This window comes from Bacillota bacterium LX-D (genome assembly GCA_031628995.1).
Taxonomy (GTDB): Bacteria; Bacillota; DUOV01; order DUOV01; family Zhaonellaceae; genus JAVLUO01.
Genome location: JAVLUO010000001.1, coordinates 57,672 through 288,357 on the forward strand (window position 1 = coordinate 57,672; position 230,686 = coordinate 288,357).

A 230,686-nucleotide genomic window follows, 5' to 3' on the forward strand; every position below is an offset into this window, starting at 1 on the left:
TCTTGAAGCGCAGTAAAAAAGGGCAAGACAAAACAGACCGTCTACAAGGCGGTCAAAAAGGAGAAACAGCGAATTAAGAAGAAACTGGAATAAGAATAGATTCGGTGAGAATATAACCCATACGAGTTAACAAAGAGACGGCTTGCTCTTGTGAGATTTGTCGAGAAATCGGCAGGTGGTCAGCAACAGAATACAGAGATGGATTGTAAGCCTCGCCTTTTTTCAGTATCTGGTAGATTGCCGTTAACAATCTGCGAGCGATGGCGATTGTTGCTTTCTTTCCGCCGCGACGCTTTTTCAAAGCCTGATGTTTTCCGCGCACTTCGGGATATTTTTCGCTGCGGCTTGACGCAAGAGCAATCTGTACCAAGAGCGGCTTGATATAAGCGCCGGATTTTCCAATTCGTGTTGTTTTCTTCTTACCTGCACTCTCGTTGTTTTGAGGCGTAAGGCCCGCCCAAGAACAGAGGTGTTTGGATGTTTCGAAGACAGACATGTCGGCACCTATTTCTGCAAGAATACGGATAGCGGTAAAAGCATCGTTTATGCCAGGAACGGTCAAGAGAAGCTCAATTTGCGGAATGTACTTTTCCGCAATACTTAGAATCAAAGATTCCAAATCTGCCTTGTGTCTTTCAAGAGAATCCATATGGTTACGGATAATTTTGAGTTTCTCGGCTTGTTCCGGTTCAAATCTACCGTCCACAGCTTCTTGAATCTGAGCGATGGGTGTCTTGCAACGACCGTCAACGAAGGGTGTAACATCAAAGCTTTCTCCTGGATGCTCCAACAATTGAGTGGTGATGGCGGATGCGCTCTTCCCGAACACATTACTAAACACGTCATCGAGTTTGAAGTTGGAGACGGTAAGGCAATTTTGCGCTCTGTTCTTTTCTCCCGTCATATAGGCGGTGAGTTTACACCAGTAGCGGCAAAGGTCTCTGAGTTGACGGATATCTTTCGGAGGGATAAAGCTCCCGCGAACAAGATCATGCTTGAAAAGGTCTGCAATCCATTGAGCATCCTTTTTGTCTGTTTTCTTGCCCTTTATGGCTTTGACAAACTTGGGATGGCTGACTACGAGATTGCATGAGACCTCCAAGATATTGTGAACTGGGAACCAATACTTTCCCGTGGATTCCATACAGACGTCCCGGCAATCATTGAATGAGAGCCAATCACGAAGCAAACGCAGACCTCCCGAGTAAGTGGAGAAACGGCGTGATTGGTATTGCGTTACTCCCTGAATATTAGTAGATGCAATACAGGCGATTACAAAATCCCTGTGAACGTCCATTCCGCAGCAGATTGGATATACAATTTTGAGTTTTCCCATAGCAACACCTCACAAGGTAATTTTAAGGGCAGTCAGGGACTGGACATTCTGCTAAAAACGAGTTGCGTTTTTACAAAGATAAGTTTACAGGCTTAAAGTCCTACTCATTGGTGCTTGAAAGAATGTCCGACAACCTATAATGAAGCGCAGTTACAGCAAGCTGCACCGCACCTACCTCCTCGTGTTCTGTAGTTTAACTGCACTCATAGCGATTTTAACACAAATATTCTAAATTGTTGTGAATGGCACCTTCGTTTCATTCCTCGTTGGTGCCTTTCGCAGAAAGGCATGGTTATAATGAAAGAAGTATGGAACTGGATTCAAGTATTAGTGGCAGCGATAGGCGGCTTTTTCGGCTGGTTTTTCGGTGGCTTTGACGGCTTCCTCTACGCGCTGTTCGTGTTCGTAGTCGTGGACTACATTACCGGCGTCATGTGTGCCATCGCAGACAAAAAGCTGTCCAGCGAGGTCGGCTTTAAGGGCATCTGCAAGAAGGTGCTGATTTTCGCAATGGTGGGCGTCGGGCATATCATGGACATCTATCTCATCGGAAACGGCGAGGTTCTTCGTACCGCCGTTATCTTTTTCTACTGCTCCAATGAGGGCGTGTCCATGCTGGAGAACGCGGCGCACCTGGGATTACCTATCCCCGACAAGCTCAAGGCAGCTTTGGAACAGCTTCACGGGCGGAGCGACGATTCAACAAAGCCGGGTGATGGTGCATGATTGATCTTAAAAAGTCCGCGACGGTGTTCATCGGTCGGCGTGGCGAGAACCATTTCCGCAAGCTGGAGTTTGATGTCTCCAGTCTGCTCGGCGACGAATATCCCGGCAAGACGTTGACCGCAATATACAAACGGCCGGACGGCGTCGCTTATCCCGTAGTTACAAGCTACTCAGACGGCGTGCTGACCTGGTCACCCGGTTCAACAGAAACCGAAATTGTCGGCGTGGGGCAACTGGAAATCAGGGTTACCCATGAAGATGTAGTCGGGAAAAGCGTGCGAGTGCTCACCATCGTGGAGGAGGCTCTTTCGGACGGTATTGCCGAACCGCCGGAGCCTCCCGCACAGGAATGGTTGAATCAGGTGCTTTCTGCCCTTGCGGCAATCGATGTGAACGACGCTTACGCGCTGCTCAATCTCACCTACAACCTGTTAAATGATAACTACACCTTGCTTGGCACTATGCACGGACTGCTAAGCGACAATTACACGTTGCTCAATACCACACACGAGCTACTAAATGACAGCCATTCACTTCTCGATACTACGCACAGCGAAATGTTGAGCATGCGCGACAAGCTGTACACCCGAACGGGGATTATCCTCAACCATCTGCACCCGGTCGAAACAGCCTCGGCACCGGACATGGCGAGCCGAAGAGCGTCCATCACCTTTAACGGGATCTCGGCGGGCAGCAACATGGTATTGGACAGCGTAACTTATACGTTTGTTACCTCTTTGGGCAGTCCTGCGGCAAATACCGTTCAGGTGCTGATTCAGAGCAATCTCAGCAGTACCGTGAAAAAGCTGGCCGAAGCCATACGGGGTGTCCAGGAAGCGGCGAACATTGCCTACGGCAGCGGAACAAATCCGCATCCTACCTGTACGGGATACTGGACTAAACAGCGGTTTTCTGTGGGGGACATATCCATTGCCCCCGGAGAAAGTCTGTTCTTGTTGGAAAAGTCCGAGGATACCAACACTGTCCTGACGCTGACCTCCACCGCCGCATCAACCATCAATGCTTTCACCCGTATGCCGCACCTGCGGTATGTCTTGTCGGGGAATACCACCGGATCGGGTGGCACAAACAGCGTCAGAGGTCCTCTACACACGATCCTGCCCATCGGGAGCGTTGTAATCGGCGGTCAAGGTGACCCTCTTATCCCGGTGCCATATGACTGCCACCTAGTCACTATCTGCCGCCAATCAGATACCACCGAAAAGGAACTGGACATTTATATTTCAAACGACGAGCAGACATTTACTCGTATCTCAAGGAGCACGCCTATTGGTTCGGACAGCTCCGCAGAGGCCCAGCACGTTCAGATCGCCATGCGGCAAAGCCGTGTGCCTGCCGGTTACGGACTGTATATCCGCATCGGGAGCAATGGCACATCAGCATCTGCTTACTGCGACTTGAAGTTTACCTATCATCTATACCCAGCCGCACTTGCGGTTGATAATTAATTTGAACTGTGAGGTGCTTTTTATGAACCTGCATAAACTTATTCTGACTAACAATGCCTGCTACAAGGCAGGCCGGACCATTATCCCCAAAGGAATCATGGTTCACTCAACCGGAGCCAATAACCCGAATCTGAAACGTTACGTCGGACCAGATGACGGACTGCTGGGTAAAAACCAGTACGGCAACCATTGGAACCAGAACACACCGGACGGTCGGCAGGTCTGTGTCCATGCCTTTATCGGCAAGCTGGCGGATGGTTCCATTGCCACATATCAGACCCTGTCGTGGAATATGCGCGGCTGGCACTGTGGCAGCGGTTTTAAGGGTTCCGGCAACGACACGCATATATCATTTGAGATCTGTGAGGATAGCTTAACTGATGCGGCTTATTTTAATAAAGTATACACAGAGGCAGTCGAACTTTGCGTATATCTCTGCAAGCAGTATGGACTGACAGAAAAGGACATCATTTGCCATAGTGAGGGTTATAAGCTGGGGATTGCCAGCAACCACGGCGATGTAATGCACTGGTTTCCCAAGCACGGTAAATCGATGGATACTTTTCGTGCTGATGTAAAGGCTGGGCTGATGGCGACGGAAGCACCCGCTCCCGTAACATCGACTGCGCCGAAAAAATACTACCGTGTGCAGGTCGGTGCATATTCCGTCAAGGCAAACGCAGACGCTATGCTTGCAAAGCTTAAGGCGGCTGGCTTCACCGATGCCTTCATCAAATATAGCGAATAACACACATGATGATGCCGATTGAGGATTCTGTCCTTTAATCGGCATTATTTTTTTACTTATTTTTCGTCAAAACGGCTCTCTCACCTCCAGTGGGTAGTGAGAACAGAGATTCTCAGACTGGAGGAGAAATACATGGCTAATGTTACAGGTGCAATACCAGAAATCAATTATGAAAAGAAACCTGTTCCACAGGAACAATTGCAGCGTGAGGTTGATTATGTAAGAGCACAGCGGATACTCAATTCCATGCTTCAAAATGGACTTATATCCTTGTCGGAATTCAACAAGATAACCGAATTGAACCGCAAAACTTTCTCACCATTTTGGGCTGAGATTATGCCTTGAAATCGTTGATAATACCTGGTTTCAGAGGTAATATGACACACTGACCAAGGAGGTGATAATTTGAAAAAGGTAACGAAAATAGCTCAAAACACAACTGATTTAACTGAGCAGGCCAAGCTGCGTGTTGCGGCCTACTGCCGTGTTTCTACAGACAGCGATGAGCAGCTCGAAAGTCTGGACACTCAAATAAAGCACTACGAATCCTACATCAATGCAAATCCTGAATGGGAGTTCGCCGGAATTTATTATGACGAAGGTATCACCGGTACAAAAAAGGAAAAGCGGCCTGAGCTGCTCCGAATGATTGCTGACTGTGAAAACAGAAAAATCGACCTCATCGTAACGAAGTCTATCAGCAGGTTTGCCCGAAACACAACAGACTGCCTGGAACTGGTGAGGAAGCTGCTTGACCTTGGTGTTTTCATTTACTTCGAGAAAGAAAATATCAACACGGGGTCAATGGAAAGCGAACTCATGCTGTCAATCCTGTCTGGACTGGCCGAAAATGAGTCGTTCTCCATTGCTGAAAATAACAAATGGGCGATAAAGCGCAGATTTCAGAATGGCACCTATAAAATTTCCTATCCACCTTACGGCTACGACAATGTGGACGGAGAAATGGTTGTTAACAAGTCTCAGGCAAAAATTGTCCGTCTTATCTTTTCTGAGATTTTGGCCGGTAAAGGTACAAACAAAATTGCTGACGACCTAAACAGACGAAAGATACCGACTAAAAAAGGCGGTCGCTGGACTTCTACAACGATACTCGGGATGGTCGGTAACGAAAAATATACTGGCGATGTCATTTTTCAAAAGACTTATACTGACGAGCACTTCAACCGCCATAACAACCATGGTGAAAAAGATCAATATCTGATTCAGAATCATCACGAGGCGATTATCAGCCATGAGGAGTTTGAAGCCGCTCAGGATATTATCGAGCAGCGCGGCAAAGAAAAACGGCTGGAGAAGCAAAGTAAGAAATATCAAAACCGTTATCCCTTTTCAGGCAAAATAATCTGCGGTCAGTGCGGCGGAACCTTTAAAAGAAGGACTCATACGAGTGGCAAGCATCCATACGCATGGTGCTGCTTCACTCATATAACAGACATCAGGAAATGCTCAATGAAATACATTCCGGAGTGCGACTTTGAATATGCGTTTGTCACCATGATGAACAAGCTCATATTCGGGCATGAGATTGTCCTGAAGCCTTTACTCATCAGCCTGCGCGGAATGGATTCCGATGAAACCATGGAAAACATTCGCACGATTGACAAGAAGCTTGAAGAAAACGAAAAACAGCGGAATGTGCTTGTGGGTCTGATGACCAAAGGTTATCTTGAGCCTGCTGTTTACAATAAGAGCAACAATGAGCTGCTACAGGAGGCAGAACGGCTACGCCGTCAAAAGGAATCCATAACGCGATTCCTGAATAATGACTTTCAGAACCTAAGCGAGGTCAGCGCTCTGCTGCAGTATGCTTCCAAGGCATCGATGCTGACAAGCTTTGACGGTGAACTGTTTAACCGCTTTGTAGATCGGATTCATGTATATTCTCGGACTGAACTTGGCTTCGAGTTAAAATGCGGAATTACACTAAAAGAAAGGCTGGTGAGGTAAATGAGTCACACACCATTCGGCTACCAGATTGAGAATGGAAAAGCCGTAATTGATGAAAAAGAGGCAGAACAGATAAAAGTATTATTTCAATCTTATCTGAGCGGCGATTCATTGTCAACAGCCGCCAAGGAAGCTGGTATTAACGGCTTCCATTCTGGCATCGGCAGGATTCTCCGCAACAAACGATATCTCGGTGATGAGTTTTATCCGTCTATTATTGACAAAGATACTTTTAACACTGCCGAAGCAGAGCGAATTATACGGTCGGAAAGGCTCGGCCGTAATCGAAAGCCAAAGCAAAAAAAAGAGGCCGTCTATCCTATCACCTTCCGTATGAAGGAAGGTAAAGAGGAATTCGACGACCCATTCGCGCAGGCGGAATACGCATACAGTTTAATTGAAACGGAGGTGAACAAGAATGGCAGCAAGTAAAAGCGTCACTGTGATTCCGGCAAGGAAGCACGCGCTCAAAAGCCAAGACGAAGAAAAGCCAAAGCTCCGCGTTGCCGCATACTGCCGTGTATCCACGGATAGCGACGAGCAGGCCACCAGTTATGAAACACAGATTGAACATTACACCGCCTACATACAAGGGCACCCAGACTGGGTTCTGGCAGGTATTTTCGCGGATGACGGCATCTCGGGTACCAACACCAAGAAGCGTGAAGAGTTCAACCGTATGATAGACGAGTGCATGGCCGGCAACATCGAAATGATTATCACAAAGTCCATCAGCCGATTTGCCAGAAACACGCTGGACTGCCTGAAATATATCCGCCAGCTGAAGGACAAAAACATTCCGGTCTATTTTGAAAAAGAAAATATCAACACCATGGATTCCAAGGGCGAGGTTATGCTCACGATTATGGCGTCCCTCGCTCAGCAGGAAAGCCAGTCCTTAAGTCAGAACGTGAAGCTGGGCCTGCAATATCGCTACCAGCAGGGCGAAATCCAAGTCAACTGCGCACGATTCCTCGGATATACCAAGGATGAGAATAAGCGGCTGGTGGTTGTGCCGGAAGAGGCTGAAATCGTAAAACGCATCTACCGGGAATACCTTGAAGGTGCCAGTATGCTAAAGATTGTCCGTGGGTTAGAAGCCGACGGTATTTTGAACGGAGCAGGCAATGAACGCTGGCATACCAGCAACATTAACAACATTCTGCGGAATGAAAAGTACACCGGTGATGCTCTTCTGCAGAAAACCTACACAGTCGATTTTCTTACAAAAAAGCGGGTCAAGAACAACGGCATCGTTCCGCAGTACTATGTAGAAAACAGCCATGAAGCCATCATCCCGCGTGAAGTTTTCATGCAGGTGCAGGAGGAGCTTATCCGCCGCCGGATTGTCCACACCAGCCCGAGCGGAAAGAAAAGGACCTTCAGCAGCAATCACGCTTTTTCTCAGATAGTTATCTGCGGCAAATGTGGCGAGGTTTTTCGCAGGGTGCATTGGAACAACCGAGGCAAAAAATCTATCGTCTGGCGCTGTGCCAGCAGACTTGAGAACACCGGTCTTTTCTGCGATGCACGCACGGCATCGGAAAGCCAAATCGAGCAGGTTATAGTCAAAGCCATAAACCAGACTCTTTGCGACAAGGACAGTTTTCTCACTACTCTGCGGGACAACATTGCTGCTGTGATAAGCCGTGAAAGCGACAAGGCTATGGCGGATATCGATAAGCGGCTGGAAGAACTGCAAACGGAGCTTCTGAAGCTGGCCACCTCCAATGCGGATTATGAGAAAGTCGGTGACGAAATACACCGTTTGCGCGACCAGAAGCAGAAGCTGCTCCTTGAAAACGCCAACCGTGATGAACTTAAAAAGCGTATGGCTGATATGAGCACTTTCCTCAAGAAGCAATCTACCGCTCTTGCCGAATATGATGAGCAGCTTGTCCGGCGGCTGATTGAAAAAATCACCGTCTACGAGGACAAATTCACTGTGGGGTTCAAGTCAGGCGTGACGGTGGATGTGGAAGAATAATCGCACCAAAGTAAAGACTCCTCAGAACTGGAACAAACCCGGTGATGGGGAGTCTTGTTTGATTTTCAACTATTTCTTCGGTTTGAACATGGCACTATAGGCTTTAACCGCCTCATCCTTCATAAGCCATCCAAACTTTCTTAGAAACTCCAACTTCTGTTCATCTGTGGCCCATTCCTGTAATGTGTGTAGTACTCCTTCAAAGCGCTCATTCTCTTTACCGTTAAAAAACTTACCTCCGGGGCCTTGCTTAAACATTGCTGGTACACCATTTTTAATAGCCTTCCAGACTGTTGATCCTCCTGTAGTAGTCAGGTCATCACCAACAAATCCGTCTAACGCTCCTGATGCTAATTTTTTTAATAAGTTCTTTTCTTCACTTGTAAATGCCATATTTAGTCCTCCCACTCGTCAACGCTAATATCCTCTGAATCGTAAGCGCCCATTGGATATTCTCGAATCCAGCCTTCGATTTGAATCACCGTACCGCAATCTGGACACTCATAGCTATCTTCAGAATTGAAGCTATACACTGTATCTGGCCCCATACCATTTTCCTTTTCATCGCTACTCTGGTCATACATGTAGTCTTCCAAATCAACTTCATATTCTGCACCACAGTGAGGGCAACATATACTACGAATAAGCGACACAGGTCGGTAACCATACATATCTTCGATATCGATAAATTCTTCTCCTGCAGCCTCTTTCTTAGTAATCACATTCCAGTAACGTTCGGTTTCGAATGTCTCGAATTCTGCTTTATCATCAAGCAGTTCTGAAAGCAATTCTAACGAATTACGCTTTCTTGCAATTTCTGCCTCAATATTATTCTTGCGAGAAAGAATCGCTTCCTCCAAAGTACACTCACCGTCCTGCATTTTTCTTATGTCACTGCAGGTAAGTCCTGATTTGGTCAGTACAACGATAAGTCTTAGATTTTCAAAATCTGTTTCTGTGTAGTCTGTACTTCTGTTTCCAGATGGCGGATTTTCCGGAAAGAAGATGCCCTCTCTCTTAAATAGCTTGATTCTGTCGGCATCGATACCAAGTTTTTCTTGAATTTCTTTTGGTCTCATTGAACTTCGACCTCCTTTCAGGACTCATTCTAACAAGTGGGGACTTTATCCCCGTCAAGCATTTTTTTAAAAAAATAATAAAAAATTTCTTTATTTCTTTACTCAAAAACATCCCCAATTCTTTACTATTTTTCGTTCCATTTTATCCATAATAATATTCTACATCATAAATTAACAGATACTTACGCGCTTTTAATGATTTATACCAACATCCAACCTGACCATACAACCTCAAAAAAATCCGAAAAAACATCTAAATCGTCCACTCGCGAGGGCTGACATCTAACCTGTACACTCACCGAGCACTGACATCTAACCTGACCACTTAACTATTAAATACGGCCATTATGGACTTGTTTCCGTAAAGCGAAAAAATCACGTTTTTATAAAATGGGTTTCATACCCATATGTGCGGAAAGCCTTGATAAAAAAGGGTTTTCTCATATTTACTTTTCACTTCTTGACATTAATACTACGCACTCAACATGCCCCGTTTGCGGGAACATGTCCACAGGCTGGACTTCTTTCGTACTGTAGCCTAGCTTGTCTAATAGGCCTAGGTCTCGGGCCAGGGTACCTGGGTCGCAGGAGACGTAAATTATCTGTTCTGGTTTAAGAACTGCTGCTGTTTCTAAAACTGTTTTGTCGCAGCCTTGGCGAGGGGGGTCTAGCACTATGACATTTGGGTTTATGCCTTTGTCTTTTAGCATAGGCAACACCTCTTCTACTTTCCCTGCTAAAAACTCAACATTTGCAATGCCGTTTAACAGAGCATTTTCTTTGGCATCCTCAATTGCCTCTTCAATTTCTTCGATGGCATAAACACCTTTACCCTGTTGGGCTAAAAGTAGAGACAGCACTCCTACGCCGCAGTATAAATCAAATACTGCCTCCTTACCTTTTAGAGCAGCATAATCCAGGACTTTCCTGTATAAAACCTCCGTCTGCCTTGGGTTAACCTGTAAAAAAGCAGCTGGTGAAAGCTTTATTTTTAGTCCACATAAATTTTCTTCTAACTGTTCTTCACCGCCTAAAAGGATAAACTTATCTCCTAAAATCCTTTTGTCGTTTTTATTAATGTTATGTACAACTGTTACAACATTTTTCATATCCATAAGAAGCTGCTCAGCTAATTTTTTCCCTAGTGGAAAAGCTTCATTTGAAGTTACTAAGATAATCATCATCTTCCCAGTAGCAAAACTTCTTTTGATAATCACATGTTTTAGATTATTTTTATCATCTATACCATAAGTGACTTTAAGGCCCGCTTTTACAAATAAATCCTCCAAATATTTAATAACTTCCATAAATTCTTCCGGCAATAGCTTGCACTGCTCAATTGGAATCAGATCATGGCTGCCTGGCCTGAAGTAGCCTAAACGGATTCTTCCGTCCACCAGCCCAACATGAAGCTGCGCTTTATTCCGATAATACCAGGGTTCTTCCATACCAAGAGTTGGTTTAAGTATAAAACTATCTAATTTTCCTATCCTTTGCAAAGCATCTCTAACCCTCTTGGCCTTTTCTATCAACTGCTGTTCATATATTAGGTGCTGAAGTTGGCAGCCTCCGCAGGCATCGTAGCTAGAACAGTTTGGCTGACTGCGTAGCGGTGATGTTTGTATAATTTGGACAATTTCTCCTTGCCCAAATTTACTTTTAACTTTAGTCAGCTTAATTCTTACCGTTTCACCTGGTAAAGCGCCAGGAATAAATACTGCCAAACCTTCTATTCTCCCTACACCAGCTCCTTCGTGAGAAAGGCCGGTAATTTCCAAAGTATGTATCTCTCCAACCTGTGGCCTCATTGTTTCAGCTCCTTGTAAGTAGTACAAACTCTCTATTATAAGTATTCTGCAATGCAGAAGCACCATATTATCATGTAACGCTAAATGTGTAACTCATATGTGGAAATTCTATAATGTATAAACCATCAAGCTACTGACAAAATAAAAATAAGCAGGCTTAAAATTAAAGGAGGTATTTAATGGATAAAATCCAATTAAGAACCCAGTTTTATGATGAATTTGTTGCCAACCTACAACAAATTCTAGCAACTCCTACTGATCAAGTCCAGAATAATTACCTTGACTTAGGTCAAGTCAAACAAATAAAAAGGGAAGAGTTAGCTCAAGTACCTGACTTACCAAGAAATGACCCATTGGAAATAGTATTTGAACTATTGTCAGCTGAAATTCAAAAAGAACATTTGCAGAAAGTCTCTTTAGGCTTTAACGAGTATTTTAAATCTTATCTTCGCAAGATCAACGAGGAAAATGCAGAAACTCTTACACATCAGTATTTCCAAAAAACAGTCTGTTTGTTTCGTAAAATTTTAGCTATTAACTTCTGTTTTATTCAAGAAATATGGCTTTATTTATGCAGTTGCTTTAAAACTATTGGCTTATTTCTTTTAGAACAAAATTTGATTCAAGGATCTTTACTTTATTGGGACTATATAGCCAAAATTGGTAACATAGCAGCACGCCATAGTTTACACACACAACAATTACAGCGCTCAATGCGCATTTTGGAAGTTCAAGCCAAGGAAGATGGTTATGAGGAATTGGCTGCTACGCTTAATAGTCTACGAATTCATTTGGAAAATTAGGTGAGATGGTGTTTAACTACGAAGAATACAATTTAATCATTCTTTCCTTAGTCGGCGGTTTAATTAGTTTGCTAGGGTCAGTTGGTATTTTTGTCTCTCTAACAGTTCAGCGCAGAGTTGAAAGACTGCAGGAGCTCTTAGAAGAGCTGATTGATTTATCTTATGATAAAGAACACAATATCACTCGTAAAATTTTTCAACTGATTCAAAAGTATCAGATGTATTACATACTCCCTCATGGGCCTAGTAAAACTATTATGCAATACTTGGATTTCACCATGACTTTAGTCACTGTTACCTGGTTAGCATTACTTTTTTTAAGTTTTACCCCTCCCTTTCGAATTATTTCTTTTATTTATTTAATTCCAGTTTTGGGAGGGCTGATTCTAATGGTTTTTTACCGCAAACTCTTGCAAAATGCCATTAATCCTTTAGACAATCAGCTTTTCAACGCAATCATTCCACCACCAGTTAACTTACGCAGCGTGTCATTTTTATCAAGCTATGTAAACGTATCAGTCCATTCTATACTGCAGCAGGCTAGATTAAGTATGGTTCTCCGGCGGATTAAAAGAGAAGATTGTGTGGGTCAAACTTGCTATGATGCAGAAATTGTATTAAAAGAAGAGCTTTCTTTTGATGATTTTTTCTATCTTGTGTCTTTTCCTTTAAATGGATCTAAAGATTCCTGTTTTGTCGCTTATGGTCATTTACAAATTAGTTTTCCTCCAGATCCAGTAACTAGAAAACCTATTCCCATTAATCGCAATGTAAATATTACACTTGGCTGGTGTAACTGGTCCGCATTGCCGAAAGACAAAATCGAAGCAAAACTTTATATTTTTCCCCTTGGTGAAAAACATCCTATTTTGTATCAATTTATATTTTTACCAGAAATGCAATATTATACAGTTGAAACTGACCCATTACCTGTCATTGATCGCAAAATTACTTTTACAGTAACAAAGGACAATGCTCTTAAAATTATTGATGGCGAAAAGGAATTGCCCTGTTTTGATTTAATTGCAGCGGAATTACGACTTGATTCGGGAAGAAAATATTTAGATTATGAAAGCTCAGATATTAGATCTATTGATTGTATAGCCGAAGTTTATATTAAATAATGACACTATTTCTGGACATAATACTAGAGAAAGGAGGAGGTTAAAACAATGACAGTCCCATTCATAGTTCTCACTACAATTATTGTTTTAGCAGCGGCTATCTATCTACTAATTGTTCATAAACCATCTCCCACTTTTCAAAAAAAGCCTTACAAAAGGCCAAAAGGGTATGGTAATGGAGATTTTGAATTTGCCGAAGAGTTAGCGTCTATTTTAATGGATAAAAAGCGAAAATCCTCTACATATTTAAAAAGCAATATTGTTCTCCTAATCAAAGATCCTTACTGGTTATATACTTTTTGGGAAATTAGCCCTAGCGATCAAGAAAGTTTTGACAAGATTAAAAAAGAACATCTGGACTTCTCGATTTCAGACCTTATACTGCGAATCTATAATATCTCTCAAGGCTCAATAAATGCCCCCTATTTCGATTTATTAGTAGAAAATAATCTTTCCGACTATTATATCCGGGTTAATCCTGGGAATAAATACTTTGTGGAAATAGGTTACCAGGTTGAAGGAATTTTCTTTGCCTTAGCTCGCTCTAACCAAGTAACAACACCCGCTTGCAGTATTTCAGCTAATATTGATCCAAACTGGGTTCCCGACAAAGCAGTTTGGCAATCTATACAGGAAACGATAAACCTGCAAGTACCTGGTTCAGAGTACATGCAGACTATTTCCTCAGCAAAACTTACCCCCTAGATTGAAAGGATTGATATTTTTGTCTAAAGGTTACCTGGCTTTCGTTTTGCACGCCCACTTACCTTATGTCAGACATAAAGCAGAAGAATTCTACATCGAGGAAAGATGGTTGTTTGAAGCATTAAATGAAACATATATCCCATTGCTGCAAATCTTAGAAAAATTAAGAGATGAAGAAGTTCCCTATCGTTTAACTATGTCCTTCAGCCCTACCCTAATTTCCATGTTAAACGATCAGTTGCTGCGCACTAAATTTCAGCAGTATTTAGAAACATCTCTTAAATTGGCTCAGAAAGAAATTATTAGAACTAAAGATGCGCCGGATTTTCAACCTTTAGCAAAAATGTATTATGAAAGACTGCAAACCAATTATGCTACTTACGTTGATAAATATAGCCAAGATATATTAAAAGGATTTAAGCTTTTGCAGGAATTGGGTAACTTAGAGATTATAACCAGCTCAGCAACCCATAGTTATTTGCCCCTTTTTAGTTTAAAACCGGAAATTGTTCAAGCACAGCTTGCTGCTGGCATAAGGACTTATGAAAATGTCTTTAACCAGAAGCCTCCAGGGATTTGGCTGCCAGAGTGCGGATTTTTTCCTGAGCTAGATGTTTTTTTGGCTAAAGAGGATCTAGGCTATTTTTTTGTTGAGACCCATGGCCTCTTATTTGCAAATCCCCGGCCCCGTTATGGTACTTATGTGCCCATTCGTTGTCCAGGGGGCGCTGCTGCTTTTGCTCGGGATCATGAATCTTCAGTACAAGTATGGAGTTCAACAGAAGGCTACCCTGGAGACCCTTGGTATCGGGAATTCTACCGTGATATTGGATACGATTTAGATTTAGAATATATTAAAGATTTTATCCATCCAGATGGAATTCGCCTGGATACAGGCTTCAAGTACTACAGAATAACAGGAGAAGGAAATGATAAAAAACTGTACTTAAGAGAACGGGCCCTAGAAAAAGCGCATTATCATGCTAAAGATTTTTTGTATAAAAAAAGACAACAGTTGACGTATCTAACAAATCAAATGGAAGAGGATCCAATTATTGTAGCACCTTACGACGCAGAATTATTTGGCCATTGGTGGTTTGAAGGACCAGAATGGTTAGAACATGTTATAAGACAAGCAGCAGCTCAGGGAATTACTTTAATCACTCCCTCTGAATATTTAGCTGAACATGAAAATTTACAGCCTTCAACTCCTTGCGCTTCTAGTTGGGGCAATGGTGGTTATAATTCCGTTTGGTTAGACAAAACAAATAATTGGATTTATAAAGATTTGTACCAAACAGGAGAAAAAATGATCAACTTAGCAAATATTTTTACCAACCCAACTTCAGTAGAAAAACGTGCTTTAAACCAGGCGGCCAGGGAAATATTACTTAGCCAAAGCAGTGATTGGGCATTTATTATGAAGACAGGTACTATGGTCGATTATGCTAAAAGAAGGACCTTGGAACATTTAGAACGGTTTAGAAAAATATATGATAGCGTTCTTCAGCATCAGATTGATGAAATTTGGCTTAAAAGAATGGAAAAAACGGATAATATTTTTCCGGATATAGACTACCGCATCTTTGCCAGCAATAGCAAGTAAAAAGCAGCCTTCCAGGCTGCTTTAGTTGTTTTCTTAGATTGTTTCATCAATGTTTGCTTTTAATTGGTCTTTAGGCATATAGCCTACCAAACGATTAGCTATTTCACCATCTTTAAATATATAAAGAGTTGGAATACTCATTATACCAAAGCGACTAGCAGTTGAAGGGTTTTCATCCACATTTAATTTGACTACTTTAAGTTTTTGTCCATATTCTTCTGCTACCTGTTCCACAACAGGAGCAATCATTCTGCAGGGTCCGCACCATTCAGCCCAAAAATCAACTAGGACAGGTACCCTGGATGATAATACCTCTTCCTGAAAGTTACTATCAGTGACTTTCGTAATTCCCATTTAAATCCCCACTTTCTTAATAAAATCTGCCTATTTTTGCTTTTATTATACTTATGTTACTATACGCTTGCAATGATTTAGCAAAATATTAGCCTATAACAAAACTTTGTGCATTATCTCATCTAACTGAGATAAGGTACTGCATTCTACCATCCGACAGTATTTCCCTAACAAATAAATAGCACTATACTGATTCCATAAATTCTTCGCAATTGGGTTTAGCCAAAAAACCCCTTTTGTTTTGCGCGCAATTTTTCTTAGCTCCTCTACTGATTCTTCACCAGCCACTGTTTTGGCATCGCTCACAATAATTATTATCTTATTTTTAGTCAGCATTCGATCAAAGTTAACTTGCATTCCGTGTAAGCTTTGGGCTATATTGGTACCCCGTCCACATTCCTCCTTGGCTAATTCAAATAATTCTTCTAAACTTTGCTGGGAAAGTTTTCCTTCCAATTGGGGGCTAACCCACATAATTCTTTCGGCAAACAAGAAAGTTTCTAGTCGGAGAAAAGATTTAATTAAGCCATAACAAAATTGCAATACAAAGGAGCTATATCTCTCCATAGAGCCGGAAATATCACAAAGTAGTATATTAAATCGGGCTTTCGTCTTCTGCGCTGGCGGTACTTAACCTTGAAAATAGTGCCACCATGCTGAATGCTTTGGCGGATACTGTTTCGCACATCCAGCAAACCATGTTTATTAGTTTTCTTTTTACGCCTGGTTAAACGACTAGCTAACCTTCTAGTCAACTTATAGATAGTTCTTTTAACCTTAGCCATATCTTCCGGCGATAACTTGCCCATATCCTTATGAATTAGAGCTTCTTCTTCCTGCATAAGTTTTTGGCTCACATCGATTAACATATTATCTATTTCTGCGTCGCCAGTTAATTCTATCGGCCAAAATCTAGGCATTTGTCGTTTGTAAAAATCCATTTGCCCTTTTACTAGCTCCATAACTACAGGTAAAAATCTAGAAGTAACTTTTTTTCCTTCAGAAGTTTTATCTAGAAAATCCTGCATACTTTCCCGTTGGGCAGGATCCAGTTGACGAAATAAAACTTGCTCCTCTTGAGTTAGCTCCAAGGGTTTATCCTGAAAAGTTAAATCCTTAACTTCCTCAGTTTCTGTACCTGCCGTTATATTGCCTCGGCCAAAAAAATCTACAAATGCTTGGTTAAAGATATTTTCACTATGTAAATCTTTCACCAGTGTTAATTTTAAAGCCTGATAAACTTGCTGCCCATCAACCAAATCAACTAAGAGCAGTGCCTGGAAGACGTCATTTAGCTCCCGGGCACTTACCTTTAAACCCAAACCTCGTAGAAGCCGAATAAACTTAACTAGGTTTAAGCTGGCACTTTCTTTACTCATTGCACTCTCGTCCTTGTACTTTACTACACAAGCAGCGGGAACCCATATCCCGATTAAAATTATCTACGTCATGTTTGTCTTTTAAGAGTAAATTAGTGGTTTTTTCCACTAAATTTGGCGTTAGATTCTCTGCACCCAAAAGTACTAGTGCCTTCGCCCAGTCAATTGTTTCAGCAATAGATGGTTTCTTTTGAATCTCTAAACTGCGGACTAGCTGTACTGCCTTAGCCACTTCTTGAGCCAAACGCCGATCAATGCCGGGAACTTTAGCGTTCAGAATGGCCAATTCTTTATCTATCCTAGGATAGTCGATATTAAGATAAATACAGCGTCTTTTTAACCCATCAGAAAGTTCCCGCTCAGCGTTACTAGTTAAGACCACAATAGGAATTTGATTAGCCCGAACTGTTCCTAACTCTGGAATGGATACCTGAAAATCAGAAAGAATTTCAAGTAGAAAGGCCTCAAACTCTTCATCTGTTTTGTCAATTTCATCAATTAATAATACTGGTTTTTGCTCCGCACGCAGTGCTTTAAGTAATGGACGAGGTAACAGATAATTCTCTGAAAATAAATCTTGCTCTATCTTATTAGCCCCCTGCTCTTTACCTAGCTGAATACTTAGGAGCTGCTTTTGGTAGTTCCATTCATATAAAGCCTTACTTTCATCTAAGCCTTCATAGCACTGGAGACGAATAAGCTCTGTTTGAAAAATTTTGCTTAAGACCTTGGCCAATTCCGTTTTTCCTACCCCAGGAGCCCCCGTAATTAATAATGGCTTTTCCAAATTTAAGGCCAAAAAAACAGCCATATTAATTTCGTCTTCACTAATATATCCAGTTTCTGCCATTGCATTCTTCAACCAATCTAAAGTAATCTCCATCATAATCCCCCCTCTAAAGAATACAGATAGCTTTTAGCTTATGCTTGTGCATAAACTAAAAGCTTATGACCTGCTATAAAATATATTCGACATCTTTTTAGTTCTTCTTGCTTATTTTTCGAGAAAAAATAATTTTTTATTATCTTATGCCCTTACGCAATCCATCTAAGAAATGGACCTGAGGTTCCTTGCTCCAAGAACTTTTCCGATACTCTGCATAAACCTCACTATAGACCTTTCGAGTCTGAAATGCAATTTTATCCCAATTATATACTTTATCAATTAAGAGGAGTCCATTTTTCTTTAATTCTTGCTGCAAGACATGATTTTTTAAAGCCTGAATAACATTAATAGCTAAAGATTGGCTATTTCCCGGGTAGGCTTTTAAGCCATTAACTCCATGGGTAACTATTTGACCCATTCCTCCAGTGTCTGAAACCACAACAGGCACTCCCGCTGCCATAGCTTCTAAAGTTACAATACCAAAGGGCTCGTACAAACTGGGAAAAACAGCTAAGCTTACTCTGCGAAAAATTCTATCTCGCATTTCAGCATTAATATAGCCTAAAAAATTTACTCGGTGTTCTATCCCTAAAGCTCTAGCTTGCTGTTTTAGCTCTTGTTCCATGGGACCGTTGCCAGCAATCCAAAACTGGGCCGAAGGTTCATTCGCTAAAATTGCCGGAGCAGCTTCTAATAGTATTTGAACTCCCTTTTCCCGAACTAAACGTCCCACAAAAAAAATAATTTTTTCCTTAGGGTGATTATCTGTATTGCGAGTAAACTTTCTTTGATCAACCCCATTAGGAATAACTTTTATCTTATCCGCAGGAAGTTGGAATAGACTTTGGACTTCGTTTCTCATATATGAACTGCACACAATAACCTTCCAAGCTTCATAAGTCAACCACCATTCAATACTATTAATATAGCGCTGATCATCAGTGTGTAATCCCTGGTTTCGACCAGCTTCAGTGGCATGGATTGTGGCAATTAATGGAAGTGTGTAAGCATGTTTTAATACTCTTCCCGCATAAGCGGACAACCAATCATGGGCGTGGATAATATGAAATGACTTATACTGTTTAAAAAGCTTAATAGCTTCTTCAATAAAACAAAAATTCAACTGATGGACCCAGGAAAAAAAGTTTGGTACCATATGGTCATATGCTTCTACCCGGTGCACAATTACTCCATTTCTATTTTCCTTTTTTGCATCAGTGTTAGAACCAAAAGTTAAAACATGGACATCAACCCCCTGTTTAACAAGGGCTTCTGAAATTTCTTCCACATGTTTGGCTAATCCTCCCACGCTGTGGGGAGGGTATTCCCAGGTTAACATCAAAACTCTCATCTTTAAATTTGCTCTCCGTCATGAACTTCAAAACTCCAGTTGACGCCATTGTTGTTATCCCAGTTGTTGGCACTATCTTTAAAACAGAAGTTTAGACGACTGCTATCATTAACCTTAATCTTTTTAGCAAAACCACGTTGGGTTTTCTCCATCCGAATATCATTAATATTATACCAACTTCTAGCATCTCCATAACCGCAGTGCATCCAAACCTGATCTGCACCACTTTCTTTGAGCAGTCCATAATAAAGAACTGTAACTTCTTCACCCAATGTAATAGGTGTAGGGTCTACTACAACGCCGCCTGGAAAATCTGCCTCCCTCATTTCTAAAAGCCTCATATCGGTATCGTCAAAATTACTGCGTCTATGGTCAGTCATAAAAAAATACCTCCTGTTTTTTGCAGATATTTTACTCTTACTTAGTATTGCAAAAAACAGAAGGTACTATGATTTTTTATTAAAAAGTTTTTATGCTATTTTTTCAAAAATTAAGAAGCTTTTACGCGAACTTCCTGAGTTCGTGGGGTCTTTACCCAAACTTGAGGCTGACGGTTCATAGCCCTTAGCACCAAAGCAGTTGTGAAAGGCAAGGCAATAAAAAAACCAGCAATAGGCAAAACAATCAATTGCAAAACTGCAAAGACCTTTCCGGCAATGCTTTTCGGCGCCACTGTAAAATTAATATAATTACAATACCGATAAAACAAATAAAAAGTAAATCCATAATAAATAGGGGTCAAAAACTGCAGCATTGCTTTAATATCTGTCGGTACAGCACTTTTATCAAGTATACCGCCTTGCCATGCCCAAAGAAGCAAGAACACAGGTGCTAAAACCATAAATTGATAAAAATACCACTGGGCATGACCTTTCCAAAGCAAAGTTCTTAAAATAGGTATTCTTTTTTCCTCTGGATAATGCGTAGCATTTTGCAGCTTATCATAAACCTGCAAGTGGCCACTGCCCCAGCGCAAACGCTGGCGAAAATACGCTTTGTATTTAGCAGGTGTCTGTTCTGTACTAACAATAGGTATGTACTCCGGCCATTCCCCTGTTTCCATATAAGCCCTAACCCCTAGTTCTAAATCCTCAGACAAAACTTTAGGGTCGTAACCGCCAATTCTAAGTAGCAAAGTTTTTTCCACATATAGGTTAGTGCCACCTAAAAATGGCAACTGTCTCATTAATAAGGGGTAGTACCATTCATGAGCTAAGGCCTGATATAGTGCGATCAGCTTGTTTAAAGGCCCAAGTTGGAAAAAATTTCGTACTTGGAAGACTGGTCCTTGCCACAGCTTTTGCTTTCCATCAGTAGCCAGCCAGCGAGCAGCCACATGAAGTAAACAATCTGCTTCCGGACGGCTTTCAGCATCATAAAAGGCGCATATTGTCGTGGATTTACTAATTGAACTTATGGCATAGTTTAAAGCTCTGGCTTTCGTCGAAGGCACTTCTCTACCTGTACATCTTCCGCCTACACGACCATCAAAATCAAAAGGCACAATAGAATGTTTTAAGAAAGGCATATCAGGCAGCTGGCTAAACTCCCGAATTTTTCTCTCTACTACATCTTGGGTAGTTATTTTCGCAGGTTCCTTTTCCTTACTTCTCAATTCTTTACCGTCAGTCACAACCATAATCTCGTACCTATCTTTAGGATAGTTAAGGCCTGCTAAGTGATCGATAGTGCAAGCAATAACATCCGCTTCATCCCTAGCTGGCACAAGTATCGAGAAAAATGGCAGCTCCAAGGATTTTTTTTTCGCTTCCTCATGCAGCATATCTATTGATAATCCATCAATTTTCTTCCAATATGTAAGACGTGCTTTCAATCCCCAATACAGATAACGGAAAAATAAATACGCAATAACTAAACTAAGAAAGACACTAGATATATATATAATCTCTGCATTATTCAATATATTTCATCTCCTACAGTCGCATAAAAATCCTCCCCAAGCTGCCGGAGGAGGTAACAAGACACTATCTTAAATTTATATGCCATAATAATATTCTTTATTCGCCGTTTATAAACTTTTTCCTGCCTAATATTAAATTTTGTTCAAAACAACATCGTAAAATACTCTTTACTAATATACTTATTCAAGCTAGTACGTAAATATAATACTTTTTTATTTTAATTTTGTAAACATTTTTTAACAATAAAAGGCCAACTAAATTAGTTCAACTTGCACATTAATGTTAAGCTTCGTAATAAGACAAAACTCCTGAATATAACCCTTAAAAGATCATATTCAGGAGTTGCTCTATTTTGTCTTAAAGCCTAACTTTTCCTTTTATTGAAGTTTACTAATAATCGCATCTGCCAGCTGATCGGTTGTAGCGTTTCCTCCTAAGTCACCAGTTAAGGAAATTTTTTCAGTTAGCACTGCTTTAATGGCTTCCATAATATTTCTAGCTGCAGCTTGTTCTCCTAAGTGTTCCAGCATTAAGATACCAGACATTAAAATTGCTAAGGGGTTAGATTTATTTTGCCCGGCAATGTCTGGAGCAGAGCCATGGACCGGTTCAAAGACTGCATATTCTTCTCCGATGTTTGCTCCTGGCGCTAAACCTAAACCACCCACTAAACCAGCACAAAGGTCGGAAACAATGTCACCGTAAAGGTTAGGTAAAACTAATACGTCAAATGCTTCAGGTCTTTGTACTAATTGCATACACATATTATCGACTATTTTATCTTCAAATTGGATTTGGGGATATTTTTGGGCAACTTCACGGGCTATAGCCAGAAATAGCCCGTCGGTGCATTTCATAATATTTGCTTTATGTACTGCAGTTACTTTTTTTCTGCCTTCTCTTACGGCATATTCAAAGGCGTATTTCACAATTCTTTCCGAAGCTTTACGGGTAATAATTTTAATGCTTTCAGCAGCGTCTTCCCCTACCATATGCTCAATGCCTGCATAAAGGTCTTCTGTGTTCTCCCGGACAATAACTAAATCAATATCTGTGTAGCGGCTGAGCACATTAGGCAGTGATTTTGCAGGACGAAGATTAGCATATAAGTTTAGTTCTTTTCTTAAAGCAACATTTACGCTTCTAAAGCCAGTTCCAATGGGAGTTGTTAAAGGTCCTTTCAGGGCTACCTTGTTCTTTTTAATTGAATCTAAGACATATTGGGGGAGGGGTGTGCCTTCTTTAGCAATTACTTTTTCACCAGCTTCTACGATTTCCCAATTAATTTCTACTCCTGTAGCATCAATAACTTTTTTAGCCGCAGCAGATATTTCTGGTCCAATCCCGTCACCGGGAATTAAGGTTACATTGTGTGCCACAATCATTCACTCCATTTCTTAGTTCGTTATTTATCTAAATTAGTTATTAGCCTGCTTTGTATATTCTTCATAAATATACATTACTTCTTTATCGAACAAACATCTTTTCAGTTCCACAGCATGAGCTCTGACTAAAGCGAGGATATCAGTTGCTGCTTTTTCTTCCAGCACGATACCGTATTCCTTAAATTTAGCTTTAATGGCTGCCGTTCCAGAGTGCTTACCAATGACGATCTGCCTTTCTAAACCAACTTCTTCCGGTTTAAATACTTCGTAAGTCAATGGATTTTTTAAAGCACCATCGGCATGAATGCCGGATTCATGGGCAAACATATTGGAGCCAACAATGGATTTCCAAGCCGGCAGCTGACGTCCGGAAGCACGAGATACATATTCGGCAATTTCTCGAAACATTTCTGTTTTAAAGTTTAAATCATTTTTATCTAAATATTTCAAAGCCATAACTACTTCTTCCAAGGCAGCATTTCCAGCCCTCTCCCCTAAGCCATTGACGGTAACGCCGGCATGAGTAGCTCCTGCCCTAATTCCTGCAAATGTATTGGCTGCAGCCATGCCAAAATCATCGTGCATATGCATTTCCACATCAATACCTACCTCATCGATAATTGTTTTAATTTTTTCATAAGTGGAAAATGGCTCCAAAATACCTACTGTATCGCAAAAGCGAAGGCGATTTGCTCCAGCCTCTTTAGCTTCTTTGGCAAAACGAATTAAAAAATCCATGTCAGAACGCGATGCATCTTCGGCATTAACGGAAACGTAGAGATTATGTTTCTTAGCAAATTCACAAGCCTCAACCATGCTGGCTAAAACTTTTTCTCGTGTGCTATGTAACTTATACTCTATATGAATATCTGAGGTAGAGATGGAAATGGCAACTGCATCTACACCACAATCCAGGGAGTGCTTTAGATCGGCAACAACCGCCCTATTCCAGCCCATAATGCTAGCCTTCAATCCACAGTTGACAATTTCCTTAATAACAGTTTTTTCATCTCCTCCCATAACCGGGATTCCCGCCTCAATCTGATGAACTCCTATTTTGTCCAACATTTTAGCGATCCGCAGTTTTTCTGGGTTAGCAAAAACCACGCCTGCAGTTTGTTCACCGTCACGTAAGGTTGTATCAACTATAGTTATATGTTTAGTCATCTCCACACACTCCTTAAAAAACATACCATCCATCTAATCAAATAAATTAATCTAATTCATTCTTTTTATTATACCAACTAGCTTTTTTACCGTCTAGAGTTTATTTCTTGGTACTCTGTATACATTAACTAAAAAGGCAATCAGTTTGCTTTTTGATAAGCAGAACCAATTGCCTTTCCATATTTTATTAAATCAAATCCGTATATAAAGGCGCTTTGGCACAAAGTCCTTCCACCATTAGTTTCAAACTTTCTTTGTTTTGTCCAAAGTCAGCAGATAGGGTCTGGTCAATAATTTTGGCCACAGCCACCATATCGTCTTCTTTAAAACCTCTTGTTGTTGCAGCCGGAGTACCAATTCGAAGCCCACTGGTAACTTCCTTACTTTGGGGGTCATATGGAATGGCATTTTTGTTAGCCGTAATTCCTATTTCATCTAAACGCTCCTCTGCTTCTTTACCTGTTAAATTACGGCTGCGTACATCAATTAAAATTAAATGATTATCTGTCCCTCCGGAAACCAGGTCTAAACCTTTAGCCGAAAGAGTTTCCGCCAGGGCAGCAGCATTTTTAATAATTTGCTCCTGGTATGCTTTAAATTCAGGTTCTAAAGCTTCTTTAAAAGCCACTGCTTTTGCAGCAATAACATGCATTAAAGGTCCCCCTTGCAAGCCAGGGAAAAGAGCTTTATCAATTGCTTTAGCATATTTTTCTTTACAGAGAATTAAGCCTCCTCTGGGCCCACGCAAGGTTTTATGGGTGGTGGAGGTGACAAAATCAGCATAAGGAACTGGGCTTGGATGAAGTTCTGCAGCAACTAAACCAGCAATATGGGCCATATCTACCATTAATAAAGCTCCTACTTCATCAGCAATTTCCTTTAGCTTGGAAAAGTCGATAATTCTCGGATAAGAGCTAGCTCCGGCTACAATCAGTTTAGGCCTATGTTCCTTAGCCAGCTCAGCCACCTGGTCGTAATCAATGCGCTGAGTTTTTCGATCTACACCATAGGGTATAAAGTTGTAAATTGAGCCAGAAAGGTTAGCCGGGCTGCCGTGAGTTAAATGGCCGCCATGAGCTAAATTCATGCCTAAAACAGTATCTCCTGGCTGTAAACATGCCAGATAAACGACAGTATTAGCACTGGCACCAGAATGGGGCTGAACGTTGGCATGCTCTGCTCCAAATAATTTTTTGACCCTCTCTCTAGCCAAGTTTTCTACAATATCTACATATTCGCAACCTCCGTAATAGCGATGGCCAGGATATCCTTCCGCATATTTATTCGTTAGCACAGAGCCTTGGGCTTCCATGACAGCTCTACTGACAAAATTTTCTGAAGCAATTAATTCAATCTTATTTTTTTGCCGATTTAATTCCAATTTTATTGCCTCGGCAACCTCCTGGTCCATTTCAGCCAGTAAGTTCATACCTATCCCCACCTTTTTATAACCTTGTTCTCTTCTGTACAGGTTAAAAACATGAACATTATATTAATATTAAATAATATCATTCGTAAAATTACAAACTTTTTTTTACCTTTTGACAATTAATCTTCTATATTCAATGCAAAATTACAAATACGATAAATAAAGCACTAGCTAATATTCGTGCTAGTGCTTATGTCTTAGATGTTTTGTAGTTTTTCATTCAGTAGTTTATTAACTAAAGCAGGGTTGGCTTTTCCTTTTGTTTCTTTCATTACTTGCCCTACCAGAAAACCTATAGCCTGCTTTTTGCCATTTTTAAAATCTTCAACGGATTGGGGATTGTTAGCTATAACTTTTTCAACTATCGCCCCAATGGCACCCTCATCGCTAATCTGCACTAAGCCTTTTTCCTTAACTATATTTTCTGCAGATTGTCCTGTATTAAACATTTCTTCGAAAACTTGTTTAGCAATTTTCCCGCTGATGGTTCCTTTATCTTGCAAAATTAAGAGTTCCGCTAAAGCTTGAGGAGTAATGGGAGATTCTTTTATGGTTTGCCCTTTGGCGTTAAGAAGCCTTAATAATTCACCCATTAGCCAATTAGCAACTATTTTAGCATCTTGATAATGTTCCATGGTTCGGTCAAAGAATTCAGCTAAGTCTTTAGAACTTGTTATAACAGAAGCATCATAAGAGGATAAGCCTATTTCTTCTACTAGGCGTTTTTTTCGAGCATCCGGCAGTTCCGGCATCGTTTCTTTGATGCTGTCAACCCATTCCTTGTCTATTACTAAAGGTACCAGGTCCGGTTCTGGGAAGTAACGATAATCGTTTGCTTCTTCTTTACTACGCATGGAAACCGTAACTCCCTTGGTATCATCCCACGAACGGGTTTCTTGAATAACTTTACCCCCATCTTCATTTAGGTCAATTTGCCGCTCAATTTCGTACTCTACAGCTCTTTGTAAAGCTCTAAAGGAATTCATATTTTTGATTTCTACTTTGGTGCCAAATTTTTCAGTGCCTTTGGGGCGAACGGAAATATTGGCATCGCACCTTAAAGAACCTTCTTCCATTTTACAATCGGATACTTCTGTGTATTCAATAATTGCTTTTAGTTTTTCTAAATAAGCTCTAGCTTCTTCTGCTGAGCGCATATCGGGTTCGGAGACAATTTCGATTAAAGGAACACCAGTCCTATTGTAGTCTACTAAGGAACTAGTGGAAGAAACAATTGTTTCTCCTGAATGCATTAGTTTTCCTGCATCTTCTTCCATGTGGATTCTAGTAATGCCGATTCTTTTCTCTACTCCATCTACTTCAATATCTAAAAAACCATGTTCTGCAATTGGTAAATCATATTGGGATGTTTGAAAGTTTTTCGGTAAATCTGGATAATAGTAATTTTTGCGATCAAATTTACTAAAAGAAGCAATCTGACAATTTAAGGCTAGTCCCGCTTTAATAGCATAGTCTACAACTTTCTTATTTAAAACAGGTAAAACTCCCGGTAATCCTAAGCAGACAGGACAAACATGAGTATTGGGTTCTCCTCCGAATTCTGTAGTACAGCCGCAAAAGATTTTAGATTTTGTTTTTAATTCGACGTGAACTTCCAAACCAATAACTGCTTCATATTCTGCTGCCATTTATTTCACCCCCAACTGTGGCCTTTGTTCATGATAATTTGTTGCTTTTTCAAAAGCATAAGCTGCTCTAAACAATGTACTCTCACCAAAAGGTTTGGCAATAATTTGCAGTCCCACAGGTAGTCCATTACTAAAACCGCAAGGAATGGATATGGCTGGTACACCTGCTAGATTAATGGTTACAGTACAAATATCCGAAAGATACATAGATACAGGATCCGCCGATTTTTCACCAAATTTAAAAGCAGGTGAAGTAGTTGTAGGTGTAAGTAAAATATCATATTTGGCAAATGCCTGATCAAAATCTTGTTTGATTAAAGTCCTAACTTTTAAAGCTTTTAAGTAGTAAGCATCATAGTAGCCAGAACTTAAAGCATAGGTTCCGATCATAATTCTTCTTTTAACTTCTTGTCCAAATCCTTCGTCCCTAGTTTTCATAAACATGCTAACAATATCCTGGGCATCTGTATCCCGGTAGCCGTAACGAACTCCGTCATAGCGGGCCAGATTGGAACTACATTCTGCCGGAGCAATAACGTAGTAAGCTGGCAGTGCGTATTCTGTATGGGGTAAGGACGTTTCTTCAATTATGGCACCTAGGTCCTCAAACTGGCGAATGGATTGCTGCACTATTTTTTCCACTTCCGGGTCTAGTCCTGCCGCAAAATATTCTTTAGGCACTCCTACTTTTAGGCCTTTTACGTCGGGCACTAAAGCTTCCTGATAATTAGGTACAGGTAAATTGGCTGAAGTTGAATCTAAGGGGTCGTGGCCAGCAATCTGCTGCAGAACTAGTGCACAATCTGTTACGTCTTTCGTTAAAGGGCCGATTTGGTCTAAAGAAGAAGCAAATGCTAATAGTCCAAAGCGGGAAACTAAACCATAGGTTGGTTTTAAGCCTACAACACCGCAATATGCTGCAGGCTGACGAATGGAGCCTCCTGTATCAGAACCTAATGTATAGGCCGCTTCGCTTGCTGCCACAGCTGCTGCCGCTCCACCACTGGAACCGCCAGGAACCCTTTCCAAATCCCAGGGATTCTTAGTTTGGAAGAAACGGGAATTTTCTGTAGAAGACCCCATGGCAAATTCGTCCATGTTGAGTTTGCCCAGCATAACCATTCCCGTAGCTTGTAGTTTCTTGACAACTGTAGCATCATAAGGAGGTATGTAATTTTCCAGTATTTTTGAAGAACAAGTTGTGCGAATATCCTTGGTGCTCATATTATCTTTTAAAGCCATTGGAATACCTGCTAAGGGAGCTGTTTCTTCACCTTTAGCCAATTTTTGGTCAAAATCTTGGGCTGCTTTCAAAGCCTGTTCTCTTGTTGTAGTTACATAGGCTTGTACATATCCTTCAACTTGTGCAATATGTTCACAGAATGCCTCTGTTAATTCTTGAGAACTAATTTCTTTTTTAATTAGCAGATCTCTTAATTCATGAGCTGTCTGTTCATAAAGCTCCACAATTTTCCCCTCCCTCTTTATACAATCCGTGGAACACGGAACTGTCCTTCTTTTTTAGCAGGTGCATTTTGTAAAACCAGTTCCCGATCCAAACCAGGTCTAACTTCATCTTCACGTAAAACGTTAGTTATATTCAATACATGAGCTGTAGGCGTAACATTAGACGTATCCAACTCATTTAGCTTATCCATAAAACCAAGGATGGCATTTAGTTCTTTGGTATAGCTTTCTTTTTCTTGTTCTGTCAGTTCCAAACGAGCCAACATAGCTACATGCTCTACTTCTTGTTTACTAATACTCACTCTATCACCTTCCTAACAAAACTATGGCTAAAATGCAATTTTTTGACAAACCCTTATCCTTTAATTATAGCAAATGTGCTAATCCCTTGCAACTTAACGCTTCAGTACAGTTTTCCAATTCCAAATCACTTAGAATTATATATTTGTTAATAATTATTCACACCTTATTCCTAATTCCCATATGCTATATCAGAAAGTAACAATTCCACCAAAATCCTAAAAGGAGGTTTCCCCTTAATGAGTAACATGTTTGGCAATGGCAATGAATGGTTAGTATTTATTATTTTGTTACTCTTGGTTTGCTGCAACGATTAATTACGCACATCCCTACTTTTTGTTAAGAAAGGAGGTTTGAGCTATGGGCTGCATAGGCAAAGGAAATAATGAATGGTTAGTATTTATTATTCTACTGCTCTTAATATGCTGCAACGATTAATGAAGGAGGTTTTAGGTAATGGGCAATGGCTTTAATGGTTTTGGCTGTAATGGCAACAATGAATGGTTAGTATTTATTATTCTACTGCTCTTAATATGCTGCAACGATTAATAATACTATACACTGCCAAAATCGAGTAAGGTAAAGCCGAAGTAATTTGCTTCGGCTTTATCCTTCTTGCATAAATCTTCATGTCTGCAGTCAGATTCTTTGATTTATCTTCGCCCCTTCGCATTATTTTTATTTATTTATGAGGCTAAGAAACTCATCTTCATTTAAGATTGCTACTCCCAGCTGCAGCGCCTTAGTATATTTGGAACCAGGATCTTCCCCCACAACCACATAATCTGTTTTTTTACTGACGCTGGATGCTACTTGGCCACCTTGTTCTTCAATTAAAGCTTCAGCCTCCTTGCGGTTCATTTTGGCTAAAGTACCTGTTATGACAAATTTTTTATCTTGCAGCCTGCCTGGTACAACAGCTTTCTGACTGCTGGTCATGTTTACGCCAGCTTGCCGCAGCTTAGCAATGACCTTTTGGTTAATTGGTTCTGCGAAAAAATTTAGCATACTTTCAGCAGCCTTCAGACCGATATCAGGTATTTTTTGCAATTCATCTATACTAGCTTGGGCTAACTCATCTAAAGATTGAAAATGTTTAGCCAAAAGTTTCCCTGCTTTGGAACCTACATGGCGAATACCTAAAGCAAAGATAAGCTGTCCTAAATCCCTTTCTTTACTTTCCCTAATAGCAGTTAGTAAATTATTAACGGACTGCTGGCCCATTCTTTCTAGCTTTATCAGCTGTTCTGCTTGCAAATAATATAAGTCGGCGGCATCTTTAATTAGACCGGTATTTAATAGCTGCTCAATTACTTTTGGGCCCAAGCCTTCGATATTCATAGCATCCCGAGAAACAAAATGGATAATACCTTCCCGTACTTGGGCAGGACAAGCCAGTCCACCTGTGCAGCGCGCAGCTACTTCGTTTTCCGGTCGAACTACTTTGGCTCCACATTCAGGGCATCTTTGAGGTAATGTAAAATCCTTTTCTGCTCCTGATCTTTGCTCCTTTAAAACCTCTACAACCTCGGGGATTACATCTCCTGCTTTTTGGATTAAGACTTTATCCCCTATTTTAATATCCTTTTCTCGGATAATATCTTCGTTATGCAATGTCGCTCTACTGACTGTTGACCCAGCTACCCGAACAGGCTTTAGACAAGCTGTTGGGGTCAATACTCCTGTCCTTCCAACTCTTACAATAATATCTTCTACAACGGTTTCAACCTGCTCAGCTGGAAACTTATAAGCAATAGCCCAGCGGGGGCTTTTAGCTGTAGTACCTAATTCGTTTTGTTGTCTTAAATCATTGACCTTAATGACCATTCCATCGATTTCATAGGGCAGTTCAGATCTTTTAGATGTCCATTCTTGGCAGTAGTTAATGGCTTCTTCGATACTTTTGCAAATTTTATAATGCTGATTGATAGGAAAGTTTAATTTTTGGAGAAATTCTAAAACTTCATCTTGAAAAGTTAGCTTTTGTCCTTCAATATGTGTTACTTCATAAATAAAAGCACTTAGGTTTCGATTGGCTGTAACTTTTGGATCCAGTTGGCGCACAGAACCTGCAGCTGCGTTCCGTGGATTGGCAAAAGTCAGTTCCCCATTTTCTTCTCTTTCCTGATTAATCCGGGCAAAGGCTTTTTTACCCATATATACTTCCCCCCGGACTTCCAGACGAGGTAAATCAGTACCAATCCTTAATGGTATGGCAGGTATAGTCTTAATATTTGTAGTTACATCCTCACCTGTTGTTCCATCTCCCCTAGTAGCTCCCGTAGCAAGGATTCCATTTTCGTAAATTAAACCAATAGATAACCCATCAATTTTATGCTCTACTACATATTCAACTTCTCCCCCCACCTGACTTGTTACTCGGCGGTGAAACTCTCGTAGATCTTCAGCATTAAAAGCATTCCCCAAGCTTAATAAAGGCTTACGGTGGTCATAGCTTTGAAAAACCTTTAGAGCTAAACCTCCAACCCGGTGGCTGGGGGAATCAGGAGTAACTAGCTGGGGGAATTGCTGTTCCAGGCTGATTAATTCTTTCATTAAAACATCGTATTGAGCATCTGTAATTAAAGGTGCATCTAAAACATAATATTGGTAATTATGCTTTTCTATTTCCTTACGTAAATAAGCGAGACGTTTCTCGGCTTCCTGCAAATCCATAAATAACCTCCAAGGATTAATATCAATCTATAATTTTGTAATTGGGGCATATTTGGCCATAACTGTTTTAATACCTAAATCTGGAAAAGCTATATTTAATTGAATGTTTTCACCTTTCCCTTCAACTTTAACTACGACTCCCTCTCCCCATTTCTGATGAGCAACATGATCTCCTAAATTAAAACTTTCCATGGATTTGGAGGCAGCTCCTGTGCCCACGTTTTTTGAAATAGAAGCAGTTTTGCTGCTAGTTCCTGCAAAATGGCTAGAGTTGCTTTTATTGGCCTGATAATCCTCTTTCAAATGTTCAGGTATTTCATCTAAAAACCTAGAAGGAGCATTATAAACCGTATTGCCGTATAAGGTTCTCTGCCAAGCTCTAGTTAAATAGAGATTTTGCTGCGCTCTGGTCATTCCTACATAACAGAGGCGCCTTTCCTCTTCTAATTCCCCTTCATCAAGAAGAGCTCTGGTATGGGGGAATACTCCTTCTTCCATCCCCGCTAAAAAAACTACCGGGTATTCCAGGCCTTTAGCTGTATGCAAGGTCATTAATACAACCTTTTCCTCGTTTTCCGTATATGCGTCTAGATCTGTAACTAAAGCAGTTTGGGCTAAAAAGGTCACTAAGGTTTTATCTTCCGACTGCCGATCAAATTCAGCTGTTACAGATAAAAATTCCTGTAAGTTTTCAATTCTAGTCTGAGCCTCAACGGTTTTTTCCACTTCTAGTTCCGCTAAATATCCTGTATCGTTCAAGACAATTTGGACTAATTCTGTTAATGGTATTCTATCCATTTTAGCCCGAAATTTTTCCAATAAATCGCTAAATTGCTTTAAGCTATTTATAAACCTAGAGCTTAAGCCAGGTATCTCCTGCACAATTTTGAGTGCGTTATAAATGCTTAGCCCTTGACCTGCAGCAAATTCCTGTACTTTATTTAAGGTTGCATCTCCAATTCCCCTTTTGGGAACATTAATTATTCTTTCTAAACTAATGTCATCAGCAGGGTTAGCAAGGACCCTTAAATATGCCAATATATCCTTAATTTCTTTACGCTCGTAGAATTTTAAGCCCCCAAAAATTTCGTAAGGTATGGCATTCCGCACCAAAACTTCTTCAATAATACGAGATTGAGCATTAGTCCGATACAAAATAGCAAAATCAGAATAAGGTATACCGTCTACCTGATGTTGCTTACATATTTCATCGACAATAAACTGAGCCTCATAGCGTTCATTTTGACCCATAAAACAAGTAATAGGACGACCTTTTTCGTTATCGGTCCATAATTCTTTTTGCTTTCTGCCAGTGTTATTAAGGATAACATTATTAGCTGCTTGAAGAATTGTTTTTGTAGACCGATAATTTTGCTCAAGTTTAATAATCTTAGCTTCAGGATAGTCTTCTTCAAAATCCAGAATATTTTGAATGTCAGCACCTCTCCAACCGTAAATAGACTGATCAGGATCCCCTACGGCACAAAGGTTTCGGTATCCTTTAGCTAGCATTTTCACAATTAAGTATTGGGCATGGTTAGTATCTTGATATTCGTCGATTAAAATATATTTAAATTTCTCTTGGTAATAGTGTAAAACAGGCGTATTTTCTTTAAATAACTTAACTGTAAGCATTAAGAGGTCATCAAAGTCCAGTGCATTGTTGGCTTTTAGTTTCTCTTGGTAAAGTCGGTAAACTTCGCTTACTTTGTTTGCAAAGAAGTTTGCAGACAAGCGGTCATACTGTTCTGGGCTTAATAATTGATTTTTCCCATTGCTGATGGCAGCTGCCACAGCACGAGGAGTAAACTTTTTTTCATCTAAATTTAGTTCTCGCAGACAATTTTTAATTAAAGTCTGCTGATCACCTGTGTCGTAAATTACAAAGTTACTTTGGTAGCCTAAATTTCCAATTTCCTTCCGTAAAATCCGGACACAACAAGCATGGAAAGTGCTAACCCATAAACGATCCACCGCCCTTGAACCCACTAAAGAAGTTAATCTTTCTTTCATCTCTTTAGCAGCTTTATTAGTAAAAGTAATAGCTAAAATTTGGCTCGGATCTACCCCTTGGTCAATTAAATAGGCAACACGATGAGTTAAAACTCGGGTTTTGCCACTTCCGGCTCCAGCTAAAATTAATAAAGGGCCTTCCCGATGCAAAACAGCCTCTTTTTGCGCCGGATTTAATTTATCTAATAAATCTTGCATTATTTCCTCCTTAAGTGTAAAACATAATGCTTTCTTATCTAATAAAAGTAAAAATGCTAAAACGTTATTATAAAAGTAATAATAACATTTTAGCATTGCTTTTGCCATAAGAAGTAATAACCCTAGGGTTGTGCTCCTAGCATATTCTCGGTAATCCCTCTCCATAAAGAATATCCACTAAACGCTGGCCCCCTAGTTTAGTAGTCAAAACAACTTTTTTACCGTCATGATCAGCCACGTGGCCGATTAAAGCTGCCTTTTCCCCATACTTACTTTGGTGCATAATCTCTAATGTTTTTTGCACATCCTCCTTAGGAACAATACAGATCATTTTACCTTCATTGGCCATATACAAAGGATCTAACCCTAAAATACCGCAAAAACTTTGTACTTCCTGATCCACAGGGATTTTTTCTTCACCAATATTAATTGTTACTCCCGCGCTCTCGGCTATTTCATTAAGGACTGTTGCCAGCCCGCCTCGGGTGACATCCCGCATAGACTTGACTTTAACTCCACCCTTTAGTAAATTAGCAACTATTTGGTTTAATGGGGCACAGTCACTGGCAATGCTATTTTCTATCTTCATTCTCCGCGCTAAAATACAGGCATGATGGTTACCTAGAGTTCCGCTTAAGATTACAGCATCTCCTGGGGCTGCGTTTTGGGCACTAATGCTGTTTTCCAGGGTCAAAAAGCCTACACCAGCTGTATTTATATAGACCCCGCCTTTTCCTTCAACCACCTTAGTGTCCCCTGCAACAATGTCAACTCCCGCCTCTGCTGCTGCCTTTTTCATCGATTCAACGATTTTTTCCAGGTCTGCAAAATCTAAGCCTTCTTCCATGATAAAGGATGATGTTAAATAGCGAGGTGTTGCCCCCACCATAGCTAAATCGTTGACAGTACCACAAACAGCTAACTTACCAATATCCCCACCTGGGAAAAAAAGAGGTGTAATTACAAAGGAATCTGTCGTCAAAGCAAATTTAGGAGCCCCAGGCAAAACTGCAGCATCTTCCATTTGATTTAAAATTTGATTGCTAAAATTTTTCTGAAATAATTCTGTAATTAGTTCTTTTGTTGCATTTCCACCGCTGCCATGAGCCATTGTAATTTTCATTGCTTCACCTTCCGTGTCTAAACCAAATTCCGCAAGTTCCCTCGGAAGAAACCATACATGGGCCTTGGGGCTTCATTGGCGTACACCCTTTCCCAAACATTGGGCATTCATTAGGTGCTATTCTTCCGGTAATGACACTGCCACATTTACAATGAACAGGTGTTTTATCCTGCAGAGCATTATCTCTAGAACCTGCATCAAAGGAGTTGTATTCTTCCTTTAAATATAACCCAGATTGAGGAATTTTGCCAATTCCCCTCCAATAAGCTACATCAGCCGTAAAATATTTTTCCAGCTGCTGAACAGCAATTTTATTTCCTTCTTCAGCTACAACAGCAGGATAGAGATTATGAACTTCATGCTTACCATTTTGAGACTGCTTCATCAAATCGTAAATCGAAGCTAAAATATGCTCCGTTGTAAAACCTGTTGTGACAAAAGGACGTTTGTATTTTAAAGCTAAAGGCTTATAAACTTCTTGCCCAATAATTGCGCTTACATGGCCCGGAGCAATAAAGCCATCAATATCCGGCTCAGACAAACACAAGCTGTCTAAAGCAGGAATAATTGTCCTTAAAGCTGTTAGCAGTTTAATGTTCGGTAATTTTTGCTCAATGGCTTTTTCTAACAAAAGAGTATAGGTAGGAGCAGTAGTTTCAAAACCAACTGCAGCAATAATAAATGTCTGCCTAAGGTTTTCCAAAGCCCTAGGCAATACCTCTAAGGGTGAGTAGATCATTTCCACTCTGGCTCCCCTGGCTTTAGCTTCACTTAAAGACATCTCCTGACCCGGCACTTTAAGCATGTCACCAAAGGAAAGGAGTACGTGGTCCTTTTGTTGGGCTAATTCTATTGCTCGGTCTATATATCCCGTTGGTATTACACAAACAGGGCATCCTGGCCCAGAAATAAGCTTAATTTTATCTGATAAAAAACTTCTAATTCCATTTTTAAAAATACTGGCCGTGTGTGTGCCGCATACTTCCATTAATTTTAATTGACGCCCATTATACGCCCGAAGTTCCTCAATTATCTGCTGAACGCTAAGCACGGGTTACCTCCTCAAGCTCCTTAAAAATACTTAGAATTTCTTTTGCCTGCTCTTCTTTCATAACTTCTATGGCACACCCGGCATGAACTAAAACATAATCTCCAACTTGAGCTTTAACTAAACTAACATCTACATTAATAATGTTCCCGTTGAAATCAACTTTGCCAACTTTTCCACTTAGCTCTAAAACTTTTCCTGGAATTGCTACGCACATATTTTCACCATTTCTAATTAGTATTTTTATATCTTAAAAAAGACCTTGATTATACTTGTTCAGTGTCACGTAAGCTTGTCCTAAAGATATCCCTCCGTCGTTAGGAGGTACCTTTGTGTTATATAAAACTTCAAAACCTTGCCTTTCTAAATCATGAACTGTTTGGGTAAACAAAATACTATTTTGAAAAACACCACCGCTAATAGCTACCTTATTAATTTTATATTTTTCTCGTAGTTTTGTACACATTTCTACAGTAAAACAAGCAACAGTTCTATGAAAACGGTAGGCAATGCTTGTTATTTCCTTACCTTGCTTTTGCTCAGCAACCATTTGTCTGATACAAGGAAAAACATCAATGACTAATTCATGGTCATTTTCGAGAATCGTATAATCATAGGAGCCTAATTCACGACCGCCCAACAGATACTGAGCAGCAGCATTTTCCAACAAAATTGCCAGCTGCCCTTCATAACTAGCCTGTTGCCGAATACCTAGGATAACGGCCACAGCATCGAAAAGGCGGCCCATGCTTGATGACTCATGCATATTAATATTATTTAACAAAGCGGCTTTTAAAATCGGCCACCGCCCATCATTAATAGTATCTTCTAAACCAGCTTGATATAAATACATATAAGCTGTCTTCCAACCCTCTTTAACCGAAAGGTCTCCTCCTGGTAAAGGAATATACTGTAAATGACCAACTCTGCTAAAATCTAGTGGACTGCAAAGTAGAAATTCTCCACCCCATATTTTACCATCAGTACCATAGCCTGTACCATCAAAAGCTACTCCGATGACTTCCTCATCTAACTGCTTTTCAGCCATAACTGCTGCAATATGGGCATAGTGATGCTGTACTTGCACTAGTTCCAAACCAAATTTTTTCGCAAACCTAGTTGTATAATAATTGGGATGCAAGTCGCAACTAACAATGCTGGGACTGATTTCTAAGAGTTCCTCCATTCGCAGCATAGTTTTTTCAAAGGCTTGGAAGTTTTCCTCCCTTTCCAAATCACCAATATGTTGACTAAGATAAGCAAAATTTCTTTTCACTAGACAAAAGGTATTTTTTAGTTCTCCTCCGCAAGCTAAAAGATCAATTTGCGTTGATTTCCCTAATGCTATAGGCAAGGGAACGTACCCTCTGGCTCTGCGTAAGAACTGAGTATTATTTTTAAAACATTTAACAACAGAATCATCGATAGAAATAATTATTCTGCGTTTGTTATAAAGTACTCCAGATAGAAAAGGATGCTGTAAGTTAAAAATTTCAGCATCATCTTTAATAATAGGCTCGTCAGAAAGATTAGCACTAGTCATAATCAATGGCCCAGTTTTTTCTAAGAGCAAATAGTGCAATGGAGTATATGGCAAAAAAGCTCCTACAAACCTGCTGTCCATCAAAACAGCAGGTGCAAGAGGCTTTGTTTGATTAGAAATTTGTTCTAATAAGACAATGGGTCTTTCCCGCCCACTTAAAACATGTGCTTCAAATTCTGAAACATGACAGTAATCCTTAATCTCAGCTATATCGCTAAACATTACTGCAAAGGGCTTCTCTTCCCGTACTTTTAGCTCACGTAATTTGAGTACTGCTGTTTCATCAAATGGAATGCAAGCTAAATGATACCCTCCTATGCCTTTAATGGCAATAATTTCTCCTTTTTTTAGGGATATAGCAGCATGTTCCAATGCTTCCTGTTCTTTAATTTCCTCCCCACTTGGCAGAGGACGATAAATTAACTGAGGTCCGCAGTTATGGCAAGAAATTGTTTGAGCATGAAATCTCCTGTTGGAAGAATCACTATATTGTGAGTAACAAAAGTCACACATAGGAAAATCAACCATTGAAGTTGTATCACGATCATAAGGCACATGATCCATAATTGTATATCTAGGCCCGCATAACATACAGCTAATGAAAGGATGCCGGTATCTTTGATCATCAGGTCGGAAAAGTTCCTGCCGGCATTCCTCGCAAATAGCCAAATCAGGCGGTATAAAGATTAAATCCTTATCTCTAGTACTGCTAGTAACAATTTTAAATGTATCTTCCTGGACTTCCTTTTCCTGATACCTAGTTTCTAAATGGATAATTTCCGCAGGCAAAGGTTTTTTCCGGTGGATATCCTGCAGAAAGTTTTCTAGAGACTCTTTGCTACCCGTTGCCAGAATATGCACACTGCCACCTTCGTTAGCAACTGAGCCTTTTAGCCCATGCTCAGTTGCTAACCTAGCTATAAATGGGCGAAAGCCTACACCTTGGACTATACCCCAAATTCTAATATCAGCAGTTAGCATTTTGCACAACCTGTTTCAGCCAAAGAGCCGCATTAGCAAACCCTTCCCCTGTTTTACAGGAGACTTCAAAAAGTGGCGCTTCTTTATTTAAAGCTTTAACTCCATTGGTAAAAAAAGCATCCTCAAAATCAACGTATTTTTTCAAATCACTCTTATTCAAAAGGATTACATTTGCTTTTTCAAAAACTACTGGATATTTATAAGGCTTATCGCTGCCCTCGGCAGCGGAACAAATAAGCATTTTAATATGCTCACCTATCTCAAATTCTGCCGGGCAAACTAAATTCCCAATGTTTTCGATAAACAAAATACCCTTTTCTTGGAACTGTAAACTATCTAAAACAGAGGCAATCATGGGTGCATCCAAATGGCATGCACCCTTTGTGTTAATTTGTACTGTTTCTATTCCCAGTTCCAATAGTTTTTTCGTATCAATATCCGATTCAATATCCCCTTCAATAACATAAACCTTAGTTTCCCCAGCTAAGTGTTTCGCCAATTCTATAATGGTTGAAGTTTTTCCAGCTCCTGGAGAACCTAAAACATTAACAACGAAGATACCTTGTTTTACTAAATTGTCATTAATTTTATGAGCTAGTTTTCTATTTTCTTCATGAATATCTTTAATTACCTCAACTTTTTTGGTATCCATATCAGCCGCGACTCCTTGTATAGTTTGTACTTTCGAAGTTTTATGTTGAGGGCAACGCAATTTCAATATCTTCTACAAAAAATTCCTTGCCTATCTCTGTAGGAACACCGTTGGCACCGCACTGAGGGCAAGCAAAAGAGAATTTCGGCCTAGTAAAGTAAATATCACATTTTTCACACTTTAACTTAGGCTTAATGTAGCGAATATTTAACTGAGCTCCCTCAACTATTGTTCCTTTAGATATTATATCAAAATACATTTGAATTGAATCACCTATAAAACCTGAAAGTTCACCAACAACTAAATTTATTGCAACAACTTTTTCAGCATTATTATTCCTAGCAGATTCCTCGGCAATTCTGACAATTTGTTCTGTTATCGGATATTCATGCACTAATTGTTTTTCCCTTTTCAGCTGCTGGCTTCTTGCTTGGAGGAACATACGGGCTGGTAAATGTTTCTACACTATCTGGTGCAATTCTTGGTGTCACATATTTGTTAACCATTTCTAAACATTTTTTGGGGCACACTTCGCTGCAGTAGTTACAGGCAATGCATCTAAAGCGATTAATTTCCCATTTTTGCTCGTCTCTACTAACCTTAATTGCACCTGCAGGGCATTTTTTCTGACACAGGCCGCAAAGAATACAATCATCTCCATTAAAATGAATTTGGCCTCTAGTATTATCTGAGTATTCCCTAACTTGCACAGGATACATCAAAGTTGCAGGCTTACCAAACAAACTTTTCAGCACTGTTTTCGAAAAATGTAACACTGACACTTAAATCACCTCTCTGTACAACTTATACATGGGTCAATCGTTAACAGTAAAACTGGTACATCCGCCAGATCGCATCCCTGTAATGTTTTAACCATAGCAGGAATGTTCGCAAAGGTTGGTGTTCTCACTCTTACACGATCTAAATATTTGCTGTTACTACCTTTAATATAGTAGATAGCTTCACCCCTCGGCTGCTCAATCCTCGTAAAGAATTCTCCTTCAGGGTTTCCTTTAACTTTTACATCAATGGGGCCATCAGGTATTTTAGCTGCAGCCTGTTTAATTAAATCTATAGATTGAAATATTTCCCGAATTCTTACTACACATCTAGCATAGCTATCCCCGTCTTTTTCCACAATTGGTTCAAAGTCTAAATCTTTAAAAGCCGCGTAACCCAGAGTTCGAGCATCCTGCGCAACCCCGCTGCCTCTTAGGGTTGGCCCAACGGTTCCTAAAGTATAAGCTTCTTCTTTTGTCAGGACTCCAGCTCCAACCAACCTTTTTTGAACAGTAAAGTCTTTAATGAAAATCTCTGTTATTTCCCGAATCTCTTTTTCAAGTTCAAGAGTTTTCCGCACCATGCCTTGCAAAGTGTCATTGCTAATATCCTTGCGGACACCTCCTACTTTGCAAGTGCCAAATATAACTCTTCCACCAGTAGTTTCTTCAATCATATCAAGTATGGTTTCCCGGATCCTCCAGCTGTGCATAAATAAACTTTCAAACCCAAAGGCATCTGCCATTAAGCCCAGCCAAAGTAAATGACTGTGAATTCTGGAATATTCACCCCAAATTGTGCGTAAATATGATGCTCTTTCTGGAATTTCAATATTCATAATTTCTTCCACAGTTTGGCTGTAAGCCATGCCGTGTATAAAGCTGCAAATACCACAGATTCTTTCAGCTACGAAAACATACTCTAAGAAATCTCTTTTTTCCACTAATTTTTCCAATCCGCGATGCACAAATCCAATGGAGGGTAGTGCTTCTACAACCTTCTCATCTTCTAAAACCAAGTCCAAATGAATAGGTTCAGGAAGTACTGGATGTTGTGGTCCAAAGGGGATAATTGTACGATTAGGCATTTCCCTACTCCTCCTTTTTACAATCTGTTACATTAAATGGTGTTTTAATAGCTGTCTTATATAATTCGCCCTTAAAATCTAAGCTAATATCTTTAACTTTTACTCCAAACAAATCATGCATTTCATTTTCGTATAAGAAAGCTGCCCAAAAGATATCGCTAATGCTAGGTATTTCTACATCTTGACTAATGTTTAATCTTAAATTGATGAAATTTAATTGCTCATCTTCGAAGGAATAATTAATCTCAAATTCATCATTAAATAGAGAACAATTCATTTGCACAAATTTATATCCTTCTTTAGATAAAGCTTGCACCCGTTCTTTTATTTCATCTACTTTTATTTTAACTATTTTTTGTTCTTGGGTCATGCCGTTTCCCCGCCTTTTGTTAAACGTTTCTTTTTAGCCAAAGCTGCATTTTTCTCTTCTAAAACTCCTAAGCCTTGGACAATACCATCAATAATTGCTTCCGGTCTAGCAGCGCAGCCTGGTACATAAACATCTACTGGTATTACCTTATCAACGCCTCCCATGACATTGTAGCACTCGTGAAAAATACCACCGGATGTTGCACAAGCCCCAATAGCAATAACAACTTTTGGCTCGGGCATTTGATTATATATGTTCTCAACAACTGTTTTATTTTGTTCGTTAACTGATCCTGTCACTACAAATATATCAGCATGTTTTGGATTACCCGTGTTGATAATTCCAAACCTCTCTGCATCGTAAATAGGAGTAAGGCAAGCCAATACTTCAATATCACATCCGTTACAACTAGATGCATCGTAATGGATTAACCATGGAGATTTTTTTAGATAAGCCATATGCACACCTCACTTAATATAATCAATTCATTGCAAAATCTATCATAATAATTTTTAAACTATTTCCATAATGTAAAGGACTGCCAAATTAATCATCCCCAAGGTTACGGCAACAATCCAAGAGTAGTTTAACATTTGCTGCCATTTGAGTCTGGCACAAGTGTTGTCAATAAGAATTTCTAAGAAATAAGTTGCTAAAGCTAAAACTACAGCAAGGATCGGGTTAAATGCGAAGAAGAGATAGACAAAACCCAGCAGGAAAATATTTTCATACCAGTGAGCGACTTCAATCATCGCTAACTCCCTGCCTGATAGTTCAGTACTAATTCCCCTAACTAACTCCTGGTGAGCATGGTGAGAGCTAGATAAATCAAAAGGTGATTTCCTAAATTTAATTGTTAAGATATATAAGAAACCAATAAAGATTCCCGGAATATAGTAGGCTAAAGGCTGACTATATGCAGCCATATCAGCTACATTAAAACTCTTCGTAACCATATACATACCTATTGCCGTAATAATAACCATAGGCTCATAGGACATCATTTGTAAAAGCTCTCTATCAGCACCTAAGTGGCTGTACGGAGAATTTGCCGAATAGGCAGCAAGTATAAAGAATGTTCCTGCCAGAGTTAAAGCAAAGATAACTAGCAAAATATCAAAACCTGCAAAAAACAAAGCCCCAGTTACAATAGCAAAGATCAAAAAACAAAAGATATAGAAATTTTGAAATCTATTAACTGCAATGCTCTCTTTTTCTAATAATTTAAAAACATCGTAAAAAGGTTGCATAATAGGAGGCCCAAATCTGCCCTGCATTCTGGCAGAGATTTTACGGTCAATACCCGCTAAGATACCACCTAGAATAGGTGCTAGTACAACATACAGCGCAACAATAACTAATGTTTTCATAGAACCTCCACCCCAAACATTACGATAATTAATAGCGAAGAGATAATAACTCCAAATTTATAAAGCTTACCTTCTCCAAAATACTGTTCTAAATAGTAGTTTCTAATTTCATAAGTCTTAGTTCCCATGACACCGTTAAACTGAGTCTTATCGGGTACATTGGCACCGCCAAGATAAGTATCTACCTTGCGGAAGCTTTTGCCATATGAAAGCATTTTTAATGGCAATAAAACGACCAAACCCATCATAACGCTGATAATGGCAACAGTAGTTTTTGTTAGTGTTATGCTGCTTCCATAAACCAGAGCTACGTATGGTTCAACCATGGAGCTGGACATTACTGGAAACAAGAAACAAATTGCAATTGTCATTAAACCTAATACAAGCAGCGGCATCCATTGGGCACCTTCTATATGATTTACGACCTTCTTCGGTGCTTCCGTTACTGCAATAAGTTTTCCCATCCATTTAATCCAGAAGAACAAAGTTGTTGCGCTACCAAATGCTAAGAAAAGGGCGAAAATTGGTTGAATCTTGACTAAAGCTTCCATAGCGGCCCATTTACTAACCAGCATTCCAAAGGGGGCCAGGAACATACCGGCAATACCAATCATCATTAATACTGCTATCTTTGGCATGCTAACAATTAAACCATCCATACCCTCAATATCCCTGCTGTCAATTTTTTGGTCAACAGTTCCGCAGCAGAGGAACAGTAATGCTTTAGCAATAGCATGGAAAACAACTAAGAAGACAGCTGCCCAAACTGTTTCGTTTGTTCCAATAGCAGCGCAAGTTACAATTAAGCCTAAATTGGAGATAGTAGAATAAGCTAAAACTCTTTTTGCAGTGCTTTGAGAAATTGCGATACAAGAAGTTAGCAAGAAAGTTACTGCTCCAACCAAAGCTACGATTAGTCCAACAACTGTTCCCTGTAAAATAGGAGCTAATTTAATAATTATATATACGCCTGCTTTTACCATAGTGCTGGAGTGTAGTAAAGCTGATACCGGTGTTGGTGCCACCATAGCTCCCAGCAGCCATGAGGAAAATGGCAATTGGGCCGATTTAGTTAAGCCCGCAAAACTTATGAGTACTGCAGGAATTAAAGCATATTCTGGGCTGAGAGAAATTAATTTATCTAGTTCAATGATTCCTGAATTCAAATACAGGTAAACGATAGCTGAGGCAAAAGCTAGTCCACCAAGTAAATTCATTATTAAAGCTCGGAAAGAATTGTTAATTGCCTCTTCAGTTTGGGAATAGCCAATTAAAACGAAGGAACAAATGGTTGTAATTTCCCAGAAGAAATATAACCAAAGTAAGTTGTTAGATAATACGATGCCGAACATAGCTGAAAGAAAGGCAAAAAGTATAAAGAAAAACAATTTTTTTCTGTCCTTAACTTCCGGATGTTCGTGATGGTACTCATCCATATAGCCTGCAGCATAATAACAAATCAAGCTGCCTACTACACCGATAATTGCTATCATGATTGTTGTTAATTGGTCAAAGAATAAAGCATTTTCTACTTCCAAGTGATGTCCGTAAGTTAGGTCAAAGTAAACCATCAATCCTGCCTGCAAAACCATCAACAAAGAAGCTAAATATTTTTTGTGTTTGATGCCTGCAATGAAAACATACAAAGCTAAAGCTACTTCAATTAAAAGCATTCCATAATTAATAAGTTCTGAAGAAAAATTAAAATAAACAGGTGGGCTACTAAAATATAGCGCCAAAAAATAAATTGAGACAGCAACCAGAGCAAGTGATGCCACTTTCGTTAAAAAGTTCCGTAAGTTGTTGGGCAAAATGCAAAGGATAAATGCTGTCGCCAGTGGAAATAAAACTAAAAACAAAATCATGTTCACTGCCTTCACTTTCCTTTCTTTGGGTACCCATTATGTTATATGTCTGCTTTTACATTAACATTATTAGTAAACTAGGAAAATGTAATTTCCTGTCGTTTATTGTTTTATATTATTCTGAAAAATTGAAATTTATTTAATTTTGCACAACAATTGAATAATTAAATTATTTCTAGGACTATCTTGCTCTTTCTGTTTAGACTATTTTCATCAAAATATATTAAAAATTTAAAATTGTCACTAATCCTATTATCTTTATTATATTTTGATTCAATACTTAATTCAATACTTGATTCAATACTTGATGCAACGGATGTCAAAAACAAATGCAGTAATATTATCTTATAACTAAACAATAATTGAAACAAATTTTAAAATGTAAGCATAAAAAAATCGTAAATAATCTAGCTAAAATAGCATAGAAAATTTACGATTTTACTTTATCTCCTGCCCTGCAATTCCTCTGCAATTTTTTCTAAACTTACGCATTGTTGTACTAATAAAACCAATAAGTGATATAACAAGTCCGAAACTTCGTATGCAACTTCGCTTTCACTATTATTTTTAGCAGCTATAATTACTTCAGCCGTTTCTTCCCCGACTTTTTTTAGTATTTTGTCTATCCCTTTTTCAAATAAATATGTTGTATAGGATTTTTCTGGCCGTTTTTCCTGCCGGTCTAGAATTACTTCGTGAATTTCTTGTAAAACGCCCCCGAGTTTTAAGCCTCCAGATTGCTGGACTTCCTGAACTTTACTCTTGCCGTCTAGTTCCAATTTATTGTGGAAACAGGAATGATACCCTTCATGACAGGAGGCCCCAGTCTGTTCGACTTTAATTAGTAAAGTGTCAGCATCGCAATCAAAATACATTTCTTTTATTTTTTGCACATGGCCAGAAGTCGCCCCTTTATGCCACAGTTCTTGCCTGCTGCGGCTATAGAACCAGGTTTCACCTGCAGCTAGAGACTTTTGCAGAGACTCTTCGTTCATATAGGCTAGCATCAATACTTTGCCGCTTTTTGCTTCTTGGATTATTGCCGGTATTAAGCCCTCCGAATTATATTTAATCTGTTTTAAATTAATTGTCCCTTCACTCATTTTCTAACTGTCACTCCGTTCTCCGCTAAATACTCCTTAGCTTCGGCAATTGTATACTCTCCATAGTGGAAAATGGACGCAGCCAAAACTGCGTCAGCTTGACCTGTAGTTAAACCGTCCAACAAATGTTCCAAGCGTCCAACCCCGCCGGAAGCAATCACAGGAATATTGACGGTCTCACTTACGGCTTTAGTTAATTCCAGATCGTAACCGTCTTTAGTGCCGTCTCGGTCCATACTAGTTAAGAGAATTTCTCCTGCTCCCCTGTTCTCTACTTCCTTTGCCCAAGCTAGGACATCCAATCCCGTATGGGTTCTCCCTCCATGAACGAATGCTTCCCATGAGCCCTTATCTTTCCGTCTAGCATCAATGGCCACAACGATACACTGGGTACCAAATTTTTTAGCTGCCTCTTCTACTAGCTGAGGGCGTTCTACTGCAGGAGTACAAAAAGATACTTTATCAGCCCCGGCCGCTAGCATTGTCCGAATATCCTCAAGAGTTCTTAAGCCACCGCCTACGGTAAAAGGAATAAATACCTGTTCCGCCGTACGGCGCACTACATCTAGCATAATGTCTCTTGCTTCTACAGAAGCAGTTATATCGAGAAAGACTAGTTCATCAGCTCCTGCCCGATCATAGGCAGCAGCTAAAGCTACAGGGTCTCCTGCATCTTTAATGTCTACAAAGTTAACACCCTTCACAACTCTGCCTCGATGCACATCTAAACAGGGAATAATTCTTTTGGCTAGCACTTATGCTCACCTTCCTCAAATATAGCCAAAGCCTCCGGCAATGTAATACTACCTGCGTAAAGTGCCTTGCCAAGAATAGCTCCTTCAATACCGAAACCCTCTATTTTTTTCAGGGCTTCTAAATCGGCCAGAGAAGAAAAACCCCCGGAAGCAATTACACGCAACCCTGTTTTTGCTGCTAATTCTTGGGTGCTAGCTAAATTTGGTCCCTGTAAGGTTCCATCTAAAAGGGTGTCCGTAAAAATAACTCTTTTTATCCCCAATTTCTTCATATCAGCAGCAAGTTCAAGATAAGTTTTAGTACTTTCCTTTTCCCAACCGTTAGTAGATACTAGGCCATTTTTGGCATCAAGCCCTAAAACAATTCTTTCATCATATAAAGCACAGGCTTCCTCTACCAGCTGAGGATTTGTTACAGCAGAGGTGCCTAAAATAACTCTATTCACACCTTCCTCAAGTAAACTTTTAATGGTATTTAAATCCCGAATACCACCGCCTAGCTCCACAGGAATGTTAATAGTACGAATTATTTCTTTTACAACAGCTAAATTCTGGGGTTTACCGGCGAAAGCACCATCTAGGTCCACTAAATGAAGAAATTTTGCCCCCATACTTTCCCATTTCTGAGCAACTGCAGCTGGCTTCTCGGAAAAAACAGTGGCTTGATTCATTTGTCCTTGATATAGGCGGACACATTTCCCATCTTTTAAATCTATGGCCGGTAAGATTAACATTGCTGCACCAACTCTCCATAATTTTTCAAAATTTTCAAGCCATTAGTACTACTTTTTTCAGGATGAAACTGAATGCCAAAAACATTTTCTCTGCCTACTATAGCTACAACGTCCTGTCCATAGTCCGTAGTTGCTAAAATTACATCGGGCTCGGCAGGTATTACATGATAAGAATGTACAAAGTAGTAGGAGGATCCGGATTTGATTCCCTCTAAAATGGGGGTTTCTTGTTCAATTGCAAGTTGATTCCAGCCCATATGAGGCACTTTTAAACCGGCAGGTAGTTTTTTAACTCCTCCTTTAAAAATTCCCAAACCCTTATAGCATCCATTTTCTTCACTATATTCGAACAAAAGCTGCATTCCTAAACAAATCCCCAACAATGGCTTTTTAGACTCAACAACTTCCGTAATTACCTCTAGCAGATTATGTCCTTTGAGGCTTTTCATGGCATCAGCGAAGGCACCAACCCCCGGCAGCACAACTCCTTTGGCCTGTAAAATTTCAGCTGGATTATTGGTAATATAAGCTTCACACCCTACGCTTTCCAGGCCTTTTTGTACACTTCTCAGATTACCCATACCATAGTCAATTATTGCAATCATTCTAACCATCCTTTATGATACGAATTTCTATAAAAGCCCCTTGGTAGAGGGAATACCTTTCCCCTTTGGGTCTACACCGACTGCTTGCCGTAAAGCCCTTGCTAAAGCTTTAAAAATAGCTTCAATCAGATGGTGAGTATTTTGACCGTAGAATTTTTTTAGATGCAATGTTAAACCACTATTTAGGCAAAAAGCCCTCATAAATTCCTCCACTAATTCCGTATCAAATTGACCTAACTTAAAAAGAGGAATATCTATATCAAAATTTAGGTATGGACGGCCGCTAATATCTACAGCTGCCAGAATTAAAGTTTCATCCATCGGCAAAATCATTTGCCCATAACGATAAATATTTTCTTTTGTACCTAGAGCTTGTTGGAAAGCTTGCCCTAGGACAATGCCAATATCCTCAACAGTGTGATGTCCATCCACATCTAAATCCCCTTGGGCTTGTAACTCCACATCAAAAGAACCATGTTTTGCCCATAACTTAAGCATATGGTCAAAAAACGGGATACCTGAAGTGCCTAAAAATTCTCCACTGCCATCTAAGTTAATTTTAATCTGTATTTCCGTCTCTCCAGTTTTTCTGGCTATTTGCCCAATTCTAGCCATTAATACACCTACCCTTGTACTCTAACTCTAATGGCATTTGCGTGAGCATCTAGTCCCTCAACTGTAGCCAATTTAATCACATCTTTAGCAGCGGCATTTAAGCCAGATTGGCTGTAGGAAAGAACACTAGATTTTTTAAGATACATGTCTACATTTAATAAGGAATAAAATTTACCTGTACCTCCCGTAGGTAAAACGTGGTTAGGGCCGGCATAGTAATCACCTAATGGTTCTGGAGTAAAGTGGCCTAGGAAGATTGCTCCTGCGTTTTTAATTTTTCCAAGGAGCTCCATTGGATTATCAACAGCCAGTTCCAAGTGTTCAGGAGCAAAATCATTAGCTAAATCTATAGCCTCTTCAATATCACGAGTAATTACAATACCGCTGCCGTTATCTATAGACTGGCGGGCAATTGCTACTCTGCTCAACTTACCTAACCAATTTTCGACTTCTTGCTGTACTTCTTCAGCTAACTTTTTGCTAGGAGTAATTAAAACTGCCTTAGCTAAAGTATCGTGCTCAGCTTGGGAAAGAAGATCAATAGCCACAAAGCGCGGATTAGCAGTTTCATCGGCCACAATTAAAATTTCACTTGGCCCGGCTAACATATCGATATCTACCTGACCATAGACTAGTTTTTTAGCTACAGTAACATAAATATTTCCAGGCCCAACAATTTTGCGGACTGGTGCAAGACTTTCTGTTCCATAGGCTAAGGCTGCAACGGCTTGGGCACCACCCATTTTATAAATAGCTGTAACGCCGCATTCTTGGGCTGCTACTAAAGTATATGGATTCATTTTACCATCTTTTCCAGGAGGTGATACCATAATAATTTCTTCCACACCTGCAACAATTGCCGGTAGAGCAGTCATTAACACGGAAGAAGGATAAGCTGCTGTCCCTCCCGGAACGTAAAGACCTACTCTGTCTAAAGGACGATAAATTAATCCTGTTATATTTCCTTGTTCGTCAACATTCCACCAGGAATTCTGCAGCTGTTTCCTGTGGTAACCCATAATATTTTCTTTAGCTTGGCTTAAGGCATCTAAAAATTCCTGATCGACACTATTATAGGCTTCTTCAATCTCTGCTTTAGATACTTGCCAAGTAGCCTTGGTTAATTCAGCTTGATCAAAACGTTTTGTATAAGCAAATACTGCTTCTTCTCCATTAACACGTATATCTTCTACAATCTTTTGCACATTGTTTACTATTTCTTGATTTAAACTGTGGCCTTCTCTTAAAAATACGGAAGCTCCCTCTTCTGTGCTTTGGTATATTTTAATCATCACTTTTATCTCCTTTACTATTGTTTTTGGCTGCAGGCTTCACGGAATTTAGCTGCTATTTCCATTAAACGCTGATTTTTAATGCGATAGCTTACCCGATTAGCTATTAGTCTTGAAGTAGCTTCAAAAATTTCAGCAACGCTTTTCAAGCCATTTTCCCGTAAAGTTGTCCCTGTGGAAACAATATCCACAATCATTTCCGCCAAGCCAACCCGAGGAGCTAATTCAATATTGCCGTGGAGCTTAATAATTTCCATCTGCATTCCTTGTTTAGCAAAAAAACTAGCTGCCACGTTGGGAAATTTAGTAGCTACCCTGCTATGATTTAATTTATTTATTTGAAATTTGCCGTTTTCCTGATAGGAGGCTATAATTTTCTCCGGCATAGCTACAACAAATTTGCATTTACCAAATTTTAAATCTACTAATTCAAAGATATCGACTTTAGCTTCCACAATGGTATCTTTGCCTACTATGCCTAGGTCTGCAGCTCCATACTCAACGTAAGTAGGGATGTCTGTAGGTCGGCAAATAATATACCTTACCCGGGCTGCTGGATAATCGAAAAGTAAGCAACGGGAATCTGTCTCCAAACCCTCAGTAGGAAGCCCAATTTTAGCCAACAATTCAATGCTGGTTACTCCTAGTTTGCCTTTTGGCAAAGCAATTGTTATATAATCCATTATTATTCTTCTCCGTTCAACTCTAAGATTTGCTTAATTTCCTTCTCTCTCGCATATTTTTCTAATTGGACTTGATCTAGCTGCTGTAAATCTACTTCTACACTATAGCCCTGAGAGCGTAATTCTTTAGCTTTATGCAGCAAAGTACCATAATCACTACCCGTAAGCAGAAAATCAATTTGAGGTGAATCAATTCCGCTGCTTTGAGTCAACATGACCCTTTCTAAACCTAAGGCAAAACCTGTTGCTGGATAATTTAAACCAAATTTACTAAGTAAACCATCATACCGTCCCCCGCCGCAAACGGGGTAGCCTAAGCCGGAGGCATAACCTTCAAAAACAATACCCGTATAATATTCAAAATCCCGTAAAATGCTAAAATCAAAAAATACATAGGAAGCCAACCCGATTTTTTCTAAAATCTGATATACTTCTTCTAAAGATTTTAAAGCTCCAATTACATCAAGATCTTCACTTAAGGTCAGTGCCTTGGTCAAAACTTCCTTCCCTCCATGTAAAGAGGCTAATTCCAAAAGCTTAAAACTTTCTTCCCTAGAACAGCCATGTTGATCTAAAATATTCTCTAATTCAACAAAATCCTTAGCTATAATAGCCTGTTTAACTTGATTAAAAATACTAGGATCTTGGACTACTTGAGCAATTAGGCCCTTTGTAACCAGCACTTGCCCTATGCCAATTTTAAATTGTAATTTACAAGCCAGCAAAGCTTCAATGGCTAAAGCAATTACTTCTGCGTCAGCACCTACTCCCTGACTTCCGATTAACTCCACTCCAGCCTGACTAAATTCCCTTAAGCGGCCAGTTTGAATGCTTTCGTAGCGATAAGTGCTGCCGGTGTAAAAAAGGCGCAAAGGCAACAAAGAATTGCGTAGATAAGTTGCAACTAACCTGGCTATTGGAGTAGTCAGATCAGGACGCAGGGCTAAAATATGACCCTCTCGATCAATAAAATTAAACAATTGTTCCACAGGATTACCTGCTTCTTTTAATAATTCATAAAACTCAAAGGTAGGCGTAGCTACTTCCTGGTAACCCCATTGGTGAAACAAATCAGCTAAATTATTTTCTAGTAACCTTTTCTGCCAAGCTTCCTTCGGAAGAGTATCTTTGACACCTGTCGGTATTTTCAAAAAAGGCTTAAAATTATCCATTTTGGCACCTCTAACGCTTTAGTATGTTAAAGTGGTAATGTATTAAAGTGATATTACCATCATCTATTACTTCTGTCAATAACTAAACTTAAAATTTTTCAATTAAAAAGCAACTTGCTAAATATACGAGCAAATTGCTTAAGACAATAGTTGCGCACCTAACTTCGCTTCAATCTTTCCAGTACCAGCTTATAGCCATCGGCACCATAATTTAATTCTCTCTTTACTCTGCTGATAGTTGCAGTGCTGGCTCCCGTTTTTTCTCCAATGGTTGTATAGGTACAATCTTCCTGCAGCATCTTTGCTACCTCCAACCGTTGAGCTATTGCCTTAATTTCAGCTACAGTACATATATCTGAAAAAAAGCGATAGCATTCTTCTCTATTCTGAAGGCACAAAATAGCATCAAATAAGCTATCGACAGTTTCATCTTGCACTTTGTGATTAAAAGCCATTTCAGTTCCCCCTACCCTGCTCCTAACTTTCTAATAGAAAGTATTTTCTACAATACTATTTTAATTCCTTTTTGTTTAAAATTCTTTGAACTAAACATAGGTAATAATTGACTGCTTTTTTTCCATATGATATGATTAATTGCAGTTAAATATTATTTACTCTTATCAAGAGTAGGTTAAGGGACTGGCCCGATGCAACTCGGCAACCAGTTAGATTTGCATTTCAATCCTAACCCGGTGCCAAATCCTGCAGACTTGCTTCTGGCAGATGAGAGTTACAGCAATGTAAGCCTTTCTGCTTGTGTAGGAAAGGTTTATTTTAGTTTAGGAAGAGGAAATCAAAATGATAAAAATTTCTGGTTTGCAAAAGGTCTATGGTTCAGGAAAAAATCAGGTTATTGCCTTAGATGGCATCGATTTGCAGATTAAGCCTGGCGAAATATATGGCATAATCGGCTTAAGCGGTGCTGGAAAAAGTACTTTAATTAGGTGTATTAATATGTTAGAGAAACCTACCAAAGGCCAGGTCATAGTTAATGGACAAGACTTAACTAAATTATCAGCCCATAAACTACGTTTAGCCCGGCGCAATATTGGAATGATTTTTCAACATTTTAACCTCCTTTGGTCTCGCACTGTATCCGGCAATATAGCTTTCCCCTTGGAAATTGCCGGAGAAAAAGATAAAGCTAAAATAAGGGTTAGAGTAACAGAATTACTGGATTTAGTTGGCCTTGCAGATAAAGCTGATTTTTATCCTGCACAATTAAGCGGAGGCCAAAAACAACGGGTAGGAATCGCCAGAGCTTTAGCCAATAACCCTAAAGTTTTACTTTGCGATGAGGCAACTTCTGCCCTTGATCCCCAAACAACACAATCTATCCTGGAACTTTTACGGGATATTAACCGCCAGTTTAATTTGACAATTGTAATCATTACCCACGAAATGTCTGTCATTAAATCAGTTTGCGATTCAGTGGCTGTAATCGAACAGAGTAAAATAGTAGAATCGGGCCCTGTCTTAGATATTTTTACTAACCCTCAAACAGATACAGCCCGAAAATTTATGAAAAGCGTTATTAACACTGATTTGCCTGAAATTTTATGTAAGCAGCAAAATGGCAATAAACTTGTGAGAGTTTCTTTTATTGGCGAATCAGCAGCCCAGCCCATGATTTCTCACTTAGTACAGCATTATAATGTACAAGCTAATATATTGTACGGCAATATAGATCATGTTAAAGACACCATTTTCGGTACATTAATTTTTGAACTGATTGGAAAAAGCAGCGATGTCAGTGAGTCTATCTCCTATTTACAAAAAAACAATTTGAAAGTTGAGGTGCTGCAAAATGTATGAGGCAACCCTGCAGACCTTGCAAATGGTCATTTTGTCCGTTTTTTTTGCCTACATTTTTGGGATTCCTCTGGGAATAACTTTAGTTGTAACCTCTCCCGGTCATATCCTACAAAATAAGCTGATTAACCAGGTACTAGGCACTATTACCAATATTGGGCGTTCCTTTCCTTTTATTATTTTGCTGGTAGCAATTATACCTTTTACTCGCATGATCGTAGGTACATCTATCGGAACTAATGCTGCCATTGTCCCACTGGTGGTAGCCGCTATCCCTTTCGTAGGGAGAATGGTAGAAACATCTTTAAAAGAAATCGAATGGGGAATCATTGAAGCAGCTTTAGCAATGGGCGCAACTCCCTGGCAAATTATCTACAAGGTCTTAATTCCTGAATCCCTCTCATCCTTAATTTTAGGTGCAACAATTACTGCCGTTACTTTAGTTGGTTATTCCGCTATGGCAGGAGTTGTAGGTGCTGAAGGTTTGGGAGATTTGGCTATGCGCTATGGTTACTACCGATACGAAACAGGTATAATGATTATCACTATTATCCTGCTCATAATTATCGTTCAAGCTATGCAAATGCTGGGCGAGTATATAGCCAAAAAATTAAATAAAAAAACAATACATTAAAGGAGGAATTTTTATGAAAAAAGCTTTAGCAATTGTACTTGTTTTAGGCCTCACCATCGGTTTACTAGCCGGCTGTGGCGCTCAAAAGGAAAATGCCGGTGAAGGGCAAACCAAAAGCACTGGCAAATTAGTAATTGGAGCAACGCCCGTACCTCACGCAGAAATATTGGAAAAAGCGAAAGAAATGCTAGCTAAGAAAAATATTGAACTAGACATTAAAGTATTTACTGATTACGTTACTCCTAATACTGCTTTGGCTGAAAAAAGCCTTGATGCCAACTACTTTCAACACCTTCCGTACTTAGAAGATTTTAATAAGCAAAATAATACAGATCTAGTTTCTACAGCCGCTATTCATTATGAACCAATGGGTCTTTATTCTAAGAAAATTAAAGCACTTACTGAATTAAAAGCTGGAGATAAAATCGCCGTTCCTAATGATGTAACTAATGAAGCCAGAGCATTACTGCTGCTACAGGATAACGGCATCCTTAAATTAAAAGATCCAAATAACTTGAAGGCGACTAAAAAAGATATTGCAGAATATAAGGTTAAAGTAGAAATTGTTGAACTGGAAGCAGCCCAAATCTCCAGAACACTGCCTGATGTTACGGCCGCTGTAATTAACGGCAACTACGCTATTGATGCTAAGTTGAACCCTTCAAAAGATGCCATTGTTACCGAAGGTCAAACGTCTTTAGCTGCCAAAACTTATGCTAATATCGTTGTTGTTCGCAAAGGTGACGAAAACCGCCCAGAAATTAAAGCACTAGATGAAGTTCTAAAATCACCTGAAATGAAAAAATTCATTGAGGAAAAATATCAAGGTTCTGTACTTCCAGTGGAATAAAACTACAGCCTGTGGGCCTAAGCTCACAGGCTTTTTTATTTTGTAATTTTATTTTTTTTGTGCTTTAGCCCAAGAGTCTTTTAATGATACAATTCGATTAAAAATCATTTTCTGAGGGGATGAATCTGGATCAACAGAAAAATATCCTTGCCGTAAAAATTGAAATCTAGAGCCTGGTTTGGCTTCACTTAAGCTAGGTTCAACTAAGCAGGAATTTAGCACAATTAAAGAATCTGGGTTAATATTACTTGTAAAATCATTTCCTTCTTCTACATCATCTGGATTTTCTTTTACAAATAAATTATCATACAAACGTACTTCAGCTTGTACTGCATGACTAGCAGATACCCAATGGGAAGTGCCCTTAACTTTTCTTCCATCGGCAGACCAGCCACCCCTAGTTTCTGGATCATAAGTACAGTGAAGTTCAATAACTTCCCCTGTTTTTTCGTTTTTAACTACATCAACACATTTAACGTAATAAGCGTGTTGCAGACGTACTTCGCGGCCAGGAGCCAAACGGTAAAAGTTTTTGGGTGGATTTTCCCGGAAATCGTCCTGCTCTATATATAAAACTTTCGAAAATGGAATTTTTCTTTTACCTAGGGCAGTGTTTTCTGGATTTATATCAGCTTCCAACCATTCAACCTGCCCCTCTGGATAATTATCAATAATTAATTTTAAGGGGCGCAGCACTGCCATTGCCCTTGGGGCACGGTAGTTTAAATCTTCTCGAATACAATGCTCTAATAGAGCTATATCAACAATGCTGTTACCCTTAGCCACGCCAATTCGTTCACAAAAATCCCGAATAGACTCAGGAGTATATCCTCTTCTTCTTAGGCCCGAAATAGTTGGCATACGAGGATCATCCCAGCCACGAACATAGTTGTTTTCAACTAAAGTACGCAACTTTCTTTTACTCATTACTGTATAGGTGAGATTTAAACGAGCGAATTCAATCTGCCTTGATTTGCATTCTACATCTAAAGTTTCTAAGACCCAATTATATAAAGGACGATGGTCTTCAAATTCTAAAGTACAGATGGAATGGGTTATCCCTTCCAGAGAATCGGATAAAGGATGGGCAAAATCGTACATTGGATAAATCGACCACTTGTTTCCCGTCCGATGATGAGTTGCTTTTTGAATGCGGTAAAGCACTGGATCCCGCATATTCAAATTTGGAGATGCCATATCAATTTTAGCTCTCAATACTCGGGAGCCATCTTCAAACTCTCCTGCCTTCATTCTTTCAAATAAATCTAAATTTTCTTCTACAGAACGATTACGGTATGGGGATTCTTTTCCCGCCTCAGTTAAGGTCCCTCGATATTCTTTAATTTCTTGAGCGGAGAGATCGCAAACGTAAGCTTTGCCTAATTGAATCAGCTGTACTGCATATTCATAGAGCTGATCAAAATAATCAGAGGCATAAAATAAACGGTCATCCCAGTCAAAACCCAACCACTTTACATCCTCAATGATAGAATCAACATACTCCACATCTTCTTTAGTTGGATTAGTATCATCAAAGCGCAAGTTGCACAGCCCTTTATTCTGGGCAGCCAATCCAAAATTGAGACAAATTGATTTAGCATGTCCAATATGAAGGTAACCATTAGGTTCGGGTGGAAAACGCGTATGTACTCTATTACCGTACTTTTGCATTTTTAGATCTTCGTTAATTGCATTTTGAATAAAATTAATATTTTTATTTTCCTCAGAACTTGGTATCTCCATAATTTAACCTTTTTCCCCCTTAATATTAACTTTTCATTTCTCCTGTAGTTTTTTAGTATACTTCTTCTATTATAAACAAAAATTAGAATTTTACATGAATTTTTGAAAAATAATTATTAAGAGAAGCAGCCTTTAGGCTGCTTCCCTAAAAATTTATTTTTTTAAAAGCACTGAGGCGGCGCTGTAGGCGGGCAAGCGCCAGGTAATGTGACACATGGAGCCGGAACACAGAAACCATAGCTTGGTACTAATAATTCAACCCTTTGGATGCATTTAACAACCAAGCAAACTTCTACTTCACAAGTTACTTCCATTTCTTTGGCAGAAGCATCACGGATATCTGTAACTATACAATTACATGTGGTTATAGTGCTTTCGGAGCAGTCAGGATTTACACCAGGCGGGCAGCATAAAGTGACTGTTTTGGTAAAAGTAAATGTTTGATTGAAAACCTCAGCTGGATTATTGGTAAAAGGACTACTTAAAGTCATTGGTAGAGTTATAAGGAGAGTAATCGAGAAAAATCCTCCTCCAACTGCCCTTCTGGCGATTTCCTGGCAAGTTATGGGCTGTCTTAAACTACAAGGAATTACAGTTCCAATTGTAAAAGGACCACTCATAGAGCGTACAGCAGCATTAGCTCCAGCAGTAGAAGTTATGTTTTGGCCATCAGGTCTTGCTCTCGGAACCTCGGCCTCTTCTGAAGCAGTATCTGTCAGACTGTCAAAAGGTGGCATTATCGGGGAAGGTGAAGCACCACATAAAGGTATAGATACAGTACGAGTTACACTGTGGACCTGAAAACAACTATCATAAACCTTATCAACAGAAACACATTCAATTCGAGTAGGGGGTGGACAGCCTCTTGGTGGACAAACGCCAGGTCTTATAGGTGTTGTACTTTGTTCTTGTTGTTCTATTCTTTGTTCTTGTTGTTCTATTCTTTGTTCTTGTTGCTCTATTCTTTGTTCTTGTTGTTCTATTCTTTGTTCTTGTTGCTCTATTCTTTGTTCTTGTTGTTCTATTCTTTGTTCTTGTTGTTCTATTCTTTGTTCTTGTTGTTCTATTCTTTGTTCTTGTTGTTCTATTCTTTGTTCTTCTTTATACTCTTCATCCATAATCAAAAACCCTCCTTTTAGTTTTCACGTAATTTGGCTAGCAGTTCGATATATAATATGAAAGCTAGATGCAATCTGACATACCGCCAAACTAAAAGGAGCAATCAATTATCTTACTACTTTACCTAAAACTTTTCCAATGATATCATTAATTACCAAATTAGCAGCATCATCGTAGGAAGTAGCTGATTTATTAATTAAAACCAATTTCTTGCCTCCATAATACCGGACTAAACCTGCAGCAGGATAAACTACTAAAGAAGTGCCCCCTACAATTAGAACGTCTGCCTGGGAAATATACTTTACTGCTTCTTCTAGAACCTTATTATCTAAGGCTTCTTCATATAAAACAACGTCTGGTTTAACAATAGCCCCGCATACGTCACATTTGGGTATGGAAGAGCTTGCTAGAATATAGTCTAAAGGAAAAAATTTGTTGCATTTTGTACAATAGTTTCGATGTACAGAGCCATGAAGTTCTAAAACCTGCCGAGACCCAGCAAGCTGATGTAACCCATCAATATTTTGGGTAATTACGGCTTTCAGTTGTCCTCTTTGCTCAAGTTCAGCCAAAGCAAAATGAGCGGCATTTGGTTTGGCATCTTTAAAAATCATCATGTTGCGATAAAAATCGTAAAACTCTTCTGTATGCTGGACAAAAAAGCTATGACTTAACATTACTTCCGGAGAATGAGCATATTTACTTTTAATCTTATAAATGCCCTTTTCAGATCTAAAATCCGGGATATTGCTTTCTGTTGAAACTCCGGCACCACCAAAAAAAACAATATTAGAACTATTTTGGATTATAGATTTTAGTTTTTCAATACTCACAATCATCACCCTAAAATATTTTATTTCTATATATAGTTTAAACTATTTAGCTAAATTTTTCACTTTCTTCCACGGATTTGAGGTAAGATAACTGCGAAAATGATTAATAATGCACCAAAAAGCTGAATACCAGTTAACACCTCTCCAAAAACCAAAAAAGCCAAAAAAGCAGTAACAGGCGGTTCCGTAGCACTAATAATTGCTGCTAAAGATGGTCCAATAAGCTTTAATCCGGAGAAAAAAGCTAAAGTAGCCAAGACAGAGGAAATTATACTTAAACATGCTACATAAACCCACCCTTGCCAGGCAAAAGATAATGTTATTTCTCCAGAGCTTAAGCCAACGATACTAAAAACAAATGTACCTACTATGTAAAGCCAAGCCGTTAAACTAGATTCAGAAATTTCTTTAAGGACTCGATTTGAAAAAATTAGGTAAAAAGTATTGCACAAAGCAGCACCCAAGGCCAAGTAAATCCCAATTACTTTAATATTTGTCCAGGAACTCCAAAGTAATAATATAAGTCCAAAGGTAGACATTATTAAGGCAATTAATTTTACCTTGCTAATTATTTCTCCATTAATAAAATAAACCATTATTGCTGTAATAGTTGGATAGGCGAAAAAAAACATAATTGCCAAAGAAGCAGGCAAATAATAATACGCCTTAGATAAGAGGGCTACTGTAACTAGATAGGCTGTAAGAACTATACTTAAGTTAGGCCAAGATATATTTTTGAGTTTTAAAGTATGTCCAAGAGTCGAAGCAATAGCAACAAGAATAACTGAAGATATTAGATAACGGATGGTAAGCATGGTCCAGAGATTAAGACCGCTAGCATAGCACAGCTTCGTAAAAATAGCTTCCGTTCCAATAAATATAGCCGAAGCAATAACCAGCAATGCTCCTTTTCTTTCGTGATGCATAAATCTAACACTCCTTATGAGAACTTTAATTAGCATATTACTGCTCTATCTTATCACATTTTTTCCATTTATTATAAAATAATAAAAAAAATTGGCCTTACTTATTAGTAAGACTAATTTGATTGTACAAATATAATTAAGGATTTTTTAAAGATTGAATTTACTAATTGCTCCCTGTAAATCCTTAGCTAAATCGGATAAACCCTTGCTGGCGTTAGCTACTTCAGTCATGGAAGCTGTTTGTTCCTGAGAGGAAGCAGAGAAATTTTCCACAATTAAATGTATTTCTCCTTTGGATAATATTGTCGGAATGTAAAGAAAGTAATAAAAAAATACTACTTTTTGCTTGTATTTTATATAATACTCCTATTGACAACTATTTTAGTTTACAATATTTGTAGTTTACAATTCAAATAATTACTATACAGCAACAACAATTTTCATAAAGTGCATTTTTTTGGCTGCAGGTTTATAATAAGAAATATTGGCTGCATCGTAAGTATGTTGAGTTATCAGAGGAACTTTGCTTCCATTTTCCGTTGTAAAATCAGTTACAATGGCAGAATGGTAGATTACTCCGTCTTCACCTTCATACTGAATAATATCTCCTAACTCTAATTCTGCTAAATTTGAGACTTCGATGCCTCGTAAACCCCAAAAATTTGTTTTTCCGCGAACCTTAAGACACCAGTACAAAGAATGAGCTACAGCCCAGGATACAGACCAACGATCGTCATCTGTATTGGCTGTGCCCATATTGTTATACCACCAGGGGCGGGAGGTTCCATAAACCATAGGTGCACTGCCTGCTCTTAAACATTGAGATATAAAATTAGAACAGTCTACAGAAATATACTGATATTGGGGGTTAGGAGATAAAGCATAGGTAAGTGCGTATTCTACAGCTTTTTGACGGTTGTAACTATTGGTAAAAGGCCCAAAAATATAAGATTTCACTCTAATCACCTCTCCCATCTATTTTATGCTAGAGGAAAAGCTTGGTTAAAGAATTTGACGGCGAGGTAAAATTGATGATACCTGGAATTAGTTATGTGGTTAAAGCTGAAGACAAAGATTTGACTATTGCAGAAATTATTCTAAAGCGCTTGCAAATTTCCCATTCTTTACTTGTAAAATTAAAACAACAGCAAAAAATAACTGTTAACGGTAACCAGGTTTTTACTAATTATTTAGTTAAGCCTGGAGAAATAGTCCAGATAGATTTAAACTTAATTGAAGAAAATCAAATTTCTGCGGAAAACATACCCTTAGATATTGTCTATTCAGACGATGACTTTCTAGTTATTAATAAACCGGCGGGAATGCCCGTTCATCCATCTCGCCGGCATCAATCTGCCACCTTGGCTAATGCTGTTGCTTACTACTGGCAGCAACAAAACAAGCATCTGCTTTTTCGTCCCATTAGCCGTTTAGATAAAGATACTTCAGGACTAATTTTAATTGGACAAAATCAATTTGCCCATCAGGGGCTAGCTAAACAACTTTCCCAAAAACAGGTTTTAAGAGCATATGTTGCCTTGGTTGAAGGTAACATTAAAACTGAAGCTGGGACAATTAATTTCCCTATTGGACGAAAGGAAGGCAGTTCTATTGAAAGGACAGTGCTTCTAGATAGCAATTCAGACCGGGGACAGACTGCTGTTACTCACTATCGTGTTTTACAGCAATTTAAAGGATACACTCTACTTGCTTTACAATTGGAAACTGGCCGCACCCATCAAATAAGGGTACATTTAAGTTACTTGGGCCACCCCTTATGCGGGGATACCTTGTACGGAGGCTCCTCCACTTTAATAGGCAGGCAAGCACTCCATGCAGATAAACTATCTTTTCTACATCCACGCTTTAAGCAGAAATTAAATTTTAGCATTCCTTTGCCTACAGATATGATAAAGGCCATTAATTTGCTTGGCTAAATTCTACTTAAAAAAGAGCCTAACAATTGTTTCGGCGAAATCCTCTAAGTTGTCTTTAGCTTCATTTGCTTTATACCATTTGCGGATAATTTCTAAAACCCAGGATGGTACCGTAAATCCAGGCCGATAAAGTTTTATGTAGTAGTTATAATAAGCTTGCTTAAGGTTGTCCCAGCGCTTACATTCTTCGGTCTGGCCATAATCTGAAACATCGATTAAAAACCCTCGTCCTTCATGAACCAAAATATTTTTAGAATGAATATCCGTTGGATTCAGGTTTCGACTGCGAGCATAGGCAATAGCTTCATCCACATCATAAATAACTTGTTCTGGTATATAAATACCTTGGACTAAGCAATCATTAATATTGCATCCAGGGCGATACTCAATACAAATATAATTTTCCCCGTATCCATAGAAGTGGGGAAAGAAAGGAGAATCACCTAGTTGCTGATAAATAGCTGCTTCATCCTGGGCAATAGAAGCATACTTATCTGCATAAACTTTTATTGACAAATGAGGTGCATTTTTTAGCTGAAAAACTGCAGCCGAATTACCAACACCAACACAACGCCAATTAGAGGGATGGCTTTCTACTAAAACAGGGTCGCCTTTTCTAAGGGTAGTTACCCGAACATAAGACAGCTCTTTACTAATGTTTTCTAGCATTTCATTTTCTCCATTTAATAAGTCTTTTGTCTAAATTGTACAAAATATTGATGTATTTTGCCAGTAATTTGATAAAGGTTAGAAAATAAAAAAGCAAGGAATTGTCCTTGCAATTAGTATAACATTTGGCCAAGAGGTCCATTTTCATCAATTATATCTTGAATTTCATAAATGGAAATAGGAAAATACGGAAAACCGTAAGCATATGCGGTAATTTCATACAATGCAAAATATACCCCCTAAAAATTGATGTACTATAATTTATGCCTAGTTCATAAGGGGGTTAATAACTTCAACTTCAATTAGCTGGGAAATATTACTTATTTTAAAGTGCTCTATAACCAATATCTTTTCGATAGTGCATACCCTCAAAATCAATAAATTTCACTGCCTCATAAGCTTTATCAAGAGCGGTTTTTACATCTTTGCCTAAAGCAGCCACACCTAACACTCTGCCGCCATTAGTTACATATTTGCCATTTTGCAATGCCGTTCCAGCGTGAAAAATTTGAATATCCCCTAGTTTCTCTGCTTGGTCTAAACCTGTAATTACCATACCTTTGTCATAATTACCTGGATAACCTCCTGAGGCTAAAACAACACAAACGCTGGCTTCTTTTTTCCATGTAATTTCTATTTCCTCTAGGCGTTCATTTAAAATAGCTTCAATTATATCTATTAAATCTGTTTCTAAGCGCATTAAGACAGGCTGAGTTTCCGGGTCCCCAAAGCGGGCGTTAAATTCCAAAACCTTTGGCCCATCTTTGGTCAGCATTAATCCTGCGTAAATTACACCTTGGTAAAAACGTCCTTCATTAGCTAAGCCATCTATAATGGGTTGCAGCACCGTTTCAAGAATTTGCCGATTCAATTCATCACTATATGTTTTAGGCGGCGAATAAGCACCCATTCCTCCCGTGTTTGGCCCTTGATCGCCATCATATACTCTCTTATGGTCTTGAGACCAAACCATAGGCCGTACAACTTTTCCATCGGTAAAAGCTAAAACACTTACTTCTTCGCCCTGTAAGTATTCTTCAACTAATACTTTGGCACCTGCCTCACCAAAAGCTTGTCCACACATCATATTCTCAACAGATTCTAAAGCTTCCTCTATAGTAGCTGCTACGATTACACCCTTACCGGCAGCCAGTCCATCGGCTTTGACAACACATGGTGCGCCCAGCTTCCTGATAAAATCTTTAGCTTCCCCTACCTCCTCAAAAGTAGCATAGTCTGCTGTAGGCAGGTGATACTTAGTCATTAAAATCTTAGCTAAGCTTTTGCTGCCTTCAATTTCAGCAGCTTTTTGGGTAGGAGCAAAAATTTTTAAACCATTGGCTTGAAATAAATCTGCGATACCACGTACCAAGCTAGCTTCCGGCCCTACTACAGTTAGATCGATTTTTTCTTGGAGGGCAAAGGAAAGCAAGCCGTCTATATCTTCTGCTTTAATGGGTATACATTCTGCCAGTTTGGCAATGCCTCCATTACCGGGAGCGCAATATATTTTTTCTGCCCTAGGGCTTTGGGCAAGCTTCCAGACTAAAGCATGTTCTCTGCCTCCGCTGCCCACAACTAATATCTTCAAACTAGATCACTTCCTTATAGGCGGTTAATATCTACTTTTGGCCTATTGCTGTAAGTTTATTACTTAGTGTTTAAAATGTCTCATTCCTGTAAAGGCCATGGCAATTCCATGCTTATTGCAGGCTGCAATAGATTCTTCATCCTTTAATGAACCACCTGGCTGCACAATTGCTTTAACTCCATACTCAGCAGCTAAATCAATTGTATCGTGGAAAGGAAAGAAGGCATCGGAAGCAAGGACAGCCCCTTTGGCTTTTTCGCCAGATGTTTCTAAAGCTATTTTTGCTGCCCCAACCCGATTGGTTTGGCCTGGCCCAACACCTGTTGTTACACCATCTTTAGCAATAACTATGGCATTAGATTTAACGTGTTTAACAATTTTCCAAGCAAAATCCAAATCTTTGGTTAAGTTATCAGCAGCTTTTTGTTCAGTTACCCATTTCCAATCTCCCTGATTCAGTTGGGTATCCTTTTCTTGAACTAAAAATCCTCCGCTAACTTTTTTAATATCTACTGTTAGCTTTTCTGGCTGAGCAGTAGGAACAGTCATTAAACGCACATTTTGTTTTTGGCTTAAAATTTCTAAAGCATCTTTGCTGAAGCTAGGTGCCGCTACTGCTTCCAAAAATATTTTTACCAATTCCGCTGCTGTTTTAGCATCTACTTCTCTATTTAAACCAACGATACCACCAAAAGCAGAAACTGGGTCTGCTTCATATGCTTTAACATAAGCATCAGCCAAAGTATCAGCAATAGCTACACCACAAGGGTTGGTATGTTTAATAATGACGCAAGCCGGTTCAGTAAATTCTTGGACAATATTCCAAGCAGCTTCTAGATCCATAATATTGTTAAAAGATAATTCTTTACCCTGAAGTTTTTCAGCTGCAGCTATACCAGTATTTTCTGTACGATAAAAAGCAGCTTTTTGATGAGGATTTTCCCCGTAACGCAAATCTTGGATTTTTTCACCATTTAAGGTAAATTCAGGAGTAAATTTTTCTTTATCAAGTAATTCTCTCAGGTAATTACTAATTAACAAGTCATATTGAGCTGTATGGGTAAAAGCTTCATAAGCAAGTTCCCGACGGAATTCGGCAGTAGTGTCACCATTAGCTTTTAACTGAGCAATAATGTCAGCATAACGGCTCGGATTAACTACGACTGTAACATAAGCATGATTCTTAGCAGCACTTCTCACCATAGATGGACCGCCAATGTCGATGTTTTCAATGGCTTCATCAATTGTAACATTAGGTTTGGAAATAGTTTGTTTAAAAGGGTAAAGATTAACAGCAACTACGTCAATTGGGATAATTGAGTTTTCTTCTAGTTGAGCAAAATGTTCAGGAATACGTTTTGCTAAAATGCCTCCGTGAATTTTAGGATGCAGAGATTTAACCCTGCCTTCTAAAATTTCCGGAAAACCTGTTGCCTCGCTGACGGGAGTAACAGGAACATTGTTTTCCTTTAATGTTTTGGCTGTGCCACCTGTAGAAAGTACTTCAAATCCTAAAGCAACTAATTCTTTTGCTAATTGTACGATGCCGGTTTTATCTGAAACGCTAAGTAAAGCTCTTTTTTTCACGTTAAACCCTCACTTTCAATTAACTGATAATTTTAACTTTTCTCCCGACAATAGTTACTTTTCCTTGAGCAATTAAGCCTACTACCTGAGGAAACAGCCGATGTTCTTCTTGTAAAATACGTTCTGCCAAAGTATCTTCGTTATCATCATCTTCTACAGGTACAACAGCTTGAGCAATAATAGGACCGCTGTCCATCCCAGCATCCACAAAATGTACAGTACAGCCAGAATACTTAACTCCATACTCCACTGCTTTGGCTTGGACATGTAAGCCAGGAAAAGCTGGTAAGAGTGCCGGGTGAATATTAACCACTTTGTTGGGAAAAGCTGCTAAAAATTGTGGCGTAACTAAGCGCATGTAACCTGCTAAAACTACTAACTCAACTCCATAGGCTTTTAATTTTTCTACCAAGGCCAAATCATATTCTTCTCTGCTGGCATAATTTTCCGGAGAAACATATTCCGCTTTCACGCCATATTTTTGGGCTTTTTTTAAAGCGGGAGCAGTCTGGTTATCGCTTAAAACCAGCGCTATTTCCGCATCAATTTCTCTTTTTTTAGCAGCTTCCAGCAATGCTACCATATTGGAGCCTCGTCCTGACACTAGAATACCTACTTTTAACATTTGTACTCCACAACTCCACTTCCATTTACAATCTCTCCGATAGAGTAGGCCTTTTCCCCTAATTTTTGTAGATAGTCTAAAACAGCTTTTTCTTCTGCAGCCGAAACTACCAATGCCATTCCAATACCCATATTAAAGGTACGGAACATTTCAGCTTCTGATACACTTCCTAGTTTTTTAATCAGTTGAAAAATAGGCAGCACAGGCCAGCTTCCTAAATTGATTTGAGCGTTGACTTGGGCAGGAAGTATACGGGGAATATTCTCCGTTAAACCCCCTCCAGTAATATGAGCCATACCTTTAATTGTAAAAGACTGCAAAAGCTCTAAGACAGTTTTTACGTAAATTTTGGTTGGGGTCAGCAGTTCTTCACCTAAAGTTTGTCCTAGCTCTTGCACATTTTTCGTTAAAGGAATTTTCCCAACATCTAACAAAACTTTCCTAGCTAAGGAGTAGCCATTGGAGTGAAGACCTGTTGAAGCAATCCCAATAATTTTATCGCCGGGGGCAATATTTTTCCCGTCAATCACTTTACCTTTATCTACGATACCTACGGCGAAACCAGCCACGTCATAATCATCTTGAGCATAGAAGCCGGGCATTTCGGCAGTTTCCCCCCCAATTAAAGCACAGCCAGCTTGACAGCAGCCTTCAGCAATACCTTGGACAATTTGGGCTACTTTTTCCGGCACAAGCTTGCCAACTGCTAAATAATCTAAGAAAAACAGAGGTTCAGCTCCCTGGACCAAAATATCATTAACACACATAGCCACAGCATCTATGCCAATAGTATCGTGCTTGTCCAGCAGAAAAGCAATTCGCAGCTTAGTTCCTACTCCATCGGTACCAGAAACTAAAACAGGTTCTTGATATTGATCTTTATTTAAGGCAAAAAATCCTCCAAAGCTCCCTAAATCCCCCAGGACTTCCTGGCGCCAAGTTTTTTGGACGTGCCTTTTCATTAAACCTACAGCTCGATTGCCTTCTGAAATATCTACGCCAGCATCTTTATAGGTAATTGGTTTTTGTTCTTCCATTAGGCCATCCCTCTTTCCAGGGCATATTTGCCTTCAATATTTTTGGAGATTTCAATTTTGTAGTCACCATTAAAGCAAGCAACACAGAAATTTTCCCTAGCACTCTTGGTAGCTGAAAGCATCCCATCTAAACTCAAATAATGAAGTGTATCTGCTCCAATATATTTCTTAATTTCCTCTAATTCTTTCTGAGCAGCAATAAGCTCAGCCCGCGCTGAAGTATCGATGCCATAGTAGCAGGGATAAATAATAGGTGGTGAACTAATGAGTAAATGTACTTCTTTGGCCCCTGCGTTGCGCATCATTTGAATGATTTTTTTTGAGGTTGTGCCCCGAACTAAGGAATCATCAACTAAGACAACTCTTTGATCTTTTAACACATGGCCAATTGGATTGAGCTTTAGTCTAACCCCAATATCCCTCATTTTTTGGGAAGGTTGAATAAAAGTCCGTCCAATATAGCGGTTTTTCATCAAACCCTCTTTATAGGGAAGTCCCGATTCCTCTGCATAGCCTACTGCAGCTGCCGTTCCTGAATCAGGAACGGACATGACTATATCTGCATCCAGTAGTTTTTCCCTAGCTAACTGCTTGCCCATTTCTCGCCGGGCAATATTAACAGCTTCTCCATCAATAACACTATCTGGACGAGCTAAGTAAACTAACTCAAAAACACATAAGTTGCGATGTGGTGCAGCCATGGTTTTAATGGATTTTAAACCATTTGCATCGATGACAATAATTTCTCCCGGCTCTACATCACGCATAAATGTAGCACCTACTGTATCTAAAGCGCAAGACTCAGAAGCCAGGCAGTAGGAATCCCCTAATTTTCCGAGGCATAAAGGTCTTACCCCATAGGAATCCCGCACTCCAATTAACTTATCTTCAGTCATAACTAGCATGGAATAAGCACCTTTAATATCAATCATACATTTCATTAATGCTTCTTCAATAGGATTTTGCCCATAACGGGCGATTAAATTAATCATCACCTCTGTATCGGAGGTAGATTGAAAAACGGAACCGGTAGTACCTAAGGAGTATCGTAAATCGTTTGCGTTAGTTAAATTGCCGTTATGAGCAAGAGCAACCATTCCTCTTAAATAGCGGAAAGATAATGGTTGAGCATTAACTAAAGAAGGTGCTCCAGTTGTGGAGTAGCGTACATGACCAATAGCAATATAGCCCTTAAGTTTATTTAAGTTATCTTCATTAAAAACTTCTGCCACTAAACCCATATTTTTATGCAAATTAATTAGCTTTCCATCGGATACAGCTATGCCGGCACTTTCTTGTCCACGGTGCTGCAACGCATAAAGCCCATAGTAGGTCAAAGTAGCCACATCTAATTTAGGTCCGTAAATACCAAAGACACCACATTCTTCGTGTAGCTTATCATCTAAAAATTGGTTCATGCCGACACCCCCTCCAATTTTGATCCGTTTGTTCCATATTTTACCTCCAATTAGCTTTGCAATCTTCTTAAAACTTCTGCATAGGCTTCTTCAACTCTGCCTAAATCTCTACGGAAACGATCTTTGTCTAGTTTTTCGTTTGTTTCTGTATCCCAGAAGCGGCAGGTATCCGGTGAAATTTCGTCTGCCAAGATAACTTGTCCTTGATAGCGTCCAAATTCTAATTTAAAGTCAATTAGACTTAAATTGCATTGAGTGAGTCTTTCTTTTAAAAAGATATTTACATCCCAAGCCATTTTTTTAATCTGAGCAATTTCTTCTTCTGCGGCTAAATCTAATGTGGCAATGTGGTAATCATTAATCATTGGATCCCCTAGTTCATCAGATTTATAGCAGAACTCTATAACTGGCTTAATTAAAGGTGTACCTTCTGCCAAACCTAAACGTTTTGCTAAACTTCCTGCTGCAATGTTGCGTACAATAACTTCCACTTGAATAATCTCTACTGCTTTGACGAGCATTTCCGTATCGCTAAGCAGTTCTACGAAATGAGTTGTAATTCCTTTTTCTTCTAAATACTTAAAGAAAATAGCGGAAATTTGATTGTTAAAATAGCTTTTGCCTTGAATTGTTCCTTTCTTTTTACCGTCAAAAGCTGTTGCATCATCTTTATATTCTACCCAATATAAATCAGGGTTGTCTGTCTTAAAAACTTTTTTAGCTTTACCTTCATATAGTTGTTCTAATTTGTTAACCATTGTCTTTACACCTCTTTTTAGTTAATGCCAGCCCGTTTAAAAATATAATCAATCTGTTTGAGATGATAATTATAATCGAACAAATCCTCAATTTCATCCTGTGTCAACTTATTCATAATATCCTGGTCAGCTAAAACCAATTTTTTAAATTCCGTTTTCGTCTGCCAAGCTTGTAAGGCGTTTCTTTGTACCCATTGGTAAGCATCTTCTCGGAGAATGCCTTTATTGACAAGAGCAAGCATAACTCTTTGAGAAAACACTAAACCTAAGGTTTTTTCTAAGTTAGACCGCATATCTTCCGGGTAAACTACTAAATTTTCCATAATATTATTAAACTTAGCCAACATGTAATCTAATAGTATTGTAGAATCAGGAAGAATAATTCTCTCTACTGAAGAATGGGTTATGTCCCTTTCGTGCCAAAGAGCAACGTTTTCTAAGGCTGCTAAAGCATTGCCCCTTAGTACACGTGCCAGCCCTGCAACTCGTTCGGCAGTAATAGGATTCTTTTTATGAGGCATGGCGGATGAACCTTTTTGTCCTTTGGCAAAAGCTTCTTCAGCCTCATGCAAATCCGTACGCTGTAAATTGCGAATTTCAGTAGCAAACTTTTCTAAGGAACTGCCGATAACAGCAATTGTAGATAAGTAATAAGCATGGCGGTCTCTCTGGATAATTTGGGTAGATACTAAAGCCGGCTTTAAGCCAAGCTTTGCGCAAACATATTCTTCTACTTGGGGATCAATATTGGCAAAAGTTCCTACTGCCCCCGAGATCTTCCCCACTGCAACCTGTTCTTTAGCCATTTTTAGTCTTTCTAAAGATCTATCTACTTCTGTTACCCAAAGGGCCATCTTTAAACCAAAAGTAATGGGCTCCGCATGAATACCGTGAGTTCTTCCAATCATTAAAGTATATTGATATTTTTTAGCCAGTTTAATGAGTATTTCTTTTAACTTTACTAGCTTCACCTGTAAAATATCTGCTGCTGCACACATTTGCATACTCAAACAAGTATCCAGAACATCGGAAGAAGTCATACCCATATGAATGTACTTTGATGCATCGCCAACTTTTTCAGCTACAGCAGTCAAAAAAGCAATTACATCGTGGCGGGTAACTTCCTCAATTTCAGCAATTCTAAGCAATTCAAAATCTGCTTTCTCTTGAATTTCTTTTAAAGCTTCCATAGGAATCTTGCCTAACTTGGCCTGGGCTTCACATGCTAAAACCTCAATTTTTAGCCAATTACGAAAACGACTTTCATCGCTCCAAACTTGACCCATTTCTGGGAGAGTGTAACGTTCTATCAAGGAACCTTCCTCCTTATGACCTAAGGTCTTTTTAGCTATTTTTTTCGGCTAGGTAACCATCAATACCCAGCCGCTGTAATTTTTCCGCCTTTTTTTGTAACTCTGTCGCTAATTCTTGCTTGAATTCGGCTAATTTTTGTCTTATTTCCGGATATTTAACTCCTAATATTTCAGCAGCAAAAATGCCTGCGTTTTTCGCACTATTAATAGCCATTGTGGCTACGGGTATTCCCTTGGGCATTTGTACAATAGCGTATAATGCATCCTGTCCTTGTAAAGCTCCTGAACTTATGGGAACACCAATTACAGGTAAAGTAGTTAAAGCTGCAATTACTCCAGGTAGGTGAGCCGCTGCTCCTGCCCCGGCAATTAGCACTTCTAAACCTCTACTTGCTGCCTTTTCTGCATATTCTGCAGTGCCATGGGGAGTACGGTGAGCTGAGGAAATAATAACTTCATAGCCAATGTCAAACTGAGCTAAAACATCGGCTGCTTCCTTCATTATTTTTAAGTCAGAGTCGCTTCCCATTACTATACCAACTTTTATTTCTTCTGCCATGATAATTCCTCCTGAAAATTATATGAAGGTAAAGGTCTTCCAAACTTAAAATTAAAGCCCAGACAGTCAGGTTTGCCCAAAAGCTGAAACCTTCCCGTCTGGGCTTTTACCCCTCCGGTGTAGCGTGTCAACACGCCTGTACCGCTCGGACACTAACGCCCTAGGTACACTTTCTGCTTACTGTCTAAAGTTTAGCAGATTGAAATCCTTAAAGCAATGTAAAATACGAACATTTTTAATAAGATTAAAATTTTTGTTCGTAGTTATTGTTAAATTAATATTTCTAAGCGTTTGCTAAGAAAGCGAATGTTGAAAGGTAAATCTGAGCCCTTTTCTCCATCAATACTGGTAGCAATGCTGCTATCTGCATAAATGTTGCAGATGGAAGTTCTAATAATTGTTACATCCTTATCGTTTAAAGCGTCGCTACTTAAAACTTTAAAAAATAAGCTGGCCATTTCCAAGTGATTACAGTTTTTAACCAGTACAATATCCATAATTCCATCGGTAAAATCAGCACAGTCAATTAAATTTGAGAACCCGGCAGCATGTTTGCCATTTAAAACAAGGAACAATAAAACTTCTTCCTCCCAGGTTTTTTGCTCTGTTTCCAGCTTAATATTAAATGATTTGATACTAGTTACCTCGCTTAATGCTTTTAGATAATAGGCAAAAGGGCCTAAATGCTTTTTAAGCTCATTTTGGGTGTTAAAAGACACATCGGCAAAATTTCCCCCGGCACAGCTGCTTAGGAAATATTGTTTTTCATTAATTAGTCCTACATCAACAGCCATAGTCCTGCCAGCTAAAATAAGCTCTAAACATAGATTTAAATCCGTAGGTAGACCAAGGCACCTAGCAAAATCATTACATGTTCCTGCAGGTATAAGCCCAATAGGTAAATGGATATTATTGGATAACAAAATATTGACAACAGAATTAAGGGTGCCATCACCGCCGGAGATAATAATAAAGTCAAATTTCTCCTGTTGTAAAAGTTGGACTAACAAGAAACTGTCCCGAAAGTTTAAGCGGTAAGGAACAATAAAAATATTTTTTTCTTGGAGCCGCCGGATAATTAAATCTAGCCTATTAACTACTCCCCTATCTCCAGAAAAAGGATTATAAATCAAAAGAGCCCTTTCCATGTTTCTCCTCCGTCAACTATGTTTCTAAACTTTAAAAACATTATGACACAAATTTGAAAAAAATAAAAACAATTCTGTGCCAGCTAATTTTTTTCGTTTAGTTCTTTTAGTAATTTTTCCAGATCTAGCCCGTGAACTTGGGCAGCCTGCTCTAATTTTTCCATTTGGGCAGAAGGACAGCCTAAACAGCCCATGCCATTGTCAATTAAAATTTGAGCTGCCTTGTCATTGGCTTTTAGTGCTTCGCTAATTAAAGTATCCTTTGTGATTTTCAAAATTAAATCCTCCTCACATTTTTAGCCATAATAAATATAGTATACCTAGTTAAACAATTCCTAACCATGCCGGGCAAACTAAAAAAAGTGCAGATTATTGGCCTGCACTTTTTTCTATGTCCTACTTTAACTTTTGCTTTCCAATTTAGTAATTAGATCGTACAAATCTTCTAAACTTCCTCTATAATCAGATTCAACAAGAAGGCCATTTCGATTAATTAAAAATTCATCAACCAAAAAAGTTTTCATTCCTATTTTTTTAGCTACCATATCCTCATCAATATCATTTCCAACCATTAGGCATTTTTCAGGTTCAACATCAATTTGGCGCGTAATTTCTAAAAAATATTCCATATTGGGCTTGCAAGCATGCATTAATTCATAACTTGTAATTAAAACAAAGTCGCTCTGGTCTATACCTGCCCAACGCATTCTCTCAACTAAAGCAACTAGAGGAAAGACAGGGTTTGTTGCAACAACTAATTTAAATTTTTTACGTGCTAAGGAAATAATATCTTTAACAATAGGTTTAGGTATGATATCGTTCCCTAATATCCAAAAATGTTCATTATAAAATGCGTCAAAATCCGGTAAAATTTCATCTCGTGCCAAGCCAGTTGATTGGCTAAAAGCGTTAAAAAAAGACTGCTCATTGCTAATATTTAGGTCGACATCTTTTACCATAACATCTGTAGCAGCCACTAATTCTTTAATAAACTGCTCAGGTTGCATGTATTTTGTCATCTTGCTGCTTATTAATTTTAAATAGTTGTCAACAAATTGGTCTGTATTAATAGGCAATAATGTACCATCTAAATCAAAAAGTATGGCCTCTATCATAGAACCACTCCTAAGGTTATACAGAATAATTAGGTGCCTCTTTGGTAATGATAATGTCATGAGGATGGCTTTCGATTAAACCAGCTCCTGTAATGCGAACAAAACGTCCTTTATTTTGTAAATCATCTATAGTTGAAGCACCACAGTAACCCATACCTGCTCTTAAGCCGCCTATTAACTGAAATGTAGTATCTGCCAGGGGTCCTTTGTAAGGAACTCTACCTTCTATGCCTTCTGGTACAAGTTTTTTACTATCCTCTTGGAAATACCTATCTTTACTACCTTCTTTCATAGCTGCTAAAGATCCCATGCCTCGATAGACTTTGAAACTTCTTCCTTGATAAATTTCAATTTCACCAGGGCTTTCTTCAGTTCCCGCTAACAGACTTCCAATCATAACCACATTAGCACCTGCTGCAATTGCCTTTGTAATATCGCCGGAATGTTTAATACCACCATCTCCAATTACTGGAACACCATAAGGCTTAGCGGCATTTGCACAATCGTAAATAGCAGTAACTTGGGGAACACCTATTCCAGCAATAACTCTTGTTGTACATATAGAGCCAGGCCCTACTCCGACTTTTACTGCATCAGCCCCTGCTTTAATTAAAGCAACTGTTGCTTCTGCAGTAGCAACATTTCCCGCAACTAAATCTACATAGGGAAAAGCATCCTTAACCTTTTTTACCATTTCAATTACACCTAAAGAATGACCATGGGCAGTATCAATTACGATTAGATCCACTCCTGCTTCAACTAAGGCTTGGGCTCTCTCCATTGTACCCTGAGCTATCCCAATTGCTGCAGCTACTCTTAGTCTACCTTTGCTATCTTTTGCCGCATTAGGATATTGTCGTGCTTTTTCAATATCTTTAATGGTAATTAAACCTCTTAAGTTATAATTCTCATCAACAATAGGTAATTTTTCTACCTTATGTTGCTGCAAAATTTCTTTTGCTTGTTCCAAAGTAGTTCCAACAGGGGCAACAACTAGATTGTCTTTTGTCATTGCTTCGCTAATTTTGCGGGTAAAATCTTTTTCAAAACGTAAATCCCTATTAGTTAAAATACCAACTAATTTACCTTGGACTGTAATCGGTACTCCGGAAATATGGTATCTTTCCATAATATTTAATGCATCTTCTATTTTATGTTCCGGACTTAAATAAATTGGATCACTGATTACTCCATGCTCCGATCTTTTTACTCTATCTACTTCTAGGGCTTGTTTTTCTATAGAAATGTTTTTATGTATAACACCAATTCCACCCTCTCTGGCCATGGCAATAGCCATTCGGGATTCGGTGACTGTATCCATCCCCGCACTCATAATAGGAATATTCAATTTTATATTTTTTGTTAAATACGTACTGACATCTGCATCTTTAGGCAAAATTGCTGATTCTGCTGGTATCAGTAATACATCATCAAAAGTTAATCCTTCCTTGGTAAACTTATCTGCATTCAAAGCTGTTCCTCCTCTTACTGTCCTGATATATTTCCAATTATTATATCACAAAATTTATATCTGGCTATACCAAAATACTTTGAATGATATTTTATTTAAGAAAAAAAGCAGGTTAATCCTGCCCAACAATGGAGTGAATACCATATTTTTCAAAATGCTCTCGTAAATTTGCTATTGTTTGCTCCGATACATTTAATTCTTTAGCTATTTCCATATCCGTACGATTCTTAGCTAAATTTTCAATAAAATTATCAAATTTTATTCCAGCGTCATGGGCTTTTTCCTTTAAACTCGGCTCCAAACTCCATGGTACTCTAGAAACATAATCATCATTCAATTTTGGTCACTCCCTTATATATTTGAAAATTATTATAACCAAAATTGTTTTGTATTATGTTATTTTATAGATTTAAATGACAAATATCATTATATAGCTTTAAAATTGCTTTATCGCCATAAAATTGCAGTATATTTAAGGCAGTATTCCCTTGGGATAAACTCCAAAAACAATCTAAACTCCAGCCCATAGCTGCACTAATTACTCCTCTAATTGTGCCACCGTGACTAATGATAGCAATTCTTTCTTCAGGGTATTTTTGGACTAAATTTAGCAATGCTCTATGTGAACGTTCCTGAAGCTGCTCACAGGACTCCCCGCCAGGAATACAAACATTTCCAGGAGCATTATACCATTTTGTTGCGATATCACCGTAGTCTGCCATTATTTCATCATAACTTAAGCCTTCCCACTGTCCAAAATTTAGCTCTCTAAATTCAGGTAAAACTGTAACTTCTTTTTGATGAGGCTCTGCAATTATTTTTGCTGTTTCATATGCTCTTGAAAGGTCGCTAGCAAAAAAAGCAGTGATTTTTTTTGTCTTTAATTTATCTCTTAACATCTGCGCTTGTTTTTGTCCCTCCGGACTCAAAGCTACATCCGTATGGCCTTGATATTTCCCACTCTCATTCCATAGAGTCTGGCCATGCCTAATTAATAAGACTTCGGTCATTTTCTCCTCCTATTTATATACTAAAGGATATTATTAAGTTCTATTAAAAGCCTTAAATTTTCTTCTCTAGTTCGTACAGCTACCCGTATATATTTATCTCCTAAGCCAGGGAATGTTTTACAATTACGTATTAAAACACCTTTTTCTGCCATTCTATTTACTAACTCATCTGAGGTAATTTCTCCGGTAATTTGTACAAGAACAAAATTAACTGATGGGCAAAAAGCTTTTAGCCCTTTAATTTCATTAAGTCTAGTAAAAAGAAAGTCTTTTTCAGTATTTACGTATTCAATAGTTTTAGCTTGGAAGGTGGAATCGTCTATAGCAGCAATGCCAGCTGTCTGGGCAAGTGCATTAACACTCCATGGATCTTTTAATTTTATTAACTTCGAAATAATATCTGGACTGCCAAAGCCACATCCTAAACGTAAACCGGGTAAAGCAAAAAACTTTGTTAATGAATGTAAAATAAATAATTTATTATTTTGAGCTAGATCATGCCTAACAGAATACTCTTCTTTATCTCCTATAAAATCAATAAAAGATTCATCCACTACTAAAAAAGTCTGATGTTTCAAACACAAGCTTTGTATTTGGCGCATTTTTTTATAGTTAAGGATTGTACCAGTTGGATTATTTGGATTGCACAGAAAAAACAAATCAATTCCTGAAAGTTTTTTATCTAATTCCAGCAAATCTATGTTAAAATTATCTTCACTATGTAAATAATAATACTCAATTTGAGCTTTAATAGTTTCAGCTCCGCGAACATATTCAGAAAATGACGGCGCTAAGGTTAATATTTTTTGGGGCTTAAGTAAATGACAAATTAAATAAAGCAATTCAACTGCTCCATTGCCCACAATAATTTGATTTTGCTCAATTCTAAAATATTTTTCAAGTTTTTGTTTTAATTTTCTAGAATCAGGATCTGGATAATGCATTATTAAATCTAATGAATCCTTTATTGTTTCAAAAACCCTTGGTGGGCAACCTAATGGATTAATGTTAGCGCTAAAATCTATAAATTTTTCTACCTTAAATCTACTCTTAGCCCATTCTAAATTCCCGCCATGTTCTGGAACACTAGCATTCATAAACTGCACCACTTTTCATTTGGGTAATTTACTTCAAGCACTTCTAACCCACCCCCAATTAAATTATTCCAATAAAAGTTAACTGGGTTGTTAAAAACGTTTTGAATTAATTTTTCCCATTCTTCTACTCGATCATCATTTTCATCTATAAGAATACCTATTACAGTGCCACTATGAGCTATGTTTACACCATAGCCTTTAAAACTTAATACCTGATCCACTAACTTTTCTAATCCCGGTTTATACAAAATTGCCTGATTTGCTAGGGAACTAATTGTAGCAGCTTCACCAATTAATTTTGGAGAGGCTTTTTCTATACCCTGAGTTATCAATTGTACTGCTTTTTTTATTTCTTTTTCTTTAGCTAAATTTTTTTCCCACAAATCTTCTTTTTGGTTAAATTCAACAGTATCTACTTCTCCACCTGGATCTACAATACATATTTTTAATTTTGGAGGCTGTCCCAGCATTTGACACAAAGATCCCTTTAAATGATCAAACATTACAATTCCGGGGAGAAATGTTCCATCGGATGGTTCAATTTCTAAAGCAATTTTCGTAATATGATCTAATGTTAATTCTTTATCTAAGGCTAGTGCAGCTGCCAATGCAGCTGCGCTAAGGTCAGCGGTACTGCTGGCCATACCCTTACCAGCAGGAAGTTGGGAACATATTTTGACCTCTGCCCCATACCCCCAACCGAACGCATCAAATACCTTACTAACTGCTTGAAAAGCTTTATATTTATTGGCAGAACCATATATCATTTTACTTCTAGAAACTAACTTTACACATACTTCAGAATACTGATTAACAGGGCAAGTTACTAAAAAATTCTTACCATTTATTACCCCCTGAACCAATTCACCACAGGAACCTGGAGCTCTTACCTTGGCGTACACAGTATCCCTCCTTACATTAAACTTAGTATTAGCAGCGCAAGCAATAAAACGTACACCTCTGTTAGTTCAGCATAAGCTCCATAAGTATCTCCTGTAAAACCACCTAAAAAATTACAAATTAGTCTGCCATAAACCCAGGTAGCTAAGCAAACTAAAGCGATTAGTATAAGTCCGATTTTCCAATTGAGTATCATTAAAAAGAGCAAAGTTAATAACGTACTGCCCAAGACTTGTTTTTTTGTATTTCCTTCTGCATATAATTTACCTAAGCCCTCAGCACGCAAATAGGGAAAATAATGAATTAATAAAACCATCCCCCAACGGCTTAGAATAAATGCTGATAAAAATAAGGGGTAAGATAATTTCGTTGATAATTCTAGATAAAGACTATATTTAAAAAGCAATGTAACAACGGCTGCTGTAACACCATGGGCTCCAACTCTACTGTCTTTCATAATTTCTAAAACTCGTTCTCTAGAGCGATGAGAAAAAATGCCATCGGCAGTATCAGTCAGACCGTCTAAATGCAAACCGCCTGTAATTAAGACATAGGAAATTAGTAAAATAACACTTAAAATTGGTGCTGTTAAAAAAGGACTTAATATATAATGTTCCCCAACTAAAATAGCACCTATTAGTAGGCCAACTACAGGATAATATAACAATGCCTGCACGAAATATATACTTTCAAAAGTAAATGTTGGACAAGGTATTCGGGTTAAAAATTGTACTCCCGATAGAAAACTCTTCAGTTGTTTCAACTAATCGTTTCTCCCTTCACAAGTATATATAAACTTAGAATTTCGAATCTCGACTTTTTTTAGCATACATCCGGCAGTTATTAAGGAAATTTTGAGCGGCAATAGGATTGCCGACTAAGTGACAATGCAAATAAGATGCTAAAACATTTTCATGAGCGTACCCTTCATATTTAATTTTCCCTTCCACAGTCTGATAGCTATAGGCCCAAGGAAAATCATTTGCAACGTCAACTAAAGAAGAATAATGGAATTCATGCCCCCGGAGTTTTTGTTCTTTTAAACCCAAAATTGAATTTGTAATAGCTTCATACTCACGATAACCCATTCCTGCCAAGCGTCTTTGCATTTGAGTCTTGGCAGGAACAATTCCAACCATAGGGAATTCTCTACCTTCAAAATCTTTTATAGCTTGACTAAGATACATTAATCCTCCACATTCGGCATACAAAGGCATGCCCTGCTCTGCTTTTTGGCGGATATCTTGTTTTAGTGCATTATTTTGCGCTAACTGTTCTAAAAACATTTCCGGGAAACCACCGCCGATAATTATTCCACTAATTCCCTCAGGCAATGCTGCATCTGTTAAGGGGCTAAAAGATATTAGCTGAATACCTAAACTAGTTAAGTAATCTAAACTGTCTTGGTAATAAAAAGTAAAAGCTTCATCCTTGGCAATAGCAATTTTTAGTTGTTCCGTAGATTTAGCGTTCTGTATATTTTGCTCAGAAATAGCTAAATCAGGAGCAGAATTAGCTATAGCTAGAATTTTTTCCAAATCTAAATGTTCTACAACTTTATCAGCTATTTGTATAAAATTATCTTTTAAGTTTCCTCGCTCAGCCATTGGGACTAATCCTAAATGTCTTTCAGGTAAACTCAGTTCTTGATATCTTCCTATATAACCTAAAACAGGTACTTTAGTACGTTCTTCAATACTTTTTTTAACCATTGTTAAATGGCGATGGCTGCCAATCCTGTTTAGGATTACACCAGCAATCTTAATTTCCGGATCCATTAATTGATAGCCTAGGACTATAGCTGCAGCGCTTTGAGCCATGGAATGGACATTAATAATTAAGATAACAGGAGCCTTTAGCAGTTTTGCTACCTCGGCAGTACTGCTCCGGAAATTTGGATCCTGATGACCGTCGAATAGTCCCATTACCCCTTCAACAATAGCTATATCGGCTTGGCTACCAGTTTTGGCAAAATTGTTCTGTAAAGTTTCCTCACCCATCATCCAAATATCCAGATTTCTTGAAACATTACCTGTAGCATAAGTATGATAACTAGGATCAATATAATCGGGTCCAACTTTGTATGGCTGAACTTTGTAACCAATCTTCGTTAAATAACCCATAATACCAGTAGTAATAGTTGTTTTACCGACACCACTATGGGTACCAGCTAACACTACGCGTGGAATTTTCATGCTTTATCCCTCTTTCACCACAATAAGCAAACTAAACCAAGCGCTATCCCCAAAGCACAAGTGCAATACATTAAACGGATTGTTGTAATAATATGTAAAGGTTTTTTTTCAACTATATCTTCACCCATTATAGCTCTATTTGAAGCTATTCCCCCATAGTAATTTAATCCGCCTAAAGAAATTCCTAATGCACCAGCCACAGTCGCCTCCGGCAAACCGCTGTTTGGACTTGGATGTTTTTTGGCATCTTCTCGAAGATATTTCCAAGCGCTACGCCAATTGAGTTTACATAATACACTTGCTAGAAGTAGAAGTCCTGCAGTTATCCGAGCTGGAATATAATTTGCTACATCATCAACTAAAGCAGCAGCTCTCCCAAAATATAAATATTTTTCGTTTTTATATCCTAGCATTGAGTCCATAGTATTTATGGCTCTATAAGCCAAAGCTAACGGTACCCCTCCAATTAAAGCGTAAAACAAAGGAGAAATAATACCATCCACTATATTTTCCGCTACTGTTTCAACAGTAGCCCGGACAATATCTGCTATTGACAATTGATCTGTATCACGTCCAACAATATAGCCTACTTTTTGTCTAGCCAACTGGATATCTCCTTTTTGCAGAAGAAGAAAAATATCATGTCCAGCTTTAGCCAAACCTTTAATGGCAATTGTCGTAGAAAGGAGCCATCCCGAAGCAATAACCCCTACCCAATAATTAATTTTAAAACACAACCAAAGAATTAGAAAACTCACTGCGTATGCAAATATGATAACTAAAGCAACTAATACACTACCCAACAGAATTTCCCTTTTAGGTGAATTTTCAGGGCGGCGACGCAAGATATTTTCTAAAAAGGTGATTACATACCCAAATATTTGTGTGGGATGTGTAAGCCATAAGGGGTCGCCAATTAGTAAATCAAAGGCCACGGCCAGTAAAAATATTTCTGATGATAAAAAATACTGCACATTATTCACCTCTATTGAGGCCCACAATATTATAGAGCAAATCCATATTCATACTAGTCCTGACAACATCGGCTAAAAGATTATAATCTTTTTCTCTTTGTTCAATGTAATTTGCCAAAGCACCTTTATAAGGAGCCCAGCCCTTTTTCTGCCGTAAAATGTTTAAAACTTCACGACGAAATAGATCATTATCGAAGATACCATGGAGATATGTTCCCAAAATGTTACCATCAGGGCTTACTGCTCCATCATATTCGCTGCACACCTGATCTCCTCTCTTTTTCAGTAAAAAGGCAGGATGTAATTCTTGCTTTAAGGTTGTTCTTCCCATATGTATTTCATAACCTGTTACTTTTTGTCCTTGGCAAGAACTTAGAAACGTCCCTGAACCATAAACTTCAGCCTCAACTAATGTTGTAATTTTCTCTGGCTCAAAAAAGGTTTCCATAGCTAAAAGCCCCAAGCCCTCTTTAGAATCTCGCTTAGTTTCAGTATGATGAGGATCATGTAGCCACTCACCTAAAATTTGAAAGCCGCCGCAGATTCCAATCACTGGAACTCCATCTTGAACTGCTTGTTTGATGGCAGTAGCAATGCCCGTTTCTTCAAGATAACACATATCTTCAATTGTATTCTTACTGCCAGGTATAATAATTAAATCAGGCTTTCCTAAAACATCATGTTCTCCTAAATATCTCAGGTTAACATCTAATTCTTGTCCTAGGGGATCGAAATCGGTAAAGTTAGAAATACGAGGCAACCTAACGACTACAATGTCTAGTTGGTCTGCTTGCTTTTCCGTTGGATGACTTTTCTGCTCCTCTAAAGCAACGGAATCTTCATCAGGTATAGAGAAATCTTTAAAATACGGTACTACACCTAAAACTGGTTTTCCTGTTTTTTCTTCAATAAAATCGATTGCTGGTTTTAATAAGTCTATATCTCCTCTGAACTTGTTAACTATAATACCAGCAACTCGGTCACGTTCATCGGGGTCTAATAATTCTAAGGTTCCTACAATAGATGCAATAGCCCCGCCTCGGTCAATATCAGCCACTAGCAGCACAGGTGCATCTGCCATTTTTGCTATCTTCATATTGGCTATATCTCTCGGTTTTAAATTTACTTCTACAGGGCTACCTGCTCCTTCAATGACAATTACGTCAAATTGTTCATTGAATTTATCCAGGCAATCTTGAATAACTCCTAGTGCTGTCGTGTTAAAATTCATGTGATAATCTTTAGCTCCAATATTCCCTATGGGTTTGCCTAGAATAATAACTTGGGATGAAGCATTACCAGTAGGTTTTAATAAGACAGGGTTCATTTCAACAGCAGGATCTAAGCCAGCAGCTTGAGCTTGGACAACTTGAGCCCTTCCCATTTCGCCACCATCCTTAGTTACAAAAGAATTCAGAGCCATATTTTGAGATTTAAATGGTACAACTTTTAGACCATCTTGCTTAAAAATACGGCATAAAGCAGCTGCTAAGACGCTTTTACCTACATTAGAACTTGTTCCTTGAAGCATTACTGACTTGGCCATTATAATTCCTCCTAGACAAGTTTAAGTAAAGCATTGGTGATGGTAGCAGCAATTGTGCTCCCACCTTTATTACCTTCGATAGTTATATACGGTATAGTAGATTTCGTTAGTTCTTCTTTAGATTCCCTTGCACCAACAAATCCAACAGGTGTACCTATAATTAAAGCCGGCTTTATTTGCTTAGTTTCTACTAACTCTAACAATTGAAACAAAGCCGTGGGGGCATTACCAATTGCCACAATGTTGCCATTTAATTTCTCGCCGAAATATAACATGGCTGCCATGGAACGCGTGATGCCCTTTGATTTTGCCATTTCCACTACTTCTGGAGCATCAATAACACAGTTTACTTCTCCACCTAGCTTTGCTAATTTTTTACTATTAATGCCGCTTCTTACCATTTTTATATCTGTAAAAACACTGCAACCATTTGCAAGAGCTTTTTTAGCTGCTATAATGGCTTCAGGATGAATTTTAACTAATGGTGCATATGCAGGGTCTCCTGTTGTATGTACAACTCGAAAGATTACTTTCTCTTCTTCTGGAGTAAATGTATATTCTTGCATTAACCCTCGAATTATCTCCATACTTTTATCTTCAATTAGATTGGGGTCCGTAATATACTTCATCTATTCGACCTCCTTGATGCGATCAATAATAATGTCCACAATTCTTGGGTCGCTTCCTAAATTGGGAGCATATAAAATTTCTACGCCTGGATGCTTGGTTCTTTCCTCAGCCAATATTTCGGGAATGTCTTTTTGGACATGCATACCTGCAAAAAGGAATAAAGGCATTACAACAATTTTCTCAACATCTTGTGCTGCCAGTTTGGCAATAGCGTCAGAAATTGTAGGCTCAGCTTGGGACATAAAGGCTGGTTCTACGATGGCATTTTTCATTCTATCTTTTACTATTTTAACAATGTCGTCTAAACCACTATTAGCTTCATTCAATCTACTTCCATGTCCTAAAATAACCACACCTAGTTTCATTTTAAATCTCCTTTCAGTACTTGCAATAGTTTCGAAAGATCACTAAAAAATTCCTGGCCAGTTAGGTTTTCTTTTGGCCTTCGAATAATTACCATAGGCAATCCTAAGCTCTCCGCGGCAGACAATTTTGTATCGAAACCTCCACTTTTACCGCTTTCTTTGCTAACAATAACTTCTACCCCAAACTCAGAAAAAATCAATTTATTCATTGTTTCCGAAAAAGGGCCTTGGATAGCAAGAATATCTTTAGGTTGAATACCTAAGTTTCTACATTGGGCAACAGAAGCAAGTTCAGGCAAAACCCTTACTATAAGTCTTTGCTCAGGGCCCCGAACTCGTACAAAATACTCCAGGTTTTTAGAGCCAATTGTTGCTAAAACTGTATTGCCTAACTTAAAAGCAGTTTCTGCAGCTTGTTCATATGTATTTACCCAGATAACTTTCGAGCAATCATTTTGGCAGCGGCATTCAGGTCTAGTATAACGGAAATATTTCACTCCGCATTTGGCAGAAACAGTACGTGCTAACTGAGAAATAGCAGTTGCGTAAGGATGAGTTGCATCAATTAGAATTTCTATCTTTTTTTCTTTAACTAATTGAACTAAATCCTGCTCCTCAAGAGCATCAACAAGCACCTCTTCAGCACCGCAGCTTTTGGCCAATTCTCCGCCATAGGAACTAACTGTTGTCACTAAGACCCGGCAGTTAAGGCTTTGCAGCTCACGAATTAATTCATTTGCCTCCTTAGTGCCGCCTAATACCAAAATCACCAAGAGTACCCCCTAGGAGTTACGATTTTCCCACCCATAACTTTTGTCTGTGAATTGCCAATTAAAACAACAGTAAACATGTCAATAGGCAATTCTGTAAAATGCTCTAAATCACTGACAAACATTTCTTGTCCAGAGCGTAAAGCATTTTTAACAACACCTACAGGTGTATCGCCAGCCCGAAATTTCAAAAACATTTCCCTGGCTTTTTCAATATGCTCAACCCTCTTATGGCTTTTCGGGTTATAAAGTACAACAACAAAATCACTACTAGCTGCAGCTTCTAATCTTTTCAAGATTAACTCCCAAGGGGTTAATAAGTCACTTAAACTAATAATGCTAAAGTCATGCATTAAAGGTGCACCAAGTACTGATGCCCCAGCGCTTGCCGCCGTAACTCCCGGGACCACACTTATCTTAATTTGGTTTAGTAAGCCCTTTGTTTCAGCCAATTCCAATACTAGGCCGGCCATACCATAAACGCCTGGGTCTCCACTTGAAATAACAGCAACGTTCTTGCCTTCAGCAGCTATTTCCAAAGCCTTTTGGCATCTTTCAACTTCTTTAGTCATACCAGTACCCACTATTTCCTTTTCCTGATCGACTAAGAGCTGCTTAATTAATTCTAAATAAGTTTTATAGCCTACAATTACATCTGCCTCCAGCAATGTGTTGTAAGCTTTAATTGTCATATCTTCAATTGCTCCAGGACCAATGCCTACAATTGCCAAATGTCCTCTGCAATAGCTACCGTTACCTTCGGACATTTGGTTTTTCTCAAGATCAAATGCGCTGTATTGGCGCCCAACAATGCTGCCGGTTCGCAAACTCCTTCAACTCCTATCTTATTTAGCACAAAGCTTGATTTACTTAAATCAAACTGCCGTTGTATCATGTCTTCTATTCTTTTAACTGCAAAAAATTCAGTTTTAACCCCTAAACTTTGAGCTGCCGCTAAAAGACCTTTCTCCTTGCTTTTGAGGTCAATCGAGCATATTTTCTTAATGCTTAATATTGAACGAGCCACTTGTTTTAAAGCTGACTTAATGGCATACATAATTTCTTCTTCAGTGGTGCCAGCTCTACACCCGATACCTAAAACTAAGCTTTTAGGTCGGAGATATAAGCAATCTTTTCGGGGTAATAACAGCTCTTTACTAGTCAAAAATGCAGCTGCACAGCCATCCTGCTTATATTGCTCTAAAGGAAGCACTTCAGCCCAATCACTAATTAGGTTTTTGAGCTTGCTTACATCTTGAAAGGCTTCTTCATAAAAAACTTGTGCTGGCTTATTATTGACTAAAGCACTGTTTAAGTATTTGATGTTTTCCTTTGGTTCTAATTTTAGCTTGGCATCTCTGGCAATAATATCTATGGCAACTTTACCCTGTAAGTCACTGGCTGTCGTTATCACTGGTTCAGCACCACTTATTGCTGCTAATTCTAAGGTAAGCTGATTTGCACCACCAAGATGGCCTGAAAGTACGCTTATAACATGTAAACCTTGTTCATCCATAACCACAACTGCAGGATCCGATGATTTATCTTTAACATAAGGAGCAATAACCCTAACTACAATTCCCAAAGACATAATGAAAAGCAATTGTTGATGCTCAGCAAATAAATCTTTGGCAATTGATGCTAACGGCTCACTAAAGGCATGAACGGAAATATCCCCCTCAGTAATTTTAGTAGGACAATAGATTATAACTTTCTTAGGGATAGCAGCAGCAATTTTTTTTGCCTGTCTAAGTCCCTTTGAAGTTAGTACAACTATTGCAAGAGCCATTATTTTGCGCTCCGGTAACCATGGCTAAAATTCGCATCATAAAGCTTTGATAAAGCGTATTTATCACCTAAAAAATGGCCTACGATTACTAAAGCTGTCTTAGTTATTCCTGCAGCTTTTACTTTTTCTACAATTGTATCTAGTGTGCCAAGAACAATTTTCTCCTCAGGCCATGATGCTTTATAAACTACAGCCACAGGAGTATCTTGAGCATAAGATGTTTTTAGATCTTCTACCATATCTGCTAAAGAGTGAATGCTTAAAAAGATACACATGGTAGCTTGATGTTGAGCTAAGGAGCGTAATCTTTCTTTTTCCGGAACAGGTGTCCTGCCCTCCATGCGAGTCAAAATAATTGTTTGAGTAACATCTGGCAAAGTATATTCTTTTTTTAGACTAGCAGCAGCAGCTAAAAAGGAACTTACTCCTGGAATTACTTCATAGGTAATATTATGTTTGTCCAAAATATCCATTTGTTCGCGAATTGCACCATAAATGCTAGGGTCACCAGTATGTACTCTTGCTACCTTTTTACCTTGAGCGATACTTTTAATCATAACGTCAATTACATCTTCCAAAGTCATTTCAGCGCTGTTATAAATTTCAACTTCAGAATTCAAGCCGTCTAATAGAGCTGGATTAACTAGCGATCCTGCATAAATAACTACATCTGATTGAGCAATAATTTTTTGTCCCTTGACAGTAATCAAATCAGGGTCACCAGGGCCTGCTCCTATAAAATATACTTGAGCTTGCATTACGCTTTCCCTCCTTGTTTAATCAAAATTAATGATAAATAATCTGGTTTTTGTCCTTTCATCTTAGCTAAATCATACTCTATCTTTTCTTCAGGCTGTCCACAGCGGCTAACTAAAATACTTTGGTTAAGAATGCCTCTTTTTTCTAAAGTAGCAATAATCTCTTCAAATTGCCCAGAAACTTTCATAAGTATGATGTTAGAAAAAGTATCTAAGACAATTTCTAAATCTGCTACATTTTCAACTGCAGGTATAATTGCAAGCTTTTCATTACCTTCAGCTAATGAGATATTAAGTTGTGCTGCTGCTGCTGCGAAGGAGGTAATTCCCGGAATTGTTTCAATTATAATTTCAGGATCAACTGTCGCTATATATTGTTGGACATAAAGGTATGTACTATATAAACTGGCATCGCCCAAAGTTACGCAGACGACATTTTGCCCTTGGCGCAAATAATCAAGAATTGTCTCGGCTGCTGCATTCCAATAGGACTTCAGTTCGTCAAAATTTTTCGTCATAGGCATAATTAATTCTACAATTGTTTGTTTTTCTGTTAAATAAGAGCCGATAATTTTTAATGCAACGCTTTCTTTTTCTTTACTAGCTTTTGGAACACAAATTATTTTAGTTTCTTGAATTAAGCGTATTGCTTTTAAAGTGAGTAATTCCGGATCTCCTGGGCCAATACCAATTCCAATAAATTTACCTTTCACTAGCTCTTCACTCCTCGAATAATATACACAGGATTATTGCTTTGAAACGCTTTCGTAGTTCCTAAAGGCATTAATTTCGATACATTAATTACACAAGTATCCGTTATAAATCCTAGCTTTTCCAGGTTGGCAATTCCATACCAAAGAGTGTCTATGGTAATAGCGTTAATTACAATAATACCTAATGGTTTTAACTTCTCGGCACAAACTTGTAAAGTATCAGCTAATGTTCCACCTGTCCCTCCGATAATTATCCTATCTGCATCAGGCAAAGATTTTAATGCTTCAGGGGCACTGCCAGCTATTGCTTCTAAATTTTCCACTTTAAAGTTCTTTTTGTTTTCTAGAATCAATGCTACCCCTTGGGGATTTTTTTCAATGGCAAAAACTTTACCTTGATTTGCTAATAAAGCAGCTTCAATGCTAATGGAGCCTGTGCCTGCTCCTACATCATAAACACAATTGTCTTTCTGGATTTGCGCTTTTGCTAAAGTCACTGTCCTGATTTCTTCTTTTGTCATCGGCACTTTTCCGCGGATAAAGAACTCATCCGGTATCCCGGGTGCCATATATGTCATTTTATTATTCATTTTTAATCACCATCACGCAAGGAGTAGTATCCGCAGAATTTAATAAGCTTGATAAAGTAGTTTTATTAATACTTTCATTTTCATAACTTAAGTTTTTGCAGATATAGGAAATTGAATCTTGTCCTCCATTTCCCAACCAAAACCGAGCTATTTTTGCCGGATTATTTACGGGATCAGTTAACAGCGCAAGTTCTGGAAGTTGAAAATAATTTTTCAGCTCATTTAAATCTCGTCCATGGGCACTAAGCAAAATTGCATCTTGCCAGGGCATACCCAGCTTGGCATAAGCCATTTGCAGAGAACTAATTCCTGGAATCACCTGCATTTCTTCCTTGGGAAATTTTTTTTTCAAGAAAGTGAGCAGGCTATGAAAGCCAGGATCACCTGAAACTAAAACCGCAATATGTTGATTTTGATTCTGCCGAATAAAATCTACAACCTCATTTAATTTGCCGGTTATTTCTTTTTTTTTGCCGGTGTGTTGAGGAAAAAGTTCTAAAGCTCTTTTTCCTCCAATAATAACTTGCGCACTATTAACAACTTCCACAGCTTTAGGCAAAAGATAATCTTTATGACCAGGTCCAATACCAACGACACTTAACAAATTTTACTGCACCTCAATTCATAAATTAATTGGGCGGCAGTTTTGTCCTGTCCCAGAAAGTCTCCATTTAGAGCAGTTAAAATAGTCCCAATTTTAATTTGATTTGCAACATGACTTTCTGCTTTTCGGCTAACTGCCTCTGCTAAAATGTTGAATAAATAATCCATTTTAGCTTCTTTGATTAGCCCTACAGCCTCTTCAGCCGTATTAGCGTAAACAATCCTTTTAACCAAATCAGCATCAGCACCATTTAAAAAAGCATGTGTAGCCATAATTTCCAAACGAGCATCTGCCACTTTACTATGGGTATGAAAAATCCCCCCTGCAACTTTTACTAACTTGCCAATATGACCATATAAAATTATATTAGAGACACCAAGTCTGCTGCATTCCTTTAACATAAACCCTACAAAATTACTCATTTGAATTACTGCGTTTTCAGGCAAGTTAAAATATTCTGCAGCTCTTTTTTGTCCCATTCTACCAGGAGTCAGTACAATTGTACTGTATCCAAGGGCTTGAGCCATGGTTACTTGAGGAACTAAAGATGTTTTAAAAGCTTCTTCTGACATGGGTTCTACTATTCCCGTAGTTCCTAAAATAGAGATACCACCAATTATACCGAGCTTTGGATTTAATGTTTTAGCAGCAGCTTTTTCACCTTCAGGTACACTAATTTCAATTTTTAAGCCTTGATCAGGTGCCAAAAAAGGGCTAACTGCATCCTTAATCATCTTCCGGGGTACTGGATTAATAGCTGGTAAACCTGGTTGAACAGCTAATCCTGGTTTAGTTACAATCCCAACCCCATGCCCTCCAGTGATTTGGATTCCTTGGCCAGTTAAAGTTACCGAAGCTTTAATCTCCATACCATGGGTTATATCGGGATCATCACCACCGTCTTTAAGTACACTACAGGAAACTTTATTTTGTTCAAAGGTAATATTTTTAATAGGAATCTCTATAGTCGTATTTAAAGGTGTCGTAATTTCAACCTTATCTAAGGAATCACCTTTTAGAAGAGCCAGTACTGCACCCTTTGCCGCTGCTGCCGCGCAAGACCCAGTAGTATAGCCTCTCCGCCACATTTTTCCATCATAATTGCGAAACTTAGATAAATTTTGCAGTGCTTGTCCAACTGTTAAATAATCCTGAACATTGTTTTTCTCGTTAGGGATAAATAAGCCTCTAATACTATGTAAATTTAAATTATCTTGCATTAATAGTGCTGGATTATTAAACACACTTTCTGGAGCATCAGCTAAAATTGCTTTTCCATCTTCCAGCACGATAATCTTATCTGCAAACATGGGAATTAAATCTAAGTTACTAGTTGCATAAATGATAGTTGTTTTTTGTTGATGCAATCCCTTTAAAACTTGGAATAACAAATTAGTATTACCTTGATCCATTCCTGCAGCAGGTTCATCTAAAATAATAATTTTTGGCTCTTCGACTAAAATTCGAGCCAGTGAAACCATCCTTTTTTGGATAGAACTTAGGTCAGAGAGGATATTTTTTTCATAACCAGACATTTGTATCTGTTCTAAGTATGAATGTACTTTTTCTTTTAATTGGTCTTTTTGCATCAATTTATTATGTAAACCAGAAGCCACGTATTCAGTAACAGACATATTTATGGCTTTGTTATCATCAGTCTGAGCCAAATAACCTATTTTCAGTTTAAACGAATTTTCTGTAGAATAGTTTAGAAAGAATTGTTCCAACTCTCCCAGGAAGCTAGTCTTTCCACTACCATTTGTTCCAAAAATAGCAATTGCCTCTCCTTGGTTGATTACTAGTTTTGTATTGGCTAAAGCTTTTAAATTACTTATTGTTAATACTTCCATGGCGGATCCCTTTCTCAAAGTAATTAACATTTTGTAAGGCTTTTAAACTAATAGGAATACCTGCAAAAACAAAATATATTTCTTCAGCCGCAGCACCTATTTTTTGATTCGCCTCGCCAACTACATCTCGGTATAATCTACCAAGCCTTGATTCAGGTACTAAACCTAGTCCAACTTCACTTGAAACAATAACAAATGTTGCACCTGATTGGATTATAGCCTCTTGTAATTCGCCCAGTTCCTGAAAAATTATTCTTTTTTGTTCTTCTTCATCTGCTTCAGAATTTTTCCAAAGCAAGTTGCTGATATAAACAGTTAAACAATCCAATAAGATAGTTTTTCCAGTCAAATTAGTTTCTCGGATGAATTTAGCTATTTGATAAGGTTCTTCTACTGTTTGCCAGCTAGCAGGCCTGCGTTTTTGATGTAGTTCTACCCTTTGCTGCATCTCATCATCATTAACTTCAGCTGTGGCAATATAAACTACAGGAGAAGAAAATTGTTCAACCATCTGTTCGGCAAAAAAACTTTTACCGCTTCTTGTGCCACCTATAACCAAATAAATCTTACCTTGCAAAAGACCACTCCCTTACCCCACGCTTAACAAAAAAAGACCTTTCCCACGTTAGGTAGGCAAAGTCTTCTAATCTATTTTGACACCTGTCCCTTACGCGAAGGACATTGTGCAAAGCAATAGGTAGGTTTCCTGGCTTACGGTTCATATTTGCCTCCGCCTTCCCGATTTACCCCAGTGGCAATTGAAGGAATATCCCCGTTACAGTGGCGCGACCGCTCAGGCTTTCAACCTGATTCCCCTTAAACCTATCACTTCACTTATAAAATTTTTCTAATCGTTAAAATAATTTATTTAATTATAACATAGGCTAGAATAAATATACAATAGGCATGTTCCGGCCACATTAGATCAGACTTGATTACAAACTGTTAGTTTTTTGAAAGATTATTTTAGCATATTTCTCGTTTTGAAGTTTTAGTATTTGTTTTTCACGTTCTTTTTGTTCCAGTAATAATGCTTTCTCTTTTTCCGATTTTTCTAGCAAATACATGAGTAGGTGGCGTCCAGATTGGAGTCGAGTAATTCTTTCTTCTAACCTTTTAATTTTTTTTTTAACTTTTCAAGTTCATAATCTTGCATTCCATCACAACCTTATCTTCATGTTTTTCTTAAATATATGCCTAAGGAGCGATTTTATGAAAACCAGATTTATTTACTTTATTTTTCAGCTCTTTAATAATAGTATACGGTGCTTCTACAGCTCCGATTTTACATCTAAATTCGTTTCCCCGGCCATGATAATCAGAACCACCAGTAGCAATGAGCCCATATTTAGAACAAAGTTGAAGGCAATATGTGGTCTCTTTTTGACTATGTAATGGATAATAAGCCTCTAACCCCTCTATTCCCAGCCCAAGCAGTTCTTGAACAAGGCTTCTGTCGTTTAATAATCCCGGGTGAGCTAAAACAGGGATTCCCTTGGCCTCTTTAATCAAGGCGATTCCTTCAGCTATAGAAATTTTCTCCCTGGGAACATAAGCGGGGGCACCCTTAACTAATAGTTTATTAAAGCCCTCTTCAATTGAGGAAATATAGCTTTTTTCCATTAGTGCTTGAGCTATATGCGGTCTGCCCACACTTCCTCCTCGGGCAATAGCTAAAATGTGCTCCCAATCAAGCTTAAACCCTAGATAATTTAATTTTGCTACAATACTTTTTGCTCTTTTAACTCTATTATCTCGCAAAGTCGAAAGTTTCCGCTGAAAAAATTCGTTTTGATACTCAATATAATATCCAAGAAGATGCACTTCTCTTGTCTTGAAATCTGTACTTAGTTCTAAGCCAGGAATAACATCAATTTTTTTCCTTTTTCCTTCTCTTAATCCCTCATCTAATCCATCCGTAGTATCGTGGTCAGTAATAGCTATGGCTAACAACCCTTGCTCATGAGCAAAAGCTACTATCTCTTTCGGAGAAAGAACTCCATCAGAAGCTGTCGTATGAATGTGCAAATCTATAAGCATAATTAAATTCCTTTCAAACCGGTAAATTTGCCATTAACACTCTGAGCATATTTTTTCCCATTATTTTGGAAATATCCTCTGCACTAAATCCATGGTGTTCTAAAGCTTTTATTAAATTCTGAAGCTTAGTTACGTCTTCCAAACCCTCTACTATACTTTCAGTACCATCAAAATCAGAGCCAATGCCCACATGATTAGCATTACCTACAACTTGACATATATGATCTATATGTTCCACTAATTTCACTATAGAGGGTTTTTCTCCAACAAAATCTGGTACGAAGGTCACTCCTACAACTCCTTCAATTGCTGCTAGCGCTTTAATTTGTTTGTCAGTAATATTTCTTCGGTGATTCCAAACACTTTTACAATTAGCATGGGAAACTAAAACTGGTTTTGTAGTGATATCTAAAACATCCCAGAATCCCTTTTCAGCAATATGAGCCAAATCTACAATTATGCCAAGGTCATTCATTTCTCTCACAACTTGTTTTCCAAAACTACTGAGACCTCCTGCATTATCCCCCTCCCCTACTCCGTCTGCTAAAGCATTTCTTTGATTCCAGGTAAGCCCCAGTGACCGTACACCAAGTTTAAATAAGCATTTCAAAACGCCAATATCCCCTTCTAATGCTTCTCCACCCTCTATGCTTATGATAGCTGCAACCTGTTCATTTTTTTCTATATTTTGTTTTAATTCTCTTTGGGTAGTAACAACATTTAGATACTTCGCATTTAACTCTGCTTCCTCATACAAAGTATCAATCATCTGCATTACCCTAAGCAACGAATTATGTGGTTTGAAGATGGATTCAACAAATAAGGCAAAGAATTGGACATTGACTCCAGCTTCCCTTAAGCGGGGTAAATCAACATGTCCAATATTTGACTTTTCACCTAATCTTCTTTTTTTATTTACAATATCAAGTATAGTGTCACAATGCCCATCTATAATTAGCATAATTTCACCTCACCTTAAATAAATAAAAAAGCCCTACTAAGCAGAATAGTAGGACTAAGCTTAAAAATATTAACTTTTTTAGACTAATTCAAAAGTTTACCGGGGTTCAACAATTAACTTTATTGCTGTTCTTTCTTCACCATCGATTTGAATGTCAGTAAATGCTGGAATACATATTAAATCTACTCCACTGGGCGCTACAAATCCTCTTGCGATAGCTACTGCTTTAACGGCCTGGTTTAATGCTCCTGCACCTATTGCCTGGATCTCAGCTCCTCCTCTTTCTCTGAGAACTCCTGCTAATGCACCGGCAACAGCATTTGGACTGGACTTTGCTGAAACTTTCAATACTTCCATCAAATTGACCTCCTTTTGGTGACTACTTCACTATCCCCTTTTATAGTAAATATATATTCTGCCAGCTTACAAAAAATCCTTTATTTAACAAAAAAAATTATAAAATTTATAAGTAGATTAAACTTAAGTTTTAAATATACTTGTAGTTAACAAGAACAGGTTCAATTTTACTTGCTTTACCATCATCCATTAACTCAAGTATAATTCCATTTACTTGGACAGGACCATTAGCCACTTCAAAACGAACAGGCATCTGAGTAATAAACTTTTGAATGGCCAATTCTGTTTTTACACCTAAAACCGAGTCTCTAGGTCCTGACATACCCAAATCAGTTATATAAGCAGTTCCCTTAGGCAAGATTCGAAAATCATTGGTGGGAACATGAGTATGTGTACCATAAATAGCACTAACTTTTCCATCCATAAACCAGGCGAAAGCTATCTTTTCTGATGTTGCTTCAGCATGAAAGTCGATGATAATTTTATTAGTAACTTGCTTTATTTCCTTTATTAATTGCTCGCCAAGCCTAAAAGGGCAATCTAAATTTGACAAAAACACCCTTCCAGAAAGATTTAATACTGCAACCTTATCTCCTGTTTTAGTTTTAACTACAGTATAACCTTTTCCCGGTGTACCAGGCGGGTAGTTTGCAGGTCTTACAATCCGATATTCAGAATCAATCAGTTTGATTGCTTCTTTCTTATCCCAAACATGATTACCCATAGTTAAAACATTTATACCGCTATTAAATAATTCCACGGCTGTGTCCTTCGTAATGCCGTTACCACCTGCCGCATTTTCGCCATTTGCTATTATAAGATCAATTTCATTTACCTGGAGAAAATTTTTTATAAAGTGTTTTACTGCTTGGCGCCCAGGTTTGCCAACTATATCACCCAAAACAAGTATTTTCATATTTATCACCAGTTATTATATTTTTGTGTTCATAATTAAAAGGGACACCAAATGTCCCTTGTATATGTTAAGGCAAGATTAGATCTATTTATTAAAAACTAGTACTCTACCTTCTTCCCGAAAAGCAATAAGCTTTTTTCCCAGGTTAGATTCTTTTAAATTCTCCAGCATATTAACAATCAATTCTTCTTGCATTTGCAAATCCTCTTCCATAAAGCTATCATTATCATCTGCAACAATATTATGCGTAAATTCTTCCTGTAATAAAGATATAATTAGAGCTATTTCACTATGAGTTATTGTGTTTACATCTCTTTGTATTTCAAGCATTATTAACTTATCATACGTTATATGTTTTATTTCAATAATACTAGGTTCCCTATCCTCTAAAAAATTTAACGTTTCTAAGCAAGTAACAAATTTTTCTATAAAGCAATTTATTTTATTTTCATCGTTAATCTTTGTTAAAGTAAAGCTCAAAGTTAAAATGCTATTTTCCGGGTCATAATTTGTTGAACTAACCTCCGGGTATCGGACTAATATCGAAATTAATAAACCTATACTATCGGAAACTTCTTCTCCATTTTTATATTTTAAACGCAAAAGTCACACCTGCCTCCATACTTTGTCCATAGAAGTTAGTTCTGCATCGCCTGTTGATTTCCTGCAATGTTCATATAAATCAAGACCTAAATTTTTTGGCAAAAATGTAAAGCGGCTGCATATAGCCGCTTTATTTTCTAAATCCGTATTATTTTGCATATTCAACAGCTCTGGTTTCCCTGATGACAACTACCTTAATCTGTCCAGGATATTCTAATTCATTTTCAATAGTTTTAACAATATCTCTGGCAATGCGAACTGACCCTAAGTCATCAATCTTTTCAGGCTTAACCATTATTCTAATTTCACGCCCAGCTTGTATTGCAAATGATTTTTCTACACCTTCAAAAGCATCTGCGATTTCTTCAAGGCGCTGTAAACGTTTAATATAAGATTCTAATGTTTCTCTTCTTGCTCCCGGGCGAGCAGCCGAAACAGCATCGGCAGCTTGAACCAATACAGCCTCAATACTTTGAGGTTCAATATCACCGTGGTGAGCAGCAATAGCATGAATTACATCAGGAGATTCTTTATATTTTCGAGCTAAATCTACCCCAATAGTAACGTGGGGGCCTTCAACTTCATGGTCAACTGATTTTCCAATATCATGCAACAACCCAGCTCTTTTAGCCAACTGTACATCAGCACCAAGTTCTGCAGCCATTGAAGCCGCTAAATGAGCTACTTCAACTGAGTGTTTAAGTACATTTTGCCCATAACTAGTTCTAAACTTTAACCTTCCAAGCAATTTTACCAATTCAGGGTGAAGTCCATGAATGCCTGTTTCAAAAGTAGCTTGTTCTCCTTCTTCCCTGATAATTTGCTCAACTTCTTTCTTGGCCTTTTCAACCATTTCTTCAATGCGCGCAGGATGAATGCGCCCATCTACAATTAATTTTTCTAAAGCTATACGCGCAACTTCTCTTCTAATTGGGTCGAAACCAGATAGAATAACTGCTTCTGGAGTATCATCAATAATTAAGTCAATACCCGTTAGAGTTTCCAACGTTCTAATATTTCTTCCTTCTCTACCGATAATTCTCCCTTTCATTTCATCGTTAGGTAAAGGAACAACCGATACTGTTGTTTCGGCAACATGATCAGCTGCACAACGTTGGATGGCAAAAGTAATAATATCGCGAGCTCTTTTTTCCCCTTCTTCTTTCGCTTGGCTCTCTATTTCTTTAATCATTAAAGCTGTTTCATGTTTAATCTCTTCTTCCACATTGGAAAGCAATAACTCTCTCGCTTCCTCAGTAGTTAAATTTGAAATTCTTTCTAACTCGGTAACTTGTTGATTATAAAGCTCATTTACGCTAGCTTTTATTTTTTCCAGCTCTTGTTCCCTTTTATGATTTACTTCTTCCTTTCGTTCAAGAGCCTCACCTTTGCGATCTAAAGATTCCTCTTTTTGTATTAATCTTCTTTCCAGTCTCTGCAGCTCATTACGTCTTTCCCTATGTTCTCGTTCCACTTCATTACGTAACTTATGCACTTCCTCTTTAGCTTCAAGAATAGACTCTCTCTTTTTGGCTTCAGCTTCCTTTTCAGCATCTTCTACTATTTTTCGAGCAGCTTCTTCTGCTGATGCTATTTTAGCCTCGGCTAGTGACTTACGTAAGAAATAACCGCCTACGAACGCTGCTAAGACAGAAAGTAATAGCACTATTAAGTTTATCCAGTTAATAGTCTCACCTCCATTCTAGAATTTTAGTAGTGCATTTCAATAATTTAAGCCGAGCAGAAACCCGGCTTAAATTAGAAACTTTACTCCTTAAGTGTACAGGTTTTAATAGACTAATGGTATATAGACAGACAACTAATTCGTTGGAAAATCTATTTGTAATAACAGATTATAATAATAGAAAAATTATATATCAATAGTAAAAATTGACATCTGCTATTAAAATATATTTAGAACCATATATACCATATTAAAGCCTACACTAACAGCGTTAAGTTCTAACAAAAATTTCTCCCTATAATATTGTAATATTCCATCAAAATGATGTCAAGCAAAGCCCCGTCTAAAAATGGCTTAAGCATCCTATCCGTCCAAAAAATGTATCTAAGGCCTTGCGTGCCGTAGCATAAGAAAAGCCTCTCCTGACTAAAAAGCTATATGCCTTAGGCATATTTTGTCGATTTAAATCGCAATCTTTAAATTTTTTATGCAATAATTTAAGTGCTAACTCTTCTTCGTCTTCCAAGCTTAGTAACTCATTTATACCAGTTTCAATAAGCTCTACATCTATACCTTTCATCTTAAGCTCTTGAAAAACTCTTTTTCTGCCCATTGGTCTAAGCTCCTTGGAATTACAAATCCAACGCCTGGCATAATCTAAATCATCTATATATTTTCTCTCCTTACAATAATCGATAACACAATTGATATCCTCCATTGCAAATCCTTTTTTTTGCAATTTCATTTTTAGGTTTTCGGCGGTGTAAGGACGTAAACCCAATATTCTAAGGGCATATTTCAAAGCAGCTTGTTGATCTTTTTCCATAATTTCTTTCCCATACCTGTCATCATTTTAATTTAGTTCTTCGTTTTCAATATTTATTGAACCTTTTTTTTCTTCAACACCTAAAACCATTTGTCTAATTTGCTGTTCGATTAAATTTGCTAATTCAGCATGTTCCTTTAAATATTCCTTGGCGTTTTCCCTACCTTGACCTAGTTTTTCATCATTATAGGAATACCAAGAACCACTTTTCTGAATAATATTAAGCTCTGAACCTAAATCTATGATACTTCCTTCACGAGAAATGCCTGCTCCGTACATAATATCACATTCAGCTTGTTTAAATGGAGGTGCCACTTTATTTTTTACTACCTTTATCCTCGTTCTGCTGCCAATCATGTCAGCTCCTTGCTTTAATGTCTCAACTTTTCTAACTTCCAATCGTACTGAAGAATAAAACTTGAGGGCTCTTCCTCCGGGAGTAGTTTCTGGGCTGCCAAACATAACCCCAACTTTTTCCCTAAGCTGGTTAATAAAAATCGCAACTGTATGAGACTTACTAATAACTCCTGCTAGTTTACGTAAAGCTTGGGACATTAGCCTAGCTTGTAACCCGACGTGAGCATCACCCATATCACCATCAATTTCTGCTTTTGGTACTAATGCAGCAACCGAATCAATAACTATTACATCAATAGCACCACTTCGTACTAAAGCTTCTGCAATTTCCAGAGCCTGCTCTCCCGTATCCGGTTGAGAAACTAATAAATTATCTACATCTACACCCAAGTTATGGGCATATGTAGGATCAAGGGCATGTTCAGCATCAATAAATGCTGCATTCCCACCATTTTTTTGAGCCTCAGCAATAATATGTAAAGCAACTGTTGTTTTTCCAGAAGATTCTGGGCCATAAATCTCAATAATTCTACCTTTTGGTACTCCTCCGACTCCCAAAGCCAAATCTAACGCTAAAGCTCCCGTAGATATTACCTCAATTTGCATATTAGCAGCTGCATCACCAAGTTTCATAATAGAGCCCTTACCAAATTGTTTTTCAATATTATTTAATGCTATTTCCAATGCTTTCATTTTATCTGACATCATCAACCCACCCCTAATAAAACATCCGTTCGTTAACGGCATTATAGACTACTTTCCGAAAACTGTCAATTCTTTTAGTTTTAGACAACTTACTACATTTTCTAACTAAAAAAGCAACTAGTTATTTAATTATTAAATAACTAGCTGCCTCAAAGAACTTTATACACGGGTATTAAGCACATTGCATATCCTCGGTCATTAAAGCCCTTAATTGTTCTCCGCTTACTTTCTCTTCCTTTTTCAACTCTGCAGCAACTTTAACCAAAATCTCTTTTTGCTTTTTCAGCATGTCCTTAACCTGATTCTCCTGCTCGTGCAGAATTTCCTGCAACATATCACGAATTATTTGATCGTTCTGCTCAGGATCAATAATACCTAATGGAGAAAGTCCATTTAATATAATTTGTTTGGCTAACTTTACAGCCTCCTGAAAATCGTTAGCAGAACCAGTACTCCGTTCCCCTAAAATAATTTCTTCAGCGACAGCACCAGCTAGTGTAATTTTAATTTGTTTTTCCAAAAAGCTTTTTGTATAAAGACAAGTATCACTTTCCGGCTTTTGCCTTACATATCCCAAAGCCTGGTTACGCGGAATAACCGTAATCGTAGCAACAGAACCAGGCCGCATTAGTTCACTAATTATACCATGACCTGCTTCATGAATAGCTACTCTTGCCAATTCATCAGCGTTAGGTTTTTTATCAAGTTTTTCTCCCAACATAACTTTATCCAAAGCTTCGCGGAAATGACGATTTTCGATAGTTGTATTCCCATCGCGCAAAGCATAAATAGCAGCTTCATTTGCTAAGCTTTCCAAGTGGGCTCCTGAGAATCCAAAACTCTCTTGGGCTATACTTTCCAAATCAACATCTTGTCCTAATGGCTTGTTTCTAGTGTGAATTTTTAGTATTTGCAACCTTCCCGCTTTATCAGGCAAATCTACTTTTACCAGCCTATCAAAACGACCAGGCCTTAAGAGAGCAGAATCCAACATATCTACTCTATTTGTAGCAGCAATAACTAAAATATTATTCGCCTTCAAACCATCCATTTCAACTAACAATTGATTTAAAGTTTGATCGTATTCCAGGTGACTAGTATTACTACCCCTTTTTCCGCCAAGCACTTCAATCTCATCAATAAAAATAACTGCTCTGTTTTTATTTTCCTTAAGTGCTGTTTCTTTAGCTTTCTTGAATAAAGATCTAACCCTTTTAGCTCCTACACCTGCATACATTTCCACGAATTCGGATCCGGCTGATACCAGCATTGCCGCATCAGTATAACTAGCTGCTGCTTTAGCCAGCAAGGTTTTCCCTGTCCCAGGGGGACCTGTTAGAAGTATTCCTTTTAAAGGTCTTATACCTAAATTTTGAGCCTTTTCTGAAGCTACAATAAAATCAAGGGCTTCTTTTAATTCCTGCTTAGCAGTATTCTGCCCACCAATATCATCGAAACAAATTTTACTTTTGACAACATACTTATTGACTCTAGGGTAATTAACGACCCCTTTTTGTATGAGAATAAAGTAAAAAGCCCCGATAATAAGTAAGATTACTAGAAACGGAGCTATATTATAGCCTAGGATGGCTAAAAAAATTATTAATGCTAATGCAAAACCAATTCCGGCCTCAAATACCATTTTATCAACACCCCTCAATCACAATCACCTTATTTGCGAGGTATAATTTCATATAAATAATTGGATCCATCGTACATTCCAACATATATATTGTTATTATCTATACTTACCTCCCATTTATCTAATCCGGAACTACCCATCATTATTTTCAAATCGCTTTTCATTTTAGTGAAATTACCTTTTTCTAAAGCTTCGTAGATAATAAATTTGCTTTCATTCCAAATATTAGAAAGCCTATTGTTTCTTTTGTCTTTAAGTTTAATTTCAGTCTTAATTTTTTTTGGTAAAACAATTGAATTTTTAATTTGCTGATAAGTACTATTCAAATCATCAACTGTACCTAAGGTGATATTTAATGTTAAATTTTCCTTTGACTTAATAACCACTACCTTCTGAACCCCAGCAATAGAATTTATTTTATCAACTAGCGAATGTTGTACATAATAACGTTCATATACCTCATGACCGGCTAAAAGTAGTATTAGAAACAAACATGTATAAAAAATTATTAAATGTAGGCGTAAGTCTTTTATTTTCAAGCTTATCCCCCCCATCATACTAATCGAAATTATAACATAGTAAAACTAATTAATCTTTATGAAAAGGGTGGCAAAAAAAAACGCTCGGTTTAAACCAAGCATGGAGATACCTAATTTTGATTTTCTTGGAGCAACGCCTTGGATTTAGTAAAGTAGTCTATTCCTGAAATAATTGTAATAAAAACAGCAAAGTACAAAACTACAAGTGTAGCAATTTCAAAGTAAGGAATAGGCAAATCTCTTAGTAATATTGCTGAAATAGCAACAATTTGGCTCACAGTTTTAATTTTGCCTAATGAGCTGGCAACAATCACAAAGCCCTCAGCCGCAGCTACTACTCTCAAACCAGTTACGGCAAATTCCCTAGCAATAATAATAAAAGCAACCCAAGCGGTTATTAAATTTAATTCCACCAATGATATAAGAGCTGCAGAGATTAAAAGCTTATCAGCTAAAGGATCCATAATTTTTCCCAAATTTGTAATTTGTTTGCGACTACGAGCAATATATCCATCAATACCATCTGTACTAGCAGCTAAAATAAAAATAAAAGCTGCAAAAAATTGACCATACGGAATTTTTATTAATAACAGAATCATAAAAAGTGGAGCTAAAATTATCCTTAGCAACGTCAATTGATTAGCTAAATTCATTTTGAATCTCTCCTATTAAATCGTACTCCTCTACCCGCCTAATCAGTACTGGTACAAATTCTCCTGGCTCGACCTTATCGGCTGAAAAAAGCACAGAACCATCTACCTCTGGAGCCTGCTGTTCGGTTCTACCCTGCCAAAATCCATCACGTTCCAATGCTTTTCCCTCCACAAGAACTGGAACTGTTTTTCCTAACCATTTGTTATTATTTGCTGAAGTAATTTCTAGTTGATGTAGCATAGCTCTGTGAAAACGTTCTTCTTTAACTTCATCAGGTACCTGATTTGCAAAACCAGCCGCAACAGTACCTTCCTCCTGTGAATAGGTAAAAACCCCAACCCAATCAAACTTTATTAAAGACATAAAGTCTAGTAAGGTTTGAAAATGCCGTTCCGTTTCACCCGGAAATCCCACTATAAATGTAGTCCGTAAAGCAACATTAGGGATTTTGGTGCGCAATTTTTCTATTAATTTTATTATTTGCTCTGTATTGCCACGTCTGCCCATTTGCTTCAAAATTTCCGGGTGTGCATGCTGTAAAGGTATGTCTAAGTAATTACATACCTTTGTTTCTGCAGCAATAAAATTTATTAGCTCATCGGTTATATGATCTGGATAACAGTATAAAAGCCTAATCCATTCTAAATCAGAAATTTTAGCAATTTGCTGAAGCAGTTTTACTAAACTCAGCTCATGATAAAGATCTTCGCCATAAAGTGTAATATCCTGAGCAACTAAAGAAATTTCTTTGATACCTGATTGGGCCATAATTTCCGTTTCCTTAAGCAAAGAAGCAATACTCCTACTTGCATATCCGCCCCGCATTTCAGGAATAGCACAGTAAGTGCATTTTTTATCACAGCCTTCGGCAACTTTTAAATAAGAATAATATTCTGTTGATTTAACCCTTGGAATATATAAATCAGGGTTATTTGTACTCTTTTGCAGCTTTGTTATACGTTGACCGGCACTAACTTTATCTAGTAACGCAGGCAAAGCTGTAACATCGTTGCTGCCTAAAAAACCATCTACCTCAGGTATTTCCTCGGCTAACTCCGTGCAATATTTTTGTACAAGACAACCAGTAACAATTACCTTTAATTCGGGCTTAATTTTTTTTAAATTAACCATTTCTAAAATGGTATTAATAGATTCCTCTTTAGCAGCTGTGATAAAGCCACAAGTATTTATGATAATAATGTCTGCCTCTCTAGTATTTGTAACAATATGGTACTGTTCTTGATTAAGCAAACCCAGCATACATTCTGAATCAACTGTATTTTTATCGCAGCCTAAAGTAACTACGGCAACTTTTGCCAATATAAATTCCCCTTTATATCAGTTTAATTATTCTTAACTGGATCTGTATTGCTTGCAGTAAATTCTTTTGTTATAGCATGACTGGATGGACTTAATTTACCTTGATCCTTTCCATTTAAACGCACCTGAACTACACGTGGGTTACCAAACCTAATTTTTATCACATCTTTACCTGTAAAGTCCTTGCTATCTCCTGCTTCTAACACACCACTAAAATCTTGTTCACCATCTATGATGACATTAATCCAACACCTATTACCTTCATCAGAAAGAATCTTTAAAGAAACATTTACACCTGAAGAATTTTCTTCTTGCTCTGCTCCAGACTCAGACTGGGACTGTTTAGGTTCTTTTTGGTTACTTGCATTTGCTGAAGAATTTTGCTGATGTTCCTGGACCGTAGTGGGAGAAGATTGAGTTTGATTTGCTGCCGGCAAATTTGTCCGTCCCAACTGATAAAGATAAATAAAGGCAAACAAGGCAACAGCAGTTAAGGCAATGCCACTAAATTTAAAAGCTTTTTTATTTATGTAGAAAACATTAGTCTTATCCGTCTTATTAGTTGTAGGAGTTTTTACTCTAAGCTGTGCAGGTTCCTCATTTTTATTTGCAGCTTTATACTCTTCGACTAAAGCGTAATCCTGCAATCCTAAAAATTTTGCATAGCTTTTTAAAAAGCCGATAACATAAACTCGCCCTGGAATTTCAGAATACTTTTCGTTTTCCAAAGCCTCTAGATATTTTAACCTTATTTTTGTTGCCGCTTCAACATCAAGCAAAGTAAGGTCTTTAGCTTCTCGCGCTTGCCTTAAAGTTTCTCCAACAAGTCCCATACTTCTGCCTCCTTACAGAATTTGAGTCTCAATATAATTTTTAATTTGCAGCGCAGCTTGTTCAATGTCTTCTGCGTTGATAGAAAGATCGTATACTTCAGATGGTGATTCAGGATGCTTATAAAGTGGGTCATAGTAATTAAGAAGCAATTCCTCCACTATTTCATCATACTGCCCCACCCAAAGTTTATCCAGTAAATCTTTTGTCTTTGATTTGCCAATCCTGCGCTGTAATTGAATAATAGACCGCTCAATTCCTTTCAAATTTTCGGTAGAACCATTCAAATATTCCTGCAAAATCCTATTAATTCGATTTTCAATACTATTATAAACTAAAATTTTAGTTCCGTTTTGCATTGAACGGTACACAACCTCAGGAATTATTAACTTCCCGACTTTTCTGCTTTCCCCTTCCACTACAATAGCTTTACTATTTTTATATTCTTGGAGTATCCTATAAATACTTGATTCAAAACGTTTCTGTGATGGTTGATTTTTCAATCCAACTCCTCCAAAAACAGAACCTCGATGATTAGCTAGTTTTTCTAAATCCAGAGTTTCCATCCCTAATTTGTCTAAATTAGCAATGATTTCACTCTTCCCTACACCTGTCAAACCATACAACACAAGAAAATTAATTGGTTCTAAATTAATATAATAATCATTTATATATTTGCGGTATGCTTTATAACCTCCAAGTAACCGATAGCTGTCAATACCAGCCAAGTCCAACAATTGGCTCATAGCTTTACTGCGCAGGCCCCCACGCCAACAGTAAACTATTATTTTTTTATCCTTACTTACATCTTGAATTTTCCTTATTTTCTCCGGGATTTGTGCTGAAACTAAGTCCATTCCCAATACTCTAGCTTCATTTGGCCCCTGTTGTTTATAAGTAGTCCCAACAATGCACCTTTGTTCATCATCCAATATAGGTATATTTATAGCTCCAGGTAAATTATCTTCTGCAAACTCACCTGGTGATCTTACATCAATAAAAACGGCATCTTCCATTGCTAAAGCTTCTTCTATAGATATATTTTCTGGCATTTGCTACCCTTCCTTGAATTACGTTTTCCTTCGACATATTCCAGCTAATGTCCTGCAATTGTATAAAGATTCAACATATTACCAAGCATAGTATTTTATACTCTATGGAATTACATACTACCAAACATTTTCTGATAGTCATCCCAGTTGATTAAAACAGACCGAGGTTTACTTCCTTCATAACCTCCCACTATACCTTTATCCTCCATGATATCTATTAGCCGTGCGGCTCTTGTATAGCCAACGTGTAGACGACGCTGAAGCATGGAAATAGAGGCCTGTCCACTTTCAATCAACAAGCGCGCAGCTTCTGGCAATAATTCATCTTCTGCATAATTATTTTCAGCAGTATTTTCCTGGGTCTCTTCCAAAATAGCAGCACCTTGCATGTATTCCGGCGTACCTTGGGTTTTTAAAAAGTCTACAATTTTTTCAACTTCTCTATCAGATACATAAACTCCTTGCACTCTAATAGGTTTACTAGTGCCCACAGGATAAAACAACATATCACCTCGTCCTAGAAGTTTCTCCGCGCCCCCCATATCCAAAATAGTTCTGGAATCTGTCTGTGATGACACCGCAAATGCAACTCTACTGGGGATATTTGCCTTAATTATACCTGTTATTACATCAACTGATGGGCGCTGTGTTGCTACAACTAAATGAATTCCAGCAGCTCTGGCCATTTGCGCCAGACGGCAAATAGCATCTTCTACATCAGCCGGTGCAACCATCATTAAATCGGCCAATTCATCAATCAGAATTACAATAAAAGGCAAAGCCGGAGCTAAAGCAGAGGGGTCTTCCTGCCTTTTTAAATCATTATAACGATAAATATCTTTAACACCATTAGTTGCAAATAGTGCATATCTATTTTCCATTTCATTAACCATCCACCGTAGAGCAGTTGCTGATTTTTTAGCATCTGTTACTACAGGTGCAACCAAATGAGGAATACCATTATATGTGGTTAGCTCAACCATTTTAGGATCAATCATTAAAAATTTTAATTCATTAGGCTTACTTTTATATAATAAGCTTGTTATCAAGGCATTCATACAAACACTTTTACCGGAGCCGGTAGCACCAGCAATTAATAAGTGAGGCATTTTCCCTAAATCTGCTACAACTGGATTTCCTGCAATATCCTTACCAAAAACTACTGTCAATAACGATGACGAGTTGCTAAATTCTTGTGTTTCAAGGACTTCCCTAAAACTCACCACTGAAATTTCTTTATTGGGAACTTCAATCCCTACTGCTGCTTTTCCCGGTATTGGTGCTTCTATTCTTACATGGGGAGCTGCCAAACTCAGGGCAATATCATCAGCTAAACTCACAATCTTACTTACTTTTACTCCGGGGGCTGGTTGAGCTTCATATCTGGTAATAGCAGGCCCGCAGCTTACTTGAGTTACTTTCAATTTAACCCCAAAGCTTTCTAAAGTGTTTTCTAAAACCTTCACTGTTTCTGTAATATCTTTTGTTCCTTTAGTACTATTATGACGTTCTACCACTTGCAGTAAATTAAAAGGAGGTAAGTTATAAGATTTATATTTATCACCATTGGCTGGAATCTCCACATTCTCTACAGCTCTGGATGTAGTATTAGCCATAGCTTTACTTTGCACTGCTTGGTTTTCCTTTGAATTCTCTTGTATAATAATTAAGGGAACTTCATCTTCTATTTCTTCTTTATTTGGCAAACCATTTTCTGTTACTTGTTCACCAGTGATAATAATTGGAGTATTACTTTTCTTCTCTCTTTTAATTAATTTTGCTTCTTTTGAATTATCTTCCACAGTGGTAAATAAAAAATCTACCAATTGAGTGCGAAGCCTTAGATAAAAGTCTTTAATTTTCATTCCAATAATGCACATAATTTTAGGTAAACAATTTCCAGATGTCAATAGGATTCCAACCAAACAAATAGTGGAAAGCACTATATAGGTTCCAACCTGGCCGAAACAAGCTCTCAAAATAATTGCTATTACTGCTCCACTTAAGCCGCCGCCTACTCCATCGACGGATGTTCTAAGAATAACTATAAAATTATCTAGAACTAAATATTTTAGGTGGACATAACTTAAAAAAGCTATAAGAAGTAAGACCATTCCTACAAATCTTTTATTAAACTTAACTTTATTTTTGGTTTGAACCATCTTTATCCCATACAAGGCTATTAATATTGTAACGATATACTTGCCTTTCCCAAATATACCTCCAAATGTACGAACTATAAAGCTGCCTATAGGACCAATGGCGTTAGTACCCGAATTTCCAAAATTATAATCAAATGTGTAAATGCTAACTAAACTGAGTATTGCAAACGCGGTTATAAGTACTCCTATTATTTCATATTTAAGTTCATAACTATTTTTTTTTGATGCTCTAGCCAAAATTACCACCTCGTAAAAAAATTCTTCATCACCCAGTATATTCCTTTTCAATAAAAAAACCTCATCTCTGAGGTGATACTATATCTTGATTATAAATTTAATATTCGCTAGAAAATTATTCAATCCTCTTAAAAAATTGCAAATAAAAATGAGCCTTAATCAAGACTCATTTATTTTTCGAGCATCACCTTGGTTTAACGGTTAGTTGACTATAATAGACTATATTCCCTGGCTGTAGTAAAGGATTTAAGAAATCTTCAGGATTAGTACTTAAGATTTGGCTAATCCTTCCTTGATTTGAATCTACTTCCTCAACAATTAGTTTGACTCCGTGATAACTTAATTGTTTAAAAGATCTTTTTTGATTAAATCCATCAAATACACATTCCAATGGCAAAGGAGTATAGATAAGCAACTAATGCAAACCTCCTTTTTGAGATTTAGCATCTTCAATTAGAGCCTTTAACTTACTCACAGCTTGGCCTAAACCGCCAATTTCATCAATTAAGCCGATTTCCACAGCATCTTTGCCCACTAAAACAGTACCAATGTCTCTAGCTAATTCACCTGTTCTAAGCATAAGTTCCCTAAATTTTTCCTCCGTTATTTTGGAATTTCTAACAACAAAATTAATTACTCGATCTTGCATTTTATCTAAATATTCGTATGTCTGAGGAACTCCTATGACCAAACCAGTTAGTCTTATAGGGTGAATAGTCATAGTTGCAGTATCCGCAATAAAAGAATAATCGCTGGATACGGCAATTGGTACACCAATGCTATGCCCTCCACCTAAAACCAAAGATACTGTAGGCTTAGATAAACTAGTAATCATTTCGGCAATAGCCAACCCTGCCTCCACATCCCCTCCGACGGTATTTAAAATAATAAGAATACCATCGATTTCAGGACTTTGTTCTATTGCCACTAACTGCGGCAAAATATGTTCATATTTCGTTGTCTTATTTTGCGGAGGCATTACAATATGCCCTTCAACCTGACCTACTATAGTTAGACAATGAATATTACTTTTAACTTGGGGTACTTTTAATTCTCCGAACTCCTTTATTGCTTCGATATTATGTTCTTGCTTTGTATCATCTTCTGTTTTAGGCACAGGATTTTCCGTTACATCTTGATCTAAATGATTAAAAAATGCATAATCCATCAAAGTGCTTCTCCTTTGTATTATATTTCCTATCTAGTATTGCCAGGAATAAAAAAAATACACGGTGTACACCGTGTATTAGACTTCCATGATTATGGGCATAATCATTGGCCTTCTTCGAGTTTTTTCATACAAGAACTTACCTAAAGTATCACGAACATTAGACTTAATAGTTGACCACTCAGTTACCTGTCTTTCAGCACATTTTTCTAAGGATTGTCGAACTTTTTCTTTAGCATCTTCCATTAGTTCTTCTGATTCTCGGACATAAACAAAGCCACGGGAAACTATATCAGGCCCAGCAACCACGTTGCCGGTATCTTTGTTTAAAGTAACTACAACGATTAAAATTCCGTCTTGAGAAAGCTGCTTACGGTCTCTTAATACAATATTTCCAACATCACCAACGCCTAAACCATCGACTAATACCCTACCAGCCGTAACTTTACCAGCAAAACTACCCCTATTTCTGGAAAATTCGATAATTTGGCCATTATCAGCTACAAAAATGTTGTTTTCCGGAATGCCAACTTCCTGGGCTAAACGAGCATGTTTAACAAGCATTCTATGTTCACCATGGACAGGAATAAAAAATTTAGGTTTTATTAAATTCAACATTAACTTCAAATCTTCCTGACTAGCATGACCGGAAACATGGATTCCGGAAACTGCCTCATGGATTACATCGGCACCTTGTTTAAAGAGATGATCAATTGTCCGAGCCACTAATTTTTCATTCCCTGGTATTGGTGTGGCCGAAATAATTACCGTATCCCCGGGAATGATTTCTAGTCTTTTATGATCTGACATAGCCATTCTGGTTAAAGCTGACATTGGCTCTCCTTGGCTTCCAGTGGTAATAATTACGACTTTTTCCTTCGGCATATTGATAATATCATCAATTTCAACTAAGGTTCCTTTTGGAATATTAAGATAACCGTGTTCTTGGGCAACATTAACTACATTAACCATACTCCGACCAGCTACTGCAACTTTACGACCAAACTTATGAGCAGTCGTAATAATTTGCTGTAAGCGATGAACGTTGGAGGCAAAACTTGCAATAATAATTCTTTCTTTGGCCTGATTAAACGCATCTTCAAAAGTCTGGCCTACAGATTTTTCAGACATTGTAAAGCCCGGTCTTTCAACATTAGTACTATCAGACATAAGCACCAAAACACCATTTTCCCCTAATTGAGCCAGTTTATAAAAATCAACTACCTCACCATCTACAGGTGTTTGATCCAGTTTAAAATCCCCCGTATGTACTACAGTCCCGATTGGAGTGTGGATGGCTAGGGCCACTGCATCAGGAATACTATGACTAACTCGAATAAATTCTACTTCAAAAGGGCCTATTTTAATCCTATCCCTAGGCTTTACACAATTTAACTTTGCAGAATTTTGTAAATTATTTTCTTTTAGTTTACCCTGTAGCAAACCTAAAGTTAACTTTGTCCCATAAACAGGTACATTAATTTCTTTTAAAACATAAGGAAGTGCCCCAATATGATCTTCGTGTCCGTGAGTTAAAATTATAGCTTTAACCATTTGTCGATTTTCAAGTAGATAACTAATATCCGGGATAACAATATCAATCCCCAACATTTCATCCTCAGGAAAAATCAAACCTGAATCAATGACTATAATATTATTACCGTATTTGACTACAGTCATATTTTTGCCAATTTCCCCTAACCCGCCTAAAGGAATAATGGCTAATTTGTTATGATTCTCTGCCATTAAAAAACCTCCAAAATTACAACAATAATTATAGAATTTAACCGCTCATACCATAAAATCAAAGCAATAAAAATAAAGCGCCTTGCGCTATAATTAAGCACTTAAGGTGCTTTAAGGCCGTACAGTTATCCCTTTTTAAATTATACTTGATTCCGATGCAGTTAACAAGTTATCTTACTTTAGTATTACAAATATTACTAAAAAAATACGGTTTTATACAACTGTGTAATGAACTACATACAGATGTTGCATAATAAATTACATAATAATAAAGAGGCTATTGGTTATCCCAACCGCCCCTAAATAAAATGCAATTTCCTGATAGCAATATAATCTTAGATCCTCATTTGGTCATAAGGTTTTATAATAAATTATTTTTTTGCATTACTTTTTTAATTACTGTAACTTCTTCTTCCGTTGCTTTAACTAGTGGAAGTCTAAAACCACCTACCTCAAATCCTAGTAGCGCCAATGCTGTTTTGATAGGTACTGGGTTAGTAGTTATAAACATTGTTTTAATCAATTCAAACATCTCTAAATGCAAAGCTAAAGCTTCCTCTTTTTCGCCGCTATGAAATTTTTGCACCATTAACTTAATTTTTTCCCCTATTAAATGAGAAACTACGCTGACAATTCCATGACCGCCAAGGGATAACATTGGCAATGTTAGAGAATCATCCCCACTATAAATTAAGAAATCATTTCCGAGCTGTCTTTTTAATTCTGTCATTTGATCCATATTACCTGAGGATTCTTTTATAGCAACAATGTTATCTATCTCAGCTAATCTGGCAACAGTATTAGGCAGTAGATTGCAGCCAGTACGAGAAGGTATGTTATATAACATAATTGGTAAATATGTACTTTTAGCAATTTTGGAGTAATGTTGGTATAACCCTTCCTGAGAGGGTTTATTATAATAAGGAACTACAGCTAGGATTCCATCTACGCCTGCTTTCTCAGCTAACTTAGTTTGGTTAACACTTTCTTCTGTGTTATATGAACCCGTTCCAGCTAAAACCGGAACATCTTTTCCTACTACTCCTTTTACTTCCTTAAATAATTCAAATTTTTCTTCTTTAGTTAAAGTGGGGCTTTCTCCTGTAGTCCCGGCGATAACTAAACCATCGCTTCCATTGGAAACTAGATATTTTGCCATGGTTTGGGCGGCTGGAATATTTAATTTATTATCCGTAGTAAAAGGAGTCACCATGGCAGTCAACACACGCCCGAAATCTTTTTGCATAAATTTTTTCACCTCACTATTTACAAACAAAATTTGCGATGTAATGCACAAATAGCCTTTTCCATAACTTCTTGATCTACCAAACACCAAATAGTTGTATGAGAATCAGCTGATTGTAAAATAGAAATGTTTTCTTCTGCTAAAGCATCTACCACACTGGCCATTACACCCGGTTTTCCAGTCATACCTGCCCCAACTACAGCTACTTTTGCACACCCTAATTTAACTTGTGGTTCAAAAGATAAACTATTCAATATTTTACATGCTTTATCTACTAAATCTTCTTTAACTGTAAAAATTAGTTCCTTAACACCAGCGTTAATAAAGTCAATACTTATTCCTGCTTCTGCCAATGATTTAAAAACTCTAGCCGATGCTTTAGCCTCATCTTCTGAATTAATTGGTACTTTAATCTGAGCGATATTGGAAATATGGGTAATACCTGTTATAATTTTATCATTTAAATTACGGCAGGACTGTTCAATGGTCTGATATTCACCATTGATAACCAAAGTTCCCTCGTCATCAGTAAATGTACATTTAATTTTTAAGGGAATGCTTTTTTGGGCGGCAATTTCAACAGCACGAGGATGAATAACTTTAGCTCCCTCATAAGCCAATTGACAAACTTCTTCATAAGTTACTTTATCTAAAGTCTTAGCATCAGAGACAATTCTAGGATCTGCTGTTTTTACACCATCAACATCGGTGTAAATTTCAATAGCTTCCGCATCTAAAGTTACACCTAAAGCAGAGGCCGTGGTGTCGCTACCTCCACGACCTAAGGTTGTTATTTCTCCTTCATGAGTAGCACCTTGGAAACCTGTTACGACTACAATATAGTCTTCCTTAAGTAATTGCATTATGCGTTCATTATTAATAGTTAAAATTCGAGCGTCACCATAATTGTTATCCGTTTGTATACCTGCTTGATAACCACTTAAACAAATTGACTTGCAACCAGCCTTTTGTATAGTTCCCGTTAAAACAACACCTGAAATTATTTCACCGCAAGACATTAACAAATCTTTTTCTCGAGAATTTAACTCTAAATTATCCTTTTCCGCCAAAGACAATAAAGTATCCGTAGCGTATGGATCTCCTTTTCTTCCTATGGCGGAAACTACAACAACCAAACTATATCCTTGCTTCTTAGCAGCAATAATTTTAGAAACAACCTGTTGACGCAACTCAGCCTTTGCAACGGAAGAGCCTCCAAACTTTTGGACTAATATTCTCATGGTAGGACACCTCAAATCAAATCATATTTTATTAATAATTCTGCAATTTGGACTGCATTTGTTGCCGCACCCTTGCGCAATTGGTCAGCAACTACAAACAAACATAAACCGTTAGAGCAAGAAATATCTTTTCGAATCCTACCTACCAAAACTTCATCTTTATTCGAAGCATTTAAAGGCATGGGATAAATCTTTTGAGCTGGTTCATCTTGAACAATTACGCCCGGCGCCTTAGACAGAATCTCCTTAGCTTCTTCAGGAGTCAAAGGCCGTTCTGTTTCAATGTTAATTGCCTCAGAATGGCTGCGTAAAATAGGAACGCGTACCGTTGTTGCAGAAATAGCAATCTCAGAATCATGAAACATTTTTTGTGTTTCATAAACCATTTTCATTTCCTCTTTAGTGTAATCATTTTCCATAAATACATCTATTTGTGGAATTAGGTTAAAGGCAATTTGGTAAGGAAAAGCCTTTGGTTCAAAATTTTGGTTGTTTAAAAGTTTTTGGGACTGATCAACTAATTCATCCATAGCTTCCTGCCCTGCCCCCGAGACAGCTTGATAAGTGGAGACTATAATTCTTTTAATTTTAGCAGCATCATGCAAAGGTTTTAATGCCACAACCATTTGAATAGTAGAACAGTTTGGATTAGCAATTATTCCTTTATGCCATTTTACATCTTCGGGATTTACTTCTGGCACTACTAATGGGACCTCTGGGTTTAGGCGAAAAGCACTGCTGTTATCAATAACAACAGCCCCCCTTTTAACAGCTTCTTCAGCAAATTCTTTACTTGCAGCACCACCAGCAAACAAAGCTATATCAATGTCTTTAAATGAATCAGGAAAGGTTTCCTCAACAATATATTCATGACCTTTATACGGTATTCTCTTGCCAGCGGAACGTTTAGTAGCAAGTAGTTTTAAACTCTTTATAGGGAAATTTCTTTCTGCCAAAATTTCTAAAAATGTCTGACCAACTGCTCCAGTTCCAACAATTGCAACATTAAACTTCTTCATATAAAATACCTCCATAAAAACAATAATTAACGTCATCGATTACTGGTAAGTTTTTAAAATACTTTATGACTAATTATTATTATAACTAGATAATATGGGCTGAATTTGTTTACCTTCAAAAGCTTCCAGCAATGTTTCTAAAATTTTATCCATCTTAGCAACTAAGGAATTAGCCTTTTTCTTTGGATCGTCTTGGCCAAATGGTACAAAATATATGTTTTTAACATTTAAAAGTACTCCAATATTTCTAGCATTGAGTCCCAGGCCATCATTAGTTGAAACTGCAATGACCAATGGCTTCTGGTTGCGTAAATGAGCTTTTGCAGCCATAAGCACTGTAGAATCTATAATTCCATTAGCCAATTTTGCCAACGTATTTCCAGTGCATGGGGCGATAATTAGTGCGTCTAATAATCCTTTAGGGCCAATTGGCTCTGCATCCTTTATACTAGTGATAGGTTCATTTTTGGTTATATCAACTAAAGCTTTTCTCCACGATTCAGCAGTACCAAATCTAGTATCGGTCATTGCTACACTTTTTGATAAAATTGGCAGAATATTTGCTCCTTCATCAACTAAACGCTGTACTTCCCGGGGTATTCTCGCTAATGTACAATGTGAACCAGTAACAGCAAAACCTATTTTTTTGCCCTTCAAAAGCATACCGCCCACCTACCTTTTTTGCTCATTTTTATATTGGAGGATTAGTTCTGGATAGACATCTGCCAATATCTTACCAGCAGTTTTTGGCGCAACCTTTCCAGGTAGCCCTGGAGCCAAGATAGCCTTAATACCAGCTTTTTCTGCTGCAGAAAAATCAGTTCCTCCTGGTGCGGCGGCAATATCAATTATTAGACAATCTTTATTTAGTTTAGCGATCATAGAACTGTTTAAAATTAAGTATGGTACAGTATTAAAAATGATTTGTGCTTCAGAAAGATATACAGGCAATTCGGAATACTTAACTGGTTGATAACCGCTTTCATAACATCTGGCTAAATCCATTGGTTTTCTAGCCGCAACCAGCGTTTTTGCCCCCAAAGATTTTAGTGTCCTAGCTAAAGTGGTTCCACAGCGTCCAAATCCTAAAACCAAGGCAGTGCTGCCGTGAATTGTAATTGGCAACTCCTCCATGGCAATTTGGATGGCACCTTCAGCTGTGGGGATAGAATTTAATATAGCAATTTCATCTAACTCTGCCACCTCTACTAAACATAGTTTTAACTTTGACACCATTTCTTTTAATATTGGCTTTGCGACTCCCACAAAAATAGGAGTTCCCTCAGGTAGCTTACTTAAAAGCTCCTCTGTTAAAATCAATTGTTCTTGGCTATAAACTGCTCTCACAATACCTTTTGCATCAGTACCGGGCATAGGCAAAATTACCGCATCCACATCTTTTAAAGCCTGTGCTAAATTATTAATTATAAAAGCTCCATTTAACTCTGGTCTTGGCGGAAACCCTACAACCTTAACTAAAGCACCAAGTTTGACTAATTCGGGAATAAAAACAAGCTCCCGATCGTCGCCTCCAATTACTGCAAGAGCAATTCCAGCTAATTTATTACTCATATGTTGGAACCTCCTCCAGTTACCTTACACTACTAACCAATATATGAGGCCAACAATCAGAGGTGCTTGTCCTGGCTGTGCTACAATTAACCATTTAAATTATCTTATCTAAACCAAATACAGCTTTTTTCAATTTTTTAACCTGACGAGCAGCAAATAAAACACCGGGAATAAATGACTCTCTACTTGTAGAATCATGCCTGATGGTTAGGGTTTGACCTAAACCTCCGAAAATAACCTCTTCATGAGCAATAAAACCTGGTAAACGAACACTGTGAATAGGTATGCCGTGTAACTGAGCTCCTCTAGCTCCGCTAATCTTTTCAAACTCATTTGGATGACCCTGCTTGCGGTTGCCTCTTTCTTCAAGAATAGCTTGAGCAGTACTAATAGCAGTACCTGAAGGAGCATCCATTTTCCCATCATGATGCAACTCAATTATCTCTATATCAGGAAAGTGTTTAGCAGCTTCCTTAGCAAATTGCATCAATAAAATTGCTCCTAAAGCAAAATTTGGTGCAACTATAGCTCCTATTTGTTTTTGTTCACACAGGGAATGTAATTGTTCTAATTCTGCTTGGGTTAATCCTGTTGTTCCTACAATTGGTGAAACCCCATAATCTATGGCCAAAATACTATTTCTCATTACAGCCTTAACATTTGTAAAATCTATTAAAACGTCAACTTCATTTGCTCTAAAAATTTCTTCTAAGTTTCCTGTTATTGTAATACCCTGCAATTCCAGGCCAACAACTGAGCCAACATCAAGTCCATGCCCTACAATATCCGTTGCCCCAACTAACAGCATATCGTCAGCTTTTAAAACACCTTTCATTACTTCTCGTCCCATTTTTCCATAAGCTCCAGCAACTGCAACTTTAATTAAACTGCCCATTAACAGGATTTTCCTCCTTGGTACGTCAAAATAAAAAAGGCTAAAGAGCAAATTCGTGCTCATAGCCTTTTAACTGCATGCCAAAAATGCTCCTCTCTTTCCCATAATGAGATAGTACTCCACTTAAGGCAGGGTTTCCTTAAGTGACAGTCCTGTACCTCTTAGATACAGACCCAGCCAAAGTGCTTTTTGGGTTAGCACTAAGACTTCGGCGAGAGCCCCTTTTCCATTTTACTCATTTTTCCCAAATCATAAAAGGTACTTATGACACCCGCGCCTCTACCCCACCTCTAAAAGATGAGGCTAGCTATTAAATTTTATTTATTTTACCATGTTTCATTTTAAAGTGTCAATACTTTTTATAAATGTTGTTTTCCATTTTTCAGGTGGATAACTATGGTCATTTATCCTATTAATAAGGATAAGTACCAAACCTTTTATCATTTTCTAATTCCACTACAATTACTTCGCTACCGATTTTTTTAACAGCTTCCCAAGGTATGACCATTTGACTCTTGCTTTTGAAAAGTCCCAAAATACCACTGTTATTAGGAAGTATAATAGATTCTACGTGGCCCGTGTTTATGTCAATTACCAGATCTGAATCTCCTACCGTTCCTAAGCGTGCCCCATCTACAATATTAATAATGTCTTTTCCAACTAAATCACTTAATTTCACTTTTTTCACCTCATCATCTACTAATCATTACGAAACGACTTAGTTGATTAAAATTTAACAGGCAAAAAATAATTAGTAATGAGCTAAAGTTAAAATTGCCCCTTACTAATTTAATATGTTTAAAAAACTAAAATATGATTATTTATCCATATGTTAATAATATACTGACTATGAGTCTTAAAGATATAATTTATTACAAATCTTTGTATATTCGACAATTAAATTATTTAAATCATAATTTAGTTTGATAACCTCTGGATCATTAATCATTTCAGGTTTACTCAGAAATAAGTATAATTTACATCTTAATTGTTCAATTTGTTCTAAAATTTTTTTGGCTTGTTCCATGGATCCACCCCAAATCTAATGAAAAGAAACTTACTTTTGTATTTTAATTATATAAAAATAATTAGAATTTTCAAACTACTCCTGTAGATCCGAACCCACCTTGCCCTCGCTCAGTATTATTCAATTCTTTCACAATTTTTAGATTAGCCAAAGCAATTGGCAGAAAAACAAGTTGTGCTATCCTATCCCCTCTATGTATAGAATACTCTTTATCGCCACAGTTTTGAATGGGACAAATAATTTCTCCAGTGTAGTCACTATCAATTACGCCCACTCCATTGCTTAAATTCAAACCGTATTTACTAGCTAAACCGCTACGCGCAAAAACTAAGCCCACCATAAATTTTGTGGGCATTGAGATAGCAATCCCTGTAGGGATTTTAATTTTTTCACCTGGCTTTAAAGAAATTGAATCTATAATAGCAGCTCGTAAATCTAATCCTGCTGAGCCATCAGTTGCATACTTCGGTAATGATATACCATTAAAATGTGGTAATAATTTAACTTTGAGTTCAAATTCCATTTTTCTACAATCCTTTTTCTTGTAAAATTTGGGTAAAATATGTATCTTCAACGCAAGGCCCAATTGTAGTGAGGGAAAATCTGTCGGCTTTAAAAAGCTCGTTAGCTAATGTAATTATTTGTTCGACTGTTACAGCATTAGTTCTCTCAATAACTTCTTCAGCGGAAATAACCCTTTGATAACATAACTCAGTTCTCCCGAGACGACTCATACGGTTAGAAACGTTCTCCACACCTAAAAGTAAACTACCTTTAATTTGTTCTTTTGTCTTATTTAGTTCTTCTTTTGTTACCCCTTCCTGCTTAACTTTAGCTATTTCCTGTAAGATTAATCCAATTACTTCCCTTGCTTTGTTTGGACTTGTGCCTGCGTAAACTGTAAATAACCCGCTATCAAAATAATTTGTACAATAAGAGTAGATTGAATAGGCAAGTCCTCTCTCTTCTCTTATCTCCTGAAATAATCTAGAACTAAGGCCTCCACCTAAAATATTATTTAATACCATAAGGACATAGGAATCATCATGTCCCTGAGGTAGACCAGGTGTACCAAGACAAATTTGTACCTGCTCAGTATCTTTTTTAGTGCATACTACTGCAGTTTTTGGAATAGGTTGGCTTAAGGAATGCGAATTCATCGGCGAATTCCAACTGGAAAAAATATTTTTAAGCTTGTCAACTAAAACCTCGTGCCTAATATTTCCTGCTACTGCTACAACTGTGTTTTGGGGAATATAATGGGTTTTAAAATATTCTTGAATATCTGCTTTGCTTAATCTTTGGACAGTTTCAGTTGTACCAAGAATTGGCCTGCCCAATGGGTGACCTTGCCAAACTGATTGAGCAAAAAGATCATGAACTAATTCATCTGGCGAATCTTCATACATTTTAATTTCTTCTAAAACAACGTTCTTCTCTTTTTCAATATCTTCTTGGGCAAATTTAGAATTAAAAAGCATATCAGTCAAAAGGTCTATGGCCAAGTCGAGATGCTCAGCTAAAACTTTTGCATAAAAGCAAGTATATTCTTTAGTCGTAAAGGCATTAATTGAACCACCAACAGCTTCCAGTTCTTCAGCAATTTGTTTTGCAGTGCGTTTTTCCGTTCCTTTGAAAAGCAAATGTTCAATAAAATGAGAAACTCCATTATTAGCTTCGGCTTCATGGCGTGAACCAGTTTTAACCCAAATACCTATCACTGCAGAATGGACAAAACTAACTTCTTCAGTAACTATTCTAACTCCATTGTGCAGAAGCTCTTTTTTATACATAAACATCTCTCCTTGTTTTAAACGAACCACTATATATTCTCGAATTACATTCTTAAATTTTGCTAAAAACCCTGTTGTAAGAGCATTAGAAATTAATTTAGTCTAAGTCCATGAACTAATAATAAGATTTTATTTGCTATTTTCGAAACCGTAATCTAAAAGCCGTGCCGCCTCGCCAAATCTATCAAAACTATGTAAAACTACTGCTATTAACTGTCTATTACCTCTGGTAGCTGATGCAACTAAACAGCAACCTGCCTCCCTAGTTGTACCAGTTTTTATACCATCTGCCCCAGGATATTTCCAAAGAAGTTTATTTGTATTCTTTAAATATCTTGCCCAACTTTTATTTTCATAGGGTATTTTCATTTCCTTAGTACTAACAATTTCTTTAAAAATCGGATTTTTTAAACTATAGCGAGCCATTTGGGCTAAATCAAAAGCTGTTGTATAATGATTTTTTAAAGGTAAACCGTTAGGATTTTTAAAATTGGAATTAAAAGCTCCTAAAAGTTTAGCTTTCCTATTCATTAAGACTGAAAAAAGCTCCTCCGAACCACAATAATACTCTGCTAAGGCCACAGTAGCGTCGTTACCTGATTTTATTAAAGCACCTTGCACTAAACGTAAAACGGAAATTTCTTCTCCCGGTTCTAGATATATTGAAGATTCACCTATTGAAGCTGCATGGGGACTTACCTTTACTTTTCTCTCCAATCCTCCCTGTTCCAAAGCCATAATAGCTGTCAAAATTTTTGTTGTACTAGCAGGTGCTCTTTTCTCAAAAGCATTTTTTTCTAACAATATTTGGCCCGTTTTGGCATCCATAAGCAGATAGGCTTGAGCACTGACTGAAAGTTCTGCTCCAAAGCAAGATGTAAAGTTGCTTAGAAAAAGCAATAGAGTTAATTGTGCAATAAATAATTTCTTTATTTTACTCAACCCTTTTCCTCCTTATTACTAACTAAGTTTAGTATGCAGTAGATTACAAAATAAATACTTAAAAAGATGGAGGAAAACATCTGCCATTATAATATTATACCTCATTTTGCCAATATGTTGGAAACAGTTGTTAACTCAAAACCTTGTTTTTGTAATTCACTCACAATTTTTTTTAGGGCTGATACAGTACGATCTGTAGGATGCATTAATACTATGGCTCCATTTTGAGCACCATCTAAAACTTTTGCGGCGATAGTATCTGGCTGCCTACTTTTATCCCAATCAACTGTATCTACAGTCCACATAATAGTCTTATAGCCAATTTCCTCTGCAGCTTCTACTACGTGAGGTTTGTGTTCTCCATAAGGAGGGGCATATAGTTTTGTTGTTTGCCCAGAAGCTAGTAAAATTGCTTCTTCAGCTTGTTTAATATCTAATTGGTTTTGACTTTTATTCATACTATCTGGGTGGGGATGCAAATAACCATGATTACCAATTTCTTGTCCTGCTGTAGCAATCTGCTTTACTATTTCCGGTTCTTTTTTAGCAATACGTCCAGTAACAAAAAAAGTTGCTTTTGCATTATTTTCTTTTAATATTGTTAAAATCTGAGGTATATATTCAGTACCCCAATCAACGTTGAAAGTTAGTGCTATTTTTTGATATTCTGTATTTCCTTGGTAAATAGGCTCTGAAGTCATAGTTGTCATAACCATGTTACTTTGCTTAATGTCATACCCTAGAAAACTTGCCACAGCAATAACAAAAATAATAATTAGTAGAAACCCTAAATGCTTTTTTCTCCAAAAAAAACAATACATTTTTTCTCCTACCTTTCTTAATTTAGTTAACTAATTGATTAATACTATCGGTAACCGTTGGTTTATGACAAAAAGCAAAAAATCGAGTAAGGTAAAACCGAAGTAATTTGCTTCGGCTTTATCCTTCTCACACAACCGTACGTACGGGGGCTTTCCCACTTTTAGCAAGGTTACCCGCCTGACTAGCCAACCTCGGTTTGCTTGCGCTATGTTCTAAGTTCCCCCTTCGGCTTCCTTCAGGCCCCAACCAGTGACGCCCTTGCTTACGAGTTATTTTCCTGCCGGTTAGGCGATAGAGTTTCTTTCAGCCCATCGACTCAGCAAATATGCCGGGCAAACTAAAAAGGACAAAATCTAAATTTTGTCCTTGGTAGGAGATTTTTTTGTTTAACTAATTATTATTTTTTAGTGCTTCCTTACGAGATAGTTTTAGCCTCCCTTGTTGGTCGTAGCCTATTGCTTTAACCATAATATCTTCTCCTTCTTTGACCACATCCTCTACCTTAGCCACACGCTCTTCGGATAATTGGGAAATATGGACTAAGCCTTCTTTTCCAGGCACCCCTAAAACACCTGGAATTACTTCCACAAAGGCACCAAAGTCAGTTGTTTTTGTTACTTTACCAACGTATATCTTTCCAACTTCAACTTCCTTTGTCAATGCTTCAATAATTTTTATAGCTTTTTTCCCTGATTCTCCATCTACTGCTGCAATATACACCCGGCCATCATCTTCGATGTCAATTTCTACACCAGTTTCTTCAATAATTCTCTTAATAATTTTGCCGCCTGGTCCTATAATATCTCTAATTTTGTCCGGATCAACTACAGTTCTGATAATTCTCGGAGCATAGGGAGAAAGCTCTTTTCTTGGCTCAGCTATAGCCTCCAATATCTTTCCTAAAATATGCATTCTGCCTTTTTTCGCCTGTTCTAAAGCTTTTGCTAGGACCTGCCTGCTGATACCAGCAACCTTTATATCCATTTGCAATGCTGTTACTCCATCTTTAGTTCCAGCAACCTTGAAATCCATATCTCCCAAAGCATCTTCCATACCTTGAATATCAGTTAAAATCACAACATCATCTGCTTCTTTTACAAGTCCCATAGCCACCCCTGCTACAGGTGCTTTAATAGGCACTCCAGCATCCATTAACGATAAAGTGCTGCCACACACACTTCCCATAGAGGTAGAGCCATTAGAACCTAAAACTTCAGATACCAATCGTATGGTGTAAGGAAAATCTTCTTCAGATGGTAAAACTGGCTCTAAAGCGCGTTCTGCTAAAGCACCGTGTCCTATCTCTCGTCGTCCAGGTCCACGGACTGGTCTTGCCTCTCCCACACTGTAAGGTGGGAAATTATAATGGTGCATATATCTTTTCGATTCCTCAACCCCTAGACCATCCAGGATTTGTTCGTCTCCTACAGGCCCAAGTGTAGAAACTGTTAAAACTTGAGTTTCTCCCCGGGTAAAAAGTCCCGAGCCATGGGTTTTAGTCAAAATACTTGTCTCACATTTAATAGGCCTAACTTCTTCTAAACCTCTACCATCTATACGCACTTTATCTTCAATAATCATTTTACGAACTGTCTCTTTTTCTTTTTTAGCAAGCAGTTCATTAAACCACCTAGGGCTTTCCGGATATTCTTCCAAGTAAGAACTATTCTCTGTAAAAAATTGTTCTTTTAAATTATTGCGTATTTGGTCTAAAAATGCTTCCCGCTCTTGCTTAAGAAGCTTTTGTTGGGCGCACTGCTTGATTGCTTCAACTACCTTATCGGAGATAAACTCTTTAATTTTATCAGATACTTCAGAGTTAATTTCTTCTTCCGTAGGGATATTTTTTTCCTTGGCCAACCCCATAGCTAATGCTTCCATCCTAAAGCTCTCAATGAACTCAACAATCTTAATTATTTCCTCATGACCAGCCATTATTGCTTCTAACATCGTATCCTCAGGTACTTCCTGAGCTCCTGCTTCAACCATCATAATAGCATCCTTGGTGCCAGCAACTGTAAGATTTAGTTTACTCTTTTCAGACTGTTCTAGATTAGGATTAATAACCAGCTGCTCATCAAATAGTCCAACCCTAACAGCTCCAATTGGTCCCATAAAAGGAACATGAGAAATTGTCAACGCAGCAGATGCTCCAATCATGGCTAATATATCTGGTGGATTATCCTGGTCTACAGAAAGTACTGTAGTTACTACTTGTACATCATTACGGTAATGCTTGGGAAAAAGTGGCCTAATCGGGCGATCAATTAATCTTCCCGATAGAATTGCCTTTTCACTTGGTCTTCCTTCCCTTTTAATAAAACCTCCTGGAATTTTTCCTACAGCATATAGTCTCTCTTCGTAATCCACAGTTAACGGGAAAAAATCTATACCTTCTCTTGGTTCACCAGATGCAGTTGCGGTAGCTAAAACCATCGTATCACCATATTTAGCTAAAACCGAACCACTAGCTTGTCTTGCTAATCTACCTGTTTCAAGTACTAGTTCTCTTCCTTGTAACAATAGTGTTTTTTTTAAAACTTTCCCATAGGGTTCCATCTAAAGTAAAACCTCCTAACTACTCTCTATGCATGTAACTAATACCTGTTCTACACATAATATATTATTTCCTGCTCTTACCACAAAAAATACCAAATATTTATTATAATCGAGTAAAGTAAAGCCGAAGTAATCTGCTTCGGCTTTATCCTTCTCACAGAACCGTACGTATCAGCTCATCGGCTCAGCAAACATGCCGGGCAAACTAAAAAAAGAGCGCATTTTTGCGCCCTTATCTTCTTAAGCCTAAATCTTCAACTATTTTCTTATATCTATCAAAGTAATTATCTTTAAGGTAATTTAACAATCCTCTTCTTTGTCCAACCATTTTCAAAAGACCTCTACGCGAGTGGTGGTCTTTTTTATGGGTTTTTAAGTGGTCTGTTAAATCATTAATCCTCTGTGTAAGAATTGCAATTTGAACTTCAGGTGAGCCAGTATCATTATCATGTATTTTAAATTTATCAATAATCTCCTTTTTCTTATCAGTTGCTAACACTAAAATCACCTCCTTGTCTTTACCTTATCCCCTTATCCAAGAAGGCCGTCGAGGTCTTCGGTCTTCCTAGCCTAAGGTTCATATACTTTTAACAAAATGTATTATACTAAATTTAACTGATATTTGCAAGTTAATAAATCGGAACATTTAGATCATAATGTTAATTAAGATCTAGATAATGCTAAGAATACATCTTTGCGGTCTTGTTCCAATTGTTTTTGTAATCTTTCAGGAGAGTGGAATTTTTGTTCATTACGTAATCTTTTAACAAGGCTTATTTCTAATTCTTGTCCATAAATATCCTGATCAAAGTTAAAAATATTAACTTCAATAGTTTGAGGTAAATTATACCCAAAAGTAGGTTTTTGTCCAATATTAGTCATTCCTAAATACTCTTGGTTGTCAATCATTATTTTACTTGCATAGACACCACTTTTAGGAACTAAAATATTTTGACCAACTCGTAAGTTGGCAGTAGGGAACCCTATTTTCCGGCCAACTCTGCGTCCTAAAACAACCTTTCCATATAAAACAGGCCAATAACCTAAAAACTGCTTTGCTTTTTCTATTTTGCCTTCCAAAAGCATTTTGCGAATACTTGAACTGCTTACGACTTGTTGTTCTATCTTTACTGGTTTGATAACCTGTAATTTGAAATCAAGCTTACTACTTAACTCTTTTAAAGTACGAGTATTTCCACTTGCCATAGCACCGAATGTATAATTAAAGCCAACAAAAACATGTTTAGCATTTAATTTGTCATGTAAAATTTCTTTGGCAAATTCATCAGCCTTCAAAGCCGCCATGGACATGTCAAAGGTCAAGTAGATTAAAATATCTACTCCTAACTTAGAAATAATTTCTGTTTTCTTATTTTTATTTAAGATAGTTTTAAATTCACGCTCTGGATATAGTATCCTAATTGGATGAGGCTCAAATGTTACAACGACAGATAAAGCATTTTGCTGACGAGCTAGCTCTACACATTCAGTGATTAGTTTGCGATGTCCTAGATGTACCCCATCAAAGTTACCCAGGGCAACTACCGTTTGTTCCTGATAATCAGGTAAATCGTAAAGTATCTTCATTTTAAACCTCTTATTTCAGAACTTTTGTCATACGTACATTTTTGTTTTGTTTTTCCCATATTCCAATAGCAATTAACTTATTGTTAGGGCTAAAGACAGCAACTTTGCTTCCTTCATCTAAATCCTTAGGATAATAAACCACATCAGGCAAAAAAATGTTTCTTCCATTTAATGCCGCCTCGACTGCGTTGTTTTGAATGACTACTGCCGGTAGTTGTTCAACAGCTCTTTCAAGGGGAAGCAAGAAGCTATATTCCTTATTTTGAATAGCATTTTCTATTTCTTCTAGAGTCCAGGCTTCAGAAACACAAAATGGGCCAGTCGCTGTGCGTAGTAAAAAGGCCATTGCTGCACCGCAGCCCAACTTTTGACCTAGATCATGGCATAATGTACGAATGTAGGTACCTTTGGAACAACTAACATCAAATAGAACACGATAAGGCTCTTCATCAAAGTATTTTTTAACGATTTTTAAATCATAAATTTCAACTTGTCTAGGTTGTCTTTCAACCTCAATGCCTTTTTTGGCTAATTCGTATAATCTTTGTCCCTGGTAATGAACAGCTGATACCATAGGAGGTATTTGTTCTATTTTACCAATAAATTGTTGATATACTTGATCAAACATTTCCAGATGAGCAGTCTTAACAGCATTTCTTCCCTGCAGTTTTCCTTCTAAATCTTGACTATCTGTCGTTATTCCCAAAATAAGCTCACAGCGATAACTTTTCGCATATTCTTGAACATATTCTGCCAGTCTTGTAGCTTGTCCAACAGCAATAACCAATACCCCGGGCACTGCAGGATCTAGTGTGCCTGTATGACCAATTTTTTTTATATTCAACTGTTTGCGCATCCAGCCAACTACATCGTGGGAGGTCATACCAGGTGGTTTCAATACATTTATTAAACCATTCATTTTAATTCTGCTACCTTACCTTCAAGAATCATTTTTTCTGCTTCAAGTGTAACCATCTCTATAACCTCTTTTAAAGATCCATTGATGGTACAACCAGCTGCCCTTGGATGTCCTCCCCCACCAAACTTTTGGGCCAATAGATTTACATTCACATATTCTTTTGATCGGAAACTAATTTTAATTATAGCTGGATTAACTTCTTTAAATACAATACCAACTTCAACTCCTTCAATGGAGCGGGGATAGCCCGTCAAACCTTCTAAATGCTCCGCACTAGCTTTAAAATTCTCTAAAGTTAGAGCATCTATGGAAAACCAGGCCAATTTGCCATTAGCTTCAATTTGCAAGGAATCTAGCGCCTTATGCAATAATTTTAAAGTGATTAAAGATCTATTATCCCAAATATTTTTTCTGATGGATTTTAAATCGGCGCCGGCTGCCATTAATTCACCTGCTATTTTTAGAGTCTCAGGAGTGGTATTTTCAAATTGAAATGACCCAGTATCAGTTACAATTGCAGTATACAAAGCAGTTGCAATACTTGACGTAATTGTTACGGACATTTTTTTTATTAGTTTATATATTATTTCGCCAGTAGCTGCTGCCCTAGAATCCACATAATTTAGCTGTCCAAAATATTCATTACTCACATGGTGGTCAATATTTATAATAGTTTTCAGGGATGGGCATTTTTCCTGCAGATTGAAACCCAGCCTTCCTAGATCAGTGCAGTCGACTAAAATAGCTGTTTCAAAATCATTATGTAATAAAACAGGGAGTATCAATTCACGACTCCCTGTCATATAGAAAAAGTTTTTGGGCATAGGGTCATTATTAACAACTAAACCTTTTAACCCCAATATTTTAAGGGCTTCAGCCAAGGCAAAAGCAGATCCTAGGCAATCACCATCAGGGTTTTCATGAGTAGCAATTAAAACATTTTGACTTTCTTTTAAAGCTTTAATAATTTCATTCATTATGTCCATTAAAATTTTCCCCTTCGTCAGTACTGACTTGGTGTAAAATTTTAGCAATCTTAGCTCCATGTTCGATTGACTCATCAAAAACAAAACTAATCTCGGGTATATAACGAAGTTGTATACGTTTCCCAATTTCCTTTCTTACAAAACCCTTAGCTTTATTTAAAGCCGTCAAAGAACGTGTCTTCTCTTCCTCATTACCATAGATGCTGACAAAGACTTTAGCGTAACGCAAATCGCCAGTTACATCAACGGCCGTTACTGTAATAAAGCCAATGCGCGGGTCTTTTAATTCATCTCGAATAATTTGAGCAATTTCTCTCTTCATTTCTTCGGCTATACGTTGATTACGTTGAAAAACCAATTGGTTCACCCCGCTTAGTCTAACTCTCTTTTAACTTCTTCCATTACATAAGCTTCAAAAACGTCTCCTTCTTTTATATCATTAAAGCGCTGCAAGCCCAATCCACATTCGAAACCTTGAGATACTTCTTTTACGTCATCTTTAAAGCGACGTAAAGACTCGATTTCTCCCTCGTGTATTACAATTCCATCCCGAATTACCCTAATTTTAGATTTATTGGTGATTTTGCCGTCGGTAACATAAGAACCAGCTACAGTACCAACTTTAGGTACTTTAAATATTTGCCTAACTTCTGCACGTCCAATTACATTTTCTTTCCATTCTGGATCTAATAGACCAGATAAAGCCGCCTTAACATTATCAATAGCTTCGTAAATAACTCTGTATAGCTTAATATCAACTTGTTCATTCTCTGCAGCTTTCCGAGTATTACTATCTGGCCGTACATTAAAACCGATAATAATTGCATTAGATGCTGAAGCTAACATTACATCAGTTTCCGTTATAGCACCAACACCATTATGAATAACGTTAACCTTAACTTCATCTGTATTTAAACCCTCTAGAGACTGTTTTAATGCTTCAACTGAACCCTGAACATCAGCCTTCAAAATAATATTTAATTCTTTAAGTTCCCCAGCATTAATGCTATCAAACAAATCATCTAAGGTTACCTTATGGCCTTTTTGTAATTCTTCCTGCCTCTTGACAATCTGCCTTTGATTTACAACTTCTCTAGCTAATTTTTCATCTTCCACTGCTTGGAAAATATCACCAGCCTCAGGCACATTTGAAAGCCCCAAAACTTCTACTGGTACGGAAGGTCCGGCTCCGTTTATTTTATTACCCTTATCATCCATCATAGCACGAACCTTGCCAAAGACAGTACCGGATACAATAATATCCCCTATATGCAGCGTTCCTTTTTGAACTAAAATAGTAGCTACGGGGCCACGCCCTTTATCTAATTTAGCTTCAATTACTACGCCGGAAGCTAAGCGGTTGGGATTAGCCTTTAACTCACTCATGTCCGCTACTAAAAGAATCATTTCCAATAGTTCACTGATTCCTTGCTTCTTCAGGGCAGAAACTTCAACAAATAAAGTATCACCGCCCCATTCCTCAGAAATCAGTCCATACTCTGCTAATTCTTGTTTAACTCTTTCGGGAGCGGCATTTGGCCGATCAATTTTATTTATGGCTACAATAATTGGAACTTCCGCGGCTTTAGCATGGTTTATTGCTTCAATAGTTTGTGGCATAACACCATCGTCGGCAGCAACAACCAAGATGGCAATATCAGTAGCTTGTGCTCCCCTAGCTCGCATTGCTGTAAAAGCTTCGTGACCAGGAGTATCTAAAAAAGTTAATTTACGTTTATTAATTTCCACTTGGTAAGCACCGATATGCTGGGTAATACCCCCTGCTTCCGTAGCCGTTACGTTAGATTTTCTAATTGCGTCAAGGAGGGAAGTTTTTCCATGATCCACATGCCCCATAACAGTTACAACCGGTGGCCTTTCCTTTAAAGATTCGGGGGCATCTTCCATTTCTTCAATTTCAGTCATTGGTTTATCTGTTTTAAACTCAACCTCAATACCATACTCAGCAGCAACTAAAGTAGCAGTGTCTAAATCAATTTCTTGATTAACAGTTGCCATAACACCTAACCCAATTAACTTTTTAATTATATCAGAAGCTGTTTTTCCAATTTTTTTAGCAAAATCTTGAACAACTATACTTTCACCTAAAGTAACTTTTTTAATAACTTGAACATCAGGTTTAGGTGCCGGCTCATGTTTTTTCCTATCATTTTTTTTGCGCCTATTCCTAAAGTCAGTATTTTTTTTATCATCAGAAGTTCTTTTTTTAATAATTTGTTTTTTGGGCTCAAAATTTTTGTCATTGTCAACATATTTAACAGCTCGAGAAGCAGTATCCTCTTTAGGAGCATTATTTGACATATTGTTATTTACTTTATTCTGCACTCTGTTATTTACCTTACTATTTACGCCATTATTATCTTTGTTTGATTGGCTTTTATTAGCTTCTGCCCTTTTATGATCGGAATTATTCTTATTAAGAGCGTCTTTGCGTTGATTACTTCCCCGCTTGTTATTAAGATTTAAGTCACCGCTTTTTTCATTAGCCTTGTAATCCTTGTCATTGTTCTTTGGCAAATTTTCGTTTTTCACAATATTTTTATTTTCAAGATCTTCCGTACTCTTTTTTTCGTCTTTATCCTTTGAATTAAGATAGTTTTCTAATAAAGCAATTTCTTTTTCGTCTATAGTGCTCATGTGAGATTTAACTTCTACCCCTAATTTGCCAAGAATCCAAACTAACTCCTTCGTATTTATTTTTTTTTCCTTTGCTAATTCGTAGACTCGTAATTTGCTCATTAATTCACCCCCGCAATAGTAACCTATTCTTTCCCTTCTCCCGCAATTATTTGAATAATTTGTTTTGCAAAATTTGCATCAATAATTCCTACCACGGTTCTAGGGGACTTTCCTATGGCCATTCCAATTTCATCTTTAGATAAAATTTGAAGAATAGGTATATCCTGTTTAGCACATTGATAGCTATAATATTTAAAATTATCTTCCGAACAATTTTCAGCTAAGATAATTAATTTACATTTTTTAATTTTGGCTCGACAAGTATTATCTCCAGATATTAAATTACCTGATTTTTGAGCAAAACCTAAAAGGTTTTTAATTCTTTGCATTTTCATCTTTTAACTTTTTTTCCAAATCCTCAATAATATTCGGTGCTATGTTGGTAACCAACGCTCTTTCCAAACTTTTGCTTTTTACTGCTTTGGCTAGGCATTCCACATTAGGACAAATATAAGCACCACGTCCTGCTTTTTTCCCCGTAGAATCAATTATAACTTCTTCTGACGGAGTCCTAACAATTCTAATTAAAGATCTTTTCTCTTTTTTTTCTCTACAGCCCACACACATTCTTTGGGGAATTTTTTTTACTTTCAATTTTTAATCCTCCTCAAATATGTCAGGTTCCTTTTCAATCCCAACGGCTTGGGATTCGCTTTTTATGTCTATTTTCCAATTTGTTAACTTGGCTGCTAATCTAGCATTTTGCCCCTCTTTACCAATTGCTAAAGATAATTGATAATCAGGAACAACAACCATTGCCACTTTTTGTTCCTCATTAACTTCTACACTTAGCACCTTGGCAGGACTAAGGGAATTTGCAACATAGGCAGCAACATCTTTACTCCATTTCACTATATCAATTTTTTCACCTTTAAGTTCATTAACAATGGCCTGCACACGCATACCCTTTGGACCAACGCATGCTCCAACAGGATCAATATTTTCATCCTTTGAATAGACAGCAATTTTGGATCTAGAGCCGGCTTCTCTAGCCACTGCTTTGATTTCAACCGTACCATCGTGAATTTCAGGTACTTCTAACTCAAAAAGTCTTTTTAATAGCCCTGGGTGGGTACGAGAAAGCATAATTTGGGGCCCTTTTGTTGTTTTTTTAACTTCAACTATATAGGCTTTGATCCTATCATTATAGTTGTATTGTTCACCATTTATTTGTTCAGGTGGAGCTAAGAGGGCTTCAACCTTACCAAGGTCGATAAAGATGTTCCCTAATTCTTGGCGCTGCACAACACCAGTTACAATATCATCTTCCCTGCTGACAAATTCATCATAAATTATGTTCCGCTCCGCTTCTCGAATTCTCTGAACAACTACTTGCTTTGCCGTTTGGGCTGCAATTCGGCCGAATTCCCGAGGAGTAACCTCTATTTCCACTACATCTCCTACTTCATAGTTAGGATTTATTTGACGAGCATCTTCTAAAGAAATATCTACTCTACTATCTTGGACTTCCTCCACAATATTCTTACGAGCGTACACTCTAATCTCACCCGTGACTCGATCAATACTTACTCGAACATTTTGGAGAGACCCAAAATTCTTTTTATATGCCGAAATAAGCGCAGCTTCGATAGCATCCAATAGTATATTGGCCTCTATCCCTTTCTCTTCCTCAATATCCTTTAATGCCTCAATAAAATCCGCATTCATGCTACTTACCCTCCCCTATTATAAAGTACTATCTTAAAATTCTACCACTAAATGAGCATTACTAATATTTTTATATGGGATATGTTGTTCTTTACCATCAATGTCCAGTGTAATTTTTTCTGACGTGCTATTCTTTAAAATTCCTTTAAAATTTTTACTACCTTCTACCGGGGCATAAGTATTTATTTCAATGTGCTCGCCTTGATATTTAATAAAATCATCTATTTTTTTTAATGGGCGTTCAATTCCAAGGGAAGATACTTCTAAAATATAACTACCTGAAATTAGCTCAGCTTCGTCTAATAGTACTTCGATTTTCCGACTTACTAATTCGCAGTCATCTAATCCAATACCCTCGGCATGATCTATAAAAAAACGTAAATACCAATTGGGTCCTTCTTTTACATACTGAACTTCAACTAAATCATAACCTGCCTCTTCCACGGCAGAATGTACTAATTTCTCAGCTTTGACCTCTATGTTGTCTCTACTCATTTATTAAAACCCCTCCATCAACGTTGCTGTTCCTATTCTGCCAAACTATTTGCCATAATATACTATTATTAAAGCCTATCAAAAGTACAGATGCTTGGCATTTAGCCAAGCATTGGAAAAAGAATACTTACTCAGGTAATTAAAACATGAAATAAATATAAGCAAAGAGTGGGTTTCTTACCCACTCCAAAGCATTTCATAATGCATCATTTCAATACCCATAAATTAGTATATAGCATTTACTAGGAAATGGCAAGCCATTAAAAAAAGCTTAACTGGCCAGTTTCAGATAGACCTCTTAAACAGCCATGGTCCCTTAAAATTTCAATTACAGTTTTGCTTAACTTCGAGCGAACCCTTAAGTCTTCTATTGAACTAAACTTTTTCTCTTGGCGAGCTACTGCAATATTTTCCGCTGCAGTTTGACCCAACCCCTGTAGTGAAGCAAAAGGTGGCAATATTTCTCCATCAATAATTTTAAAGTTTGTTGCTTCAGAGTCCCATAAATCGACTTTACGTAGTTTTATACCCCTTAAGAACATTTCCAGGGATATTTCCAAAATAGTAAGTAAATTTTTTTCCTTGGCTGAAGCTTCATTACCTTTTTTTTCGATATCCTGAATAGCCTCCTTTACACGTTTGGCACCCTGGGTTATTAATCCGGCATCAAATTCATCTGCTCTAACCGTAAAGAAAGTAGCATAAAATGCCTGTGGGTAATAAACCTTAAAATAAGCAATTCTAAAAGCCATTGTAACATAAGCCACAGCATGAGCTTTTGGAAACATATATTTAATTTTTTTACATGATTCAATGTACCAAGAGGGGATAGAATGTTTACGCATTTCCTCTTCATACTCAGGCTTAACTCCTTTGCCTTTACGTACATCTTCCATAATCTTAAAAGCAGTTCCTGGCTCCATACCTCTATAGATTAGGTAAAGCATAATATCGTCTCGGGTAGAAATAGCTTCCGACAGTTTAGCTGTACCACTTTTAATTAAATTTTGGGCATTATTTAACCAAACATCGGTTCCATGTGAAAAACCGCTAATACGAACTAGTTCAGAAAAGGTTTTCGGTTTTGTGTCTTCTAGCATTTGTCTAACAAAACGAGTTCCGAATTCTGGAATGCCCAAAGTTCCAACTGAAGAGCCAATATCTTCAGGTTTAATACCTAAGGCATCGAGGGAAGAAAACAAAGACATGGTTTTCTCTTCGTCTAGGGATATATTTTTAGCATCAACACCTGTTAAATCCTCTAGCATTTTAATAACTGTCGGGTCATCATGTCCTAAGATATCTAATTTTACTAGTCGGCTGCTAATTGAATGATAATCAAAATGGGTAGTAATAGTATCCGACTTCACATCGTCAGCTGGCCTTTGGATGGGAGTAAATTTATGTATATCAGTTGATTTAGGTACTACCATTAATCCACCAGGGTGCTGACCTGTTGTTCGCTTAACGCCAGTAAAGCCAGCAACTAGCATTGCTATTTCGGCGTTTCTTGGTTGATAGTTTTTTTCTTCAAAATAATTTTTCACAAAACCATAGGCTGTTTTTTCCGCAATAGTTGCAATAGTTCCCGCTCTAAATACATAATCCTTACCAAATAATTCTTCAGTAAACTTGTGCGCTCTTGGCTGGTAATCACCAGAGAAATTTAGATCGATATCCGGTACTTTATCTCCCTTAAATCCTAAAAATGTTTCAAAAGGAATATCGTGACCATCCTTCTTATATTGTGTCCCGCATTTTGGACATACTTTATCGGGCAAATCAACCCCACAGTTATAGGAACCATCCTCTATAAATTCTGAATTTTTACATTGGGGACAAATATAATGAGGTGGAAGAGGGTTTACTTCAGTTATCCCGGTCATTGTCGCCACAAAAGAAGATCCTACAGATCCTCGAGAACCTACAAGGTAACCATCGTCATTTGATTTTTTAACTAATTTTTGGGCAATTAAATATAGGACTGCAAAGCCATTGTTAATAATAGAATGAAGTTCCTTATTCAACCGGTCTTTGACAACTTTCGGCAAATCTTCCCCATATATTTCTTTAGCCTTATTCCAACTCATGCTTTCGATTTGTTCTTCAGCTCCTGGAATTTCAGGAGCATAAAGTTCCTTCGGGATAGGTAAAACGTCCTCGATTTTATCGGCAATTTTTTGGGGATTAGTAATTACAACTTCCTCTGCTACTTCTGCTGGTAAGTAAGCAAATTCCTCTAACATTTCTTCCGTTGTTCTAAAGTAAAGGGGTGCTTGTGGTTCGTCATCATATCCTTGTCCGCACATTAGGATACGCCTATAAACTGCATCTTCTGGATTTAAAAAATGCACATCTCCTGTAGCTATAACTGGTTTTCCTAATTTTTCTCCTAATTTAATTATTTTTCTATTAATATCTCGTAGGTCTTCTACGGAATCAACTATGCCTTTACGCAGCAAAAATTCATTATTACCTATAGGCTGAATTTCAAGATAGTCATAAAAGGCTGCAATTTTTAACAAATCCTCCATTTCTTTACCTTTTAGTATACTTTGAATTAATTCCCCTGCTTCACAAGCTGAACCAATTATTAAACCCTCCCGATACTGTTCAAGTAAATCTCTAGGTATCCTAGGTTTGCGATAAAAATATTGTAAATGGGATATGGAGATAAGGCGATAAAGGTTTTCTAAACCCTTTTGATTTTCTACCAGGAGAATAATATGATAAGTTTTTTCTTTTTCGGCTTCGTTTTCTTTTTTATCAAAAAGATATCCTTCTACACCGTAAATAATCTTAATATTATATTTTTGCCCGGCGTCGTAAGCCTCTGGAAAAGCTTGTACAACACCATGGTCTGTTATGGCTATGGCCGGATGGCCCCATTGAGCTGCTCTCTGTACACATTTTGCAGTATCCGTTATTCCATCCATAGCGCTCATTTTAGTGTGTAAATGTAGTTCAACTCTTTTTTTAGGGCTGGTATCTTCCTTAATATCCGGTTCAATTAAACTTATGTCGTAAGCTTGGAGTGTTAACTCCCGACTATAATTATCTTGCTGAACAGAACCTCTAATCAAAAGCCACTGGTTGTTCTTTAAGCGTTCAGAAAAACCTTTATTTTTTTCATTTTCAAATAATTTTACTGTAATTGCACTAGTATTATCTGTAAAGTCAAAAATAACTAGATTGCGGCCACTTTTTAACTCTTTAACCTGGTAGTTAAATACTCGTCCTCTAACAGTTACCGATTTTTCTTCTTCGACGATATCTTTTATTAAAGTTACTTCAGATGTTATTTTTTTGCCTATAATTTGCTTATCAGTGGAACAAAAGGCAGCTCTCGAAGGTTTTAAATTCTGTAATTTATATTCTATTTTTTCTTCTAACTCTTGGTTAGGGGAAGAAGCTTCATTTATGCTTTCATCGGTAACTAATTTTACTTCTATACTTTTCCCCATCATCTTATGTATTATTTTTTTAAGCTGAATAAGACAATTTCGTTGCTGAAGATAACCTGTAACAACAAAGTTTGGAGAAAAAATTATTATTGTTTCATCCTGAACTTCCCAACGTGCACTATTTAACCACTCACTTACAGCAGGAGTATGCTCATACAGCAATTCCGTAATATAATGGCTATAACATTGTACAAAATCCGTTACTGATACGCCGGCATTTTGAAAATTAGGAACAAATACCAGGTTTTTTAGGCCTGGTATTGCAGATAGAACATTTTTAGTTAACTGCTTTAATTTATCAAAACTAATGAATGATGGACAATTTAAAAATATTCGCCATTCTTTTTTCCGTGATGATACTAGAACTTTTTCAACTTCACATTCACTAAGTATTTGCGTTAAATCCTGATCTAAATAAACTTGCTCTAGTAAGGCCTTTAACATTCCTGTGTCTTTATTTGTTACTATTGGTACTTGCATTTTTTATCACCATCAAATTAATTTACCGTCTTACAATATGGCAAGAATATGTTTTAGCAATTTCCCAATACATTCTCATTCTAGCTGCAAAACCTTTTAACAGACCTAACTTTTCCTCTTTCATAATATGTGTTAACTCTGGTAAAAGCACTTCTTTAGCTCTCAAGTGATGTTCTGCAACATAGCGTGTTAATGCTACTTCTACTCCAAAACGTGTTACATCAAGATTTGTAAGATCTGTGATTATATTTTTCTTTATTGCCCGTTGTCCGGAAAGAAAAGGTGCAAAAAATTGGGCCAGATCCGTAGCCGCACGTCCCCGTTCGAAAATACCTACTGTCATTTCCGCTTCATCATCTAAGACAGGTTTAATCAAATTAAGCACATGATCGGGTCTTAGTCCCACTAAATCTGCATCTAAAAATAATAGTATGTCTTGGCTGCTTTCTTTTGCACCAACCATCATGGCACCACCTTTTCCAACATTGTCCGGCAGTACAATAACTTTGGCTCCAGCAGCTTCAGCAATTACAGGAGTAGTATCCTTTGAGCCATCACTAACTACAATCGTTTCAGCAATACAATCAACTTTTTGTAAAGTTTCCACAACTGATCCAACTGTTTTTTCCTCATTATAGGCAGGAATAACTGCAGAGACTTTCAAAAAACTCCGCCTCCTTAAAAAATTGGTGAATTAAACCTTGAAAATTTCTGCAACTATTTCACTAATTCTTGCATCCTCTTAACTATACTTCCTAATTCAACAATTTCTTCTTGTCCTGTAGCTCTATGTTTTAAGTCAACTGTTTGTTGGGATAATGTTTTCTTACCAACAGTAATCCTATAGGGATACCCAACTAAATCAGCATCAGCAAATTTCACACCAGCTCGTTCATCTCGATCGTCAATAACTACTTCTACGCCTGCTTTTTGTAAATCGAAGTAGATCTGATTAGCCAAATTCATTAACCCTTCATCTTTAATGTTAACAGGAATAACTATAACATGAAAGGGAGCGATTGCCAAAGGCCAAATAATCCCTTGTTCATCGTAATTTTGTTCAATAGCGGCTGCCATAGTCCTGCTAACACCGATTCCATAACATCCCATCACCAAAGGATATTCTTGCCCTTGTTCGTCAACATAGGTTGCTCCCAAGGATTTACTATATTTTGTTCCTAGCTGGAAAACTTGTCCGACTTCAATACCTCGAGCAGACTTCATTTCTGCCTGACACTTAGGGCAAGCATCTCCAGATTTAACAAGACGAATATCAACTATTTTGTCTGCTGTAAAATCGCGTCCATAATTAATATTTATATAATGATAATCTGCCTTATTAGCACCAACTATTCCATTTACCACAAACTGAACTTCTTCATCGGCGTAAACCTTTACCCCTTTAATTCCTATAGGGCCAACATAACCAGGCAAAGCCCCTGTAGTTTTCTCAATTATTTCATCTTCTGCTAATTTAAGTTCCAAACAGCCAATAGTATTTTGCAGCTTTATTTCATTTACTTCTCTATCCCCTCTTACTAAAACACAGATTAAATTTCCATCTGCTTCATAAAACAATGTTTTTATCATACTTTCAGCAGTTCTTTTGGTAAATTGTACTAGCTGCTCAATGGTTTTTACTCCCGGTGTATAAAGCAATTCTCTAGGTTTGATAGCATCATTTACTTTATTATTATTAATTGTATTTTCTGCTCTCTCAACATTAGCAGCATAATCACATTCTGTGCAATAAACAATCTCTGCTTCTCCAGAATTGGCTAATACCATAAATTCATGAGTTGTACTTCCGCCAATTGCACCTGAATCCGCCTCAACTGGACGAAATTTCAAACCACATCTGCTAAAGATTTTATTATAAGCTTCATACATTTTTGCGTAACTAATTTTTAGGCCTGCCTCATCTCGGTCAAAAGAATATAGATCTTTCATTACAAATTCACGACCGCGCATTAGACCGAAACGGGGTCTTCTTTCGTCTCGAAATTTACACTGTATTTGATAAAGTAATAAAGGCAACTGCTTGTAAGAGTTGACTTCTCTACGGACTAAATCAGTAATAATTTCTTCATGGGTTGGACCTAAACAAAAATTTCTGCCATGCCTATCTTGAAGTCTAAATAATTCGGCGCCATAGACATCCCATCTGCCACTTTCCTGCCAAAGCTCGGCAGCCTGAATAATAGGCATCAAAATTTCCTGCCCACCTGAAGAGTCCATTTCCTCACGTATTATATGCATAATTTTCCGTATTACCCGCCAGCCTAAAGGTAAATATGTATAAACACCTGTGGCAGTTTTTCTAATCATACCTGCTTTAACTAATAATTTATGGCTAATAACCTCAGCCTCAGCAGGAATTTCCCTTAAAGTTGGCATTAACAAGGCAGATACCCGCACTTTAATTCCTCCTTAACAGCAGATTTCATAGTACCGTCTTAACTTCGGAAAGTAATGCTTCTACAAGTTTTTCCTGGGGTACTTTAGCAATGATTTGTCCTCTTTTAAAAATTATACCGAATTCTTTACCACCAGCAATACCTAAATCGGCCTCACGTGCTTCTCCAGGCCCATTAACCACACAGCCCATTACCGCAATTTTCAAAGGTTGTTTAATATAAGAAAGCCTTTCTTCCACTTCATTGACAATTTTAATTAAATCTATACCACATCTGCCGCAAGTGGGACATGATATGATTTCAACGCCCTTTTGCCTAAGCCCTAATGTTTTTAAAATCTGAAAGCCAGTTCTAACTTCTTCTACCGGATCACCTGTTAGAGAAACACGAATCGTATCCCCAATTCCTTCGGACAAAAGAATTCCTATACCTACAGCAGATTTGATTGCTCCCTGCTGGACCGTTCCTGCTTCAGTAACTCCAACATGCAACGGGTAGGAAACTTTTTGTGCCAACATTCTATAGGCGTCAAGCATTAAAGGTACATTAGAGGCCTTCATAGAAATTTTTATAGCATTAAAGTTTAGATCTTCTAAAATATTTATATGTTCTAAGGCGCTTTCCACCATAGCTTCTGGTGTAACACCGCCATACTGTGCAATTTTTTCTTTGCTTAAAGAGCCAGCATTAACTCCTATTCTAATCGGAATACCTTTATCTTTTGCGACTTCAATTACCCTTTTAACTTTTTCCTTACTGCCAATATTCCCCGGATTCAATCTTAAACCATCTATTCCGTTTTTTAAAGCCTCAATGGCCAAGCGATAATCAAAATGTATATCTGCTATAAGTGGAATATGAATTTGCTGCTTAATTTTTTTTAAAGCTAAGGCAGCTTCAGTATCAACAACTGCTACTCTAACTAACTCACAGCCTGCACCCTCTAATTTTCTAATTTGTTCTACAGTAGCAGAAACATCTCTTGTATCTGTATTGGTCATAGATTGAACAGTTATAGGGGCATTATCTCCAACTATAACCCCACCAATTTTTACAGCTGAGCTCTTTCTTCTTTTAATCAACCAACTCCACCATCCATATAAGTTTCACTAAATCTTATTGACCTATTTTTAGAACATCGTTGTACGTAATGATAATCATTAATGCAATTAGTAGGAAAAAACCTATCATATGGACAAAATTTTCTTTTTCGGGTTGGATAGGTCTTCCCCTTAACTTTTCGATTCCTAAAAAAATCAAACGGCTACCATCTAAGGCAGGTATGGGGAACAAGTTAATTATCCCTAAGTTCAAACTTAGAATTGCAGCCAAATTTAATATAAAGGCCATGCCAAATTGTACTGCCTGATCTATAATTTGCACCATACCTACAGGTCCGGCAACATCAGCAGGAATTTGACCCGTTATCATTTGAAATAAACTAGTTATCATTAAAACGCTTATGGTTATTGTTTGTTTTATTCCTAAATAGATAGAATTAAAAACATTTTGTTTTTCCCATATTCTTTCAATACCTACTATGCCAACCTGATTTTGAGCATCAAGCTTAGGAACAATTGATAGGTGAATTGTTTTATTGTCTCGTAAGATTGTAAATTTTAATTCCTTTTGTGGATTACTACGAATAATCTCAGTCAGCTCACTCCAAGTTTCAGTCTTTTGGTTGTTAATAGCAATAATTTTATCGCCTGCTTGAATGCCAACTTGATCAGCAGGACTGCCATTTACAATTCTAGCAACTACATTTTGTTCTGAAGGTATACCGATGCCCATAAAAACAATAATGAATAAAAATATCGCTAATAAAAAATTCATCAGACTGCCAGATGCAATCACCAAAGAACGTTGACCTACAGTTTTGGTATTAAAACCTTTAACATCGTCTTCGTCACCAGATTCCATTCCAGCCATTCTATTAAAACCACCTAAGGGCAGCAATCTTAAGGAATACAAAGTTTCCCCTTTCTGAAAACCAAATATTTTAGGTCCAAGTCCAATGGAGAATTCATGGACTTTAATACCTACCGCTTTAGCAGTCATAAAATGACCTAGTTCGTGAGCAATAATCAAAATCCCCAGAATTAAAATAGTTATCAATATAGACAAAACATCACCTTCTTCCTAATTATGTAAGCTATTGACCTTGCTTATTACTTTCTGTCTCGCAATCTTGTCTACTTCAAATATTTCTTCTAAAGTAGGATCTGATACAATTTCCAGCTCATCTAAGCAATATCTAATTAAATCTGTAATTTCCAAAAAACCAATTTGCTTATCTAAAAAAAACTGTACAGCTTGTTCATTAGCTGCGTTATAAATACATGGTGCAGTACCACCTATTCGGCCAACTTCATATGCCATTTTAAGTGCAGGAAAGCTAGCATCATTAGGTTTTTCAAAAGTAAGTTGCCCAATTTTAGCTAAATCCAGTCTTTCCCAGTTATTATTCCACCTTGTTGGCCAAGTCAGTGCATATTGAATAGGAAGGCGCATATCAGGCAAACCCATTTGAGCCAGCAAAGAACCATCCCTAAATTTTACTAAAGAATGAATAATACTTTGTGGGTGAACAACTACTTCAATGTTTTCATAAGGCATATTAAACAGCCAATGAGCCTCTATAACTTCTAAGCCCTTATTGACCATAGTAGCAGAATCAATTGTAATTTTAGCGCCCATGGCCCAATTGGGGTGTTTAAGGGCCGTTTCAGGTTTAACAGTTAAAAGCTGCTCTTTTTTACATCCCCTGAAAGGACCTCCCGAAGCCGTAATTATTATACTTTCAACTAAGTCAATTTTATTGTCCATGCATTGAAAGATAGCACTATGTTCGCTGTCTACTGGTAATAGATTAACTTTTTGGTGAGCAGCTTCTCTCATAACTATCTGGCCTGCAGCAACTAATGTTTCTTTATTAGCTAATGCTATGTTTTTACCTAATTTAATCGCTTCTAAAGTAGGCTTTAATCCAACAAATCCGCTAATTGCCGCCACAACAGTGTCTACTTCAGATAAGGAAACGGCTTCTAGCATTCCCTCTTCGCCAGTTAATAATTTAGTTCTTGAATTGCCTACATTTTGTACTAACTTAGGAAATAGTTCTTGATTTACTAGAACCGCTACTTTAGGATGATAAACTAGAATTTGTTTACTTAAAGCATCTACATTACTGCCAGCTACTAGTGCATGGACTTCTAAATCATCTTTAAATTGATCTACTACTTGTAACGTTTGACAACCAATAGAACCAGTTGACCCTAGTAACGCTATTCCTTTTTTCATTTAATTTTTGCCACCTCATTCCATCCACGCCATATAGCTTTAAGTGCTACCCAAAATATTGGGCCAAGAATTACTCCTAGAACACCAAAAACTTTTAGGCCAACATAAATGCTAACAAGAGCCTCCAAAGGATGCATTCCTACATTGTCGCTCAGAACCTTTGGTTGTAATAAATTCCTTACAACAGTTATAAACACATATAAAATTACCAAACCGATTAACAATCCATAATTACCATTGAGCAATTCCCAGATTATCCATGGAATAAAAATTGCTCCAGGACCTAAAACAGGTAATAAATCTGCTATCCCAACGAATAAGGCAATTGTTAATGCGTATTCAACTTTAAGAATATATAAACCTACTAATGTTTGAATAAAAGTAATTGTAATCAAAACAAATTGAGCACGAATAAAGCCTATCATTGCTATAGTTATTTCTCTACCTACTGAATCTAAAAGTTTAGATGTTCTTAGGGGAAATAGTTTATACATTGCTTTTCTAATCTTTGTTTTATCTCTGCAAAAAAAGTAAGTTGCTATTAAGGCAAATATAACTAGCAACATTCCTTCCGGAATTGCACTTATGAAAGTAAAAGTACTTGTTAAAAGATGTCCAGCAAATGCTGTTAATTGGTTAACTATCTTTTGCACGTTTGCCGTAGCATTATCTAAAACATTTTGGGGAATTGATAAGGAAAAATAAAAATCAGTGGTTTTATTGATTAAATCCAAGGTAAATTTTGATAAACGGTCTGATAATTGGGGTAAATAACTGGAAAGCTCAATTAGTTCTAAGATAAGACGAATAGCTATCCAAGTAAAACCGGCAATTACAATACCGATAAAAAAGGTCAACGCAATTAAGACACTGGCTCCCCTACTAAGTTTAAAATGATGTTCCAAGTAGTCAACTACAGGATCTATCAAAGCAGCAATTATAATAGCTATAATAAAAGGAAGAACAATGGGAGTAGTATAATTAAATACACCTTTTAAAGCCGGAATAATGTAGTAATATGTAATAAGAGCAATTAGCAAAATAACTAAAGCAAATATGGTTTTAAAAAATAGTTTTAATAATTTAGGGGAAATATCTTTCATCAAAACCACACCTCAATTTATTATAAACTCCCTTAAGTAGTAATATACTACGGGTGCAGCAAAGAGTAGACTATCAAACCTATCAAGAATGCCACCATGTCCCGGCAACAAATTACCAGAATCTTTCACGCCTGCTTCTCTTTTTAGGGCTGATTCCCACAAATCCCCTAAAATACCTGCTAGGGCTATTAAAAAGGACAGCATCACGCTATGCCAAATTGTCAATATGCCAAATACAACACTAATTATAATTGCAGCAATAATAGTTATTAGTACTCCGCCAACAGCACCTTCAATAGTTTTATTAGGACTAACATGCACGTGCAATTTATGTTTACCAAAATACATTCCAGAAAAATAAGCGCCACTATCATTTAACCAAATTAAAACTAAAGTTATGATGACCCACCAAAATCCGTTGATAAAATTATAACGTATTAATAACAAATAACCAAACAGACCTGATATATATAATACGCCTAACAAAGTATATGCTAGATCAGATATGCTTCTTTTTCCATAATTAACGACTAAATTAATAACTCCGATTAAAAATAATACAATTAAAGGTTCATAATGCCTTAAAGGAAAATTTAAATAAATAACCATCAACATTATAATTCCTGTTAAATAACCTAGTATACGATAAGGTTTTATGCTAAGCTTATCGACAATATGATAATATTCTTTTAAACCTAAAAGGCTGATGAAGGTAACAGTTAAAAAAATAGGAAGTTTACCTAAGTACACAATAAAAACAGCAACAGGAACACCTATGACCGCTGTTAAAATTCTTTGATATAACATATACTCACTCCATTATTTTTTTAAACCACCAAATCTACGTTCCCGTTTATTATAATCATTTATAGCTTGATAAAGATGCTCACGTCGAAAATCCGGCCAAAAAATATCTGTAATCCAGAATTCGGTATAAGCAATTTGCCATAATAAAAAATTACTTACTCTAAGTTCACCTGAAGGTCTAATTAGTAAATCAGGATCTGGTAAAGAATTTGTATATAAATATGTTCTAAAAGTTTCATCATTAATGTCATCTAAAACCAACTTACCTGAAAGAAGTTGATCTCCAATTAACTTTACAGCATTGATAATTTCATTTCTACCACCATAATTTAAAGCAATAGTTAAAGTTAGTCCTGTATTTTGTTTAGTTACATTTACAGCTTCCTCTAATTTTTGTTTAACTTTGCTTGGTAAATCCTCTAACTCACCTATAGGATTAATCTTGATATTTTTTTTATGTAAATTAATAAGTTCTTTTTGTAAGTATTCAGCTAATAAGTCCATTAATATATCTACTTCTTCTTTTGGCCTTTTCCAGTTCTCTGTAGAAAATGCATAAACAGTTAAATAGGAAATCCCCATTTCACTGCATGCCTTAACTATATCTCTTAAGGATTCTACTCCAGCGCGATGACCTGCACTCCTGGGCAAACCCCGCTTTTTAGCCCAACGCCCGTTTCCATCCATAATAATTGCAATATGCTTAGGCAAATGCGCAAAATAATGTCTTCTTAAAGAGTTCTCATTGAGCGGTTTATTGAATATATGCAGTAGTCGGCGCCAAGATTGAAAACCCATAAATTACACTCCTTTTATTTATTAACAAACCCCCTCTACTGAGGGGGTTTATTAATTATTCCTCGACAATTGCTTCGTTAGGGCAGGCACCTACACAAGTTCCGCACTCGGTACAAGCGTCTGCATTAATTACATAACGATCATCGCCTTCAGAAATAGCGTTGTTTGGGCACTCATCAACGCAAACACCGCAGGATAAGCAATCTTCAGTAATCTTATACACCATTTTTCACCCCCTTTCAATGAGCACAAGGAGCTATAACCAAGTGCATTATTCCACTGCCTTCGTGTCTTTGCCTTACTACTCTATAATTAAGTAAATTATTGGAATTTTTGCATTTCGGGGACGATGCCACCATAACTGTGCCAATTGTATAGTTGTTTTTCTCTAATATAGCTCTTGCCTCAGTTAAAGGCAATGCTACCACACAAAATTCACTTTTTTTATACCTCAAGTATTTCAGCTTCTTTGTTAGCTAGAATTTTATCTATTTGTTCAATATACTTATCGGTGAGTTTCTGCACCTGTTCAAGACCTTTTCTAGACTCGTCCTCAGCTATGCTTCCTTCTTTTTCCATCTTTTTAATGTCATCATTTGCATCCCTGCGTATATTTCTAACTTGCACTCTATACTCTTCTGCTTTTTTCTTTACAACTTTAGCTAATTCGTTTCGGCGTTCTTTTGTAAGCTGCGGTATGGCAATTCGAATTACTGTACCATCGTTGCTTGGAGTTAATCCCAAATCTGACTTTAGAATCGCTTTTTCAACAGCAGCAATTACTGAGCGATCCCATGGTTGAATAACTAAAAGCCTAGGCTCTGGAGCTGAGATATTGGCCAACTGATTTACTGGTGTAGGAGTTCCGTAATACTCTACTGTAATTTTTTCCAGCAACGCCGGATTTGCTCTTCCGGCTCTTAAGGAGCTATAATCCTTTTTTAAAGCTTCGATGGCATTCTTCATATTACTTTCTAAATCCTTAAGCACCTCTGCAAGCATAGCAAATTACCTCCCTACGTATGTACCAATTTTTTCTCCTAAAATTACCTTTAATATATTACCCTTTTCGTTTAAATTAAACACAATTAAAGGTATATTATTATCCATGCATAAGGATACGGCAGTTGAATCCATAACACCTAATCCCTTGTTTAATACATCAATGTACTTTAAGTCTACAAATTTTTTTGCGTTGGAATTTTTCACTGGATCTGAATCATATACCCCATCAACTTTTTTAGCCATTAATATAACTTCTGCTTCGATTTCTGCAGCACGTAGTGCTGCTGTAGTATCTGTCGAAAAGTAAGGATTGCCGGTTCCAGCTGCAAATATGACTATTCTATTTTTCTCCAGATGGCGGATGGCCTTTCTACGAATATATGGCTCTGCCATTTGGCGCATTTCAATAGCAGTTTGTACTCTTGTCTGCACACCGACTTTTTCTAATGCATCTTGTAAAGCCAAGGCATTCATTACCGTAGCTAACATCCCAATATAATCAGCGGTAGCCCTATCCATCCCTTTTGAACTACCCGTTACCCCTCGCCACATGTTGCCACCACCAACAACAATTGCAACTTCTACTCCAAGCTCTTTAATTTCTTTGATTTGTTCTGCAATGTCGTAAATGGTTTTATGATCTATTCCAAAACCTGCTTTTCCAGCCAGGGCTTCTCCGCTTAATTTTAAAATTATTCTTTTATAACTAGGTTTTTTCATGGAAAATAAACCTCCATATACCCCATTATGTTTCTACAAATTTTTAAAAATTCCTTTTTACAGATAATAGTTTTTACTTAAAAAAAGAGAACACATTTAGTGCTCTCTTATTTTTTACCACCAGTCATAGCTTCAACTTCTGCTGCAAAATCATTTTGCCGTTTAGCTAGCCCTTCACCCAACTCATAACGAACAAATCTCCGGATAGAAATATTTTCACCTATTTTAGAGATTTTCTCAGTAATTAATTGTTGAACGCTTTTATCAGGATCTTTAATGAAAGGCTGTTCTAAAAGGCAAACTTCTTTATAAAATTTTTCAATTCGCCCTTCAACCATCTTTTCAACAATGTTTGCTGGTTTACCTTCATTTAAAGCTTGTGCTTTTAAAATATTTTTTTCTTTTTCAATTTCTTCCTGGGGAACTTCTTCCCTAGAAACGTAATCAGGTTTAGAAGCAGCAACTTGCATCGCTATGTCTCTAGCTAACTCCTTAAACTGATCAGTTTTTGCTACGAAATCTGTTTCGCAGTTAATTTCTAGCAAAACACCAATTCGCCCAGCTCCATGTATATAAGCCTCAACCAAACCTTCAGCAGTTATTCTTCCGGCTTTTTTTGCAGCTGCAGCTAAACCTTTTTCACGGAGTATTTCAATAGCCTTATCAATATCTCCGTCTGCTTCGGCCAGAGCCTTTTTACAATCCATCATGCCGGCTCCTGTCCGCTCTCTTAATTCTTTTACCTGACTCGCACTTACCATTATCATCTATCCCCTTATTTAGAAACTACGCTTAGTTGGGAATGAAAACTAAGCTTCTTCAACTTCAGGTTGACCTTGAGTTCCTTCAATAACTGCATCCGCTATTTTAGCAGTCAAGAGCTTAACAGCTCTAATAGCATCATCGTTACCTGGAATAACATAATCTACTTCATCTGGGTCACAGTTAGTATCTACAACTGCAACAATAGGTATACCCAAACGACGGGCTTCAGCTATAGCAATTCTTTCCTTTCTGGGGTCAATTACAAATAAAGCCCCAGGTAGGTTTTGCATGCTTTTAATTCCGCCTAAAAATCTTTGCAGTTTTTCTCTTTCATTTAAGAGTTGCGCAACTTCTTTCTTAGGTAGTACTTCAAAAACACCTTCTTCTTCCATGCGCTCTAACTCATGTAAGCGGTCAATTCTGCGACGAATGGTTTGAAAGTTTGTTAACATTCCACCTAACCATCTTTCGTTAACATAAAACATGCCACATCTTTCCGCTTCTTCTTTTATAGATTCCTGAGCTTGTTTTTTAGTACCGACAAATAAAACTTGCTTGCCTTCACTTACACATTCACGTATAAAGTTATACGCTTCTTCAACTTTACGCACAGTTTTTTGTAAATCTATAATGTAAATACCGTTACGCTCAGTAAAAATGTAAGGAGCCATTTTTGGGTTCCAGCGACGAGTTTGATGTCCAAAATGGACTCCGGCTTCGAGCAACTGTTTCATTGAGATAACTGACATATCTCACACCTCCTCCCGTTGGTTGTTTCCTCCACATACCTTCATCTGTTTAAAGTAAGACCAATAAAATGGCACCCCTTACTTAACTCCAGTATATGTGTGTAGTTTTACACTAGCATTGAGTTTAACACAAATAAATCCATTCTGCAACAATTTAATTCTTTCTAAAACTAACCATAGTAGTATGTAGTAGCATCTATTATTTACAAAAAGTAGCAGTTCTAAACAAAAAACAGGCAATTTGACTTTCATGGCCAAATCACCTGTTTTTAATCCATATCCTACCTCCTTAAACGCTGCAGTTCTTCTAAAAGATTATCATTTAAGACTCTAATGTATGTTCCCTTCATACCTAAAGACTTTGATTCAATAACCCCGGCACTTTCAAATTTTCTTAAAGCATTTACAATTACGGATCTAGTTATGCCAGCTCGATCAGCAATCTTGCTAGCCACTAAGACACCTTCATCCCCTTCTAATTCATCAAAAATATGCTCTATTGCTTCTAATTCAGAATAGGAAAGGGTTTCTAAAGCAATATGGGCTGTAGCCCTTTTACGGGCTTCTTCTTCGATTTTTTCTGCTTTAGAACGCAGAATCTCAATACCAACAACAGTAGCTCCATATTCAGCTAGAACCAGGTCTTCATCCGTAAATTCTATATTAAACTTAGATAACAACAAAGTACCTAACCTTTGCCCTCCCCCAATAATGGGCACAATAGTCGTCAATTTGTTATTAAATACGCATCTATTATCTTTGCTAAAAATGCAGCAATTTTCTTTTTGAATAAAGTTTGCTTTTGTTTCATTAACTAGCAGCAATTCCTTATTATAATCATCAGGGAACCTTTCAGCCTCAAAAACAATGTCACTCATCTTTTCACAAACAAAACCTTCAACAAATGCTGTGCCGTGAATTTTACCATATCTGCCAACAATGTAACAATTACATTTTATCTGATCCCTTAGTACTTCGGCCATTTCATCAAAATCAACCGGATTTCCGGCAGTCTTCTGCAAGAGCCTGTTAATATTCCTCGTTTTTTCCAATAACGTTTTCATTACTAATCTCCTTTATACTAGTAGTACTGATGATGTGAATTAACCTAAAGAATGTATCTGCTTAAATCTTGATTTTTAACAATACTTTGTAAAGCTTTTTCCACGTATTTTGCATTAATCATTATTTTTCTTTGGCCAAGTTCAGGAGACTCATAAAATAAATCTTGAAGAAGTCTTTCCAAAATCGTATGCAAACGTCTAGCTCCAATATTTTCAGTTTGAGCATTAACATCGAAAGCAATTTCAGCTATTTTCGCAATGGCATCGGAAGTAAATTCAATTTCCAATCCCTCTGTGGCTAACAAAGCAACATATTGTTTAATTAGAGAATTTTGGGGTTCTGTTAAAATTTGTTCAAAATTTTCTTTTGTCAGGCTCTCTAATTCTACCCGAATAGGAAATCTACCCTGAAGTTCAGGAATAAGATCTGAAGGTTTAGTAATATGAAATGCCCCTGCAGCAATAAATAAAATATGATCAGTTTTAACTGGGCCATATTTGGTTACTACCGTAGAACCTTCAACAATAGGCAAAATATCCCTTTGGACGCCTCCCCTAGATACATCGGGCCCATGATTACTTTCCTTTTCAGCTATTTTATCTATTTCATCCAAGAAAATAATGCCATCTTGTTCAGCACGGTAAATAGCTTGAGTTATTACCTCGTCCATATCAATTAATTTTTCGGCTTCTTCTTGAGTTAGACATTTTCTTGCCTCTGCCACAGAAACCTTTCTCTTTCTTTTTTTCTTAGGGAACATTCCTCCAAACATGTCCTGCAAATTAATTCCTATTTCTTCAATGCCAGATGAAGTAAAGGCCTCAAACATAGGAGGTTTCTGGTCTTCGATTTCTATTTCAATCAGTTCATTTTCAAGTTCCATCCGTCGTAATTTTTCTCGCAAAATAGCTTTTTGCTCACTAGCTTTTCTTTGAAATTCTTGTTCAGTAAACTGGTCTTCTGTTGCATTTTGATTTGCAGTAGCCCCGAAAAAAATTTCGAAGGGATTCTTATTAGTATTTTCTTTCTTAGGAGAAGGAGCAAGTATTTCCAAAATCCTTTCTTCTGCCATAAGCTGAGCCCTTTCGTTAACAACAGCTGTTTTCTCTTGTCGAACCATCCTTATTGATGTTTCTACCAAATCACGTACTATAGACGCAACATCTCTACCTACATAGCCAACTTCCGTAAATTTAGTGGCCTCTACCTTTATAAAAGGTGCCTTTACTAATTTGGCCAAACGCCTTGCAATTTCGGTTTTACCAACCCCTGTTGGACCAATCATAATAATATTTTTGGGCAAAATCTCATCTTGAAGATCTATAGGTAATTTTTTACGACGATAACGATTACGCAGAGCTATAGCAACACTTTTTTTAGCTTCAGTCTGACCAACTATATAACGGTCTAACTCTTGAACAATCTGATGCGGTGTTAAATCTCCCATAGTTGCTATCTCCTCCTATATTTCTTCTACAGTAATATTATTGTTTGTATAAACACAAATAGAAGACGCTATTAATAAAGCCTCTCGTACAATTTCAGATGCAGTTAAAGATGTGTGTTTTGCAAGAGCTCTGGCAGCAGCTAAAGCATATGATCCCCCAGAGCCTATGGCTGCGATCCCATCGTCAGGTTCAATAATTTCACCACTACCTGAAATTATCAAAATAGTATCAGAATTTGCAACAATAAGCAGCGCTTCTAGTTTTCGCAAAACCCGATCTGATCTCCAATCCTTTGCCAATTCCACGGCAGCTCTCTGTATATTTCCACGATATTCTTCCAGCTTACCTTCAAATTTTTCAAATAGGGTAATAGCATCTGCCACGGAACCAGCAAAACCAGCAATAACCTTTCCTCCATACAATCGTCGTACTTTTTTAGCTTGGTGTTTCATAATTGTAGTATTTCCAAAGGTTACTTGCCCGTCACCAGCAATTGCTACTCGATTATTATTTTTAACCGCTACAATAGTAGTAGCATGAAACATTAAGATTTCTCTCCTTTTAAGCCCGAGGATGGGTTTTTTGATACACTTCCCTTAATCTTGCTTTAGTAACATGAGTATAAATTTGAGTAGTGGACATGCTTACGTGTCCTAATAGCTCCTGGACAACCCTTAAATCAGCTCCTCTTTCCAACATGTGTGTTGCAAAACTATGGCGCAAAGAGTGAGGTGAAAGTTTACCCTTTTGGGCTAATTTATTAATATACTTATCAACTATTAAGCGAACTCCTCTAACGCTTATTCTATTACCCTTGTAATTTAGAAACAATGCATTTTCATTCTTACTACCGGACAATTGGGGCCTGGCTTCCGACAAATACCTTTGCAAAGCTACAACTGCACAGCTGCCAATTGGAACTATCCTTTCCTTTGAGCCTTTTCCCCATACCAGCAAGCACTCTAATGTAAAATCCAAACTTTCTAAATTTAATCCCACTAATTCACTAATTCTAATGCCCGAGGCATAAAAAACCTCTAAAATTGCTTTATCCCTTTGTCCAAGCAAGGTTTCAACGTCCGGGGCATTAAGTAATTCTTCCATTTGGTATTCATATAAAAATCCTGGTAAAATCCGGTCCTTTTTGGGTCCCCTAATAAAATATAATGGGTTATTACTTATCGAGTTTTCTCTGTTTAAATAACGGTAAAATGATCTTAAAGCGGCCAGTTTTCTAGCCATTGTTGTTTTTTTAAAACCCATTTTATAAAGATACGCTAAATAATTGCGAATATGGTTATGAGTTATTTTGCTTAGATCAATTTTGCTTAATTGATCTAAGCTACTTTCCTGAAGAAAATGGTGAAATTGCGCTAAATCATGAGAGTACGCCGTTAAAGTATGTGTTGCCACATTCTTTTCAATTTTTAAATAATTTAAAAATGCATCCACTAAGCTGTCAAAAGAATAATACATATTAATCACCGATACATCAATTTGCACTAATGTTAACATATTAAAAATTTGCTTACAAGAATTATCTAATATATTTTTGCAATTTTCAAGAAACTTCTGCTTTACTGTTATATTTTTATATAATGATTGGAATTAATAAAATCCTTTAATTTCTGAAGAGCCCTCTCTGCTATCACTTTATTTTTCTGTTTTTTATCTCTAATTTTAACTCCCAAAGGGGGAATCAAACCGAAGGTAATATTCATAGGTTGAAATTTTACACTTTCAGCTGTGGTAATATAGTGGCACAAAGCACCATGAGCTGTTTCGGTAGGAAAAACAAGAGGTTCTTCTTCTTTTACGAATCGCGCAGCATTGATACCAGCTATCAGTCCATTTGAAGCACTTTCTACATACCCTTCAACGCCTGTAATTTGTCCGGCGAAGAATATTCTGGGGTTATTTTTTAACTGCATTGTTGGTAAAAGTAAATTAGGACTAGAAAGATAAGTATTTTTATGCATGACCCCATATCGCACAATTTCAGCGTTTTCTAAGCCTGGTATATATTTTAACAACTTTTTCTGTTCTCCCCATTTAAGGCTTGTTTGAAAGCCTACAATATTAAAAAGAGTACCTTCCCTATTATCTTTTCTTAACTGTACAACTGCATAAGGTTTTTGGTTTGTGCGGGGGTCATAAATACCTACAGGCTTCATAGGACCAAATAAAAGTGTTTTCGGGCCTCGGCTAGCCATAGCTTCTATAGGCATACACCCTTCAAAATATGTCTTCTTTTCAAACTCTTTTACATTTGCCCGTTCTGCAGAAATTAAAAAACTATAAAACTCTTTATATTGTTCCTCTGTCATAGGACAGTTAAGATAATCGTCGGTGCCCTTTCCATATCTTGAACCCCAAAAAGCAACGTCCATATTAATGCTTTCACCTGTTACAATAGGGGCAGCTGCATCAAAAAAATTAAAATACTCGCTTCCTGTCATTTTTTTTATGGACTGGGATAAAGGTTCACTGGTTAAGGGACCTGTAGCTATAATAGTAACCTGATTTTCTGGAATGTCTTGTATTTCCTCATGAATTATTTCTATTAAAGGATGTGCCAAAATATTCTCCGTTACATTCTGGCTGAATAATTCCCTATCTACTGCTAAAGCACCGCCGGCAGGAACTGCGTTTTGATCTGCACATTCCATAATTAGAGACTTCAATACCCGCATCTCTTCTTTTAACAATCCCACAGCATTTTCAATATTACCTGCTCGAAAAGAATTACTACAAACCAGTTCTGCTAATTTTCCTGTGTGGTGAGCGGGAGTCATTTTACCTGGCCGCATTTCGAATAAATTTACTTTAATTCCTTGTTTTGCAACTTGCCAGGCGGCTTCAGCACCTGCTAAACCACCTCCAACGATATTAATTTCTTGAACCATTATAACAACTCCTCGTCTTATTTTTCCAAATTCTTAAAACAAATCAATCATTATCTTTGCTAACTGTTTTTTCATAACCGCAACCCTCTTGATTACATACTAAACGGGTTCCTTTTTTTGAGCTTTTCTCATATAAGATATTATGGCATTCAGGGCAAATTTCGTTAGTAGGCTTATCCCAGGATACATATTGACATTCGGGATAATTACTGCAACCAAAAAATTTTCTTCCCTTTTTGGTTCTGCGCATAACTAGTTTCCCGTCACATTTTGGACATTTTACTCCGATTTCTTCTAAAAGGGGCTTAGTATTTCGGCACTCTGGAAATCCAGGGCAAGCTAAAAATTTACCATACCGTCCCATTTTAACAACCATATTTCGTCCGCATTTTTCGCACAATTCATCTGAAATTTCATCTGCTATTTCAATTTCACCAATTTCCTTTTCAGCTTCACTTAGTTCTCGAGCAAAGGGTTCATAAAAATTTTGAACTACTGATTTCCAATTTAACTTTCCTTCCTCTACTTCATCTAAGTTATCTTCCATATTAGCAGTAAATTCCACATCAATAATATCAGGAAAATATTGTTTTAAAAGTTCTATTACAATAAAGCCTAACTCAGTAGGTACAAACTGTTTCTGCTCACGAATAACATACCCTCGATGTAAAATAGTTTCAATAATTGGTGCATAAGTACTAGGTCTGCCAATACCGAGCTCCTCAAGTGTTTTAACTAAAGTCGCTTCCGAATATCTCGGAGGTGGTTGAGTGAAATGCTGTTTCGGAGAAAGTTTTTGTACATAAAGTTGCTCACCTTCTTCCAATTTAGGTAGGTTTCCTTCCTCTTCGTTATCTTCCTTACATTCGGTATAAACTTGCATAAACCCAAGAAATTTTATGGTGGTTCCATTGGCCCTAAATAAATAATTATCAGCTTTAATATCAACAGTAGTTGTATCCAATACTGCAGAACTCATTTGGCTGGCAATAAAGCGAGCCCAGATTAATCTATATAGTTTTAATTGATCTTTAGTCAGTACTTCTTCTAAATTTTCAGGCAATCTCAGAACTGAAGTAGGTCTAATCGCTTCATGAGCATTTTGGGCTTGTTTTTTAGTATTGTATACTCTGGGAACCTCTGGAGCATATTCTGAGCCATATTTTTCGACAATATAGCTTTTAGCCTCCTCTTGGGCAATTGTTGCGATTCTGGTGGAATCAGTCCTAATATATGTTATTAAGCCAACAGTTCCTTCCTTTTTACCTAAATCAATACCTTCGTATAGTTGTTGCGCTAACATCATTGTCTTTCGAGCCGTAAAATTAAGCTTGCGATAGGCTTCCTGCTGCAAACTGCTAGTTGTGAAGGGCGGTGAGGGATTGCGCTTCTTTTCTTTCTTTCTAATCTCTTTAACAATAAATTCCGAACTTTTTAATTCACTTAAAATTCCATCCATTTCTGCTTGGGAAGAAATTTTTATTAGCTTATTTTCTTTTTTATATAATTTAGCCTCAACTTTGCCCTTTTGCTCAGTTTTTAACAAAGCTGTCAAGCTCCAATATTCTTCGGGAACAAACTGATTGATTTCTGATTCTCTATTGCAAATCAACCACACAGCCACTGACTGTACTCTTCCTGCGCTTAATCCTTTACGAACTTTTTTCCAGAGCAATGGGCTTAGTCCGTAGCCAACTAAACGGTCTAAAATTCTTCTTGCCTGCTGAGCATTAACGCGATCGTAATCGATCTTTCTAGGAACCTGGACAGCTTTTTGAATCGCGCCTTTTGTAATTTCGTTGAACTCTATTCTACATTTTTGACCGTTATCTATATTTAAAATCTGCTGCAAATGCCAAGCTATTGCCTCACCTTCTCTATCCGGGTCAGGTGCAAGCAAAACTGCGTCGCTTTTTTTAGCAGCAGCTTTTAATTCCTTAATAATATCTCCTTTACCGCGAATTGTAATATATTTTGGTTCAAAACCTTGTTCTATGTTAACGCCCATTTGGCTTTTTGGTAAATCCCGTATATGACCCATGGATGATTTCACAACATATTTATTACCTAAAAAGCGGCCAATTGTCTTGGCCTTGGCAGGCGACTCAACAATAACTAGTACTTTTGGCAATTATCTCACTCCAACCAATCCCATAATTAATTATTAATAATATACTTTTGACCAGGCAGTTGCCTGATTATACCCTTAATCTCTAAGATAGACATAAAACTTAAAATTTCCTGAGGTTTAAAACCAGAAGCTAAAATTAGTTCATCAAGTCCAATAGGTTCTATAGATAGCAGCGACACCAGCTTTATTTCACTTTGAGATAAATGTACATCCTCTTTCGTCAATGATTTAATGCACAGCCCATAATCTTCTAAAATATCCGCCGCTGATTCAACTAACTTTGCTCCTTGTTTTATTAAGTGGTTAGTACCTTTGCTATACTTACTCAAAGCGGAACCTGGAACTGCATAAACATCTTTCCCCTGTTCTAAGGCATAATCTGCAGTAATTAAGGAGCCGCTTTTTTCGGCAGCTTCAACAACTACAACTCCTTGAGCTAAACCACTTATAATCCTATTTCTTCTAGGAAAGTTACGAGGTTCAGGTCTTACACCTAAGGGAAATTCTGAAATAACTGCACCCTTTTCTATTATTCTGCCCATTAATTTTTTATTTTCGGGAGGGTAAATTATGTCCAGACCGCACCCTAAAACTGCAATAGTAGCTGTTTCAGCACCTAAGGCCCCTAAATGAGCAAAAGTATCAATACCTCTAGCCATACCGCTAATAATACAAAAATGTTGGCTTCCTAAATCCCTAGCAATACCTTCGGTCATCTTTTGTCCATAAATAGTAGCCTTCCGCGAGCCAACAATAGCAATTGTATTATGTTTTAAATGTTCAAGGCTCCCTTTATAATACAATACTGGAGGGGCATCGTAAATATTACGTAATCTCACGGGATAAAGTTCGTCTAATAATGTTACCATTCTAACTTCATTATTCTCTAATCTTTTTATTTCGAATTCTAGGTCAATTTTCTTGCGCCAAGTCAAAAATGCATTCAGGATATTCTGTTTACCCTGCAATGCTTCCAACAACTGTTTTGAGTCTGCTTCCCAAGCCAACTTGGCTTCGCCAAAATACTCAATTAAACTCTTAAATCTAATAGGCCCTATGCCTGGTATTAAATTTAACGCATGCCAATAAATATTTTCTACCATTTTTCTAATTCTCCAACTTATTTTTTCACTATTTTTCTAGGAAAAGCCTATATTCTCCTGCCTTAAATATTTAATTTATTTTTTAACCATTTATTTATAATTGGCAGGATTAGTAAAAAAAAATTCGAAATAATATAGGATAAATAATTAAGACATAAAAAGGAGAATTCTTAATGCTTGCTATTATTAATTCTTTAGCATTAAGAGGTATAGATGCTAATTTAATTAAAGTTGAAGTGGATGTGTCCTCAGGGTTGCCAGGTTTTAATATTGTAGGTTTGCCAGATACCTCTGTACGTGAAGCTAGTGAAAGAGTAAGAGCTGCAGTAAAAAATACGGGCTTTGAATTTCCGGCTAAAAGAATTACCATCAATTTAGCTCCTGCAGATTTAAAAAAAGAAGGCTCCGGACTTGACTTACCTATTGCAATTGGAATTTTAGCTGCTACGGGACAAATTGCAGGAGACATTATTCAAACCAGTTATTTTATTGGAGAACTTTCTTTAGACGGCTCCTTAAGGTCTGTCCCTGGAGTTTTACCAATGGCTTGTGCCTTGTCCCAGCCTGATAACAGTAACAAATTTTTGATTGTACCTGAAGCAAACGGTTTTGAAGCAGCTTTAGCTGGAACTATCCCCGTACTATCGGTGAAAAACTTACAGCAAGTTGCAGGTATGATAACCGGCCAACTACCCTTAAATCCTCTGGCAGTTAGGGTCGAAGATTTTTTTCTTCAAAAGAATTCCGAGAGTTTGGATTTTTCTGAAGTATATGGGCAAAATGGCGTAAAAAGGGCCTTGGAAATTGCTGCAGCGGGAGGCCATAATGTCCTAATGATCGGTTCACCGGGATCAGGTAAAACAATGTTAGCTAAACGTATTGCTTCGATATTACCTAATTTAACTATAGATGAAGCATTATCTATTAGTAAAATATACAGCAGCAGCGGTTTACTAAATTCACAGGACCCTTTAATTAGTAAGCGTCCTTTTAGAGCGCCGCATCATACTGCCTCTACAGCGAGTTTAATCGGCGGTGGTAAATTTCCACGTCCCGGAGAAATAAGTTTAGCCCAGGAAGGCATTCTCTTCCTTGATGAACTGCCTGAATACCGAAAAGACGTTTTAGAAGCACTGCGCCAGCCTTTGGAAGATAGAATTGTGACTATTTCAAGAATATCAGGCACTGTTTCCTACCCCGCCAGTTTTATGCTTGTTGCCGCCATGAACCCTTGCCCTTGTGGATATTATGGTGATAGCGAAAAAGAATGTGTCTGTACTCCATATCAAATCCAAAAGTATAGAAATAAACTTTCTGGTCCTTTACTCGACCGGATAGATATTCAAATTGAAGTACCTCGTTTAAAGTATGAGGATCTAGAGAGTAATTTGCCAAGTGAGACTTCCCAGGAAATAAAACTGAGAGTTGAAAAGGCCAGAAGTATACAAAGGAAAAGGTTCAAAGAAACAGGCTTAAATTCCAACTCCCAAATGACTCATAAGTTAATTCCTGTTCATTGTGTTACAACAAAAAAGGCCAAGCTTCTTCTACATAAAGCCTTCCAGAAACTTGGCCTTAGCATGCGAGCCCATGATCGAATTTTAAAAATTGCACGAACTATTGCTGATTTAGCTGAAAAAGACATAATTAACGACGAACATTTGGCAGAGGCTATCCACTATAGAATGCTAGATCGTCAAAAAAATATTTTCAGCTAGTTTCTTTTATTTATTAACCTTTTTTAGAACAATTAACGATTTATATTGTTCTAAAAAAGGTTTTTTCTTGTACGAACTACTTGACAAGCGGTAAAAATGGTGTATATTATTCTTATTGCTTTTTAACTTTTAGTTTAGTATTTGTAAACTAAACCAATTAACCTCTTTCCTTATTATATTAATTTTCTCTGTAACTTAGGGGGGTATTGCGATGAAAATAGAACAACTTGGCAGACATATTTTAGCAGAATTTTATAATTGCGATGAGCTAATTCTAAATGACCATGCTTTAATCGAAAAATATATGAAAGAAGCTGCTATTGAAGCAAACGCAACAATAGTTCAAAGCGTTTTTCATATGTTTAACCCATGGGGAGTTAGCGGTGCAGTTATTATTCAGGAATCTCATCTCACAATCCATACTTGGCCTGAATATGGTTACGCTGCCGTGGACTTATTTACTTGCGGAGAAAGCGTAGATCCTTGGATTGCATTCGACTATTTAAGTAAAGCTCTCGCTGCTGAAAAAACTGAAACCTATGAAATTTCACGAGGCAACGTAGACAAAATCAATGCCCACGCTGGGAATAAATTTAAAAATATTACTTTTAAACCGCAGGCTTGCGAAGTTAAATAATATTCTGGAATGATTAATAACAGCATAGGAAATTCTAATTTAAAAACGGTAGCTAGGAGGTAAATATCTTGGAGCTTTGGTATACGGAAAATCACTCTTCTACTGTACGATTTTCAATGAAAGTTAAGCAACAAATTTTTTCTCAGACAAGTCCTTTTCAAAAAATTGATATACTTGATACCTATGAATTTGGCAAAGTTCTGGTTATTGATGGGTTAGTGATGTTAACTGAAAAAGATGAGTTTGTCTATCACGAAATGATAGTCCATGTCCCCATGGCTGTTAACCCTGACATCAAAAAAGTACTTGTAATTGGCGGAGGAGACGGAGGAACTGTCAGGGAACTTACTAGATACCCATCAATTGAAAAAATTGATATGGTGGAAATTGATGAAATAGTCGTCCGTGCTTGTCAGGAACATTTGCCATCAACAGCAAGTAAATTGGAAGATCCAAGAGTTAATCTTTATTTTGAAGATGGGATTAAATTTGTTCAAGGTAAGGAAAGTATTTATGATTTAGTTATTGTAGATTCTACCGATCCCATTGGACCTGGCGAAGGACTTTTTACAAAGGAATTTTATCAAAATTGCTATAACATTTTAACAAAAGATGGAATCTTAGTTAATCAAAATGAAAGCCCCTTTTATAGCGATACAATTAAAGAAATGCAAAGAGCTACAAGCAAAAGAAAAGCTATTTTCCCTATTTGTGAGGTTTACCAAATGTCAATCCCAACCTACCCTTCCGGTCTATGGATGTTTGGATTTGCAGGAAAAACCAAACACCCCATCAAGGATCTGCAAACGGAAAAATGGTTGAAATTTAAACTATTAACAAAGTATTATAACCCGGAGCTTCACGTAGGATCTTTTGCTCTGCCAAATTATGTTAGGGAACTATTGTCTAATGGTGAAAAATAAAATAGAGTTTAATTTTTTAGGCTTTAATCATAGTTTTGCAGAAGCAAATTTAATTTTATTTGGAGCTCCTTTTGACGGCACTGCATCTTTCCGCCCGGGATCGAGATTTGGCCCTAACGCTATTAGAAGTTACTCCGAAGGCCTGGAAACTTATAGTCCTTATTTCGATCAGGATTTAAGTGATTATTATTTATGCGACCTTGGGGATCTTCCTTTTCAAACGGGTGATGCTGAAAAATATTTACAGCTAATTGAAAATCAAGCTCGCGAGATATTTGCTGCTAATAAAAAGCCGTTGATGCTAGGAGGAGAGCATTTAGTCACACTTCCTGCAATAAAGGCTGCTAAAGAAAAGTATCCAAATCTTCGTCTGCTTCATTTTGACGCACATACTGATTTAAGAAACGATTATTTAGGGGAAAAATATTCCCATGCTACCGTTATTAGAAGGTGTTGGGAAATACTTGGAGATCATAATATCTACCAATATGGCATCCGTTCAGGGGAAAAAGCAGAATTTGATTGGGCCAAAAAACATACGTATTTAACGCCATTTACAACACAAGGTGTTGAAAAAATTTCATCTGTGCTCAAGGATTGTCCTGTCTACATTACTCTAGACTTAGACATTCTTGATCCTTCGGTTTTCCCTGGTACGGGAACACCTGAACCTGGAGGTATTACTTTTAACGAACTTATCCATGTAATTCTCAAGTTAAAAGAATTAAACATTGTAGGTGCGGATATTAATGAACTAGCCCCCCATTACGATCTAAGTGGCGTTTCTACAATGGTGGCTTGTAAAATGGTAAGAGAACTTACTCTAGCAATGTTGCACAGTTAATTAAAGCTTATTTCATCATAGGAGGACACCGGATGACAAAAACACGGCAGGAGAAAACTCCTTTATTTGATGCAATTAAAAAATACCACCAAGAAAATGTCTTGCCTTTTGATGTCCCAGGTCATAAACACGGAGCCGGATTACATGACTTTGCTAGTTATGTTGGAAAAACAGTACTTGAAATTGATGTCAACGCTATGGAATGTTTGGATAATATTTGCAACCCCATTGGGGTCATAAAAGAAGCTGAGGATTTAGCTGCCGAAGCTTTTGGAGGGAAGCAGGCTTTCTTTCTAGTTAACGGCACAACCTGCGGAGTACAAGCTATGATTATGAGTGCTTGTCAGCCTGGAGATAAAATTATTATACCTCGCAATGCACATAAATCGGCTACAGCTGGTCTAATTTTAAGCGGTGCTATACCAATTTATCTTAGACCTGAAGTTAATAATCAACTTGGCATCGCCATGAATGTTACATTTGAAAACGTAAAAAAGACTATAGATCAAAACCCAGATGCTAAAGCAATCTTTTTGATACACCCAACATACTACGGAGTTGTATCTGACTTAAAAACTATTGTTGATTATGCACATCAAAAGGGGATTCTTGTCTTAGTAGATCAAGCACACGGGGCCCATTTTAGGTTTTTTCAAGAGTTTCCGATTAATGCTGTAGATGCTGGTGCTGATATAACTGTAGTTAGTATGCATAAAACAGGTGGCTCTTTAACCCAAAGTTCTCTTTTAATTTTAAACACCAATAAAATAAGTCCCGATTGGATGAAATCAATTTTAAATCTTACACAAACAACCAGCGCATCTTATTTATTAATGGTTTCCCTTGATATTGCACGTAAGCAATTAGCTATTGAAGGAGAAAGCCGCTTTAAAAAAATACTGGAAATTACAAGGAATGCAAGGGAAAGAATAAATCAATTAAATAGCTACTACTCTTTTGGCAAAGAACTAATTGGTACCCCTGGGGTTTTTAATTTTGATGAAACAAAACTTGGAATTCATGTAACTTACCTAGGCTTAACAGGCTATGAAGTAGAAAAAATATTACGCCGGGAATTTAGCATTCAAGTTGAACTGGCTGATTTCAACAACATTCTAGCAATTGTATCCTTAGGTGACTCTGAAAATTCTTTGCAGCTGCTGTTGCAAGCACTAGCAGATATTGAAAGGAAATATTCTTTGCCTAAAAAATTACCTACAATGCAAGAAGTACCGAAAACTCCTGATATTATTATTTCTCCAAGGGAAGCATATTATTGCCAAAAAAAGAAAGTTAGCTTGGAAAAAACAGTTGGGGAAATTAGTGGCGAGTCTGTCATGGTTTATCCTCCCGGTATTCCAATTGTGGCTCCCGGTGAAAAAATCACCAAAGATATTGTCGATTATATTAAACTATTAAAAAATAACCATTGCTTATTACAAGGACCAGAAGATACATTTGTTGACAATATTAAAATATTAAAACAAAGTATAAACTAAAAGCTCTAAAAGCTGCCATTATTTGGTGGCTTTTTATTTTAAAAATACATAAATTTAAACAAAATTACCTGCTAAAATACTGATAAATTCAGAAATCCCTTTAAGCTGCTCTTTAGCGAAGTTTTCTAACTCAATATTTTCCGTTAAAGTATATATTTTAATTTTGGCCGATGTAATTCCAGACTCATATCGAACATTTTGAATAATATGATAGGGAAAGACTTTAATTTGATATCCAAGAGGAAATGTTTTATACATAAAGATAATTCTTCTTGTTGTTACGACAAGAATAGCTAAATTTTGGTGGAATAAACCTCGTACTAATTTTTTTACTTTTTCGTCCTCTCTTAATATTTGGAGCAGTTCCTTTGCTTCTCTTCTATTTAACTGTTTACGTAATTGTTCGAAACTTTGAGTTTTATTCAGCATAGCAACTAACCTCCTTGAAAGGATTTATATTTCTAAATTATATTTTCTGAGTTTAATAACCTTCGGGAAATTTGATAAAAATTGTCTAGATTCGTCGTACATAATAAAATTTTAATTTAAAAGAAAAGCAATAAAAAAAGCAATTGGTAGTTTCTATTAATAAAAAACCAATTGCTTATGTCTTTTTAGGTATTAGATTTAAATAAACTTTTGCCTATCAGAACCTGGCTCAATAAAAATTCCAATTTTAGGCAAAGCAGCAAGTAAAGGCAGCCCAATAAAAGCTGATCCTAAAGCAAAAATGGTTCTTTCCAAGGGTGTAACAAAAACCAATGCCTTGTAAACCTGGGCAGGAGTTTGCTTTACTATGATACCCAGATAATTACCAATACCTGCTGCACCTATAAATGCTGTAAATGCTATTAGCCAAATAGCAAGTAATTTTAACCTGTAATTATTTCCCTTTAGCCATTTTGAGCCAAATATACCTCCAACAACAGCTGTAAGGACACCTAAGCCATAGACTATAAATGGATAGACTAAAGCTGCCCTTCCTATAGCAGTACTATACCATAAACCAAAACCAATTAAAATAATTCCTACTGCGTAAGGCCATTTACCACGGGATATAAATCCAGCTGTCAATGCATTTACAGTACCAATAACGAATGTGCCCAACCCCAGCCATGCTGCTTGAGGAGCTATAATTTGCCCAATAAAAGACCCTATGGCCGCACATAAAGCCCCCATAAAAGGTCCAAAAAAGATCCCTGCTAAAGGCAAAAATGCAGCACTCACTGTAAAATATCCTCCCGTAACTACCAATGGAATAACTGGCAACATATAAGCTACTGCAATTAAAGCCGCCCAAGCAGCAATTACCGAAGGATGTATTTTTGGCTTATTATTTTTACTGATTAAATCCATCTCCATCGCCCCTTTTAACCTTCCGTACCTGTACGCATATTTTTTTGCGTCCTAAGTTTAAGAAGTTCTTCACCTAGTTCCTGAGTACTTAAAAATACCTGTGCTAACGGCAGTTTTAAACTCAGGTCATAACCAAGCTGGGTTATTTCAGCAGGTCTAATTTTAGTTTTTTTCAACTCCTCTATATGAGCAAAAAAATCTCTTGTTGTGGTGTCTAGTAAAACCTTTCCTTGATATAAAGCAATAATTCTCTCGCAATACTCACTAACCAAAGACATTTGATGAGTTACTAGAACAACTGTGTGACCTGCCGCATAAAATTCGGCTGCCAAATCCATAATCTGACTTATCCCCTTATAATCTTGTCCTACTGTTGGTTCATCTAAAATTATTATTTTAGGCTCCATCGCCAATACTGCAGCAATAGCCACCTTAGCACGAGTGCTTTTGCTTAAGGATGGGGGAAACTCTTCCGCCAGAGAATTTAAACCTACCCTGTGTAAAGCTTTCTCTACTTTTTCTTTAATTAAGACTTGGCTTAAATCTGAATTTTTTAATCCAAAAGCCACTTCTTGCCAGACAGTTTGGGCAAAAAGCTGTCGATCTGGATTTTGCAGAACATACCCAACTTCATTTGCCAGTTTTGCAATAGGCACCTCCTTTGTATTTTTGCCATTAATTAAAATTTGACCTGACGTAGGTTTTAAAAGACCTGTTATATTCTTTAAAAGAGTAGATTTTCCTGCACCATTTTCACCTATAATTGCAACAAATTCATGCTCACCAATGTCAAAACTTATATCCTTTAGGATAAACTCGTTTGGGGTGTAAGCAAAAGACAAATTTTTAATGGCAATTGCAGTTTTTCCCATCCCTAATCTCCTTTTTTTAGCCAGCTAATAATAGCATTTTCAGCTTGATTCCTACAAATCGGTTTTTCTTTTAAGTTAATACCCCTATCATTTAAATAGCTCATTAACTCCACGACCTGGGGTGGCTTAACCCAATTATTAACTAGCAATTGATAATCAGTAACTAACTTTTTAGGAACATCACAACTTAAGATTTTTCCTTCTTTAAGCAAACAAACTCGGTCTGCCATAGGTGCTACTTCTTCTAAATCATGAGTAGCTAAAACAATAGTTAAACAATACTTCTTTTGAAGATCAACAAGTAGGTTTAAAATATCCTTAGCAGCAGAAGGATCTAATTGAGATGTCGGCTCATCTAGTATTATTACTTTCGGGCGCATAGCCAGCACAGAAGCAATAGCTAAGCGTTGTTTCTGCCCGCCAGACAAATCTTGGGGATGGAAGTCTTCAAACTTTTGTAAACCAACTCCTTCTAGCGCCCAATTTACGCGCTCTATAATTTCATTAACCGGTAAACGTAAATTTTCTAACGCAAAAGCAACCTCATTCCTAACTTTTGTTGTAAATATCTGAGTTTCAGGGTCCTCTAATACAATACCTACCACCTTCGCAAGTTCTATAATGGATGTCTTTTGAGTATCCATGCCATGAACCATAACTTTCCCTTCCATACTTCCACCGCGCCCATGAGGTATGATTCCATTTAAGCATTGACAGAGGGTTGATTTTCCAGAACCATTTTCTCCAATTACTACTAAAAATTCACCTTGCATAATTTCCAAATTAAAATTATCAAGTGCCAAATGTTCTGAACGCGGATAAGCATAAGACAAGTTTTTTATATTTATTGCTGACTGCATTTTACCCTCCTACAAGACAATACTCAACCAGCTCAACAGACAAAATAATAACAATAAGACCCCTAGACTAAACCAATCTTTGGGAGTAAACCGAAGATCTTCGATATAAGTTCTTTTGCGGCTTACACCGAAGGCTTTTGTATCCATAGCAATACCCATAAGCTGAGCCCGACGCATTGCGCCAATTACTAAAGGAACAACCAAAGTCGGGTATGCTTTTATTTTAGATAAAATCCCGCCCTGTTCAAATACCGTAAAACCCCGTAATTTTTGCGCCTCAATTATAGCAGCAATATCTGATTGTAAAGTGGGAATTAAGTTTAACGATGTAGTAGCAATAAAAGCAATTTTATAAGGTAAACCAAGTTTAACAAATCCCAGGGCAAATAGGTTCATAGGTGTGGTCATAGTAACTAGAGGCATTAGGAATATTAAAATAAACATTCTTAAACAAATTAAAAGTCCAAATATAATTCCTTCTAGAGTTATAGAACCTATCCCACCTATTAAAGGAACAAATCCAGGTATAATTGGCTTGACTAAAATAACTTGTCCGCCCATGAAAATCGCCTGAGCTAAAATAACAAAAATACTAATTCCAAGTAAAAATCGGAAATAGCCTGTCAATATTGAGTATGGTAAACCGGCATTACGCCATAAGACTAACGCTAAAGCAAAAATGATTCCCAAAACCATAAAATTTTGGCTTAGAAAAACTAAACCTGTTAATAGAAACAAAAAAATAATTTTAATTCTAGGATCTAGACAATGTAAGTAAGATTTACCAGAGTAGTAAGCAACAATATTCATATTCATTCTCCTGCTAATTAATAAAAAAACCTAGGCAAATAAGGCCTAGGGCATTTTATGGATTTTAGAACATAAAAAGCCCTTCCCTCGGCGGTAAAAATATACATACCACAAAGAAAAGAGCGTACTCTCAACCAGTGGCAGTGGATGCAGTGTTAAATCGTAGACAACAACGTCTTCGTTTAGCGGCGACCTCCCATCCGCTAACACTTTACGCCAAACACTTACTCTGCCTAAATAATTTTACATAAATAATATATTATAAATTCTCAGAAACGTAAATAGAATTTTTTGAATTTTTAGCAATTATCATAAATATTTTAAGGTTTATTCTAGTTCAAGACTCAAATAAAAAAATTAGGATACATAAATAAGGTGCTAGCGAAAAAAAAGTTGATAAATGTATCCTAATTAATATCAAAAAAAAATGCTGCCAAGCAAATAAACTCCAATATAGTTGCCATACCGGTTAAATAGCCGGGAAAACTTCCAAGCCCTCTGTAAGCATAGGCATATAAGCCACCTGCATAGGGGAAAAGCGGAGCCATTTCCGCCGTCGTCCCAAAAAATACCGTATAAAATAGAGCAACAATTAGAATAGCCGCTAACATTTCCAAAAAAGAAGCCATTTTAAATCCTAAATTCCAAAAGAATAATAGCCTGTAAGAACTGCACCTAAGCCAAATATAAAAAGGTGTTTTGCTGTTAAATTTTTTCCTAAGCCTTGACTTTGTAAAAATTCTTCACTTAACCTTTGAGTAATAATAATATCAGGAATTTCACTTTCTAAATTAAAATTATCCTTTTCGTTAGGCAAAATAATCCCTCACTCAGTTTAGCTGATTGATCTGTATTTATTAAACCTATGCTCTAATAATTCTGCTTTTGGCAGAACCTGAAGTTGCTCTAAATGCTTAATTAAAGCATCTTTTACTCTCTGCATTGTTAATTTTGGATCATGATGTGCCCCACCAGAAGGTTCTGATATAACTTCATCTACTAGGCTAAATCCTAGTAAATCATCAGCAGTAAGCTTTAATGCCGCTGCAGCTTCTCCAGCTCTACTTGAATCCTTAAATAAAATACTAGCACACCCCTCAACGGAAATTACACTAAAAATAGCATTTTCCAGCATTATAAATCGGTCGGCAATTGCTAAAGCAAGAGCTCCCCCACTGCCACCTTCTCCAATTAAAACAGAAACAATCGGAGTCTGCAAATCAATCATTTCCATTAAATTACGAGCTATGGCTTCACCCTGGCCCCGTTCCTCAGCCCCAATACCACAATAGGCTCCAGCCGTGTCGATGAAAGTAATAATTGGTCGGCCAAACTTTTCAGCTTGTTTCATTAAACGAAGTGCCTTTCGGTATCCTTCCGGGTATGGACTGCCAAAATTATATTTTAAATTTTCTTTGGTCCCCCTGCCTTTACGATGCCCAATAACAGTTACGGGTATACCTTCAAACCTAGCTAACCCTCCAACTATACTGAGATCATCACGGTAGCTGCGGTCACCATGTAACTCAATAAAATCAGTAAATATATTATTAATGTAATCCATAGTATTGGGCCGTTCACTAACTCGGGCCAATTGCACACGCTCATAAGGAGTCAAATCGCTGTATATTTTACGGCGAATTTCTTGTTCCTTATTTTTTAGAGCATTGATCTCTGTCTGCAAATCTATATTATGCTGAGCCGAAAATTCCTCTAAATCTTTTATTTTGTTGACCAAAATTTCTAACTCTTTTTCAAAAGCTAACATCTCTAGCCCCTTTCTAGCAATGTAATTCAACAATTTCAGCTAGTCTGGTTTTTAATTTTTTACGGGGGACAATCAAATCTACAAAACCTTTTTCCAATAAAAATTCCGATTTTTGAAAACCATCGGGCAATTTTTGTCTAATGGTTTGTTCAATAACACGTGGCCCTGCAAAACCAATTAAAGCATTGGGTTCTGCGATAATAATATCTCCCAAGGAAGCGAAGCTAGCCGTAACTCCACCAGTAGTAGGATCCGTTAAAACTGTTATATATAATAATTTTTCTTGACTAAACTTTTTTAGCATAGCAGAAGTTTTTGCCATTTGCATTAAAGAAAGGATCCCCTCTTGCATACGAGCTCCTCCTGAAGCAGTAAAAATAATCAAAGGTAATTGTGCTGCTATAGCTTTTTCAATTGCCAAACAGATTTTCTCACCAACAATAACACCCATACTGCCCATCATAAAATGGCTATCCATAACACATAATATTACTTTCCGCCCATTAATTCTCCCTTCCCCTGTCACTACAGCCTCATTTAAATTACTTTTTTCCATAGCCTCTTTAAGTTTATCTTCGTAATCGGGAAAATTAAGAGGATTCTGAGATACAAAATCCCCGTTAAATTCAACAAAACTATTTTCATCAGTAACCTGGTCTATCCTTTCCCAAGCAGTTAAACGAAAATGATACCCACACCTAGGACAAACCCGATAATTTTGTTGAAGTTCTTTTTGAATTAAAATTTCTTTACAGCCAGGACATTTTTCAAAAGGACTTTCCTGAACTGTATTTGATACGTTAACTTCGGCATACTGTTTTTTTTTAAATATTTTTAACACAATTTCCTCCTAAATTAATAGTTAGTATTAGCACTTAGTAATGATATTAACATAAAAAGGTAAAAAATAAAAGAGCACTCCGAGTTTCCTCAAAGTGCCTCATAAATATGGATTTTATGACGTTATTCTTCAATATTTTTAGCTAGGAACCTAGCAGCTGTATCTACTAACTTTATTTCTATTTCATCAATTGTACCTTCATCCTTAATTAGCATCACCGTCCCCATTACGTCACCTTGAGCAATAATTGGCGTTATCACTTTTGTCTTCGTATCGGAAACAACCGTGGCTCTACGTTCAGTAGTAATTTCTTCAATATCCTTTGTAATAGGATCTCCAACTGCATATTCCGTATTATTTCCTGCAATAGCTATTACGAAGTCTCTATCTGTAATTACAACAGTGTTCTTCGTTGTTGAATGTAAAACATCAATATATTCTTGAGCAAATTGCTTTAATTGTTCAATGGGGGAGTATTTTTTTAAAATCACTTCCCCGTGATTATCAACAAATATTTCTACCGGCTCACCTTCACGTAAGCGCAAATTATTTCTAACTTCTTTTGGGATTACAATTCGACCTAGATCATCTATTCTTCTTACTATCCCGGCTGCTTTCATTAAGGCTCCTCCTTCTTTCTATCTAGCGCTAATTTTAATATTCCTTACTGACTAGATTTTCATGTATTGTCAAGTCATTTGGAAGGAGGTAAATACTGGTGTATATTATACAGTCTGCTTTTTCTTTAAAATCTTACTATATAATGTTTTTCTGTCTAAGCACGCTAACACTGCAAGAACTGATAATCCTAAAGCCCATTGAAAACCTGGCCAAGTTAAATATACTACCAAGGCCAAAACTAGAATAGCACTTAGACAATTAATCATCTTAGTTAACTGTCTTGTTTTTAGCCAATTTCTATAAGCATAAATAGCTTCAAAGCATGTAGAAATACTTGCCATAAAACTACCAAATACGAGCAAACTCATACCTAAAAATTGATCTAGGCTATGGCCAACACTCTCAATGGCAAAGCCCAAAGTTGTCTCAGCTGGGACTGGTAATTCATGATAACCAATATAAGCTAAAACCATGCCAAAAAGAAAACATATTATCCTTACTATCCTTTTATTTAGCTGAATAAATTTCATCTCTTATTCCCCCTACTAACAAAATATTAATAATTTATATTTTAAAATTTGGAATAATATTCCAGCTAAATAAAAGCATATTTAAAATTTGTTACTTTTTAATTACCTCCTCATTTCTTTCTAAAGGTAAGCTAGTTTCTACATGCCCGCCAATGCTATCTACTACTTGACCCTCAATTAGAATTTGCACTTTCTTAATGTCTGTAAATTCAGTTAAAGTATTTACAATAGAGGCTAGAATTAATTCTTCCATATTTGACCCAGCATTCATATTTTCCATAAAAGCTCTGTTAAGATTTACTGTGGCAATGCCGTTTGTTATTTTAAAGCTAAGAAGTTTTGTCCCCTGAGGAGCAATGGCTTCTATATTTTGATCTTTATCAGGTCCTTTAAATAATTCTTCTAAAGCACGCAACGGAGTAGCCTCGTTTTTTGGTACACTGCGTTTTACAGGCTGAAGATAAAAGTCTGTCTCTGTAGAGCCAATAAAATATAAGGTCAATTGGTCTTGGTTAGCAGTTTCAACTAATTGCGGTAGATTTTTTTTAAGATCTGCCACTTCAGTTTTAACACCTGCCATATCTTTTTCAAGCTTATTAATTCTCTCTCCAAGCTGATCGTTTTGTTGACTGCATCCTAATCCCAAAGTGCTTACTAAACACATAATAATTAGTGCTTTGGTAAAACCCATCAAAACCTCTCCTTCGCAAAAATAGTTTAATAGTAACATTTTATCCATTCTGCCTGCTTTTTATTTCCAATTTATGTATTAGGTTTAAAAAGCTTTTTTGACAAATATAGTTATTAGATTAATAATTAAGAAATATAGATACTAAAGTAATTATAAATAAAAAGGATGAAAAAAATGTACCCCTTAGCTCATCTCTATCTAACCAAAAAAGCTTTAAATCGCCTAACTCCAACTTTGGCTCTAGGAAGTGTTTTACCGGATGTATTAACTAGCGCAGGTCTTGACTGGCAAACTGCTCACAGTTACAAAAGAAGCACCCACATCAATAGGGACTTACTACTGGGGGACCTTATTCATGGTATCTCTTTACCTGGTTTAGATTACTATAGTGATATTAGTTACAGGAACCAAGCCGGTTTTGCCTTTCAAAACGCTAAATATTTAGCAAAAGATTTAGCCGCACTCAAAGTGCCGGAAAAAGATGTTATATGGAGAGGACACAACTTTATTGAAATGGCAGTTGAGACCTTTCTTAATAAAACTCAACACCGCTTATGGCTAGAATTAAGCAGAGCTGCTGCCGATCAAAAGCTATTACAAACTGTAAAAGTTGTAATGAACGACTATAAAGTAGATAATCCAGATAGCATTACAGCTATTTTAGATAGGTTTTTAAAAATGGGCGGTAAAGAAGACCTTTTAGCTGAAGATTATGCACATAAATTAAATTCTATTTATGGTTTAGAAATCGAAACTAAACAATGCTTAGCTTTAATTAAAAAAGCACAGCAACTGGTGGAAGGAAGATATCAAGAATTTCTACAAACTGCAATTAAAGAAATTAAAATAAATGTTAAAAATTATTAACTACATAATTTAAAGGAAAGACATGAAAAATAGGGAAATAAATATGGTGTAATACAAAAATTTTGGAGAATGAGGGGCAAATACTGCTCTGCAATTGCCATTGATAGTAACTAGATGTGAAAACCAATTACACGAAATTATGCATACTCCCGCCTAAGGCTTTTATCATCTATTCTTTCAGAAGTTCAACCATTAGCTGCTCCATTTGTTTTCTACGCAACTTCGTTTGTTCTTGATCTATAGAAATTATTATTTGCAACACATCCCCCTCTTTACTATCCTTCGGCAACAGCATCTTTGGTAAATTGAAATTTTCTTTACCCGAACTTATAATTGCAAAATCACCTTCAAAGCGGTCGATAATAAACATACCTACTCACCTTCTATTGCTTTCTTTGGGTCTTTATTGTTAAATCAGTTCCATCACTTGATATTATTATATTACCATCTTGGTCAGTTCGATAAATCTTAACCCTATTTGCTTGTAATCTTTTTATTATTGACAAATGAGGGTGTCCATAGTCGTTGTTCTTCCCAACGGAAACTACAGCAAAGCGAGGCTCTATGGCTTGAAGGAATTTTGAACTTGAAGAACCCCTTGAGCCATGATGAGCTACTTTTAAAACATCAGCTTTTAAATCATATCCTTTTGCAAGCATTTCTTTCTCCGAAACATGTTCTGCATCGCCGCAAAGTAAAAAAGCTGTTTTTCCGTATGTAATTTTGAGAACAATACTGTAATTATTTAAATTTTCATAACTCCCCCCATTTGGTGCAAAAACCTGAAAATGAATTTCTTTATCAAAGTCTAAGCTTTGACCAGCCTTAGGAATGGTAATTTTAAGTTGCTTTTGTTTAATAGTTTTCAGTAGATGTTCAAAACATCTAGAAGTATGAGCAACCTTAGGCATATATATTTTATCAACAGGTAAATTCAGAATAACCTTGTCAAGTCCACCAATATGATCTTCATGGGGGTGAGTTGCAATAATTGCTGCAAGCTTTTTGACTTTTTGTAGGCGAAGGTATTTTAACACATCTTCACTATCGTCAACATTTCCCCCATCAATTAAAATATTTTTACCATTGGGTAATTGGACTAAAATTGCATCGGCTTGTCCTACGTCTATAAAATGAGCCTTCAGCATTTTAGTTTTTCCCCAAAAAGCTTCTGTGCTTTGCTCCACTGATTGCTGTGCAATTTGATTTGTGTTTTGGCCTTGTTCTGCCTTGTTAGTCTGAGTAGCGCTACAACCAATTGTAGCAAATATTAATAAAATTATCAGGGTAAAACCTAATAGTTTTCTTTTGCTAAACATAACTTCGTCCCCTTTTTTAAGTCTTTAAAATTAGTTTACCCATCTTTCCAATAAACATTAAAAAACTGGTATAACCAATTAGGTATACCAGCTAAATTTTTATGCTAAGAAGTCTTTAACTACTTCTATCATATCCTCCTTAATACAAACTTTAGAATGTTTTATTTCTTTTTGCTTTAAATTTTTTAAACCATTTGGAATAGGCAAGTTTCCTTTTGCCGCTAAAAACTCCAATAAGTCAAATTCACTTTTATTCTCTAAAGCTTCAAGACCAAATAGTGCTTTGACTACACTTGCATTAAATTTAAATGGGCTGGCTGTAGAAACAATGACGCTCATGCGTTGATCTTTAGTTTGGTTATAGTATTTAGCATATACATCCCAGGCAACTGCCGTATGGGTATCAATAACATACTTATGTTTAGTAAAAACATCTTTAATTCTAGCTAGTGTTTCCGGATCAGTACTAAAATCAGCCCAGAATAGCTGTTTTATTCTTTTCATTGTATCCTGATCAACTTTGTACAATCCATTGTGCTGTAAATCCTCCATCCACTGCTTAACTTGGCTACTGTTTCTACCAGACAAATGGTACAACAGCCTTTCCAAGTTACTAGAAATTAATATATCCATGGAGGGAGAAATTGTTTTATAAAAATGTCTATTTCGATTATAAATACCTGTATGAATAAAATCAGTTAGCACATTATTTTCATTGGAAGCACAAATTAGTTTGTGAATAGGTAAACCCATTTTTTGAGCATAATATCCCGCAAGGATATTGCCAAAATTACCTGTTGGTACGATAAAATTGATTTCCTCGCCATATTTGATTTTACCAAAACGAACTAAATCTAAGTAAGCAGAAATATAATATACAATCTGGGGTACCAGTCTTCCCCAGTTGATAGAATTAGCCGATGAAAGTTTATAGCCTAGGGCAGCTAATTCCTCTTGAAATTCTCCATTTGTAAATACCCTTTTAACCCCACTCTGGGCATCGTCAAAATTGCCTTCGATAGCAACAACTCCCACATTACTGCCCTCTTGAGTGATCATTTGATATTTCTGAATTTCACTTACTCCCTCGTTAGGGTAAAAAACTAAAATCTTAGTATTTGCAACATCTTTAAATCCCTCTAAGGCAGCCTTGCCAGTATCTCCTGAGGTAGCTACTAAAATAGCATACTTATACTTGTCTCCCATTACCTTGGCACTTTGTACTAATAAGTGGGGTAATAATTGCAAAGCCATGTCTTTAAAAGCACAGGTAGGGCCATGCCACAATTCTAAAACAGCTAATTTATCTGTAACAGTAGTTAAAGGTGCAATCATAGTTGTATCAAACTTTTCAGTGGCATAGGCTTGCTGAACACATTGTTCAATAGATTTGGTGCTAAAATCCGTTAAAAATTTTTTTAGTATATGTAAAGCGCGATCTTGATAAGTCATATCTATTAAATCCAAAAAATCTTTTTGCGTAAAAGTTACATCTTCGGCAGGGACAAATAGACCGCCTCCCGGTGCTATTCCCCTTAAAATAGCTTCAGCTGAAGAAACTGCTGAACAGCCTCCCCTAGTACTTATATACAGCATTCGGCTTTTCCTCCTGTCATCCAATAGTCAGAAAGTAATATGTTTATTTTATTCTACCATCGAATATTTATCAACTAAATACTTTATTTAACACTTTAAGATAAACTTATTCCAGCAGGAAAATAACTGATTATTAAGGAATAAATCATATGATAAAATTTTAGGGGTGATTAGAAATACTTCTGTTAAACGAAATTTGTAATGCATTTTCCGTTATTTTAGATTTAGGTGGTGATAGAACTTACAATCATTCAAAAAGAACAGCTTATATTGCTACTCGTTTGGGAGATCGGGTTGGTTTTTCTAAATTATTTTGCTTTTATGGTGGTTTATTGCATGATATAGGGGCCAGCGGAGAGTTAAATATTTATAGTACGACAGACATTCATACTAAAAGGCATCTTATCTATGACCACACAGTTATTGGAGCCAAGATACTTAAGGGGTTGCCCTACCTGGGCAAACTATCGGAATTTATAAAATACCACCATGAACATTATGATGGGACAGGGCCCTTTGGATTATCCGACGCAGATATTCCCTTGGGAGCAAAGATTTTATATATAGCTGATCAGGTTGATTTGATCTTAAACGGGAAAAAAATTACTTCTTCTTTGCAGGAAAAGGTGAGAAACTGGGTTAAAGAAAATTCGGGAAAAACTATTAGTCCGGAACTTAGAGATCCTTTTTTAGAACTAGCAGGAACTGTCCAGTTTTGGTCTGATCTGGAGGATCGCAACCTGGATTATGGTTTAGAAAGAATCCAACCGGAACCTCTACTTATATCTTTAGATGAATTCGAAATTATTGCCCAAGCCTTTAGCCGTATTGTTGACAATAAAAGTAAGTTTACTCATGAACATTCCATGCGTGTCTATAACACAGCACAAAAAATAGCTAGAGGTTTAGGCTATAGTGAAATTATGCTTAAGAAAATAGGCATTGCAGCCCTTTTACATGACATTGGGAAACTAATGGTTCCAACAGAAATATTAGAAAAACCGGAAGGCTTGACCCCTGAAGAATTCTCGATTGTTAAACAACATACCTACTACACCAAAAAAATATTGCTGCAAATAAAATCATTACAAGATATCGCTAATTGGGCCGCAAATCACCACGAAAAGATTAATGGCACTGGTTATCCCGAAGGCCTAACTGTTCTCAGTCAGGAAGATCAGATTATTGCTTTTGCCGATATTTACACAGCTTTAACGGAGAATAGACCTTATCGTAAAGGCCTTAGCAATGAAGCCGCCATAGAAATCATAGCAAAGATGGTAAACAGAAATGAGCTTAGTGCTGATTTTTTTGTCAAATTTAAAAACATTATGCTTTTGGTAAGCTAAGTGTTAACAAGTTGTGTAAAAGCCAGAGGTCAAAAATTTCTTATTTGACAATATTATACTTTCTTAGAGATGAAGTTACTTTCACATCCCCGGAAACAAATTCTCTATACACCATTCCAATATCTTGCTTATAGTACTCATAAACACTTGAATTAGCTCCGGATATTTTTACTTTAAGACAATTATCAAATTTTCCTGCCGGAGTACTGACCTCTGCTTTTAGATTCACTATTTCCCGCTCGCCATTAGGTTCTGTCCATTTGGTTCCAACTTTTAATGGAGCCTTTAATAAAGCGGTATTATCATTAGGCTTTTCTTTTAACAAATTAACATCATTATAAGCCTCAGGTTGAGAAAAAACTCGATAGATACCATCTTCAGTAATCTTTAAAACCATAGCCATAACCGTTCCGCCATTATCTTCTCTAATTTGTGCAAAATTACCATCGCTAAATAATACCTTTCTCCTAAACGATGCATACTCATTGCCTTCTCCCTGATACTCCCATGTTGATCCTGCCGTTAAAGGAAAATATTGAGCCACACTTGCCTTTTTTTGTATTTTATCTTTATTATTAACTTCTTTGTTATTTTCTTCTTTATTGTTTACTTCATTATTTCTATCAACGTTTTGCTTATTTTCAGTTTGAACCTGGGGCTTGGGCTCTTCACTACTTTTTTGCGCACAACCAAACATAGTAAACGAACATAAAACAAAAACTGACAAAAGGAATAAAAATAAGTAAATGTTTTTTTTCATTTAAACCTCCAAGATATAATAAATTTAATTCTATAGTTTATATTTCCTAAAGGTTTTATAGTTATGCGCAAATATTACTATAATAATATTAAAATTAAACATTGAATCTAAAATGCATTACGTCCCCATCTTGCACTATATAGTCTTTTCCTTCTAAACGAAATTTCCCGTTTTCTTTAGCTTGGTTGAAGGAACCAGCTTCTATTAAATCATCATAAGCTACAACTTCCGCTCTAATAAAACCTCGTTCAAAATCCGTATGAATAACTCCAGCTGCTTGAGGTGCTTTTGTACCTTTTTTAATTGTCCATGCACGAACCTCTGGTTCCCCGGCAGTAAAATATGTATAGAGTCCAAGCAAATCATAGGCAGCTCTAACGAGTTTGTCTAGTCCAGACTCATCTAGGCCAAGCTCTGCTAAAAATAGCTGTCTTTCTTCACCTTCCAGTTCAGCTATTTCTGCTTCAATTTTTGCAGAAACAGCAACTACCGAAGCACCTTCTTGCGTAGCATATTCTTTAACTTGTTGAAGATACTGGTTATTGTCTAATTCTTTTAAATCATTTTCGCCTACATTAGCAACATAAATAATGGGCTTCATCGTAAGCAGATTAAACTGTTTTAGAATAATCTTCTCTTCATCTGTAAACTGCAAGTTACGAGCGGGCTTTCCTTGGGCAAGGGCTTGGGAATTAATTTTTTGTACCAGTTCATATTCTTGTTTTGCTTGTTTGTCATTTCCTCTTACCTTACTAGCTAATCTTTCAGCTCTTTTTTCCATACTCTCTAAATCTGCCAAGACCAATTCTAAATTAATTACTTCAATATCGCTAAGAGGATCAACTTTCCCAGCAACATGAGTAATATCATTATCAACAAAGCAACGTACCACATGGGCAATTGCGTCCACTTCCCTAATATGAGCTAAAAATTTATTCCCCAGACCTTCACCTTTGCTGGCTCCTGCTACCAAGCCTGCTATATCAACAAATTCAAAGGCAGTAGGGATTGTTTTTTTAGGATTGAACATTTCTGTCAACTTGTCCAAACGAGGATCAGGAACAGTTACTACACCTACATTTGGATCAATAGTACAAAAGGGGTAATTGGCAGCTTCCGCACCTGCTTGAGTTATTGCATTAAATAGTGTGGATTTACCCACGTTAGGTAATCCAACAATACCACATTTTAAAGCCATTAAATTCAACTCCTTGTTTATATTCAGATAAAAGTATACTTGATTTGCCTTAATACTTCCATTCTTTTTAGATAGTTGCATCAACAAATTCAAAGTATTAACGTGGTCTTGCTTTGCAATTTAAACAACGCTATTTTAGCATAACAAATTATTCGTGTTTATTATTATTTTTAGCTTTAAAACATGTAAGCTATTAAGCTTGATTAAATTTGTAAAGCCAAACTACTACTGTTATAATAGAAAATAAATGGAAATTTAGGAAGTGGTAAAAATGGCTTTTAAAATTAAAGATCCAGTAAGCGGCCTTAGTCATTTATTTGGCGTAATTTTATCTATCGTTGGACTAGTTTTTTTAATCATAACATCCGTAATCAAAGGCTCTGTTTGGCATACTGTATCTTACAGCATTTTTGGAGCAAGTTTAATTTTGCTTTATACTGCTAGCTCTTTATATCACTTGCTGCCCTTAAAACAAAATATAACAATGATTTTAAAAAGAATCGACCACATAATGATTTTTATTTTAATAGCAGGAACATATACCCCTATTTGTTTAGTACCTCTTCGTGGGCCTTGGGGGTGGAGCCTTTTTGGCTGCGTATGGGGAATTGCCCTTTTAGGATTAATTATGAAAATATTTTGGATTAATGCCCCGAGATGGTTTTCTACAGTGCTGTACGTCTTTATGGGCTGGCTTATAATTATTGCCCTGCTGCCGCTAATTAAAGTTATCCCCCCTAGTGGAATGGCTTGGCTGGTTGCTGGCGGAGTATTTTATACCATTGGAGCTCTTATTTATGGAATTAAACGGCCTAATATTACCCGGTACTTTGGGTTTCATGAGCTATTTCACTTTTTTGTTTTAGCAGGAAGTTTTAGTCATTACTGGCTAATGTATAGGTTTTTAATCTTACTCCACTAACATTTTGCTAGAGATGTTATTAATAACCTCTACTAATTATATTAGTTTGCGATAAATCTTCTCTATCGACCAGGTTTATCGCATCTTTTTTACAAACCCTTCTGCAAACTCCGCACCCATAGCATTTTAAAGAATTAATGAAGCATTTAGAATCTGCTATAGAATATTCTATAGCACCAAATTGGCAATATTTTTGGCAACTACGACAACCTGTACATAAAATGGGCTCAATTTGAGCAATGTATTCAGCTTTGAACATAACATTCATTAGGTCAGAATTTATTTGAACTCTGTAGGCTAAGCAATCGTGATCACAATTACATAAAGCCCCGATAAAAGGCGTTTTAAAAGTCCAAACTGAATGGACCAGTCCATTTTTGTCAAATTCCTCTAATATTTTTTTAGCTTCAGCCGCTGTTATTGTTTCTAAATGAGATTTTATTTCTGGCCAATGAGTGATTAGACCTGTTGGATCAATGCCCAACAGTAAACAATACCTAGCATCATTTTTCCCCGTTGTAACACTACGGCAAATGCATGGAATTCGTGTTATTGATTGAACCAGATCAATAACCTTCTCTGCATCTTCTAGAGGAATAACCTGACCGAAATGAAACTTTTTCATATTTGCCGTAGCCATTTTCCTAACGAAACCGTAGGCTAATGGCAATTTATTTTTAGCCCAGTCTAGTTTGGGAAGATTATGCTTGGCATTATTTCTTATACTTGAGACGAAATGTTCAATATAATTTTTTCTTCCATCACTATTTAGTAATTCATCAGAATAGTTTTTCATGACTTCATACCACTTTTTACCCTCACCATGTTTAATACAAAATTCGCACAAGCAAGATCCCCCCAGGAATGTTTTTCCTTAATAATTCCTTATTTGTTTTTAATCCCCCTTCTTAAAAAAAGGGGGATTACTTGCTAAATATGGCAATTAGGATATAAATGGGAAACAAATAAATACTTTTCCAAACAAATGGCTTATAAATTCCCATGGCAGTAAACCTTAGATAATTTATCCGCACTGCTTTTTTTCATAGCTTACTTGCAATAATATTCTTGACTTTTTCCGGTAGCCTATCCGTTTCTTCTTTACTTAGGTTTGTAATGGATACTGGCTCTGAAATAATAACTTGCACATTTGCCGGTTTAATCATCCAGCCGTTAGTTTCCATAATATTATATGACCCTTTAATGGTCACAGGCACAATAGGTACTCCTGCTTTAAGGGCAAGTTTAAAACTACCAGGCTTAAACTCACCAATCTGGTTTCCCCGGCTGCGGGTGCCTTCGGGAAAAATAACCAAAGAATAACCCTTACGTAAAACGGCTATTCCTTCTTGAATAGCTTTCAAGCCAGCTCGAGCACTACTTCTGTCCATAAAAATACAGTTCATATAACGCATCCAACTGCTAATGAAGGGCATTTTTTTCAATTCCTTCTTGGCAATAAAAGCTTTGGGTTTATCAATAAAACCCAGTAAAATTGGAATATCAAAGTTTCCTTGATGGTTACTAATAAAAACCACACTTCCCTGGCTGGGTATATTTTCTGCACCAGTTACTGTTACCTTAGAACCAGTTAAATTAACCAGCGAACGAGCCCATTTTTTTACGATTTGATCAACGGCCCGGTCTTTCTCTTGAATTTTGTGCGCACGATCTAAGGACCTTACTTTTATTAGATCGGGCAAGACTAAAATAAGGAAAATCCAAAAATAGATGAACCAAAAAAGTGTTCTCAGCATCTCAGTTCCCTCTCTCATCTAAAATAAAGATTTTTTCATTTTTGCTCTTACGTTGTTATTATATCGTTTTTTAGCAATTCCTCTACTAATCAAAAATCTCCCCTGCTAATAATCAATAGATGAAAATATTGATTTATTAATTACACTATTATCCATCATTTCTCCTTTAATCAAATATACTGATATTTAATGTTTCTTTCTTCAAGGTATAGTTCAGTCCACATAACACAATCTTAAGAAAAGCCTAACAATTAACATAGTACCGCATATTATATTAGAGAGTTTCAGCAAGCTGAGCATCTAGTGAATTTCTAGAAGAAAAGTTAAAACTATAGTAGGGAGGTAGAGATTATGTTAAGACAACAGCCAAGAGTTCCTCAGAACTGTCCGCCTGCGTTTCTAGGCCGATATACCGTTCTTCCAGGTGATACTTTTTTTACTATTGCCCAAATGTTCAGGGTAAGAATAGAAGCACTTGCAGTAAATAATCCACATATCCCAGATCCGAATGTCCTATTTCCCGGGGATATCCTATGTGTGCCCGGTTCAATAACTTACCCTTGTTGTACTGTTTTACGACCTCGCGGACGTGTGCCGTTCGGAACAGGTGGAGTTTCTTATGTGAATTTCGCTCCCAGGGGAGGTCAGTCCGTAAGCTTTATGGCAACGTTACCTCAGCCGACAGTGTTAGGGAATTTTAATACGTATACAGGTGAAATATTCATTCCGGGTATTGGTGGCTTTGGCAACCAGTTGTTTGCGACACCAGAGGACCCGCCAACTTGGTCATCAAGGGTAGACCTTCCTACCGTTGCATCGGTTATACCAAACTCACGAGTGGTAATACGTCCTTTTAATTCATTAACCGGGGCATCGGGCCAGACTGTCTTAGAAGGTATAGTCCGGTGTGGAAGCTGTAAATCACAATCATAAAAAAAGCCCAGCCACATATCGTTTTAAGAAAAATACCAGATCCAAAGATGCCAACTGACCTTTATACCCTCGCCTATGCAATGTCTTGTGCAGTTGCTTCCATGTTTTCACTCTCGCCTCTGCTTCATTCTGAGCCTTCGTCTTATCCATCCTATGAGTTCCCGGAAAAGTTACTAGTGACGCCCTTGCTACGAGTTATCTTCCTGCCGGTTAGGCGATAGGGCTTCTTTCAGCCCATCGGCTCAGCAAACATGGCGGGCAAACTAAATAGAAAAAGAGCAATTTCTGCTCTTTTTCAGCTCAATTTAAAAAGAACTGCTTCTTCTTTACTATGGTGATGTTGGTCAGCGTAATTGCGTAAAAAGTTTTCCCCCTCTTAAGCTTAATTTAACGTTTATTTTTCACATTACAACACTGTTTATGCAAAGCTTGAGGAAGAATTTACTATCTCATAGCATGTAACCTTCTAACCCTTTCCTCAATAGGAGGGTGAGTACTGAAAAGATTCATCAGACTACGAGCCGAAAAGGGATTAACAATAAATAAGTGGCTAGTAGCCGGACTTACATGCATTGGCACAGCATGAGCAGCACGCTCCAGTTTTTGTAAGGCACTAGCTAAGCCATTAGCATTTCCAGCGATTTCTGCTCCTGTGGCATCCGCCAAGTATTCCCTGGAGCGGGATACAGCCATTTGCACTAGCATGGCAGCAATTGGTCCTAAAATTATCAACGGTAAAGCTGCTAAGCCTCCCCCTCCTTCATCTTCGTCTCTATTTAAGCCTCCAAAAATTAACGCCCATTGGGCCCAGTCAGCTAAAGTAGTAATTACACCTGCCATAACAGCAGCTAAGGTTCCAATAAAAATATCTCTGTTTTTGATATGAGCTAATTCGTGGGCCAAAACTCCCTCTAGTTCTTCCCTGTTTAACAGCTGCATAATTCCTTGGGTAACTGCTACAGCTGCATGGTTGGGATTGCGACCCGTAGCAAAAGCATTGGGTTGGGGGGAAGGAGTAATGTATAATTTCGGCATTGGCAAGTTAGCATTTCTGGTTAACTTTTCTACGATATCATAAAGTTCGGGAGCTTCATTTCGACTAACGGGTACTGACCTAGTCATTTTAATGGCAATCTTATCACTAAACCAATAGCTAAAACCGTTCATCACTACAGCAAAACCAAACGCTAGAATCATGCCGGAATTTCCACCTAATGCCTTCCCAGCTAATACTACTAAAACTGTTAATAGACCCATTAAAAATACTGTTTTAATTTGGTTGGTAAAACCTCCCATAATAATCTCCTCCCTTAAATTTTATTATTAAATACAACTAGATTAAAACAGCTCCTAAAAATATTAAATAAAAAACACCGTTTAAAAGCAGCGCCCCAGGCCTGAGCTCTCCTTTCTTTTTAATTATAAATATAATATAAAGGGCAGCCAATACTGCTAAAATGGCACTAAGTAAGGCAGTGGAAGAAAGCTTCCAAGGTGTTAATAAAATTCCTAAAACCGGCACAATGGAACTTTGAAAAACCATAGCTCCTGTAATGTTTCCAAAGGCTAAAGTATCCTTGCCTTTTCTGATCCAAATAATACTATTGAACTTTTCTGGAAGCTCCGTAGCAATAGGAGCAATAATAATAGATAAAACAAAAGCAGATATGCCGAATATTTGAGCTAAATATTCTACCCCATGAACAAAAAGATTAGCACCAACAACAATTCCCACTAATGCTGTCCCAACTTGAAGATAGACAGTGGCTAGGGGAGGCTCTGGCTGCTTGCGAGCAAAATACAAAGGCCCTAGGTGGTTATTACCTGCTACTTTGCCATTGGAAATGGTTTTTACAACATAAGCTGTATACAATGCAATTAAGCTTAAAGCAACAATTACCTTTAAAAAATAAATATCGATAAAAGCAACTGCAATTGCTAATGTATATACTGGTATAAAGTAAGTTAAATCCCTGCTAATTACTGTTGGATCGATTAACATTTTTGTTCTTTTAGCACCCTGGTAAGGAAAAACTAAACCCGCTATTCCCACTAAAGCTAGTGCTAAAGTAACCAGCATAAAGGGTGCTCCTAAAATAGCTCCTAAACCGATTTCTTCGCCGGAATGGGCTGAAGAAAATAAAATCGCAATAACGGGAATAATAGTTTCAGGTAAAGCGGTTCCTACTGCAGCCAAAACACTTCCTACGGCTCCTTCAGAAAGATGTAATTTTTTACCTAACCATTCAATACCGTTAGTAAAAATTTCTGCACTGATCAAGACAATTACCAACCCCAATAGCAACATTAAAGTAGACATGGTTTTCTCCCTTCTTCCATTTACTTAAAATTAATTAACAATATTATTATTGCATTATCCTCCTTAGTCTATAATTAAAAGACCTACATCTACTCATAGAATAGATGTAGGTCTCACTATATACGCAAACCGGGTAATTTTCATTACCGAAATGACGATTTTACGAACTTTGCAGCTAGTTACTCCCCTACAAAACTATTTAATTATAACTTATAATAAAATAATTTATTTAAAAATACAATACTCTTTGCAAAATATTTTTAAAAATTATTTATAATTACCTCTAAAATAATTTTTACTTTCTGGCAATATAGAATTATAATAAGAATAGTAGTATTTAATTTATTGAAAATTATAACTTTATATTTAAGATTTCTTAAACTATATTTTTATTTTTTAATTCATACATTTTAAGATTTGAGGGGTTGTCCGATGAAACTTTCAACAAAAGGAAGATATGGTCTAAGAGCACTTGTCGATTTGGCTTCTTATAAAAGCAAAGGCCCTGTAGCAACTAGAGTAATTGCAGAACGACAAGGTATATCAGAGAGATATTTAGAGCAGTTATTAGTCTCATTAAAACAAGCAGGATTAGTAAAAAGCGTTAGAGGAGCTCAAGGAGGATATATTTTAGCCCGTGAGCCAAAAGACATCAAAGTGGGAGAAATAATCCGTATCTTAGAGGGTCCTATTGCTCCCGTAGAATGTGTCAGCGAAATTAATCCTGAAGACTGTGTTCGTTCAGAAACCTGTATTACGAAAAACATCTGGTCTAAACTTAGAGATGCCATGGTAGAAGTACTTGATTCCTATACTCTTGAGGATTTATTGAAGGGTTAAAAGCTTAAGGTGTAAAAAATAAGGATAAAAAAAGCAGCCTATTTGGCTATCCAATACCCAAATAGGCCTACATAGAAAAATATATAAGAAAGAAATGTTGCTTCAACATTCTTTTGAAGCCATTAAGCTTAATTGACTTAAACTTGAATTATCACAATATTCCAACTATTCAGACTTTATTTTAGTATATACTTTTTCCCCTTTCAGTATTACTGTTAATTTTCTGCTTGTTCATAAAGTTGGCCTTCTTGGATAGAATGTTTCTACAATTGATGTTTTTGGCTGGTTATAATTGAAAGAGTGCTTATTTATTATATTTGCATTGTAAGGTAGGACATAAAAAATTACAATAGCAGCAGAAGCTTTGAGCAAAATTTTGTTAGTAATTTTATAGATTTTAACAGACTTAAAAAGCTCTAATTAGAGTTTAAGCACAAAGGGGCAATTAATTTTTCTAGCTTTTCCAGCTAAATAATTAATTGCCCCTTTGCACTGTAAATTTATTTCGAGCTAATGCTCCCAGCATAAGCTCGAACCTTTATTTTATTTAAAATAACTTACTCCTGATTCAAAAAGGTGCTGGTCTTTTTGGCCCGGAATATTACGTGCAACATCTCTTCCAATTCTTTCAGAGTGGCCCATTTTGCCAAAAACCCGGCCATCAGGGCTAGTAATGCCTTCTACAGCTAGAATGGAACCGTTGGGATTAAAAGGTTCCTCATAAGTTGGCTGACCTGAATAATCCACATATTGAGTAGCAATTTGCCCATGAGCAATTAAGTCTGAAATAGTATTTTCCTTAGCTACAAACCTGCCTTCTCCGTGGGAAACTGCAATGGTATGCACATCCCCAACTTTTACATTGCTTAACCAAGGCGATAAAGAAGATACTACTTTAGTTTGAACCATACAGGAAACGTGCCGCCCAATCTGATTAAAAGTTAAAGTAGGTGCTTCCTCGTCTAAATCCCTTATTTCACCGTAGGGAACTAAACCAAGCTTAATCAATGCTTGAAAGCCATTACAAATACCTAGCATTAAGCCGTCCTTCTGTTGTAAAAAAGTCATAACAGCGTCTTTAACTTTAGGATTTCTAAAAACTGCCGCTATAAATTTACCTGAGCCATCTGGTTCATCTCCAGCACTAAAGCCACCAGGGAGCATAATTATTTGGGATTTGTTAATCATTTTAACCATTTGCCCAATGGATTCCTCAATATCAGCGGCTGTTAAATTTCTAAAGACAAAACTTTCAACTTGAGCGCCTGCTTTCGCAAAGGCCCGGGCAGAATCATATTCGCAGTTGGTACCAGGAAAAACAGGAATAAATACCCTCGGTTTAGCTACTATACCAGCAGCCTTCCGGCTAGTTTGCAAATTGTAGCTGTAAGGATCTATTTTGGTTTGTTCCTTTATTACTTTAGGAGGAAAAATCTTAGCTAACGGAGCTGTCCAAACTTGCAATGCTTCCGCTAAACTTATTTCTAAGCCGTTGATGCTGATGGCAGCCTTCTCTTGAGTGTATCCTAGGAGCTCATATGCAGTGTCCCCAAAGGCAGTCTGCAAATCTGTATCCTTGGGGATTTCTAAAATAAGTGAACCATAGTCAGGTCTAAAAAGATTTTTAGCAGGTACTTCCGAAGAAAATACCATACCAATTCTGTTGCCAAAGCTCATTTTACTAATGGCAGCTGCCAACCCGCCTGTTTTGACCGTATGGGCAGCTAAAACCAGTCCTTTTTCCATAAGTGAACTTACTTTTGCAAAGTTATTTTTCAATAAATCTAAATCAGGAAGCTCTTGCTCATTTCTTTTAGCAGCCACCAACACTACCCGACTGCCTGCTTTTTTAAATTCTTGCGAGATTACCTGCGTAGATTTTACTACATCTACGGCAAAGGCAACTAAAGTGGGAGGAACATTTAAATCTTTAAAAGTACCTGACATACTGTCTTTACCGCCAATAGCAGGTATCCCTAATTGTTTTTGGGCAAAGTAGGCACCAAGCAAGGCACTAAAAGGTTTCCCCCATTTTGCTTCGTCCTGGCCTAACTTTTCAAAGTACTCCTGTAGTGTAAGTCTAATATTTTCATATTTTCCCCCTAAAGCCACTACCTTTGTTGCTGCTTCAAGAACAGCATAAAATCCACCGTGAAAGGGACTCCAGGAAGCTAACTCCGGATTATATCCATAGGTCATTACCGTGGCAGTTGTTGTCTCGCCCTTCAGTACAGGAATCTTAGCAGCCATCCCTTCTGCAGGAGTGTCTTGGTACTTACCTCCAAAAGGCAGCAAAACTGTACCTGCTCCGATAGTACTATCAAAGCGCTCGACCAAACCTTTCTGGCTGCAGACATTTAAATCTTGCAAGTTAGCTAACCAGGCCTGCTTCAAGTCGGAATTTTCTTTTTCTATTCTAAGTTCTATTTTTTTGAAGTAGCTCTCTTCATCAGGTGCTTGTACTAATACTTTTGCTTGTTGTGTCACACCATTAGTATTTAAAAATTCCCGGCTTAAATCTACGATAGGCTTTTTTCTCCAGTACATCCTTAAACGAGGTATTTCTGTTACCTCTGCCACTACTGTAGCTTCCAAATTTTCTTCATCAGCATAATTTATAAAAGCTGCAACATCTTGATCGGCAACTACTACTGCCATTCTTTCTTGAGATTCAGAAATAGCCAATTCCGTACCATCTAAACCTTCATATTTTTTTGGCACTGCATCTAAATTAATTTCTAGTCCATCGGTCAATTCGCCGATTGCAACGGAAACACCGCCGGCTCCGAAATCGTTGCATCTTTTAATCATTTTGCTGGCTTCAGGTTTTCTAAAAAGCCGTTGTAATTTTCTTTCAGTAGGAGGGTTTCCCTTTTGTACCTCCGCCCCACAAGTCAGTAAGGACTCCTCTGTATGTTCCTTGGAGGAACCAGTTGCTCCTCCACATCCGTCCCGACCTGTTTTCCCACCTAAAAGAATTACCTTATCCCCAGGTACTGGTTTTAGCCTGAGCACATTCTCCTTGGGAGCAGCAGCTATAACTGCCCCAATTTCCATTCTTTTAGCTACGAAATTAGGATGGTAGACTTCTGCTACTTGACCAGTAGCTAAGCCAATCTGATTGCCATAGGAGCTATAGCCAGAGGCTGCTCCAATGGTAATTTTCCGTTGGGGCAATTTACCCGGCAAAGTATCTTCAATTTTGGTTCTAGGATCACCACTTCCTGTAACCCGCATAGCCTGGTAGACATAAGACCTGCCTGAAAGGGGATCTCGGATAGCCCCTCCTAAACAAGTAGCAGCACCTCCAAAAGGCTCAATTTCTGTAGGATGGTTATGGGTCTCATTTTTAAACATTACTAGCCATTCTTCTTGCTGGTCATCTACATCCACTTGCACAACAATGCTGCAAGCATTTATTTCTTCCGATTCATCTAAGTCATGGAGCAATCCTTGTTTACGAAGCTCTTTCATACCTATAACTGCAATATCCATTAAACATATTGTTTTCGGCCTATTACCATAAACCAGGGAGCGGGCTTTTAAATATTCCTCATAGGCTTTAGAAATAGGTTTTACATATAGCCCTTCTTCTAGTTCAACTTCCGTAATTTCCGCATTAAAAGTAGTATGGCGGCAGTGATCGGACCAATAGGTATCTATGACTCTAATTTCAGTAATAGTCGGATCCCTCTGCTCCGTATCTCGAAAATAGTCTTGACAAAACTTAAGATCTTCAAAGCTCATTGCTAATCCTAAGCTGGTCACCAAATCTTCCAATTCCCCAGGTTTCTTATTGATGAAACCATGTAAAACCTCTACATCCGGCGGGTTTACTGCTTCCATTTGTAGAGTCTGGGGTTTCTTCAATTCTGCCTCCCGTGATTCCACTGGGTTAATATAATAAGCTTTAATTTTTGTAAAGTCTAAATCACTAATTTCTCCTTGTAAAATAATTACCTTCGATGAATGGACCACAGGACGTTCCTTTTGAGTTAAAAGCTGTACACATTGGGCAGCTGAATCGGCCCTTTGATCATATTGTCCAGGTAAATATTCAACTGCAAAATATCTATCCTTTGGTTCTATGGTTAAACTTTCGTCATAAACATTATCTACGTTAGGTTCAGAAAATATGGTGCAGCGAGATTGGGCATATTCCTGGTCAGTAATTCCAGAGATATCATAGCAGTTAACAATCCTTACTCCGCTTAAACCTTTAATGCCTAGATTATCTTGCAAATCCCGGCACAAGCCCTGCGCTTCAACATCAAAGCCCTGCTTCTTTTCGACAAAAATTCTTTTTACAGTTGTTGTAGTCATTTTTTTACCTCGCTAGCTTTTAAATTTCACTATTTGATTTTAACATAATAATTTATTTTTTTTTAGCACCTCTTCTGAGAAAGCCATAAAATATATCGAAACAAAATTAAAGGAGGTATGACAGGTGACAAGTTTAAAGACTAAAACTGTAAAAATATTAGTTTTTGCTATAGTAGCTGCTATTGCTATCACCCTTTTTACTGCAGGGTGTGCAAAACAAAGTTCCCAGAAATTAACTAAAGTCCGCTTATGTGAGGTTGTGCATTCCATTTTCTATGCTCCTCAATACGTAGCAATAAATAAGGGATTTTTTAAAGATGAGGGCTTAGAAATTGAACTCTCAACTGGTCAAGGAGCGGATAAGGTAATGACTGCCCTTCTCTCCAATTCAGCGGATATTGGCTTAGCAGGCCCGGAAGCCACTGTTTATGTTTACAATCAAGGCCAAAAAGATTATGTTGTAAATTTTGCCCAACTTACTAAAAGAGATGGATCTTTCCTAGTTGGCAGAAAACAGGAGCCAAACTTTAAGTGGGAAAACTTAAAAGGAAAAACAGTTATTGGAGGCAGACCTGGTGGAGTACCAGAAATGGTTTTAGAATACATATTGAAGGAGCACGGCCTAACACCAGGTAAAGATGTGAATATAATTACTAATTTACAGTTTACAGCCACTGCCGGTGCCTTTAAAGGAGGTACGGGAGATTACGTAGCTCTCTTTGAACCTACAGCTAGTATGCTGGAAAAAGAAAAGGCCGGGTATGTAATTGCTTCCAACGGTTTAGCCGGCGGGGAAGTACCATTTACAGCATTTATGGCTAAGAAAAGTTACATTGAGAAAAATTCCGATGTTGTACAAAAATTTACCAATGCCATTTATAAAGCCCAAACTTGGGTCGATACTCACTCTGCCCAAGAAGTAGCTACAGCAATTCGTTCTTTCTTCCCGGAAACCGATTTGGATATTCTCATTAAAGTTGTTACACGTTATAAATATCAGGATACATGGGATAAAAACCCCATCTTAGAAAGTTCTTCCTTAGATCACTTGCAAAAGATAATTAAAACTGCTGGTGAACTAGACAAAACTATAGACTCCGATACTCTTATTACTCGTACTTTTGCTCAATCTGCCATGCAAAATAAATAAGCTCTTATGCCCTTATTTTTAAAGGCAGCAGCTATTTAAACTGCTGCCTTTAAATTACCATCATCTTAGTAAAAAGAAAGGAGGTTTTTAGGTGAAAATTAAAATTAATTTAGAAAATATTGGAATGAAATTTCAAACCTTAGAGGGAGAAACAGAAGCCTTAAAAAACATTTCTTTCTCTGTTCCAGCAGGAAAATTTGTCAGCATTGTTGGCCCCAGCGGGTGTGGTAAATCAACAATTCTGAACATCATCACAAATTTAATTACTCCAACATCCGGGATAGTAACAGTCAACGGCAAAGTTGGCTATATGCTGCAGAGAGACCATCTGTTTGAATGGAGAACAATTCTGAAAAATTGCCTAATTGGGCCGGAAATTCAAAGACAAAATTTAAAAGAAGCTCGTGACTATGTACAACATTTGCTAGCAACATATGGGTTAAAAGATTTTATGAACCACTACCCTAACCAATTATCTGGGGGAATGCGCCAACGAGCCGCCCTAATTAGAACTTTAGCCATTAGACCGGATATTCTTCTTTTAGATGAAGCTTTTTCCGCTTTGGATTACCAAACTCGCTTAACAGTAGTTGATGAAGTTTGGACTATCCTGAAAAAGGAACATAAGACTGCTTTAATTGTTACCCATGACCTAGCTGAAGCTATTTCTATGTCCGACCAAATTATTGTTCTAACTAAGCGGCCTGGGGAAATAAAAAGCATTCATGATATTGAATTCACTAAAATCGGAAACCGTCCTTTACAAAATAGGGAGGATGAACGCTTTCGCTTTTATTTTAATACTATCTGGAAGGAGCTGGATATCCATGTGGACCGAACCTAAGCTATCTCCAGAGCGCAAACAATTTTTAATTAAAAATAAACGCTATAAAGCCAGTATCCTTATAACGCAAATTACTTTACTCATCTTATTTTTTGCTTTCTGGGAAATTGCCGCTAACTTACGCTGGATCGACCCATTTATTACTAGCCAACCTTCCCGCATCATTAGTACATTAAAAACATTAAATGCGGGAGGGGCTTTATATTTGCACACTGGGACTACCATTTGGGAAACTTTTATCGGCTTTACCGTAGGAACCATTGGAGGTATTTTTATTGCCATTATCCTTTGGTGGTCTGATTTTTTAGCCAAGGTATCTGAACCTTACCTTGTGGTTTTAAATTCTTTGCCAAAAGTAGCTTTAGGGCCTATTCTCATTGTATGGATGGGAAACGGAATAGGAGCCATTGTTCTTATGGCACTCCTAATTTCAATCATCGTCACAATTATCAGCGTGCTCAACGGTTTTTTAGCTGTTGACAAGGATAAAATTAAACTGCTTAAAACTTTGGGAGCCAATAAGGTGCAAATTCTAACCCAAGTTGTTTTGCCGGCTAGCTTACCCAATATGATTTCTGCCTTAAAAGTAAATGTAGGGCTTTCCTGGGTTGGAGTTATTATGGGGGAATTCTTAGTTTCCAAAGCAGGTTTAGGTTACTTAATTGTCTACGGCAGCCAAGTATTTAAATTAGATATGGTTATGGCTAGTGTAATTATTTTGGCTATTGCTGCAGCAGCCATGTATTTAGCCGTTGCCTATTTGGAAAAAAAGATTATCAAGTGGAATTGAATAATAGTTAACCGGAGACTGGCTTTTAGCCAGTCTCTATTTCAGTTTGTTGACAAAGCTCGCACGCGGGTTGACCTTCGGCACCGCCGCCGACGGCTGAGCGAAACAAGTCCCGCTCCATAATACATGCGAGCTAAAACTATGGTAAAAAACAATATCAAAGATCTTTTTTCATAATTTGGCCCTTTTATGCAAAAACTAAGGTAGATTTTGCAGGAGGTGTTGATTTTGCCCAATAGTCAAGATGAAAAAGTTATCTTAAAAAAAATAGATCAACTAGTTGCAAATGCTAAGGAAGCTCAACAAGAATATTTAAAGCTTAACCAGAAGCAAATTGATGAGATAGTTAAAGCAATGGCTTTAGCAGGCCTAGATCATCATATGAAACTAGCCAAATTAGCAGTAGAGGAAACAAAAAGAGGAATTTATGAGGATAAAATAATAAAAAATATTTTTGCTACTGAGGAAGTTTACCATAGCATTAAATACGAAAAAACCGTGGGTGTGATTAATGAAAACCCGGAAGAAGACTTTCTCGAATTTGCCGAGCCTATTGGCATCGTTGCAGCAGTCATACCCGTTACTAATCCTACATCCACTACCATGTTTAAAGCTTTGATTTGTGCTAAAACTCGTAATCCAGTGATTTTTAGTTTCCACCCCGGTTCATTGAATTGCAGTATTGCAGCTGCTAAAATAATGTTGGATGCTGCTGTACAAGCAGGTGCCCCTAAAAATTGTATTAGCTGGATTGAGGAACCTTCCATTGAGGCAACCAAACAATTAATGGCTCACCCCGGTGTATCCATGATTCTGGCTACAGGAGGCTCCCAATTAGTGTGCACTGCTTATAGCCAGGGTAAACCCGCTTTAGGCGTAGGTCCTGGAAATGTTCCTTGTTATATCGAAAAAACAGCTAATCTTCGCCGGGCTATCACGGACTTAATCTTAAGCAAAACTTTTGACAACGGATTAATTTGCGCTTCTGAACAAGCAGTAATCATTGACCGGGAAATTGCCCAAGAAGCCATTTCCTATATGCAGCAAAGTGGCTGTTATTTTGTGAATGCTGAAGAGTTAGAGCTATTAAATAGACTTGTTGTCAGTGAAGATAAAAGAACGCTCAATACAGCCATTGTAGGACAAACAGCCTCATTTATTGCTGAACAGGCAGGGTTTCAAGTACCACCGGAAACAAAGGTATTGATTGCTGAATTGCAAGGAATCGGCCCTGAATTTCCCTTATCCCGAGAAAAACTTTCTCCGATTTTAGCTATGTACATTGTCAACAACACTGACGAGGGCATTAAACGCTGCGAAGAAATGATTGAATTTGGCGGTTTAGGACATTCAGCTGTAATTCATTCAGAAGACCAGCAAGTAATCCAACGGTTTTCTAAAATAATCCAAGCGGGAAGAATCATTGTCAATTCTCCGAGTACCCATGGTGCCATTGGAGACATTTATAATACTAATATTCCTTCTTTAACTTTAGGCTGTGGTTCTATGGGCAGGAATTCCACTACAGCAAATGTTAGTGTTAAAAATTTAATCAATGTGAAAAGAGTTGCCAAACGCCGAGAAAAAATGCAGTGGTTTAGAATTCCAGAAAGAATCTTTTTTATGCCCGGCTCCATCCAATACCTGGAAAAAATGACCGGCATCAAAAAAGCTTTAATTGTCACCGATAAAGTTATGTTACAAATGGGTTACGTTGATAAAGTAACTTATCATTTGGAAAAACGCTTTAATCAAGTACAGATTGAAGTTTTTGAAGAAGTGCTGCCAGACCCTCCTATTGAGATAGTTTCCAAAGGAGTTAAATTTATGAAATCCTTTAATCCAGATACTCTTATTGCTCTGGGAGGCGGCTCAGTTATTGACACGGCAAAAGGTATGTGGCTCTTCTATGAATATCCTGAAATGGAATTTGAATTCCTAAAATTAAAATTTATGGACATCCGTAAGCGTACCTACAAATATCCCAAGCTTGGGAGAAAAGTTAAGCTTGTAACTATTCCCACTACTAGCGGCAGCGGCTCGGAAGTTACAGCTTTTACAGTTATTTCAGACAAAGGAAAGCAAATTAAATATCCCTTGGCCGATTATGAACTTACTCCTGATGTAGCCATTATTGACAGCGACTTTGTCATGTCCATGCCCCCTCAGTTAACTGCGGATACAGGTTTGGATGTTTTAACCCACGCCATAGAAGCATATGTTTCCGTTATGGCTTCTGACTTTACTGATGGAAACGCTTTAAAGGCCATAGAATTAGTCTTTAAATATCTACCCCGGGCATATAAAAATGGAGCACAAGACCAGGAAGCAAGATTAAAAATGCACAATGCTTCCACTATTGCCGGAATAGCCTTTACTAATGCTTTCTTAGGCATTAATCATAGTCTAGCCCATACTCTAGGAGGACAGTTTAACATACCTCACGGCAGGGCTAATGCTATTTTACTGCCCTATGTGATTCAATATAATGCTAGCCCCCCTAGTAAATTTGTTTCCTTCCCTAACTATGAATATTATGTAGCACCCAGAAAGTATCAAGAAATAGCTAAATATTTAGGTCTGCCGGCAGGTACTGAGCAAGAAGGTGTTCAGAGCCTCATCTTAGAAATCAGAAAGTTGCTGCAGCAGTTGGAGATACCTCTTACTTTAGCTGAAAATGGTATCCCTGAAGCTGAATTCATACAGGTTGTTGAGGACATGGCAGAAAAAGCCTTTGAAGACCAGTGTACCTCATCTAACCCCAGAATGCCTCTTATCTCTGAATTAGCGCAGATATACAAAAAGGCCTTCCAAGGGCAATAAAAAAATAGGCAGCCAAAGTAACCACCCGTTTTTATTTAGTTAAAACTATGGTAAAGTAATGATATCTGTGGGAGGTGGTTTACTTTATGCCAAATACCAATGCTGCCAGTGAGATTAACCGCTTGGTACAGAATGTACTCATATACATCTGTAATGGCCTCTGATTATACTATATTGCGCCTAATAAATTTCAACAAATTGCTAAATATTTGGATTTACCCGGCAGCACTACTAGCGAGAGTGTCAGCAGTTTAATTTTAGCAGTGCGGGAATTATTAATGGAGCTAATGGAGTGGGACTTGTTTCGCTCAGCCGTCAGCGGCGGTGCGGAAGGTCAACCCGCGTGCGAGCTTGTCCAGAGCGAAATAATACATGTGGGCCTTGTCTACAATCTAAGGCAATATTAAATGTATTGCCTTTCTTAGACCGATTAATTTTAGCGCAACGCTAAGGCTTGCAAGCAATTATTTACTTAAAGTAACAAACAATCTGGGAGGTAGTCTAATATGTACCCCTACATGGTAGATCCCCGCGGTGAAGGCTCTTACGATGAAGCATTTGACGCCAGCAGAGCAAGACTAGCAGCTTTAACAGTAGAGCAAATACAAGAAAAAACCCTTTGTCCTTTTTCCAAAACTACAAATACATTTTCTTTAGGAAGTTTTGGTCAGAAGCTGGAAATTCTCTATCCGGAAGGGAAAATTTATTTTGCGGGACATCCTGAATGTCAACCCCTATTATGGTGGGCTTTGATTGCTTTAAATTACCTTTCGGCAGCCAAGAAAGTTCCTTTAACATATAACTGGGTCTCCTATAAAGACCTTCCCGACGGACGGGTTTTCTTTCCTAACATTAAAAAGACTGTCTTAGAACCTTTAAGCTCTTTATATGGAGCCTGCGAAAAAACTATTTTCCTCACTGCTGTACAGCAACTTGGTTTTTCCATTGTAGATGGGAAAGCAGATTTAACACTGCATGGCTGGTTTGCACCGCGTATTCCAATTCTTGCCCAATTTTGGAATGAGGACGAAGAATTACCCTCCTCCTGCCAAATACTTTTTGATAGTTCTATAGCAGAACAAATGCATATTGAAGATAGCGCAGCCCTCTGCAACGCCATAGCAGACCTTATTATGGGGCAATATAAATATTGTCTAAGCAAGCTCTAAATATTTCTGTTTAATGCTTTTAAAATCTTCCCAAGCAGGCTGTTTTTTCCCTGGATCCCGTAAAAGAGCAGCAGGATGATAGGTAGCCATAAGATAATACCCCTTTCGTTCAATCCACTGACCTCTTTGACTGGTTATTTTGAAATCGGGACTAATGATTGCTTGAGCAGCTATTCTGCCTAAACAAACAAGTATTTTCGGTCTAACTAACAGCACCTGATTGCGGAGATAATTTAAACAGGCTTCCTTCTCTTCTTCCTTAGGATCCCGATTATAAGGAGGTCTGCATTTAACTACATTAGCAATGTAAACAAGTTCTCTGTTTAACTCTATAGCTGCCAACATTTTATCTAATAAAAGGCCTGCAGGGCCAACAAAAGGCAAACCCTGCAGGTCTTCCTGTTCTCCAGGTCCTTCTCCAATAAACATAATTTTCCCTTGCCGATTGCCCATGCCCAGAACCACATTAGTCCTTTTCGCATGAAGTTCACATTTCCGACATCCTGAACAAACTTTTTCTAATTCTTCCCAAGTTAACACTTTCTGTACCTCTTAACTTTCTTCTATAAAGCGCAAACTAATATCCAAAGCTTTCACGGAATGGGTTAAAGCACCTACGGAAATAATATCTACTCCTGTCTCAGCTACAGCTCGAAGATTAGCTAAACTTATGTTGCCCGAAGCCTCTAAGATAGCTTGGCCTTGAGTTAATTCTACAGCACGTTTCATAGTTGGAATATCCATGTTATCCAGCATAATAATATCTGCTTTAGCTGCTAAAGCCTCTTCTAACTGAGACAATGTTTCTACCTCTACTTCTACCTTCCCTGTATGGGGAATCCTTTCTTTAGCTCTTTGGACAGCAGTTGTAATGCCTCCACAAGCTTTTATGTGGTTATCCTTGATTAAGACCCCATCAGAAAGATTAAAACGATGGTTAAACCCTCCTCCGACTCTAACCGCATATTTCTCTAAATAGCGTAAGCCTGGTATAGTTTTCCTGGTATCAACTACTCTCGTTTGTAAACCTTCTAATAATCTTACATACTGTGCTGTCTGGGAAGCAATACCTGATAGACGCTGTAAAATATTTAAAGCCAGCCTTTCACCCTTTAAAATACTTCGAGCAGGGCCAGCAATTTTGGCAATTAAATCTCCCTTATCCACTGAGCTTCCTTCAGAAATTAAATTTTCCAACACAATATTAGGGTCTAAAATTTGAAAGACCCTGCCCATAACTTCTAAACCGGCAATAACCCCTGCCTCTTTAGCAATAAAGTTTCCCTTAACTTGGACACTATCATCAATAAGGTAATCTGTAGTCAGATCACCATTATGCAAATCTTCATTAAGCCATGCTTTTATTTTTTCATCGATTAAAAACCAATTCATCTTTAACTTCTCCCCGTTTAATCAAATAGTGGGCACCCACACTCTTCTTACGGTGTCTGGCCTGCTGGGCTATTAATTTAGCTGTGGCTAGAATATTTAAACATTCAAAGTACTCTTGCTGAAGAACTGCTTTACTTTGGAGCTTCTCTTCTATTTTAGACAATGCCAATAAGCATTTTTCCAGTCCTTGATCATTTCTTACTATTCCGGCATATTCCCGCATTAAAGTTTGAATATTAGTTAACTCGGTGGAAACTTGACTTGGTCCGGCAGCAAAATTAACTGCAGCAGGCAGCTCCTTAGCAAATTCAATCCTCTGCTGACTAATCTCTTCATTAATCTGTTGGGCTGCTCTGTTGGCAAAAACAACTGCTTCCAATAAAGAATTAGAGGCTAGCCTGTTTGCTCCATGGACACCGGTGCAGGCTGTTTCCCCACAGGCATATAAGCCTGGCAGATTTGTTTTGCCGTATAAATCTGTTTTGATCCCACCCATACAGTAATGTTGGGCAGGCGACACAGGAATCATTTCTGTAGTTATATCAAGCCCGTATTGTCGGCATTTAGCATAAATATTGGGGAATCTTTTAGGAATAAATTCAGCAGGTAAATGAGTTGCATCCAGGTAAACATGATCAGTTGCAGTTTTCTTCATTTCATAATAAATAGCACGAGCTACAACATCTCGGGGAGCCAACTCGCCTCTGGAATCATAATTTTGCATAAATCTTTCGCCTTGCAGGTTTTTTAAGATAGCCCCTTCTCCCCGCAATGCTTCGGAAATAAGAAATCTTCTCTTCTCTTTGCTATAAAAAACAGTAGGATGGAATTGAATAAATTCCATATTGACTACCTGGACACCAGCCCTATTCGCCATGCCGATGGCATCACCTGTAGCAGTATCTGCATTGGTTGTAACACCATAAACCATGCCGATACCTCCAGTTGCTAAGATAACTGCCTTGGCGTAGTATGCAGAAACCTGATTATCTTCTAAAACCAGTACTCCTACACAGCATCCATTTTGAACTATTAAGTCCACACCAAAACTGTTTTCCCGGACAGTAATATTTTTTCTTTGCCACACATCTTTGGCTAAGGCCCGCACGATGCCCCTGCCTGTGGCATCGCCGTCTATATGCAAAATTCTAGATTTGCTATGGCCCCCCTCCCGGGTTAGAGCAAGCTTCCCTTTATCCTGGTCAAAAACAACACCTAATTTATGTAAATTATGAATATTTTCCTCAGCCTCATTAACTAATACCTGGACTGCCTTTAAGTCGCATACTCCTGCCCCTACTTTGAGGGTATCATCTAAATGATATTCAGGCTTGTCATCGGCAGAAATTGCCGCAGCTATACCACCTTGGGCCAAGTAGGAATTAGATACCTCTATTTTATCCTTCGTTAGGATAGTTACATCTAGGGAGTCAGCTAGTGTTAGAGCTGCGTACAGGCCTGCAATTCCTCCCCCAACAATTAAGACATCACAATGCTTATTCATCTTACCACCTGGTTTTTTCTATTATACTCAAGAGTATTGAAACATTCTTTCTAAAGCTAGTAATGCTTTTTCCCTAATCTCCTTTTCAACCTCAATCTGATATTTCATTTCGTCTAAAGCAGCAAATACATCTTGGAGCCGGGTCTTTTTCATATTGGGACAAATTAATTTTGGGGACAACAAATAAATGTTTTTGTCCGGATTTTCTCTTTTTAAACGGTGATAAACACCTTGCTCTGTGCCGATAATTACATTATGTGCTGTGCTTTCTTTAGCTCGTCTAATAATTTGTGCTGTACTGCCTACAAAATCCGCTTGCTCCACAATTTCTGTTTTACATTCTGGATGGACTAAAAATTCCACATCTGCATGGATCTTTTTAATGGCCTCCAGTTCATCCAAATTAATGCGGTGGTGTGTTGGACAGTAGCCCTTCCAAAAGATAAATTTCTTCTCAGGCACCTTTTGGGAAATAAAGCAGCCTAAATTTTGATCTGGAACAAAGATAATTTCATCTTCTGGAATATTTTGTACCAATTTAACTGCGTTAGATGAAGTACAGCAGTAATCACTAACAGCCTTAACTTCTGCAGAAGAATTTACGTAGCAGACTACAGCAGCCTGAGGATGCTCAGCCTTTAGTTGTAAAACATCCTTCTCTTCCACCATATCCGCCATGGGACAACCCGCATCAATAGCAGGCAGCAGTACTGTTTTATCCGGGGAAAGAATTTTGGCTGTTTCGGCCATAAACTTAACGCCACAAAAAACAATTACCTCAGCATCTGTTGCTGCCGCCTTGCGGCTTAGCTCCAAAGAATCGCCTACAAAATCTGCAACATCCTGAACATCTTCTATTTGATATAGATGAGCTAAAATGACAGCTCTCTTCTTTTCCTTTAATTCTTTAATTTTTTGCATTAAATCTTTTACGTTTTCCATTTTAGCCCTTCTTTCTTACAGGTACTTTTTATTGCTAGCTAACCAACTTTATTGCCTGAAAGCTTAGTTTTATTATAGTTTACGATTTAGTTTTTGACAAAAAATAAAAAATAAGTCTTAGGTTTTAGTTAATTTTAATATATTTTGGGAACAACATAAAGAAAATAATGAAATTTTTGGTGTAATAAGTTACTTTTAAAACAGGTAAATTAATAATGATCTGGAATTAAACATATAATGAATAAACTAAAATCCAATTTAGGAGGAAAAAATGAACAAAAGTATCTTAGCATTAGCTATAGCCGGAACAATACTCTTTAGCCAATATCCTTCCTCGGCTAAGGGAGAAATTCAAGCACGTAGCGACATCGAAAATAAATATAAATGGAACACACAGGATATCTATCCTAGTTTAGATGCCTGGGAGAAGGACTTCAATCGTGTTCAAAAAGAATTAATACCAAACATTTCTAAATTCCAGGGTAAATTAAATCGACCAGAGACTATATTAGCTTGTTTTCAAGCAGATGAGGAATTATCAAAAACCTTGGAAAAAATAAATGCCTATGCCCATTTAACAGCAGATGAAAACCAGAAGGAGCAATTGGGCACAGAACTAACATCCAGAGTACAAGGGTTACTTGCCCGAGCTAGTGAAGCCTCAGCATTCATTCATCCTGAACTACTGGCCCAACCTGAAAACGAATTAAAAAGCTATATCAAAAATACAGCTTTTAAAGATTATCGGCATTTTTTAGAAATACTTCTGCGGCTTAAGCCCCACACTCTTTCTCAACAAGAAGAGGCATTGCTGGCAAGTATTTCAGAATTAACAGTTGCTCCAGAAAATATCTTTATTAAGGCGACTACTGCCGATTTAGAATTTCCTAAAATACAGACTAAAAATGGAGAAACCATTCAACTTTCAGAAGCTAAGTATTTGAGCTTAATGCAAAATAAAGACAGGGACTTGCGTAAAGCAGCCTACAAAGGTATAATGGGCAGCTATGCTGGTCAGCAAAATACTTTAGCTGCTACTCTAAGTACAAAAGTCAAGGCCCATGTTAACTTAGCACGGATACGAAAATACCCGTCGGCATTAAATGCCTCCCTAGAGTCCAGCAATGTTCCAAGTGATGTCTATAACAACCTAGTTAAAGCTACTAATGGGCATTTAAGCTCTTTACATAAATACATAGCCTTACGGAAAAAAATTATGCAGCTTGATAAACTACATATGTATGATTTAATGGTTCCTTTGGTCCGTGACGTAGACAAAAAAATCTCCTTTGCAGAAGGACAACAGCTAGTCCTGAAAGGGCTGGAACCATTGGGCAGTGAATACCAAAAGGTCTTAAAAGATTCATTTAACAACCGCTGGATTGACGTCTACCCAACTAAAAACAAAAAATCAGGAGCTTATTGTTTTGGAGTCTACGGTGTTCACCCATACTTATTGCTGAACTATAATGAAACAATTGAAGATGTGCTGACTTTAGCTCATGAACTAGGCCATGCTATGCATAACTACTATTCAACCAAAAATCAGTCCTATTTTAATTCTGGGCAGCCTATTTTTACGGCTGAAGTTGCTTCCACAACAAATGAGTTTTTGTTAAATAATTATTTAATCGAGCATGCTGCCACCGAACAGGAAAAATTATTTTACGTCAACCATCTGTTAGAAACAATTAGGAATACTTTTTTCACACAAGTAATGTATTCTGAATTTGAACAGCAAATCCATGAGCGTATCGAAAAAGGAGAGGCTCTTTCCGCCCAAACTCTTAATGATATGTGGAAAAGATTGCTGCAAAAATATTATGGTCCAGATATGGTTATTGATAACGAAGCAACGTCAGGCTGGGCTAGAATTCCTCATTTTTATTACAATTTTTATGTATTTAAATATGCAACTTCCATTGCGGCAGCAAATACTCTAGTTCAGGGAATCAGCTCTGGGGATAAAGCAGCTACAGAAAAATACTTAAACTTCTTAAAAGCCGGCGACTCAGACTACCCTGTAGAGATTTTAAAACAAGCTGGAGTCCATATGGAATCCCCTCAAGTAATTAATGATTTATTAACGAAATTCGATCAACTCGTTGCTGAAATGGAGAAGCTAGTGATAGAATAAAAGTAAAAATATAACAGTGGAGGTATTGATTATGTCTTTTCTAGATATTGCCAAAAAGCGGCAGTCTGTGCGCAGCTTTGAAAATAGGCCTGTGGAAAAAGAAAAGCTACTGCAGGTGCTGGAAGCCGCTCGGGTAGCGCCTTCGGCAGTAAACTACCAGCCGTGGCATTTTATAGTTCTCCAAGATGAAGAAATGAAGAAAAAGGTAGCCAATTCTTACGCCAAGGATTGGCTGCAAAAAGCGCCGATAATTATCGTGGCCTGCGGGGATCACTCTAAATCCTGGCACCGGGCTGACGGAAAGGATCACTTGGACATTGATTTAGCCATTGCTGTTGAACATATGGTTTTAGCCGCCGTCGATTTGGGCTTAGGTTCCTGCTGGGTCTGCGCCTTTGATGCTAAAAAATGCAGTAAAGTTTTAGATCTCCCTGCCGAGTTTGAACCTATTGCCTTACTCCCCCTAGGCTACCCGGCAGGAGAACCGGCAGACCCTAACCGCCACGCCAGCAGAAGAAAACCGCTGGATGATTTTATTCATTGGGATGGCTTGAACAAGTAGCTGTTTTTCTCATAAAAAAACCATGGCTGCCTTAAGTGGCCATGGTTTTTTATTACGTTTTTGCTTTTTACTGCTGTCCATAACCATGCAAATAAAAATTTCTCATGGCTGCAATATCTTCACTGCTTAACTCCACAACACCGCCTAAAAGACTAGCCATAATTGTAATTTGAGCCGCCTTCTCGACAATTTGGCATACTCGCAACGCTTCTCGCAAATCTCTCCCTACGCCTACTACGCCATGATTAGCCAACAAAACTGCATTTCTTCCTTCCATAGCTTGGACAGCTGCAGTTCCTAGTTCTGCCGTACCTGGTAATACATATTTACTGACTCTTACGTCTCCTCCTACTATTTGGACAAGATCTTCTACAGCTGCAGGAATAGGTTTTCTGGCTGCAGCTAAAGCGCTGGCATAGATGCTATGGGTATGAACAATTGCGTTTACATCTTTCCTCCCTTGGTAAATAGCAAGATGCAATGGCAGCTCACTAGAAGGGCGGCGATTTCCTCCCACAATTTTACCCTGAAAATCAACTAAGACAATATCGCTAGGCTGTAATTCATTGTAATCCATACCACTGGGAGTAAGTGCCATGACTTCTTCTTCAGTCACACGAGTACTGATATTTCCCCAGGTGCCCACTACAAGATTTGAGTTGAACATTGCTAAACCTGTAGCTACAACATCTTGGCATGCTTTTATGGTTTTATTCACAATAATTTCTCTCCTCTTATTGCCTTCCTTACTTATTCTTCCTACTTTGCCAGTAATTTAAAACTTTTATTTCAAAGCTAATAATTTAGGTTTATAAGGTGCATGTAAAATGCCCCTTTCCGTAATAATTCCCGTAATATTCTCATAAGGTGTAACATCAAAAGCTGGGTTATACACCTTAATCTGAGGAGGAGCAATCCTTTCATTGCCAATATGAGTAACTTCCTTTTCATCCCGCTCCTCAATAACAATTTCTTTCCCCGTTTCAATGGCAAAATCGACTGTAGTCAAGGGAGCAGCTATATAAAAGGGTACGTTAAAATGTTTAGCAATTTCCGAAAGCATATAAGTACCAATTTTATTGGCCGTATCTCCATTTAAAGCGATGCGGTCAGCACCAACTAAAATTAAATCAATTTTACCATCTCTAATTAAGGTTGGAGCAACTGTATCGGGAATTAAAGTGGCTGGAATTCCTTCTTGCACTAATTCCCAGGCAGTAAGCCTAGCACCCTGCAACCTTGGCCTTGTTTCGTCGGCATAGACATGAATATTTTTGCCTTGTCCATGGGCTTCCCTAATGATTCCCAGAGCAGTACCATAACCTACCGTCGCTAAAGCACCCGTATTACAATGGGTTAAAATATTTACCCCTTGTGGGATCAAAGTATTTCCTAATCTGGCTATTTGTTTGTTAGTTTCCACGTCTTCTAAAGCAATTTGATCTGCTTCAGTTTTTAATAATTGATAAATAGCCTCATTGTTTAAGTTCTGATTATTAAATAAAACATCATTCATTCTACGGACTGCCCAAACTAAGTTAACAGCCGTTGGCCTAGCTTCCGCAATTGTTTCACTAGCTTTCGCCATTTTAGTCAAAAACTCTGCTTTAGAAAGCACCATGAATTCCTGGGCTGCCAAAACAATACCATATGCCCCAGCTGAGCCAATAGCAGGTGCACCTCGTACAACCATTTCTTTGATAGCGTAAACCACCTCTTGGTAGCCACGGCACTTAACTAATTCACACCGTAGAGGTAGACAACGTTGATCTAGCAAATATAGAACATTATCTAAAAATTCAATGCTTTTAACTTCCACTTGTAAATTCACCTCAAATACTCTCAGTGTAGTTATCTTACTATTATAGTTATTATCATTATGATAACTATATACGATAACTATAATAGTATGAATCTGCAAGACAGTAAAGGTGCTGCCATATTATCATCATAAATTTTTAATTTTGAAAATTTCACTTGTATAGATTAGCAAAAGTAGCAGCATTTCCTCCGGGGAATAGGGAAAATGCAAAAATATTTCAAAAAATTTAAAGAACAACAAATCAAAGAAACCTAGGAAACGGGCTCAGAAGTAGGTAAGAGTAAAACGTATACCGTCATCGGCGGAATTTAAAGAAATGTAACATAAAACAATTAACTTAAAAAGATCTTGGAAGGAAAAATCTGGAAACAACTATACTAAAGAGTGGAAATGCTTCTGTTGTTTCAATCCTTGTTATGTTGGAATTTCCTCAGTAACACTAGTAATTTTAAAAAATGCAGTATACGCTGGCCGGTTTCAATCCTTGTTATGTTGGAATTTCCTCAGTAACGAAGTATAGAGAAAATGGGGGGTTTAAAAATTTTTAAGTTTCAATCCTTGTTATGTTGGAATTTCCTCAGTAACATGTAAAAGTAACTGATAATCCAAACGACCCTGCTTTGTTTCAATCCTTGTTATGTTGGAATTTCCTCAGTAACCAGTACAAAAACTTAGGCAGAGGGAAAAAGAAAGTTTCAATCCTTGTTATGTTGGAATTTCCTCAGTAACACAAGTGGCTTCGTACCTCACTCGCGTCCCATACGTGTTTCAATCCTTGTTATGTTGGAATTTCCTCAGTAACCAATTTTCCTAAGTTCCTCAGCCACTTTTTCTGTGAAGTTTCAATCCTTGTTATGTTGGAATTTCCTCAGTAACAGGAGGGTGAATAACGTGAGGGATTATCGGTTTAGAGGGTTTCAATCCTTGTTATGTTGGAATTTCCTCAGTAACGGCAATAGCATATAGTAAAGCTTTTGCTCTTTATAGGTTTCAATCCTTGTTATGTTGGAATTTCCTCAGTAACTTGGGTCACGAAATAAATTTACAACCTTCTTCCGCGAGTTTCAATCCTTGTTATGTTGGAATTTCCTCAGTAACAACGGGTATTTATTGTGATACGTGCAATGCTCTTCAGGTTTCAATCCTTGTTATGTTGGAATTTCCTCAGTAACTGCCTGTATCCGTTCGGAATACTTAAATGAGTTGTTGGTTTCAATCCTTGTTATGTTGGAATTTCCTCAGTAACGAGACAATGCACGAACGATTAAGATCTATCAGAAAGTTTCAATCCTTGTTATGTTGGAATTTCCTCAGTAACGGATTTAGGTTTAAAAGTACCTGCTGTAGCAGCAACGTTTCAATCCTTGTTATGTTGGAATTTCCTCAGTAACGACTTAAGGTTTAATATTATTTATGAGCTGATGTAGTTTCAATCCTTGTTATGTTGGAATTTCCTCAGTAACTGCGGGGCCTTCAACGCTTCCTCGCCTGCCTGCAGGTTTCAATCCTTGTTATGTTGGAATTTCCTCAGTAACCGTCAGTACAAAAACTTAGGCAGAGGGAAAAAGAAAGTTTCAATCCTTGTTATGTTGGAATTTCCTCAGTAACTTGAATACGGATTCATTGACAACGCTGCGGATAGGGCGTTTCAATCCTTGTTATGTTGGAATTTCCTCAGTAACAGTTGTTTAATTCGTTTCCTGGCGGCAAGTTGTTTATGTTTCAATCCTTGTTATGTTGGAATTTCCTCAGTAACTGTTTATGTTCATTCTGATATTCAACAGATTCTTGAAGAGTTTCAATCCTTGTTATGTTGGAATTTCCTCAGTAACCAGCAAACTATCAGCAAGAACCTATTGACATAAAGGGGTTTCAATCCTTGTTATGTTGGAATTTCCTCAGTAACAAGGCTGGACTTGGGCTGATGTTGAACCTTATGTTCAGTTTCAATCCTTGTTATGTTGGAATTTCCTCAGTAACCGCAAACAGCTGAAAAACCTTTAATTAAAAGGATCTGGAGGTTTTTTTCTTAAAATTAAATGGCTTAGAACAGACTATAAGAATAAATATTACACCCACTTTTTTTAACCCATTTACATACTTTTTGCATCCTCAAAACCCGCTAATTTCAAGGCTTTTGGAAGCTTCTAAACCTTCTACGCAAATATTTTTGTAGCAACAATCCACACATCTGGCCTTATATTTTGTTGCCTTTGGATAATAGTTTTCCTCTATAATTTTTCGCATATCCTTTAATGCAGCATCCAATATAAGCCAATCCCGCTGTGTGAATTTTATTTCAGCCAGATAATTCTTACTTCTAATATAACATAAATATCCTGTATAAACTGGTTTTTCATAATTTTCGCTGATTAGTGCTCCGTATATTAAGGCCTGAATTCGGTAAGTTGAATAAATTACTCCTTTATACTCGGCAAATTTGTAGTCAAGAGGTGCCATTGTACCATCTGCCAATTGTAATACTTCATCCACCTTACCTTTTAATCCTAATTTTTTACTGTGAAGAAAAATATCAATTTCCTTCTTTGTACAAGCTATCTTTTTACGAACATACTCTTTGTTTATCTGACTTTTGTATTGGTGGATATCCCTTCCTTTCATAACCTTAAACCGATTGTGCTCATTTTGAGGTATCTTGAGGCACCGCATATAATAAATAAATCTGGGGCAATATAAAAATTCTATTACTTCAGAGGGGTTTAGCAATTCCCTGTCGTTCACCTTGTACATCTCCTCTATAAAAATAGCCTTTTTATTCCATCACTTACGAGCCTTTTATCAAAAGCCTGCCCAAGCAGTTTAACTGCCTTAAAATCGCTTTTACACATTGGGAAGACATAAACTGAATCTTCATCGTGCTTAATTATATCATCAAAACGTAGGCATAATTCATCAATTTCATGAGGCTCCATGTTCCCTACAAAGACACTTTTTTGAACTGAATATAATCCATATCCCTTACAAATCTTAAAAACTCTGCTTCGAAGTTTATCCTGGCTAATATCATATATAACCCAAACCAGCATCTAACCCAAATCTCCAAGCAACGAATTAGCTATCCGATGGCAATCTAATTGGATAATATTTCGCCTTTGCACATTGCGTCCATTATACCTAACTTTCTTGTCAAAAAATTCCCCAAGAGCAGAAATAAAAGGTTCTTTACCCTCTTTATTAAGTACGTAACCCCCTTCTATTTGATCAAAATAGCTGGCCTTTACTTTTCGGTTGGCAATAAGCCCTACTACAACTTCATCCACCCAGGGACGGTATTGTTCAATAAGGTCGAATACCAAAGATTTTTTATTATATCCGTCTGTATGGATAAATCCAACAAAAGGATCCATCCCCGCAATGATACATGCTTTTTCAACTATGCTGTATAGTATCCCGTAGCCATAATTAAGCAAACAGTTGAACTCATCCCTCGCTGGATCCCTGCTCCTGCCGTTAAACCTATAACGTTCAGGAAGAATGGCACTTAAGGTTTCAAAATATAGCCGTCCTGCATTACCTTCGATACCCATTACACTGCTCCTTATATCTTCTATATTACCATTTAAACCAACAAGTTTTTCTTTGCTTTCAGATAGAGATTTACAGGCTTCCATCAGTAAGTCTTTTACCTTTCTTCTTGTGTTCATCCATTTCTTAAGCAAAATTTCCTGCCTGTTGATTTTCTCTACAACCCAACCGCAGGCAAGGGAGGCACCTTTTTTGTCTTCTGCAAACTCCAACTGCCGCCTTCTAATTTTGGATGTACTCCCAAACTTGCAGTGCCAAATACGTCCAAAGGGCTTGCCGCTCCGGTCTAAAAAAACTATGTCAACGTTATTATCCAAAGCAAATTTAATGGCATCTGTTGTTAAAGTGGCACCTGTGGTAATTACGATATTATTGACCTTTTTTACTGCTATTTCTTGAACAATATCATCAACCTTTACCTGAAAACAATTATCCTTCTTTTTCAAATATCCGCCATAGCTGTTTATGTATAGCTCCATACGCCAACCCTCCGCCAATAATTGGTAATATTATTTTTGCCAAATTGGCCAGAGTTGAAACACCTCTCTTAATGATTGCAACATAAACAGCGGCAGATAGTGCCAAAGCCACGGGATACTGATTTTCCTATACCCAGGTAATCTGGGATTGCAAAGTTAACAAAGAAGCTTCCTAAAAAGGCAATCATTCTTTGCTCTTTGAAATTAGTCTCTATAGATTTAATTTTACCAATATCAACGACAATTTTAGACTCAACCCTGTATCCGAGCCCCTTTGAAAGTGACAATAGATTGCCTGTTAAAACGGCTCTTAGTATTTCCCTTTGTTCTACACCTGAACTAACTTGATATTGCCCGTAATTCCTTTGATTTAAGGCCATCCAAGGCGTTATAAAGGCATACTCTACCACATCATCCAGAATGCCAAAGGGCTCATTTGCAATAGTTAAGGCTTTTTCATAGATTGGAATTTGACTTCCATCGAGAATTAACTCATTCAGCTCATCTTCCATCTCTTCAAGTTTTTCAGCCCCCTGGTTAATTCCAATGATATACGGAGTTCCTTCGATAACCTTATATTGAATAAGCGGATAACGGTAAAGCCAGCCCGTTTTTCCATGATTATGGAATTCGTCATGTTCCGGAAATAGTCGGGCCACAAACCCTCTTAGCTTGTGGCCGGCTCTGGTAGATAACCGAATTTCGGGAAATGAAAGGCGGAAAATTTTTAGCTGCTTGTAACTGCTCATGTAAAATTACCCCTTTCTAATGAAACCAGTTTCCAAATGATAAAAATCATTCAACTGTTCTTTGGAAATTAAATAAAAATCTTCCACCTGGGAAAGACCTGCAGTATCTTTTTCAGTAACATTTATTACATATTCCATAAATTCTTTTTTAAACTCGCTGAAAGCCTCTTTTTGTTGCCATGCTTCTTTTTCATTAATCATAGCAAGATATTTTTGCCAGAGTTTTTCAGCCTCAGCATCAAGCTGAATAAATACTGGAGTCTTGGGCAAATCCTCAATGAGCTGGAAACTGCGGGATACAGTATCATGTTCCAACCTCCCAGCCAAGTCAATCAGTTTTTTGTCTTCTTCCGACCGTTTTATCTTTAACTTTTCGAAATACTTATTGTTCAAGAGCCAGTAATCTTGTTCCGGCACTTCGCTAGCCCCATTAAGACATTCCTGTGTTGCCAAGAGTAGAATGGGGTCATAGATCATAAATGCAAAGTCCTTACCTTTATCATTTAAAAGCCGGAAAATATAGACTTGTTCAGCTTCACTACGATTCCAATGCCGGTTACACCTACCTGCGACTTGATTAATAGCATCTAAAGGTCCAAAATCTCTTATAACCAAACCTACGTCTAGATCTACACCAGCCTCAATCAATTGAGTTGTGACAATCAATTTAGGTTTTTGCTTCTTATTTTTCTTATCCTTTAGCTGCTTAAGCCGTTCCGTTCTTTCTTTGGGAACTACATAACTTGAAAGGTAGAAATAATCCCTTTGATATTCCTTATCCTTTAAATAATCATAAACCTGAGCTGCACTTTGAATGGTATTTAAAACTATTAAGATGTCTTTATTATTATTTTGTTCAATTAAACATTCTAAATGGTGATAAAAATCCTGTAGTAAAAGTGGCTTAGTATGATAAAGTTTTAATTTAGTTCGGTTAACTTTTTGAAAGTAAGCTTGGGGCTTAGTGATTAAGTTCTTAATCTCGCTCTGATCAAAAATCAATGGTAGTGTAGCTGTGACTAAAATAATGTGGCATTGCAATTCCTGCGCCAGGGTTTTTAGCACTTTTCGAATAAAACACCAGTACTTAACCGGAATAGCTTGGACTTCATCAAGAATAATTACTGCATTTTTCAGTCTGTGTAGCTTTATGAGTTGGCGATTTCCGTTTCCAGCCAAGGTATGAAATAGTTGCACAAAGGTTGTAACAATAAGTTCTGATTCCCAGGCTTGTATTAAAAACCGGCTTTCATCAGGATTCCATTCTTGCTCAGCATCCTTATAGTCTTTTGCAGCTAAATAGTGATGTTTAATTAATTCACTACTGGTAGGAAGCCTCTTACTATAGTTTTCAATTACCTCTTCAAAAACTTGATAATTTTGATCAATTACACTGGTAAATGGCAGGCAGTAAATTATAGGACCTGATTTGTTCAGCAATTCTTTAATCCTATAGGCAACAGCCAGCGAAGTAAGGGTTTTTCCCGTCCCCGTTGGCATGTTTAAACTCAACAGTGGGTTATCCAGAAATTTTTCAACATTTCTGAGTGCTTCTTGGTATAACTCCTCACGCATTATATCCAATGTAGAATCCCCATTAAATTTCTTTTTATAATGTTCTATCATTGGTATCTTGCTACCGTCACCCTGCGCCAAGCTTGGTTTCCGGCCTTGCAAGATAACTGAACCTTTATCGCTAGCCACTAATGCTGAAAAGAAAAGTTTATGTAAATAATACAGTGGCATCCCGGAATAATCCAAAAGCTTGTCCCAGCTCTTCCAGACAGTTTTACGTAGTTTTAACAATACTTCTTTATTCCACTGATATTCAACCGGAATTTCGCTTTCAGCTATAATTGCTAAAACTTCCGCTATATCCAAAGAACCAAGCTGCTTTTCAAGAACATCTTCATCCGCATCGGTTTCTAAAATATTTTCAGCATTGCCTATAGCACCATGATGCTTCCGTACTACTAGGTAAGCCAATACACCAACTAACTTTACCAGCTCTGGGTCGCATTTATTTTGAGTACCATATTGCTGCACCAAATCCCAGGTGATCATGGCCGATAGTTCACTATGATTAGTAACTGCGGTTTTAAAACTAGGATCTTCTAACCTTTTTTGGAAGTATGTAGTTGCCTTTCCTAGATCGTGCCCAAGGCCAATAAGATAAGAAACGTTTTTTAAAAAGCCAGCAGGGATTCCCAACGACGGTAAGACATCCAACATTTTTTCACGGCAACTATTAGCTGTTTGCAAAGCATGGTCAACTAATAGTTCATCAGGCCTAGCTTTAAGTCTAAAGGAATATGATGTTTTCACCGTTGCCCACCTGCCAGTACTTATTAGGTGTACACTTAATTGCCTTACCTTTTCTTTCGAAAAGTACTTTGGCAAATTCGTTAACAACCCGTTGATTTCCCCGTTCAAAATCGTTAGGCATAGTTTCTTTGAAATATTCTCCCCGTTGATCTGGGTCATCCTGGTCAAAATTTATGGGGAATTTATCGTGCAATGGAAGCACTGAATGGATAGGTACTTCTACACCCCCGTTAACTTCCCGAATAGCTAATTCACCTATGTATTCTATATGGGCTAAATACTCACTTAAACCCAGATAAGGTGTATAAAAGCTTTGACCTCGTTCCAAAAACCCTTGCAAATTTTGATACATTTCCTGATCAGTGTGGTAAAAGTAAATGCGGTAATGTGGTTTCTTAACCAATTCTTGTTTTACTTGAGTACGCTCCCTAATTTGCGCAAACATTTTTGCAGTTTTGGTATTTATAAAATTTAAGCCAATTCGAAACTTCCTAATAGGATTAATTATACGGACAGCGATACTGGCTCTATCTTTAGTAAAATAATCATAGTATTGGGTTTTATCTAAACCGATGACAGCAGCAATTAACCCTGCTGTGGTAGTCCGGGGAGGTATTGAGTAACTTAGCGGGGAGGATGTGGTATAGATCTTTCGAAAATGTGCCCAATCCCCCCTTACCTCAAAGACGAGGCATTTCTCCATGCTGCCACCCCCCTAGAATTGCATGACGTCCAATTTTATTCCCAAGTCACTTATAACCTTAGCCAATTCTATAGCTTGACCTTCCTTCTGAATCTGTAAACCTTCATCAACTTGCAATTTAATACCGGCAATGCGTTGTCTGTTCTTCTCCAGCTTATTCACTAAACCTGAGAAATCTAAGACAAAATCATCCATTCCCCGTATTTCTCTTTCATCGGACTTGGAAGTGATTAATTTAATTCCGCTTAGTAAATCGCCTATGTGGTAAGAATGTTCTGCATAGTCAACCTTCAACAATAATCTAGGCATTTGCCCGATCTTAGAGCGGGAAATCAAGTTTTTTGTCCCATTCCAAATTGCTTCCATGAGCAAATCCACATCTTGCTCTGCCAGATTGGTATGTTGGGCAGCATTTTCATTAATGATGCCGTAAAAACCAATTAATGAGTAGGGAACAATATATTCCTCCCGGAAGGTTTTTTGCTTGCTGGATTCACCTGAGGCAAACGCACCCGTACCTTTAATGTAGGTCACTTCCACCTTATGCAAGGATCTTCCCATATTAAATTGCACCGGTCCTGTAAAAGTTACCGAATTATTATTTAGCGGAATCGTAGCACCGAATAAACGCACATCAATGCATTTGTCCAAAACATTTTTCGCAACTTCCTGAGCATCTTTACCGAAGTCTGCAGACCGTTCTTTGCCTGATTGAATAGTTCCGTTCTCTTTAAATATCTCCCGGACAAAAATTTCTTGGCCTTTAAAATCATATAAATAGTCCCTTATTGTCCGTTTCAATCTAACATCAGTAACCAAGTTAATACCTGTTTCTTCATCCATCCGTGGCTTGTTCCCATCTAATGGATCACCATTAGGATTAGCGTCCTTAATATCGTACAGAAAAACTATTTCCGAGCGTTGCAATAAGTTACTCATCTTCTTTACCCTCCTTAGCAAAGTTAAATAAATTCTTTCCATTCATCCCTACAGCAACAAAAAAGCCAACTTCTTGCATAGTTAAGCGCCAGTCTTTACCGGCTGCCTGAATATACTTGGTCAGCAATTCAAATTCCATGCTACATGGGTAAAACTCTTTTTCATAGGCCTCAACATAATCAAGAAATTTTGCCTGCAGTTTTCTATACAAATCACGGATGTCCTTTTCTTTTAAAGCCAGGCCTTTCATTTGAATTTTAAAAGGCATTCTACCTAATGCTTTACGTTGAAAATTAATCAAGTGTTGCGAAAGGTATCCTACCATAAAACACGCCTTGGCACCAGGATGGTCATAAAGGCCGTTTTGATTGGCAAAAAAAGCGTCAAACATCGCCTCTACTGAAGGGAAGTCCTTAAGGTTATATTTTGAAGATTCATTCACTGGTTTTTCACCTCCATTTTTTAATAAATCGGGTAATAAACCCAGCCGACCTAAATAGGTAATGAGTTGGAAGTACCGCCAGGCAATAAAGTTGTCATAAAATTTTTTCTCCTCATTATCCGGGCGTTTAAACTGTTCGGAAATTTTCTCCATTAACCTGGTAAGTAAAAAATGTGCATTTATAGGCTTGTCCGCAATCAGCGAGTAAATGCTTTCTAAAAAGTAGCGGTTATGCGTTTTGTACGGAAATAGCTCATTAAAAATACCAAGATGGAGCCTGAAGGACTGTTCACCTTTTCCTACTGGGAAATTTTTAAACTGGTTCATTGAATTGACCTCTTTTAGCTTGCTGTAAATGTAATTAAGCCGGGAAGGTAGGACATCTTCAATGTTCAAAAGAATATTGAACACAGCGCCGCTTTGCTTTTCTTCAAAGAACATGAAGTTATATGTTACCTGTTGTCCAATAGAGCCCAAACTATCAATAATGTTTTCCTCTGCAAAGCGAATGCTTTCAACTTCAGACTGTTTTTTCTTGACAGTTCCACTATCTTCTTGCTTAGGAGTAAGTCTGGCTTCCAAACTTTTAAGCACCAGCTGCAAGTCCTCTATCCACAGTGTTTTTGGTATAATCATTAACTGCCTGTTGTAAAAAGACTTCGTCAAATGGCGTTCAACGTATTTTTTGCCAAGTTCCAGTTGTGTTCCACAATTGAAACATACAGGGTAATTTTTCCACGCATCCTGTTGGCGAAATCCTCCGGCTACGTATCCTGGCTTATCCAAAGTATAAAATTGGAAGGTACTGGCAAATCCGTATACTTCTTTTTTTTCGAGACATACGGCACATATTTTATTCTCTGATGCTGCAACCTTGCCATATTTTTCAGAAAAAAGCTTTTCACAATCGGCCTTGAATTTATCACGAAAGATATTCCAGTCGCCAACCCATTTTTCTTCGCCATCTTCAGCGATCATTAGAGAAATTATAACTTTAGTTCCTTCTTTACCTAATTGTTTTTGTTTTTCCTGGATGTCAGCAATAATTTGTTTTTCCTCCGCTTCTAAAACCAGCTTAACCTTTTCCAGTTCTCCCTTTTCTTCATCATGCTTTTTTCCTGCAAATGAAAGAGCATCATTAACAGCTCTGATGATTTTATTTGGCACTGTTTTTGAAGCTTCAGTTAATTTTGCCGTAGGGGTTACATCTGCTCCACGGGCACCAGTGCCTGATCTGTACAAATACCGACCGATAGCCTCAGAACGGTAACCTCGATCCTCTATACCATTGTATCGGTAAGAGTCACCCTTTTTGCTTAATTTAATAAACAAAACTTTGCCATACTTACCCCCGTCACTGGGGTCCGCAGTAAAGATATCAAGAATTGTACCTTGATTTGCTCGTAAATGCGCTAATTCAATTTCCCCAATATTTTTAATTGCTTCAATCATGGAATCACCTCCTTTTAATTTTATAATGATTTATTTATCAATTATTTTAGAATATGTTTCCATTTCTGTCAATAATGTAATTAAAGTAAATTTATATTTAACTTGAGTATTTGTTATGTTACTATTTTTGTAAACTCTATATTAAAAAGGATTGAAATATTTTCTAATGCTTTGATGTAAAACTTTTGGTTCCAACAAAACAAGGTTTGTAAAATCAATTAGTAAAATGACCTGGCTTAAGCCCGGGTCATCTCTCTACCCACGGTTAATACACTATTACAATTCTACAAATAAATTATTTATCAGCTACATTGCATTGGGGGGATTTCTCCCTCCTTCTCACCTCAGAACCGTACCTGTTGGTTTCCCAGCATACGGCTCAGGCATACTTTTTGTAAATGGCATAATAAAAAGATGAAAAGGTACAAAAAGGGCAATAAAAAATGCTCACTTTTTTACCTTCACAAGCATAAAGAAGTGACACAAAAACTGGAACAATTAAATAACAGTACGTTTTTAGTAGTTAAGAAAAAAAGATACCCTGCAAACCCTATAAAATCAAGGGTTGCAGGGTTTTTATTTACTATTCCCACTCTGTGATTATGTCTTTTTCAATATTTTCACCTATTGATTTTACTGCATTTCAAGCCATTATTTTTTCTATTTTCAATGAAAAAATATTGGCTTCAAAAATTTTGCGTATCATTTTCGTATCACTTTTTCACTCATTTATTATATTTTCTGTGGTGTCAGATATATCATTTTATAATCTTTGTTAAATCCATTCTTGAATTTATAATTCGGTGAATCTCGATTGTATCTTCTAACACAATATAAAATATTAAGTATTTATCAACTACCATCTTTCTGTATCTAAAGCCTATTACATCTACTGGATATTCCTCATACATAAATGGGAATTCTTTTAAAGCATTAATTTTTTCTATAATTCTATCATATTGTTTTAAAGCTGTGCTTGGGTAGAATTGGGATAAATAATCAATCATATCACCCAAATCCACCTTTGCGGCAGGAAGCATTTTAATCTTATATTTTTTCAATGAGTTTCCCCCTCATTTCTTTTGAAACCTCATCAAAATCATATCTTACATCTGTTGATTTTGCTTCCAACGCAGCTTCTTTTAATTTTTCATAAATCAAAATGTCCATCTTAAGTCTTTCATAAGCTTCCATACTCATTACAACCATATCACCATAGCCATTCTTGGTCAAGAATACAGGTTCGGCGGTTTCATGAACAACCCTCGAAATATCAGCAAAATTATTTCTTAAATCTGAAACTGGTCTGATATGCGGCATAATATTCACCCCTTAATTAGTTTAGCATAATTTTATCATAATTACGCTAAACTAACAACAAGTTTTTGAAAATTAACTTTCAATATCCTTTACATTAAATGGGTCAGTTAAATCCTTGCCTTCAAACTTTTCCAAGAATTCCAATAATGCATTTCTTCTTACCTTCATGCTTCCAAGTTTTATAGCTGGTAGTAAACCTGCCTTAATTAAACTGTAAATGTAAGCTGAATTACATTTAACCAGTTCAGCAACTTCACTTACAGTATAAAGAATATCCTGTGATTCAGCATTATAAATGACAGTAACATTTTGAATATTACCTAAAAGGTTATGCCTTTTCAAATCATTAATAATTGATTCAGCAATTTGCTTTTCATCAATTTCTATTTTCATTGGCTTTAGATTCCTTTCTATTTTCCCTTATCATACCTTCAGAATCGCCCTAAATTCGCTTTAAAATGTTAAGGTAATAATTTTATCTCCTTTTATATTAAAATGCCTTAAAAACGATTTTAGAAGGTTTTAGCAATTTCTCAATGTTCCATCTTTTATTTTCTCAATAATAATTGTTTCTCCAATAGCTTCTAATTCATTAAAAGCTAATTCAACATCATTTTCAAAGCCTTCAGCTATTAAATCCGAATTTCCTAAATGCTTTTCCAATATATCACGAACAACTTGTTCATTATTTCTATCTTTTAACCAGTCTTTTGGAATATAGAACATTATACACCATCCCTTAATACACTATATCATCAACATCATAAGTTGGAATTTTACCAATATCACCTTCAGTTTTAATTTCTATTGGTGAATCATCAAAGAATGTATTTTCAAGAACACTATAAGCTGCTAACAAACTATTTTCAGGCGGGTAATATGTTCCACCAATTGCAGGGCATTTTTTCAGCTTTGTAATAAAATCATTTTGTGCTTCTTGGTTAAATTCTCCATCAATTTCAATAGTCAATAAACCATCTTTCAGGAAACATTCAACCTGTCTTTCAACCCCCAGGTATTTACCTTTAGCAATTATTTTGGGCATGGGTTCACCCCACTTTCTTCATAATCACATTCAACTTTGATTAAATGTTCACCATAAACAGTATAATATTCTTTATCAAGTTCAATTAATTCATCCTTGATATTTGGGGGACAATTATTTTTAATATCCAAGCCTTCTTTTCCCGCTATCAGGTATTCATCATATTTTGATAAATCAATCACCTTTGTTCCCCCTTGCATATATTCTTCAAATTCCTTTTTCAGTTCTTCAGGTGCATCATCTGTCAAATGCCAGTTGTCACATTCCATAATAAAATAAGGGGAATCTATAAAGCTTGGTCTTGGTTGTGACATATTATTTCACCGTTCCTTTGAAAATTAACTTTCAAAAAATATTATAACATATTATTTCAAATATTTGGATATAAAATACCCTTGAAGCACATAAAGCAATTCAAAGGTATGTTGATAAAGATGAAAAGGAGTATACACAAATGATTATACCTTAAATAAAAGGATGTAGTTATTACCGACATCCTTTTATATTCCAAATTCAAAAATCAGGAGTTCCCATTTTAGGATTGTGGTATCATTCACATAAACAAAAAAAAGCCCAAGGAACAGCCTTTATTTTGGCTATCCCTTTGGTTTACATAACAGTTTATTATATTCTATCCAATACAATAAATTTCTGCCCGCCTTGAACCCTTACAAGTATTACTTTTTCACCAACCTTCAAGCCTTGCTTAATCCTGAATGTCTTTGTTCCTTTATAGCCATGATTATGACTTGAAAAGGAACTGTCACCGCTTCCACCGCTGGTATATTCTGTTTCATGGTCAACAACCATTTCAACATCATAATCCTTTACATTATTTGTTAATATTAAGAATGATTCATCCAGTGTTAATTTTTGTTCTATATTTATTTTCAATGGGGATATACTTATTACAGTCCCAAACATTATTGAACAAGGGTCTTTACTTTTTATAGTTTCATATGCAATTTGTGCAATTGTGTTGTGCAATTTTGACATAGTCATTACTCATGCACCCCCGCAGCCGCAACTTGCATAGTTTCATATAACTGTTCTTCAAGGTATGTCATTATTCCATCAAGGTCAGTGTCTTTACTTACATTGTTGGTTATACCACCAAGGTTTACAGTAATTTCAGCAGTTGTAAAACGGTTTATTACTTCCTGTTCTGCCAGGTCACGCATATATTCAAGGGTTTCTTCACTCATTTCCATTGAATCAGCCATCTTTGATGTATTTTGCGCAGTATCAGCTAAATTCTTCATTGCTTCAGCATTACTGAACATAGATGAAAAGTCATTTTCTTGTGCTGCTTTGGCTGCATTTGCCGCTTGTGCTGCACTTATTTCAGCTTGTCTTTTAGCGGCTGCATCCCATGCATCTGACTTCATCCTTTCAAGTGCTGCATCCCTTGCAGCCATACCAGCTTCAAGTTGATTCCTATAATTCTGAAGGTCAGCTTCCCTTGCTCTTTTGGCTGCATCATTTTCCATCTGTGCAGTTGTTCCAAAGGTTACTTCCTGGATTGCACTAATGGATACCCCTGGAATCTTATTCAGCAGGTTAATGAAATTATTGATGATTCCAATTGCACCATTGACCATATTTTGAAGGATGGTCAACACACCCGCTTTCATATCACCAATAAAATTCTGAATACCAACACTTGCAGTCATGATTCCAAGCTTCAGCTTATCCCATAAATCAAGCACCCAATAAACACCTGTGAAGAATCCGATTTTAACCCAATCCCATGCTGTCAGGATTCCATTCATACAAATTTTCCAGGCTATTTCAAGCCCTCCAACTGACTGAACCCATTTGTAAATCATTCCGATTAAAACACCAACAGCCAAAGCAATCCACATAATGGGATTAGAAAGCATTGTAGTTATTAAAGCCCTATTTGCAGCAACAGAAAGCCAGGTTGCAGCGGTTTGAATTCCTGTAATTGCAGCGTAAGCACCAACAGCAGCAGTCAAACCCCAAAATATTGGTGCAAGGGTTGACCAGTTGTCATATATCCATTGCGCCCCTCTGCCAATACCCTGAAGCACTGGTTCAAAAGTCTGAAGTAAGGTATTTCCAACAACTGTTCCAATCTGTCCAATAGTCATTGGCATTTCAGCAAACTTTGCATTTGTTTCATCAGCAGAAGCAAACATTGCATTTTTGATAACATCAGCAGTAATTAAGCCTTCAGCAGACATATCTTTTAATTCACCAACTGTTTTTCCCATGTATTCAGCAATCGCTTGGGCAAGAAGTGGTGCATTTTCCATAATGCTTTTGAATTCATCACCTTGTAATTTACCCGCAGCCATTGCCTGTGTTAGTTGGTACATTGCTGCTGCCTGGTCTTGAATACCGGCACCACCAATTTTGAATTGTTTGTTCATTTGTTCAGCGAAAGCAACTATTTCAGCATTGTTTGAAAAAGCATCTTTAGCCAAAACTCCAAGCCTGGAAACAGCGGCAGCAGTATCCATATATGAAGTTCTAGAAGCATTTGCTGATTTTAAAATCATGTCTTGAAGTTGTTTAGTGGTATACAAGCCATCATTCATTAGGTCAAGCCTTGCATTTGTAGAAGTCATTGAATCTGTAAGTTCAATAATTTTTTTAGCACCAAAGGCAGCGCCAACAGTTGCAGCTATACCCTTCAATTTACCCAATAAACCATCAGCAGCCCCTTGACCATTCCGCACATCATTATTAAATTGCTGTTGTGCCTGGTTTGCTTCTCTTATTTGCTGTTCAATCTCATTGAAAGCCAGTTCTGCCCTGTTTAATTCTGTCCTTGCTGCTTGAATACTTGCAGTATCAACCGCATTATGAGAAGCACTTTGAAGTGCTTCAAAGCTTGATATTGTCATATTCAAAGCATTGGTTATACTTCTTAATCCTGGTGTCATACCATCATAAACCTGAATAGCTGTTCTTATTGTTGCCATTTATAATTCACCCCTTTCCTTTTTCCTTCTTTCAGCTTCAACCTGAAGCATTAAAGCATATACTATTTGCCAATCCGTTTTATTTTTCAAAGCTTGTGCTGCTTTGATTTCCTTGTTTAATTGCTTGTCCTTTTTCTTCATCAGCTTTGGCAGCCATTCTTTAAAAATCTTATATCCTGGATAATCCTTATTTAAAATTAGCAATCCATCATTGGTTACCCGCCCAAATTCTTCATAAGCTGGTATTTCTGAATCAGGCTTATAATCAATTTCACTTATGAAGGGAAGGAAGCTGAACTTTACCGCCCACAAATATTTGTCGATTATTTCAATGTTTTTGTTCATCCTGTTTTCACCCCTTTTTAACAGCATTGTTTGAGAATTTTATATAGTAAATCATCAACGATTTCCATTCTTTCAAGAACCGTATCAGGTGAAGCAAATTTATTTATTTTATCCCTGTCATGTTCCAGTGAACTTAACACTTTCCACTGATATTTTTTCATCAATGCTTTACCTTCTTCACTTTCTCTTATTTTTTTTATTGCACCGAATTTAATTTGCTGAACATACTGATATGATACATTGAACTTTTTACCTATTTGTTCAATTGATTGTGGTTTCCCCTCTAATCCATAATGTAAAATAAGAACTTCCCTGCCAGTAATACCATTTTTCAGCTTGAAGGTTAAATAATTGACATCCATAAAACTAAAATCTTCACCATTGAATTCTGTTTCTTTACCAAATACTGAATCAAGCACTTCATATAGGTCTTGCCTTAATATGTCATTATCAATTTCTTCATCAACTTCTAAAAAAGGCTGTTCTGAATTTTCATCTGCAAGTAATTCTTCAAGGTTTCTATCATCATCTTCTGACAGAACCTCATTGACACTATGCATTATTATTTGGTCACTTGTTATATCACTTTTTTTAACCCTGGAAATATTTCTGTTTATGAAATTAAGCATTATACCTTTAATTACTTCACCAGCATATGAAATAAACTTAACAGGTTCTTCAGTATCAAACCTATATTTTTCAAGTGATTTTATAAAAGCAATCCAACCTTCTTGTTCTAAGTCATCAAAATCAAGCAATGCTTTACTTGCAACACCACAATATTTGTTGGCAAAATACTTGACCAGCCCTTTATTTTTCTGTATCAGTTCATCTAAAGCAGAATAATTACCTTCCTGATATTCTTTTACAAGTTCTTCATTAGTCAAGTAATTCACCCCCTTCAGCAACTATCTAAACATAGCCATGATGCTAAGTTCAGGATATAGAATCATTGATAACTTCAGTAAAGCTTTCTTCTTATTCCTTCTAACTGTTGCAACATCAATATTTAAAGCATTTGCTATTGCATTTCTTGTCTTATCTTCAATATAGGAATTGTAAAAAATAGTGAAGCACCTTTCACCAACCATTTCATAAAGCTTTTTAAAAGCTTCATTCATGCCCTTTACAAATATTGCTGCTTCACGTTTCTTATTAGCTGGTACTGAAGCATCATTCAGCATAATTAAGCTTTGCTTGAACCCTATAATATCGCTGATAGTGGATGAAATAACTTGTTCCTCATATTCATTAAGTAAATGTGCTTTTCTTAAATCATTTAAAAGGGTTTCTGCTGCCTGTTTTACTATTTGCTTGACTTCAAATAAATCCAGTGTTTCCACCAATAACAACCACCCCCTGAAAACAAATAGCTGCACCAATGCTGAAGGGGAGTCCACCACCAGTGCAGCTTTAACATAGGCATTATTCTTCTTTAGGTGTAGGATTTATAGCATTGGAATGTCCATCCTGCATTACTGTTCCAACATGTTCAACTTTTCTTAAATGGTCATATCCATCATCAGTTGGGTTAAGTCCATCAGGTGTTGGTGTGCCAATCCTGATTCCAACCTGGAAGCCATTTACCGTTTTATTAACAGCATCATCCTGATATTTCATATCACTTTACACCGCCTTTCAAATTAAGCTTCAACCGTATCTGCCAGCTTTTCTATGTTGTTAACACTATCCATAAACATGGCAAGTTTAACACCGCTATTTAAGCTGGTATCTTTTGAATTGAATAAATTATCAACTGTCTTTTCTGCAATCTCAAAGCTATTCACCAACATCATTAGATTATTGGTTTTCCCAAAGGTTTTATCAAAGCGGTTAAACATATCAGGCTGAACCATGTTTCCAACAACTGACTGAAATAACTTCATGGTTTCAAAGTCATTTTGGAAAGGCTTCAGGATATTATAAGCCTGGTCATCATTCAACTTGTTGCCAGCTAATTCAAGAAACTTTAAAGCATTAGCAACCTGAAGCTGATAATCAGCAGGCTTTGCATCAGGTTCACCAATAATGGTTGCTTTTTCTTCTGCAATAATCTGTTTCAGCTTTTCATTAAAAACTTTATCATTTGCAATAGCTTCATTCTGAAGAACCCTGACAGCTTCTGCTTTATAAGTATCCGAATAAACAGTATCCTTTTCCCATTCTTTGATTTTTGCTGTTATGTTTTTAATGATTGTTTGGTAAGTATCGACCAGTGTTTTAACTTTGTTTCCAATTTCTGTTTTCATTATTTTTTTCCACCTTTCTTTTTTTATAGTTTTGGTTTAAAGAACCGTTTGTCTTTGTACCGTTCAACCAATTCTTCAATTGATAACTTCTTGTAATTTTCAAAGAAATCTGCAAGTGTAGAATCATGTTCCGCTAATAGATTTTTTACAGCATCAAAGCTTTCCTGATATTTATTTTTTAACCAGTTATTGTACTTTTCTTGTTCTTCAACATTGTTATATCTGTAATCATATTCACCAATACCTTTAATCCAATGTTCAAAGTCAGGTTCAGAAATCCCAAATTCCTTATCAAACAATTCAATGTAAGCTTTCATATATTCTTCTTCATTGTGATTCAAAGCTAAATCAATGAATTTTTTTACTGTTTCTTTTCCCTTATACAAAATAATATCTGTTGGAAGATACATATCTGTTTGAAGAATCATATAGTCTTTAAGTACAGGTACCTTATTTTTTGAATCTGAAAAGTGAAGAACGGTATTCAATTCAGTGATATTTTCCAACTTAAAACTTTTCATTTTCTTTTTATCTTTTTTATATAAAACTTTTACTTCCCAAGTACCATCTTCTTCTAAAAAACATTTAACATAACCTGGGTTATTAGTTTCTGATTGATATTTTTTTAATGCTTCCAGTTCAGCAAGCACCTTTGTCATATTGACTGCTTTAAATCCCTTCATTTTGAATCAAACCTTTCTTCAATTCTTCAATTTCCTGCTGAACCAATTCGGTTGTTCTTAACTGTAATCCAAGTTCAAGAACCGTTCTTGCAGCAGATACCCTCGAAGAATCTGTTGCGGCAGTATCATTCATGATAGTTCTTAAAACTTCCAATGATTCAAGTGCATAGCTTTGTGCCTTCTGCATGGCATCATTGAAAATGCTATCTTTAACTGCTTTTAAAACATCCTGGAATGCTTCATTTTTCCTTAACCTATAAAGTGTTGCTTCTGAAATCCCTGACTTTTCAGCAGCTTCCTTCATAGTTGGGGAAGTTAGAAGATTTAAAGCAACCGTTTCTTTATTCAACTTTGCCATGTTTACCACCACCTTTTTTCTAAAATTCGTTCATTCCAAGTCATTTTCTGTCAATTATGCGAGTTGCAATTTCTTTGCCCAATATCGCTGGTTATATTCCTTCACCTTTTCAGGATGTTCAGCCCGCCATTGCCTTTGATAAGCATTGATTGATTCCTTGTTTTCTGCTCTATATCGTTTTAAATAGTCCTTGCGTTTATTAGCTTTTGCATCCATGAATTTCACCCCCTAAAGACAATTTGCCCTAAGATAATTTTACCAAAATGTGATATCATTTTCACTATTAGAACACTATATTTAGTATATATGTACAAAATTAGACACTATATATAGTGTCTTTAAGGGTTTTCTATGATTTTATAAATTGTTGATTTTTTCAATTGATATTTTTTCATCAGGTCAAGAACATTCATTCCTCTATAAAAATCTTCAATGATTCGTTTGTTTCGCTGCTGTTTATTATAGTGTTCTGCATTATTAGGCAGCCTGAAAATTGCACCAGGCATTTTTTCAATAACTTCAAAGAACAATTTTCTACCAATAATTTCTTCCAAAGTTTCAAGATTTGTAACATTTGTATTTGGCATTATTCACACCATCCTTCCAATATTGAAAATATTGGCTTCACATGATAAGATTAAGTTGCGAATTTAATATGTACCATGTGAAGCCATTGTGTAATTCTTAGGGATATTATGCAGTGGCTTCAGTCTTTACAGCATTAGTAATAGCTTCTAAAGCTGCAATCATTCCTGCTCTAAATCCAGCTTCAAAACCTGCTTCTTGGTTAAGTGCTTCCAATTCAGCAGTTTTCATATAAATTTCATCAAAGACTTCATTAGGTAACCAGTCATGTAACTGCTTGTCCACTTCAGAATTAAGTTTCATAATTATTGGTAGTTCAGCATCTTCAAACCAGTTTGCATAAGCTTCTTTCCAATTTAATTTTTTTAACATTTTGACCATCCTTTCGTTTTTTTTTTATTTGGAAGGGACATTTCATCCCATGCCTTTACCTATTTAGAAAAAATTCAACTTCATCCTTCAGCTTGATGGTTTCCCAACCCAGGTACTTCCTTAAAACGTTCATAGCATCAATTAAGGCTTTGACTTCATCATAATAAGGGTTGTCGGAAAATTTTTTATAATTGCCTGTCCTATGTTCTTCCAAGAAGCAATCCAACAAAGCTTCATAATGTGGTCTAATTGCATTAAGTGCATGATTCATAAAATCACACCCCTTCATCATCCAAAATAATTGCCTTTCTTTTAATTAAGAAATGTTCACCATCAAAATACTGGTGTCTTTCACAGTCAATATCCAAGCAGCATCCAGTTTGGATTTTTCCAAGATTATGTGAAAGATGAATTTCACCACAGTCTGGGCAAACATATGAGTAAAACCAATTAAGAAATGCAATAGGCTTTACAATATGAATCTGTTTCTGCTGGTCAAAAGTTGTTCTTTCATCACTGTAGCCATTTTCTGAAATTAGAATGTCACCTGATTTAATGTAAACTTCCCCACCATTTTTCATTGCTTGTTGAAGCAGCTTTTCTAAATCCCTTTTCAATTTCTCTAAATCTCTTTTCATGTTCTCAACCATCCTTTCTTTAAAATGTTCCATCAATGTTCTACTTATGTTCCATCACTTTTTTTATTTGAAATCTCTGAAAGCCTTGATAGCAAAGGGTTTTAGGCATTTTTATTAATATACTATATATATAATAAATTCTTTTATATATAAAATATTTAGTTACAACTAACTCAATTTTTTATATAAAGATTTTTAAAATTGACGGAACATAATGGAACACATTTAAAAAATATTGTATTTATAAGGTTTTTAATGTGTTCCGTTTTATGTTCTAACCAGTTCCTTTATCATCATCAGCAGGAACAAACACATAATAAGATTCTTTTTTTCTATGTCTTAAATTGCTTTTAGGTGTCCGTACTTTTTTAGTTTTAAATCCAGTGATTTTCTTAACTTCAGCAGTAAACTTTTGTTGTTGAAATTCATATTCATAATTGTTTATCGAACACCAAGTTTTAAATTGCAAAAATATATGTTCTGTAGATTCATTTAGTAATTCTTCATGTTCAACTTCTTCTAAGTATGCTAAAACAGGATTATTTAATTTTTGATAATCATTTCCAGCTTTTTCAATAGCTTTTGATGAAGTAAATTCACCATTGTTTTTCAATACTCTTTTCAAGCCATTTATTGCAAGCTTCAAAAGATACTCCAAATTTTCTGAACTCAAAATCTTGCTTTTAAAATGAACATCTTTTTCAAATTTGTTATTCAGTGGAATCAGAATTAACCTTCTATTCAGTCCATGGCTTGTGTCATGAATCACAGGGGTTGTATTTGAACTAAATATCATTTTTGCATAACTTTTCATTTCAAACGGATTCTGACCTTTTCTTTCAACATTGACTTTATTTCCTGAAGCTAATTTCTTTATGAAGCTGCTATTCTTAATATCATTAGAACTAATATCATCACCTATGTTTGCAAGCTTCCCAAACAATTCAGCAGTTTTGAATGTCTTGTCCAAGTCTTTTAATTCCACAGAACAAATATTTTCTTCACCAAGCATAGCAATTATTAAATCAAGCAATGTAGATTTTCCATTTGAACCTTCACCAACTAAGATAAAAAATGCATCAAAATCACTTGACCTATATAGGGTTGTTCCAATCATTTCTTCAATTACTGCCCTTATGGTAATATCACCACAAGCTAAATCATCAAGAAATTTATCTATTAAACTTGATTCTGCTGCTGGATTGTATGCTGTAGGAATTTTATTTTTTGAAATATATCCTGGTGTAAATTCTTCAAGTTCATCCGTATCTATGTTATATAGTCCGTTTTTTACTGGTATTTTGTTGATATTGCTTAATTTTACATCTTCACAAACCGCTTCAAGGTATGACAATGTTTCATTCCTATGGTTTTTGGTAATTGTTGGTATATGCTTAATCATAGCTGCAAATATCAGTTTAATTTTGTCAACATAAATGCCTTCAGAATAAATGTGAAGATTATTATTGATTGAAACAATATGTTCTTCTCGCATCAAATAATCACCAAATACATTATGCATGAATTTATTCTTTTGATAGAAAACTGGTTTCTGAAAAGCATCATCCCTTAATATAGTTTCAAGTTCTGAATCTGACAGAGGTTCTTTTAGGATATACTTATTTATTATTCTGATGGTTTCCCTGCATTCTTCAACAGTGAAGCCCTCACCCTGAAGCGGAAGTTCATAATTAAATAAGGCTTGGTTTCTACCATCCCCAGCTTCCATGTCAAGAAATTCAGCTTTATATTTTATTGGGAACAGCCATCTTGGAAGCATATCCAGTTCTTCAGGGGTTCTTAAAACATCCCTAAATTGACCGTCTGTTTTAATAACAGAATATGAACTCTTTAATCCAAGTTTTATATCAACAGTTAAGCCAATTGCTGTTTGGGTTTTAGTTTTATTTGTTTTTATGCCACTATTTTTAAAATAGAAGTGCTTACCCCTGCCAGTTTTTATAACCACACAATTAAGATTTAAGTCATTAACAATTCTGAATAAAATTTCACTTTGTTCCGAATCGTCTATGTCAACCAATACAATGTCATTTTTTAAAACACCAGCAAATTCAGGATAATCTTTTACCTGTTCAAAGGTTGCTTTATTGGTTCTATCCTTGAATTTTTCAGTGCATTTTTTGTTTTTGGTAATTACATAATCCTGGAAAAGTTCTTCATATATATTCAAGCATTATCACCTGCCTTTCCGAAGTTGATTTCCATATTATAAAGCCACTTTCTCATAAAAATAGCGGGAACTTACCTTACCAGCCACAGTAATTTTTCCTTGCTGTTTCAGTTCCTCATTTAATTGCTTTACAATACGGTAGCCAGTTGTTAAAGAAACACCAAGCATTTCTGCAACTTCAGAAGCAGTTATAAATTTAGGTTCTTGCTTAATAACTTGATTATTTGCCATAGTTAACATCATCCTTTCTTTATTCTTCATTGAAAAACAATTCCTGAACTGTGCAATTTAATGTTCTTGCTATCTTTTCCATCAAAGCTTTACTTGGGTTTTTAGATTTTCCAGTTTCAAGCTGTGATAAATACTTATTGGTAATACCTACCATTTTAGCAAGTTCAACTTGCGTTAAGTTTTGTTTAATTCTTGCAATTTTTAAATTATGGCTCACTTTTTTCACCTCCATAAAATATACCATTCGTAATGGAATTTTTTCTTATACTCCCATTATAATGGTATGTGTATAAGCTGTCAATATTGTAATGGTATTTTTCTAAAAAATATCTTTACTTTTTTCACTGACAATGGTATTATCATGATGAGGTGATAAAATGTTATTAAAAGAAAATCTAAAACGGATTAGAAAAGCAAAGAAAATTAGCCAGCAAGAATTGGCAGAATTAAGCGGATTAAGTTTTAGCATGGTTAGTAAACTTGAAAGTGGTGAACAATCGAATCCAACATTGGAAACTATTGAAAAGATTTCTTTTGCTTTAGGTGTAAAACCATCAGATTTAATTGGGATGGGAAGATATTTTGATATTAAATATAATCCCGATGGTAAGCTTGCAAAAGAAAATGAAAAATGGGACTGTTTTATAAAGTATTTGGAATCTATTGGCTATACTGTTGAAATTGAACCTGAAGTTCTTGAATGGCATTATGAAGATGTTGTTGAAGAAGGGAAGGTTGTTGGAAAAGCACAAATTGCAGATAAAGAAACATATACAGCAACAATTACGAAAGAAAAAACATCAATAATCTTTACTGAAGCAGAATTTGAAGAATTTAGAAATACAATTGAAAAATCAGTGGAATTTGAAATTTATAAAGCCAACCAAAATAAATAAAAAATCGCCTGGTGCTGCTAACACCAAACGATTTTTCGTTGATACTCTATAAACCCAAAGGGTTTGATATAGTACCTATATAGGCAATTGTATTATATCAAATTCCTTTGGATATATAAAGGGTCTATTTTTTATACCCTTTTTCAAAGAAAGGAATGATATAATGCCTGTTTACAAAGATGAAAAACGTGGTACTTGGTACTGCAAATTCAATTACAAGGATTGGACTGGTGCGAATAAACAAAAAATGCAACGTGGTTTTAAAACCCAAAAGGAAGCCAAGGCTTTTGAAAGGGAATTTCTAAATAAAGCCCATGCTTCTTGTGACATGACATTTGGCAGCTTGGTTGAACTGTATATGGAAGATTGTCAAAGCAGATTGAAGCCAACTACATTGGAAAATAAAAAGTATGTGATTGATTTAAAGGTATTGCCATTCTTTAAGGATATGCCGATTAACACCATTACCCCAACAACCGTTAGAAAATGGCAAAACGAATTGATTTCCCATGAAAATAATTATAGTCAAACATATCTGAAAACAGTAAATAACCAGCTTTCAGCAATATTTAATTTTGCAATGAAATATTACAAGCTTCCTTCAAATCCTGCCAGGATATGTGGAAGTATGGGGAAGAAAAATGCTGATTCAATGAAGTTTTGGACTGTGGAAGAATTCAATAAATTTATTGCTGCTGTGGAAGATAAGCCAGTTTCAAAGGTTGCGTTTGAACTGTTGTTTTGGACTGGTATGCGGTCAGGTGAATTATTGGCACTGACATTAAATGATTTCGATTTTGAAGCCTTAACAGTTAGCATAAATAAAAACTATGCAAGGATGGGTGACCAGGATTTAATACTTGAACCTAAAACACCCAAAAGCAAAAGGGTTGTTACAATACCACCTTTCTTGGCTGAAATGGTTCAGGAATATGCATCAAAACTTTATGATTATGAACCTGATGAAAGGTTGTTTCAGGTAACAAAGTCTTACCTTCATCATGAAATGAAAAGGGGTTGTAAGACTTCAAAAGTAAAGAAGATTAGAATTCATGACTTGCGACATTCCCACGCTTCATTGTTGATTGAAATGGTTTTTTCACCGCTGCTTATTTCGGAAAGGCTTGGACATGAAAATATTGAAACTACCTTACAAACTTATTCCCATCTTTATCCGAATAAACATAGCGAAGTGGCTAATAAGCTTCAGGAATTGAATGATAAAAACCAGCCTGAAAATGATGAAAATATAAAGTAGTACGATATTAGTACGGTAAGCAAAATATTAAACCCCTAAACCCTTATAAATAAAGGATTTAGGGGTATTTTATTTACTATTCCCACTCTATAGTAGCTGGCGGCTTGGAGGTAATGTCGTAAGCTACACGGTTGACTTTTGGTACTTCGTTGACTATTCTGGAAGACATTTTTTCCAGTAAGTCATAAGGTAATCTTGCCCAGTCTGCGGTCATGGCATCGTGGCTAGTTACAGCCCGGATGATTGCTGTATAAGCGTAAGTTCTTTCGTCGCCCATGACTCCTACGCTGCGTATATCAGGTAGGACGGCAAAGTACTGCCATACTTCCCTGCTTAAACCTGCATTTTGAATTTCTTCAGTTACAATTGCATCTACTTCTTTTAGAATAGCTAATTTTTCCGAAGTTACTTCACCTAAAATTCTAATGCCTAAGCCTGGTCCAGGGAAAGGCTGCCGCCAAACAATTTCCTGAGGTAAGCCTAGTTCTTCCCCTACTGCCCGCACTTCATCTTTAAAGAGGGAACGCAAAGGCTCGATTAGCTCAAACTGCATATCTTCCGGCAAACCACCTACATTATGGTGACTTTTAATTTTAGCTGCTGTTTCTGTTCCACTTTCGATAACATCGGAATAAAGAGTGCCTTGCACTAAGAAATCTATTTTCCCCAGTTTTCTAGCCTCTTCTTCAAAGACCCTGATGAATTCAGTGCCAATAATTTTCCGCTTTTGTTCCGGATCTTCTACACCCGTTAATTTACTTAAAAAACGCTCTTCAGCGTCGACATAATCAAAATTTAAACCAAAACGGCCTTGGAATGTTTCCCGGACTTGCTCCGCTTCACCTTTACGGAGTAAGCCATGGTTAACAAAAACGCAAGTTAATTGATTGCCAATTGCTTTGTGTACTAAAAGAGCTGCTACTGCAGAATCTACACCGCCGCTTAATGCACAAAGAACTTTACGTTGACCTACTATAGCTTGAATTTTTGCCACTTCAGCTTCGATAAATGAAAACATATTCCAACTGCCAGTGCATTTACAAACATGATACAAAAAGTTTTTTAACATTTCTTGACCGAAAGGAGTATGCTTTACTTCGGGGTGAAACTGTACTCCATATAATTTTTGCTGATCATTGCCCATAGCTGTTACCGGTGTATTCTCTGTTCGCGCAGATATTTTAAAGCCTGGAGGGGGGGTTTTGATATAATCACCGTGGCTCATCCAGCATTGCTGTTCTTTGGGCAAAGCTGCCATAATATCATCTTCCAGAACTACTTCCATTTGGGTTTTGCCATATTCCCTATTATCGGCATTTTCTACAACTCCACCTAAATCGTGGGCCATAAGCTGCATTCCATAGCAAATCCCTAAAATAGGAATGCCACAGTTATAAATTTTGGGATCTATTTTTGGAGCTTCAGGTCCATAAACGCTAGATGGCCCGCCGGAAAAAATAATACCCTTGGGGTTTTTCGCCAGCAGCTCTTCCAATGGTGTAAAATAAGGTAACATTTCACAGTAAACCTTGGCTTCCCGAACTCTGCGGGCAATTAGTTGATTATATTGCCCGCCAAAATCTAAAACAATAACTAATTCTTCTTTCGCCATTATTATAAATCCCCCCTGATTTACTTTTCGTATATTTCCGGTTTTAAAACACATACCTCAGGGAGATTACGGTACTTTTCAGCATAATCTAAGCCATAACCTACCACAAAAGCATCAGGAATAATAAAACCATTATAGTCAACTTTTAATTCTACTTTACGGCGTTCCGGTTTATCCAGCAATG

Annotated in this window: 235 protein-coding genes, 1 CRISPR repeat array and 4 riboswitches (1 of these 240 running past the window's edge); of the genes, 34 read left to right on the forward strand and 201 right to left on the reverse strand. The window is 37.2% G+C overall.

Features of this window, described 5'->3' with window-relative positions; all coding sequences use genetic code 11:
• Positions 1-73 precede the first annotated feature (73 nt).
• Entirely contained in the window at positions 74-1,336 is a 1,263-nt protein-coding gene (locus RDV78_00340) for an IS110 family transposase (GenBank protein ID MDS1028947.1), read from the reverse strand.
• A gap of 297 nt (positions 1,337-1,633) precedes the next feature.
• Here RDV78_00340 and RDV78_00345 point away from each other — a divergent pair, with 297 nt between their 5' ends.
• From RDV78_00345 to RDV78_00375, 7 genes are all read left to right on the forward strand, one after another.
• Positions 1,634-2,062 carry a phage holin family protein gene (locus tag RDV78_00345; GenBank protein MDS1028948.1) on the forward strand — a complete coding sequence of 143 codons (429 nt, stop codon included), beginning with the start codon at positions 1,634-1,636 and terminating at the stop codon, positions 2,060-2,062.
• Positions 2,059-3,531 (forward strand): hypothetical protein, encoded by a 1,473-nt coding sequence (locus RDV78_00350; GenBank protein ID MDS1028949.1) that lies wholly within the window; start codon positions 2,059-2,061, stop codon positions 3,529-3,531. Before RDV78_00345 ends, RDV78_00350 begins: the two co-directional genes overlap by 4 nt.
• A 22-nt stretch (positions 3,532-3,553) precedes the next feature.
• The gene (locus RDV78_00355; protein ID MDS1028950.1) at positions 3,554-4,279 is read left to right on the forward strand and encodes an N-acetylmuramoyl-L-alanine amidase; all 726 of its coding nucleotides are present in this window, start codon (positions 3,554-3,556) and stop codon (positions 4,277-4,279) included.
• Positions 4,280-4,411: 132 nt separating this feature from the next.
• A complete protein-coding gene (locus RDV78_00360) occupies positions 4,412-4,624 on the forward strand; it encodes a hypothetical protein (GenBank protein MDS1028951.1) in 213 nt (70 codons plus the stop codon).
• Positions 4,625-4,684: 60 nt separating this feature from the next.
• Complete coding sequence (locus RDV78_00365) at positions 4,685-6,247, forward strand: recombinase family protein (protein ID MDS1028952.1); 1,563 nt, start codon at positions 4,685-4,687, stop codon at positions 6,245-6,247.
• Positions 6,248-6,679 (forward strand): recombinase, encoded by a 432-nt coding sequence (locus RDV78_00370; protein MDS1028953.1) that lies wholly within the window; start codon positions 6,248-6,250, stop codon positions 6,677-6,679.
• Positions 6,666-8,234: a recombinase family protein gene (locus RDV78_00375; GenBank protein ID MDS1028954.1), complete on the forward strand. Its 1,569-nt coding sequence runs from the start codon at positions 6,666-6,668 to the stop codon at positions 8,232-8,234. The genes RDV78_00370 and RDV78_00375 overlap by 14 nt, the downstream gene beginning before the upstream one ends.
• 69 nt (positions 8,235-8,303) lie before the next feature.
• Here RDV78_00375 and RDV78_00380 read toward each other — a convergent pair whose 3' ends face one another.
• The 3 genes from RDV78_00380 to rlmD all read right to left on the reverse strand — a co-directional run bounded on the left by RDV78_00380 (position 8,304) and on the right by rlmD (position 11,121).
• Positions 8,304-8,627 (reverse strand): hypothetical protein, encoded by a 324-nt coding sequence (locus RDV78_00380; GenBank protein MDS1028955.1) that lies wholly within the window; start codon positions 8,625-8,627, stop codon positions 8,304-8,306.
• Positions 8,628-8,629: 2 nt separating this feature from the next.
• Positions 8,630-9,313 carry a MerR family transcriptional regulator gene (locus RDV78_00385; GenBank protein MDS1028956.1) on the reverse strand — a complete coding sequence of 228 codons (684 nt, stop codon included), beginning with the start codon at positions 9,311-9,313 and terminating at the stop codon, positions 8,630-8,632.
• Positions 9,314-9,759: 446 nt separating this feature from the next.
• Positions 9,760-11,121 carry a 23S rRNA (uracil(1939)-C(5))-methyltransferase RlmD gene (gene rlmD, locus RDV78_00390; protein MDS1028957.1) on the reverse strand — a complete coding sequence of 454 codons (1,362 nt, stop codon included), beginning with the start codon at positions 11,119-11,121 and terminating at the stop codon, positions 9,760-9,762.
• Between the two features lie 179 nt (positions 11,122-11,300).
• Between rlmD and RDV78_00395 the strand changes: the two genes are divergently transcribed.
• From RDV78_00395 to RDV78_00410, 4 genes are read left to right on the forward strand one after another with little or no spacing between them, the layout of a single operon-like run.
• Positions 11,301-11,924 carry a hypothetical protein gene (locus tag RDV78_00395; GenBank protein MDS1028958.1) on the forward strand — a complete coding sequence of 208 codons (624 nt, stop codon included), beginning with the start codon at positions 11,301-11,303 and terminating at the stop codon, positions 11,922-11,924.
• Between the two features lie 5 nt (positions 11,925-11,929).
• A complete protein-coding gene (locus RDV78_00400) occupies positions 11,930-13,048 on the forward strand; it encodes a hypothetical protein (protein ID MDS1028959.1) in 1,119 nt (372 codons plus the stop codon).
• Between the two features lie 48 nt (positions 13,049-13,096).
• Positions 13,097-13,753, forward strand: a complete 657-nt coding sequence (locus RDV78_00405; GenBank protein ID MDS1028960.1) for a DUF4912 domain-containing protein — start codon at positions 13,097-13,099, stop codon at positions 13,751-13,753.
• Between the two features lie 19 nt (positions 13,754-13,772).
• Positions 13,773-15,359, forward strand: coding sequence for a DUF1957 domain-containing protein (locus tag RDV78_00410; GenBank protein ID MDS1028961.1), 1,587 nt, complete (start codon positions 13,773-13,775; stop codon positions 15,357-15,359).
• Positions 15,360-15,392: 33 nt separating this feature from the next.
• Here RDV78_00410 and trxA read toward each other — a convergent pair whose 3' ends face one another.
• The 36 genes from trxA to RDV78_00590 form a co-directional block, all read right to left on the reverse strand.
• Positions 15,393-15,713, reverse strand: coding sequence for a thioredoxin (trxA, locus tag RDV78_00415; GenBank protein ID MDS1028962.1), 321 nt, complete (start codon positions 15,711-15,713; stop codon positions 15,393-15,395).
• A gap of 93 nt (positions 15,714-15,806) precedes the next feature.
• Complete coding sequence (locus tag RDV78_00420) at positions 15,807-16,280, reverse strand: VWA domain-containing protein (GenBank protein ID MDS1028963.1); 474 nt, start codon at positions 16,278-16,280, stop codon at positions 15,807-15,809.
• Entirely contained in the window at positions 16,235-17,092 is an 858-nt protein-coding gene (locus tag RDV78_00425) for a VWA domain-containing protein (protein MDS1028964.1), read from the reverse strand. Before RDV78_00425 ends, RDV78_00420 begins: the two co-directional genes overlap by 46 nt.
• Positions 17,085-17,975, reverse strand: coding sequence for a MoxR family ATPase (locus tag RDV78_00430; protein ID MDS1028965.1), 891 nt, complete (start codon positions 17,973-17,975; stop codon positions 17,085-17,087). Before RDV78_00430 ends, RDV78_00425 begins: the two co-directional genes overlap by 8 nt.
• A gap of 139 nt (positions 17,976-18,114) precedes the next feature.
• Positions 18,115-19,329 (reverse strand): glycosyltransferase family 4 protein, encoded by a 1,215-nt coding sequence (locus RDV78_00435; GenBank protein ID MDS1028966.1) that lies wholly within the window; start codon positions 19,327-19,329, stop codon positions 18,115-18,117.
• Positions 19,330-19,331: 2 nt separating this feature from the next.
• Entirely contained in the window at positions 19,332-19,709 is a 378-nt protein-coding gene (locus RDV78_00440) for a carbohydrate-binding protein (protein ID MDS1028967.1), read from the reverse strand.
• A 110-nt stretch (positions 19,710-19,819) separates the two neighbouring features.
• A complete protein-coding gene (locus RDV78_00445; GenBank protein ID MDS1028968.1) occupies positions 19,820-21,250 on the reverse strand; it encodes a glycosyltransferase family 2 protein in 1,431 nt (476 codons plus the stop codon).
• A gap of 378 nt (positions 21,251-21,628) precedes the next feature.
• Positions 21,629-22,630, reverse strand: a complete 1,002-nt coding sequence (locus tag RDV78_00450; protein ID MDS1028969.1) for an isocitrate/isopropylmalate dehydrogenase family protein — start codon at positions 22,628-22,630, stop codon at positions 21,629-21,631.
• A 39-nt stretch (positions 22,631-22,669) separates the two neighbouring features.
• Complete coding sequence (gene nifV / locus RDV78_00455; GenBank protein MDS1028970.1) at positions 22,670-23,803, reverse strand: homocitrate synthase; 1,134 nt, start codon at positions 23,801-23,803, stop codon at positions 22,670-22,672.
• A gap of 187 nt (positions 23,804-23,990) precedes the next feature.
• Positions 23,991-25,232 (reverse strand): serine hydroxymethyltransferase, encoded by a 1,242-nt coding sequence (glyA, locus tag RDV78_00460; GenBank protein ID MDS1028971.1) that lies wholly within the window; start codon positions 25,230-25,232, stop codon positions 23,991-23,993.
• A gap of 197 nt (positions 25,233-25,429) precedes the next feature.
• Positions 25,430-26,881 (reverse strand): Asp-tRNA(Asn)/Glu-tRNA(Gln) amidotransferase subunit GatB, encoded by a 1,452-nt coding sequence (gene gatB, locus RDV78_00465; protein MDS1028972.1) that lies wholly within the window; start codon positions 26,879-26,881, stop codon positions 25,430-25,432.
• Positions 26,882-28,348 (reverse strand): Asp-tRNA(Asn)/Glu-tRNA(Gln) amidotransferase subunit GatA, encoded by a 1,467-nt coding sequence (gene gatA / locus RDV78_00470; GenBank protein MDS1028973.1) that lies wholly within the window; start codon positions 28,346-28,348, stop codon positions 26,882-26,884.
• A gap of 17 nt (positions 28,349-28,365) precedes the next feature.
• The gene (gene gatC / locus RDV78_00475; protein MDS1028974.1) at positions 28,366-28,650 is read right to left on the reverse strand and encodes an Asp-tRNA(Asn)/Glu-tRNA(Gln) amidotransferase subunit GatC; all 285 of its coding nucleotides are present in this window, start codon (positions 28,648-28,650) and stop codon (positions 28,366-28,368) included.
• A 676-nt stretch (positions 28,651-29,326) separates the two neighbouring features.
• Positions 29,327-31,324 (reverse strand): NAD-dependent DNA ligase LigA, encoded by a 1,998-nt coding sequence (ligA, locus tag RDV78_00480; GenBank protein MDS1028975.1) that lies wholly within the window; start codon positions 31,322-31,324, stop codon positions 29,327-29,329.
• Between the two features lie 27 nt (positions 31,325-31,351).
• Positions 31,352-33,535 carry a DNA helicase PcrA gene (pcrA, locus tag RDV78_00485; GenBank protein MDS1028976.1) on the reverse strand — a complete coding sequence of 728 codons (2,184 nt, stop codon included), beginning with the start codon at positions 33,533-33,535 and terminating at the stop codon, positions 31,352-31,354.
• Between the two features lie 136 nt (positions 33,536-33,671).
• On the reverse strand, positions 33,672-34,658 hold the full coding sequence (gene hypE / locus RDV78_00490; protein ID MDS1028977.1) for a hydrogenase expression/formation protein HypE: 987 nt from the start codon (positions 34,656-34,658) through the stop codon (positions 33,672-33,674).
• A gap of 4 nt (positions 34,659-34,662) precedes the next feature.
• Complete coding sequence (hypD, locus tag RDV78_00495) at positions 34,663-35,709, reverse strand: hydrogenase formation protein HypD (protein ID MDS1028978.1); 1,047 nt, start codon at positions 35,707-35,709, stop codon at positions 34,663-34,665.
• On the reverse strand, positions 35,702-35,923 hold the full coding sequence (locus RDV78_00500; GenBank protein ID MDS1028979.1) for a HypC/HybG/HupF family hydrogenase formation chaperone: 222 nt from the start codon (positions 35,921-35,923) through the stop codon (positions 35,702-35,704). Before RDV78_00500 ends, hypD begins: the two co-directional genes overlap by 8 nt.
• Before the next feature lie 33 nt (positions 35,924-35,956).
• The gene (gene hypF, locus RDV78_00505; GenBank protein ID MDS1028980.1) at positions 35,957-38,230 is read right to left on the reverse strand and encodes a carbamoyltransferase HypF; all 2,274 of its coding nucleotides are present in this window, start codon (positions 38,228-38,230) and stop codon (positions 35,957-35,959) included.
• Positions 38,217-38,882 carry a hydrogenase nickel incorporation protein HypB gene (gene hypB, locus RDV78_00510; protein MDS1028981.1) on the reverse strand — a complete coding sequence of 222 codons (666 nt, stop codon included), beginning with the start codon at positions 38,880-38,882 and terminating at the stop codon, positions 38,217-38,219. Before hypB ends, hypF begins: the two co-directional genes overlap by 14 nt.
• A 40-nt stretch (positions 38,883-38,922) precedes the next feature.
• Complete coding sequence (gene hypA / locus RDV78_00515) at positions 38,923-39,276, reverse strand: hydrogenase maturation nickel metallochaperone HypA (GenBank protein MDS1028982.1); 354 nt, start codon at positions 39,274-39,276, stop codon at positions 38,923-38,925.
• Positions 39,269-39,664, reverse strand: a complete 396-nt coding sequence (locus RDV78_00520; protein ID MDS1028983.1) for a 4Fe-4S binding protein — start codon at positions 39,662-39,664, stop codon at positions 39,269-39,271. Before RDV78_00520 ends, hypA begins: the two co-directional genes overlap by 8 nt.
• Positions 39,665-39,669: 5 nt before the next feature.
• Positions 39,670-40,749 (reverse strand): nickel-dependent hydrogenase large subunit, encoded by a 1,080-nt coding sequence (locus RDV78_00525; protein MDS1028984.1) that lies wholly within the window; start codon positions 40,747-40,749, stop codon positions 39,670-39,672.
• A gap of 4 nt (positions 40,750-40,753) precedes the next feature.
• Complete coding sequence (locus RDV78_00530) at positions 40,754-41,119, reverse strand: NADH-quinone oxidoreductase subunit C (GenBank protein MDS1028985.1); 366 nt, start codon at positions 41,117-41,119, stop codon at positions 40,754-40,756.
• Positions 41,116-41,577, reverse strand: coding sequence for an NADH-quinone oxidoreductase subunit B family protein (locus tag RDV78_00535; GenBank protein ID MDS1028986.1), 462 nt, complete (start codon positions 41,575-41,577; stop codon positions 41,116-41,118). Before RDV78_00535 ends, RDV78_00530 begins: the two co-directional genes overlap by 4 nt.
• 54 nt (positions 41,578-41,631) lie before the next feature.
• Positions 41,632-42,489: a complex I subunit 1 family protein gene (locus RDV78_00540; protein ID MDS1028987.1), complete on the reverse strand. Its 858-nt coding sequence runs from the start codon at positions 42,487-42,489 to the stop codon at positions 41,632-41,634.
• Positions 42,486-44,354, reverse strand: a complete 1,869-nt coding sequence (locus RDV78_00545) for a proton-conducting transporter membrane subunit (protein MDS1028988.1) — start codon at positions 44,352-44,354, stop codon at positions 42,486-42,488. The genes RDV78_00540 and RDV78_00545 overlap by 4 nt, the downstream gene beginning before the upstream one ends.
• Before the next feature lie 443 nt (positions 44,355-44,797).
• On the reverse strand, positions 44,798-45,457 hold the full coding sequence (gene hisIE / locus RDV78_00550; GenBank protein MDS1028989.1) for a bifunctional phosphoribosyl-AMP cyclohydrolase/phosphoribosyl-ATP diphosphatase HisIE: 660 nt from the start codon (positions 45,455-45,457) through the stop codon (positions 44,798-44,800).
• A complete protein-coding gene (gene hisF / locus RDV78_00555) occupies positions 45,454-46,212 on the reverse strand; it encodes an imidazole glycerol phosphate synthase subunit HisF (protein ID MDS1028990.1) in 759 nt (252 codons plus the stop codon). Before hisF ends, hisIE begins: the two co-directional genes overlap by 4 nt.
• Complete coding sequence (hisA, locus tag RDV78_00560; GenBank protein MDS1028991.1) at positions 46,206-46,946, reverse strand: 1-(5-phosphoribosyl)-5-[(5-phosphoribosylamino)methylideneamino]imidazole-4-carboxamide isomerase; 741 nt, start codon at positions 46,944-46,946, stop codon at positions 46,206-46,208. Before hisA ends, hisF begins: the two co-directional genes overlap by 7 nt.
• On the reverse strand, positions 46,940-47,551 hold the full coding sequence (gene hisH / locus RDV78_00565) for an imidazole glycerol phosphate synthase subunit HisH (GenBank protein ID MDS1028992.1): 612 nt from the start codon (positions 47,549-47,551) through the stop codon (positions 46,940-46,942). Before hisH ends, hisA begins: the two co-directional genes overlap by 7 nt.
• Before the next feature lie 27 nt (positions 47,552-47,578).
• Complete coding sequence (gene hisB, locus RDV78_00570; GenBank protein MDS1028993.1) at positions 47,579-48,166, reverse strand: imidazoleglycerol-phosphate dehydratase HisB; 588 nt, start codon at positions 48,164-48,166, stop codon at positions 47,579-47,581.
• An 8-nt stretch (positions 48,167-48,174) separates the two neighbouring features.
• A complete protein-coding gene (gene hisD / locus RDV78_00575; protein MDS1028994.1) occupies positions 48,175-49,458 on the reverse strand; it encodes a histidinol dehydrogenase in 1,284 nt (427 codons plus the stop codon).
• Between the two features lie 17 nt (positions 49,459-49,475).
• A complete protein-coding gene (gene hisG / locus RDV78_00580) occupies positions 49,476-50,147 on the reverse strand; it encodes an ATP phosphoribosyltransferase (protein ID MDS1028995.1) in 672 nt (223 codons plus the stop codon).
• Complete coding sequence (hisZ, locus tag RDV78_00585) at positions 50,144-51,313, reverse strand: ATP phosphoribosyltransferase regulatory subunit (GenBank protein MDS1028996.1); 1,170 nt, start codon at positions 51,311-51,313, stop codon at positions 50,144-50,146. The genes hisG and hisZ overlap by 4 nt, the downstream gene beginning before the upstream one ends.
• Positions 51,314-51,471: 158 nt before the next feature.
• Positions 51,472-51,768 (reverse strand): YerC/YecD family TrpR-related protein, encoded by a 297-nt coding sequence (locus tag RDV78_00590; GenBank protein MDS1028997.1) that lies wholly within the window; start codon positions 51,766-51,768, stop codon positions 51,472-51,474.
• A 159-nt stretch (positions 51,769-51,927) separates the two neighbouring features.
• Positions 51,928-52,043, forward strand: a riboswitch (SAM riboswitch).
• A gap of 68 nt (positions 52,044-52,111) precedes the next feature.
• Here RDV78_00590 and RDV78_00595 point away from each other — a divergent pair.
• Genes RDV78_00595 through RDV78_00605 form a run of 3 tightly spaced genes read left to right on the forward strand, consistent with a single transcriptional unit; the run spans position 52,112 to position 54,609 of the window.
• Complete coding sequence (locus RDV78_00595; GenBank protein ID MDS1028998.1) at positions 52,112-53,128, forward strand: methionine ABC transporter ATP-binding protein; 1,017 nt, start codon at positions 52,112-52,114, stop codon at positions 53,126-53,128.
• Positions 53,121-53,759: a methionine ABC transporter permease gene (locus RDV78_00600; GenBank protein MDS1028999.1), complete on the forward strand. Its 639-nt coding sequence runs from the start codon at positions 53,121-53,123 to the stop codon at positions 53,757-53,759. The genes RDV78_00595 and RDV78_00600 overlap by 8 nt, the downstream gene beginning before the upstream one ends.
• Positions 53,760-53,772: 13 nt before the next feature.
• A complete protein-coding gene (locus tag RDV78_00605; GenBank protein ID MDS1029000.1) occupies positions 53,773-54,609 on the forward strand; it encodes a MetQ/NlpA family ABC transporter substrate-binding protein in 837 nt (278 codons plus the stop codon).
• A 48-nt stretch (positions 54,610-54,657) separates the two neighbouring features.
• Here the strand turns inward: RDV78_00605 and RDV78_00610 are convergent, their stop codons facing one another.
• From RDV78_00610 to RDV78_00635, 6 genes are all read right to left on the reverse strand, one after another.
• A complete protein-coding gene (locus RDV78_00610; GenBank protein MDS1029001.1) occupies positions 54,658-56,352 on the reverse strand; it encodes a glutamine--tRNA ligase/YqeY domain fusion protein in 1,695 nt (564 codons plus the stop codon).
• A 161-nt stretch (positions 56,353-56,513) separates the two neighbouring features.
• Positions 56,514-57,470, reverse strand: a complete 957-nt coding sequence (locus tag RDV78_00615; GenBank protein ID MDS1029002.1) for a hypothetical protein — start codon at positions 57,468-57,470, stop codon at positions 56,514-56,516.
• 108 nt (positions 57,471-57,578) lie between these two features.
• Entirely contained in the window at positions 57,579-58,310 is a 732-nt protein-coding gene (locus RDV78_00620) for an NAD-dependent protein deacylase (protein ID MDS1029003.1), read from the reverse strand.
• 53 nt (positions 58,311-58,363) lie between these two features.
• Positions 58,364-59,230 carry a DMT family transporter gene (locus RDV78_00625; GenBank protein ID MDS1029004.1) on the reverse strand — a complete coding sequence of 289 codons (867 nt, stop codon included), beginning with the start codon at positions 59,228-59,230 and terminating at the stop codon, positions 58,364-58,366.
• Between the two features lie 147 nt (positions 59,231-59,377).
• Positions 59,378-59,503: a hypothetical protein gene (locus RDV78_00630; protein ID MDS1029005.1), complete on the reverse strand. Its 126-nt coding sequence runs from the start codon at positions 59,501-59,503 to the stop codon at positions 59,378-59,380.
• A gap of 147 nt (positions 59,504-59,650) precedes the next feature.
• Positions 59,651-60,187, reverse strand: a complete 537-nt coding sequence (locus RDV78_00635; protein MDS1029006.1) for an amidase domain-containing protein — start codon at positions 60,185-60,187, stop codon at positions 59,651-59,653.
• A 41-nt stretch (positions 60,188-60,228) separates the two neighbouring features.
• Between RDV78_00635 and RDV78_00640 the strand changes: the two genes are divergently transcribed.
• Positions 60,229-61,167 carry an RluA family pseudouridine synthase gene (locus tag RDV78_00640; GenBank protein ID MDS1029007.1) on the forward strand — a complete coding sequence of 313 codons (939 nt, stop codon included), beginning with the start codon at positions 60,229-60,231 and terminating at the stop codon, positions 61,165-61,167.
• A 3-nt stretch (positions 61,168-61,170) separates the two neighbouring features.
• Here RDV78_00640 and RDV78_00645 read toward each other — a convergent pair whose 3' ends face one another.
• From RDV78_00645 to dprA, 94 genes are all read right to left on the reverse strand, one after another.
• Positions 61,171-61,836 carry a serine/threonine protein kinase gene (locus RDV78_00645; protein ID MDS1029008.1) on the reverse strand — a complete coding sequence of 222 codons (666 nt, stop codon included), beginning with the start codon at positions 61,834-61,836 and terminating at the stop codon, positions 61,171-61,173.
• A 325-nt stretch (positions 61,837-62,161) separates the two neighbouring features.
• On the reverse strand, positions 62,162-63,427 hold the full coding sequence (purD, locus tag RDV78_00650) for a phosphoribosylamine--glycine ligase (protein MDS1029009.1): 1,266 nt from the start codon (positions 63,425-63,427) through the stop codon (positions 62,162-62,164).
• 63 nt (positions 63,428-63,490) lie between these two features.
• Positions 63,491-65,014 carry a bifunctional phosphoribosylaminoimidazolecarboxamide formyltransferase/IMP cyclohydrolase gene (gene purH, locus RDV78_00655; GenBank protein MDS1029010.1) on the reverse strand — a complete coding sequence of 508 codons (1,524 nt, stop codon included), beginning with the start codon at positions 65,012-65,014 and terminating at the stop codon, positions 63,491-63,493.
• Positions 65,015-65,033: 19 nt separating this feature from the next.
• The gene (gene purN / locus RDV78_00660) at positions 65,034-65,639 is read right to left on the reverse strand and encodes a phosphoribosylglycinamide formyltransferase (GenBank protein MDS1029011.1); all 606 of its coding nucleotides are present in this window, start codon (positions 65,637-65,639) and stop codon (positions 65,034-65,036) included.
• A complete protein-coding gene (gene purM, locus RDV78_00665) occupies positions 65,633-66,676 on the reverse strand; it encodes a phosphoribosylformylglycinamidine cyclo-ligase (protein ID MDS1029012.1) in 1,044 nt (347 codons plus the stop codon). The genes purN and purM overlap by 7 nt, the downstream gene beginning before the upstream one ends.
• Positions 66,676-68,094, reverse strand: a complete 1,419-nt coding sequence (purF, locus tag RDV78_00670) for an amidophosphoribosyltransferase (protein ID MDS1029013.1) — start codon at positions 68,092-68,094, stop codon at positions 66,676-66,678. The genes purM and purF overlap by 1 nt, the downstream gene beginning before the upstream one ends.
• Before the next feature lie 50 nt (positions 68,095-68,144).
• Positions 68,145-68,852, reverse strand: coding sequence for a phosphoribosylaminoimidazolesuccinocarboxamide synthase (locus tag RDV78_00675; GenBank protein ID MDS1029014.1), 708 nt, complete (start codon positions 68,850-68,852; stop codon positions 68,145-68,147).
• A gap of 17 nt (positions 68,853-68,869) precedes the next feature.
• Entirely contained in the window at positions 68,870-70,165 is a 1,296-nt protein-coding gene (gene purB, locus RDV78_00680) for an adenylosuccinate lyase (GenBank protein MDS1029015.1), read from the reverse strand.
• Between the two features lie 31 nt (positions 70,166-70,196).
• Positions 70,197-70,724, reverse strand: coding sequence for a 5-(carboxyamino)imidazole ribonucleotide mutase (gene purE, locus RDV78_00685; GenBank protein ID MDS1029016.1), 528 nt, complete (start codon positions 70,722-70,724; stop codon positions 70,197-70,199).
• A 269-nt stretch (positions 70,725-70,993) separates the two neighbouring features.
• Positions 70,994-71,872, reverse strand: a complete 879-nt coding sequence (locus tag RDV78_00690) for a YegS/Rv2252/BmrU family lipid kinase (GenBank protein MDS1029017.1) — start codon at positions 71,870-71,872, stop codon at positions 70,994-70,996.
• Between the two features lie 83 nt (positions 71,873-71,955).
• Positions 71,956-72,147, reverse strand: coding sequence for a DUF1858 domain-containing protein (locus tag RDV78_00695; GenBank protein MDS1029018.1), 192 nt, complete (start codon positions 72,145-72,147; stop codon positions 71,956-71,958).
• A gap of 126 nt (positions 72,148-72,273) precedes the next feature.
• The gene (locus RDV78_00700; protein ID MDS1029019.1) at positions 72,274-72,987 is read right to left on the reverse strand and encodes an HAD family hydrolase; all 714 of its coding nucleotides are present in this window, start codon (positions 72,985-72,987) and stop codon (positions 72,274-72,276) included.
• 16 nt (positions 72,988-73,003) lie between these two features.
• Positions 73,004-74,458: an IMP dehydrogenase gene (gene guaB, locus RDV78_00705; GenBank protein MDS1029020.1), complete on the reverse strand. Its 1,455-nt coding sequence runs from the start codon at positions 74,456-74,458 to the stop codon at positions 73,004-73,006.
• A gap of 112 nt (positions 74,459-74,570) precedes the next feature.
• Positions 74,571-74,795: a helix-turn-helix domain-containing protein gene (locus RDV78_00710; protein MDS1029021.1), complete on the reverse strand. Its 225-nt coding sequence runs from the start codon at positions 74,793-74,795 to the stop codon at positions 74,571-74,573.
• A gap of 64 nt (positions 74,796-74,859) precedes the next feature.
• The gene (gene cobC, locus RDV78_00715; protein MDS1029022.1) at positions 74,860-75,468 is read right to left on the reverse strand and encodes an alpha-ribazole phosphatase; all 609 of its coding nucleotides are present in this window, start codon (positions 75,466-75,468) and stop codon (positions 74,860-74,862) included.
• Positions 75,469-75,488: 20 nt separating this feature from the next.
• Complete coding sequence (gene cobD, locus RDV78_00720) at positions 75,489-76,565, reverse strand: threonine-phosphate decarboxylase CobD (GenBank protein MDS1029023.1); 1,077 nt, start codon at positions 76,563-76,565, stop codon at positions 75,489-75,491.
• Positions 76,562-77,467 carry a GHMP kinase gene (locus tag RDV78_00725; GenBank protein MDS1029024.1) on the reverse strand — a complete coding sequence of 302 codons (906 nt, stop codon included), beginning with the start codon at positions 77,465-77,467 and terminating at the stop codon, positions 76,562-76,564. The genes cobD and RDV78_00725 overlap by 4 nt, the downstream gene beginning before the upstream one ends.
• An 11-nt stretch (positions 77,468-77,478) precedes the next feature.
• Positions 77,479-78,228, reverse strand: coding sequence for an adenosylcobinamide-GDP ribazoletransferase (gene cobS / locus RDV78_00730; protein MDS1029025.1), 750 nt, complete (start codon positions 78,226-78,228; stop codon positions 77,479-77,481).
• Positions 78,229-78,262: 34 nt separating this feature from the next.
• The gene (locus RDV78_00735) at positions 78,263-79,660 is read right to left on the reverse strand and encodes a cobyrinate a,c-diamide synthase (GenBank protein ID MDS1029026.1); all 1,398 of its coding nucleotides are present in this window, start codon (positions 79,658-79,660) and stop codon (positions 78,263-78,265) included.
• Positions 79,661-79,674: 14 nt separating this feature from the next.
• Positions 79,675-80,634 carry an adenosylcobinamide-phosphate synthase CbiB gene (cbiB, locus tag RDV78_00740; GenBank protein ID MDS1029027.1) on the reverse strand — a complete coding sequence of 320 codons (960 nt, stop codon included), beginning with the start codon at positions 80,632-80,634 and terminating at the stop codon, positions 79,675-79,677.
• A 1-nt stretch (position 80,635) separates the two neighbouring features.
• On the reverse strand, positions 80,636-82,180 hold the full coding sequence (locus tag RDV78_00745; protein MDS1029028.1) for a cobyric acid synthase: 1,545 nt from the start codon (positions 82,178-82,180) through the stop codon (positions 80,636-80,638).
• Between the two features lie 11 nt (positions 82,181-82,191).
• On the reverse strand, positions 82,192-82,809 hold the full coding sequence (locus RDV78_00750; GenBank protein MDS1029029.1) for a precorrin-8X methylmutase: 618 nt from the start codon (positions 82,807-82,809) through the stop codon (positions 82,192-82,194).
• The gene (locus RDV78_00755; protein MDS1029030.1) at positions 82,810-83,175 is read right to left on the reverse strand and encodes a CbiX/SirB N-terminal domain-containing protein; all 366 of its coding nucleotides are present in this window, start codon (positions 83,173-83,175) and stop codon (positions 82,810-82,812) included.
• Entirely contained in the window at positions 83,172-83,945 is a 774-nt protein-coding gene (gene cobK, locus RDV78_00760; GenBank protein ID MDS1029031.1) for a precorrin-6A reductase, read from the reverse strand. Before cobK ends, RDV78_00755 begins: the two co-directional genes overlap by 4 nt.
• Positions 83,942-84,712 (reverse strand): precorrin-3B C(17)-methyltransferase, encoded by a 771-nt coding sequence (gene cobJ / locus RDV78_00765; GenBank protein ID MDS1029032.1) that lies wholly within the window; start codon positions 84,710-84,712, stop codon positions 83,942-83,944. Before cobJ ends, cobK begins: the two co-directional genes overlap by 4 nt.
• Positions 84,664-85,734, reverse strand: coding sequence for a cobalt-precorrin 5A hydrolase (locus tag RDV78_00770; GenBank protein ID MDS1029033.1), 1,071 nt, complete (start codon positions 85,732-85,734; stop codon positions 84,664-84,666). The genes cobJ and RDV78_00770 overlap by 49 nt, the downstream gene beginning before the upstream one ends.
• Entirely contained in the window at positions 85,734-86,492 is a 759-nt protein-coding gene (cobM, locus tag RDV78_00775; GenBank protein ID MDS1029034.1) for a precorrin-4 C(11)-methyltransferase, read from the reverse strand. The genes RDV78_00770 and cobM overlap by 1 nt, the downstream gene beginning before the upstream one ends.
• The gene (cobI, locus tag RDV78_00780; protein ID MDS1029035.1) at positions 86,492-87,205 is read right to left on the reverse strand and encodes a precorrin-2 C(20)-methyltransferase; all 714 of its coding nucleotides are present in this window, start codon (positions 87,203-87,205) and stop codon (positions 86,492-86,494) included. Before cobI ends, cobM begins: the two co-directional genes overlap by 1 nt.
• On the reverse strand, positions 87,205-87,795 hold the full coding sequence (cbiT, locus tag RDV78_00785) for a precorrin-6Y C5,15-methyltransferase (decarboxylating) subunit CbiT (GenBank protein MDS1029036.1): 591 nt from the start codon (positions 87,793-87,795) through the stop codon (positions 87,205-87,207). Before cbiT ends, cobI begins: the two co-directional genes overlap by 1 nt.
• Entirely contained in the window at positions 87,788-88,399 is a 612-nt protein-coding gene (gene cbiE, locus RDV78_00790) for a precorrin-6y C5,15-methyltransferase (decarboxylating) subunit CbiE (protein MDS1029037.1), read from the reverse strand. Before cbiE ends, cbiT begins: the two co-directional genes overlap by 8 nt.
• The gene (gene cbiD / locus RDV78_00795; protein MDS1029038.1) at positions 88,393-90,249 is read right to left on the reverse strand and encodes a cobalt-precorrin-5B (C(1))-methyltransferase CbiD; all 1,857 of its coding nucleotides are present in this window, start codon (positions 90,247-90,249) and stop codon (positions 88,393-88,395) included. The genes cbiE and cbiD overlap by 7 nt, the downstream gene beginning before the upstream one ends.
• Entirely contained in the window at positions 90,227-90,826 is a 600-nt protein-coding gene (gene cobU, locus RDV78_00800; protein ID MDS1029039.1) for a bifunctional adenosylcobinamide kinase/adenosylcobinamide-phosphate guanylyltransferase, read from the reverse strand. The genes cbiD and cobU overlap by 23 nt, the downstream gene beginning before the upstream one ends.
• 101 nt (positions 90,827-90,927) lie before the next feature.
• A riboswitch (cobalamin riboswitch) is annotated at positions 90,928-91,102 on the reverse strand.
• Between the two features lie 344 nt (positions 91,103-91,446).
• Positions 91,447-92,289 carry a PHP domain-containing protein gene (locus RDV78_00805; protein ID MDS1029040.1) on the reverse strand — a complete coding sequence of 281 codons (843 nt, stop codon included), beginning with the start codon at positions 92,287-92,289 and terminating at the stop codon, positions 91,447-91,449.
• A 13-nt stretch (positions 92,290-92,302) separates the two neighbouring features.
• Complete coding sequence (locus RDV78_00810; GenBank protein ID MDS1029041.1) at positions 92,303-93,250, reverse strand: dipeptidase; 948 nt, start codon at positions 93,248-93,250, stop codon at positions 92,303-92,305.
• A 96-nt stretch (positions 93,251-93,346) separates the two neighbouring features.
• Entirely contained in the window at positions 93,347-93,607 is a 261-nt protein-coding gene (gene spoVS, locus RDV78_00815; GenBank protein ID MDS1029042.1) for a stage V sporulation protein SpoVS, read from the reverse strand.
• Positions 93,608-93,737: 130 nt separating this feature from the next.
• The gene (locus tag RDV78_00820; protein MDS1029043.1) at positions 93,738-94,523 is read right to left on the reverse strand and encodes a TIGR00282 family metallophosphoesterase; all 786 of its coding nucleotides are present in this window, start codon (positions 94,521-94,523) and stop codon (positions 93,738-93,740) included.
• An 84-nt stretch (positions 94,524-94,607) separates the two neighbouring features.
• Positions 94,608-95,126: a hypothetical protein gene (locus RDV78_00825; protein ID MDS1029044.1), complete on the reverse strand. Its 519-nt coding sequence runs from the start codon at positions 95,124-95,126 to the stop codon at positions 94,608-94,610.
• Positions 95,127-95,274: 148 nt separating this feature from the next.
• The gene (gene rny, locus RDV78_00830) at positions 95,275-96,795 is read right to left on the reverse strand and encodes a ribonuclease Y (protein ID MDS1029045.1); all 1,521 of its coding nucleotides are present in this window, start codon (positions 96,793-96,795) and stop codon (positions 95,275-95,277) included.
• A 358-nt stretch (positions 96,796-97,153) separates the two neighbouring features.
• Positions 97,154-97,636 (reverse strand): regulatory protein RecX, encoded by a 483-nt coding sequence (locus RDV78_00835; GenBank protein MDS1029046.1) that lies wholly within the window; start codon positions 97,634-97,636, stop codon positions 97,154-97,156.
• A gap of 27 nt (positions 97,637-97,663) precedes the next feature.
• Positions 97,664-98,698, reverse strand: coding sequence for a recombinase RecA (gene recA, locus RDV78_00840; GenBank protein MDS1029047.1), 1,035 nt, complete (start codon positions 98,696-98,698; stop codon positions 97,664-97,666).
• A gap of 172 nt (positions 98,699-98,870) precedes the next feature.
• Positions 98,871-100,340, reverse strand: a complete 1,470-nt coding sequence (locus RDV78_00845) for an AAA family ATPase (GenBank protein MDS1029048.1) — start codon at positions 100,338-100,340, stop codon at positions 98,871-98,873.
• A 29-nt stretch (positions 100,341-100,369) separates the two neighbouring features.
• The gene (locus tag RDV78_00850; protein ID MDS1029049.1) at positions 100,370-100,879 is read right to left on the reverse strand and encodes a hypothetical protein; all 510 of its coding nucleotides are present in this window, start codon (positions 100,877-100,879) and stop codon (positions 100,370-100,372) included.
• Positions 100,880-100,989: 110 nt separating this feature from the next.
• Positions 100,990-101,532 carry a CDP-diacylglycerol--glycerol-3-phosphate 3-phosphatidyltransferase gene (gene pgsA / locus RDV78_00855; GenBank protein MDS1029050.1) on the reverse strand — a complete coding sequence of 181 codons (543 nt, stop codon included), beginning with the start codon at positions 101,530-101,532 and terminating at the stop codon, positions 100,990-100,992.
• Positions 101,519-102,853, reverse strand: coding sequence for a 30S ribosomal protein S12 methylthiotransferase RimO (gene rimO / locus RDV78_00860; GenBank protein ID MDS1029051.1), 1,335 nt, complete (start codon positions 102,851-102,853; stop codon positions 101,519-101,521). The genes pgsA and rimO overlap by 14 nt, the downstream gene beginning before the upstream one ends.
• A gap of 23 nt (positions 102,854-102,876) precedes the next feature.
• Positions 102,877-103,686 (reverse strand): DUF4115 domain-containing protein, encoded by an 810-nt coding sequence (locus tag RDV78_00865; GenBank protein MDS1029052.1) that lies wholly within the window; start codon positions 103,684-103,686, stop codon positions 102,877-102,879.
• Positions 103,687-103,698: 12 nt separating this feature from the next.
• Complete coding sequence (mnmH, locus tag RDV78_00870; protein ID MDS1029053.1) at positions 103,699-104,736, reverse strand: tRNA 2-selenouridine(34) synthase MnmH; 1,038 nt, start codon at positions 104,734-104,736, stop codon at positions 103,699-103,701.
• A 110-nt stretch (positions 104,737-104,846) separates the two neighbouring features.
• Positions 104,847-107,186 (reverse strand): DNA translocase FtsK 4TM domain-containing protein, encoded by a 2,340-nt coding sequence (locus RDV78_00875; GenBank protein MDS1029054.1) that lies wholly within the window; start codon positions 107,184-107,186, stop codon positions 104,847-104,849.
• Between the two features lie 133 nt (positions 107,187-107,319).
• Positions 107,320-107,550, reverse strand: a complete 231-nt coding sequence (locus RDV78_00880) for a YlzJ-like family protein (protein ID MDS1029055.1) — start codon at positions 107,548-107,550, stop codon at positions 107,320-107,322.
• Complete coding sequence (locus RDV78_00885; GenBank protein MDS1029056.1) at positions 107,551-108,303, reverse strand: ATP-dependent Clp protease proteolytic subunit; 753 nt, start codon at positions 108,301-108,303, stop codon at positions 107,551-107,553. It abuts the gene before it with no gap.
• A gap of 78 nt (positions 108,304-108,381) precedes the next feature.
• Entirely contained in the window at positions 108,382-110,049 is a 1,668-nt protein-coding gene (locus RDV78_00890; GenBank protein MDS1029057.1) for a ribonuclease J, read from the reverse strand.
• A 361-nt stretch (positions 110,050-110,410) separates the two neighbouring features.
• Positions 110,411-111,295 (reverse strand): 4-hydroxy-tetrahydrodipicolinate synthase, encoded by an 885-nt coding sequence (dapA, locus tag RDV78_00895; GenBank protein MDS1029058.1) that lies wholly within the window; start codon positions 111,293-111,295, stop codon positions 110,411-110,413.
• A 20-nt stretch (positions 111,296-111,315) separates the two neighbouring features.
• Entirely contained in the window at positions 111,316-112,536 is a 1,221-nt protein-coding gene (gene dapG, locus RDV78_00900; GenBank protein MDS1029059.1) for an aspartate kinase, read from the reverse strand.
• A gap of 11 nt (positions 112,537-112,547) precedes the next feature.
• Positions 112,548-113,555 carry an aspartate-semialdehyde dehydrogenase gene (locus tag RDV78_00905; protein ID MDS1029060.1) on the reverse strand — a complete coding sequence of 336 codons (1,008 nt, stop codon included), beginning with the start codon at positions 113,553-113,555 and terminating at the stop codon, positions 112,548-112,550.
• A gap of 69 nt (positions 113,556-113,624) precedes the next feature.
• Complete coding sequence (locus RDV78_00910; protein ID MDS1029061.1) at positions 113,625-114,218, reverse strand: dipicolinate synthase subunit B; 594 nt, start codon at positions 114,216-114,218, stop codon at positions 113,625-113,627.
• 9 nt (positions 114,219-114,227) lie between these two features.
• Positions 114,228-115,127 carry a dipicolinate synthase subunit DpsA gene (dpsA, locus tag RDV78_00915; protein ID MDS1029062.1) on the reverse strand — a complete coding sequence of 300 codons (900 nt, stop codon included), beginning with the start codon at positions 115,125-115,127 and terminating at the stop codon, positions 114,228-114,230.
• Between the two features lie 94 nt (positions 115,128-115,221).
• Complete coding sequence (gene dapB, locus RDV78_00920; protein ID MDS1029063.1) at positions 115,222-116,022, reverse strand: 4-hydroxy-tetrahydrodipicolinate reductase; 801 nt, start codon at positions 116,020-116,022, stop codon at positions 115,222-115,224.
• A 104-nt stretch (positions 116,023-116,126) separates the two neighbouring features.
• Positions 116,127-116,312: riboswitch (Lysine riboswitch) on the reverse strand.
• A 122-nt stretch (positions 116,313-116,434) separates the two neighbouring features.
• Positions 116,435-116,701 carry a YlmC/YmxH family sporulation protein gene (locus RDV78_00925; protein ID MDS1029064.1) on the reverse strand — a complete coding sequence of 89 codons (267 nt, stop codon included), beginning with the start codon at positions 116,699-116,701 and terminating at the stop codon, positions 116,435-116,437.
• Positions 116,702-116,878: 177 nt separating this feature from the next.
• On the reverse strand, positions 116,879-117,049 hold the full coding sequence (locus tag RDV78_00930) for a Spo0E family sporulation regulatory protein-aspartic acid phosphatase (protein MDS1029065.1): 171 nt from the start codon (positions 117,047-117,049) through the stop codon (positions 116,879-116,881).
• A gap of 70 nt (positions 117,050-117,119) precedes the next feature.
• On the reverse strand, positions 117,120-117,572 hold the full coding sequence (dut, locus tag RDV78_00935; GenBank protein ID MDS1029066.1) for a dUTP diphosphatase: 453 nt from the start codon (positions 117,570-117,572) through the stop codon (positions 117,120-117,122).
• A 4-nt stretch (positions 117,573-117,576) separates the two neighbouring features.
• On the reverse strand, positions 117,577-118,842 hold the full coding sequence (locus tag RDV78_00940; GenBank protein ID MDS1029067.1) for a pitrilysin family protein: 1,266 nt from the start codon (positions 118,840-118,842) through the stop codon (positions 117,577-117,579).
• A 129-nt stretch (positions 118,843-118,971) separates the two neighbouring features.
• Complete coding sequence (locus RDV78_00945; protein ID MDS1029068.1) at positions 118,972-119,784, reverse strand: D-alanyl-D-alanine carboxypeptidase family protein; 813 nt, start codon at positions 119,782-119,784, stop codon at positions 118,972-118,974.
• A 101-nt stretch (positions 119,785-119,885) separates the two neighbouring features.
• The gene (locus RDV78_00950) at positions 119,886-120,605 is read right to left on the reverse strand and encodes a polysaccharide deacetylase family protein (protein ID MDS1029069.1); all 720 of its coding nucleotides are present in this window, start codon (positions 120,603-120,605) and stop codon (positions 119,886-119,888) included.
• A gap of 391 nt (positions 120,606-120,996) precedes the next feature.
• Positions 120,997-123,165 (reverse strand): polyribonucleotide nucleotidyltransferase, encoded by a 2,169-nt coding sequence (locus RDV78_00955; GenBank protein ID MDS1029070.1) that lies wholly within the window; start codon positions 123,163-123,165, stop codon positions 120,997-120,999.
• Between the two features lie 232 nt (positions 123,166-123,397).
• The gene (gene rpsO / locus RDV78_00960) at positions 123,398-123,664 is read right to left on the reverse strand and encodes a 30S ribosomal protein S15 (GenBank protein ID MDS1029071.1); all 267 of its coding nucleotides are present in this window, start codon (positions 123,662-123,664) and stop codon (positions 123,398-123,400) included.
• 164 nt (positions 123,665-123,828) lie between these two features.
• Positions 123,829-124,752, reverse strand: a complete 924-nt coding sequence (locus tag RDV78_00965) for a bifunctional riboflavin kinase/FAD synthetase (protein ID MDS1029072.1) — start codon at positions 124,750-124,752, stop codon at positions 123,829-123,831.
• 10 nt (positions 124,753-124,762) lie between these two features.
• Positions 124,763-125,671, reverse strand: coding sequence for a tRNA pseudouridine(55) synthase TruB (gene truB / locus RDV78_00970; GenBank protein ID MDS1029073.1), 909 nt, complete (start codon positions 125,669-125,671; stop codon positions 124,763-124,765).
• Positions 125,668-126,657, reverse strand: coding sequence for a bifunctional oligoribonuclease/PAP phosphatase NrnA (locus RDV78_00975; GenBank protein ID MDS1029074.1), 990 nt, complete (start codon positions 126,655-126,657; stop codon positions 125,668-125,670). Before RDV78_00975 ends, truB begins: the two co-directional genes overlap by 4 nt.
• On the reverse strand, positions 126,641-127,015 hold the full coding sequence (rbfA, locus tag RDV78_00980; GenBank protein MDS1029075.1) for a 30S ribosome-binding factor RbfA: 375 nt from the start codon (positions 127,013-127,015) through the stop codon (positions 126,641-126,643). Before rbfA ends, RDV78_00975 begins: the two co-directional genes overlap by 17 nt.
• A gap of 14 nt (positions 127,016-127,029) precedes the next feature.
• On the reverse strand, positions 127,030-129,417 hold the full coding sequence (infB, locus tag RDV78_00985; GenBank protein ID MDS1029076.1) for a translation initiation factor IF-2: 2,388 nt from the start codon (positions 129,415-129,417) through the stop codon (positions 127,030-127,032).
• A gap of 23 nt (positions 129,418-129,440) precedes the next feature.
• Complete coding sequence (locus RDV78_00990; protein MDS1029077.1) at positions 129,441-129,752, reverse strand: ribosomal L7Ae/L30e/S12e/Gadd45 family protein; 312 nt, start codon at positions 129,750-129,752, stop codon at positions 129,441-129,443.
• On the reverse strand, positions 129,733-129,984 hold the full coding sequence (locus tag RDV78_00995; GenBank protein MDS1029078.1) for a YlxR family protein: 252 nt from the start codon (positions 129,982-129,984) through the stop codon (positions 129,733-129,735). Before RDV78_00995 ends, RDV78_00990 begins: the two co-directional genes overlap by 20 nt.
• 30 nt (positions 129,985-130,014) lie before the next feature.
• Positions 130,015-131,085, reverse strand: a complete 1,071-nt coding sequence (gene nusA / locus RDV78_01000) for a transcription termination factor NusA (GenBank protein ID MDS1029079.1) — start codon at positions 131,083-131,085, stop codon at positions 130,015-130,017.
• A gap of 33 nt (positions 131,086-131,118) precedes the next feature.
• Positions 131,119-131,580 (reverse strand): ribosome maturation factor RimP, encoded by a 462-nt coding sequence (gene rimP, locus RDV78_01005; GenBank protein ID MDS1029080.1) that lies wholly within the window; start codon positions 131,578-131,580, stop codon positions 131,119-131,121.
• A gap of 260 nt (positions 131,581-131,840) precedes the next feature.
• The gene (locus tag RDV78_01010) at positions 131,841-135,524 is read right to left on the reverse strand and encodes a PolC-type DNA polymerase III (protein ID MDS1029081.1); all 3,684 of its coding nucleotides are present in this window, start codon (positions 135,522-135,524) and stop codon (positions 131,841-131,843) included.
• 22 nt (positions 135,525-135,546) lie between these two features.
• On the reverse strand, positions 135,547-136,188 hold the full coding sequence (locus RDV78_01015) for a glycosyltransferase family 2 protein (protein MDS1029082.1): 642 nt from the start codon (positions 136,186-136,188) through the stop codon (positions 135,547-135,549).
• 53 nt (positions 136,189-136,241) lie between these two features.
• On the reverse strand, positions 136,242-137,942 hold the full coding sequence (locus RDV78_01020; protein ID MDS1029083.1) for a proline--tRNA ligase: 1,701 nt from the start codon (positions 137,940-137,942) through the stop codon (positions 136,242-136,244).
• 25 nt (positions 137,943-137,967) lie between these two features.
• Positions 137,968-139,020, reverse strand: coding sequence for a flavodoxin-dependent (E)-4-hydroxy-3-methylbut-2-enyl-diphosphate synthase (gene ispG / locus RDV78_01025; protein ID MDS1029084.1), 1,053 nt, complete (start codon positions 139,018-139,020; stop codon positions 137,968-137,970).
• Positions 139,021-139,057: 37 nt separating this feature from the next.
• Positions 139,058-140,068, reverse strand: coding sequence for an RIP metalloprotease RseP (rseP, locus tag RDV78_01030; protein ID MDS1029085.1), 1,011 nt, complete (start codon positions 140,066-140,068; stop codon positions 139,058-139,060).
• Between the two features lie 15 nt (positions 140,069-140,083).
• Positions 140,084-141,244, reverse strand: a complete 1,161-nt coding sequence (locus RDV78_01035) for a 1-deoxy-D-xylulose-5-phosphate reductoisomerase (GenBank protein ID MDS1029086.1) — start codon at positions 141,242-141,244, stop codon at positions 140,084-140,086.
• On the reverse strand, positions 141,241-142,347 hold the full coding sequence (gene ytvI, locus RDV78_01040) for a sporulation integral membrane protein YtvI (protein ID MDS1029087.1): 1,107 nt from the start codon (positions 142,345-142,347) through the stop codon (positions 141,241-141,243). The genes RDV78_01035 and ytvI overlap by 4 nt, the downstream gene beginning before the upstream one ends.
• Before the next feature lie 12 nt (positions 142,348-142,359).
• A complete protein-coding gene (locus RDV78_01045) occupies positions 142,360-143,154 on the reverse strand; it encodes a phosphatidate cytidylyltransferase (protein ID MDS1029088.1) in 795 nt (264 codons plus the stop codon).
• A gap of 12 nt (positions 143,155-143,166) precedes the next feature.
• A complete protein-coding gene (locus RDV78_01050) occupies positions 143,167-143,952 on the reverse strand; it encodes an isoprenyl transferase (GenBank protein ID MDS1029089.1) in 786 nt (261 codons plus the stop codon).
• 55 nt (positions 143,953-144,007) lie between these two features.
• A complete protein-coding gene (locus RDV78_01055; protein MDS1029090.1) occupies positions 144,008-144,178 on the reverse strand; it encodes a 4Fe-4S binding protein in 171 nt (56 codons plus the stop codon).
• 218 nt (positions 144,179-144,396) lie between these two features.
• Entirely contained in the window at positions 144,397-144,954 is a 558-nt protein-coding gene (gene frr / locus RDV78_01060) for a ribosome recycling factor (GenBank protein MDS1029091.1), read from the reverse strand.
• A 6-nt stretch (positions 144,955-144,960) separates the two neighbouring features.
• Positions 144,961-145,677: a UMP kinase gene (gene pyrH / locus RDV78_01065; protein ID MDS1029092.1), complete on the reverse strand. Its 717-nt coding sequence runs from the start codon at positions 145,675-145,677 to the stop codon at positions 144,961-144,963.
• 107 nt (positions 145,678-145,784) lie between these two features.
• Positions 145,785-146,444, reverse strand: coding sequence for a translation elongation factor Ts (tsf, locus tag RDV78_01070; GenBank protein MDS1029093.1), 660 nt, complete (start codon positions 146,442-146,444; stop codon positions 145,785-145,787).
• A gap of 42 nt (positions 146,445-146,486) precedes the next feature.
• A complete protein-coding gene (gene rpsB, locus RDV78_01075; protein ID MDS1029094.1) occupies positions 146,487-147,191 on the reverse strand; it encodes a 30S ribosomal protein S2 in 705 nt (234 codons plus the stop codon).
• Between the two features lie 281 nt (positions 147,192-147,472).
• Positions 147,473-148,255, reverse strand: coding sequence for a GTP-sensing pleiotropic transcriptional regulator CodY (gene codY, locus RDV78_01080; protein MDS1029095.1), 783 nt, complete (start codon positions 148,253-148,255; stop codon positions 147,473-147,475).
• Positions 148,256-148,299: 44 nt separating this feature from the next.
• Entirely contained in the window at positions 148,300-149,703 is a 1,404-nt protein-coding gene (gene hslU, locus RDV78_01085) for an ATP-dependent protease ATPase subunit HslU (protein MDS1029096.1), read from the reverse strand.
• A gap of 15 nt (positions 149,704-149,718) precedes the next feature.
• Positions 149,719-150,249 (reverse strand): ATP-dependent protease subunit HslV, encoded by a 531-nt coding sequence (gene hslV, locus RDV78_01090; GenBank protein MDS1029097.1) that lies wholly within the window; start codon positions 150,247-150,249, stop codon positions 149,719-149,721.
• A gap of 16 nt (positions 150,250-150,265) precedes the next feature.
• The gene (gene xerC / locus RDV78_01095) at positions 150,266-151,219 is read right to left on the reverse strand and encodes a tyrosine recombinase XerC (GenBank protein MDS1029098.1); all 954 of its coding nucleotides are present in this window, start codon (positions 151,217-151,219) and stop codon (positions 150,266-150,268) included.
• A gap of 68 nt (positions 151,220-151,287) precedes the next feature.
• Positions 151,288-152,610, reverse strand: coding sequence for a methylenetetrahydrofolate--tRNA-(uracil(54)-C(5))-methyltransferase (FADH(2)-oxidizing) TrmFO (trmFO, locus tag RDV78_01100; protein ID MDS1029099.1), 1,323 nt, complete (start codon positions 152,608-152,610; stop codon positions 151,288-151,290).
• 43 nt (positions 152,611-152,653) lie between these two features.
• Positions 152,654-154,741, reverse strand: coding sequence for a type I DNA topoisomerase (gene topA / locus RDV78_01105; protein MDS1029100.1), 2,088 nt, complete (start codon positions 154,739-154,741; stop codon positions 152,654-152,656).
• 26 nt (positions 154,742-154,767) lie between these two features.
• The gene (dprA, locus tag RDV78_01110) at positions 154,768-155,844 is read right to left on the reverse strand and encodes a DNA-processing protein DprA (GenBank protein ID MDS1029101.1); all 1,077 of its coding nucleotides are present in this window, start codon (positions 155,842-155,844) and stop codon (positions 154,768-154,770) included.
• Between the two features lie 173 nt (positions 155,845-156,017).
• Here dprA and RDV78_01115 point away from each other — a divergent pair, with 173 nt between their 5' ends.
• The 5 genes from RDV78_01115 to RDV78_01135 all read left to right on the forward strand — a co-directional run bounded on the left by RDV78_01115 (position 156,018) and on the right by RDV78_01135 (position 161,465).
• Positions 156,018-157,562 (forward strand): YifB family Mg chelatase-like AAA ATPase, encoded by a 1,545-nt coding sequence (locus tag RDV78_01115; GenBank protein MDS1029102.1) that lies wholly within the window; start codon positions 156,018-156,020, stop codon positions 157,560-157,562.
• Positions 157,563-157,773: 211 nt separating this feature from the next.
• Positions 157,774-158,199, forward strand: coding sequence for an adenosylmethionine decarboxylase (gene speD / locus RDV78_01120; GenBank protein MDS1029103.1), 426 nt, complete (start codon positions 157,774-157,776; stop codon positions 158,197-158,199).
• Positions 158,200-158,267: 68 nt separating this feature from the next.
• Positions 158,268-159,122, forward strand: coding sequence for a polyamine aminopropyltransferase (speE, locus tag RDV78_01125; protein ID MDS1029104.1), 855 nt, complete (start codon positions 158,268-158,270; stop codon positions 159,120-159,122).
• A complete protein-coding gene (speB, locus tag RDV78_01130; GenBank protein ID MDS1029105.1) occupies positions 159,109-159,966 on the forward strand; it encodes an agmatinase in 858 nt (285 codons plus the stop codon). The genes speE and speB overlap by 14 nt, the downstream gene beginning before the upstream one ends.
• A gap of 32 nt (positions 159,967-159,998) precedes the next feature.
• Positions 159,999-161,465 (forward strand): aminotransferase class V-fold PLP-dependent enzyme, encoded by a 1,467-nt coding sequence (locus RDV78_01135; protein ID MDS1029106.1) that lies wholly within the window; start codon positions 159,999-160,001, stop codon positions 161,463-161,465.
• Positions 161,466-161,519: 54 nt separating this feature from the next.
• Here RDV78_01135 and RDV78_01140 read toward each other — a convergent pair whose 3' ends face one another.
• From RDV78_01140 to RDV78_01195, 12 genes are all read right to left on the reverse strand, one after another.
• Positions 161,520-161,894, reverse strand: a complete 375-nt coding sequence (locus RDV78_01140; GenBank protein ID MDS1029107.1) for a PH domain-containing protein — start codon at positions 161,892-161,894, stop codon at positions 161,520-161,522.
• A gap of 198 nt (positions 161,895-162,092) precedes the next feature.
• Positions 162,093-162,821 carry an ECF transporter S component gene (locus RDV78_01145; protein MDS1029108.1) on the reverse strand — a complete coding sequence of 243 codons (729 nt, stop codon included), beginning with the start codon at positions 162,819-162,821 and terminating at the stop codon, positions 162,093-162,095.
• 14 nt (positions 162,822-162,835) lie between these two features.
• Entirely contained in the window at positions 162,836-163,693 is an 858-nt protein-coding gene (locus RDV78_01150) for an ABC transporter ATP-binding protein (GenBank protein MDS1029109.1), read from the reverse strand.
• Between the two features lie 2 nt (positions 163,694-163,695).
• On the reverse strand, positions 163,696-164,553 hold the full coding sequence (locus tag RDV78_01155; protein MDS1029110.1) for an ATP-binding cassette domain-containing protein: 858 nt from the start codon (positions 164,551-164,553) through the stop codon (positions 163,696-163,698).
• Between the two features lie 9 nt (positions 164,554-164,562).
• Entirely contained in the window at positions 164,563-165,363 is an 801-nt protein-coding gene (locus RDV78_01160) for an energy-coupling factor transporter transmembrane component T (GenBank protein ID MDS1029111.1), read from the reverse strand.
• A gap of 139 nt (positions 165,364-165,502) precedes the next feature.
• A riboswitch (THF riboswitch) is annotated at positions 165,503-165,597 on the reverse strand.
• A 173-nt stretch (positions 165,598-165,770) separates the two neighbouring features.
• Entirely contained in the window at positions 165,771-165,992 is a 222-nt protein-coding gene (locus RDV78_01165) for a hypothetical protein (GenBank protein ID MDS1029112.1), read from the reverse strand.
• Between the two features lie 8 nt (positions 165,993-166,000).
• Complete coding sequence (locus RDV78_01170) at positions 166,001-166,180, reverse strand: hypothetical protein (GenBank protein ID MDS1029113.1); 180 nt, start codon at positions 166,178-166,180, stop codon at positions 166,001-166,003.
• Positions 166,181-166,198: 18 nt separating this feature from the next.
• Entirely contained in the window at positions 166,199-167,131 is a 933-nt protein-coding gene (locus RDV78_01175) for an acetyl-CoA carboxylase carboxyltransferase subunit alpha (protein MDS1029114.1), read from the reverse strand.
• A 13-nt stretch (positions 167,132-167,144) separates the two neighbouring features.
• A complete protein-coding gene (accD, locus tag RDV78_01180) occupies positions 167,145-167,963 on the reverse strand; it encodes an acetyl-CoA carboxylase, carboxyltransferase subunit beta (GenBank protein MDS1029115.1) in 819 nt (272 codons plus the stop codon).
• Positions 167,964-168,094: 131 nt separating this feature from the next.
• The gene (locus RDV78_01185) at positions 168,095-168,592 is read right to left on the reverse strand and encodes a stage V sporulation T C-terminal domain-containing protein (GenBank protein ID MDS1029116.1); all 498 of its coding nucleotides are present in this window, start codon (positions 168,590-168,592) and stop codon (positions 168,095-168,097) included.
• A 105-nt stretch (positions 168,593-168,697) separates the two neighbouring features.
• Positions 168,698-169,123 (reverse strand): hypothetical protein, encoded by a 426-nt coding sequence (locus RDV78_01190; GenBank protein MDS1029117.1) that lies wholly within the window; start codon positions 169,121-169,123, stop codon positions 168,698-168,700.
• A gap of 91 nt (positions 169,124-169,214) precedes the next feature.
• Entirely contained in the window at positions 169,215-169,814 is a 600-nt protein-coding gene (locus RDV78_01195; protein MDS1029118.1) for a GerMN domain-containing protein, read from the reverse strand.
• 174 nt (positions 169,815-169,988) lie between these two features.
• Between RDV78_01195 and RDV78_01200 the strand changes: the two genes are divergently transcribed.
• Positions 169,989-170,681: a hypothetical protein gene (locus tag RDV78_01200; protein ID MDS1029119.1), complete on the forward strand. Its 693-nt coding sequence runs from the start codon at positions 169,989-169,991 to the stop codon at positions 170,679-170,681.
• Between the two features lie 169 nt (positions 170,682-170,850).
• Here RDV78_01200 and RDV78_01205 read toward each other — a convergent pair whose 3' ends face one another.
• The 3 genes from RDV78_01205 to thrC form a co-directional block, all read right to left on the reverse strand.
• Positions 170,851-171,051, reverse strand: coding sequence for a DUF3006 domain-containing protein (locus tag RDV78_01205; GenBank protein MDS1029120.1), 201 nt, complete (start codon positions 171,049-171,051; stop codon positions 170,851-170,853).
• Between the two features lie 13 nt (positions 171,052-171,064).
• On the reverse strand, positions 171,065-172,000 hold the full coding sequence (locus tag RDV78_01210) for an MBL fold metallo-hydrolase (protein ID MDS1029121.1): 936 nt from the start codon (positions 171,998-172,000) through the stop codon (positions 171,065-171,067).
• A 99-nt stretch (positions 172,001-172,099) separates the two neighbouring features.
• Positions 172,100-173,596 (reverse strand): threonine synthase, encoded by a 1,497-nt coding sequence (gene thrC, locus RDV78_01215; GenBank protein MDS1029122.1) that lies wholly within the window; start codon positions 173,594-173,596, stop codon positions 172,100-172,102.
• Between the two features lie 215 nt (positions 173,597-173,811).
• Between thrC and RDV78_01220 the strand changes: the two genes are divergently transcribed.
• On the forward strand, positions 173,812-174,945 hold the full coding sequence (locus tag RDV78_01220) for an HD domain-containing protein (protein ID MDS1029123.1): 1,134 nt from the start codon (positions 173,812-173,814) through the stop codon (positions 174,943-174,945).
• Between the two features lie 40 nt (positions 174,946-174,985).
• Here the strand turns inward: RDV78_01220 and RDV78_01225 are convergent, their stop codons facing one another.
• Positions 174,986-175,705 (reverse strand): hypothetical protein, encoded by a 720-nt coding sequence (locus RDV78_01225; protein MDS1029124.1) that lies wholly within the window; start codon positions 175,703-175,705, stop codon positions 174,986-174,988.
• A 94-nt stretch (positions 175,706-175,799) separates the two neighbouring features.
• Entirely contained in the window at positions 175,800-176,903 is a 1,104-nt protein-coding gene (ychF, locus tag RDV78_01230) for a redox-regulated ATPase YchF (protein MDS1029125.1), read from the reverse strand.
• A gap of 271 nt (positions 176,904-177,174) precedes the next feature.
• Here ychF and RDV78_01235 point away from each other — a divergent pair, with 271 nt between their 5' ends.
• Positions 177,175-177,825, forward strand: coding sequence for a hemolysin III family protein (locus RDV78_01235; protein ID MDS1029126.1), 651 nt, complete (start codon positions 177,175-177,177; stop codon positions 177,823-177,825).
• Between the two features lie 19 nt (positions 177,826-177,844).
• Here RDV78_01235 and RDV78_01240 read toward each other — a convergent pair whose 3' ends face one another.
• Both RDV78_01240 and RDV78_01245 read right to left on the reverse strand, forming a co-directional pair.
• The gene (locus RDV78_01240) at positions 177,845-178,621 is read right to left on the reverse strand and encodes a 4Fe-4S ferredoxin (GenBank protein MDS1029127.1); all 777 of its coding nucleotides are present in this window, start codon (positions 178,619-178,621) and stop codon (positions 177,845-177,847) included.
• A gap of 247 nt (positions 178,622-178,868) precedes the next feature.
• Positions 178,869-179,582 carry a lysophospholipid acyltransferase family protein gene (locus RDV78_01245; GenBank protein MDS1029128.1) on the reverse strand — a complete coding sequence of 238 codons (714 nt, stop codon included), beginning with the start codon at positions 179,580-179,582 and terminating at the stop codon, positions 178,869-178,871.
• Positions 179,583-179,933: 351 nt separating this feature from the next.
• Between RDV78_01245 and RDV78_01250 the strand changes: the two genes are divergently transcribed.
• Positions 179,934-180,515, forward strand: a complete 582-nt coding sequence (locus tag RDV78_01250; GenBank protein ID MDS1029129.1) for a LysM peptidoglycan-binding domain-containing protein — start codon at positions 179,934-179,936, stop codon at positions 180,513-180,515.
• A gap of 444 nt (positions 180,516-180,959) precedes the next feature.
• Here the strand turns inward: RDV78_01250 and RDV78_01255 are convergent, their stop codons facing one another.
• Both RDV78_01255 and RDV78_01260 read right to left on the reverse strand, forming a co-directional pair.
• Positions 180,960-181,811, reverse strand: a complete 852-nt coding sequence (locus tag RDV78_01255; protein ID MDS1029130.1) for a zinc metalloprotease HtpX — start codon at positions 181,809-181,811, stop codon at positions 180,960-180,962.
• Positions 181,812-181,848: 37 nt separating this feature from the next.
• A complete protein-coding gene (locus RDV78_01260) occupies positions 181,849-182,835 on the reverse strand; it encodes a sodium:calcium antiporter (protein MDS1029131.1) in 987 nt (328 codons plus the stop codon).
• Between the two features lie 432 nt (positions 182,836-183,267).
• Here RDV78_01260 and RDV78_01265 point away from each other — a divergent pair, with 432 nt between their 5' ends.
• Positions 183,268-183,675 carry an Rrf2 family transcriptional regulator gene (locus RDV78_01265; GenBank protein ID MDS1029132.1) on the forward strand — a complete coding sequence of 136 codons (408 nt, stop codon included), beginning with the start codon at positions 183,268-183,270 and terminating at the stop codon, positions 183,673-183,675.
• Between the two features lie 543 nt (positions 183,676-184,218).
• Here RDV78_01265 and RDV78_01270 read toward each other — a convergent pair.
• Positions 184,219-187,998, reverse strand: coding sequence for a phosphoribosylformylglycinamidine synthase (locus RDV78_01270; GenBank protein ID MDS1029133.1), 3,780 nt, complete (start codon positions 187,996-187,998; stop codon positions 184,219-184,221).
• 124 nt (positions 187,999-188,122) lie between these two features.
• Here RDV78_01270 and RDV78_01275 point away from each other — a divergent pair, with 124 nt between their 5' ends.
• The 5 genes from RDV78_01275 to RDV78_01295 all read left to right on the forward strand — a co-directional run bounded on the left by RDV78_01275 (position 188,123) and on the right by RDV78_01295 (position 194,774).
• Entirely contained in the window at positions 188,123-189,148 is a 1,026-nt protein-coding gene (locus tag RDV78_01275; protein ID MDS1029134.1) for an ABC transporter substrate-binding protein, read from the forward strand.
• 91 nt (positions 189,149-189,239) lie between these two features.
• The gene (locus tag RDV78_01280; GenBank protein ID MDS1029135.1) at positions 189,240-189,992 is read left to right on the forward strand and encodes an ABC transporter ATP-binding protein; all 753 of its coding nucleotides are present in this window, start codon (positions 189,240-189,242) and stop codon (positions 189,990-189,992) included.
• Positions 189,976-190,782 carry an ABC transporter permease gene (locus tag RDV78_01285; GenBank protein MDS1029136.1) on the forward strand — a complete coding sequence of 269 codons (807 nt, stop codon included), beginning with the start codon at positions 189,976-189,978 and terminating at the stop codon, positions 190,780-190,782. Before RDV78_01280 ends, RDV78_01285 begins: the two co-directional genes overlap by 17 nt.
• A gap of 228 nt (positions 190,783-191,010) precedes the next feature.
• Entirely contained in the window at positions 191,011-193,605 is a 2,595-nt protein-coding gene (adhE, locus tag RDV78_01290) for a bifunctional acetaldehyde-CoA/alcohol dehydrogenase (GenBank protein MDS1029137.1), read from the forward strand.
• 506 nt (positions 193,606-194,111) lie between these two features.
• Positions 194,112-194,774, forward strand: a complete 663-nt coding sequence (locus RDV78_01295; protein MDS1029138.1) for a DUF3786 domain-containing protein — start codon at positions 194,112-194,114, stop codon at positions 194,772-194,774.
• Here the strand turns inward: RDV78_01295 and RDV78_01300 are convergent.
• The 4 genes from RDV78_01300 to nadA are packed head-to-tail and all read right to left on the reverse strand — an operon-like array spanning position 194,760 to position 198,612.
• Positions 194,760-195,314, reverse strand: a complete 555-nt coding sequence (locus RDV78_01300) for a uracil-DNA glycosylase (protein MDS1029139.1) — start codon at positions 195,312-195,314, stop codon at positions 194,760-194,762. The genes RDV78_01295 and RDV78_01300 overlap by 15 nt on opposite strands.
• A 12-nt stretch (positions 195,315-195,326) precedes the next feature.
• A complete protein-coding gene (nadC, locus tag RDV78_01305) occupies positions 195,327-196,166 on the reverse strand; it encodes a carboxylating nicotinate-nucleotide diphosphorylase (protein ID MDS1029140.1) in 840 nt (279 codons plus the stop codon).
• Complete coding sequence (nadB, locus tag RDV78_01310) at positions 196,144-197,670, reverse strand: L-aspartate oxidase (GenBank protein MDS1029141.1); 1,527 nt, start codon at positions 197,668-197,670, stop codon at positions 196,144-196,146. The genes nadC and nadB overlap by 23 nt, the downstream gene beginning before the upstream one ends.
• A gap of 27 nt (positions 197,671-197,697) precedes the next feature.
• Positions 197,698-198,612: a quinolinate synthase NadA gene (gene nadA / locus RDV78_01315; protein ID MDS1029142.1), complete on the reverse strand. Its 915-nt coding sequence runs from the start codon at positions 198,610-198,612 to the stop codon at positions 197,698-197,700.
• A 271-nt stretch (positions 198,613-198,883) separates the two neighbouring features.
• Between nadA and pepF the strand changes: the two genes are divergently transcribed.
• Both pepF and RDV78_01325 read left to right on the forward strand, forming a co-directional pair.
• Entirely contained in the window at positions 198,884-200,749 is a 1,866-nt protein-coding gene (gene pepF, locus RDV78_01320; GenBank protein MDS1029143.1) for an oligoendopeptidase F, read from the forward strand.
• A gap of 31 nt (positions 200,750-200,780) precedes the next feature.
• A complete protein-coding gene (locus tag RDV78_01325) occupies positions 200,781-201,311 on the forward strand; it encodes a nitroreductase family protein (protein ID MDS1029144.1) in 531 nt (176 codons plus the stop codon).
• A gap of 67 nt (positions 201,312-201,378) precedes the next feature.
• Here RDV78_01325 and RDV78_01330 read toward each other — a convergent pair whose 3' ends face one another.
• The 33 genes from RDV78_01330 to RDV78_01490 all read right to left on the reverse strand — a co-directional run bounded on the left by RDV78_01330 (position 201,379) and on the right by RDV78_01490 (position 226,953).
• The gene (locus tag RDV78_01330) at positions 201,379-202,029 is read right to left on the reverse strand and encodes a class II aldolase/adducin family protein (GenBank protein MDS1029145.1); all 651 of its coding nucleotides are present in this window, start codon (positions 202,027-202,029) and stop codon (positions 201,379-201,381) included.
• Positions 202,030-202,095: 66 nt separating this feature from the next.
• Complete coding sequence (mtnA, locus tag RDV78_01335; GenBank protein MDS1029146.1) at positions 202,096-203,142, reverse strand: S-methyl-5-thioribose-1-phosphate isomerase; 1,047 nt, start codon at positions 203,140-203,142, stop codon at positions 202,096-202,098.
• Positions 203,143-203,534: 392 nt separating this feature from the next.
• A CRISPR array of direct repeats spans positions 203,535-205,113; the repeat unit is 37 nt; unit sequence GTTTCAATCCTTGTTATGTTGGAATTTCCTCAGTAAC.
• A 132-nt stretch (positions 205,114-205,245) separates the two neighbouring features.
• Entirely contained in the window at positions 205,246-205,884 is a 639-nt protein-coding gene (gene cas4, locus RDV78_01340) for a CRISPR-associated protein Cas4 (GenBank protein MDS1029147.1), read from the reverse strand.
• Between the two features lie 5 nt (positions 205,885-205,889).
• Entirely contained in the window at positions 205,890-206,180 is a 291-nt protein-coding gene (gene cas2 / locus RDV78_01345) for a CRISPR-associated endonuclease Cas2 (GenBank protein MDS1029148.1), read from the reverse strand.
• A complete protein-coding gene (gene cas1, locus RDV78_01350; GenBank protein MDS1029149.1) occupies positions 206,181-207,158 on the reverse strand; it encodes a CRISPR-associated endonuclease Cas1 in 978 nt (325 codons plus the stop codon). It abuts the gene before it with no gap.
• Between the two features lie 68 nt (positions 207,159-207,226).
• Positions 207,227-207,907 carry a CRISPR-associated endonuclease Cas6 gene (locus tag RDV78_01355; GenBank protein ID MDS1029150.1) on the reverse strand — a complete coding sequence of 227 codons (681 nt, stop codon included), beginning with the start codon at positions 207,905-207,907 and terminating at the stop codon, positions 207,227-207,229.
• Between the two features lie 6 nt (positions 207,908-207,913).
• A complete protein-coding gene (gene cas3, locus RDV78_01360) occupies positions 207,914-210,232 on the reverse strand; it encodes a CRISPR-associated helicase Cas3' (protein ID MDS1029151.1) in 2,319 nt (772 codons plus the stop codon).
• A complete protein-coding gene (gene cas5b, locus RDV78_01365) occupies positions 210,210-210,935 on the reverse strand; it encodes a type I-B CRISPR-associated protein Cas5b (GenBank protein ID MDS1029152.1) in 726 nt (241 codons plus the stop codon). Before cas5b ends, cas3 begins: the two co-directional genes overlap by 23 nt.
• Positions 210,936-210,947: 12 nt before the next feature.
• Entirely contained in the window at positions 210,948-211,874 is a 927-nt protein-coding gene (gene cas7b, locus RDV78_01370) for a type I-B CRISPR-associated protein Cas7/Csh2 (protein MDS1029153.1), read from the reverse strand.
• Positions 211,867-213,768 (reverse strand): TIGR02556 family CRISPR-associated protein, encoded by a 1,902-nt coding sequence (locus tag RDV78_01375; protein ID MDS1029154.1) that lies wholly within the window; start codon positions 213,766-213,768, stop codon positions 211,867-211,869. The genes cas7b and RDV78_01375 overlap by 8 nt, the downstream gene beginning before the upstream one ends.
• Before the next feature lie 758 nt (positions 213,769-214,526).
• On the reverse strand, positions 214,527-214,829 hold the full coding sequence (locus RDV78_01380) for a type II toxin-antitoxin system RelE/ParE family toxin (GenBank protein MDS1029155.1): 303 nt from the start codon (positions 214,827-214,829) through the stop codon (positions 214,527-214,529).
• Positions 214,816-215,088 carry a type II toxin-antitoxin system Phd/YefM family antitoxin gene (locus RDV78_01385; protein ID MDS1029156.1) on the reverse strand — a complete coding sequence of 91 codons (273 nt, stop codon included), beginning with the start codon at positions 215,086-215,088 and terminating at the stop codon, positions 214,816-214,818. The genes RDV78_01380 and RDV78_01385 overlap by 14 nt, the downstream gene beginning before the upstream one ends.
• Positions 215,089-215,160: 72 nt before the next feature.
• Entirely contained in the window at positions 215,161-215,481 is a 321-nt protein-coding gene (locus RDV78_01390; GenBank protein ID MDS1029157.1) for a helix-turn-helix domain-containing protein, read from the reverse strand.
• A gap of 129 nt (positions 215,482-215,610) precedes the next feature.
• Positions 215,611-215,814 carry a hypothetical protein gene (locus tag RDV78_01395; GenBank protein MDS1029158.1) on the reverse strand — a complete coding sequence of 68 codons (204 nt, stop codon included), beginning with the start codon at positions 215,812-215,814 and terminating at the stop codon, positions 215,611-215,613.
• A gap of 13 nt (positions 215,815-215,827) precedes the next feature.
• The gene (locus RDV78_01400) at positions 215,828-216,133 is read right to left on the reverse strand and encodes a hypothetical protein (protein ID MDS1029159.1); all 306 of its coding nucleotides are present in this window, start codon (positions 216,131-216,133) and stop codon (positions 215,828-215,830) included.
• A complete protein-coding gene (locus RDV78_01405; protein ID MDS1029160.1) occupies positions 216,121-216,447 on the reverse strand; it encodes a hypothetical protein in 327 nt (108 codons plus the stop codon). Before RDV78_01405 ends, RDV78_01400 begins: the two co-directional genes overlap by 13 nt.
• Before the next feature lie 310 nt (positions 216,448-216,757).
• Entirely contained in the window at positions 216,758-217,135 is a 378-nt protein-coding gene (locus RDV78_01410; GenBank protein ID MDS1029161.1) for a DUF2577 domain-containing protein, read from the reverse strand.
• Positions 217,135-219,084: a tape measure protein gene (locus RDV78_01415; protein ID MDS1029162.1), complete on the reverse strand. Its 1,950-nt coding sequence runs from the start codon at positions 219,082-219,084 to the stop codon at positions 217,135-217,137. Before RDV78_01415 ends, RDV78_01410 begins: the two co-directional genes overlap by 1 nt.
• Positions 219,085-219,429 carry a hypothetical protein gene (locus RDV78_01420; protein ID MDS1029163.1) on the reverse strand — a complete coding sequence of 115 codons (345 nt, stop codon included), beginning with the start codon at positions 219,427-219,429 and terminating at the stop codon, positions 219,085-219,087.
• A gap of 17 nt (positions 219,430-219,446) precedes the next feature.
• Positions 219,447-220,316, reverse strand: a complete 870-nt coding sequence (locus tag RDV78_01425) for a sigma-70 family RNA polymerase sigma factor (protein ID MDS1029164.1) — start codon at positions 220,314-220,316, stop codon at positions 219,447-219,449.
• Positions 220,317-220,337: 21 nt separating this feature from the next.
• Positions 220,338-220,772 (reverse strand): hypothetical protein, encoded by a 435-nt coding sequence (locus RDV78_01430; protein MDS1029165.1) that lies wholly within the window; start codon positions 220,770-220,772, stop codon positions 220,338-220,340.
• An 82-nt stretch (positions 220,773-220,854) separates the two neighbouring features.
• Positions 220,855-221,049: a hypothetical protein gene (locus tag RDV78_01435; GenBank protein ID MDS1029166.1), complete on the reverse strand. Its 195-nt coding sequence runs from the start codon at positions 221,047-221,049 to the stop codon at positions 220,855-220,857.
• 23 nt (positions 221,050-221,072) lie between these two features.
• Positions 221,073-221,678 (reverse strand): hypothetical protein, encoded by a 606-nt coding sequence (locus RDV78_01440; protein MDS1029167.1) that lies wholly within the window; start codon positions 221,676-221,678, stop codon positions 221,073-221,075.
• Between the two features lie 23 nt (positions 221,679-221,701).
• Positions 221,702-222,361: a hypothetical protein gene (locus RDV78_01445; protein MDS1029168.1), complete on the reverse strand. Its 660-nt coding sequence runs from the start codon at positions 222,359-222,361 to the stop codon at positions 221,702-221,704.
• Positions 222,348-222,719: a hypothetical protein gene (locus RDV78_01450; protein ID MDS1029169.1), complete on the reverse strand. Its 372-nt coding sequence runs from the start codon at positions 222,717-222,719 to the stop codon at positions 222,348-222,350. The genes RDV78_01445 and RDV78_01450 overlap by 14 nt, the downstream gene beginning before the upstream one ends.
• A gap of 54 nt (positions 222,720-222,773) precedes the next feature.
• Positions 222,774-222,935 carry a hypothetical protein gene (locus tag RDV78_01455; protein ID MDS1029170.1) on the reverse strand — a complete coding sequence of 54 codons (162 nt, stop codon included), beginning with the start codon at positions 222,933-222,935 and terminating at the stop codon, positions 222,774-222,776.
• A 122-nt stretch (positions 222,936-223,057) separates the two neighbouring features.
• A complete protein-coding gene (locus RDV78_01460; GenBank protein MDS1029171.1) occupies positions 223,058-223,306 on the reverse strand; it encodes a Mor transcription activator family protein in 249 nt (82 codons plus the stop codon).
• Between the two features lie 106 nt (positions 223,307-223,412).
• Positions 223,413-223,676, reverse strand: coding sequence for a hypothetical protein (locus RDV78_01465; protein MDS1029172.1), 264 nt, complete (start codon positions 223,674-223,676; stop codon positions 223,413-223,415).
• A gap of 55 nt (positions 223,677-223,731) precedes the next feature.
• Positions 223,732-223,947: a hypothetical protein gene (locus RDV78_01470; protein MDS1029173.1), complete on the reverse strand. Its 216-nt coding sequence runs from the start codon at positions 223,945-223,947 to the stop codon at positions 223,732-223,734.
• 4 nt (positions 223,948-223,951) lie between these two features.
• Positions 223,952-224,314, reverse strand: a complete 363-nt coding sequence (locus tag RDV78_01475; protein MDS1029174.1) for a hypothetical protein — start codon at positions 224,312-224,314, stop codon at positions 223,952-223,954.
• A 274-nt stretch (positions 224,315-224,588) separates the two neighbouring features.
• Positions 224,589-226,505, reverse strand: a complete 1,917-nt coding sequence (locus tag RDV78_01480) for a phage/plasmid primase, P4 family (GenBank protein MDS1029175.1) — start codon at positions 226,503-226,505, stop codon at positions 224,589-224,591.
• A gap of 36 nt (positions 226,506-226,541) precedes the next feature.
• Positions 226,542-226,766 carry an HTH domain-containing protein gene (locus RDV78_01485; GenBank protein ID MDS1029176.1) on the reverse strand — a complete coding sequence of 75 codons (225 nt, stop codon included), beginning with the start codon at positions 226,764-226,766 and terminating at the stop codon, positions 226,542-226,544.
• On the reverse strand, positions 226,756-226,953 hold the full coding sequence (locus RDV78_01490) for a helix-turn-helix transcriptional regulator (protein ID MDS1029177.1): 198 nt from the start codon (positions 226,951-226,953) through the stop codon (positions 226,756-226,758). Before RDV78_01490 ends, RDV78_01485 begins: the two co-directional genes overlap by 11 nt.
• Before the next feature lie 160 nt (positions 226,954-227,113).
• Between RDV78_01490 and RDV78_01495 the strand changes: the two genes are divergently transcribed.
• A complete protein-coding gene (locus tag RDV78_01495) occupies positions 227,114-227,632 on the forward strand; it encodes a helix-turn-helix transcriptional regulator (protein ID MDS1029178.1) in 519 nt (172 codons plus the stop codon).
• 163 nt (positions 227,633-227,795) lie between these two features.
• Positions 227,796-228,890, forward strand: a complete 1,095-nt coding sequence (locus tag RDV78_01500; GenBank protein MDS1029179.1) for a site-specific integrase — start codon at positions 227,796-227,798, stop codon at positions 228,888-228,890.
• Between the two features lie 76 nt (positions 228,891-228,966).
• Here RDV78_01500 and guaA read toward each other — a convergent pair whose 3' ends face one another.
• Both guaA and hpt read right to left on the reverse strand, forming a co-directional pair.
• Positions 228,967-230,502, reverse strand: a complete 1,536-nt coding sequence (guaA, locus tag RDV78_01505; protein ID MDS1029180.1) for a glutamine-hydrolyzing GMP synthase — start codon at positions 230,500-230,502, stop codon at positions 228,967-228,969.
• Positions 230,503-230,522: 20 nt separating this feature from the next.
• Positions 230,523-230,686 carry the 3' portion of a hypoxanthine phosphoribosyltransferase gene (gene hpt, locus RDV78_01510; protein ID MDS1029181.1) on the reverse strand. Its footprint extends 373 nt past the window's final position, so only the last 164 of its 537 coding nucleotides appear in the window; its start codon lies off the right edge, out of view; its stop codon occupies positions 230,523-230,525.

What these genes read in the sequence shown, in the direction of transcription:
- RDV78_00340 (MDS1028947.1), bottom strand. Translation starts at nt 1,336, where the DNA reads ATGGGAAAACTCAAAATTGTATATCCAATCTGCTGCGGAATGGACGTT.
- RDV78_00345 (MDS1028948.1), top strand. Translation starts at nt 1,634, where the DNA reads ATGAAAGAAGTATGGAACTGGATTCAAGTATTAGTGGCAGCGATAGGC.
- RDV78_00350 (MDS1028949.1), top strand. Translation starts at nt 2,059, where the DNA reads ATGATTGATCTTAAAAAGTCCGCGACGGTGTTCATCGGTCGGCGTGGC.
- RDV78_00355 (MDS1028950.1), top strand. Translation starts at nt 3,554, where the DNA reads ATGAACCTGCATAAACTTATTCTGACTAACAATGCCTGCTACAAGGCA.
- RDV78_00360 (MDS1028951.1), top strand. Translation starts at nt 4,412, where the DNA reads ATGGCTAATGTTACAGGTGCAATACCAGAAATCAATTATGAAAAGAAA.
- RDV78_00370 (MDS1028953.1), top strand. Translation starts at nt 6,248, where the DNA reads ATGAGTCACACACCATTCGGCTACCAGATTGAGAATGGAAAAGCCGTA.
- RDV78_00375 (MDS1028954.1), top strand. Translation starts at nt 6,666, where the DNA reads ATGGCAGCAAGTAAAAGCGTCACTGTGATTCCGGCAAGGAAGCACGCG.
- RDV78_00380 (MDS1028955.1), bottom strand. Translation starts at nt 8,627, where the DNA reads ATGGCATTTACAAGTGAAGAAAAGAACTTATTAAAAAAATTAGCATCA.
- RDV78_00385 (MDS1028956.1), bottom strand. Translation starts at nt 9,313, where the DNA reads ATGAGACCAAAAGAAATTCAAGAAAAACTTGGTATCGATGCCGACAGA.
- rlmD (MDS1028957.1), bottom strand. Translation starts at nt 11,121, where the DNA reads ATGAGGCCACAGGTTGGAGAGATACATACTTTGGAAATTACCGGCCTT.
- RDV78_00395 (MDS1028958.1), top strand. Translation starts at nt 11,301, where the DNA reads ATGGATAAAATCCAATTAAGAACCCAGTTTTATGATGAATTTGTTGCC.
- RDV78_00400 (MDS1028959.1), top strand. Translation starts at nt 11,930, where the DNA reads ATGGTGTTTAACTACGAAGAATACAATTTAATCATTCTTTCCTTAGTC.
- RDV78_00405 (MDS1028960.1), top strand. Translation starts at nt 13,097, where the DNA reads ATGACAGTCCCATTCATAGTTCTCACTACAATTATTGTTTTAGCAGCG.
- trxA (MDS1028962.1), bottom strand. Translation starts at nt 15,713, where the DNA reads ATGGGAATTACGAAAGTCACTGATAGTAACTTTCAGGAAGAGGTATTA.
- RDV78_00420 (MDS1028963.1), bottom strand. Translation starts at nt 16,280, where the DNA reads ATGGAGAGATATAGCTCCTTTGTATTGCAATTTTGTTATGGCTTAATT.
- RDV78_00425 (MDS1028964.1), bottom strand. Translation starts at nt 17,092, where the DNA reads ATGAGTAAAGAAAGTGCCAGCTTAAACCTAGTTAAGTTTATTCGGCTT.
- RDV78_00430 (MDS1028965.1), bottom strand. Translation starts at nt 17,975, where the DNA reads ATGGAGATTACTTTAGATTGGTTGAAGAATGCAATGGCAGAAACTGGA.
- RDV78_00435 (MDS1028966.1), bottom strand. Translation starts at nt 19,329, where the DNA reads ATGAGAGTTTTGATGTTAACCTGGGAATACCCTCCCCACAGCGTGGGA.
- RDV78_00440 (MDS1028967.1), bottom strand. Translation starts at nt 19,709, where the DNA reads ATGACTGACCATAGACGCAGTAATTTTGACGATACCGATATGAGGCTT.
- nifV (MDS1028970.1), bottom strand. Translation starts at nt 23,803, where the DNA reads ATGACTAAACATATAACTATAGTTGATACAACCTTACGTGACGGTGAA.
- glyA (MDS1028971.1), bottom strand. Translation starts at nt 25,232, where the DNA reads ATGAACTTACTGGCTGAAATGGACCAGGAGGTTGCCGAGGCAATAAAA.
- gatB (MDS1028972.1), bottom strand. Translation starts at nt 26,881, where the DNA reads ATGGCAGCAGAATATGAAGCAGTTATTGGTTTGGAAGTTCACGTCGAA.
- ligA (MDS1028975.1), bottom strand. Translation starts at nt 31,324, where the DNA reads ATGGATTTGCAGGAAGCCGAGAAACGTCTCGCTTATTTACGTAAGGAA.
- pcrA (MDS1028976.1), bottom strand. Translation starts at nt 33,535, where the DNA reads ATGCAAGATTTATTAGATAAATTAAATCCGGCGCAAAAAGAGGCTGTT.
- hypE (MDS1028977.1), bottom strand. Translation starts at nt 34,658, where the DNA reads ATGAAAATTACAATGGCTCATGGCAGCGGTGGAAATGCAACAAAAGAA.
- RDV78_00500 (MDS1028979.1), bottom strand. Translation starts at nt 35,923, where the DNA reads ATGTGCGTAGCAATTCCAGGAAAAGTTTTAGAGCTAAGTGGAAAAGTT.
- hypF (MDS1028980.1), bottom strand. Translation starts at nt 38,230, where the DNA reads ATGCTAACTGCTGATATTAGAATTTGGGGTATAGTCCAAGGTGTAGGC.
- hypB (MDS1028981.1), bottom strand. Translation starts at nt 38,882, where the DNA reads ATGGATACCAAAAAAGTTGAGGTAATTAAAGATATTCATGAAGAAAAT.
- RDV78_00525 (MDS1028984.1), bottom strand. Translation starts at nt 40,749, where the DNA reads ATGCCTAATCGTACAATTATCCCCTTTGGACCACAACATCCAGTACTT.
- RDV78_00530 (MDS1028985.1), bottom strand. Translation starts at nt 41,119, where the DNA reads ATGACCCAAGAACAAAAAATAGTTAAAATAAAAGTAGATGAAATAAAA.
- RDV78_00535 (MDS1028986.1), bottom strand. Translation starts at nt 41,577, where the DNA reads ATGGCTTATCTAAAAAAATCTCCATGGTTAATCCATTACGATGCATCT.
- RDV78_00540 (MDS1028987.1), bottom strand. Translation starts at nt 42,489, where the DNA reads ATGAAAACATTAGTTATTGTTGCGCTGTATGTTGTACTAGCACCTATT.
- RDV78_00545 (MDS1028988.1), bottom strand. Translation starts at nt 44,354, where the DNA reads ATGATTTTGTTTTTAGTTTTATTTCCACTGGCGACAGCATTTATCCTT.
- hisIE (MDS1028989.1), bottom strand. Translation starts at nt 45,457, where the DNA reads ATGAGTGAAGGGACAATTAATTTAAAACAGATTAAATATAATTCGGAG.
- hisA (MDS1028991.1), bottom strand. Translation starts at nt 46,946, where the DNA reads ATGTTAATCTTACCGGCCATAGATTTAAAAGATGGGAAATGTGTCCGC.
- hisH (MDS1028992.1), bottom strand. Translation starts at nt 47,551, where the DNA reads ATGATTGCAATAATTGACTATGGTATGGGTAATCTGAGAAGTGTACAA.
- hisB (MDS1028993.1), bottom strand. Translation starts at nt 48,166, where the DNA reads ATGGCTAGAATTGGGCAAATAGCCAGAAAAACTGGAGAGACGGAAATA.
- hisD (MDS1028994.1), bottom strand. Translation starts at nt 49,458, where the DNA reads ATGATTAAAATATACCAAAGCACAGAAGAGGGAGCTTCCGTATTTTTA.
- hisZ (MDS1028996.1), bottom strand. Translation starts at nt 51,313, where the DNA reads ATGGATAATTTTAAGCCTTTTTTGAAAATACCGACAGGTGTCAAAGAT.
- RDV78_00590 (MDS1028997.1), bottom strand. Translation starts at nt 51,768, where the DNA reads ATGGCTTTTAATCACAAAGTGCAAGATGAAACTGTCGATAGCTTATTT.
- RDV78_00595 (MDS1028998.1), top strand. Translation starts at nt 52,112, where the DNA reads ATGATAAAAATTTCTGGTTTGCAAAAGGTCTATGGTTCAGGAAAAAAT.
- RDV78_00600 (MDS1028999.1), top strand. Translation starts at nt 53,121, where the DNA reads ATGTATGAGGCAACCCTGCAGACCTTGCAAATGGTCATTTTGTCCGTT.
- RDV78_00605 (MDS1029000.1), top strand. Translation starts at nt 53,773, where the DNA reads ATGAAAAAAGCTTTAGCAATTGTACTTGTTTTAGGCCTCACCATCGGT.
- RDV78_00610 (MDS1029001.1), bottom strand. Translation starts at nt 56,352, where the DNA reads ATGGAGATACCAAGTTCTGAGGAAAATAAAAATATTAATTTTATTCAA.
- RDV78_00615 (MDS1029002.1), bottom strand. Translation starts at nt 57,470, where the DNA reads ATGGATGAAGAGTATAAAGAAGAACAAAGAATAGAACAACAAGAACAA.
- RDV78_00620 (MDS1029003.1), bottom strand. Translation starts at nt 58,310, where the DNA reads ATGATTGTGAGTATTGAAAAACTAAAATCTATAATCCAAAATAGTTCT.
- RDV78_00625 (MDS1029004.1), bottom strand. Translation starts at nt 59,230, where the DNA reads ATGCATCACGAAAGAAAAGGAGCATTGCTGGTTATTGCTTCGGCTATA.
- RDV78_00645 (MDS1029008.1), bottom strand. Translation starts at nt 61,836, where the DNA reads ATGCTAGAAAACATTAGTAAAGAGCTGTCTTATGTTCGGGTAACTACC.
- purN (MDS1029011.1), bottom strand. Translation starts at nt 65,639, where the DNA reads ATGTTAAAAGTAGGTATTCTAGTGTCAGGACGAGGCTCCAATATGGTA.
- purM (MDS1029012.1), bottom strand. Translation starts at nt 66,676, where the DNA reads ATGGAAGAACAAAAACCAATTACCTATAAAGATGCTGGCGTAGATATT.
- purF (MDS1029013.1), bottom strand. Translation starts at nt 68,094, where the DNA reads ATGAACCAATTTTTAGATGATAAGCTACACGAAGAATGTGGTGTCTTT.
- RDV78_00675 (MDS1029014.1), bottom strand. Translation starts at nt 68,852, where the DNA reads ATGGTTAACAAATTAGAACAACTATATGAAGGTAAAGCTAAAAAAGTT.
- purE (MDS1029016.1), bottom strand. Translation starts at nt 70,724, where the DNA reads ATGGCAGAAGAAATAAAAGTTGGTATAGTAATGGGAAGCGACTCTGAC.
- RDV78_00690 (MDS1029017.1), bottom strand. Translation starts at nt 71,872, where the DNA reads ATGGAAAGGGCTCTTTTGATTTATAATCCTTTTTCTGGAGATAGGGGA.
- RDV78_00700 (MDS1029019.1), bottom strand. Translation starts at nt 72,987, where the DNA reads ATGATAGAGGCCATACTTTTTGATTTAGATGGTACATTATTGCCTATT.
- cobC (MDS1029022.1), bottom strand. Translation starts at nt 75,468, where the DNA reads ATGACCGAAGTCTTATTAATTAGGCATGGCCAGACTCTATGGAATGAG.
- cobD (MDS1029023.1), bottom strand. Translation starts at nt 76,565, where the DNA reads ATGAATGCTAGTGTTCCAGAACATGGCGGGAATTTAGAATGGGCTAAG.
- RDV78_00735 (MDS1029026.1), bottom strand. Translation starts at nt 79,660, where the DNA reads ATGAAAATTCCACGCGTAGTGTTAGCTGGTACCCATAGTGGTGTCGGT.
- RDV78_00745 (MDS1029028.1), bottom strand. Translation starts at nt 82,180, where the DNA reads ATGGCCAAGTCAGTAATGCTTCAAGGAACAAGTTCTAATGTAGGTAAA.
- RDV78_00750 (MDS1029029.1), bottom strand. Translation starts at nt 82,809, where the DNA reads ATGAAGTATATTACGGACCCCAATCTAATTGAAGATAAAAGTATGGAG.
- RDV78_00755 (MDS1029030.1), bottom strand. Translation starts at nt 83,175, where the DNA reads ATGAAACTAGGTGTGGTTATTTTAGGACATGGAAGTAGATTGAATGAA.
- cobJ (MDS1029032.1), bottom strand. Translation starts at nt 84,712, where the DNA reads ATGTCCGAAGGTAACGGTAGCTATTGCAGAGGACATTTGGCAATTGTA.
- RDV78_00770 (MDS1029033.1), bottom strand. Translation starts at nt 85,734, where the DNA reads ATGGCTCTTGCAATAGTTGTACTAACTTCAAAGGGACTTAGACAGGCA.
- cobM (MDS1029034.1), bottom strand. Translation starts at nt 86,492, where the DNA reads ATGCAAGCTCAAGTATATTTTATAGGAGCAGGCCCTGGTGACCCTGAT.
- cbiT (MDS1029036.1), bottom strand. Translation starts at nt 87,795, where the DNA reads ATGAATAATAAAATGACATATATGGCACCCGGGATACCGGATGAGTTC.
- cbiD (MDS1029038.1), bottom strand. Translation starts at nt 90,249, where the DNA reads ATGGAAGTATTAACAATAAGTAATTTAAAAGCTTTAGCCAATACAAAA.
- RDV78_00805 (MDS1029040.1), bottom strand. Translation starts at nt 92,289, where the DNA reads ATGCTTATAGATTTGCACATTCATACGACAGCTTCTGATGGAGTTCTT.
- RDV78_00810 (MDS1029041.1), bottom strand. Translation starts at nt 93,250, where the DNA reads ATGCTAATTATAGATGGGCATTGTGACACTATACTTGATATTGTAAAT.
- spoVS (MDS1029042.1), bottom strand. Translation starts at nt 93,607, where the DNA reads ATGGAAGTATTGAAAGTTTCAGCAAAGTCCAGTCCAAATGCTGTTGCC.
- RDV78_00820 (MDS1029043.1), bottom strand. Translation starts at nt 94,523, where the DNA reads ATGAAAATACTTGTTTTGGGTGATATAGTTGGCAAACCTGGGCGCCAA.
- RDV78_00835 (MDS1029046.1), bottom strand. Translation starts at nt 97,636, where the DNA reads ATGGAAAAAGATCAACAAGCTGCTTTGAAATATGCCCTTAGAATATTG.
- recA (MDS1029047.1), bottom strand. Translation starts at nt 98,698, where the DNA reads ATGTCAGATAAAATGAAAGCATTGGAAATAGCATTAAATAATATTGAA.
- RDV78_00845 (MDS1029048.1), bottom strand. Translation starts at nt 100,340, where the DNA reads ATGGTATTTGAGGCCGGAATTGGTTTTGCATTAGCATTAATAATTTTT.
- pgsA (MDS1029050.1), bottom strand. Translation starts at nt 101,532, where the DNA reads ATGAATTTAGCTAATCAATTGACGTTGCTAAGGATAATTTTAGCTCCA.
- RDV78_00865 (MDS1029052.1), bottom strand. Translation starts at nt 103,686, where the DNA reads ATGGGACTTGTTGGAGAAACTTTAAGGCAAGCGCGAGAAGCTAAAGAC.
- mnmH (MDS1029053.1), bottom strand. Translation starts at nt 104,736, where the DNA reads ATGCCAGAAAATATATCTATAGAAGAAGCTTTAGCAATGGAAGATGCC.
- RDV78_00885 (MDS1029056.1), bottom strand. Translation starts at nt 108,303, where the DNA reads ATGGATTATGCATTTTTTAATCATTTAGATCAAGATGTAACGGAAAAT.
- RDV78_00890 (MDS1029057.1), bottom strand. Translation starts at nt 110,049, where the DNA reads ATGGCAGAGAATCATAACAAATTAGCCATTATTCCTTTAGGCGGGTTA.
- dapA (MDS1029058.1), bottom strand. Translation starts at nt 111,295, where the DNA reads ATGCAAAAAGATTTCGGGCGTGTGTTGACTGCCATGGTGACTCCTTTT.
- dapG (MDS1029059.1), bottom strand. Translation starts at nt 112,536, where the DNA reads ATGAGAATATTAGTCCAAAAGTTTGGAGGCTCTTCCGTTGCAAAGGCT.
- RDV78_00905 (MDS1029060.1), bottom strand. Translation starts at nt 113,555, where the DNA reads ATGAAGAAGTTTAATGTTGCAATTGTTGGAACTGGAGCAGTTGGTCAG.
- RDV78_00910 (MDS1029061.1), bottom strand. Translation starts at nt 114,218, where the DNA reads ATGCTTTTGAAGGGCAAAAAAATAGGTTTTGCTGTTACTGGTTCACAT.
- dpsA (MDS1029062.1), bottom strand. Translation starts at nt 115,127, where the DNA reads ATGAGTAATAAATTAGCTGGAATTGCTCTTGCAGTAATTGGAGGCGAC.
- dapB (MDS1029063.1), bottom strand. Translation starts at nt 116,022, where the DNA reads ATGGGCAGTTTAATTAAAGTTGCAGTTGCTGGAGCTTATGGAAAAATG.
- RDV78_00930 (MDS1029065.1), bottom strand. Translation starts at nt 117,049, where the DNA reads ATGGAACAAGCCAAAAAAATTTTAGAACAAATTGAACAATTAAGATGT.
- dut (MDS1029066.1), bottom strand. Translation starts at nt 117,572, where the DNA reads ATGGAATTTGAACTCAAAGTTAAATTATTACCACATTTTAATGGTATA.
- RDV78_00940 (MDS1029067.1), bottom strand. Translation starts at nt 118,842, where the DNA reads ATGTATAAAAAAGAGCTTCTGCACAATGGAGTTAGAATAGTTACTGAA.
- RDV78_00950 (MDS1029069.1), bottom strand. Translation starts at nt 120,605, where the DNA reads ATGTATTGTTTTTTTTGGAGAAAAAAGCATTTAGGGTTTCTACTAATT.
- RDV78_00955 (MDS1029070.1), bottom strand. Translation starts at nt 123,165, where the DNA reads ATGGAACCCTATGGGAAAGTTTTAAAAAAAACACTATTGTTACAAGGA.
- RDV78_00965 (MDS1029072.1), bottom strand. Translation starts at nt 124,752, where the DNA reads ATGAAGATACTTTACGATTTACCTGATTATCAGGAACAAACGGTAGTT.
- truB (MDS1029073.1), bottom strand. Translation starts at nt 125,671, where the DNA reads ATGAATGGTTTAATAAATGTATTGAAACCACCTGGTATGACCTCCCAC.
- RDV78_00975 (MDS1029074.1), bottom strand. Translation starts at nt 126,657, where the DNA reads ATGGACATAATGAATGAAATTATTAAAGCTTTAAAAGAAAGTCAAAAT.
- infB (MDS1029076.1), bottom strand. Translation starts at nt 129,417, where the DNA reads ATGAGCAAATTACGAGTCTACGAATTAGCAAAGGAAAAAAAAATAAAT.
- RDV78_00990 (MDS1029077.1), bottom strand. Translation starts at nt 129,752, where the DNA reads ATGAAAATGCAAAGAATTAAAAACCTTTTAGGTTTTGCTCAAAAATCA.
- RDV78_00995 (MDS1029078.1), bottom strand. Translation starts at nt 129,984, where the DNA reads ATGTGTGTGGGCTGTAGAGAAAAAAAAGAGAAAAGATCTTTAATTAGA.
- nusA (MDS1029079.1), bottom strand. Translation starts at nt 131,085, where the DNA reads ATGAATGCGGATTTTATTGAGGCATTAAAGGATATTGAGGAAGAGAAA.
- rimP (MDS1029080.1), bottom strand. Translation starts at nt 131,580, where the DNA reads ATGAGTAGAGACAACATAGAGGTCAAAGCTGAGAAATTAGTACATTCT.
- RDV78_01010 (MDS1029081.1), bottom strand. Translation starts at nt 135,524, where the DNA reads ATGCAAGTACCAATAGTAACAAATAAAGACACAGGAATGTTAAAGGCC.
- RDV78_01035 (MDS1029086.1), bottom strand. Translation starts at nt 141,244, where the DNA reads ATGAAAAAAGGAATAGCGTTACTAGGGTCAACTGGTTCTATTGGTTGT.
- ytvI (MDS1029087.1), bottom strand. Translation starts at nt 142,347, where the DNA reads ATGAAAGATATTTCCCCTAAATTATTAAAACTATTTTTTAAAACCATA.
- RDV78_01045 (MDS1029088.1), bottom strand. Translation starts at nt 143,154, where the DNA reads ATGTTATATCAAAGAATTTTAACAGCGGTCATAGGTGTTCCTGTTGCT.
- RDV78_01050 (MDS1029089.1), bottom strand. Translation starts at nt 143,952, where the DNA reads ATGGGTTTTCAATCTTGGCGCCGACTACTGCATATATTCAATAAACCG.
- RDV78_01055 (MDS1029090.1), bottom strand. Translation starts at nt 144,178, where the DNA reads ATGGTGTATAAGATTACTGAAGATTGCTTATCCTGCGGTGTTTGCGTT.
- frr (MDS1029091.1), bottom strand. Translation starts at nt 144,954, where the DNA reads ATGCTTGCAGAGGTGCTTAAGGATTTAGAAAGTAATATGAAGAATGCC.
- pyrH (MDS1029092.1), bottom strand. Translation starts at nt 145,677, where the DNA reads ATGAAAAAACCTAGTTATAAAAGAATAATTTTAAAATTAAGCGGAGAA.
- tsf (MDS1029093.1), bottom strand. Translation starts at nt 146,444, where the DNA reads ATGATAATGGTAAGTGCGAGTCAGGTAAAAGAATTAAGAGAGCGGACA.
- rpsB (MDS1029094.1), bottom strand. Translation starts at nt 147,191, where the DNA reads ATGTCAGTTATCTCAATGAAACAGTTGCTCGAAGCCGGAGTCCATTTT.
- codY (MDS1029095.1), bottom strand. Translation starts at nt 148,255, where the DNA reads ATGAAAACGTTATTGGAAAAAACGAGGAATATTAACAGGCTCTTGCAG.
- hslU (MDS1029096.1), bottom strand. Translation starts at nt 149,703, where the DNA reads ATGGGAGATTTAACACCGCATCAGATTGTTCAAGAGTTAGACCGTTAT.
- hslV (MDS1029097.1), bottom strand. Translation starts at nt 150,249, where the DNA reads ATGTTTCATGCTACTACTATTGTAGCGGTTAAAAATAATAATCGAGTA.
- xerC (MDS1029098.1), bottom strand. Translation starts at nt 151,219, where the DNA reads ATGTTAACATTAGTGCAAATTGATGTATCGGTGATTAATATGTATTAT.
- trmFO (MDS1029099.1), bottom strand. Translation starts at nt 152,610, where the DNA reads ATGGTTCAAGAAATTAATATCGTTGGAGGTGGTTTAGCAGGTGCTGAA.
- dprA (MDS1029101.1), bottom strand. Translation starts at nt 155,844, where the DNA reads ATGGTAGAAAATATTTATTGGCATGCGTTAAATTTAATACCAGGCATA.
- RDV78_01115 (MDS1029102.1), top strand. Translation starts at nt 156,018, where the DNA reads ATGCTTGCTATTATTAATTCTTTAGCATTAAGAGGTATAGATGCTAAT.
- speD (MDS1029103.1), top strand. Translation starts at nt 157,774, where the DNA reads ATGAAAATAGAACAACTTGGCAGACATATTTTAGCAGAATTTTATAAT.
- speB (MDS1029105.1), top strand. Translation starts at nt 159,109, where the DNA reads ATGGTGAAAAATAAAATAGAGTTTAATTTTTTAGGCTTTAATCATAGT.
- RDV78_01135 (MDS1029106.1), top strand. Translation starts at nt 159,999, where the DNA reads ATGACAAAAACACGGCAGGAGAAAACTCCTTTATTTGATGCAATTAAA.
- RDV78_01140 (MDS1029107.1), bottom strand. Translation starts at nt 161,894, where the DNA reads ATGCTGAATAAAACTCAAAGTTTCGAACAATTACGTAAACAGTTAAAT.
- RDV78_01145 (MDS1029108.1), bottom strand. Translation starts at nt 162,821, where the DNA reads ATGGATTTAATCAGTAAAAATAATAAGCCAAAAATACATCCTTCGGTA.
- RDV78_01150 (MDS1029109.1), bottom strand. Translation starts at nt 163,693, where the DNA reads ATGGGAAAAACTGCAATTGCCATTAAAAATTTGTCTTTTGCTTACACC.
- RDV78_01155 (MDS1029110.1), bottom strand. Translation starts at nt 164,553, where the DNA reads ATGCAGTCAGCAATAAATATAAAAAACTTGTCTTATGCTTATCCGCGT.
- RDV78_01160 (MDS1029111.1), bottom strand. Translation starts at nt 165,363, where the DNA reads ATGAATATTGTTGCTTACTACTCTGGTAAATCTTACTTACATTGTCTA.
- RDV78_01165 (MDS1029112.1), bottom strand. Translation starts at nt 165,992, where the DNA reads ATGGCTTCTTTTTTGGAAATGTTAGCGGCTATTCTAATTGTTGCTCTA.
- RDV78_01175 (MDS1029114.1), bottom strand. Translation starts at nt 167,131, where the DNA reads ATGTTAGCTTTTGAAAAAGAGTTAGAAATTTTGGTCAACAAAATAAAA.
- RDV78_01185 (MDS1029116.1), bottom strand. Translation starts at nt 168,592, where the DNA reads ATGAAAGCAGCCGGGATAGTAAGAAGAATAGATGATCTAGGTCGAATT.
- RDV78_01190 (MDS1029117.1), bottom strand. Translation starts at nt 169,123, where the DNA reads ATGAAATTTATTCAGCTAAATAAAAGGATAGTAAGGATAATATGTTTT.
- RDV78_01195 (MDS1029118.1), bottom strand. Translation starts at nt 169,814, where the DNA reads ATGGGTTTTACCAAAGCACTAATTATTATGTGTTTAGTAAGCACTTTG.
- RDV78_01200 (MDS1029119.1), top strand. Translation starts at nt 169,989, where the DNA reads ATGTACCCCTTAGCTCATCTCTATCTAACCAAAAAAGCTTTAAATCGC.
- RDV78_01205 (MDS1029120.1), bottom strand. Translation starts at nt 171,051, where the DNA reads ATGTTTATTATCGACCGCTTTGAAGGTGATTTTGCAATTATAAGTTCG.
- RDV78_01210 (MDS1029121.1), bottom strand. Translation starts at nt 172,000, where the DNA reads ATGTTTAGCAAAAGAAAACTATTAGGTTTTACCCTGATAATTTTATTA.
- thrC (MDS1029122.1), bottom strand. Translation starts at nt 173,596, where the DNA reads ATGCTGTATATAAGTACTAGGGGAGGCTGTTCAGCAGTTTCTTCAGCT.
- RDV78_01225 (MDS1029124.1), bottom strand. Translation starts at nt 175,705, where the DNA reads ATGAAAAAAAACATTTACTTATTTTTATTCCTTTTGTCAGTTTTTGTT.
- ychF (MDS1029125.1), bottom strand. Translation starts at nt 176,903, where the DNA reads ATGGCTTTAAAATGTGGTATTGTTGGATTACCTAACGTGGGTAAATCC.
- RDV78_01235 (MDS1029126.1), top strand. Translation starts at nt 177,175, where the DNA reads ATGGCTTTTAAAATTAAAGATCCAGTAAGCGGCCTTAGTCATTTATTT.
- RDV78_01240 (MDS1029127.1), bottom strand. Translation starts at nt 178,621, where the DNA reads ATGAAAAACTATTCTGATGAATTACTAAATAGTGATGGAAGAAAAAAT.
- RDV78_01245 (MDS1029128.1), bottom strand. Translation starts at nt 179,582, where the DNA reads ATGCTGAGAACACTTTTTTGGTTCATCTATTTTTGGATTTTCCTTATT.
- RDV78_01250 (MDS1029129.1), top strand. Translation starts at nt 179,934, where the DNA reads ATGTTAAGACAACAGCCAAGAGTTCCTCAGAACTGTCCGCCTGCGTTT.
- RDV78_01255 (MDS1029130.1), bottom strand. Translation starts at nt 181,811, where the DNA reads ATGGGAGGTTTTACCAACCAAATTAAAACAGTATTTTTAATGGGTCTA.
- RDV78_01260 (MDS1029131.1), bottom strand. Translation starts at nt 182,835, where the DNA reads ATGTCTACTTTAATGTTGCTATTGGGGTTGGTAATTGTCTTGATCAGT.
- RDV78_01265 (MDS1029132.1), top strand. Translation starts at nt 183,268, where the DNA reads ATGAAACTTTCAACAAAAGGAAGATATGGTCTAAGAGCACTTGTCGAT.
- RDV78_01270 (MDS1029133.1), bottom strand. Translation starts at nt 187,998, where the DNA reads ATGACTACAACAACTGTAAAAAGAATTTTTGTCGAAAAGAAGCAGGGC.
- RDV78_01285 (MDS1029136.1), top strand. Translation starts at nt 189,976, where the DNA reads ATGTGGACCGAACCTAAGCTATCTCCAGAGCGCAAACAATTTTTAATT.
- RDV78_01295 (MDS1029138.1), top strand. Translation starts at nt 194,112, where the DNA reads ATGTACCCCTACATGGTAGATCCCCGCGGTGAAGGCTCTTACGATGAA.
- nadC (MDS1029140.1), bottom strand. Translation starts at nt 196,166, where the DNA reads ATGAATTGGTTTTTAATCGATGAAAAAATAAAAGCATGGCTTAATGAA.
- nadB (MDS1029141.1), bottom strand. Translation starts at nt 197,670, where the DNA reads ATGAATAAGCATTGTGATGTCTTAATTGTTGGGGGAGGAATTGCAGGC.
- nadA (MDS1029142.1), bottom strand. Translation starts at nt 198,612, where the DNA reads ATGGAAAACGTAAAAGATTTAATGCAAAAAATTAAAGAATTAAAGGAA.
- pepF (MDS1029143.1), top strand. Translation starts at nt 198,884, where the DNA reads ATGAACAAAAGTATCTTAGCATTAGCTATAGCCGGAACAATACTCTTT.
- RDV78_01325 (MDS1029144.1), top strand. Translation starts at nt 200,781, where the DNA reads ATGTCTTTTCTAGATATTGCCAAAAAGCGGCAGTCTGTGCGCAGCTTT.
- cas4 (MDS1029147.1), bottom strand. Translation starts at nt 205,884, where the DNA reads ATGTACAAGGTGAACGACAGGGAATTGCTAAACCCCTCTGAAGTAATA.
- cas2 (MDS1029148.1), bottom strand. Translation starts at nt 206,180, where the DNA reads ATGCTGGTTTGGGTTATATATGATATTAGCCAGGATAAACTTCGAAGC.
- cas1 (MDS1029149.1), bottom strand. Translation starts at nt 207,158, where the DNA reads ATGGAGCTATACATAAACAGCTATGGCGGATATTTGAAAAAGAAGGAT.
- RDV78_01355 (MDS1029150.1), bottom strand. Translation starts at nt 207,907, where the DNA reads ATGAGCAGTTACAAGCAGCTAAAAATTTTCCGCCTTTCATTTCCCGAA.
- cas5b (MDS1029152.1), bottom strand. Translation starts at nt 210,935, where the DNA reads ATGGAGAAATGCCTCGTCTTTGAGGTAAGGGGGGATTGGGCACATTTT.
- cas7b (MDS1029153.1), bottom strand. Translation starts at nt 211,874, where the DNA reads ATGAGTAACTTATTGCAACGCTCGGAAATAGTTTTTCTGTACGATATT.
- RDV78_01375 (MDS1029154.1), bottom strand. Translation starts at nt 213,768, where the DNA reads ATGATTGAAGCAATTAAAAATATTGGGGAAATTGAATTAGCGCATTTA.
- RDV78_01385 (MDS1029156.1), bottom strand. Translation starts at nt 215,088, where the DNA reads ATGCCGCATATCAGACCAGTTTCAGATTTAAGAAATAATTTTGCTGAT.
- RDV78_01390 (MDS1029157.1), bottom strand. Translation starts at nt 215,481, where the DNA reads ATGAAAATAGAAATTGATGAAAAGCAAATTGCTGAATCAATTATTAAT.
- RDV78_01395 (MDS1029158.1), bottom strand. Translation starts at nt 215,814, where the DNA reads ATGTTCTATATTCCAAAAGACTGGTTAAAAGATAGAAATAATGAACAA.
- RDV78_01400 (MDS1029159.1), bottom strand. Translation starts at nt 216,133, where the DNA reads ATGCCCAAAATAATTGCTAAAGGTAAATACCTGGGGGTTGAAAGACAG.
- RDV78_01405 (MDS1029160.1), bottom strand. Translation starts at nt 216,447, where the DNA reads ATGTCACAACCAAGACCAAGCTTTATAGATTCCCCTTATTTTATTATG.
- RDV78_01410 (MDS1029161.1), bottom strand. Translation starts at nt 217,135, where the DNA reads ATGACTATGTCAAAATTGCACAACACAATTGCACAAATTGCATATGAA.
- RDV78_01415 (MDS1029162.1), bottom strand. Translation starts at nt 219,084, where the DNA reads ATGGCAACAATAAGAACAGCTATTCAGGTTTATGATGGTATGACACCA.
- RDV78_01420 (MDS1029163.1), bottom strand. Translation starts at nt 219,429, where the DNA reads ATGAACAAAAACATTGAAATAATCGACAAATATTTGTGGGCGGTAAAG.
- RDV78_01435 (MDS1029166.1), bottom strand. Translation starts at nt 221,049, where the DNA reads ATGAAATATCAGGATGATGCTGTTAATAAAACGGTAAATGGCTTCCAG.
- RDV78_01440 (MDS1029167.1), bottom strand. Translation starts at nt 221,678, where the DNA reads ATGAAAACAGAAATTGGAAACAAAGTTAAAACACTGGTCGATACTTAC.
- RDV78_01445 (MDS1029168.1), bottom strand. Translation starts at nt 222,361, where the DNA reads ATGAAGGGATTTAAAGCAGTCAATATGACAAAGGTGCTTGCTGAACTG.
- RDV78_01450 (MDS1029169.1), bottom strand. Translation starts at nt 222,719, where the DNA reads ATGGCAAAGTTGAATAAAGAAACGGTTGCTTTAAATCTTCTAACTTCC.
- RDV78_01455 (MDS1029170.1), bottom strand. Translation starts at nt 222,935, where the DNA reads ATGGATGCAAAAGCTAATAAACGCAAGGACTATTTAAAACGATATAGA.
- RDV78_01460 (MDS1029171.1), bottom strand. Translation starts at nt 223,306, where the DNA reads ATGCCAAATACAAATGTTACAAATCTTGAAACTTTGGAAGAAATTATT.
- RDV78_01465 (MDS1029172.1), bottom strand. Translation starts at nt 223,676, where the DNA reads ATGTTAAAAAAATTAAATTGGAAAGAAGCTTATGCAAACTGGTTTGAA.
- RDV78_01470 (MDS1029173.1), bottom strand. Translation starts at nt 223,947, where the DNA reads ATGAATCATGCACTTAATGCAATTAGACCACATTATGAAGCTTTGTTG.
- RDV78_01475 (MDS1029174.1), bottom strand. Translation starts at nt 224,314, where the DNA reads ATGAAAAGAGATTTAGAGAAATTGAAAAGGGATTTAGAAAAGCTGCTT.
- RDV78_01485 (MDS1029176.1), bottom strand. Translation starts at nt 226,766, where the DNA reads ATGAAGAATAAAGAAAGGATGATGTTAACTATGGCAAATAATCAAGTT.
- RDV78_01495 (MDS1029178.1), top strand. Translation starts at nt 227,114, where the DNA reads ATGTTATTAAAAGAAAATCTAAAACGGATTAGAAAAGCAAAGAAAATT.
- RDV78_01500 (MDS1029179.1), top strand. Translation starts at nt 227,796, where the DNA reads ATGCCTGTTTACAAAGATGAAAAACGTGGTACTTGGTACTGCAAATTC.
- guaA (MDS1029180.1), bottom strand. Translation starts at nt 230,502, where the DNA reads ATGGCGAAAGAAGAATTAGTTATTGTTTTAGATTTTGGCGGGCAATAT.